Source organism: Pseudonocardia sp. CA-107938 (genome assembly GCF_050936315.1).
Taxonomy (GTDB): Bacteria; Actinomycetota; Actinomycetes; order Mycobacteriales; family Pseudonocardiaceae; genus Pseudonocardia.
On record NZ_JBNJNA010000001.1, the window covers coordinates 6,104,640 to 6,327,090 of the forward strand.

Consider the following 222,451-nt stretch of genomic DNA (forward strand, 5'->3'; position numbering starts at 1 on the left):
GCATGGGCATCTGAGACCACCAACGCCACCCCGGACAAGCCCCGGGCCACCAACGAACGCAGGAACGCCAACCAGCCGGCCCCGTCCTCGCCCGAGGCCACGTCCACACCAAGCACCTCGCGTTGCCCACCCTCGGTGATCCCCACCGCGACCAGCGCGTGCACCAACACCGTGCACCCGCCTTCGCGCACCTTCTGAGTCAGCGCGTCCAGCCACAAGAACGTGTAGGGGCCGGCGTCAAGTGGCCGGGACCGGAACGCCTCGACCTGGGCATCAAGGCTCTTGGCCATCTCCGACACCTGCGACTTCGACAACGCCTCGATCCCCAGCTGAGCGACCAACTTCTCCACCCGCCGGGTGGAAACCCCGAGCAGATACGACGTGGCCACCACCGACACCAACGCCTGCTCGGCGCGGCGACGCCGCTGCAACAACCAGTCGGGGAAGTAACTGCCCGAGCGCAACTTCGGGATCGACAACTCGATGCTGCCCGCCCGGGTGTCCCAGTCCCGGTGCCGATACCCGTTGCGCGAGTTCACCCGCGCAACGCTGCGTTCGCGATACCCCGCCCCGCACACCGCGTCAGCCTCCGCAGCCATCAACGCCTCAGCGAACTGCTTGACCATCGCCCGCAACAGATCCGGGCCCGCCCCGGCGAGCCGGTCATCAAGCCAGCCCGCGACATCGTCCACACTGTCCAACGCGGCCATCGCGTCTCCTCCCTCGAGAACCTGAGCACTCGAAGGATCACGCGATGGCCGTCTCACACCCCGACACCACGCCGCTGATCAGCGACGAAGTCGTACACCACCTCCGTGGACGTGACCCAGTGCTGACACCACCCGGACCAGGTGGGCACCCTAGTGTTGGTGGGAGTTGACACCACTCTGGCGGGCGCGCAAGCGGAGCGAGTCCGAGCAGGTTGGGCGGAGGTGGGCGTATGTCGGCGACGAAGCTCCTGGTACTCGGAATCGTGCACCTCTCCGGCGGCGCGCATGGCTACCAGGTGCGGTCCGAACTGCAGAGCTGGGGTGCGGAGATCTGGGCCAAGATCAAGCCCGGCTCGATTTATCACGCGCTGAAGAAGGCGGCGGCTGATGGCCTCCTCACCGAACACGCCGAGCCGGGCAACGCCGGGCCGGAGCGCGTCTTGTACCGCGCGACAGCTCGGGGACGTGACGAGATAGTCGAACTGGTCCGCGACGGTCTGCGGCGCACCCATGACCCCACCATGCTCGACGCGGCCATCGCCATGTTGCCCATGCTGACCAGGACAGATGCCATCGAGCACGTCAACGAGCGGGTCGCGCGCCTCGAAGCGGAGCTCGTAGGGCAGGCCAAGTGGCGGGAGCACCCCGATCGGGGCATCCCCGAGCACGTCCGCGATCAGGCCGAACTGTGGGCGGGACACGCACGCACCGAACTGGAGTGGGCGAAGAACCTGAGCAAACGACTGTCTGAGGGCGCCTACACCATGGCCGATGATCCGGGTTCGTGGCGAACGGCCCACGACCCCCTCAAGATGCGCTTCTAGTCAACCTTGACTAGACGTTCCTTCTCGCGTACTGTCGCCAAGTAGTCAAACTTGACTAGCTCAACTGATCCGTTCGCAACACCGAGAGAAGGACTCGAACCCATGGGAAAGCTCGCGATCGAGGCGAGAGGGTTGAAGAAGAGCTTCGGCCAGACCCACGCCGTCGCCGGTGTGGACCTGGCCGTGAGCGCCGGTGGCGTGTACGGCGTGCTCGGCCCGAACGGGGCGGGCAAGACCACCACGATCCGCATGCTCGCCACGCTCCTGAGCCCCGACGCCGGAGAGGCGCACGTGCTCGGCTACGACGTCGTGCGTGATGCGCCTTCGGTACGGACCCGGGTGAGCCTTACCGGGCAGTTCGCGTCGGTCGATGAGGATCTCACCGGGGTGGAGAACCTGGTGCTGCTCGCCAGGCTGCTCGGCTACTCGCGCCCGCGGGGCAGGCGGCGAGCGGCCGACCTGCTCGACGCGTTCGGCCTCGCCGATGCCGCCGACCGGCAGGTGAAGAAGTACTCCGGCGGGATGCGCCGGCGCATCGACATCGCAGCGAGCCTGGTCGTCCCCCCGGAACTGATCTTCCTCGACGAGCCGACCACCGGGCTCGACCCGCGCAGCAGGAACCAGGTGTGGGAGATCGTCAGGGGTTTGGTCGCCGAAGGCACGACCGTGTTGTTGACCACGCAGTACCTCGACGAGGCCGACCAGCTGGCCGACCGCATCGCGGTGATCGACCACGGGAAGGTCATCGCCGAGGGCTCCAGCGGCCAGCTCAAGGCATCGGTCGGCGCCGGCTCGCTGCACGTACGCCTCCGTAGTCCCGAGCAGCGGGCCGAGGCCGAGCGGGTCCTCGCCGCCGCGCTCGACGTGCCGGCCGAGCCGTCCGCCGACCCGGTCGCGCTGTCCGCGCGGATCTCCGACCCCGAGCGGGTCGCCCGCGCCCTGGCCGAGCTGTCCCGCGGCGGCATTGACGTCACCGAGTTCGCGCTCGGTCAGCCGAGCCTGGACGAGGTGTTCCTCGCCCTGACCGGTCGCCCGTCCGAGCAGACACCCGAGGAGGATGCCGCATGAATGCCACGTCCACGGCGCAGACGTCGCCGCCGGTCACCGAGGACGCGCTGCGCGGTGTGCTCTTCGCCGGTGAGCGCCCGCCCCGACCCGGTCCGGTGAGCACCTCGTTGACATTCGGCTGGCGCGCCCTCCTGAAGATCAAGCACGTGCCCGAGCAACTCGTCGACGTGACCATGTTCCCGATCATGTTCACGCTGATGTTCACCTACCTGTTCGGTGGCGCGCTCGCCGGGTCGACGCAGGAATACCTGCAGTTCCTCTTGCCGGGCATCCTGGTGCAGGCGAACGTCATGATCACCATGAACACTGGCATCACGCTGAACACCGACATCCAGAAAGGTGTTTTCGACAGGTTCAGGTCGCTCCCGGTGTGGCGACCGTCCCCGCTGGTCGGCGCCCTGCTCGGCGATCTGGTGCGCTACTCGATCGGGTCGGCGATCGTCATCATGCTCGGCCTGGTCCTCGGGTTCCGGCCGGAGGGTGGCGCCGTCGGCGTGGTGCTGTCGGTCGCGCTGCTGCTGGTGTTCTCGTTCTGCCTGTCGTGGCTGTGGACGATGCTCAGCCTGATCCTGCGCACGCCGAACTCGGTGGCGGGAGTCAGCATGCTGGTGATGTTCCCACTGACGTTCGTGAGCAACATCTTCGTGGACCCGAAGACGATGCCCGGGTGGATGCAGGCGGTCATCGAGGTCAACCCGATCACCCACCTGGCGACCGTGGTACGCGGCCTGATGCACGGCTCGGTGCCCGCCGGGGAAATCGGCTGGGTGCTCGTCTCGTCCCTACTTCTCGTCGCGGTCTTCGGTCCCATCACCATGGTCCTCTACCGCAACAACAAGTAGATCCCGCTACCGAGAGCACTCGGTCAACGCCATCACCGGTACCAGGCCCGGAAACGACAAGGAGAGACGCATGAGCACCATCCCCAAGAACAACTCGGAAACCGTTGCGCACACGCCCGGGCGGGCGAGCAGCATCGGGGTCTGGATCCTGCAAGTCGTGCTGGCGGCGATGATCGGCGGCGGCGGAATCTCGAAGCTCGCCGGCGACCCGGTCATGGTGGACATGTTCGCCGACATCGGGGCTGGCCAGTGGCTCCGGTACCTGGTCGGAGCGCTGGAGGTCGCGGGAGGGGTTGGACTTCTGATCCCGGCTCTGGCGGGCCTGGCCGGTCTCGGGTTGGCGGCATTGCTTGTCGGTGCTGTCATCACCGATCAGTTCGTGCTCGGGCAGAGCCCTTGGCTGCCGCTCGCCTTTCTCGTCGTGGCGGCCGTGATCGCAAGGGCGCGGTGGTCGCGCACCAAGGCCGTCGTCGGCACGCTGCTCAGGCGCTGAGACAAACCTCTCGAACGGAGATGCGAGATGAACGAGATGGCCTTTCGCGTGACATCGAACGATGGCACCACCATCGCCTACGACCGGAAGGGAAGCGGCCCGGCTGTCGTCCTGGTAGGCGGCGCACAGGACGACGGAGCCGAGAACGCTCCCTTGGTACCTGCTCTCGCCGAGCACTTCACGGTCTACAACTATGCCCGTCGGGGACGCGGCGCGAGCGGCTTCACCGAGCCCTACGCCGTGGAAAGGGAGATCGAGGACCTGGATGCGTTGATCGCGGAGGCGGGCGGCTCGGCACACCTGTTCGGGGCGTCCTCTGGTGGCGCGCTGGCGCTGGAAGCCGCCGCGGCCGGGTCAGCCATCGACACGATCGCCGTGTGGGAGGTGCCCTACGCGGTCGGGGACGACATACGCCCTCGATTCGAGGAGTACGTCGCGGACACCCGACGCGCCTTCGACGCCGGGCGGGACGAGGAGGTTCTCGAACTGTTCATGCGCATGACCGGCGCCTCCGACGACAACATCGCGGCCAGGAAAGCGGCAGGCAAGCAGACGGCGCATTGGGCGGATTCGGTCGCCCTCGCGCCCACGCTGGTCCACGACAGCGTCTTCCTCAACCGCTACCAATTGCCGGCCGATCGACTGGCAACGGTCACCCAACCGGTCCTGGTCACCACCGGAGGACCGATCACGGTCCCCTACATGGCAGGCCTGCCCTCGGACTTCTTCGACCGCGCGGCCGACGAGCTCGCAAACCTACTACCCCACGCTCAACGGGAGACCCTCGACGGGCCGGATCACGTCGTCGACCCACAGACCCTCGGCCCGCTGTTGCTACGGTTCTTCAGCAGCGAACGCTGAGGGGACACCTGGGGCTCACCGGTCGTGCCGGAGGTGTGGCGAACGTACAGCGGATCGGTCGCCGTGACGGGCACCACTCGGCCCCGTCACGGTTCTGGCACCCCACGCCGTCCGTGACAGGACCGGTGTCAGGCCGTCGATCTCGGCATGCCAGCTCGAAACTCGCTACTGATCCGCATCACCGGTCTGGTCCAAGCCTCGCCGAACCCAGTCCGTGACCCGGATCGCGGTCTCGTCGAGATCGAGCGCGGTGGTGTCGAGCAACTCGACCGGCGGGTCGAGGTCGGGTCCGGCGCGGCGCAGCCAGTCGTTGAAGTCCACCGTCTCCGCGATGCGCTCCTCGTCCCAGCCACGCCACGCGGGGCGGGCGCGCAGCCGAGCCTGCAGAACGTCGGAGTCAGCCACCAGTGCCAGGTAATGGATCTTCCCGACGAAGACTCGTTCCGGGCGCCGCTCGAACTGCACCGGCACCACCGTGCCGACGAGCACCACCGGCCGACCACTCTGGTGGAGCATTCCGACCATCCGTAGCCAGACCCGCCGGAAGTCCGCGAAGTCGTCGGTCGGGTCCTGCAGACCCGCGGTCCAGAGCACGTCCTGCTCGACCACGACCGCCAGACCGCCCAAGGCTCGCGGGAGCAGACGAGCCACCGTCGACTTGCCGGCACCGCTCGGACCCGTGAGCGCGAACAGCGGCAGCCGCCGGAACGGCTGCCTGTGTCCGCAGTCGCCACAGATCAGCACCGCCGCATCGGCGGCGACGACGGGGGACGTGAACCGAGCACCGCAGCCGAGGCAGATCTGCAGGTCGACGGAGGACTGTCCGCTCAGCAAGCGTCGATCAGCCGAACAGCTCGTCGAGGAAGCCCTTGCGGCGCTTGTGCCCGCCGTGGCCGCCGTACGGCGGCGGCGAGTCGCTGTAACGGCCGCGCTGCTGACCGTACGGCGGCGGCGAGTCGCTGTAGTGGCCGCGCTGCTGGCCGTAGGGCGGCGGCGAGTCGCCGTAGCGACCACCGCGGTGACCGTGGCCACCGTAGAAGCTCTGTTCCGCGTTGGCGATCTGCTCGAGCTCGCCGCGGTCGAGAAAGATCCCTCCGCAGCGCTGGCACTGCTCGATGTGCACGCCTCGCCGGTCGACGGTATGCATTCGATCCTGACACTTCGGACAGATCACCCGACGAGCGTAGCGCGGATCCCGTGGTGGGGATCCCCGGCTCAGCGGAGGCGAGAGGCGGAGCTCGCCCCGATCGGACGAGCCTGGCGGCAACGGGCCGACGAGGACGAGCTGATCATCTCGACGGCGCTGCGAGGTGCGGCACCGGCGCCAGTCCGAGCGTGCGGGCCATCGCGACGGCGAAGTGGTCGGCCACCCCCTGCGCCCGGGCGACGTACTCGTCGTCGAAGGCCATGAGCTGGTCGTAGTACATGCTGATCGTCGCGACGAGCGAGTCGCCGTAGAGCATCGGCAGGGTCAGCAGGCTGACGTAGCCCTCGGCCCGGACGAGGTCGTGCGCGGCCGCCATCAGCGGGTCGGTGCGGGCGTCGGGCAGCAGCACATGCAGCCGCGTGCGCCAGACCCGCTTGATCACGCCGTCCGTGCGGCCGTCGGCGATGCGCTTGTCGACCCCGTCGAGGTAACGCTGGGAGATGCCGCGCCGTTTGGCGACAGAGGGGCCGGTGGAGCCCGCTCCGGGCGGCGAGGTCACGATGAGCACCCGGTCGGCGCCCAGGCCCTTCTGCACGGCATCGCAGACGGTCTCGGCGAGCGCCTCGAAGTCATCGTGGACGTGCGGGCCGATCATGAGCGCCGCGAGCCGCTCGAGATCGACCCGCGGGCCGGGCGGACCCGCCGGGCGCACGGGCCCGCCGACCTCGCCGATGAGGTGGCACGACTGCGCCGAGCGCACCCCGGGGTGGCTCTCCACGGTCTGCACCTGGAACCGCAGCGCGGTCGCGTCGTCGACGAACGACGCCGAGATCAGGACGTCGGCCGAACCGGTGATCAGGTGCACCTGGTCGGTCTCCGGCAGGGCCGCCAACGACTCGGCCACCTGGAAGCGCATGCCCGGCTCCGTCTGGATCAGGTAGACCATGCGGCTGCGCGCCTCCGGCTCCGTCATGGTCGCCGAGATCGTCAGTCCGAACTGGTCGACGAGGCGCGCGATCCGGCCGCGGACGGTCTTCTCCGACACCCCGACGAGCTTCGCGAGCTCGACGTTCGGGAGGCGTCCATCGCGCTTCAACGCGGCGATCAGAGCCCGGTCCACATCGTCCAGATCGCTGCGGCGAGTCCGTCCCGGCACCTTGACACCCCCGTGTTCACACCGTACAAAGTCCTGAAATCGGCGCATATGGATTCATTGATGCCGATATTCGACCCTAGCACTCCCTGGAGTCCGACGGAACCGACCCGCCGGACGACCGCACCGACGCGCGTGGAGGCCGGATGTCTGCCCCGACGACTGCTGGATGGACGACAGTCGCACGAACGACCAGGAAACGGGCCCGGCTCGCGGGCGGCGTGCTCGCCGCCGTGACCGTGCTGGTGGCCGGATGCGGTGGCGGGGGCACCGCGGCACCCGCCGAGCCCGCGCGCTCGGTCGGCACCGCCCCGACGGGCCCGGCCGACCCCACCGCGACGCTGCGCTTCAGCTTCGGCACCGACGCCAGCAAGAACTACGACCCCGCGACGGCGGCCAACCAGTTCGTCAACACGTTCCTGCTCCCCGCCTACGACCGGCTCTTCGACATCGACGCCAAGGGCACGGTCTCCCCCATGCTCGCCGAGAGCTCCGCGGTGAGCGACGGCGGGAAGACGCTCACGCTGACCCTGCGCCAAGGCGTCGTCTTCCACGACGGCACGCCGTTCGACGCCGCTGCGGTGAAGGCGAACATCGAGCGCGGCAAGACGGCCGAGCGCTCGGCCCTCAAGCCCGATCTCGCCGCCGTCGTCGGCGTCGACGTGATCGACCCGCGAACCGTGGCGCTGCGGCTCTCGGCGCCCACGGCGTCACTGCCGGCCCTGCTCGCCGACCGGGCCGGGATGATGGTCTCCCCCGCGGCGTTCACCAAGCCTGACCTGGACCTCATGCCCGTCGGCGCGGGCCCGTACCGCGTCGTGAGCGACCAGCCCGGCGCGCAGGTCGTCTACGAGAAGTTCGACCGGTACTGGAACCCCGAGCTCACGAAGAACGCCGTTCAGCGGATCGTGCTGTCGGTGCAGCTCAACCCGGAGACCCGGCTGCGCTCGGTGGCCGCCCGCGAGGTCGACGCGACGAGCATCAACCCCGACCAGTACGCCGCAGCGGCCGGCTCCGGCGGCCAGGTGCTGGTCAACCCGAGCACGGGCGCCTTCCTCGTCTACCTGAACATGGCCAAGAACCCGGCGCTGGCGAAGCCGGCGGTGCGCGAGGCGCTCTCGATGGCGATCGACCGCGTGGGCATCGCCGCCGCCATCCTCGGCGGCCAGTGCACGGCCAACCCGCAGATCTTCCCGGCCGGCTACTGGGCGGCCGACACCCAGCTGCCGCCGGCGCGGTTCGACCCGGCCGCGGCCAAGCAGAAGCTCGCCGACGCCGGCTTCCCGAACGGGTTCCCGATGACGATGACCGTGGTCAACATCGCGCCCTACTCGACGGTCGCCGAGGCCGTCGCCAACCAGTTCGGCCAGATCGGGGTGCCCGTGCAGCTGCAGGTGGCCGAGCCGGCGCAGGTGATCTCCTCGTTCACCGGGCAGAAGTCGGTCGACTCCTACGTCTCGCAGTGGCCCGGCGCGGTCGACCCGGCCCGCACGGTGGCCTCGCTCTACCTGCCGGGCGGCACCTTCAACCCCGGCGGTCTCGTCGACGACCGGATCGCGCAGCTCGCCGCGCAGGGCCTCGCGGCCACGTCCGGCCCCGACCGCGAGAAGGTCTACCAGCAGATCTCGGCCCGCGCGGTCGAGCAGCACCTGCAGCTGCCCATCTGCAGCACGTCGTCGCTGCTGATGGCGACGGGGTCGGTGCGCTCGGTGCAGAGCACCATCGCCGGCGCGGTGGACCTGCGCGCCGTCGAGATCGCGAAGGGCTGAGCCGTGCTCCGCATGGTCGCCGTCCGGGTGGGCACGCTCCTGCTGCTGTTGTGGATCGTGTCGCTCGCGGTGTTCGCGCTGGTGCTGCTGATCCCCGGCGACCCGACGACGACGCTGCTGGGCGACAACGCCACCCCGGAGCAGGTGGCGGCGCTGCGGACCGCGCTGGGCCTGGACGATCCCGTGATCGTCCGGTACGGGCGCTGGCTGGGCGGGGCGCTGCAGGGCGACCTCGGCACGTCGATGCTGACGAGCTACCCGGTCACGCAGGCGATCACCGACCGGATCGGCATCACGATGTCGCTGGTGGTCTCGTCGCTGGTCGTCTCCGTCGTGGCGGGGCTGGTCATCGGGGTGCTGGCGGCGGTCCGGCAGGGCGGCTGGTTCGACCGGATCGCCCTGCTGGGCAGCTCGGTCGGCATCGCGATGCCGAACTTCTGGCTCGGCCTGGTGCTGGTGACCTTCCTCGGCGCAGACCTGGGGCTGTTCCCGACCACGGGGTACGTCGACCTGGGCGCCGACCCGGTGCAGTGGGCGCACCACCTCGCGCTGCCCGTGCTGACGCTGGCGGCCGGCGGGGCCGCCGAGGTGGCCCGCCAGACCCGCGCGAGCGTGGTCGACACGCTGCAGCTCGACTTCGTGCGGACCCTGCAGGCCAAGGGCCTCTCCCCGCTGTCGGTCGTGGGCAAGCACGCGCTGCGCACCGCCCTGATCCCGGTCGTGACCGTGGCCGGGCTGCAGGTGAGCCGGCTGTTCGGGCTCTCGGTGCTGGTGGAGGCGGTGTTCGCGCTGCCGGGCATCGGCTCGCTGCTGGTGTCGTCGGTGTTCGACCGCGACATCCCGATGGTGCAGGGCACCGTGCTGCTCGCGACGGTCGTCGTCGTCACCGTGAACCTGCTGGTCGACCTCTCCTACGGCTGGCTCAACCCGAAGGCGGCCCTGACATGACGGCCATAGTGGAGCGGGCCGTGCCCGCCGGCCGCCCGGAGTCGGCGTTCGGCGCGTTCCGCCGCCGGTTCCTCGGGCAGCGGATCGCGGCCGCGATGGCCGGTGTGCTCGCGGTGCTGGTGCTGGTCGCGCTCCTCGCGCCGTTCATCACCCCGCACGACCCGAACGCGCAGACGCTGCTCGACCGGCTCGCCGCGCCGGGCGCGAAGCACTGGCTGGGCGCCGACGACCTCGGCCGCGACGTGCTGTCGCGGCTCATCGTCGCCACCCGCGTGACGATCTACGCCGGCGCGCTCGCCACCGTCGTCAGCATGGCGATCGGGCTGCCGTTCGGGCTGCTCGCGGGCTACCTGCGCGGCTGGGCCGACGCCGTGCTGAGCCGGGTCGCCGACGCGCTGATGGCGATCCCGCCGCTGCTGTTCGCCATGGCGATCGTCGCCGTGCTCGGCACCGGCGTCACCAACGCGATGATCGCCATCGGGCTCGTCACCGCGCCCCGGTTCTTCCGGGTGGCCCGCGGCGTCGCCCTGGTGATCCGCGAGGAGACCTACATCGAGGCGGCCCGCTCGATCGGCTGCCCGACGGGCCGGATGCTGCGCACGCACGTGCTGCCCAACATGGCGTCGCCGCTGATCGTGCAGATCTCGGTGACGATGGGCTTCGCGATCCTGTTCGAGGCGGGCCTGTCGTTCCTGGGCCTGGGCGTGCAGCCGCCCGACGCGTCGTGGGGGTCGATGCTGCAGCGCTCCACCCAGTTCGCGGCCCAGGCGCCGTGGCTGGTGCTGCTGCCCGGCCTGGCGATCCTGATCACCGTGTTGGCGCTCAACACCGTCGGAGACGCCGTGCGCGACTCGGTCGGGCGCGAGAACCGGAGGCTCGTATGAGCGTGCTGGAGGTGCGCGACCTCGTCGTCGAGGTGGGCACGGCGCACGGCCCGATGACGGTCGTCAGCGGGGTGAGCCTCGCCGTCGCCGCCGGGGAGACCCTCGGCCTGGTCGGCGAGTCCGGCTCGGGCAAGACGCTCACCGCGCTCGCGACCATGCGGCTGCTGGGCACGACGGCACGCATCGCGTCCGGCCAGGTGCTGCTGGAGGGCACCGACCTGACGACGCTGCCCGAGCGGCGGATGCGCGACGTGCGCGGCGGCCGGATCGGCATGGTCTTCCAGGAGCCGATGACGGCGCTCGACCCCGCCTACACCGTCGGCGAACAGGTCGCCGAGACCGTGCGCCGGCACCTGGGGGTCGGTCGCGCGGAGGCGTGGAAGCGGGCCGTCGCGGCACTGGACCGGGTGGGCATCCCGTCGGCGGAGCGGCGGGCCCGCGACTACCCGCACCACTTCTCCGGCGGCATGCGGCAGCGCGTGGTGATCGCGATGGCGCTGTCCTGCGACCCGGTGATGCTGCTCGCCGACGAGCCGACGACCGCGCTCGACGTGACGGTGCAGGAGCAGATCCTCACCCTGCTCGGCGCGCTGCGCGACGAGTCCGGGCTCGCGATGCTGTTCATCTCCCACGACCTCGGCGTGATCGCCGACATCTGCGACCGCGTGGCCGTCATGTACGCGGGTCAGGTGGTGGAGTCCGCGCCGGTGCACGAGCTGTTCGCGCACCCGCGCCATCCCTACACCGAGGCGCTGCTGCGGTGCGTGCCCGACGCCGAGGGCTCGCGCTTGGCGACGATCCCCGGCACCGTCCCGGCGTTCGACGCGCTGCCCGACGGCTGCCGGTTCGCACCGCGGTGCGAGCTGGCGGCGCCGCAGTGCACGAGCGGGCCGATCGCGCTCGCGCAGGTCCGGGCGGATCACCGGTCGCGCTGCGTGCGCGTGGACGAGCTGGTGGCGGCGTCATGAGCCTCCTCCAGGTGGACAACCTCGCCAAGGCATTCCCCGCACGGCGCGGCCTCGGGAGCCGTCGCGCGTACGTGCACGCCGTCCGCGACGTGTCGTTCTCGATCGAGCGGGGCCGCACGCTGGGCGTCGTCGGCGAGTCGGGGTCCGGCAAGTCGACCACCGCGCGGCTGCTCTTGGGGCTGGTGCGACCCGACACCGGCACGGTCACCCTCGACGGCACCGACGTGCTGTCCGCGCGCGGCGACCGGCTGCACGCCCTGCGTCGGCGGATGCCGATGGTGTTCCAGGACCCGTACTCGTCGCTGGACCCGACGTGGCAGGTGCGCGACATCGTCACCGAGCCCGCGGTGCTCGCCGGGGAACGCGACCGGGACGCGCTGGCCGGCCGCGCCGAGGAGCTGCTCACGCTGGTGGGGCTCGCGCCGGCGTTCGCGCAGCGCTACCCGCACGAGCTGTCCGGCGGGCAGCGCCAGCGCATCGCGCTCGCCAGAGCGCTCGCCTGCGACCCCGACCTCATCGTGCTCGACGAGGCCGTCGCCGCCCTCGACGTCTCCACCCGGGCCGGCATCATCAACACCCTCACCGACCTGCAGGACCGGCTCGGCGTCGCCTACCTGTTCATCTCCCACGACCTCGCACTGGTGCGGGTGGTGAGCCACGAGCTGGCCGTCATGTACCTGGGCCGGATCGTGGAGAGCGGACCGACCGAGGAGGTCTACGCCCACCCCGCCCACCCGTACACGCGGGCACTCATCGCGGCCGCGCCGGTGCCCGACCCGGTCGTGCAGAAGGCGCGGGAGCGCCCGCCCGTGCGCGGCGAGGTGCCCAGCGCGCTGGCCGTCCCGTCGGGCTGCGCGTTCCACCCGCGGTGCCCGCTCGCCACCGAGGTCTGCCGCACCACCGAACCACCGGTGGTGCCGCTCGCCACCGGCCATGCCGCCACCTGCCACCACACCGACCTCCCGCTCACCGCGACGAAGGGGATCACGTGAGTTCACTCGACTACGCCAAGGGCCTGCACGACCTGGGGGACGGCTGCCACGCCTGGATGCTGCCCGACGGGAGCTGGGGGTGGAGCAACGCCGGGCTGATCACGGGGTCCGGCACGTCGCTGCTGGTCGACACGCTGTTCGACCTGGCGCTGACCCGCGAGATGCTCGCCGGCATCACCCCGGTCACCGCTACGAACCCGATCGCGACGCTGGTCAACACGCACTCCGACGGCGACCACGTCTTCGGCAACGAGCTGCTCGCGGAACGCGACGTGGAGATCATCGCCTCTGCCGCGGCGGCCGAGCTGATGACCCAGGAGGCCGTCGACGCGCTCGCGAACATCAAGAAGATCGACGGGCCGACCGGCGACTTCGCCCGCCACATCTTCGGCCCGTTCGACTTCGAGGGCATCACCGCGACGGGCCCGGACCGCACGTTCGAGGGAGAGCTGACCCTCGACGTGGGCGGCCGCGAGGTCCACCTCATCCAGGTGGGCCCCGCGCACACCGCGGGCGACGTGATCGTGCACGTCCCCGACGCCCGGCTGCTCTACTCCGGCGACATCCTCTTCGTCGGCGGCACCCCGATCGCCTGGGCCGGGCCCATCGACCGCTGGATCGCCGCGCTGGAGCGCATCCTCGACATGGACCTGGTGACCATCCTGCCCGGGCACGGGCCGGTCAGCGGCAAGACCGAGGTCGCCGAGATGCGCGAGTACCTCGTCCACGTCCAGGAGCAGGCCCGGAAGCGCTTCGAGGAGGGGTTGTCCGTCGACGACGCGATCGCCTCGATCGACCTCGGCCGGTGGGCCGACCTGCCCGAGCACGGCCGGCTCGCGCAGAACGTCATCAACGTCTACCAGCAGCTCGACCCGTCGATGGAGCGGCCGGAGCGGCTGACCGTGCTGGGTCGGATCGCGCAGCTGGAAGGTTTCCCCGCGAAGAAGGAGGAGCAGGTCTGATGCGCTTCGTCACGTACGCCTCGCCGCAGGGCGACGACCGCGTCGGCGTGGTCGACGGCGATCAGGTCCACGGGTTCGAGCCCGGCGTCACGCTCCTGGACGTGCTGGACTCCGGTGACCTGCTCGGGGCCGGTGAACGTGCCGCCGCCGCCCCGTCGGAGACGGTCGAGCTCGCGGGCCTGGCCCTGCGCGCCCCGCTGCAGCCGCGGTCGATCCGCGACTGCATGGGGTTCCTCCAGCATCTGCGCAACTGCGCGGGGGCGTCGGACCTGGAGGTCGACGACCGGCACTTCCAGTTCCCGGTCTTCTACTTCTCCAACCCCGCTGCCGTCGTCGGTCCGTACGACGAGGTGCCGATCGCGCCGGACAGCGAGCAGTTCGACTACGAGCTCGAGGTCGCCGTCGTCATCGGCAAGGCGGGCTCGACGATCGCGCTCGACCGGGCCGAGGAGCACATCGCCGGCTACCTGATGCTGTGCGACTGGAGCGCCCGCGACCTGCAGATGAACGAGATGGCGCTGCGGCTGGGCCCGGCCAAGGGCAAGGACACCGCCAACACGCTCGGCCCCATGCTCGTCACCCCCGACGAGCTGGAGCCCTACCGCTCCAACAAGGGGTTCGACCTGGAGATGACCGGCTACGTCAACGGCGAGCTGGTCAGCCGCGGCCGCTGGAACACGATCGACTGGGCCTTCGCCGACATGATCACCTACACCTCGCGCGGCACCACCCTGCGCGTCGGCGACGTGATCGGCTCCGGCACCGTCGACACCGGGTGCCTGTTCGAGCACTTCGCGACCGACCGGGAGCACTTCCGCGGCTGGCTGCAGCCCGGTGACGAGGTGCGGCTGGTCGTGGAGAACCTCGGCGAGCTGCGCCAGCGGGTCGTCGCCGGGGTGAAGGCCGAGCGGCTGTCCTCGGGGTACTGACGCATGCCGACGCTCCGCTCGCTGCACGTCGGCGCGCTCGACCGGTTCCGCGACCGTCCGGCACTCACCTTCGCCGGACGCGTCACCACCTACGCCGAGCTCGTCGACGCCGCGAACCGGCTCGCGCACGTCCTGGTCGCCGCAGGCGTCTCCCCGGGGACGCCGGTGGCGATCATGATGGCCAACTGCACCGAGTGGGTGGTGGCCGACCAGGCGATCATCCGGGCGGGCGGGGCGAAGGTGCCGGTGAACGACATGCTCGCCGAGCGCGAGATCGAGTTCGTGCTGCGCGACTCCGGTGCCGTCGTGGCACTGGCCGACGAGAAGCTCGCACCGGCCGCCCGCGCGGCCGGGGTGCCGCTGGTGATCGAGGTCGGGCCGCAGTGGGACGCCGCGGTCGCGAGCGCACCTGCCGGCGGCCCGCCCGCCGTCGACGTCGGCGAGGACGACGTCGGCCTGATCATGTACACCGGCGGCACGACCGGCCGGCAGAAGGGCGTGGTGCACACCCAGCGCGGGCTGGCGGTCAACCTGCTGGCCCACCTCGTCGAGATGGGGCTGGGCGACGACGAGCGCCTGCTGATCACCGCGCCCCTGCCGCACTCGGCGGGCTTCCTCACCCAGGCGGGGCTGCTCAAGGGCGCGCACCACCTGCTGGAGGCCGGGTTCGACGCCGACACCGTGCTCGACCGGATCGACCGCGACCGGGCGACGTTCCTGTTCATGGTCCCGACGATGATCTACCGGGTGCTCGACGCCGCGGAGCGCCGGGAGGTCGACCTGTCCTCCCTGCGCACGATCCTCTACGGCGCCGCGCCGATCACGCGCGAGCGCCTGGAGCAGGGCCTGCGCCGGCTCGGGCCGGTGTTCATGCAGCTCTACGGCCAGACCGAGGCCCCGAACTTCCTCACCCGGCTCACCCGGGAGGAGCACGACCCGGCCCACCCCGACCGGCTGAGCAGCTGCGGACGGGCTGCGACCCTGGTCGAGATCGCCGTCCTGGACGCCGACGGGCTACCCGTCCCGACCGGCGAGGTCGGCGAGATCTGCGCCCGCGCCCCGTACGTGATGCGGGGATACCACGGCCTCCCGGAGAAGACCGCCGAGACGCTGCGCGGCGGCTGGCTGCACACCGGCGACATCGGCCGGATCGACGCCGACGGCTACGTCCACCTCATGGACCGGGCCAACGACATGATCATCACGGGCGGGCTGAACGTGTACTCGACCGAGGTCGAGAACGTGCTCGCCGCCTGCACGGGCGTCGGGCAGGTCGCCGTCGTCGGCATCCCGCACCCGGACTGGGGAGAGGCCGTGGTCGCCTTCGTCGTACCCGGGCCGGACGGGTTCGACGAGGCCACCGCCGTGGCGCGCTGCCGCGCCGAGCTTGGGGGCTACAAGCGGCCGAAGGCGTACCGCGAGGTCACCGCCCAGCCCGTCACGGCGTTCGGGAAGGTGGACAAGAAGGCGCTGCGCGCGGGCTGGCCGGGCTGGTAGCGCCGAATTCGCTGCCGCCGGCCGGGCTCGTGACGGCTCGGCGTTCAGCCTGCTCGTCACATCCAGCCGCCGTCCACGATCCAGTTCTGCGCGGTGCACGAACGCGAGTCGTCCGCCGCCAGCCACAGCACCATCCGGGCCACGTCGTCCGGGTAGAGCTTGCCGGGCAGGCACTGGTTGCGCGCGATGGATGCCTCGGCTTCGGGCGTCACCCACTCGGCGAGCTGCTTCTCCGTCATGATCCAGCCGGGGACGACGCAGTTGACCCGGATCCGGTACGGGCCGAGCTCCCGCGCCAGGGTGCGGGTGAGCCCTTCGATGCCGGCCTTGGCGGTGATGTACGCGGGCAGGTCGAGCAGGTCGATGTGGGCGCTGATCGAGCCCAGGTTGATGATCGACCCGCCACCGGCCGCCCGCATCATCGCGGCGACGGCCTGCGCGGCGAAGAAGTGGTGCCGGACGTTCACGGCCATCCGGTCGTCCCACAGCGCGACGTCGAACTCCTCGACCCGGTGCCGCCGGTCGTCGGCCGCGTTGTTGACGAGGATCCGCACCGGCCCGAACCGCTCGGCGGCCCGCGCGATCGCGTCCTGCAGTGCGGGGACGTCCCGGACGTCGCACGGCAGGAAGAGCGTGTCCTCGCCGAGCTCGTCCTCCAGGGCCCCGCCGCGCTCGCGGTCCACGTCGACGAACGCGACCCGGGAACCCTGGGCGGCGAGGTGCCGGACGAACTCGGCGCCCAGCCCGGACGCGCCGCCGCTGACGAACGCCACCCGGCCGGCGAGCGACGGGTAGGTCGCGTAGCCGCTCATCGAGGTGGATCGAGCCACAGCTCTGGGGCGGGCACCAACGCCTCCAGCTCTGCCCACAGCTCGTCGGGGATCGGCGCACCGGCGAGGTCGAGCGTCTGCTGCACCCGCTCCGGCGAGGACAGTCCGACGACCGTCGAGTCGACGAAGGGCGCGCGCAGGGAGAACTGCAGCGCGGCAGCGGCGAGCGGCACGCCGAACCGGTCCGCCACCGACCCCATCGCGGCGGCCGCCCCGGCGATCCCGCCGTCCCGCTCCCCGTAGGCGTACTTCGCCTGGGCGGCAGGTCCCTTGGCGAGCATGCCGCCGCCGTACGGTGCCGCGTTGAGGACCCCGATGCCGCGCTCGTGCGCCGCACGGAACAGCGGCTCGGCCGACCGGTCGACCAGCGTGTACCGGTTGTGCGTGAGCACCACCTCGAACACCCCGGTGTCGAGGTACTGCTGCATCAGGTCGACCGGGCCGCCGGCCACGCCGAGGTGCGCGACGAGCCCCTGCCGCTGGAGGTCGGCGAGCGCCTCGACCGGGCCGCCCGCCGCGGTGGCCTCGGCGAAGCTGATCCGCTCCGGGTCGTGCAGGTGCAGCAACTGGACGTGGTCGACGCCGAGGCGCTGCATGCTCTCCTCGAGCGACGCCCGTACCCGCTCGCCGGAGAAGTCGCCGGTCCGCGGATCCGGGTCGACCTTCGTGGCCAGGACCGTGCCGGCGGGCAGGCCGCCGCGGCTGCGCAGCGCGGCCCCGACCCGACGCTCGGCCGAGCCGTCCGCACCGTAGCCGTTGGACGTGTCGATGAAGTTGACGGCGGGGTTGTCCAGCGTCGCGTCGACCGTGGCGACCGCGCGCTCCTCGCTCACCTCGTACCCGTAGAGCCGCGGCATGTTCGCCAGCGGGCTGGTGCCGACGCAGAGCGCCGTCACGGCCAGACCGGTGCCGCCCAACGGCCGGGTGCTCACGATGCGCGCCAGGCGGCGTAGACATCCCGGGCGGCGTGGTAGGCGCCGACGATCCGGTCCAGGACGGCCTCGGTGTCCGCGTCGGCCGTGGTGGTGTCGGGGTGGTCCCGTCGCCACGCGACCATGCGCGACGCCGCACGATGGAACGTCAGCCGCGGGGCGAAGCCCGGCACGAAGGTGCGGATCTTCGTCGTGTCGAACACCGCGCTGTGCCCGATGTCGCCCAGCACCTCCCCCGACCAGAACCACCCCGGCGCCACCAGCGGGTACAGCTCCGACGCGACGTGCACGAGCCGCGGCGCCACCCCGAGCGCCTCGGCGACGATCGTGTAGATCTGATCCCAGGTGTAGACGTCGGACCCGGTGATCGTGAACGTCTCCCCGACCGCACGCGGGTTACCGAGCAGACCGACCAGCCCTTGGGCGAAGTCCTCGGCGTGCGTCAGCGTCCACAGCGACGTGCCGTCGCCGTGCACCGGCACCTCCGCGCCGCGCGCGATCCGGTCGACCACCGTCCACCCACCCGGCAGCGGCGGGTTGGCGTCGTCGTAGGTGTGCGACGGCCGGACGACCGTCACCGGGAAGCCCTGCGTGACGTGCGCGTCCTGGAGCGCCTGCTCGGCGCGCCACTTGGCGGTGGCGTACGGGAGGTGCGGGTTCGGCGCGGTCGGCGTCGACTCGGTGATCGGCGACTGCCACACGGGCTTGGCGTAGATCGACGCCGAGCTGATGTGCACGTACTGGCGGGTCCGGGAACCGAACAGCGACACCATCCGACGGGCGTCGTCGGCGTCGTAGGACAGGAAGTTGACGACGGCGTCGAAGGTGCGGTCGCCGATCGCGGCGGACAGCGCGGCGTCGTCGGCGACGTCCGCTATCAGCGCCTCGACCCCGTCCGGCAGGCTGCGGTCCTTCTCGTTGCGGCCGCGGTTGATGGTCGCGACGTGCATGCCGGCCTCCACCGACAGCCGCACGCAGGACGTGCTGATCGTTCCGGTTCCGCCGAGGTACAGCACGCGCAGCGGCGCGGCGTCGTGGTGCAACATGGTGCTTCTCCTCAGATCCTGCCGGCGTACCAGTCCTCGAACCCGTTCTCGGTGAGGCTGATGAGGACGTCCTGCGGGCGGATGCCCAGCGGCTCCAGCTTGTCCACCACCGCCCGGAAGAAGGCCTGCTTGGTGGCCACCGGGTACATGTGCACCGCGGTGACCCGGATGACGAGCAGGTCCCGCCGTTCGACGCCGTTGTAGCCGGGGTCGAACTTGAGCTCGGCGGCCCCGTGCGGCTGGAAGATCTGGAACCGGTCGTCGGCCGGGATGCCCAAGGCCTCGATCTGCGCGTCGTGGATCGCGTTCCCGATGTCCTCGTGGGACTTCTCGAACACCTCGCGATCGAGGTGCACGTGGATCAGCGGCACGGTGGCCACCCTTCAGTGCGTGGGGTCGGTGAGGATCACTTGATCGCGCCGGCCGACAGGCCGCGCTCGAAGAGGCGTTGGAGGCTCAGGTACGCGATCACCTCGGGGATCGCGGTGATGACTGCCGAGGCGAGGATCTTCGTCTGGTCGTTGCTGAACTGACCGACGAAGAACTGCGGCACGAGGGTGATCGTCTGCAGTTCAGCCGACTGCAGGAAGACCAGCGGGAAGAGGTAGTTGTTCCAGGCCGCCACGAGCGTGAAGATGATCACCGCCGCGGCGATCGGGCGGGTCAGCGGCAGGACCAGGTGGATGAAGCCGCGGTACGAGTTCGCGCCGTCCAACCGCGCCGCCTCGAACAGCTCGTCCGGCAGGCTCTTGACGAAGTTGCGGGTGAGCAGGACCGCGAACGGCACCTGCAGCGCCGCCAGCGGAAGGACCACCGCCCAGTACGTGTCGTACAGCCCGAGCCGGGTGGCCGTGGCGAACAGCGGCGCGAGCAGCACGACCTCGGGCAGGGTCAGGCAGGCGAGCAGCAGCCAGAACCAGACCTCGCGGAACCTGATGTGCAGTTTCGCGAAGCCGAACGCGGCCATCATCGTCACCGCGTACACCAGCGCGATGACGACCGCGGCGATGACCATGCTGTTGACGAAGAAGCGGCCGAAGCCGGGCACCTGCAGCACCGCGGCGAAGTTCTCGAGACCTTCGCCCGCGAACGCGCCCCTGACCATCACCACGAGGGGGAACAGGTACGGGATGACGAGGATCGTGGCGGCGATCTGCAGCAGGACGCGGCCGGGCCGGGTACGGATCTCGAACATCGCCTACGCCACCTCCCGGCCGCGGGCCGCGAGTTGCAGGACCAGCGCCGCGACCAGCGCGACGACGAGCAGGATGATCGACAGCGCGCCGCCGTACCCGACGTGGCTGAGCGGGATCGTCTGGCGGTAGATGTAGGTGCCCAGGAACTCGGTCGCGTAGTTGGGCCCGCCGATGGTGACCAGGTACGGCACGTCGAACGTCTTCAGCGCGCCGATGGCGCCCAGGATCCCCAGCGCGATCGTCGTGCCGCGCAGCTCCGGCCAGATGATGCTCACCAACGTGCGGACGTTGCCCGCGCCGTCCATCCGCGCCGCTTCCAGGACCGACGGGTCGATCTGGGTCATCGCGGCGAAGTAGAGGACGAACGTGACGCCCGTCCACTCCCAGACCGTGATGAACATGATCACCGGCAGCGCCGTGCTCGTCTGGCCGATCCAGGGCTGCGCCAGCGAGCCGAGCCCCACGAGCTGCAGGACGGCGTTGAGCTCGCCGTCCGGGGCGAACATGTGCCGGAACACCGGCGCCATGATGGCCGGCGCCAGCACGACCGGGACGAAGACGATCACCTTGTACAGCGCGGCCAGCCGCAGGCGCGCGTGCATCAGGACCGCGAAGGTCAGTCCCAGCAGCGTCTGGACGACGAACGTGACCACGAAGAACACGGCGGTGTGGCGCACCGCGGCCCAGAAGACCGGGTCGTTGAGGATGCGCGTGTAGTTCTGGCCGCCGACGTGCTGCGGGCCTGGGCTGATCCCGTCCCAGTTCAGGGTCGAGATGTACGCGGTGTACCCGATGGCGTAGTAGATCAGCCCCACGCTCAGGACCAGCGCGGGCAGGATCCAGGGCAGGCCCGGCGGCCGCCGCGGGCCGCGGCGGCCGACGTGACCACCGCCGCCCGCGCCCGCGGACCGTTCCGTGGGGATCTCGCGCTCGCGCGTCGAGGTGCCGGTCACTTGAAGGTCACTCCGGCAGCTTCGGCTGCCTCCTGCAGCGTCTTGGCCGCCTCCTCCGGGGACGCCTTACCGGTGGCCACGGAGGTCGCGGCCGCGAGGATGCCGTTCTGCACGTCCGCGCTCAGCAGTGCCTCACGCGGTTCGGTCACGGCACCGGCCTTCGCGATGAGCTGCTGGACCGGGCCCTTCTGGCGCGCCGGATCGACGAGTGCGACGTTGTCGAAGTTCGGCTCCACGGAGGTGAGCGACGGCAGGTCGTTGAGCTGGTCCGCGATCGCCTGCTGCCCCTCGGCCGAGGTCGCCATCCACTTCACGAACTTCTCGGCGGCGGCCCGGACCTTCGACGTCGTCGAGATGGCCAGGCCGAAGTCGGCGTCGCCGTACATCTCGCTGACGTTGCCGGCACCGGCCACGTCCGGGAAGGCGACCGGCAGGATCGGGAAGGGCTTCGCTCCACTGACGCCCGCCGCGGCGAGCGCGGCGGTCATCGCCTTGGTCGTGGCGTACTGGGTGTACCAGGTGCCCATCATGATCATGCCGTACTTCCCGGTCAGGAAGTCGTTGTTGGCATCCGGGTACTGCTGGTAGCCCACCGCGCCGGGCTGCATGATCCCGCTGTCGAACAGGTCCTTCCAGATGGCCAGGGTCTTGACGATGCCGGGGTCGGTCCACCTGGCCTCACCCTTGGACACCTTGGTCCACAGGCCGGGCTGGACCGAGTTCGCGATGGACTGCAGGGTGTCCTGGTCGAAGCCCTCCTGCGCGGCACCCTGGACGAAGCAGCCCACCTTGTTCTGCTTCAGCGTCGCGCACACCTGCTTCCACTCCGCGAGCGTCGTGGGTGGCTGCAGGCCGTACTTCGCGAAGATGTCCGCGTTGATCCACAGCATGCCGGCGTAGACCTGGCCGACCGACATCGCGGTGAGCTTGCCGTCCGCGGTCAGACCGCTGATGCCGATGGGCGCGACCTTCGTCTTCCAGTCGCTGCCCAGCGCCTGCTCGGCGAGCGCGGTCTGGTCGACGGCGAACGAGCCGAACTGCGTGACGTACGCACCGGGCTGCATGTCGAAGACGTCCGGGCCGTTGCCGGAGGCGAGGGCCGGGCGCAGCGCCGCGACCCAGTCGGAGATGTTGACGAGCTTGTAGTTGACCTTGATGTTCGGGTACTGCTTGTTGAACGCCGCGATGTACGTGTCGGCGGTCGCGGTGTCGGTCGGCGTCCAACCCCACCAGTTGACGGTGCCGGACGTCGCACTCCCTGCGTCGGCCGGCGTGGCGGATCCGCCGCCGCAGGCGGCCAGCGTGGTGACCGCCAGCGCCGCGGCGACGAGGATGGACAGCGGCCGGAGTCGGGCCCTCGGCGGCAGACGCATGTATCCCTCTCCATTCTCCATGGAGTCAGAAAGTTTCGCGCCCGGATGGGCGTCATGAACGCAGGTGGCCCCCGACGGGCGTACAGGCCGTGAAGAAGCAGTGCTGACCACCTGAAGCCGCTGCGAGCGAGAGACCGCCGGGCTTGTTGTCAGGCGCGGCACAGGTTAAGCCGGGCGCAACACGCCCGTCAAGTTTCTCTAGCCGTTGGAAACTTTCGCACCGCCCACGCGCCTCGCCGTGGAGGGCGGCGCCGTGCTGCTCCGCACCACGAGCGACGTGTCGATCTCGATCCGCGTGAAGGCCAGGTCGGGCTCGTCGGCCAGGCGGGTGACGAGCTCCACCGCCTGCTCGGCCATCGCGCGCAGCGGGACGTGGATCGTGGTCAGCGCGGGGCCGGCCCACTGCGCGATCCGCAGGTCGTCGTAGCCCACCACGGAGAGGTCGCCCGGGATGGTGAGGCCGAGCGAACGGGCCGCCTCGTAGACGCCCAGCGCGTACAGGTCGGAGGAGGCGAAGATCGCCGACGGGCGATCATGCAGCGACAGCAGTGCCCGCCCCTCGGCCAGCCCGTCGGCGTGGTGGAACTCGCCCGGCCTGATCAGCTCCGGATCGCTCACGATCCCGGCGGAGTCCAGCGCGGCGCGGTACCCCGACAGCCGGGCCGTGGACGCGAGCATGTCGTGCGGGCCGGTGATGATGCCGATCCGGCGGTGGCCCAGCTCGATCAGGTGCCGGGTGGCCAGGTAGCCGCCGTTCCAGTCGGCGGACCCGATGGACGGCACGTCCGGTCCCGGATTGCCGGCGGGGTCGAGCATCACGAGCGGGATGTTGCGGGAGCGCAGCCGCTGCTGGTCCTTGGCCGGCAGCACGCAGGCGACCAGGATGATCCCGACCGGCCGGCGGCGCAGCACGTCGTCGACCCAGGACGGGTCGGGCAGGTGCCGCTCGGTGGCCCCGGTCAGCACCATGCCGATCCGCCGCCGGCGCGCCACCTGGTCGATGCTCGCCAACAGATCGCTGGCGAACGGGCTGTCGATCTCGTAGCAGAGCACCTCCAGCAACGGTGCGGGCTGCTGCTTGGCGGCACGGCGGTTGTACTGGTGGTCCTGCAGCAGCTCCTCGATGCGCTGACGGGTCTCGCTGGAGACGCCGGAGCGCCCGTTGAGAACCTTGGACACCGTGGAGACCGAGACGTCGGCCAGCGACGCCACCTCGGACAGGGTGGCGCGGGAACGGACGCCGTCCGCGGCCGGATCGCTGGGCATGCGCATCAGCCTATCTGTGGGTCGCCGGGCTTCTTGACCGCGAATCGCGCGTCACTCTATGCTCCGATCTAGAGGCAAATTTCGCAACAAATAGCGAAACTTTCAGAGAGTGTGACGGAAGGGCGCCCCGGTGTCTGATGTCGGAGTGTCCGACGCGAGCGTGCGCCACCGGGTCGGCGAGGTCACGCTCACGGTGCTCGGGCCGGACCGGCGGCCGCTCGCCGACCGGGCCGTCACCGTGGCGCAACAGCGGCACGCGTTCGCGTTCGGCAACATCGGCTTCGACTTCGTCGGCCTCGTCGGCGGGCCGCCACCGGAGGCGACCGGTCCGGTCTTCGGTGGCGATACGGGCCTGGACCTGCACCGGCTGGGCGAGTCGTGGCTCAACCTGTTCAACACCGCGACGCTCCCCTTCTACTGGGGCCCCTACGAGCCGCGGCAGGGCACGACCGACGTCGAACGCCTGACGAGGACGGCACGCTGGTTCGCCGACCGCGGCGTCACCGTCAAGGGCCACCCGCTCGTCTGGCACACGGTGCAGCCGTCGTGGCTGCTCGACCTCGACCTCGACGAGGTCGAGCGGCTGCAGCGCACCCGGATCCGCGAGCTCACGAGCGGTTTCGCCGGCCTGATCGATCTCTGGGACGCCATCAACGAGGCCGTGATCATGCCGGTCTTCGCGAACGGCGACAACGCCATCACCCGGCTCGCGCGGGCCCGAGGCCGCATCGCGATGGTGCGGATGGCGTTCGAGGAGGCACGCGCGGGCAACCCCACGGCCACGCTGGTGCTCAACGACTTCGATCTCAGCTCGGCGTACGAGTGCCTGATCGAGGGGGTGCTCGAAGCCGGCATCCGGATCGACGCGATCGGCCTGCAGACCCACATGCACCAGGGGTACCGCGGCGAGGAGTACATGCGGGACGTGCTCGACCGGTTCGCCCGCTACGGCCTGCCGCTGCACCTCACCGAGACCACGCTGGTGTCCGGGCACCTCATGCCGCCCGACATCGAGGACCTCAATGACTACCGGATCCCCCACTGGCCGACGACCCCGGACGGCGAGGCCCGCCAGGCCGACGAGATCGTGCGGCACTACCGGTCGCTGGTGGCGCACCCCGCCGTCGCGTCGATCAACTACTGGGGGCTCACCGACGACGGCGCCTGGCTGGGTGCCCCGGTCGGGCTGGTCCGCGCGGACGGCAGCCGCAAGCCCTCGTACGACGCACTGGAGGGCCTGATCAAGGGAGAGTGGTGGATGCCGCCGACCGAGATGCGCACCGGGCCCGACGGCAGGGTGGCGGTACGGGGTTTCTTCGGCGACTACACGATCTCCGGGATCCCGTTCGCCATCCGCCCCGGGCAGGCCACCGCGTCGGTGTGCATCGATGGGTAGGGCCATGCAGGCCGCCGTCTGCAGCGCGGTGAACGGCGGCCTGGTCGTCGAGGACGTCCAGCTGGCCGATCCCGGCCCGGACGAGGTGCTCGTCCGCATCGACGCCGCCGGGGTCTGCCACAGCGACCAGCACTACCTGACCGGCGACCTGGTCTGCCCGCTGCCGGTGGTGCCGGGCCATGAGGGGGCCGGCGTCGTGGTCGAGGTCGGCGAACGGGTCGCCGCGGTCCGGCCGGGCGACCCGGTGTGCCTGATGTGGCGTCCGCGCTGCGGCCGCTGCCGGTTCTGCCTCGGCGGCCGGCCCGGGCTGTGCCAGTCCGGCGCGGTCCACGCCGTCTCCGGCGGGCTGCAGGACGGCACGACCCGGTTGCGCCGCCCCGACGGGCGGCCGGTGCACCACCTGATGGGTGTGTCGTGCTTCGCGGAGTACGCGGTCGTCTCCGAGCGGGCCGTGGTGCCGATACCGGCCGACGTGCCACCGGAGGTCGCCGCCATCACCGGATGTGCGGTGATCACCGGCGTGGGCACGGTGCTCAACGCCATCGGGGCCTGCGCCGGGGCGGGCCTTGCCGTGTTCGGCGCCGGCGGCGTGGGCCTCTCGGTGGTGATGGGCGCCGTGCTCGCCGGTGCGCACCCGATCGTCGCCGTCGACGTCGTCGCCCAGCGCCTGGCGGCCGCCGTGCGGCTCGGCGCGACCCACGTCGTCGACGCGCGCACTGAGGACGTGGCCGGCGCTCTCGCGGCCATCCAGCCCCGCGGCTTCGACTGGGCGGTCGAGGCGATCGGCCGGCCGGAGACCCTGCGCCAGGCGTTCGACGCGCTCGACTCCGGCGGGACGCTGATCGCCATCGGGCTGGGTCGCGCCGGTCAGGAACTGGCCCTGCCGATCAACTCGATGGTCCAGCGGGAACGACGCGTCGTCGGCAGCCTCTACGGCTCCGCGAACCCACTGCTCGATGTGCCGATGCTGCTCGACCTCCACCGCGCCGGCCGACTGCCGATCGACCAGCTGATCGGCCACCGGTATCCGCTGAGCGGAATCAACGACGCCTTCGCCGACCTGGCCGGCAGCGCCGTCGGCCGCGGCATCGTCCTCCCCGGCGGCGTTCGCTGAGCCGGAGGGGGTGGGGGCGGTCGGCGTCGGCGGCAGGTTCGCGAGGTACGTCCCGGCCGCGGCCGGGGTGGCGGCCCAGATCGTGCGCGCCAGCACCGTCTGCCCGGGGAACATCGACACCCATGCACGCGCCGCGCGGTGGAGGCGGAGGCTCACGTGCCGTTCGAGGAGCTGCGTGCGGGCGCCGCCGACGTGGCCCGCGCCATCCGCCGTCGCACTGCGAGCGGGCGTTACCGTCCGCCCATGGTGTTGCCGAGCGCGGCGGTCGACCGCTTCCTGTCGACCACTGACGCGCCGACTCCGTTCCTGGTGCTCGACCCGGAGGTGGTCGCGCAGCGCTACCGCGAGTTCGTGGCTGTCTTCCCGGGCGCGGCGATCCACTACGCGGTGAAGGCGTGCCCGCATCCTGCAGTGCTGCGCGTGCTCGCCGAGGCCGGGGCGTCGTTCGACGTGGCCTCCCCCGCCGAGGTCCGGCTCGTGCTCGAGGCCGGCGCTCCGCCGAGCACCCTGTGCTACGGCAACCCGATCCGCGCAGCCCGTGACGTCGCGACCGCCCACGCGGCCGGTGTGCGACGGTTCGTGACCGACAGCGTCGAGGACCTGGAGGTGCTCGGCGTCGAGGCGCCGGGAGCGGGCGTGCTCGTGCGGATCCTCGTATCCGACGCCGGCTCGGCCACGCCGTTCGCGTCGAAGTTCGGGGTCACCTGCACCGAGGCCGTGCGGCTGCTGCAGCACGCGGCAGCCGTCGGGTTGCGGGCCGACGGCGTCGCCTTCCACGCGGGTTCCCAGCAGTCGCGGCCGGCGGCCTTCGCCGATGCGGTGCGCCAGGCGCTGGCGGTCGCTGCCGCGGCGCAGCTGCGCCGCCCGGTGCTCAACATCGGGGGTGGGTTCCCGATCGCCTACCGGGAACCGGTGCCGGCGATCGCGGAGTTCGCCGAGGCGGTGCGGGGTGCGATCGGCCCGGACGGGATCGACCTCGTGGTCGAGCCGGGCCGCGCGCTCGTCGGCGAGGCCGGCGTGCTGCGCGCGAGCGTCGTGCGGGTGTCGCACCGCCCGGGCATCGACCATCGCCGGTGGGTCTACCTCGACATCGGCCGCTATGCAGGCCTGGCCGAGACCGAGGGCGAGGCGATCGCGTACGCGCTGCGGACACCCGGCCGCGGCGGACCCGGCGGGCCCGTCGTCATCGCCGGGCCGACCTGCGACGGCGATGACGTCCTCTACCGGCGCACACCGTACGAGCTGCCGCTCGACCTGCGTTCCGGCGACGTGGTCGACCTGCTCGGGGCCGGCGCGTACACCGCGAGCTACGCGTCGGTCGGGTTCAACGGCTTCCCGCCACCGGCGGTGTACGTGGCCGGCCAGGCCCCCGGCTAGCCTCGCGGCGTGTCCTTCACGCCCGTCGGCCGGCACGTCCTCGCCGAGCTCTCCGGTGTCGACGCCGACCTGCTCGACGACGCCGCGACCCTGCGGACCCTGCTGACCGACGCGCTGGTCGCGGCGGGCGCGCGGGTGCTGCAGGTCGTCGACGAGCGGTTCCACCCGCAGGGCGCCACGGTGGTCGCGGTGCTCGCCGAGTCACATGCCTCGTTGCACACCTGGCCGGAGCACGGGCGCGCGCACGTCGACGTCTACACCTGCGGCGACAGCGCCGATCCGGTCAAGGCCGTGCACCTGCTCGCCGGCTCGCTGCACGCCGGGCAGGTGCACGTCGAGGTCGTGGAACGCGGCGGCGGCCCGCGGGTGGTCACCGAGCCGATCTCCGCCGGAGTCACCAGGAGGTGGGCGCTCGGCACGGTCCGGCACGCCGGGCGCACCGACTACCAGGACGTCCTGATCGCCGACACCACGCACGGGGTCACGCTCTTCTGCGACGACGAGCGGCAGAGCGCCGCCGACACCCAGCTCGTCTACCACGAGGCGCTGTTCGGCCCGGCCGCGCTGCTGGCCGACCACCGCGATCGCGTGCTGGTGATCGGTTCCAGCGAAGGAGTGGTGTCGCAGCTCGCCCTCGCCGCGGGCGCGCGCGTCGTCGACCACGTCGACATCGACCGCGACTGCGTCCGGGCATGCGCCCAACACCTCCCCTACGGCTACACGCCTACCCAGCTCGACGCCGCGGAACGCGGCGACGGCCCGGTGCGCGTGCACTACGCCGACGGGCTCCGGTTCGTCGAGGATTGCCAGGCGAGCTACGACGTCGTCGTGGTCGACCTCCCCGACGAGCGGCCGGACCAGCCCGACGCCCAGCTCAACCGGCTCTACACCGTCCCGTTCCTGAAGCGCTGCGCCGACCTGCTCACCGACGGCGGGGTGGTGGTGTCACAGGCCGGCAGCCCCGCCATGTGGCGCGACGGCACCCTGCGCGCCGCGTGGCACCGGTTCCACGACGTGTTCGCCCAGGTCGTGCCCTACGTGAGCGACGAGCACGAATGGGCGTTCCTGTGCGGGCGGCGGGTCGCCGTCCCGGACCCGGCCGGCCTCATGATCGACCGCCTCGGCGACATCTCCTGGCGACCGACCTCCCTCGACGCGGCAGCGCTGCGCGCCCGCACGGTCGCGCCGATGAGGGTACGGGCGGGCTGACGTCTCGGGACCTGAGACCACAACGGTTCACGAGCACGTCTGCCGACCGCCGGCGGCCACGTCACCGATGCGCCGGGCGGCCGAGAGCGGGTGTGCAGCGCGGTTCGGGCAGGTCGGCCGCGAACCGCCGCCCGGGTTCGTAGGCCTGCACGTCCACGGATCCGTTCCCGCCGCAGGTCGTCGAGGAGTGCGACAACGGCCGCCGCCGGGTCTCGGCCCACGACCTCCATGGCGGCGGCACCCCGATCGGCGCGCCTGGGCATCGCCATGACCTCGCGGGCGACCTCGTCGCGCCTCGCCATGACCGGGCAGCGTAGCCGTTCGGTGATGTGCGGCAGCTACGTTCGCCAGGCAGACCTGCTCATGGAGGTTGTCGCACATGCTCGACGTAGATGACGCGGAGCGGCTGGCCGCAGCGACGTTGGCGCGAGGACTCCGGCTCGGACAACCGGTCGAGCTGGCGCACGGCTGGTTCTTCCCGTACTACGTCGACGAGCCCATCGCCGGCTCCCAGGGAGTGATCGTCAACAAGCGGACCGGGCGCCTCTTCCAGCTCGGGTCGGCGTACCCGGTGCAGCGCGATCTGGTGCTCTACGACCAGGGTTACCAGTTCGAGCTCTACGACCTGGTGGTGCTGGAGGTGCGCGACGTCGCCATGACGGTCGACGTCCTACGCGCAATCGGACCGACGGTCGTCGAGCCGACGTACGAGGATGGGGTGGTGTGGCGTATCCCGCGAATGCTCGACGACGACGAGCTCCGTGAGCGGATCGCTCACACGCCCTACGTCTTCGGCGGGATCGGCCTCTATCACAGGATCGAGTACCTGGAGCAAGCACGGCACCATGGCTGGTTCCGGTTCCTCGCGCTCGAGTGCCCGCAAGGTTGATCGTCCAGTGGCGGGGCCCTCGAAGCGAGTCGACGCGGACGACCGGTCACTGCGCATCGCGGCGTGCCGTGGTACGCGCCGGCTCGCGCTGACGGCCGAGGGCGAGGTGTTCGCCGCACGCCTGGAGACGATCCTCGACCAGGTCCGCGAACTCGACATGGCCGCCCACGTGGGCACACCACCGGACTCCTCGCTGCGGACGCACCGGCTGGCGTAGAACCGGCGGGTGCCGCGCGCGGCGCCGTCCTCCGTGGACCGGCACGGGATGCCCGAGCGGATCTTGGACCTGCTGATGATTTGCCCTCCTTCGACATCAGTTCCGGAGTACGTCGTCCAGCCGGGCAGCGCGGGTGTCGATCTCGTCGATGGGGAGTGGTTCGGCGAGCTCGGGGGCGATGTCGGCGACTGCCTCCTGGCAAGCCGGAGTGAAGTGAACGGTGCCGGCGGCGGTGATGTGGTCGACGCCGTCGCCGTTGCTCATTCGCTGGTTGAACGCGATCGCTTCTTCTGCTGTGACGCCGGGTGGGAGATCAAGTGCAACAGTCCGGTTGTGGATGCGCACCGGGTATCCGCCGGGCAGGCCGTGCGGGGCCGGGGCCGACCAGCGCAGTGGTGGCGCGTCGGGCAGCAGCGCGGCGAGCACTGGTAGTGCGGCTGCGGCCGTGACGTGGTTGTAGCGCTGCCCGGGGGCCAGCCCAGGGGCCTGGTAGGCGAGGTCGTCGTCGCGGTTCCCTTGCTCGTCGACGTAGATCCGGCAGCGGTGGTCGGGATCCGTGGGAGGGTCGGCTTGCATCACGCCGTACACGTGCGCATGGTGGCCGATCACTCGGATCAGCGGCGCCTTCGCGGCGTCCGGATGGGTTGCCCGCCATGCGGCACGTGCGCGCAGTTGGATCACGCTCGCGTTACCCAGTCCGATCGTGGGCGCGAGGCCGAGCGCGGCCAGGACCGGGCCTGTCACGTCGGGCAGGGACAGGTTGGCGATCGGCCCCGAGAAGCCGGCCTCCCTCGCGGCACGCATGAGCGCGTGCGGCACCGCGAGTTGGTAGGGCAGACGCAGCGCGATACCGGCCGCCGCCACCGCCCGCGCAGCCGGGTCGTCCCTGCCCACCAGCTCCCACGGACTGCGCCGGGAGGCGCACTGCACCACCAGGTCGGGTCGGGACGTGGCCAGCAGCGACGCGACGTCCTCGACCCGGAGGGCATCGAGCCGGACCGGCTCCACCAGGCAGTCGTGGCTGCTGAGCACGGTGGTCGCCGCGGCTGCCACCGCTGGCACGGATCGGCCGGCCAGCAGCAGCCGGCCCACTGCCGGGTTGCCGGCGAGTCCGGCTGCGAGCCGCTCACCCAGGTCACCAACTCCGATCACCAACACCGTGCTCACCTGTCAGCCCCCCGTCGGACACGCGTGCCGACCCTGTCATGACGCGGGGAACGTGCGCCCGATCCGCCGGTGCGCACCGCGCCCGTGCACGCCACCACCACGAGCGCGATCGCCAGCATCTGAGCCGGTGAGAGCTGCTGGTCGAGCACGGTGAACCCGGCGAGCGCGGCGAGAGCCGGCGACAGGCTCAGCAGCACCCCGAACGCGCCGGCGCTCAGTCTGCGCAGCGCGAGCAGTTCGAGCGTGTACGGCACGGCCGAGCACAGCAGCGCCACCGCCAGGCCGGCGCCGAGGGCTTCCGGCCGCAGCAGTGCGCCACCGGCGTCCGCGATGCCGATCGGGAGGCTGACCACCGCGGCCACGGCCATGGCCAGTGCGAGTCCGTCCGCTCCCGGGAACCGGGTGCCGGCCTGCTTCGAGGCCAGGATGTAGACGGCCCACATCGCGCCCGCACCCAGCGCGAACGCCACACCGGAGCCGGTGAGCTGCGTCAACCCGCCGCGGCCGAGGAGCGCCACCCCGGCCAGCGCAAGGGCCGCCCACAGCGCGCTCACCGGCCTGCGGCCGGCCACGACCGACAGCCCCAACGGCCCGAGCACCTCCAACGTCACTGCCGCGCCCAGCGGGATCCGCGCGACCGCCTGGTAGAACAGCCCGTTCATCGCGGCGAGCGCCAGGCCGAACCCGCAGATCACCGCCCAGTCCCCACGGCTGTAGCCGCGCAACACCGGACGGCACACCGCGAGCAGCACCAACGCCGACATCAGCTGCCTCAGTGCCACCATGCCCGCCGCGCCGACCATCGGGAACAACAGCGCCGCGACGGCCGATCCGAGCTGCTGCGCCGACATACCAGCCAGCACCAGCGTCACCGGCATCAGCCGGCTCGATTCCTCCTGGCCGCCGAGCGGCACCGTGCGGATATCAGTCACACAGCGAAGCTATGAGCCGCGATCCTCACCCGGAAATGCTTCTTCACCACCGGTTATGCTTCCCAGGTATGACCGTCGAACTGCGGCATCTGCGGTGCTTCCTCGCCATCGCGGACGAGGGCACCGTCACCGGCGCGGCGCACAGCCTGCACCTCAGCCAACCGGTCGTGTCCCGGACCCTGCGCCAGTTGGAGGATCACATGGGGGTGCGGCTGGTCGACCGGTCCACCCATCACCTACGGCTCACCCCGGCCGGGCTCGCGCTGCGCGAACGCGCGGCGGCTGCGCTCGCGGCCGTGGAACACGCCCTGGCACCGGACAGGGCCTGGCCGCTGCGGGTGGGCTACGCATGGGCGGCGTTCGGCGAACACACGACGCCGCTGCTGCGCGCCTGGCGGCGGGCGCACCCGGAGACCCCGCTGCGGCTGCTGCGCGTGGACGACCGCACCGCAGGCCTCGCCCTCGGCCGGGCGGACGTCGCCGTGATGCGCGGCACCGCCGTCCCCCGCGGCATGCACACCGTGCTGCTGTGGCACGAGCCGCGAGTGGTCGCACTGGCCCAGGACCATCCACTGGCCGAGCGGACCGAACTCGCACTGGCCGAACTCGCCGACGAGACGATCGCGCTGAACACCGTCGCCGGATCCACCACCGTGCGGCTCTGGCCCGCCGCGCGACGTCCGACCCACACACTCGCAGTCGCCAATCCCGACGAATGGGCGGTCGCGATCGCCTCCGGCGCTGCCGTCGGCGTCACATCCGCCGCCACCATCAGCATGCATCCGAATCCCGGCCTGGTGTACGTGCCACTGACCGACGCACCCCCTCTACCGGTACGACTGGCCTGGCCCGACCCGGCGACACACCCGGCCGCCACCGAGTTCGCCGCACTGGCACAGTCGTTCGGCTAGGGCCGGTCACCCGGACCCACCGTCCACCTCGGACAGCTCGTTAGAGTGAAGATCATCGCGCGGCGCCGATTCGCACCCCGTTCGCTGCGCAAGCGCGCTACCCAGAGGATGCAACCATGATCGGCAAGGCTGCGGCCGCCGCTGCGCTCGTGCTCGCCGGAATCGTCGGCAGTACCGCGCCGGCGCAGGCCGCGGCCGTGAGCGCCGGCGGCGCCACCGCCCAGCTCGTCGCGAAGCTGTACACCGAGGCGCTGGGACGGCTGCCCGACGCCGGCGGGTGGGCCGCCCACACCGCGGCGTTCGCGCAGTCGGGTTGTTCGTCGGGATCGGTTGCCGGGGCCGTCCGCGCGTTCTACCTGTCGCCCGAGTTCCTGGGGCTGCCGTACTCAAGCCAGGCTCGGGTGCTGGCCCTCTACCGCGGCGCGTTGAACCGCGAGCCGGACGACGGCGGCCTGGACGCGCACTCCGGTCGCCTCGACAGCGGCGCGGCCACGTGGCCGCAGATCGTCGATGCTTTCGTCGGGAGCTCCGAGTTCGCTGAGCTCACCTCGAGCATCTGCGGCCCGGGGACGGGCTACCAGTTCGGCACCCGGCCGGCGGCCACGCCCCGGCCGAAGGGGAGCGGCTTCCAGGGCGGGACCGGCGCGGAGCTGCAGGCCGTGCTCGATTCCGCTCCACCTGGGGCGACCGTGGTGCTGGCACAGATGGCGGTGGTCCGGTTGGACGAGACCCTGGTCGTTCCCGCGGGCAAGACCCTCGCCACCGAGGGCCTACCGGCGGCCCGGGAGTACGCCGACCAGGGTCGTCTGGTCCGGGCGGGTTCGTTCGGTGCGCCGATGGTGCGACTCGAGGGCGGGGCGCGGCTGCGCAACGTGTGGGTGGACGGGCAGCGGGGCAGCGCGGAGAACTACCACCTCGAGGCGATCAACGTCCAGGTCATGGGGGGCGACGGCGGCGCGGTGACCGGTTCGAAGCTCTCGAACAGCCGGGGTTGGTCCACGTTGCAGGCGTTCGGCAGTTTCGAGGGGCTCCCGTGCCGCTCGCTCACCATCGCCGACAACGTCGTCACCGCCTACTCCTCCGAGAACGTTCGTCGGCCGGGTGAGCAGGGCCGCTGGACCGACGGGTTGTCGGTCAGCTGCGAAGGCGCGACCGTGCGCGGCAACGGGGTGGTCGACGCCACGGACGTCGGCATCGTCATCTTCCGGGCCAGCCCTGCGGTGCAGCGGTCGGTGGTGCGCGACAACGTCGTCCTGAGCGCCGGAAACTCCGCCTTCGGGGCGATCGGCGTCGACGGGCTCTACGACCGCGCCACCGTCCACGACTTCAGCGGGACGTCCATCACCCACAACGCGTTCTGGAGCGGACCCGACACGCACTTCGAGATCGGTATCGCGGTGGGCACCCGACCGTGGTTCGGAGACCGCGGCGACACCGGCACGGGTGCCTCGGTCACCGACAACACCACCTCGGGGCAGACCGCCGTCGTCGGCACCGGCATCGCCGTCAGCGGCATGAACCGGGCGCGGGTGCAGGGCAATGATCTGCGGTTGGCCGTTCGTGCGGTCAGCGCATGCCCGCACCTGAACTTCGGTGTCGACGCCGACGGTCACGCCGAGGGCGGGGACTTCCAGCCCGGAGCCACGCCCGCGCACTTCACCAGCGCCGGCGGAGGCGGCTGCATCAGCGGCTGACCCGGCTCGAGAACCCGGTCGGCCCGGCCTCGTAGGGCACCGGGACCAGCGATGGACGCAGGTTGTGGCGGGCTCGACGGCGACGACGCCGAAGCCGAGTGCCCAACCCCGTCACCGCCGCCTCCGGGATGCGGCTGGAATGCTCGGCACCGCAACGTCATGGACCGGAGGTGGAGGCATGACGGCAACCGAACAGGTCGAACGCGCCGTGGCCGGGCGCGCTCGCTCCGCCACTCCCGGGCACCTGACGACGGCGATCGGTGTTCTGGCGATGATCGTCGCCGGCGTCGTCGCAGGGAGCTACGTCCCGTTCTGGTTCGACCCCGACGAGGGGTGCAGGTCGATGGGTCGATGCCCCGGCCCCGCCATGGACGCCGCCGTGAGCGTGCTGTGGGTGGTCGAGGGGGCCGGGTTCGCCGTGGTGCTCGCGGGCCTCGCCGTGGTCGCCCACCGGCTGCGGGCCACCCCGCTGGCATCGCCCTCCCCACTCCTGCCCGCGTGGGCGGTCGTGGCCGTCGGAGCGCTGGCCGCGACCGTCGTGAACGCAGCGCTGGGGTGGTTCGTGGTCATCGCCGTGTTCGTGTCCGGGCAGGCCGCGGTGGCGGCGGTATGCCTGCTCTGGCTCGTGCAGGCGATGGCGGTGGCAGCATGCGAACGACGGGCTCGTCCCATCGGGAGCACGGGCCGCTCGGCGCTCACGCCCTGGTTGACCGGGTTGATCGTCAGCGCGGTCGCCGTCGGGGCGGTGGTGTGGTGGACGACGGGCCGGCCCGGGGATCTGAACGCGGTCCCCGCCGTCGCCGGGGTTGCGGTCGCGCTCGGACTGCTGGTGCGGCGCTCGGCAGCAGCGGGCGCCGTGCGGGCGTCAGCGGCGCTCACGCTGCTCGTGGCGTTCGGGGCGGTGCTCGCCGGGACGGGTGGAACGCATCTGGCCGGCACGGGGCCCGGTCCCTCCAACCCGCAGGCCTCGCTGCTACCGCCGCCGGTACCGGTACCCCAGCGCCGGGAACCGGTCGTTGCGGCGCCCGTTGCGACCACTGCGGCGGGAACGGTCGACGCCGCCGTCGCCTGCGCCGGTGTCGACCTCGACTGGCGCGCCACCGAGCCGGACGCGGCGATGGGTGCCCGCGCAGTAGCGATCGTCGCGACCAGCCACGCCCGCCGACCCTGCTACCTGGCCGGCGCTGTCACGATCACCATCAGCCAGGGCGGCCACGATCTGCGCCTGACCACCGAGCCGGACACGGACGCCACGTCCACACCGAACCGCCGTGTCGGACTCGCCCCCGCCGGCTCAGCCTCGTTCCACCTGCTCTGGAACGGCTACGGCGCTGCGGCAGATCACCACACGCCGCAGGAGCTACGAGTCACGTTGGCCGGCGAATCCCGGTCGAGCACGGTGCCGCTCGGTGCACCGACACCGTTCGACCTGATCGACGGCGGCACGGTGCGCGTGGGCCCGTGGGAGCCGGGCCCACCATGAACGTCCTCACGGACCCGACTCTGAGACGTCGCCTCGCAGGCCGTCGGCGGCCGCCGGGAGCACGGTGGGCTGGTAGGCGATGAGCTGCCAGCGGTCGGCGGGGCGAACCCAGACCGCGAGCGCGCGGTTGCGCAGCGTCTTGCGGGTGCCGCCTGCCGTGATGTCCGCGTGCATCTCCCCGACGACCAGGGCGGTGTCCCCGGAAACGACGATCTTGTCGATCGGGTGGCTGATGCGGTGATAGACGTAGAAGCCGCTCTCGACCCTCTCCCGGTACGAGTCGAGCGAGTCGACCGCGCCGTTGGAGTGGGTGTACGTGAGGTCGGGATGCGCCATGGCGGCGAAGGTCTCGAAGTCGCCGCGGACCATGGCCGCGTACCGGTCGTCCTCGAGGCTGCGAATCGCCGTCTCGATCTCGGTGTCGGTCGAGCGACGACTCATCGGGCTCCTCCTTCGTGGTCACGTCCAGGCGCGCGGTCCGCGGTGCCGCCGGGCACCGCGGCTCATCCGCTCGCCCCCGCACATGCTCGGTCACACGGCGACGCATGGATACCCGACCACACAGGCCGCCGCACCGGGATTCCCGCCCGAAGTGGGGCAGATCCCATGTCACGGCGCGTGGAAGGGTCTGCAGCGGGGCTGATCACCGGTCGTCGTGGGTCAGGGGTGATGCCGGGCGAAGGGGCCACGCATGTCCTCGGTCGCCGCCCAGAGGCGTCGAGCCGCGTCCCTGTCGTAGGAGGCGCGTGAGGACGACACGGGTGCGAACCGGTCGTAGTACGACCCGTTGCGGACCTGGGCGGCGGTGGCGAGCTCGACGACGGGTTCGGCTCCGCGGGCCGCGGACAGCGCGAACGCGTGGACCGCGATCACGAGCGGCCGGGGGAAGTCGCGCCCGAGGCTCGTGCGGACGACCCCCGGATGGAGGGCGACCACCGTGAGCTCCGGGTGCCGCCGGGCCAGCTCGTAGGTGAACAACAGGTTGGCCAGCTTCGAGCGGCTGTAGGCCATGAACGGGTCGTAGTCACGCTCGTGCTGCAGGTCGTCGAACTGCAGCTCGACCGGGCCGGTCCCGCGCATCGGGGCCGCGTGCCCGGCCGAGTTGACGTTCACGACCCGGCCGTCGCCCGCCTGCAGCAGCGGCAGCAGTGACCCCGTGAGCGAGAACGGCGCGAGGTGGTGCACGGCGAAGTTCAGCTCGGCGCCGTCCGCGGTCACCTGCCGCCGGTTCGGCATCACCCCGGCGTTGTTGACCAGCGTGTCGAGGTGGTCGGTGTGGTTGCGGACGTGCCCCGCCACCCTGGCCACCCCGTCAGCGGTGGAGACGTCGCCTGTGATCACCGTGATGCCGGGCAGGTCGCGGCGCAGCCCGGCGGCCTTCTGCGGGTCCCGGCCCACGGCGATCACCCGGTGGCCGGCCGCGGCGAGCCGGTGCGCGGCCTCGCGGCCGAGTCCCGCCGTTGCGCCGATGACGGCGACCGTCCGCGTCACGACGTCACCTCGGCAGGGGGCCGGATCCCCGCGAGCCCGAACGTGCGGGCGATCATGCTCTCGCGCATGCTCGCAGGCAGCCGGGAGAGCATCGAGAGCATCCGCGCCCGCCCGATGACGTAGCGGCGCTTGGGGTTGCGGGCCTCGACGGCCTCGACGATCGCCTTCGCGACCGGTTCGACCGGGGCCGGTCTCTGGGCGGCCATCGCCTTCGCCAGCGCCTCGAGGTGAGGGGCGTAGAGCGCGACGCGCGCCGGGTCGGTGTCGGCGAGCGCCCGCCGGGCGTCGGCGTCGGCCTTGGCGAAGATGGGCGTGTCGGTGCTGTCCGGTTCGATGAGCACCACGGGGATGTCCCACGCGGCGAGCTCGGCGCGCAGGGCCTCGGAGAGGGCGGCCAGCGCGGCCTTGCTCGCGGAGATGGGCCCCATGAACGGCAAGGGCGTGTTGGCCGTCGGCGCACTCACGTTGATCACGCGTCCCGTGGAGCGGCGCAGCAGCGGCAGGAACGCCTGCGTGACGTATGCCGGCCCCAACGTGTTGACCTCGAACTGGCGGCGCAGGTCGGCCGGCGGCACGAGCTCCTGCGGGCCCTGGATGATGAGCCCGGCGTTGTTGATCACTGCGCGGAGGACCCGGTCGCCGAGCGCGCCGGCGACCCGCTCAGCGGCACCGCGGACGGCATCCGGGTCGGTCACGTCGAACGGCAGCACGTCGACGTCCGGCAGCCCGTCGAGGCCCGGTGCGCTCCTGCGGACACCGGCGAACACGTGGTAGCCGCGCTCGGTGAGCCGGCGGACGGTGGCGGTACCGATGCCGCCGGCCGCCCCGGTGATCAGGACTGCGGAGTCGGTGTGGGACATGGCTTCCTCTCTGACCTGACAGTTCGTTCGTTGCGCCGCCGCAGCGCAGCGGGTGTCCACCAGTTGGCCTGGCCGCCCGGCCCACCTGCTAGCGTCAAACACGAGTCGACTCTCGTGTTCGCGGTCAGAATACGAGTACTCGCTCGTATTGTCGAACGAGGGGCGGACCATGACGAACGTCGCGGACACACCGGCCGCTCGACCGCGACGGCAGGCTCGCGGCGAGCGCCGCATCGGCCAGATCCTCGAAGCAGCCGCCGAGGTCTTCGCCGAGCGCGGCTACGAGGCGGCGACGACGAACGCCATCGCGGCCACAGCCGGGATCTCCCCCGGCTCGCTCTACCAGTTCTTCGACAACAAGGACGCCATCGCCCGCGCACTCGCCGAGCGCTACGCGGACGAGCTGGCAGCCGCCCATGACGACGCCTTTCGGGGGAAGCCGGCCGATCTCTCGACCGCAGGCCTCGTCGAGCGCGTGCTCACCCCGCTCGTCCAGTTCAACCGTCGGCATCGCGCGTTCAAGACGCTCTTCGCCCGAACCGACATGCCGCCCACCCTCACCGAGGCGACCGCACCGCTGCAGGCCGCCCTGTCCGACCGGGTCGTGGCCGAACTGGCGCGGCGCACCCCCGGCGCGACGCCCCACCAGTTGCGTCGCGCCGCCACCGTCGCGATCCAGGTGACCAAGGCACTCATGCCGCTCATCGCCTCGGCGGAGCCCGACGAGAGCGCCTGGTACCTGAGCCACCTGCAGAGGCTGCTCGTGGCGCACCTCGACCTCGCCCTGCCGCGCGAGCGCGGTCGATGACCGGAGTTCGTCCCCGAGGGGCCGGGCTGACGGAACAGCCGTCCTCGTCGACGACATGCGCCCGGCCCGCGCTCGACCACCCCTGCAAGGTCATGCGCCAACGCGGCGGCGCCGTCGGCCAGACTGGCGCGATGGACATCGCGGCGCTTCGCCTCGGCAACCAGCGAGTGGGGCGCTTCGACTCGGTCGAGGACGTCGTCCGCGCGCTGGGTGCAGTGCAGGCACAGGACTACGGGCAGTCGCTGTGGGCGTTGGGCCTGCGTACGGCGACCGGCCGGGTCACCGAGGTCGAGGACGCGCTGCGGTCGGGCCGGCTGGTCCGCACCTGGCTGATGCGGGGCACGATCCACTACGTCCTGGCCGAGGACGTCGGGTGGATGCTGAGCCTGTTCGGCAAGCGGTTCCTGGCCAAGCTCACGCCCAAGGCCTGGCAGTACCACAACATGACGCCCGAGCTGATGTCGTTGGCGCGCACGACGTTCGTGGACGCGCTGAGCGGCGGCGGGTGCCTCACCCGGCGCGAGATGATCGACCTGATGGCCGGCGTCGGCATCCCCGACGACCGGCAGCAGAGCTACTTCACGCTGAATCACCTCGCCCAGGAAGGCCTGGTCGTACCGGGCCCGCCGCGGGGCAAGGACCAGACGTTCGTGCTGCTGGAGGAGTGGGCGCCGAACCAGCGGTCGCTCTCGGGCGAAGAGGCGCTCGCCGTGCTGGCGGAGCGGTTCTTCACCAGCCACGGGCCGGCGACCCTGGCGGACTTCGCGAACTGGTGCGGCATCGGGGTGCGCGAGGCGGGCCTCGGGCTGGAGCCGATCAAGGACCAGCTGGTGCGCGAGACGTTCGACGGCAAGGAGTACTGGCTGCCCCCGAGCCTCGAACCGGCTTCGGGGGCGTTGCTCCTGCCTGCCTACGACGAGCTGGTGATCGGCTTCAAGGATCGCGGCGCGTACTTCGGGCGGTACGACGAGATCCCGATCTCCACGTACAACGGCATGTTCTACGCGACGATCGTCGAGGACGGACAGATCGCCGGGCTGTGGCGGCGGTCCATCAAGAGGACCTCCGTGGAGGTGGAGCTGCGGCCCCTACCGGGCTTCGACGTCGACGAGCTCGCCGAGCACACCGCACGGTTCAGCGACTTCATGGGACTGCCGGTGCGGACCGTCGTCAAGGACGCGCCGGAACGGGGTACGTCGAAGGTCAGTTGGCGCTCGCGCCGATGAGTGGCGTGACCGCGGGGTCACCGGATCTCCCCGCGCATGGTGTCGGCCGAGCTGTAGCTCAGCGCCACGATTCCGCTGTCGAACCTGCGGACGTCGCGAAGGGTGAGCCCGACCCGGTCGGGCGCGTCGTCGAACAGGCGGCTGCCGGACCCGACCAGCAGTGGATGCACGTAGAGCTGGAGCACGTCGACGAGCTCGGCGCGCAGCAACGTGCGGAGCAGGCCGGCGCTGCCGTTGACGGTGATGTCCTTACCGTCCTCCCGCTTGAGCCCCGCGACGGCCTGCACGACGTCGCCCTGCAGCACCGTGGTGTTCCGCCAGCTCGGTGCCGCCAGGGTGGTAGAGGCGAGGTACTTGCGGGTGGTGTTCATCCAATCCGCGTTCTGCACATCGCTGCCGCGCTGGGGCCAGGAGGCGGCGAAGACCTCGTAGGTGCGGCGCCCGAGCAGGAGGGCATCGGAGGTCCCGTAGCCGGCGGTCTGGGCGGCGAACATCTCCGCGTCGGGGATCACCCAAGTCTCGGGCGCCTCGACGACCCCGTCGAGGGTCATGTAGATCCAGGCCTTGAGCGTGCGCATGCCAGTTCTCCTGTTCGGTGATCCGCTGGTGGAAGCCGGTCCGAGCCCGCGAAGACACCGCCTGCGCCGGGGTGACGGCAGGCGGTGCGGCAGCGCGACGCGGACGACGGCGCCGAGGACCCGGATCCATGCCGACCATCGTCACGGCCGATACCGCCGCGATCATCCGCCGTCTGTCGGGCGTCAAGGAGCTACCACGCACCGATCGGCGCGTGCCGCGTCGACCGACTCGGGTAGCGGTAGGAGCTACCGCCCTCAGGTGTGAGGCGTCGGGAGCGGGCGGGCGTTCAACGCCAGCGGCGGTTGGGGCTCGTCCGGTGCCGGAGGGCGGGCGTCGGACGCGTCGGCGGACTCCGCCGTTCCGGCGAGGCCATTGCGCACCGCGTCGAGGAGCGCCATGCCCTGACCCGCGAGGGAGGCGACGACGCCCGAGAGGCCGTCGGCGCCGTCGAGCACGGTGAGGTTGGCACCCCGCAGACCCTCCGCCGCAGCGCGGAGCATCTCGGGCAGCTGCTTGATCACCATCTGGTCGAGTGCGATCCGGTCCTGAGCCGCGGCAGCCTCTGCGGAGAGCTTGGTCGCGTCGGCCTGAGCGCGAGCGATCGTCCGCATCGCCTCGGCCTCGGCCTCGGCCGGCTTGACGACCTCGGCGATCAGCTGCGCCTCGCGCAGCGCGGCGTTGCGCTGGGCCACCAGGGCCTGCTCGGCGAGGACGGCCTGCTGGGCCTGGGCAGCGGCGAGCGGGCCTGCCTGGGCGGCCCGCTGCTCGGCCTGGTCGATCTCGGCCTGGTACTGCGCCTTCGCGATCGCGGTCTGCCGCATGTACTCGGCCTGGTTGCGCGCGCTCTCCTGCTGGGCCATGGCGCTGGCCTGGTCCGCAGCGGCCTGCGCGATCTTCGCGGCCTGGTTGACGGCGGCCTGGTGCGGTGCCGCGAGCGCTGCGATGTAGCCGACGCCCTTGTCATCGATGCTGCTGATCTGCAACGAGTCGACGGCCAGGCCGATCTTGCCCATCTCGCCCTTGCTGGCATCGACGATGGCGTCCGCGAGCGTCTGCTGCTCGCGGATGATCGCCTCCACCGTCATGCTCCCGATGATGCTGCGCAGGTGGCCGCTGAAGATCCGGCCCACCAGCGTCGGCATCTGGGACTGGTCGCCCTGGAACCGGCGCGCGGCGGCGGCGATCGACTCGTGGTCGTCGCCGACCTTGAAGGCGATCACCGCCTCCACGCCGAGGGTGAGTCCCTGCTGCGTGAAGCAGTCCTCGACGACCTCGGCCTCCTGCATCGCGAGCGTCAGGCGCGAGCACCGCGACACGATCGGCATCACGAACACGCCGTGCCCCGTCACGATCTTGAACTGGAGCGCGTCCTCGCCGCGCTGCTTGCGACCACTGATCAACAGGGCCTCGTTGGGCGCTGGAACCTTGTATCCGAACACCGCTTACATCGCCTCCGTCGGGCTTGCCACACGTTCGGCGTCCGCGCCTGGTTCCCCCCAGGGTTCGACGTCGATCTGACGAGCACCGCGGGCGTTGACGACGATGACGGGCGTGCCGGTCGGTACCGGGCGGTTGCAGTAGGCGATGTAGTAGTGCGGGATGCCCGCGACGACCACCCGGACCTCGCCCGGCAGCTCGCCCCCTCGCACCCGCATCGTCACCGACCCGGTCTTCCCGACCAGTTCCTGACGCGTCACCACGCTCCCCGTTCGGTGCTGCGCGACCTCGGTCTCGGGAGAGCCGGAGTCTGCGTCGAGCATGGCACTGGCGGGCCGGCGTCGCTACGGGCGTCCTCGTCCCCCTGGTTGCCAACCGGGCGCTCCGTCCTCCATAGTTAGCAACATTGCTAAACGTTGTTCGCATCGGACGGGAAACAGCCCATGATCACTGGCACGCACGCCATCATCTACAACAAGGACGCACAGGCCCTGCGCAGCTTCTTCCGGGACGTGCTGGAGTTCGACTCGGTCGACAGCGGCGACGGATGGCTGATCTTCGCGCTGCCGCCGGCCGAGCTCGGGATCCACCCGACGGAGACGACGGGCATGCACGAGCTGTACCTCCAGTGCGACGACATCGACGCGACCGTCAAGGAACTGGAAGCCAAGGGCGTCGAATTCGTGCGCCCGATCGAGGACGCCGGGTGGGGGCTCCTCACGGCGATGCGGACACCCGGCGGGGGCGAGCTCGGCCTCTACGAACCCCGGCACCCCTCCCCGAACCCGGCGAGGGCCTGACAGTTGTAGATGGCTCGCAGTCGGATCGTCCGGAACCTGAGCGAGCTCGACGTCGTGTTCGAAGCCCTCGCCCACCCGGCTCGCAGGGACATCGTCGTGGTGCTGCACAAGCGCGGAGAGCTCACCGCAGGCGATCTCGCCGCCCGGTTCGAACAGAGCTGGCCCACCACGACCCGCCACCTCGCGATCCTCGTCGAGTCCGGACTGATCACCGTCCGCAGGTCGGGACGCGAGCGCTGGTTCAGCGTGCGCCGTGACCACCTGGTCGGCGGGCTCGGCCTGTGGCTGCACCAGGTGGACATCGGTGTCGTCGACCATCGCCGCCGCCGAAGCACCGAAGATCAGCACGGTCGGGGCGGGGAGGAGCCATGAGCGGCGGCGGGGGTACCAGCTCGTTCCGCTCCGACCGGCGGGTTCCCGCCGTCGCCCGCCGAACCAGCCGGTCGCCGCCACGACCCTCGACTCCGGCGACCCGGTCGGCGTGAAGGCCCACCGGACGGTTCACCGGCGTCCCACCCGGTCCGGTCCGGCCGCCCTGTTCGCCGCCGGTCCGGACTGCTGAGCCGACGCGGATCAGCTCGGCTCGAACAGCCTCACGCGCCGGTCGCCAGCGGCGCCACCCGAACATCGGCGAACCTGCTGCGTGGCACGTCCAGCCCCAGGTGCTCGCGCAGCGTGGTGCCGGTGTACTCCTCGCGGAACAGGCCGCGTTCGCGCAGCAGCGGCACCACGCGGTCGACGAACTGCTCGAGCCCGCCCGGGTAGAACGGCGGCATCACGTTGAACCCGTCGGCCGCGCCGCCGCGGAACCACTCCTCGATGGTGTCGGCCACCTGCTCGGCGGTGCCGGCGAAGACCCGGTGCCCGCGCGCGCCGGCGAGGCGGTGCAGCAGCCGGCGCACGGTCGGCCGCTCCCGCTCGACGATCCCGGCGACGACCTGCAGCCGGCTGCGCCCGTTGTCGGTGACGTCGCCGGCATCGCGGAACAGGTCCGCCGGGACGGGCCCGTCCAGCGCGCTCTCCCCCAGCCGCACGCCGGTGAGCTGCTCGAGCTGGCGCAGCCCGTACTCCGGGATGGTGAGCTCGTTGAACTCCCGCTCCAGTGCGAGTGCTGCCTCCTCGGTGTCGCCGATGAACGGGCTGATGCCGGGCAGGATCACCACGCCGTCCGGGCTGCGGCCGAACCGGACGGCAGCGGCCTTGATGTCGGCGTAGAACGCCTGGGCGTCGGCGAGCCGCTGGTGCGCGGTGAAGATCGCCTCGGCGAACCGCGCGGCGAACGCGCGTCCTTCGTTCGACGCGCCGGCCTGCACCAGCACCGGGCGACCCTGCGGCGAGCGCGGCACGGTCAGCGCGCCGCGCACGCGGAACCGCTGCCCCACGTGCTCGGCCGGGTGGATCCGGTCGGGATCGGCGTAGCGGCCGGCGGCGCGGTCGAGCAGGATCGCGTCGGGCTCCCAGCCGTCCCACAGCTTGGTCACGACGTCCAGGAACTCCGTCGCCCGCCCGTAGCGCTCCACCGGATCCGGGTGCGCGTCCAGCCCGAAGTTGGCGGCGGCGATGTCCGCCGCCGTCGTGACGATGTTCCAGCCCGCCCGGCCCTTGCTCAGCTGGTCGACCGAGGCGAACAGCCGGGCCAGGTTGTACGGCTCGTAGTAGGTGGTCGACGCCGTGGCGATCAGCCCGATGCGGCTCGTCGCCGCCGCGATCGAGGCCAGCAGCGTGATCGGTTCCAGGCCGCCCACGGCGTTGTGCGCCACGGCCGGGCTCAGCGACGGGCTGTCGGCGAAGAACACCGCGTCGAACGCCGCCGCCTCGGCGGTGCGCGCGATCTGGTGGAAGTAGTCGGCGTCGTGGATGCGCTCCGGCTGGGTCGACGGGTGCCGCCAGGCCGCCTCGTGGTGCCCCGCCGGCATGATGAACGCGTTGAGGTGCAGCTGCCTGGTCATCCGTGCCTCCACCGCGAGAGCCGCCGCTCGATCCGCACGAGCCCGTAGTTGAACGCCACCCCGATCGCCGAGACGGTGACGATGCCGGCGTACATCTCGGGGATCTGGAAGTTGAACTGGGTGTTGTTGATCAGGTAGCCGAGGCCCGACTTGGCCCCGACCATGTCGGCGGCGATCAGCATCAGGATCGACACCGCGCCGGCCAGGCGGATGCCGGTGAAGATCGTCGGCAGCGCGGCGGGCAGGATCACCTTCTGGAACAGCCGGACGCTGGGCAGCCCCACCGACCGCGCCGACTTGATCAGCAGCGGGTCCACCCCGCGCACCCCGCTGATCGTGTTGAGCAGGATCGGCCAGAGGCACGCGAACACGATCAACGCGATCTTCGAGGTCTCGCCGATGCCGAGGATCAGGGTGAACACCGGCAGCAGCGCGAGCGCCGCGGTGTTGCGGAACACCTCCAGCAGCGGGTCGAGCACGTCGGCCACCGGCCGGTACCAGGCGATCAGCAGGCCGAGCGGCACCGCCACCGCGATCGCGATGACGAACCCGGCCAGCGAGCGCTGCAGGCTCACCACGATGTGCTCGCCGAGCTGGCCGCTCGCCGCCAGCGCGAACCAGCTGGCCAGCACCCTCGAGAACGGCGGCAGCCACGTCCGGTCGACGATGCCGACCAGCGGCACCACCTCCCACACGGCGAGGAACGCCACGATGGCGATGCTGCGCTGGACCACCGTGCCCAGCAGGGCCGCGGGACGGCGGCCCGGCCTCCGGGCGGGAACGGGCACGGGTGCCGGCCGCGGCTCGGTGCGGGTCACGGTCCGGTCGGTCGCGACGGCCGTCATCGGACGCCCACCTCCTCCAGCTCGCCGGCCCGGCGGACCTCGGTGTGCAGCAGGTCCCAGATCTGCCGGCGGTACCGCGTGAACTCCGGCTCCGAGCGCAGGTCGGAGTCCGGCTCGTCCGGGCGGTCCAGGTCGATGCGGACGACGTCCTTGATCCGGCCCGGCCGCGAGGTCATGACCGCCACGCGCTGGCCCAGGTACACGGCCTCGTCGATGCCGTGGGTGATGAACACGATCGTGGTGCCGGTGCGGCGCCAGATCCGCAGCAGCTCGTCCTGCAGCGACTCGCGCGTCTGCGCGTCCAGGGCGGCGAACGGCTCGTCCATCAGCAGCACCTCGGGCTCGTAGGCGAGGCTGCGGGCGATCGCCACGCGCTGCTTCATCCCGCCGGAGAGCTCGTGCGGGTAGCGGTGCTCGAACCCGGTCAGCCCGACCAGGTCGAGCGCCTCCCGCGCGATGCGGCCCCGCTCCCGGCGGCCCAGGCCCTTGGCCTCCAGCGTGAACTCGACGTTGGCGAGCGCCGTGCGCCACGGGAACAGCGCGTACTGCTGGAAGACCACGCCGCGGTCCAGCCCCGGCCCGGTCACCGGGCGGCCGTCGAGCAGCACCTCGCCCCCGGTCGTGGTGCTGAGCCCGGCGACCAGGTCGAGCAGCGTGGACTTGCCGCATCCGCTCGGGCCGACGATCGCGAGGAACTCGCCCCGCGCCACGTCGAGGGTGATCCCGTCCAGCGCGGTGAACGGGGCTTCGCCACCGCGACCCGAAAAGGTCTTGGTCACGTCGCGGAGGCTGATCCTGGCGGTCATCGGGCTGCCACCGCCGCCGGGCCGCCGGGCCGGTACGGGTTGTACTGGTTGGTGTAGAGCTTCGGGACGTCGACGTTCGTGACGCCGGTGAAGGCCAGCCAGTCCGACCACCGGGTGAAGTCGGTGTCGGTGATCACGGTCGACGGGATGCCGGTGCTCTTCCAGTACTTGACGTTCTGCGTGCTCTCGTTGCGGCCGCGCTTCTCGATGATCGACGTGAACCGGGCGATCACCTCGTCGCGCGGCGTGGTGCGGGCCCACTCGATCGCCCGGGCGATGCCGCTCACGAGCACCTCGGTGGTGTGCGGGTTCCTCGCGATGAAGTCGTTGCGCAGGACGTACTGCCCGCCGCTGAACTGGCCGAACAGGCCCGAGTCCGTGAACAGCGGCCGCAGCCCGCCCACCTCCTCCGCATGGTCCTTCAGCACGCCGCTCAACGCGCCGACCTCGATCTGACCGCGGCGCAGCGACTCCTCGGTGTTGAGCGGTGGGAGCACGACCAGCTGGACCTGCTTGATCTCGTCGGGGGTCAGCCCGCCGACCTTCAGGTACTGGGTGACCACGGCTTCGGCCTGGCCGCCGAGCGTGTTGACGCCGATCTTCTTCCCGATCAGGTCCCGGGCGGACCGGATCGGGCTGTCGACCGGCACGTAGTAGCCGCCGAAGGTCCTGTCGTCGGAGCCGTAGTAGTTGACCACCGCCGTGACCGGTGCGCCGGACGTGATCAGCTTGGCCACGGCACCGGCGAACGCGCCGCCGATGTCGACCTGACCGGTCGCGGCGGACTGGATGTCCTGCGGGCCGGAGATGGTGTTGCCGACCCAGTTGAGCTTGACCTCGCCCAGGTAACCGAGGTCGGCGGCGAGTTCCGGGAAGGTCACCAAGTTCGCCGAGCCCTGGTAGGCGATCTCGAGCTTCTCCGGGCCCGCGCCTGCCGCACCGCCGCCGGAACCGCAGCCCGCGGCGAGGACGAGCGCGAGCGCGGCCGCGAGCACGCCGAGCAGGCGTGGTCGGGGGCGATATCGGGAGCGTGGCGGGGTGTGGGACACGGGTGGAGCCCTTCTCGGTCGGGTCGGGGTCCCGCGAGCCGCTCGGTGGCGACCGAGCGCGCGGAGGGATGCGGGGGCGCGTCAGTTCGCGGCGACGGCGGGGATGGCGGTGAACGGGCGACCCTCTATCAGCGTCGACTCGCGGCCGTCCGGACCGACCGGGACGTCGCCGACGAGCGTGACGCGGTGCAGGGTCCGCCGGACGTCGAGGTGATCGAGATCGGACGGGGCCAGGTGCGCCGTCGCCCGGTTGTCCCAGAACGCGACGCTGCCGGGCGCCCAGCGGAAGCGGACCGTGTACTCCGGACGCGCCAGCTCGGCGTAGAGGAGGTCGAGCAGCGCCCGGCTCTCCCGCGGGGAGAGGCCAACGACGTGACTGGTGAATCCGGGGTTGACGAACAGCCCGCGCTCGCCGGTGACCGGGTGCACCCGCACCACCGGGTGCTCGGCGACGAGCAGGTTCTGCTCCACGCGCTGCCGGTACCGCTCGTTGCGCAGACCGTCGTCGCCGCCGAACCGGTGCACCGCCCGCAGGGTCGACACGAACTCGCGCAGCGGCTCGGACAGTCCCTCGTAGGCGGCGACGAGGTTGGTCCACTGGGTGTCGCCGCCGAAGTCGGGCACCGTCTCGGCGCGCAGGATCGAGGCGGCCGGCGGGTTGACCGTGGCCGTGACGTCGGTGTGCCAGCCGGCGTAGTAGCTGTAGCGGCGGCGCTGCTCGGCGCGGAAGTCCTCGCCGTAGCGGGCGGCGTACCGGTCGGGGTCGATCGTGAGGATCTCCGGCGCCTCGGACGGCGCCTGGTCCTCGTGCGGGTGGGCGTGGGTGAGCTCGCCGAACTGCCGGGCGAAGGCGACCTGCGCGGCGTGGTCGAGCTGCTGGTCGCGGAAGAACAGCACCTTGTGGCGGTGCAGCGCGTCGGTCAGGGTCTGCACCGCCGCCTCGCCGAGCGGGCGGGCGAGGTCGATCTCGGTGACGTCGGCGCCGATGTGGCCCGCGACCCTCCGGACAGCGAGCTCGGTGCCGGTGACGGGCGTGTCGAGAACGGACATGAATACTCCTCGGAGACGGGGGTCGGGCATGAGGAAATACCCGGGAATCAAGCACGGCGCAGCGTGGAAGAACCCGGGGTGAAGAGCGGAAGAAATGACCGGCCGCGTCGACGCAGGCCGTCAGGGAGCTAGCGGCAACAGCAGCGACAGCAGCCCGTGAGGGCGCTGTTCCGGCCGGCGATGCTCATGAATTCCATACTGGTTCGCGTTTCGCGGGGTGTCAACTTTGCGATTTCTGTAATTAAGTCGCGCGCAGCTCGAGGGGACGGGAATAGATCTCGTCGAGCACGACGGTGCCGGCGGCGACGCCCAGGAGATCCGGCCCGAACGCGCTCGCCCGGACGACCGCTGCGGGGTCGGCGCAGACGTGCGAGCGCGCGGCCACCTCGGCGTGCAGCTCGGCGAGCAGCATCGACGCGATCTCGGGCACGAGGATCAGCCCGCCCTCGACCACGACGAGGACGTCGGGGTTGACGAGGTCGAGCAGGAGGGCGGCCGCGCGGCCCACCGTCCGTGCGCGGCGCCGGAAGAGGTCGGCAGCACGCGGGTCACCCGCGCGGGCGGCGGCCACGAGCCCGTCGAAGGACGGCGCGGCGAGCACGCCTTCCGCCGCCGCCCGCTCCCCCATGGCCCGGTCGGACACCGAGGCCTGCAGGCAGCCGGTGCGCCCGCACGGGCACTGCACCGCGCTGTCGCCCAGCGGCAGGTGCGCGATCTCGCCGGCCGCCGATCCGGGTCCGTGATGGACGGTGCCCGCGGTCGACAGCGCCGCGTCGACCATGTTGCCGACGAACAGGTGCACCAGGCTGCGCCGGGCGCGGTGGCGCAGCGGGCCGAACAGCAGCTCGGCTCTGGCCAGCGCGCGGGAGTGGTTCTCCACGCGGACCGGCCGGCCGAGCCGGTCGCCCAGCAGCCGCCCGGCCGGGACGTCGCGCCAGCCGAGCAGGTTGTGCCACACGATGTCGCCGGTGGCGGTGTCGACGCGTCCGCCGGTGGCCAGGCCGATGCCGAGGAGCTCCCGACCTTCCGCGGACTCCCGCAGCAGCCGCTCGACCGTCCCCGCGGCTCGGTGCAGGATCTCCTCCGGGCCGGCGCCGCCGTGCGGCAGGACCTCCTGCTCCAGGACCCGCCCGCGCAGGTCGGACAGCGCGACGGTCGTGTGCGGGACGGCGATGTGCACGCCGGCGGCGACGTGCCGGCGGTCGTCGAGGTCGACCGGGACGTGCGGTCGGCCCAGGCTGGCGCGCGGTGCGCGGGTGGGGAGCTCGCGGATCAGGCCGCGCGCGGCCAGGTCCTGGCACAGCCGGGTCACCGCGGCGGCGCTCAGCCCGGTGCGGCGGGCGATCGTGCTCCTTGCCACGGGTCCTGCGTCCAGGATCGTCCGCAGGATGGTGGCCGCGTTGGAGCCGCGGCGGTCGGGGCTCGCGGCCGTGTCGAGCGGCGGTGCGGCGGGGAGGAGGGTCGGCATCGTCGGGCTCCCGGGCGGTGGTGGGCGGGCACGGCGCAGACGGCACTGCGGACGGCCGGGCCCCACGTCACCTCGACGGGAGGAGCAGTCCCCGGCCGCGCGCCGCACAGATCGCGCTCGCCTGCCGACAGAAGTCGACGTGGCGACGCTGGCGGAACGTCGTGGCCTGGGACATCGCGAGCATCGTCGCAAACCGAGTGGGCCTCTGCCTGTTACCGCAGTCACATCCAGGCATGATCGTCTCGGGTACTCGGCGGATGGGCCGTGCTCGTCGGTGTCTCGTGCGACGCTCGCCACGTCGCGCACGTCCCGCCACCGAGCCGAGAGTCCGATGGAACCGACCGAACCGCCCCTGCCGCTCTTCGACGAGGAACCCGCCCGACCGCTCGCCGACGGCCTGCGACCCACGTCGTTGGACGACGTCGTCGGGCAGGACCACCTCGTGGCCGCGGACGCCCCGCTGGGCCGCATGGTCGCCCAGCAGCGCCTGAGCTCCGCCATCCTGTGGGGGCCGCCCGGCGTGGGCAAGACGACCATCGCCCGGCTCCTCGCCGCCGGCAGCAACCTCGTCTTCGAATCGGTGTCGGCCACCTTCTCCGGCGTGGCCGATCTGCGGAAGGTCTTCGCCGCCGCACGGAAGCGGCGGGACGTCGGGCAGGGCACCCTGCTGTTCGTCGACGAGATCCACCGCTTCAACCGTGCCCAGCAGGACAGCTTCCTCCCCTACGTCGAGGACGGCACGATCGTCCTGATCGGCGCCACCACGGAGAACCCGAGCTTCGAGCTCAACGGCGCCCTCCTCTCCCGCACCCAGGTCCTCGTGCTCAAACGGCTCGACGAAGCCGCGCTGTCCACGCTGCTCGACCGCGCCGAGCAGCTCACCGGCCACCCGCTGCCCCTCGACGAGGACGCCCGCCGCGCCCTGATCGCCATGGCCGACGGCGACGGCCGCTACATCCTGAACATGGCCGAACAGCTCCAGGCCCTCCCGGACACCGCGACACCCCTGGACACGGTCGCGCTTGCCCACCACGTCCAGCAGCGCGCCCCGCTCTACGACAAGACGCAGGAGAGCCACTACAACCTGATCTCCGCGCTGCACAAGTCGTTGCGCGGCTCCGACCCCGACGCGGCCCTGTACTGGCTCGCCCGCATGCTCGACGGTGGCGAGGACCCCTTGTACGTGGCCCGCCGGCTGGTTCGCTTCGCAGGCGAGGACATCGGCATGGCCGACCCGCACGCGGTTCAACAGGCGCTCGCTGCCTGGGACGTCTACGAGCGACTCGGCTCCCCGGAGGGCGAGCTGGCGATCGCGCAGGCCGTCGTGTACCTCGCCACCGCCCCGAAGTCCGTCGCCGTCTACCGCGGGTTGACCGCGGCACAGCGCGCAGCCCGCCGCACCGGCTCGCTCATGCCGCCGGCCCACATCCTCAATGCCCCGACCCGGCTGATGAAGGACCTCGGCTACGGCAAGGGCTACCAGTACGACCCCGACACCCCCGACGGGTTCTCCGGTGCCGACTACTTCCCCGACGGCATGGACCGCGAGGCGTACTACGAACCCACCCGGAACGGCTACGAGGCCCAGATCACCGAGCAGCTGCGCCTCTGGGCAGCTGCTCGCGCTCGCCGGCAAGAGGGGTGACAGGGCCGATGCGGGGCACGCCGTCACCGCCGTCGCGGTCGGGCACGTCGGCGGACAGGAGATCGTCGGCGCGGTTCTCGAGGATGGTGGCCGTCTCGATGGAGCGGGGCAGCATGGTCTTCTCGTAGGCGCGGATCGCATCGTCGACGGTGGCGGCGTTCACGAGGGCGATGGCGAGCTCGGCGGCGTCGAGCATGGCCAGGTTGACGCCGACCCCGAGCGGGGGCATGAGGTGGGCGGCGTCGCCGAGCAGGGTCACCGTCGGGTCGTGCGCCCAGGAGTGCGGAACGGGGAGCGCCAGGATCGGGCGGTCGATGTAGGGACCGTCGTTCTCGGCGATCATCCGGCGCATGCGCGGCGACCAGTGGGCGTACTCGCCGAGCAGCAGGCCGCGGATGCCCTCGGTGTCGTCGATGGTGAGTCCGCTCGCGCTGATCCAGTCCTGCGGGACCTTCCGCAGGATGTAGACGCGGATGTGGTTCCCGCTGTTGCGTTGGGCGAAGAGACCGCGCTCGCCGTCGGCGGCGGCGGCGCTGCCCGGGCCGACCAGTTCGGCGATGGCGGGGTGCCGGCGCTCGACATCGGAGAACCAGGCCTCCAGGAAGCTCACCCCCGTGTACTGCGGGACCGCGGGCGACACGGCCGGGCGCACCCGTGAGAACGCGCCGTCGGCACCGATCACCAGGTCGGTCTCGACGGTCGTGCCGTCGGTGAAGTGCAGCTGCCGTGGCCCCTCGGACGGCCCGGTGACCCGGTCGAGTGCGCGGCCCCACTGGACGGTTCCCGGTCGCAGGGAGTCGAGCAGCAGCGTGCGCAGCTGGCCCCGGTCGATCTCCGGCTTGAACATCTCGTCGGCCTGCGGGACCAGGTGGGCGGTGATCGTGCCGGCCGGGTCCAGCTGGCGCATCTCCTGCCCTTCGGGGCGGGCCAGCCGGAAGAACTCGTCGAGCAGGCCTGCTTCACGCAGGGCGATCTGGCCGTCGTCGGCGTGCAGGTCGAGGCTGCCGCCCTGGTCACGCGCTTCGGGGCCGGGGTCGCGGTCGTAGACCGTGGCCGTGATGCCGTGCTGCTGCAGGATGCGGGCGCAGGTCAGCCCGCCGGGGCCGGCACCGATGACGCTGATCCTGGCGCGGGTGGGGTCCGGGGATGTCATGACCGCAGGAAAGCAGACTGACTCTAAAAGTGCAACGAGTTCACTTTGCGATCGGATGAACCATCGGATAGGTTTCACCCATGACCGTGTCCCCTGTCGGACGCCGCGAGCGCAAGAAGGCGGCCACCCGGCAAGCGATCGCCGACGCCGCGCTCCAGCTCTTCCTGGAGCGCGGCTACGACCAGGTCAGCATCCGCGACATCGCCGACGCGGCCGACGTGTCGACCACGACGGTGTTCAAGCACTTCAGCGGCAAGGAAGCGCTGGTGTTCGACCAGGAGGCGGACCGCGAGTCGGCACTGATCGCCGCAGTGCGGCAGCGAGCCGACGGGCAGACCATCCCCGACGCTCTCCGCGAGCACATCCTGCGCAGCTGGCTGCCGATCGCGGCGCACCCGCAGGCGGCCGCGTTCACCGACCTCGTGGACTCCACGCCGGCGCTGCGCGCCTACGCCGAGCACATGTGGACCCGGCACACCGACAGCCTCGCCGCCGCCATCGCCGACGAGGTCGGCGTCGACCACGACGACCTCACCTGCGCCACCCTCGCCCGGTTCGTGCTCGAGATCCCGGCACTCGCCCGCAACCGACCGGACCGCAGAGCCGCCGTCGAGACGATCTTCGACGTCCTCACCCGCGGCTGGGCCCCACCGCGCGGCAGCGGAGCCGAGGTCCAGGAGCAGAGCCACGACCGGCACGCCGACCCGTCGTAGTCCCCGTCGATCACCACACCATCCCGGTCGCCACCCGCAGGTCGTCGGCGTAGTCCCGAGGCCTCTCCCAGGCCGCGAAGTGCCCGCCTGCAGCGTGCTCCCGCACGTCGACGACCGGCAGCACACGCTCGGCGAACGTCCTCGGCGCAGCGGGCATGTCGCGCGGGAAGACGCTCATCACCACCGGTGCCGTCACGGGGCCCGGCCGTGCCGCTCGTTCGATGTACGGGCCGAAGGAGGTACCGATGGATCCGGTCAGCCAGTAGGCCGAGACCCAGGTGAGCAGGTCGTCCCGGGGGAACACGGACTCGACGTGGCCGTCGTTGTCGCTCCAGCCGTGCAGCTTCTCGACGATCCACGCGGCCAGCCCGGCGGGAGAGTCGTTCAGTCCCGCCGCGAGCGTGTGCGGCTTGGTCGTCTGCTCCGCCAGGTAGCCGCCCTCGGCGGCTCGCCACCTCGCCAGCTCGGCGAGGTGGTCGCGCTCCGGCCGAGTGAGCTCCGCCGGGTTCGCCGTCGCCGCGTGCCATGGCGCGAGGTTCGTGAGGTGGAGGGCCTGCACGCGGTCCGGTTCGTTCGCGGCGAGGTGTTCGGCGACGTGTGCGCCGAAGTCGCCGGCCGACACGACGTACCGGTCGTATCCGAGTTCCGACATCGCGTCAGCCACCAGCACCGCCATGTCCGCGCTCGACGTGCTGGCGGTGCTCTCAGGATGGGCAAACGGGAACCCCGGCAAGGCCGGCACGACGACGTCGTGATCGTCCAGCAGGGGCAGCAACCGCTCGAAGCGCAGCACCGAGTCGGGCCAGCCGTGCAGCAGGACCACGACCGGACGGGCTGCGTCGCCCGCCGCCCGCCGGTGCACTGCCCGCAGCCGGCCGGCTCGGACCCAGGGCAGCGCGCGGATACGGGTCTCGTGCTCGCGCCAGTCGTAGGACGTCGCCCAGTGGTCCATGAGCTCGCGCAGGTACTCGAGGTCGATGCCACGACTCCAGCCCACATCGGACGACAGGTGCACCGGACGAGTGGTGGCGACGCGATGCCGCAGATCGGCGAGTTCGCCGTCCGGGACGGGCGGTGGAGCACTCATGTGTACGACCATACACATCATGTGCTTTGCCGTACACATACGCTACGGTCCCGAGGTGACGAACGACGACCGTCGTGTTCGCGACGCCGCGCGCACCCGATCCGTGATCCTCGCCGAGGCACGGCGCCAGTTCGCGACCGCCGGATACAGCGCCACGGTCCGCGGGATCGCGACGGCGGCCGGGGTGTCCCCGAACCTGATCACCCGCTACTTCGGCGGGAAGGACGGACTGTTCCTGGCCGCGACGCAGACCCGGCTCCGGCTGGAGCAGGTCCTGGCCGGACCGGTCGAGTCGCTCGGCGAACGCCTGGCGGACGGCATCGTGCGGCGCTGGACGGCGGACGTGGGCGACGACCCGCTCCTGGTGCTGCAACGAGCGTCCGGAGAACGACCGGAGGCGGCCCGAGCACTCACGGAGTTCCTCGACCGGGAGTCGATCCAGCCGCTGACCGAGCAGTTGCGCAGCTACGGCTACTCGCCGACCGAGGCCGCCCGGCGGGCCGCCGCTGTGGACGCCTTCGTCCTCGGCGTGTCGACGCGCCGCCGCGTGCTGACCGACGACATCGGGGACCACACCGAACTGCGCGACTGGCTGGCCGCCGCCATCCAGAGCCTGGTCGAGTCGTCCTGACAGGAGTCAGTCCGCGGCGAGGGCTTCCGCAGCCTCCTGGTAGTCGGCGATGGCCCCGCCATGGTCCCGCGCCCACCTCGTCAGGACCTCGATGGGCTCGACGAGGGTCATGCCGAGGTCGGTGAGGCGGTACTCGACCCGCCGCGGCGCTTCGGCACGGCGTTCGACCAGGCCGTACTGCTGGAGCCGGCGCAGCGTCTGGGTGAGGACCTTGCGGGAGATGCCGCCGATGAGGTCGACGAGCTCGCCGTGCCTGCGCGGCTGCTGGCTGAGCCCGAAGAGCACCAGCACGGCCCACTTGTCCGAGATGATCTCGACCGCCAGCCGCGTGGGGCAGTCCGCGAGGAAGGCCGGGCCGGCCGCGTTCTGCACGAGGATCGAAGGTACCAGTTGGTAACGCAGGGCTCCGTAGCGTCGTCCGCGATCAACGAACAGCGCTGGATGCGGAGGAGTCACCATGCCACGAGTCGTCGTGTTCGACGAGTTCGGCGGGCCGGAGGTCATGCACGTCGTCGAGGAGCCAGTCGTCGAACCCGCAGCCGGCGAGGTGCGGGTCAGGCTCGAGGCGTTCGCCGTCAACCCGCTGGACCAGATGATGCGGGCCGGCACCATGCCCGCTGCCCTGCCGCACGCTCGCCTCGGCGTCGAAGGGACGGGCGTCGTCGACGCGCTGGGCCCCGAGGTCACCGGGCTGGAGATCGGGGATCCAGTCATCCTCACGGCCGTTCCGGACGCGACCGTCAGGGGCAGCTACGCCGAGTACACCACGGTCCCCGCGAGCCGGCTCGTCGCCCGGCCGACGGCGCTCGGGGTCACGGAGGCGGCGGCGGTCTGGGTCGCGTTCTCCACCGCCTTCGGCGCGCTCGTCGAGAAGGCCCGGATGCGGCCCGGCGACACCGTCCTCGTCACCGCCGCGTCCGGCAGCGTCGGCCGGGCGGCGATGCAGGTCGCCAACCAGCTCGGCGCCGTGCCCATCGCCGTCACCCGAGACGCCGAGAAGAAGGACGACCTGCTCGCCGCCGGCGCCGCCGCTGTCGTCGCCACCGACCGCGACGACGTCGTCGACGCCGTTCGCCACCACACCGCCGGAGTCGGTGTCGACATCGTGCTCGACCTCGTCATGGGCCCCGGTCAGCAGGATCTCGTGAAGGCAGCCCGACCCGGCGGAACGCTGGTCGCGGCGGGCTTCCTGGACCCGCGGCCCACACCGTTCCCGATGGGCACGCCCCTCACGATCTTCGGCTACCGCAGCTTCGAGCACACCCTCGACGCCGAGGTGGTGCGACGCATGGCGGCCTTCCTGAACGCCGGCGTTCGCCTCGGCGCGGTGCGGCCCGCCGTCGACCAGGTGTTCACCCTCGACGAGGTCGTCGAGGCCCACCGTCACCTCGAGAAAGGGGTCCACGCCGGGAAGATCGTCGTCACGGTCTAGGGGACCAGATCGCCTCGGCGCGCCGGCTGGCCTCCGGAGTGAAGTAGTCGCCGGTCGCGAGGTCGTCGAGCAGGGTCGCGTGCTTCGGCGCCCAACCCAGGAGCGCCTGGGTGTGCTCGCTGGAGACGGGCACGTCGAGGGAGAAGAACCTGGCGAGGAACGGGTTCCCGAGGTGCTCGACGGCCTGGTCGAGGGTCAGCGAGGCGGTGGGGACGGCGAGGATCTCCGCGATCTGCTCGGCGATGCTCCTGATGGTGACGGCGCTCTCGCCGACACCGTGCAGGACGCTGCCGGCGGGAGCGTCCTCCAGGGCCAGCCGGAAGAGGCGGGCGGCGTCGGAGCGGTGGATCGCCGGCCAGCGATTCGCACCGTCGCCGATGTGCGCCGAGACGCCCGCTCTGCGCGCAGCCGCGACGAGGGCCGGGATGAACCCGTGGTCGGCCGGTCCGTGCACGGTCGGTGCGAGTCGCACGACGGCGGCCCGGACGCCCCGATCGGCGAAGCGCAGGCAGGCCTGCTCCCCCGCGATGCGGAACGCGGCGACCGACCCGGGATCCGGCGCGTCCAGCTCGGTGCTGAGCCGGCCGGCCCGCATCACCAACGTGCCGGACGTGCTGACGAACGGCCTGCCGGACCCGGCCAGCGCCTGCCCGAGCACCTCGATCGCGGCGCAGTCGCGGCATCGACGAGCTCGGCGACGACGGCGGGGCCGGTCTGACCGGTTCCGCCGGTGACGAAGACGTGCATGGAACATTCCCCACTTTAGTGCCAGTGACTGGCACTACGAGCGCCGTCGGCGACTCTACGCTTAGCGCCAGTCACTGGCACATCACGGTAGCCTCGGCCCGTGCCACGGAGCGGAGAAGAAGCGCGTCGTCGCCTCAAGCAGGCGGCCTTGGAGCTGTACCAGGAACGCGGGTTCGACGAGACCACGGCGGCCGAGATCGCCGCGCGGGCCGGGGTCAACGAGCGCACCTTCTTCCGGCACTTCCCGGACAAGCGCGAGGTCCTCTTCGACGGCGAAGCCGACCTCCGCGCCGCGCTGACGCGGACCGTGGTCGAAGCGCCCGAGGAGCTGGAACCGTTCGAGGTCCTGCTGCGCGCCTTCGGTGAGGCCGCGCAGAAGCTGCAGGACAACCGCCCGTTCGCCGAACCGCGGTGGAAGGTCATCGCGGCGACGCCGGCGCTGCGCGAACGGGAGCTGGCCAAGCACAAGTGGCTCATCGACGCCGTGGCAGAGGCGCTGCGACAGCGCGGTGTCGGTCACGGGTTGGCCGACCTGGCGGCCCGGACCGGCTGGGCCGCCTACCAGCACGCGGTCCAGGCCTGGATCGACGACCCCGCACGAAGCCTGGAGGCGCACCTGCAGCGAGCGTTCGACGATCTGCGCGCCCTCTCCGCGGCCGTCCGCCCGGGACCGTCGAACGCCGCGAGCGGATCAGGGTGAGCGGGGGTCGAACCGCGACGTCGCGGCGAGCTGCTCGTACAGCTGCCGCTCCGCAGGTGTGGGCGACGGCGGCACGGCGATCGCCACCTCGACGTAGAGGTCACCGGGTTGCCCGCCCGGGTTCGGCACGCCCCGCCCGCGCAGCCGGACCAGACGTCCGCTCGACGATCCGGGAGGCAACTCCACCGCGATGGGACCGCTCGGTGTCGGGACGGTGAGCTCCGCCCCGAGCGCCGCCTCCCAGGGCGCCACCGGCAGCCGCAGCGTGACGTCCCGGCCCGCGACCCGATAGCGCGGGTGCGGGGCAACCCGGACGATCAGGTACAGGTTCTCTCCCGGCACCCGGACGCGGTCGCCGTCGGTGACGCCGGCCGGGATCGCCACCTCGTGCACGCGCGACGCGGTCGTCGTGCTGAGGGTGACCCGCCGCCGCGCGCCCGTGTAGAGCTCCTCCACCTGGAGCTCCACCTCCACCTCGGTGTCAGCCCTGGCGCTGTCGACACCGGCGCTGCGCCGCGGGCGACGGATGTTGACGTGCACGCGGCGGGCCCCGGTGCTCGGTGTGTCGTCGCGGTCGTAGCGAGCTCGCCGCGCCGCGTCCGACAGCACCGCGTAGGCCTCACGGACCCGGTGGAACTGCTCCTCGCTGCCGGGCTCCGCGTTGACGTCGGGGTGGAACCGGCGGACCAGCGCACGGTAGGCGCGCTGGATCTCCTCCCCGGTCGCGGCGCGCGCCACTCCGAGCACCGCGTAGTGGTCCCGCGCCGCCATCGTCTCCCCACCTACCCGGACGTCAGCTGCCGATGGGGTCAGTACTTGCAACGGTCAGTTTAGATTTGCTGGCTCTGCGCCTTCAACACATCGAGCTGATCGGGCCCCTCAGGCAGGGTTGCGGGGAAGCCGAACGCGGTGACGAGACCGGGCTCGCCGAACGCGGTGATGGCCGAGATGCCGTCCGTACCTGCGGTGAGCACGACGATCCCGTACGGCACGTACCGGCCGTCGAGGGATCGGGTGTAGGCGGCGACGGCGGGTTGCCCGTTCGCCTGGGTCGGGAACATCCGCCAATGGCGGGGTGAGCCCATGACGTGGGTTGCCATGTAGGGCAGGCAGGTGCGGATGCCGGCGTACCAGGTACGCAGCGGCGGTGCCTCGAGCGTCGCGTCGTGGCGCAGCAGCCGTTCCAGGGCTGCCGGGTCCGCGGCTTCGAACGCGGCGATGTAGTTCTCCAGCAACGCGCGCTGCTCCGGTTCGGTCAGCTGCGCGGGGTGGTCGGCGGACGGCATGACCTGGTCCAGCCGGGCGCGGGCGCGCTGGAGCGCACTCTTCACCGCGGCGACGGACATGTCGAGCAGTGCGGCGACCTCGGCGGCGGACCAGGCCAGCACCTCGCGCAGGATCAGCACGGCGCGCTGACGCGGCGGCAGGTACTGCAGGCTCGCGATCAACGCCAGTCGCACGCTGTCACGCCCGGAGACGATCGACGCCGGGTCGTTGTCCTCCACGTCCAGCCGTGCGTCCGGGAGAGGCTGCAGCCAGCGGACCGTCGCGTCGGCCGAGTTCGGCGGCTGGGACGGGTCGTCGGACGGGCCGTCCAGCCCGGAGGGCAGGACCCGCCGGCTGTGGTGGGCCAGCGCGGTCAGGCAGGTGTTGGTGGCGATGCGGTAGAGCCACGTCCGTTCCGAGGCGCGCGCTTCGAACGCGCCGTAGGACCGCCATGCGCGCAGGTAGATCTCCTGGACCGCGTCCTCGGCGTCGACCAGCGAGCCCAGCATCCGGTAGCAGTAGGCCAGCAGCTCGGGCCGGTAGCGCTGCGCACGGGCGATGAACTCCTCGCTCGCCGGATCCGTTTCGAGGGAGGACCGATTCCTCTGCGGCACGCGCTCAGTCTGCCTTGATGACGGTGCCGAGCGGCACCGCGACACCCAACGAGGAGGACGTCATGCGCAAGCTGAGTGTCTCGACACTGGTCTCGCTGGACGGCGTGATCCAGGACCCGGGCGGGTTCGGCGAGCAGGAGTACGGCGGCTGGGCCAACCCGTACTTCAACGACGACATGCAGGCCCGGTCGCTGCAGCACCTCCAGGCCAGCGACTACTTCCTGATCGGCCGGCGCACCTATGAGCTGCTGGTCAAAGCGTGGGGCAACAGCAACCAAGGCGCGTACATGCAGCGGATGTACGAGATCCCCAAGCTCGTCGCCTCCACGACCCTGACCGGCCCGCTCGAGTGGAACGCGACGGCGATCGACGGCGACGTCGCGGAGGCCGTTGCCCAGCTCCGGCAGCAGTCAGGGGGCGACATCGAGGTCTACGGCAGTGCCACCCTCGTCCAGACGCTCATGGAGCACGACCTGATCGACGAGTACCGCATCGCGGTCCACCCCGTCGTCCTCGGCCACGGCACCACGCTGTTCCCCCAGAACGGCGTCGGCGCAACCCTGCGCCTCGCCGGCGTCGCCACCCTCGACACCGGCGTCGTCAACCTCACCTACGTGCGCTGAGATCGGGGCAGGTTCACCGTCAGGACTCCGGAACGTAACAGGACTTAGCCCGATCGCGGGAACCTCCGCGCGGTTGCGCACGACCCTTCGTAGCAACCGCAGCAGGAGGAGACGTGTTGACATCGATTGCCGTGACCGTGCCGTTCACCGTCGTGTTCCTGGTGGTCGGCGGCTATGCCCTCGTTCGCCTCTCGCTGCTGGTCGGCGAGGTCGGACCCGGTGGTGACCGGCTCGCCGAGCTGTCACACCTGCTCATGAGCATCGCGATGATCGCGATGGCGCTCGGCTGGACGGGAGGGCCGAGCAGCGGCAGCGGGATCGTCCAGCTCCTGCTGTTCGGTGTGCTCACCCTCTGGTTCCTCGGCCGGGCGGTCGCCCGTTCCGCAGGTCATGGCCTGCCCTCGAGCCTCTACCACATGGTGGTGTGCGCCTCGATGGTGTGGATGGTGGCGGCCATGCCCCAGTTGATGGGCATGCCCGAGATGGGCTCCATGGCCGGCGGGCACGCCGGGCACGATGCGCACGTACCTGCCGCCGCGTTGGAGTCGTCGGCCGCGATGGGCTCCCCCGCGCCGGTCTGGACGGTCGTGACGAGCTGGGTCTTCATCGTCCTGCTCGCTGCGGCGGGACTGTCGTGGGCCCGCCGGGCCGTTCGCGCGGTGCCGAGCGAGCCCGAGTCGTCCGGTCCGGTCGGCACGGCGGACGGGGCTGTGGCCCTTGCTGTCCGGCCCGGTTCCACCCGGCTCGTGCACCTCGTCGGACCGCGCACCGACGCGTGGTGTCACGTCCTGATGAGCATCGGGATGGCCGCATCGCTCGTCGCCATGCTCTGAGTCCGGCCGCCCGTCATCACGTCCTTCTCCGCCCGCCCATCCGGTGGGTCGACCATCGCCGACGGAGGTCCTGTGTCCGAAACCCTCGACGCCGATCCGCCCGTGTCCGCTGCACCCGCGGTCGTGGCCGACCCCGGCCGGCGCACCCGCAACTGGTGGTGGCGGGGGCTGCGCCCGCTCGTGCTGCGCCTGCACTTCTACGTGGGGATCTTCGTCGGACCGTTCCTGCTGGTCGCGGCCATCACCGGGTTGCTGTACACGCTCACCCCGCAGCTCGAGCAGCTCGTGCACCGCGACGCGCTGACCGTCCCGACGGTGGGCACCGCCGCGGTGCCCCTGCGCGACCAGATCACGGCGGCCGTCGGGGCGGTGCCCGACGCCACGATCACCGAGATCCGCCCACCCAGCACCGCGGACGGCACGACCCGCGTCAGTTTCGACGCCGCCGGCGTCGCGGACGGCAACAGGCGGACCGCGTTCGTCGATCCCTACACCGGCCAGGTCACCGCGGTCCTGGACACGTCCGGGGAGTGGCTGCCCGTGCGGGCCTGGCTCGACGAGCTGCACCGCAACCTGCTGCTCGGCACGGTCGGTGAGGTGTACAGCGAGGTCGCGGCCAGCTGGCTGGGTGTGCTGGCCCTCTCCGGGCTCGCCCTGTGGGTCGTGCAGCGGCGGCGGCGCAGCCGGATCAGGCGCACCCTGCTCCCCCAGGGTTCGGCATCGGGCCGGACCCGCCTGCGGTCGTGGCACGGCTCGGTCGGTCTCTGGGCCGCGATCGGCATGCTGTTCCTGTCCGCGACCGGCCTGACCTGGTCGCAGTTCGCCGGCGCCAACGTCAGCGCGCTGCGTGCCGCCCTCGACTGGTCGACGCCCTCCGTCAGCAAGGCACTCCCCGCGTCCGCGCTGCCGGCTTCCACCGATCCGGCGGTTCAAGGGTCGACGGCGGATCGCGTCCTCGCGGCGGCGCGCACGAGCGGACTGTCCGATCCCGTCGCCATCACGCCCGGCGCCGACGGCAAGGCCTGGGTCGTCAAGCAGGTCCAGCGCAGCTGGCCGGAGAAGCAGGACGCCGTCGCCGTCGACCCCGGCACGGCGACCGTGACCGACACCCTGTCCTTCGACGAGTGGCCGCTCGCGGCGAAGCTCACCCGCTGGGGCATCGATGCGCACATGGGCCTGCTGTTCGGGCTCGCGAACCAGGTCATCCTGGCCGTGCTGGCCCTCGGCATCATCTGCCTGGTCATCTGGGGCTATCGCATGTGGTGGTTGCGGCGTCCGACCGGGGGCGGGGTCGCCGGATCGCCCGGCGGCAACCAGCGACCCGGCCCCGGCGCCGTGCTCACCGTCGGCCTGGTCGCCGTCGCGGCGGGGATGTTCCTGCCCGTGCTCGGTGTGACGCTGGTGTTGTTCCTGCTCTCCGACCTCGGCCTGCAGGAGCTGCGCAAGCGACGGACCGCCGACGAGCCACTGGGCGGCTGAGCAGGCCGGCTTCAGCTGGCCGACTCGCCGGCGCGCTGGTCATCGCGCTCGTGGAGGGCGGTGATCAGCGCTTCGCGCGCTCTGGCGACCCGGGAGCGGACGGTGCCGATCGGGCACCTGCAGATCACGGCGACGTCGGCGTAGGAGAGCCCGATGGCCTGGGTCAGGACGAACGCCTCCCGCTGGTCGCGGTGCAGCGATCTGACCAGGTCGGCGAGCGCGATCGCATCGTCGAGCCCCGGGCCGGCGGTCGACCCGGCACGTTCCGACACGGACTCCCACTCGGGGAGATCGACGCTGCGCGGCCTGATCCGCACGGCGCGGATGTGGTCCGCGACGGTCCGGCGCGCGATGGACAACAGCCACACCAGCGCCGGGGACCGGCCCTCGAACCGGTGCAGGCTGCCCAGGGCGCGCAGGTAGGTCTCCTGGGCGAGGTCCTCGGCCGATGCGCGGTCGTAGAGGTGGGCCACGAAGCGCAGCACGTCGTGCTGGGTTGCCCGGATGAACCGCTCCATCGCGGCCCGGTCGCCCTGCCCGGCGGCGAGTGCCCAGGCGGTGATGTCGGGGTCGCTCGTCCGCGGCGGGTTCACAGTCAGCAGAAGCTAGGGCGACGGTGGGACGAATCGGAGAATCCCGCGTTACCAGCGGTGTCCAAGACGCTCTCAACCGCGATGAACGGTGTGTGAGATCTACGCCGGGCTCCGCCGGGATGCCCCTCACCGACGGTCCCGGAACCCATGGAACCAAGGACCCCTTCGGCACGACCAGACGTCGCGTGATCACCATTACGGAGACCCGCCCGCAGCGGGAGAACGGGCTCACCCTGGCCGGGCTGCCCGTGGGCTACCTCGTGCACGTCGCCGGCACCGGCGGGCCGGCGCACGTGTACCGCGAGACCGTCGAGCTCGCGATCGCGGCAGAGGAGCTCGGGTTCGCGTCCTTCTGGGTGGCACAGCACCGCACCCCGGCCGCGGGAGGTCTGCTGCCCTCACCACTGGTCATGCTGGCCGCGATCGCCGCACGGACGTCGAAGATCCGGCTGGGGACCGCGGTGATCGCCGCCGCGCTGGAGAACCCCGTCCGCCTCGCCGAGGACGCCGCCGTCGTCGACACCCTGAGCGGCGGCCGGCTCGAGCTCGGATTCGGCGCCGGCAACGATCCTGCGGCCTCGGCCCGGTTCGGGCGCGACCACGCCCGCCGACACGACGACTGCCTCGCGGTGATCGACCAGGTGTGTCGCGCGTTCGAGGAGACCACGCTCGTCCCTGCCGTGCCGGACCTGCGACGACGGCTGTGGTGGGCGACCGGATCACCGGACGGCATCGACGCAGCCGCGGCACGGGGCATCGGCATCCTCTCGGGCCGCCCCGACGACCAGGCCGCCGCCGGGCTGGCGCGCTACCGGACCGCCGCCACCGAAGGACGGGTGGCCGCGTGCCGCATGCTCGCGGCGGGAGAACCGGCCGCATCGCTGCTCGACCGGTGGGACCGGGACCCGGCCCGCGCCTGGGCCGGCGAGGTCGTGGTCCAGACCCAGCCGTCCGACACCCCCTTCGACGGACACCTCGACACCCTGCAGCGACTGAGCGCCGTCGCAGCTGCGCGACCCGCCGTCGCCGCCGTTTCGTCGGCCGGGTGATCTCGTCCGATCCGCCTGGTCCCAGGAGGCGGAGGATCCCCGCGACGGGTCCGCGTGCTGCACGGCGACTCCGACGGTCAGATCACGCCTTCGCCCCGGCAGGTAGCCGGGCTCTCGACCTCGACCCGTACCCCAGATCGACGGCGAACCACGCCATGGCGAGCAGCGCAGCCGGTGCGACCGTGCCTGAACGGCCCTGCCGCGCGGGTCCCGCAGCCTCGATCATCGACGCGTGCACGCCGCGGCCGTGGACGTCCGCGATCTGGTGGTCGAGCTGGGCAGGAGACGGATCCTGCACCAGGTGAGCTTCGACGTGCCGGCCGGGCAGGTGACCGGGCTGCTCGGCCCCAGCGGGTGCGGGAAGACCACGCTGATGCGCAGCATCGTCGGGATCGCCCGGATCACCGCGGGCAGCGTCACGGTGCTCGGCCGGCCGGCCGGCGCCGCCGACCTGCGGCGCCGCATCGGCTACGTCACCCAGGCCGCGTCGGTGTACATCGACCTGACCGTCCGGGCGAACGTGCGGTACTTCGCCACCCTCTACGGCCGTGATCGGGCGGCCGCGGACGCCGCGCTGGCCGACGTCGCCCTCGCCGACCGCGCGGACCAGGTCGTCGGCACGATGTCGGGAGGCGAGCGGGCCCGCGTCTCCCTGGCGTGCGCGCTGGTCGCACGGCCGCAGCTGCTCGTCCTCGACGAGCCGACGGTCGGGCTCGACCCGGTCCTGCGACGCGATCTCTGGGCCTTGTTCCACGAGCTCGCTCGGGCGGGCACGACCCTGCTGGTCTCCAGCCACGTCATGGACGAGGCCGACCGCTGCGAGCAGCTCCTGCTCATGCGGGAGGGCCGAGTGGTCGCCGTCGGGCCGCCCGACGAGCTGAAGGCACGCACCGGGGCGGCCGACATCGAGGGCGCGTTCCTGCGGCTGGTCGAGGGGCGCGGGCGGTGAACCCGCGCATCGTCGTCGCGACGGCCGGCCGGGTGCTGACGCAGCTGCGCGCCGATCGCCGCACCGTCGCACTGCTGCTGGTGGTGCCTGGTGCGCTGCTCGCGCTGACCCACGAGATGATCGACTCGCGGCCCTCCTTCGACCGGCTCGCGCTCGCCCTGCTCGGGGTCTTTCCCTTCACCACGATGTTCCTCGTCACCAGCGTCGCCATGCTGCGCGAGCGCACCAGCGGCACCCTCGAGCGGCTGCTCACCACTCCCCTGGCGAAGCTCGACCTGCTCCTCGGCTACGGGATCGCGTTCGCCCTCGCCGCGACCGTGCAGGCCGGGGTCACGTGCGCGGTCGCCTACGGCCCGCTCGGCCTGCAGACGCCGGGCAGCGCCGGGATCGTCGCCGGCGTCGCGGTGCTCGACGCGGTCATGGGCACGGCGGTCGGGTTGCTCGCGAGCGCGTTCGCGACCAGCGAGTTCCAGGCCGTGCAGTTCATGCCCGCGGTCGTGATGCCGCAGGTCCTGCTGGGCGGGCTGTTCGTGCCGCGGGAGCAGATGGCGGACTGGCTACAGCACCTCAGCGACGCCCTGCCCCTGACCTACGCGATCGACGCGCTGCACGAGGTCGGGTCGACGTCGCTGGTGACCTCGACGCTGCTGCGCGACGTGGCCGTCGTGCTCGTCACCACGCTCGTCGCGCTCGGGCTCGCCGCAGCGACGCTGCATCGCCGGCAGGGGCCGCTGCCGCAGCGCGCCCGGCGAGTGCTCGTCGCCGTGCCCGCGGTGCTCGCGCTCGCCGCCACGAGCGCCGGCGTCGTGGCGATCGTCGGCTCGCGTGACTGGGTCGTGTCCGACGACGCCCGCATCGACGGCGTCGCGCTGCCCATCCGCGCCCCCGCCAGCGGCACCCTCGTCGAGTGGTCCCTGAGCAGCGGCACCACCGTGCGCGCCGATCAGCCGGTGGGCCGGATCGAGATGGACACCGGGTTCGCGCGGGCCCGCGCCGTCGTGCGGGCACCCGCAGCCGGCACGGTCGTCACGACGGACGTGTCGTCGGGTACCTGGGTCACCGCAGGCACCCGGCTCGCCGTCGCCACCGACCTCTCCCGGGTACGGGTGGTGGCACACATCGACGCCGGCCTCGCGACACGGCTGCGCCCGGGCCAGCCCGCGACGATCACCGTCGACGCCTACCCGGCGACGGCGCTCGACGGCACCGTCGCCGAGATCCGCGACAGCACCGCGACCGCCACCGAGCCGCTACCGGCCGCTACGTCCACCGGGGCGTTCGAACGACCCGCCCAGGACGTCCCCGTGCACCTGACGATCACCGACCCCCGTGGGCTGGCCCTCCTGCCCGGCATGACCGCGCACGTGCGGATCCACACCGGCTGATCGATGCGCGACCCCGACGGATCCGCGTCAGCGCGATGACGTGGTCATCGCCGCGTGGAGTGCCGTGGCGGCGCTCCGTCATCGACGAACGCAGCACGGCGGCAGCCGCCACCATCACCGGGATCAGAAGCACGTCTCCACGGTCGGGGATCGAGGGGCGGCCTGCCCCTGATCGGACGCCACAAGGGTCACCGTTGCCGCTTCGTAAGGTTTGCGTCCGCGGTCAGGGCGTAGCGTGCCGAGGGCTCGCACACACCACAGGAGACGCTCCTGAGCAGCAGAAACGCATGTGCCCATGCTCACGAGCGCCATTCGCAGCCGGACATCGGTGTCCGGTAGGACGGAGGAGATCCCCGTGGCAAGCATCGAGACGAAGAGCATGGACAGCCCCGACGAGACGCGGACCCCGGACAAGACGGCCGTGAACGTCGTCCACCTCGGCGACGCGAGCGTCGCCCGCCTCACGGTCCAACCGGGCTGGAGGTGGTCGGAGTGCATCAAGCCCCTGGTCGGCACGGAGAGCTGCCAGGCCACCCACCTCGGGTACGTCGTCTCCGGGCGGATGCACATCGCCGCCGCCGACGGGACCGAAGCCGACCTCGGCCCGGGCGACACCTACTACATCGCCCCGGGCCACGACGCCTGGGTCCTCGGCGACGAACCGGCCGTCGCGCTCGAGTTCGAGAGCAAGACGGCCGCGACGTTCGCGAAGGCCTGAGCAGTCACCGGCGCGTGCACCGGAATCCGGTGCACGCGCCGTACCGCGATCAGTTCTCCGCGCAGCACCCGTCTGTACGTGGGAGACCTACTCACGGAGGGCTGACGGATGCGGAAACTGATCTTCGCCATGAACGTGTCGCTGGACGGCTACATCGCCGCGGCCGGCGACGACATCAGCTGGGGCGGGCCGCCGAGCGACGAGCTGTTCCAGTGGTGGCTCGACCAGGAGCAGGCGACCGGCCTGACGCTGTACGGGCGCAAGCTGTGGGAGACGATGAGCGCCTTCTGGCCGACCGGCGACCAGCAGCCCGACGCGACGAAGGCGGAGATCGAGTTCGCGCGGAACTGGCGGGACACGCCGAAGGTGGTGTTCTCCTCGACGATCGCCGCGGTCGACTGGAACACCCGCCTGGTCACCGGCGACGCGGTCGCCGAGATCACCCGGCTCAAGGCCGAGGACGGCGACCCGATGAGCATCGGCGGCGCAACGCTCGCCGGCGCGGCGATGCGGGCCGGCCTGATCGACGAGTACGTGCTCGCCACCTGCCCGGTTGTGGTGGGCGGCGGCACGCCGTTCTTCACCGCGCTGGACAGCTGGGTGAACCTCAACCTGGTGGAGACGCGGACGTTCCCCGCCGGCGTGGTGATGACCCGGTACGAGACGAGGCGATGAGTACGCCCGTCACGGATCATGCCCATGATCACCGACGGTTCCGAGGCGCGGGGTGGCGGTGATCAAGGGCAGAAGGTCGCCCAGCCGGCGCGAACAACAACCTTTTGCCCTTGATCACCGCAGAACCGCGCCGGCGAGGCGCACCCGAGCCGGGCCGCGGACGGCCACCCGAATGCGGTGATCCGGCCCACCGAGAGCACCGCACCCCGCGGTGCCCCCACGCGGTGATGGTGATCAAGGGCAAAAGGTCGCCCGGCCCGCGCGAACAACGACATTCTGCCCTTGATCACCGCAGGCCCCGCACCAGCCTCGCGCAGCCGCCACCCCGAGAACACCGAACCTCGGCACCCCGGCGCGGCGGTGACCCACGGGCAGAACGTCGCTACAGCGTCGCGGGCAGGCCCAGCCATGGCATGTCGGAGGCGTCGAACCCGGTGATCTCGGCGATCGCCCCGTCGACGATGCGGAGGACCGAGACCGCGAACAACCGGTGCTCCGGGTCGTCGGGCGCGCGGAGGTAGAGGGCGGCGGCGGGCATGCGGTTGACCGTCGTGGGGACGCCGCGCCAGTCGTCGTGGCCACGCTGGAAGAGCCCGCCGGTGACCCAGCCGTCCACCGCGTCCTTCGCCGTCGCGACCGACGTGCCCCGCTCGGGCAGCATCACGAAGTGCAGGTCCGCGCGCAGCAGCGACGTGAGGCCGGCGAGGTCGTTGCGCTCGTGGGCGTCGATGTACGCCCGCACCACGCCGCGCTCGTCGTTCGACAGCTCGTGGGTGGCGGGGCTGCGCCAGTCGAGACGGCGGTCGGGCAGCTGCTCGCGCATCGTCGTGCGGGCCCGCTGCAGCGCGCTGGTCACCGACGCGACGGTCAACCCGAGTGAGTCCGCCACCATCGCCGCCGGCCAGCCGAGGACGTCACGCAGGATGAACACCGCCCGCTGCCGCGGCGGCAGGTGCTGGACGGCGACGATGAACGCCAGCTCGATCGTCTCCCGGGCCAGCACCGACTCCTGCGGGTCCTCAGGGAGCATGCGGTCGGGGTACGGCTGCAGGTACAGCACCTCGGATCCGGCGTCCGCCACGGTGGACGGCACGGGTGCGCGGGAGTTGCGCCGGTCGAGGAAGTCGAGGCAGGCGTTCGTCGCGATGCGGTACAGCCACGTCCGCAGCGCAGCGTGGCCCTGGAACGACTCCCGCTTGTGCCACGCCCGGAGGAACGTCTCCTGCGTCATGTCCTGGGCGTCCTCGTAGTTGGCGAGCATGCGGTAGCAGTGCACGTGCAGCTCACGCCGGTGGCGCTCCGTGAGGAGCGCGAACCGAGCCGTGTCCCCGGAGCGCGCCGCCGCGATGAACGTGGCCTCGTCGGCGCCCGTCGGTATGGCGTCGGTCATGGTCGTCGATCCTTCCACCGGTGTGCTGGGACACCGGAACAGACGATCCGGCGGCGGATTCCTGATCGGTGCCGGCCACGGCGGCGGTACTACGTCGCGGCGAGCCCCAGCGCGCGGTCGAGTGCCGCCTCGCAGTGCAGCGTCGTGGTCGGGAAGACCGGCACGTCGAGGTGTTCCTGGGCGATGCTGAGCTCGAGCTCGGTGCACCCGAGGACGATGCCCTCGGCCCCGGCGGCGACCAGCGACCGGGAGATGGCGATCAGGCGGTCGCGGGACGCGGGCTCGACCCGTCCCACGCACAGCTCGTCGTAGATGATCCGCTGCACCTCGTTCCGGTCCGGCGCGGACGGGACGAGCGATCGGACGCCGTGCACCGCGAGCCGGTCGCGGTAGAACGACTGCTCCATCGTGTAGCTCGTGGCGAGCAGGCCGACGCACGTCAGGTCGGACTCGGTGACCGCCGCCGCGGTGACGTCGCCGAGGTGCAGCACCGGGATCGTGACAGCGGCCGCGACCTCGTCGTAGACCTTGTGCATCGTGTTCGTCGCGATCAGGACGAACGCGGCCCCGGCAACCTCCAGTGACCGCGCCTCCTCCGCCAACGCCGCGGCCGCTGCGGCCCAGTCGCCGTCCGCCTGCATCTGCGCGATCGATGCGAAGTCGACGGTCGCGACCCGCAGCCGAGCGGAGTGCAGCCCGCCGAGCCGGGCGCGAGCGCCCTCGTTCAGCAGGCGCAGGTACTCCGCCGTCGACTCCCAGCTCATGCCGCCGAGGACCCCGATGAGTTCCATGACGTCCAGGGTCGACCACCTCATACGAAAGGAGAATGCCGAGTTCGTTGCATCACCTGTCAGGATTCGTGACATGTCGCTGCTCGACCTGGACCCGCGAAGCCTCGTCGTCCTGCACCTCGTCGAACGCACCGGCTCCTTGTCCGCGGCGGCCCGTGAGCTCGGCTGGACGCATCCGGCCGTCAGCCAGCACATCAGGCGACTCGAACGGGCCGCCGGGTGCGTCCTGGTCGAGCGGCACGGACGCGGTGTCCGACTCACCGCCGCGGGAGTCGTGCTCGCGCGGCACGCCTCGGTCGTCGCGGCGACCCTGACCGCTGCCCGGGACGGCCTGCCCGACCTGGCGCGCGGCCACGTCCCCCGGCTTCGGGTGGCCGCGTTCCCGACCGCCTGCGCAACCCTTCTGGTCGACGCCGTCGCCGCGCTCGCCGACGCCGACCTACGGGTCGAGGTGCGGCAGGCCGAGCCACCCGAGGCGCTCGCAGCGTTGGAGGACGGTGCGGTCGACGTGGCGATCACGTTCCACGACGCGCCACCCCGGGGCGCCGGCGTGACGGTCCTCGGACGCGACACCGCCGTCGTGGCCCTGCCCGCCGCACACGTGCCGGCCGGCCAGGACGTCGTCGCGGTGCAGGACCTCGGGTCGACCCCCGTCCTCGCCGGGTGCCCGGTCTGCCAGGAGCGGTTCCTGCGCCACTGCGCCCGCGAGTCGTTCCGCCCGGTCCTGCACCACCAGGTGACCGACGACTACGTCCTGATGCAGGCCATGGTGGCGGCCGGGCAAGGCGTAGCCGTCCTCCCCGACCTCGCCCTGGCCGCACACCGGCGCGACGACATCACCACGCTCCCGCTGGACCCGCCGCTGGACCGGGAGATCGCGGTCAGCCTGCCGGTCGGGCGCGCCGGCTCGCCCGCCGCCGGGCGGTTGCTCGACGAGCTGACCCGGCTCGCCCCCGCGGTGCTGGCGCCGCGACCGACGAGCCCAGGTGGTGAGCCGGCGATGCGGTCACCTCGCCCGGCGCCTGGCTGACGCAGGTCGCCCCAGCCGGTCAGGCAGAGGCGGGACGTACGAGGTAGGTGAAGCACTGCGCGGTCGCCGAGCGGACGTGCACCTCCCGCAGCCCGGGCACGGCGAGCAGTTCGTCGAGCGCGGGCGCGATGTCCTCACCCTCGCCGACGGTGCGGATCGCGTCGTAGTCCAGTGAGCCGTCGCTGTGGTAGCCGCGCAGGACGCGCGGCCCGGTGCGCAGTTCGGACGGCAGGCCCGAGCCCTCGTCGTAGCCGGGGCAGGGCCCCGCGTGCACGAACACCGGACCGACCTCCCGCCACGGCGACTGCTCCCGCAGCGGCGCGTGCGAGATCAGCACCACGTCGTCGTCCGGGGTGGCCGGGCGGAGGCAGCAGCGCAGCGGCGAACCGGTCGCCGCGAACGGCTGCGGCGCGTTTCCGGCGACGTCGCGGCCGGTGCGCCGCAGCTGCGCCAGCTCGTCGGAGGGGATGGCGTGGACGGTGTAGGTCGGCGTCGTCATACCTTCACCCTGGCCCGCCGGCCGGCCCATCTCTGGCGGAGATCGGACGCCGGAAGGGCAGTCGGTGATCCCGCGGTCCCGGCGCGCCATGATCACGCCGGCGCCGGCGCCCCCCCTTCAATGATCAGGGAACGGACGCGGCGCGGAGGCTCCGCGGGTTCACCGCGTCGGGATCCGGCAGGTCGGCCTGCCGGGCCACCCGGCGGACGAGTCGCCATGCCGTGGGCTGCGTCATCCGTGCTCCGGTGCCGGTGCGGAACAGCGGCCCGCTGATCCGGTCGCGCAGGTGCGCGCGCATCGCGCGCACGGTGGCTGCGGTCAGCTCGACCGGGCCGCCGGCGATGCGCAGGACTGCCCGCCCCCGGTGCTGACCGAGGTCCTCGACATCGCAGTCGAGCAGCTCCGAGACCCGCAGGTCGGTGCTGGCGAGCAGCTGGATGAGCGCGGTCGCGGCGGGATCGGGGGCGGCGGCCGCGAGCAGCCGGTCGACGATCTCCCTCGAGACCGTGGAGCGCGGCCCGTCGACCTCACGGGGCCGCGCCACCTCCGGCGCCGTCGTGCGCAGCCCCTCCGCGACGAGGAACCGGTGCCACGACGCGACGGAGGCGAGGCGGCGGGCGACGGTACGGGGCCGTTGACCGGCGGATTCCAGGCTGCGCCGCCACGCGTCGACGTCGTCGGGTCCGGCGAGGGTCGGGTCCACGCCCGTCCCGGCGCAGTGCGACAGCCACGAGGTGAGGTCCGCGACGTATGCGCGGCGCGTGTGGTGCGAGGTGAACCGCGCGAGCCACCGAGCGGCGGCGCGCTCGATCTGCGCAGTGGCCACCTCGACCACACGGACCGCCGGGCCGGTCGACTCCCTCATCGGTCCCGCGCGGCGAACCACTCGATCCAGCGTCGTTGCGCCCGGGTCTCGACGGCGTGCCGACGGTAGTTCGCGCGCACCCACGCGACGGCGGTCTCGGGCGGCTCGCCGGCGAGCGTCGCCATGCAGGCGAGGACCGTGCCGGTGCGGCCGTTCCCGCCCCCGCAGGCGACCTCCACCCGCGTGCCGGAGCGAGCCAGCTCGAACGCGCGCTCGATCTGCTCGGCGGCCTCGGCGGGACGGCGGGGGGTGCGGAAGTCCGGCCAGTCGATCCACTCGGCGGGCCAGTCGGTGCGGAACGGGCGGCGCCGGAGCCAGGCCCGCCCTGCTCGATCGGGTGGGCTACCGAGGTACAGGCCGAACTGCGGCGCCGGACCCGGTGGCAGTGGCTGCCGCCGTCCCCGGCCGCGCACCACGGTGCCGTCCCCGAACACGACCTCGCCGACCGGTCCCGGCTCGTTCTCGTCGTTCACCGGTGCATGATAACTGGTCGATTATCATGCAGTCCCGCGGCGGCTGAGTGGACCTGCTGCGATCCCCGCCCCGCCGTCGGACGGGGGCGTGGCCACGCGCGTCCCCGTCTCGAACGACTGGATGATCGCGTGGGCCAGCTGCAGTGCGCGGCGACCCGCTTCGGCGTGCACCGGCGGCGGCGCGCCCTGGACGAACGCGGGGATCAGCTCGTCGAGGTGGCGGTCGAACGTGGCGTGGAAGCCGCGGTCCCGGTCGTTGAAGTAGCCGGCCTGCCAGACCTGGCTGATCTCGTTGCGGGCAGGAGTGAAGGTGAAGCGGCGCACCGTGTCCTCGACGAGGATCCGCCCGTCCAGCCCGTTGATCTCCAGGTGGTGGGTGCCCGGGTAGGCGTAGGACGAGTCGTAGGAGCCGACCAGCGAGCCGACGGCACCGCCGGCGAACTCCAGGGCCACCGCCAACGTCGAGTAGCCGCGGCCCGTGGCGTCGCTCATCTGCGCCATCACCGACACGATCGGCCCGCAGAGGTGTTCGAGCTGGTCGAGGCCGTGGCACTGGGTCTCGATCAGGTTGGCGTGCGGGTTGCTGCTGGTGCCGGGTTCGCCGCCGAAGCGCCAGGCGGCGAACGTCAGCTGCCCGAGCCGCCCGTCGCGGATCGTCTCGGCGGCCAGGCAGAGCGGACGGGCGTAGCGGTGGTTGAAGTTGATCGCGAAGAACAGCTCGCGCTCCGCGGCCTCGGCCAGCAGCACGTCGGCCTGCGCCAGGTCGAAGACCAGCGGCTTCTCCACCAGCAGCGGGAACCCGGCCCGGATGATCTGGAGCGTCGGCGCGAAGTGCCCCTCGTTGGGCAGGCACACCGACACCAGGTCGGGGCGTTCGCGATCCAGCATCTCGTCGATGTCGGTGTAGGCCGCCACGCCGAACTCCCGCGCGCGCTGCCGCGTGCGTTCCGGTGTGCGACCGGCGACGGCGCACAGCACCGCGTCGTCGCGGGACGAGAACGCGATGGCGTGCTGGCGGCCCCACCAGTCGCCGGTGCCGACCACCGCCACGCGGATGCCTGTCACGGAGGGCTCCCCTTTCCGGTGCGTCGTCTGCTCAGCCGGGTCTGGATCAGCACGACGACGAGCAGGAACACCCCGCTGACGAGCTGCTGGAAGTAGGCGTCGAGCGTGCCGACCTGGTTGATGACGTTCTGGATGACCTTGAGCAGCAGCGCGCCGGCGAGCGTGCCGACGAGCCCGCCCGCGCCGCCGCTCAGCAGCGTGCCCCCGATGACGACGGCGGCGATCGCCTCGAGCTCGCGGCCCTCGCCGATGGTCGGCAGCCCCGACGACGTCTGCGCCGCGACCAGGATGCCGGCGAGCGCGGCCAGCAGCGCGCTGAGGACGTAGACGGTGACCTTCACCCGCGCGACCGGCAGCCCCATCAGCTCGGCGCCCTCCGGGCTGCCGCCGATCGCGTACACGGACTGGCCGAACCGGGTGCGGGCCAGCACGACGAGCCCGACGGCGAACACCACCAGCGCGACGACGACCGGCATGCCCACCCCGAGGAGCTTCGCCTGCCCGATCCGGGTCAGCGCGAGGTCGGCCGGGATCAGGTAGATCGTGTTGCCCTCCTGCGAAGCGGCGAAGGCCAGGCCGCGGGCCAGCAGCAGGGTGGCGAGCGTGACGATGAACGGTGCCATCCGGGCCTTGCCGACGAGCAGCCCGTTGACCAGCCCGATGAGCCCGCACACCACCAGCGGGAGCGCGACCGCCGCGAGCGAGCCCCATCGCGCCCCGTACGCCGCGAGCACACCCGCGAGGGCGAAGACCGAGCCCACGGACAGGTCGATGCCGCCACTGATGATCACGAACGTCATCCCGATCGCGATGAGGACCAGGTAGGAGCTGTCCAGCGCGATGTTGCCGAGGTTCCCCGCGGCCAGGAACCTGTTGCCGAACGCGCCGGTGCCGACGATCAGCACCAGTACCAGCACGATCGGGGCCCCGCCGCGGCGGGCGAACCCGGCGATCCGGTCGCGGCGCTCGGCCCGGGCGAGCGCGGTGGCGGTCATGTCCCGCCCCGATCGCGCTGGACGTACACCGCGCCGACGATGATGACCGCCTGGATCATGCGCGCCACCGAGTCCGGCAGGTCGTGCTGGATGATCGTGGCGGCGATGAGCTGCATCAGCAGCGCGCCCGCGAGGGTGCCGACCACCCGCACCTGTCCCCCGGCCAGCGGGGTGCCGCCGATCACCACCGCGGTGATCGCGCTCAGCTCGATCAGCAGTCCGACGAACGAGGGGTCGCTCGCGCCGAGCCGGGCGGTGTTGACCACACCGGCCAGCCCCGCGAGCAGCCCACTGAGCACGTAGACGGCCAGCAGCGTGCGACGCACGGGCAGTCCGGCGATCGTGGCGGCCGTCGGGTTGCCGCCGATCGCGACCACCCGCCGGCCGAACGTGGCACGGCGCACCAGCACGACAACGACGACCGTCAACGCGGCCGTGACCAGCAACGTCACCGGGATGCCCGCGGCGGAGCCGTTGCCGATCCAGCCCAGCGTGGGATCGAAGATCTCGACGAGCCGACCGTCGGCCAGCACGAGCGCGAGCGCCCGTCCGGCGACGAGCAGGCCGAGCGTGGCGATGATCGGCTGCACCCCGAAGACCGCCACCACCGTGCCGTTGACGAGCCCCACGAGCCCGCCGACCGCCACTGCCACCGCGATGGCGGGCCACGGCCCGTACCCGAGGTAGAGCGGGAGGACCGCCGCCGCGAGCGCCATGCTCGACCCGACCGACAGGTCGATGCCCTTCGTCGCGATCACGAGCGCCATCCCCAGCGCCACGATCGCGATCGGCACGACCTGCACGAGCTGCAGCCGCAGGTTCGCGACGGTCGCGAAGTTCTGCGTGAACAGCAGGTTGAACCCCAGCAGGAGGGCGAGGGCGACGTACACGCCGTGGTCGGAGATGCGCCGCAGGACGACGGCGGTCCGGGCGGGAGCGGCAGCGGCGGCGGTCTCAGCCATCGGCCGCCCCCGCGATCGTGGTCATGATCCGGCGCTCGCTGATGTCGTCACCGGTGAGCACGCCCACGAGGGCGCCGTCGCGCAGCACGAGCACCCGGTGGGCACCCTCGACCACCTCCTCCAGCTCCGAGGAGATCAGCACGACACCGAGCCCGGTGCGCGCGAGCTCGTCGATCAGGGCCTGGATCTCGGCCTTCGCGCCGACGTCGATGCCGCGGGTCGGCTCGTCGAGCAGCAGCACCCGCGGATGCAGGCAGAGCATCCTGGCCAGCAGCACCTTCTGCTGGTTGCCCCCGGACAGGTCGCGGACGGGCTGGTCGGGGCTCGCGATCTTGATGCGGAGCCGGCGGACGAACACGTCCACGATCTCGTCGCAGCGCCGGTCGGACACGAAGCCCGCGCGGGCCAGCCGCGGGAGCGCGGCGAGGACGATGTTGTCGCGCACCGACAGTCCGGGCACGATCCCTTCGGCCTTGCGGTCCTCCGGCACCAGCCCGATCCCGGCCGCGATCGCGGCGGCGGGCGACCAGCGCCGCACCGGCACGCCGGCGACGTCGATGCGGCCGGCGTCGAGCGGGTCGACGCCGAACAGCGCGCGGGCCGTCTCGCTGCGGCCCGACCCGAGCAGCCCCGCCAGCCCCACCACCTCGCCTTGATGGACGTCGACGTCGACCCCGGCGAGCGCGTGCCGCCGGGCCAGTCCGACGGCCCGCAGCACGGGGTCGCCCTGCGGGCCCTCGCCCGCCTCGCCGAACCGGGTGAGCCCGTGCTCGCGGACGTCGTCGACGCGGCGGCCGAGCATCATCGCGACCAGACCGAGGCGGTTGGTGTCGGCCACCCGTCCGGTGTGCACGCGACGCCCGTCCCGCAGGACGGTGACCTGCTGCGCGAGCCGGAACACCTCGTCGAGCTTGTGCGTGACGTAGAGGACCGCGATGCCGTCGGCGCGCAGCATCCCGATCACCTCGGCGAGGCGGTCGACCTCACGGGGTTCGAGCGACGACGTCGGCTCGTCCATGATCACGACGGAGGCTTCGGTCGACACGGCCCGGGCCACGGCCACCATCTGCTGGACGCCGACGCCGAGCTCGCCGAGGGTGCGCCGGACGTCGACGGGGACGCCGTACCGGGCGAGCACGTCCCGCGCCTCGCGGTGCATGCGGGCGAAGTCGATCAGCCCGAACCGGTTGACGGGCTCGCGGCCGAGGAACAGGTTCCGCGCCACGCTCATCTGCGGGACGAGGTTCAGCTCCTGGTAGATGGTGCTGATCCCGGCAGCCTGGGCGTCGCGCGGCGCGGCGAACTCGACCTCCCGGCCGTGCAGCCGCACCACGCCGCCGTCCGGCCGGTGGACGCCCGTGATGATCTTGATCAGCGTCGACTTGCCGGCCCCGTTCTCCCCGACGAGCGCATGCACCTCCCCCGGGCGCAGCTGGAGCGACACCCCGTCCAGGGCGAGCACCCCGGAGAAGTGCTTGCTGACCGCACTCACCTCGACCGTCACGGCGATCCCCGACCGGTCAGTACGCGTTCGCCAGCTCCGACTGCGCGTTCTGCTTCGTGTACTCCTTGTCGGAGATGATCGTCTTCGCCGGCACGCCCTTGCCGCCGTAGAAGTCCTCCAGCGCCTGGAAGGCCAGCGGCCCGAAGCGCGGGTTGGACTCGATGACGCCCGCGATCCAGCCGTCGACGATGCCCTGCACGGCACCCTGCGTCCCGTCGATGGTGATGATCTTCACCGCCCCCGGCTGCTTGCCCTGCGCCTTGAGCGCCGCGACCGCGCCCAGCGCCATCTCGTCGTTCTCGGCGTAGATCGCGGTGATGTCCGGGTTGGCGGAGATCAGCTGCTCGGTGACGGCCCGGCCCTTCTCGCGCGTGAAGTCCGCCGTCTGCTCGGCCACGACCTTCAGCCCGGACTTCTTCGCGGCCAGCTGGTCCTTGAAGCCCTGGGTGCGGTCGACCGTGACGTTGACGCCGGACGCACCGAGCAGGATCGCGACGTTCCCCGTACCACCGGTCGCGGTGATCATGGCGTCGGCCGCGCGCTTGCCCTGCTCGACGAAGTCGGAGCCGATCCAGCCGATGAAGTCGGTGCACGCCGTCTTCGACGTGAGCAGGCGGTCGATCGTCATGATCGGGACCTTGGCGTCCTGCGCGGCCTTCAGAGCCGGGTCGAGCCCCTCGGAGTTGAGCGGCGAGATGATGAGCACCTTGGCGCCCTGGGCGATCATGCTCTGGATGTCGGCGATCTCCTTGTTGAGGTCCGACTGCGCGTTCGTGGTGACCAGCTTGATGCCGCGCTTGGCCGCCTCGTCCTTGATCGACTCCGTCTCCGTGATGCGGAACGGGTTCGCTTCCTTCTCCGACTGCGCGAAGCCGACCGTTGTCGTCTTCAGGTCGAGCTTGGGCACGCCGCCGTTGTAGGTGTCGGCCGTGCAGAGCTTGCCGCCGGCCCCGGTCGTCGACTGCACCTGCTGCCCCGCGCCGGCGCCGCCACCAGGACCCGCGGGCGCCTCCGCGGGCCGCGCGCAGGCGACGGTGAGCAGGAGCAGCGCCGCGGTGGCGCCCGCCGTCCTGATCCCGGCAGTTCTGGTGAGTGGCCGCCTCGACCGATGCATCAGGGACGTTCCCTTCGCTCGCGGAACCGATCTCGGCGCATGCCGGGGCTCCGCAGCGCACGGCTGCCGCAGCCCCACTGCTGCCAAGTTGTGATCGCTTCTGACGCGATCGCAGGCACTATTAGGCGACTTCGTTCATGAAGTGTCAATACCTGGAAGATGATTCCAGGTCGGGTCTGGTCAGCCCGGGTCGGCGACCAGCACCTCGACACCCGCCGCGACGAGCGCGCGGAGCGTGGCGGGGTCCGCGTTCGGGTCCGTGATCAGGATGTCGATCCGGTCGGTCGGCACCGTCTGGCACATCGTGTCGCGCCCGATCTTGGTGTGGTCGGCGAGCACGATGACCTGCTGTGCCGACGCCACGAGCGCCATGTCGGTGGCGGCGGCGAACACGTTCGGCGTGGTCAGGCCGCGATCGACCGTGACGCCGTCGCCGGACACGAAGACCTGCGCGCCCCGCAGGCCCTGCAGGCTCTGCTCGGTGAGGGGCCCGACGAAGGCGTTGATCGAGCGGCGGAGGGTGCCGCCGACCATGATCAGATCGATATGCTCCGCGTCGAGCAGCTCGTTCGTGACGGGGACCGAGTTGGTGACGACGGTGAGTGACTCGACCTCGGCGAGGTGGCGCGCAGTCTCCGCCGTCGAGCGGCCCGGGCCGAGCAGGATCGCGGTGCCGGGCGCCACGAGCTCGGCAGCTCGGCCGGCGATCGCCGAGCGCGCCGCCGCGACCGGGTCGTCAGCGGCACCGACCGGCGCGGATGCGGGCGGGCGCGCTGCGCCGTCGAGCCGGCCGGCACCGCCGCGCGTGGCCGTGAGCAGGCCTTCCGCGACCATGACGCGCAGGTCCCGGCGGACCGTCGACTCCGAGATGCCGACCACGTCGGCCAGGTCGTGGAACGACACGTACCCGCGCATGCGGACGTGCTCCAGGATGCGGCGGCGCCGCTCTGCGATCAACATCGACGACCATCCGCCCGACTCACCGTGTACTGCAGTGCCGCACCGTTGTAGCAGAAGTTGTCACTATTTGTCATCCAGTGTCGCACGAGCGCGGACGAGGTGCGTTGGCGATCGGGGCGGTCGTCGCCGGGGTTTGGGGGCCGGGGTTGGCGGTGATCAAGGGCAAAACGTCGTCCGCAGAGATCAACGAGCAACACTTTGCCCTTGATCAGCGCCAGTTGGCTGTTCCCGCGCGGGGCCCCACCGAGTCCGCCCCGGTCCCGTGTCGTGCGGGTGGCCTGACCGCTGCCCACGTCCCCCCGGTCCTGGCACGCCGCGACGGCGGCCCGAGGGCGCGTGTGTTGATCATGGGCAGAACGTTGTACTTCGATCTTGCGGAGCGACGTTTTGCCCATGATCAACGACATCCGGCCGGTGGATCACAGGGCCGACGCCCCGGGATCTGCGAGCAGCCTCCGGAACCGCCCGTAGGCGTCCTCCGCCGCCCCGCGCCGACCGGCCGGATCGTGGCTCCGTAGCGGGAACGACGCGCGCACCACGGCGCGGATGTCGGCGAGGCCGTCGAGGCGGCCGTCCGCCATCGCCTGCACCAGCAGGTTCCCGACGCCCGTGGCCTCCACCGGGCCGGCCACGACGGGGCGGCCGGTGACGTCGGCCGTCAGCTGGCACAGCAGGGAGTTGGCCGCTCCCCCGCCGACGACGTGGACCACGTCGACCGGGCGTCCCACCAGCGCGGCCGCCTGGTCGAGGACCCACCGGTACTTGCAGGCCAGGCTGTCGAGGACGCACCGCACCACCTCGCCCTGCGTACCGGGCACCTGCTCGCCGGTGGCCCGGCACCGGGCCGCGATCAGCGCCGGCATGTCGCCGGCGCCGAGCAGGCTGGGGTGGTCGGGGTCGATCAGGCTCCGGTAGGGCTGCGCGCGGTCGGCGGCCGCGACCAGCGCCGCGTAGCTCGGCCCCTCCCCTGCAGTGGTCCAGGTGCGGCGGCACTCCTGCAGCAGCCAGAGCCCGTTGACGTTGCTGAGGAAGCGGACGGTGTCGCCGACGCCGACCTCGTTGCCGAAGCGGGCGAGCCGGGCCGCGGGTGTGGTGATCGGCCGCGGCAGCTCGAGGCCCACCACCGACCACGTCCCGCACGAGACGTAGGCGAACGTCTCCCGCTCGGCCGGCACCGCCGCCACGGCACAGGCGGTGTCGTGCCCGGCGACCGCGACGACCCCCAGCTCGGCCGGAAGGTCGACCCGGGACGGACCGACGGGTGTGCCGGGCTCGACGATCTCCGTGGCGAACAGGCACTCGGGCAGCCCGAGCCGCGTGATCACCGGGGCCGCCCAGCGCCCCCGATGGATGTCCCAGAGCTGCCCGGTGCTGGCGATGGTCTGCTCGGCGACCGGCCGGCCGCTCAGCCAGGACGCGAACAGGTCGGGGATCGTGGCGAGCCGCCGCGCCTGCGCCAGTGCCGGCGAGCCCTGCATCGCGAGCAGCTGGCAGGCCATCGTGATGGGGAGGAACTGGGTCCCCGTGACGGCGTACAGCTCGTCGGCGTCCACCCGGCTCAGCAGCCGCTCGACCATCCCGGCGGTGCGGGACGTGCGGTGGTGCCACGGCGTGGCGAGCAGCGCGCCCGCGTCGTCGAGCAGGCCGAAGTCGTTGCCCCACGCGTCCACCCCGACGCTGCGGGCCCCGCGGCCGGCGCCCTTCGCGATGCCGTCGAGGGCGTCGGCGTAGAGCGCGTCGATGTCCCAGTACAGCCCGTCGGGTCGGCGGATCGGGACGTTCGCGAAGCGGTGGACCTCCTCGACGGCGATGCGCTCCCCGTCGAACTCCCCCCGCAGCACCCGCCCGCTCTCCGCGCCCAGGTCGACGGCGAGGTAGGCGGGCACGCCCCCAGCCTAGGTCGGCGGCGGCGGTGTCACACAGCGCTCAACCGTAACCGGCTAAGCTGGTTCAATGCCTGCTCGGTTCCCGGACTTCCGCCTCGGCACCGTGCTGGCGACCAGCTTCACGGGAACGCTGTCGGAGCGTCGGGGCAACCCCGTGGAACGCATCCCCACCCCGCAGCGACTGGTCGACTGGTTGGCGGTGAGCGGCCTCGCCGTGGACTCCTGCACCACCGCCCAGCTCGAACGCGCCTGTGAGCTGCGGGAGTCCGTCCACGCTGCCGCAACGGCGGCCGCGACCGGCGACCCGCTCCCCGTGCCTGCGGTCGACGTCATCAACGACTGCAGCGTCCGGGGTCGAGCCTCGGCCGTCCTCACCCCGGCCGGAGAACGTCGATGGCTGCTCGACTCGGTGGAGGACGCGCTCGGCGTGATCGCCGCCGATGCGATCAGCATCATCGCCGGCGAACGGGACGGGAAGCTGGCCCTGTGCGCGTCACCGACCTGCCGGGCCGCCTTCTTCGACACCAGCCAGAGCCGCACCCGCCGGTGGTGCGACATGAACACGTGCGGGAACCGGCAGAAGAAGGCGCGCTTCAACGCCGGCCGCCGCGGACGGGTCACCGACGAGCCGCCAGCACGGCCGCGAGCCCTTCCCGCAGATCGTTGACGAAGTAGTCGGGCACCTCCAGCGACGGGAAGTGTCCGCCGGTGTCGGGCGTCCGCCACCGGACGATCTGCCGGTACCGCTCCTGCGCCCACGGGCGCGGGTACTTCTCGATGTCGCGCGGGTACGTGGTGATCGCGGACGGGACGTCGACCCGGAGCTCGGGGTCGAGCGAGTTGTGGCTCTCGTAGTAGATGCGGGCCGCCGACGCACCGGTCCGGGTCAGCCAGTAGAGGGTGACGTCGTCGAGGATCCGGTCGCGGGAGATGGTCTCGAACGGGCTGTCCGCGGTGTCCGACCACTCGGCGAACTTGTCGAGGATCCAGGCGAGCAGCCCGACCGGCGAGTCGACGAGCGAGTAGCCGATGGTCTGCGGCCGCGTCGCCTGCTGCTTCGCGTACGCCGCGCGGTGGCGCCAGAAGTGGTGCGTCTCCTCGGCCCACGCGCGCTCGACGGCGGTCAACCCGTCCGTCGTCATCCCGGGCGGTCCCGCCGCGAACGTCGAGTGGATGCCGAGTACGTGCTCCGGGAACCGCCCGCCGAGGACCGTGGTGATGTTCCCGCCCCAGTCGCCGCCGTGGGCCAGGAACTCGTGGTAGCCGAGGCGCCCCATCAGCTCCACCCACGCAGCCGCGATCTTCTCGGTCCCCCATCCGGTGGTGGCGGGCTTGTCGCTGTAGCCGAAACCCGGGAGCGACGGGACGACGACGTGGAACGCCGGCGCGCCCGGATCCGGCGGATCCGCCAGCTCGTCCACCACGTCGACGAACTCGGCGATGCTGCCCGGCCAGCCGTGCGTCAGCACCAGCGGCGTGGCGTCGCCGCGTGGGGATCGCCGGTGCAGGAAGTGGATCCCCAGGCCGTCGACGGTCGTGCGGAACTGGCCGATGCGGGCGAGGCGGTCCTCGAACCACCGCCAGTCGTACCCGGTGCGCCAGTGGTCCACGACGTCGACGAGGTCGGCGAGCGGAACCCCCTGGTCCCACCGACCGGGCCCGGGTGCCACGGTCTCGGCCTCCGGCAACCGCGCCGCAGCCAGCCGCGCGCGCAGGTCGTCGAGATCGGCATCGGTCGCGCGAGCGTCGAACTCCTGCACGTCGTCGACGGGGCGGAGCATGAGACCTCCAGTCGTTGGAACCAGCTAAGACGGTTCCACCATGCCCGCACTGCCCCCGGCGTGCAACTCGGCGCTACAGCGCGTCGACGGCGAACAGCTCGCGCAGGACGGCGGCGGTCATCCAGTCCGCGACGGCGCTCCGGCTCCAGTGGAGCTCACGGGTGAGCTGGCTGTAGAGCTGCGGCCCGGTGAGCACGAGGAGGATGTCCCGGGCGGCGCTCGGCGCGAGGCCGGGCCGCAGCGGATGCTTCTCGGCGAGGACGCGGACTAGGTGGTCGTTGCCGTCGCGGCGCAGCCGCTCGTTGTGCTCGTAGGCCGCGCGGGCCGTCGAGTCGCCGAGCACGGCCCACACCAGCGGCGCGGCACGCTCGAGGAGCTCGACGGTGCCCTCGACCAGAGCCCGGACCGCGACGGCGACGTCGTCGGTCCGTTCGACCGTGCGCCACCACTCGGTCTGGTGCGGGTGCAGGGCGTCGGGTCCGAGCACGACGTGCTCGTAGGTGGCCTGGAGCAGGTCACCCTTCGTGCGGAACGTGAAGTACACGGTCTGGACGGCGACGCCGGCGTCCCTGGCCACGGCCTCGACGGTCGTGTCGCTGTAGCCGCGCTCGGTGAAGGCCGCCAGCGCACTGTCGAGGATGCGCCGCCGGGTGGCCTGGGCCTTCTCCTTGCGGCTCAGGCCGGCAACACCTCTCTTGACAGCACCCACGCCGACACCCTAATAGTGTGCTCACTAGTATCTCCACTAGTGAACACTCTAGTGATTCGACGGCAGGAGACAGCGATGACACCGCAGACCACTCGAGGGATCGGCGGCTTCGGCGTCGTCGTGACCGTGCTCGGCGTCGGCTACGGCCTCGCGGCCATCGCGGGGTGGGCGCCGAGCTGGGGCAGCGTCGCGCAGGCCGTCCTGCACGTCGGGGAACTCGCCGTCGTCGTCGCGCTGTTCGGCGTGATCGGGGCACATCGCGTCGGCCGCGCCGGGCTCGCTGCTGCGGCGGTCGGGCAGGTGGTGCTCGTCGTGGCCGAACTGGTCTACCCCGCCGACCCCGGCCTGGGCGACGTCCTGTTCGGGATCGCCCCGCTGCTGTCCGGGATCGGGATGATCGTCGCCGGCGTGGTCGCCGCGCGCCTGTGGCACGGGTGGCAGCGCTTCCTCCCGCTCGCGGTCGGGATCTGGATCATCGTGCCGACCACGCCGATCCTCATCATCACCGGCGGACCGCCGGCCCCACTGGCACTGGCGGCCGTCGTCGTCTGGGACGTGCTGTGGGCCGCGACCGGGCTGCTGGTCGTCCGGTCGACGGCGACCGCGTCCGTCGCGAACGCCTGAGCACGGTCGGCGTCAGATCCTGCTCGCCCGGCTGATCCGGTCGAACGCGACGCTGTCGTGCGCCGCGAAGACGGTCACCTCGTCACCGTGGTCCGCGACGAGCTCGCGGAGGCGGCGCTGGTTGTCCAGTCGGGCGGCCTTCTCGGTCTGCATGAGCGACTCGAAGAACGCCATCAGCGGCGGCAGGTGCGGTCGCTCGGCGTCGAGCTGGGTCTCGGCGTAGATGGCGTCGCCCGCGTTGAAGAGCCAGCCGTCGCCGGTGTCGACGGCGATCCCGGCGTGACCGCGGGTGTGGCCGGCGAGCGGGACGAGCATGACGCCGGGCAGCCCTTCCAGCTCGCGGACGGCCGCGAACCCGAACCACTCCTCCCCCGCCGCGCGGTAGCTCTGCCAGCGCGGGCCGTGGGCGAACTGGATCTGCCGGTAGCGCCGGCGCTCCGCGTCGTCGACGGGGTTCTGCAGCGCCTGCAGCTCGCGCTCGCTGACGTGCACCCGCGCGTGCGGGAAGTCGACGAGCCCGCCGGCGTGGTCGAGGTCGAGGTGGGTCACGACGATGTCGCGCACGTCGGCCGGGTCGAGGCCCAGCGCGCGGATCTGCGTGGTCGCCGACAGCGCGTCGTCGCTGACCGGGTTGGCCAGCCGGATGAACCCGGCACCGAGCCATTCGGCGGGCCGATCGACCGTGGGTGAACCCACGCCGGTCTCGATCAGCGCGAGCCCGGTGTCGGTCTCCAGCAGCAGGCAGTGGCAGATCGTCGTGGCCCGCCGGAACAGCCCGGGCCGGCCGTCGACCAGCCGGCCGCCGAGCGGGCGCATGGTTCCGCAGTTGAGGTGGTGGACGCGCATCAGGACAGCTCCTCCGTGATCGTGGCCTGGAGATGGGTCGCGACCGCGTGCAGCGGCGCGGTGTCGCGCAGGGTCCTGGCCAGCAGCAGACCGCCCTCGATGGCGGCCAGTGCGACGGTGGCGAGCCGCGCCGGTTCGACGGCGCCCTGCCTGCCGAGGTAGTCCTCGATGACGGCGTGCCACGACCGGTACCCGTCGGCGCACGCCTCCCGGATCATCTCGCTCTCCCCCGCCGCGTCGAGCGCGACGGTCGCGAGCGGGCACCCGCGCTGGAAGTCCGACTCCGTCAGGGCGGCCGCCAGCGCGTCGATCACGTTCCGGATCGCCGTCGCGGCGTCGGGCGCGTTCGCCACGATCACCGCGAGCAGCTCGCACAGCTGCGCTCCGGACTGCCGGACGGCCTCGGCCGCCAGCTGCTCCTTGCCGCCGGGGAAGTGGAAGTAGAGCGACCCCTTCGGCGCGCCGCCCGCGGCGACCAGCTGGTTGAGCCCGGTGGCGTGGTAGCCCTGCTGGTGGAACAGCTCCGCTGCGGAGTCGAGCATCCGCTGCCGGGTGTCGGTACGGCGAACCATGGCGTCACCGTAACTCAAACTATGACGACCGGTCTAGTTAGTGATCCGAGCCGACGCCGAAGGCCTGTTGTGGCGAGGTACGGACGGGAGTGACCCCGCCCGCTCAGCGGCTCGCGACGTAGGGGATCGTCTGCGGGCCCTCGGGCAGCACGCACAGGCGGGCGTCCGGGCCGGCTTCGGCGAGGGCTTCGGCGACGGTCGCGGAGACGTCCGCGGTCTGCTGCAGGTGCGCGGTCGCCAGCTCGGCGTCGCTGAGGAACGACGTGTGCATGACGACCCGGCAGTCGGCCTGGATGCGTGCCTGGATCTGCACCTGCCACTGGTCCGGCACGGTGACCGTCCGCGCGGAGATCTCCGCGAACAGCGCCGACGGCGAGTCGGCGGAGGCGAGCACCTCGCGGTAGGACCCGTGGTCGGGGAATCCGTCGCGGCACTCGGCGGCGCACACGATCGTGCCGCCGGGCCGGGCCACCTGATAGGCGGCCGACATCCCCTTGACCGCCTGGTAGAGGTTCTGGTCGAGCGGGAAGCCGGAGTTGGTCGTCACCACGACGTCGAAGAGCTGCGGCACCGGGCGCATCGCGACGGCACGGGCGGTGCGCACCGCCTCGGCGTGCATGGCGGCCAGGTCGCCGCCGAACGCGGCGACGACCTCCTGCTCGCGGTTCAGCACCACGTCGAACCCGAACGTGACGCCGGTGGCCGCCGCGATGGCGCGCACGTCGTCGTGGACCGGGTTGCCCTCGATGATCCCCCACGCCGCTCGCGGGTGGCCGATCCGCTGCGCGTCGTGCAGCACCAGCACGGTCTCCAGCGCGGCGAGGCCGGGCGCGACCAGCTTCGGCCCGCCCGAGAACCCGGCGAAGAAGTGCGGCTCGACGAACCCGGTGGTGATGCGGACGTCGGCATCGACCCACTCGCTGTTGAGCCACACGGGCACGCCCTCGCCGATCTCCCCCATCCACGTCAGGCTGCCGCGGTCGCGAGCGTCGTGGTTGACGATCCGCACCGTGTCGACCACCTCGTCGCCGAACATCGCCCGCAGCTCCGCCTCGGAGTTGCCGCGGTGGGTGCCGGTCGCCACCAGCACCACGACGTCGTCGAGGTCGACGAGCCCGTCGAGCTCCTCCAGCACCGCCGGGATCATCAGGTGCCGCGGCTGCGGACGGGTCCCGTCGCAGGCGGAGATGGCGACGGTCTGCCCGCGCCGCACCCGGTCCCGCAGCGGTGGGCCTGCCACGGGCGCCCGCAGCGCGCGGCGGAGGATCTCCCGCGCCGGCTCGGTGGCTTCGTGGTGCTCGGGTGTCACGACCGTGGTCACTGTCGGGTCGATGCGCAGGTCGAGACCCGTCTCGCCGTAGGCCAGCCGCACCGTGTCGCTCAGCTCGGCAACCATCAACGACCTCCAGCAGCCAGACGTGCACCGCCAACCGGTCGGCGCCGAACGCGTCCCGCGCGACCGCCGTGGGCGCTGATGCGGACAGCACATCGTAGACGAGCCCGCCGCCCGCTCCGGGACGATCACCTGCGCCGCGACGTGCCTACCCTTCCGGCGTGACCGCCGCGCACCTCCTCGTCCTCGGCGTCGTCAACGCCGTGGGGCAGGCGCACGGCGACCAGTGATCATCCGAGGGACGCGATCGCCGCTCGGCCGGCCACCTCCGTCTCGACGCCGCCGTGGGCCTGCTCGAGCACCTTCCCGCGCTTGAGCCAGTGCTGCAGGTCGTGCTCCCAGCTGAAGCCGATGGCGCCGTGCAGCTGCAGGGCGACCCGGTTGGCCTCCGCCTCGGCGTCGACGGCGCAGATGCGGGCCCAGCGGGCCGCGTCGTGGGCTCCCCCGGCACCGGCGGCGACCGCGGCCGTGGCGGCGTGCGTGGCCAGCCGGGCCATCGTCACCAGGGTCGCGGCCTGCGCGAGCTGGTGCTTCACCGCCTGGAACGAGCCGAGGGGCCGCCCGAACTGGCGCCGCACCAGCACGTGGGCGACGGTGCGGTCGAGCAGCTCCTGCGCGACGCCCACCAGCACCGACGCCGAGCCGACCGACTGCAGGTCCATCAGCTCGGCGCGCGGACCGCGCCCCAGCACGACGCCGGCGCCCGGTGGCACGGTGACCCGGAACAACCGCCGTGACGGGTCCATCGACCGCAACGGCGTCGCGGTGATCTCGGACCGCTCGTACAGCCGGACCCCGTCCCCGTCGGCGATGATCAGCACGTCGCTGACGTGGACGTCGGGCACCGCGGCGAGCCCGTCGAACGCGGTGGTCGCGCGGACCTCACCGGCCGCGATCCGGCGGGCCCACTCCGCGCCGGCCTCGGACTGCGACACGGCGCTCGGGCCGAGCACGCACGCCTCCAGGACGGCGTCCGGCACGCAGGCGCGCCCCGCCTCCTCCAGCACCAGGCACAGGTCGACGAGGGTGCCGCCGAGCCCGCCCAGCTCCTCGGGGACCAGCACGGCGGGTACGCCGATCGCGCGCAGCCCGTCCCACATCGCCGGGATGCGGCCGGTCTCGGTGTCCCACTCCCCGCGCAGCAGCTTCGGCGGGTACTCGGTCGCGAACAGCCGGCGCACCGCCGCCGCGAGCGCCTCCTGCTCCTCGGTGAACCGGAACCTCATGCGCGTGGCTCCCTAGGCAGACCGAGACCCTGCTCGGCGACGAGCGACAGCTGGATCTCGGTGGACCCGGCGAAGATCTCCGCGGCCCGCCCGTGCCAGTAGTCGCGCCGCATGCCGGTCAGCTCGTCCGGGGAGTCGACCACCTCCGCGGCGGGACCGAGCGCGGCGAGGTGCGCCTCGTGGATCGCGGTCTGGGTCCGGGACCAGGTGAGCTTGAGCATGCTGGAGAACGCGGCGTCCGCGCCGAGGTCGGTCGCGGCGTACGCGGCCTGCGTGTACGCATAGGTCCAGGCCCGCAACCGGCCCAGCCGCTGGACCGCGCCCGGTTCCGCCCCGCTCTCGCGCACCGCGCGGGCCAGCCCGTCGACGCTGCGCTCCAGCCTTGCGTGGGTGCCGCGCGCGGTGCCCCGTTCCAGCTGCAACGACGTCCTGGCCACCCGCCACCCGTCGCCGAGCGCGCCGACCACGTTGATCAGCGGGACCTCCACGTCGGTGAAGAAGACCTCCGCGAACCCGGGGTGCCCGTGCAGCTGCCGCAGCGGACGCACCTCGACGCCGGGCGCGTCGAGGTCGATCACGACGAAGCTGATCCCCCGGTGCCGGGCCGCCTCCGGATCCGTCCGCACCAGCGCGAACATGGTGGTCGCGATGATGCCCTGGGTCGTCCACGTCTTCTGCCCGTTGACGACGAGCACGTCACCCTCGACGCGGCCGGTCGTGCGCAGCGCGGCCAGGTCGCTGCCCGCCTCGGGCTCGGAGAAGCCCTGGCACCAGATGTCGGTGCAGCGCAGGATGCGCGGCAGCCAGCGGTCCCGCTGCTCGGCGGTGCCGTGCGCGAGGACCGTCGGCCCGCCGTGCACGAGCCCCATCTTGTTGATGCGGTCCGGCAGACCGAGCCGGGCGTACTCCTCGTCGTAGATCAGCTGCTCCCACGCGTCGCAGCCGAGGCCGCCGACCTCCCGCGGCCATCCCGGGGCGGCGTACCCGGCGTCGAAGAGGGTGTGCTCCCAGTCGAGGTGCTGGCGCAGCCCGCGGTCGGTGTAGGGCGGGACGACCGGTGCCCGCCACCGGTTCGCCTCGAACCAGCCGCGCAGCTCGGCCCGGAACGCCTCCTGCTCCGGGGAGAAGCCGAGGTCCACCTACTGCCCCGTGCGCGCGAGCGAGCGGGACAGCAGGGCCGCGAGGGTGGCGCGATCGGGCTTGCCGACCCGGGTCAGCGGGATCTCCGCCACCACGACGACGTCGTCGGGGCGCTTGTAGGGCCCGATCCGGTCGGCGCACCGCGCCACGATCTCCTCCGGGTCAGCGTCCCCGATCACCGCAGCGACGACCCGCTCCCCCAGCACCCGGTCCGGGATGCCCACGACGCAGACGTCGGTGACGCCGCGGCACTCGCGGATGACGTTCTCCAGGTCCGTCGGGTAGACGTTGAAGCCGTTGCGGATGATCAGTTCCTTGCGCCGCCCGCGGATGGCGAGGTAGCCGTCGGCGTCGAGGCTGCCGAGGTCACCGGTGTAGAGCCACCCGTCCCGCACCGCCTCGGCCGTCGCGGCGGGATCGCGCCAGTAGCCGACCATCATGGCGGCGCTGCGCGCGATGATCTCGCCGACCTCGCCCGTCGCGACGTCGTTGCCGTCCGGGTCGACGACGCGCACCTCGACCCCCGCGTAGGGGCGGCCGACCGTGCCGCGCCGGTGCGGCAGTGAGGGCACGTCCCCCGCGATGAGCGCACCCGACTCGGTCATCCCGTAGCCCTCGTACACCCGCGTGCCGGTGGCGGCCTCGAAGGCCTCCATCAGGTCGGGCGGGCAGTACGAGCCGCCGACGTACACGCTGCGCAGGTTGCGCAGCGCTGGGTCGTGCGCGTGCCCGGAGTCCAGCAGCGCCTGCAGCATCGCCGGCACCGCGTCGGTGGTCGTCACCCCGGCCGTCCGCACGGCCTCCACGAACCGGGTCGGCTCGAACCGCTCGTGCACGACGAAGTGCAGGTGGTCGAGGAACGACACCAGGTAGACGACGATGCCGAACCCGTGCGACAGCGGCAGCGTCACGAGGCTGACGTCGCTGTCGACCGGGTCGATGCCGGTGGCCGCGATGCGCACCGTGCTCACCAGGCCCTCGTGGCTCAGCATCACGCCCTTCGACCGGCCCGTGGTGCCGCCGGTGAACAGGAGCGCGGCGAGGTCGTCGCCGCGCTGGGCACCCACGGCGGGCAGCGGCGGCGCCGACTCGACGTCCGCCCACACCACGTCCCCACCGGCGTCCGGCTCGCCGACCAGCACGAACTCCCCGCCCACCTGCTGCCGGGCGGCGGCGACGATCGCGGTGGCCCGCCCGGACGTGAGCACGGCGGCCGGCTGGGCGCTGCCGAGGATGTGCGCGACCTCGGAGGCGACGAGCGCCGGCATGATCGGGGTGATGGCGGCACCCGCTCGCCACACGGCCTCGTAGGCGACGAACACGTCGACGCTGTTGGCCATCATGACCGCGACCCGGTCGCCGGCCCCGACGCCGTGGGCGCGCAGCCCGCCGGCCAGCCGGCGGGCGCGCTCGCTCAGCTGGTTGCCGGTCCACTCGCCGGTGGCGTCGACGGCGCGGGGACGGTCGCCGAACCGGCGCAGGTAGTCGTCGATCAGCGCAACGATGTGCGGTCTCACAGCGGCACGCTCATTCCGCCGTCGACGAGGACCTCGGTGCCGGTCACGTACGACGCGTCGGCCGAGAGCAGGAAGGCGACGACGCTCGCCACCTCCCACGGCGTGCCCATGCGGCCCAGCGGGATCCGGTCGGACATGTCCAGCGTGGCCCCGGCGAGGTGGCGGCGCACCACCGCCGAGTCGATGACGCCCGGCACCACGGTGTTGACCCGGACGCCCAGCGGTGCCGCGGTGAGCGAGACGTTGCGGGTCAGCCCCAGGATCGCCGTCTTGCTGGTCTCGTAGCCGATGCCGGCGCCGCCGCTGCGGTAGGCGTTCAACGAGGAGACGTTGACGATGGCGCCACCACCGCGGCGCTGCATCTCCGGCAAGGCGTACTTGATCATCAGGAGCTGGCTACCCACGTTGAGGTGCAGCAAGGTGTCGACGGCGTCGACGGGGGTGTCGAGGACCGAGCCGAAGTCGGCGACACCGACGTTGTTGACCAGCAGGTCCAGCCCGCCGAACGTGTCGACCGTGGCCTGCACCGCCTGCTCGACCTGGCGGGGCACCGTCACGTCGCAGGCGACGGCCTCCGCCTTGTGCCCCTCCGAGCGGATGTGCTCGGCGGTCTCCTCGGCGGCGTCGCGGCGCAGGTCCGCGACCATCACCAGCGCGCCCTCCCGGGCGCACGCGATCGCCGCGGCCCGGCCGTTGCCGATCGCGATCGTCTCCCCCGGTCCGGCGGGGCCGTCGGCCCCGCCGCCCGAGACGAGCACGACCTTGTCCTGCAGTCGTCCCATGGTGGTTCTCCTTCTCAGGCGCTGATGGGCGGGCGGCGGTCGGCCCACGGCATGGCGGTCTCCAGCTGGGCGGCGAGCCGCAGGAGCAGGTCCTCGCGCCCGTAGGCGCCGCCGATCTGCACGCCGATCGGCATCCCGTCGGCGGCCCAGTGCAGCGGCAGCGACAGGGCCGGCTGACCGGAGATGTTGAACGGCACGGTGAACGTGGACGCGCTCATGCCGAGGCTCTCGAACGGGTCGTCGGTGGACGGCGTGAACAGGCCGAGCAGCGGCGTCTGGTTGGTCAGCGTGGGGGTGAGCAGGATGTCCCAGCCCTCCTCCCACCACCGCTCGATCTCGCGTCCGCGCTCGCGCACGCAGTCCACGCCTGCGGCGTACTGCGCGCCGGTGATGGTCTTGCCGATCTCCGCGTAGGCCCAGGTCTGGGCCTCCACGTCGGACTCGGTGAGCGGCCGCCCGATCATCCGGCCGAACCGCTCGAGCTCGCGCAGCATGATCACGGCGACGACGGGCTGCACCTCGAGCGGCCAGCTGCCCAGCCGCAGCGCGTCGGGGAAGCCTTCCTGCACGTCGTGCCCGAGGTCGGAGAGCAGGTCGGCGACCTTGCGCGCGCCGGCCACGCACTCGGGGTCGACGGTGCCGACGCCGGCGGGGTCCGAGGTGAGCACGCCGATGCGCAGCCGGCCCGGCGCGGCGCCCACCTCGTCGACGAACGGGCGGACCGGGGGCGGGGCGCTGTAGGCGTCGCCCGCGCGGTGCCCGCCCACGACGTCCAGCAGGGCGGCGATGTCGCGCACCGAGCGGGCGATGAACCCGTCGTGCGCGAGACCGGAGGCGTTGTCCGAGTCGATCACCTCGGGGCCCTGCGAGAACCGGCCCCTGGTCGGCTTCAGCCCGACCACCCCGCACTTGGCGGCCGGTTCGCGCACCGATCCGCCGCCGTCGTTGCCGTGCGCGACCGCCACCATGCCGGTGGCGACCGCCGCGGCCGAGCCGCCGCTCGAACCGCCGACCGAGCGGCGGGTGTCCCACGGGTTGCAGGTGGGCCCCCACGCCTCCGGCTCCGTGGTGTCGACGATCGCGAGCTCGGGGGTGTTGGTGCGCCCGGTGAGGACGAACCCGGCGCTGCGCATGTGCTCCACCAGGTGGGCGTCGTGGTCACCGAGGTAGCCCGCCGCCTTCACCCCGGCGATGCTCGCGGTGTAGAGGTCACCCTTCGACGCGATGTTGTCCTTGATCAGGTAGGGCACGCCGCGGAACGGGCCCTCGGCCGTGGCCGCCTCGGCGCGCGCCTTGTCGTACGTCGGGATCGTGACCGCGTTGACCTGCGGGTTGACGTGCTCGATCCGCTTGATCGTCTCCTCGACCAGCTCGGCCGGGGAGATCTGCCCGGAGCGGACGAGCTCGGCCTGGGCCGTGGCGTCCAGCGATCCGTCGATCATGGGTCCTCCTTGGGATGAACGGCGACCGAACGCTATAGCATCTTGCGACTGTTCACTAGATGCTATAGCGAATCAGTCCTGCCAAGCCGCCGTGTGCGTGCCGCGGAGCCCGTCGATGACCAGGGTGTCGCCCTCGCGACGCACCTCGACGCCACCGGGTGCGGCTGCTCCCGGCCACACGACGCGACCGTCGAGCGCGACGGTCCGGTCCCCGCCCAGCAGGGGGACGACCACCCGGCCGGGCGCGTCGGTCGCCGCGTCGACGGTCAGCACGAACGAGCGCTCGTCGCGGGTCCAGCGGGCCGCGATCGTCCCGCCAGGCACCTCGACGCGGCCCTGCGCCCACGTCAGCCCGCTCGGCTGCGGCGCCACCTCCCACCGGCGGAACCCGTCCTCCACGGGACGCACCCCGACGAGCTCGCCCGACAGCACCGGGAGGACCGACGTCCACGGGTGGACCAGGCTCGTGTGCCCGCCCCAGGCGAGCGACGTGCCGGGGCGCGGCACCCGCGGCGCGCCGTCGACGCCCACCTCTTCCCACGTGGTGCCGGGGCCTACGGCCAGCATGTGCCCCCACCCGGTGCGGATCAGGTCGAGCGCGCCGCGACCGTCGCCGTAGCGGAACCGGCCGACGGCCTCCTGCAGCATCACGTACGGCGACACGAACTGCGTCATGAACGGGTTGTCGGCGCGCTCGCTGTTGAGCCGCCCGTACGGCGAGCCGAGTCGGTCCCGCAGGAACGCCATCACCCGCCGCGCCTGGTCGGCGTCGAGCAGGCCGAACACCAGCGCGCCGGCGTTGGCGTCGGAGGTGTGGTCGGGGCGCGGGTCACCCTCGCGCAGCAGCATCGCCCCGGCCTGCGGGTCCCACAGGCGCGTCATCAGCGCGGACCGCACCTCGCCGGCTCGGGCGTCGAGCGCTGCCGCCGCGTCCGCTCCCGCGCCGATCGCGCGTTCCAGGCTCGCCAGCGCCTGCAGCGCCCCGAAGTACGCCTCGTTGCTGTACGCGTCGATGCCGTCGGCCATGTCCGGCGGGTGCCAGTTCACCGCGTACGGGCGCCCGCCGAAGGCCTCGGTGCGCCACAGCGGCCCGCCGGTGGCGTGGTCGGCGAAGAACTGCACGACCCGGCGCGCCACCGGCAGCATCGCCGTCGCGAACTCGACGTCGCCCGTGCTGCGCAGGTAGTCGGCCACGCCGATCACCCACCAGGCCGCGTAGCTGTCCACCCGGGCCATGCCGGCCTCGGCCGGCGGCGCGAACCCGGCCGGCGTCCCGTCGGGCGGTCCGGGATCGGCCGGGTCGCACGGCACGTCGATGCGCGTCGCCGCCGGCAGCGAGCCGTCGGGGTCCTGCTGGCAGGCGAAGAGGTTGAGGCTGTCGCGCACCACGCGGCGGTACGGCTCGCCCAGGTAGCGGGCCGAGAGCACCGCCTCGCGCACGTTCGCGCCGTACGGCAGCCGGTCGCGCTTCGCACCGTCCATGACGACCCAGCTCGCACCGGGGTTGCTGCGCTGGTCCCGGGCCGTCGCCAGGTCCATCGTGTACGCGCTGGCGTACCAGATCTTGTTGAGCAACGGGTCGCTCGACAGGAAGTGCGCGGTGTGGTGGCCGGGGGCGAAGTTGGTGCGGCGCACCCGCACCGCGTCGACGACGAGCGTGCCGGGCCCGTCCAGGGTGAGCGCCAGCCAGCGCTGGGACCCCCGCAGCCCGACGGTCACGAGGGTGGTCGGGGCCGCCGGCGGCGGGAAGACGTCGGCGCGCGCGTCCGGGTCGTCGTCGGTGCCCATCGAGCGGCCGGCGAACGTGAACCCGGCGGGGTCGGGATCGGCGTCGCCGTCGGGGCCGAGGAACTGGCGGGCCTCCGCGTACGACGCGCGGATCGAGGCGCCCGCGGCGCGTTCGACCGTGATCTCGACGTGCCCCGACACCGGGACGCCGAAGTCGAGGACGAGCCGCGCACTCCCCGCGGCCGTCGTGGTGAGCGTCGCCTGCCGGCCGTCGCCCGCGACGAGCACGCCGTCCGGGTCGGCGACCGCGGCCGGGTCGCCCTCGACCTCGACGCTCCGGGGCACGGCGTGCGCCTCCGTGGTGCCGAGCACCAGCTCCTTCCACCCGTCCCGCTCGGGGACCGGCTCGCAAGAGAGCCTGGCCGCGGGTTCGCTGCCGCACCGCGGAGCCGCCGCGATCACCGCGCCGGTTGCCGCCACCGCCACGGCGAGGACGGCCAAGAGGACTCTTCGTCGAACCTGTGTGGACGCCATTCGCGCTATGCTATAGCATTCGGCAATCCTTCTGCCGGATCAGCCGCAACGTCGGCCCGGCGGAAGGGCAATACGCTATAGCGTCTTCCGGTTCCAGGGAAAGGGCATACCCGTGACGGCTGCTCCCCCCGCGCTGCAGGCCACGCGGCTGCGCTGCGAGCACATGACCGCTCCCGTCGGCGTCGGGTCGCGCCATCCCGTCTTCGACTGGACCCCGGTCGGCCAGGCCGGCGCGCAGGTCGCGTACCAGATCATCGTGGCCAGCAGCGCCGCGCTCGCCGCCGCAGCGACCGGCGACGTGTGGGACTCCGGCCAGGTCAGCGGCACCGAGGTCGTCGGCATCGCCTACGGCGGCACGCCGCTGCGCAGCCGGACCCGGTACTGGTGGACCGTCCGGCTGTGGAGCGGTTCGGTGCCCGGTCCGTACGCAGCGGCGACGACGTTCGAGACCGGGCTGCTCGAACCGTCCGACTGGACGGCCTCCTGGATCGGCGCCCCCGGCATCCATGGCCCGCTGCTGCGCACGGAGTTCACCGTCCCCGCCGACGTCACCACCGCGCGGGCCTACGTCGCCGCGCTCGGCTGCTACGAGCTGCGGCTCAACGGCGCGAAGGTCGGCGACGCGGTCCTCGACCCGGCCACCACCAACTACGACCACGACCCGGCGCTCGTCGACGGCGAGGGCAAGCCGGCGCGGATGATCGGCGCGCGCGTCCTCTACGCGACCTACGACATCACCGCGCACCTCCAGGCCGGCGGCAACGGCGTCGGCGTCATGCTCGGCAACGGCTGGTACAGCGCCGAGGAGGAGAACGGTCCGGGCCCGCTCCCCCGCACCCCGTGGGGCGACGGGCCGCGCGCGCTCGTCCAGCTCGAGGTCGAGACGAGCGACGGCGAGCGGATCGTCGTCGGCACCGGCGGCGACTGGACGGTCGCGGCCGGCCCGATCACGTTCGACGACCCCGTCCACGGCGAGGTGTACGACGCCCGTCGTGAGGTCCCCGGCTGGGACGGCGCCGGCTTCGACGGCGCGTGGGAGCCGGCGACGGTCGTCGAGCCCCCGCAGGCGCGGCTGCACGGCCAGGACATCCCGCCGGTGCGCGTGCTCGCGACCCGCGCACCGGTGACCGACGGGCCGACGGCGAGCGGCGCCCGGCTGCTGGACTTCGGCCAGCACCACACCGGATGGACGCGGATCACGGTGTCCGGGCCGGCCGGGGCGCAGGTGGTGCTGCGCCACGCCGGCGAGGTCGACGCCGCCGGCGAGCTGGACGACGACGCCAACATGGGTGCCTGGATCCAGGCCCGCCAGACCGACACCTACGTGCTGCGCGGCGACGGGCGGGAGACCTGGGAGCCGCGGTTCACGCTGCACGGGTTCCGCTACGTCGAGATCACCGCGCCGCCCGAGGTCACGGTGCACGAGGCGGTGTCCTGCCTCGTGCACTCCGACCTGCCGCAGGTTGGCCGGTTCACCTGCGCCGACCCGCTGCTCAACCAGATCCACGACAACGCGGTGTGGAGCATGCGGGCGAGCCTGCAGGGCTTCCCGCAGGACGCCGCCGAGCGCGCCGAGCGCGTCGGCTGGACCGGTGACCCGGGCTGGGCGGTGGGCGAGTACCTGCTCAACGTCGACACGCTCGGCTTCTGGCGCAAGTGGCTCGACGACCTCGCCGACGCCCAGCTGCCCGACGGCCGGTTCCCCGTGGTCTGCCCGATCCACTGGCGCGGATCCGTCGAGCTCCCAGCGCCGGACGGCTACCTGGTGCCCGCCGACCACGACCCGATGCTGCACTTCCCGTACGGGGCGTGGCCGGACTTCAGCATGACCAGCTACCCGGCCATCGCGTGGGCGCTCTACGAGTTCTACGGCGACCGCTCGATCCTCGCCCGCCACTACCCCGGCATGCGGCGCGGGCTGGAGTTCATGCTGTCGCGCACGACCGACGGCATCCTGACGACCGGGCTCGGCGACCACATGGAGCCGCAGGCCGACGGGACGTGCAGCGTGTTCCCGCAGCGCACGTCCCGCGAGTGCACGTCGACGGCGTGGCTCTACGCGGTTGCGGACATCGTCGCGAAGAGCGCGCGGGTGCTCGGTCGCACCGAGGACGCCGCGCAGTTCGCGGGCGTCGCCGCCGAGGTCAGGGACGCGTTCACCGCGCGGTTCCTGAACGTCGACAGCGCGACCTACGACAGCGGGTCGCAGACCGCGGCCGCGCTGGCGCTGTGGCTGGGGCTGGTGCCCGACGAGCACCGCGCCGCCGTGCTGGCCGCGCTCGTCGCCGACATCGAGCGCCGCGACGGGCACCTCGACACCGGCACGATGGGCACCGCCGCCCTGCAGCACGTGCTGCCGGCCGAGGTGATGCACCGGGTCGCCACGCGTACCACGTTCCCCAGCTGGGGCCACCAGATCGCCCAGGGTGCCACCACGATCTGGGAGACGTGGGGCGGCGACCCCACGTTCAGCCGCAACATGAAGCTGCTCGTCGCCACCGAGAAGTTCCTCTTCCACGACGTGGCCGGGCTCGCCCCGGCCGCGCCCGGTTGGAGCCGCATCCGGGTCCGTCCCCAGCTGACGGGCGTGCTCGCGCACGCGTCGGCGCAGGTGCGGACCCCGCGCGGCATCGCAGCCGTCGAGTGGACCGCGGATCCCCTCCAGCTCACCGTCACCGTCCCGGCCAGCAGCACCGCCGAGGTCTGGCTCCCGGCCGGCTCGGTGCCCAGCGTCGACGGCGCCGCCCCGGCCGACGCGACGACCCACCCCGACTCCGTCCGGTTCGAGATCGGCGGAGGCACGCACAGGATCACGACCCTCTAGCCCCTGAAGGAGTCGTCACATGCGCAGTTCCCTGTTGTCCGCGTGTCTCGCGCTGGCCACCTGCCTGACCGTCACCGCCTGCGGCGGTGCCGCCCCTGCCGACGCCTCGGTGCTCCGCGTCGCGGTCTGGGACACCGGCACCGGCACCGACCCGATCGACACCGCCGTGGCCGAGTTCCGGGCCACCCACCCCGGTGTCACCGTGGAGCTCGACCGCACCGCGTACGCGCAGTACGAGCAGTCCCTGCGGCTGCAGCTGAGCACGGGGCAGCCGCCGGACGTGGTGCGGCTGGTCACCGGCTACGGCGACGCGGGCACCGCGCTCGCGCTGGCCGACCGCGGGGTGCTCTCCGACCTCACCGCCGCGCCGTGGGTGGCGCAGATCCCGCCCGCGGCCACGGAGAACACGAACAAGAACGGCAAGACCTACGCCCTGCCCGTCGACTCGGCGGTGATCGGCACGTTCTACGACCCTGCGAAGTTCACCGAGCGCGGCATCGCGGTCCCGACGACGTTCGCGGACGTGCTGGCGATCTGCCGGAAGGTACACGGTTCGGGCACTGTCGCGTTCGCCATGGGCGCCGACGACGCCTCCGGCATGACCCAGTTCCTGGGTTTCGCGCTGGCGGCGTCGACGGCGTTCGTCGACGAACCCGACTTCGCCGCCAAGCGGCTGGCGGGCCAGGCCACGTTCGCCGGCTCCCCGGGCTGGCTGCGGGCCCTGCAGAACCTGCAGGAGATGGTCCGCGCCGGCTGCTTCAGCCCGGACGCCGCCGGCACCTCGCAGGAGGCGGCCAGCCAGTCACTCGGCCAGGGCAGCGCCCTGATGGCCGTCGCACCCACGCTGGTGCAGCCCCTGATCCAGGCCGGCGACCCGGCCGCGAAGTTCGCGATGTTCCCCTTCCCCGGCGCCGCCGCGGACTCGACCCGGGTCAACACCGGCCCGATCAGCGGGCTGGGCGTGCCCGCGCGGGCCCGCAACCCGCAGCTGGCCCGCGAGTTCCTCGACTTCTACGCCGCCAACCGGGCGAAGTACGCGGCGATCGACGACAGCGTGCCCGCCATCCCCGCCCAGGCCGGCGACCCCGGGGTGCCCGGCTACGCGTCCGCCGTGGCGCCGCTGGTGGCGGCCGGGCGCACCGCCCCGATCATGGACGGCCAGTGGCCCAACCCCGAGGTGCTGGTGCGGTTCAAGGCCGGCATCACCGGCATCCTGCTCGGCCAGCAGCAACCGCTCGACGTGCTCACGGCGATGGACGCCGCGTGGACGTCGGAGCTGCCGAAGTAGCCGGGATGGTCGCGACCATCGCCGCGCCGGCCCACACCGCGCGCCTCGCCCCCTGGCTCTTCGTCCTGCCCGCGGTCTCGTGGTGCGCGGCGGTCCTGCTCCTCCCCTCGCTCGTCGGCGCGGGGTACGCCGCCACCGAGTGGGACGGCCTCACCGCGCCGGAGTTCGTCGGCGCGGCCAACGTCGCCGAGTTCGCCGGCAGCCCGCAGGGCCGCGACGTGCTCGTGCACACCGTCGTGCTCGCCGTCGGCTACGTCGTCGCCGTCAACGTCGTGGGGCTCGTGCTGGCGCTGGGCGTCAACGGGCCCGGCCGCGGCGCGCTGCGCGCCGTCTTCTTCCTGCCTGCGGTGCTCAGCCCGCTCGTCGTCGGCTACATCTGGAAGTTCGTGCTCGACGCCACCGGGCCGCTGAACTCGGCGCTGCGCGCTGTCGGGCTCGACGGGCTCGCGCAGCCGTGGCTCGGCCGGCCCGGCACCGCGCTGGCGGCGATCGGGCTCGTGATGGTGTGGCAGTTCGCCGGGTACCACATGCTCATCTACCTGGCCGGGCTCGCCGGCGTGGACCGCACTCTCACCGAGGCGGCGGCCGTGGACGGCGCCCGCCGGTGGCGCCGGTTCCGCGACATCACGCTGCCGCAGCTGCGCCCGGCCGTCACGATCGGCGTCGCGCTCTCCACGATCTCCGCCCTCACCGTGTTCGACCAGGTGATGGCGCTGACGGGCGGCGGCCCCGCCGGGGGTACGGAGACGCTCGGCAGCTACATCTACAAGCAGGCGTTCGGCAACGGCCGCTACGGGTTCAGCGCCGCGGTGGCACTGGTGATGGTCGTGTTCGTCGCGGGCGTCGGGCTCGTCCAGCTGCGGATGCTGCGGGGCCGGCGGTGACCGCCGGGTGGCGCGGGTTCCGCGACGTCTGGTTGTGGCTCGCCGCCGTGCCCGTGCTGCTGCCGTTCTGGTTCGTGCTGGTCACCGCGGCCAGCCCGGCGTCGGGCCCGAAGGGCTCGGGGTGGCTGCCGACCGCGGCGCCGACGACCGACAACGTCGTCGCCGCGTGGCGGTCGGCCGGACGGGGAGCCGTGTCGTTCGGGGAGGCGCTGCGCAACAGCACGCTCACCACGGTCGCCGTCGTCGTGCTGCTGATCGTGCTCGCCGCGCCCGCGGGCTACACGCTGGCCCGGCGCGGTGGGCGGCTGGCCGGCGCGGTGTTCGCCGCGTTCGCCGTCGGCCTGATCGTGCCCGTGCAGCTCGGGCTGATCACCCTGTACGGGCTGCTGGTGCAGGTCGGGCTGGTCGGCACGTGGATCGGGCTGGTGGTGGTGTACGTCGGGTTCCTGCTGCCGCTCGCCGTGTTCCTCTACACCGGGTTCTTCCGCGGCCTCCCCACCGCCTACGAGGACGCGGCCAGCGTGGACGGCGCGCGGCCGTGGCGGGTGCTCGTCGACATCGTGCTGCCGCTGGTGCGGCCCGTCACCGGCACGGTGGCGCTGCTGACCGGGCTGTTCGTGTGGAACGACTTCTTCCTCGGCCTGGTGCTGGTCGGCGGCACCCCGTACGAGACGTTGCCGGTGGCCGTCTACACGTTCGTCGGCCCGTACGCGGCGCAGTGGCCGCTGATCTTCGCCGGTGCCCTGATCGCGATCGTCCCCGTGCTCCTGGTCTACCTCGCCCTGCAGCGACGGATCATGACCGGCTTCGTGAGCACCCTGCACGGCTGAGGAAGGAACCCCTATGGCGTCCGTGGAGCTGGACCGGCTCGTGGTGCAGTACGGCACCGGCGCACCCGTGCTGGACGGGCTCGACCTGCGGATCGCCGACGGCGAGTTCTTCGTGCTGGTCGGGCCGTCGGGGTGCGGCAAGTCGACGGTGCTGCGCATGCTCGCCGGGCTGGAGCGCCCGACGTCCGGCGCGGTGCGGATCGGCGGTGCCGACGTCACGGCGGTCCCGGCGCACGACCGCGACGTCGCGATGGTGTTCCAGAACTACGCGATCTACCCGCACATGACCGTGCGCCGCAACATCGGCTACGGCCTGCGGGTGCGCGGCGCCGACCGGGCGACCGAGCGCGCCCGCGTCGAGGAGGTGGGCCGCCTGCTCGGCCTCGATGCGCTGCTGGACCGCCGGCCGGCGACGCTGTCCGGCGGGCAGCTGCAGCGGGTCGCGATGGGCCGGGCGATCGCGCGCAACCCCCAGGTGTTCCTCATGGACGAGCCGCTGTCCAACCTCGACGCCAAGCTGCGGGTGTCGATGCGCGCCGAGCTGGAACGGCTGCACCGCTCGCTCGGCGTCACCACCGTCTACGTGACCCACGACCAGGTCGAGGCGATGACGCTCGGCCAGCGCGCGGCCGTCCTGCGCGGCGGGGTGCTGCAGCAGGTCGACAGCCCGCAGCAGCTCTACGACCGGCCCGCCAACGCCTTCGTCGCGGCGTTCCTCGGCTCGCCGCCGATGAACCTGGCCGCCGCCTGCTGGGACGGCCAGTGCCTGGTGCTGGGCGGCACCCGCCTCCCCGTCCCCGAGCCCGTCCGCCCGCCGCTGCCGCCGGGCAGCCGCGTGATCGTCGGGATCCGGCCGGAGGACCTCACCGACGCGCGGCGCGCACCCGGCTACGAGCAGCTCAAGCTGCGCTGCCTCGCCCGCCAGAACCTCGGATCGGACGTGCTGCTGCACGTCGCGCTCGACGCCGAGCCCGCCGACGTTGCCGCCGTCGAGCGCCTGACGCGGTCCGAGCACGCCCCGTCCGACGACGCGGAGCTGCGCCCGGGCGCCGGCACGCTGTGCGCCCGCGTCGGGACCGGCTTCGCGGCGGCCGACGGCGAGCTGGTGGACCTGTCGGTGCGCATCACGAAGCTGCACTGGTTCGACCCGGACACCGGCGAGCGCCTGGACCGATGGGCATGACCCGCACTTCGCAGAGGCAAGACCGTCCTCGCAGGAGGTCGAACCTCTGCGAGGACACCTCAACCTCTGCGAGGTCAGTCGGCGGATTCCTCGGACGCGCGCAGGGCCGTGTGGATGCGGTCGGCCGCGATATGGATGTGGCGGGCCATCTCGGCGCGGGCGATCTCGGCGTCGCCGGTGGCGATGGCGTCGATCAGCACGTCGTGGGACGCGGCGTGCTCGGCCAGCTCGTCCGGCTTCAGGGCCGCCGTGGCGGCGTGCAGGAACGAGCCGATGCGCCGCCGCAGCTGGGTGACGAGCTCGCTGAGCATCCCGTGGTCGGCCAGCGCCCACAGCCGCTCGTGGAAGCGCTGGTCCAGCTCGAGCATCTGCTTGTAGTCGCCGCGGGTCGCGGCCTTGCGCATCGTGGCCACCATGCGGCGCAGCTCCGCGACCGTCGCCGGCGCGAGCCGCTCCTGCACGCGCACGACCACGAACTGCTCCAGCAGCACGCGCAGCGTGGACAGCTCCTCCAGCTCCTTGGACGTGAGCACCGCGACCCGCGAACCCCGCCGCGGCAACCGCTGCACGAGCCCCTCGTCCGACAGCCTGCCCAACGCCTCGCGGATCGGGATGTGGCTCACGCCGAGCTCGCTGGCGAGCGTCCGCTCCACCAGCCGCATCCCCGGCGGGTACCGGCCGTCGTGGATCGCGTCGCGGATGCGGTCCGCGACCAGGTCACCGATGTTCTTGTCGGTGGGGAGGGGATCCAGGCTCATCGTTCGTCGATTCCCGTCCGATTGCGCACCACGTGACTAGATACTATAGCAGTAATAGACCGAGAGGACTTGCCGTGAGGATCGCAGAGGGTCGGAAGGCGCTCGTCACCGGCGCCGCGTCCGGCTTCGGACGCGACATCGCCGCCCGGCTGGCCGGCGAAGGCGCCGCCGTCGCGCTCGTCGACGTCGACGCCGAGCGGGTCGCCGTCGCCGCGAAGGAGATCGGCGGGTCGGCCGTCGGGATCGGCGCCGACGTCCGTTCGGTGCCGCAGATGCGCGCCGCCGTCGACGAGGCCGTCGCCGCGTTCGGCGGGCTGGACACGCTCGTCGTGTCGGCCGGCGTGTTCCACATCGGGCCGATCGAGGAGATCGCCGCGCAGGAGTGGGACCGGGTGCTGGGGATCAACCTCACCGGCGCGTTCGTCACGGCGCAGGCCGCCGCTCCCGCATTGCGGGCCAGCGGGCGCGGTCGCATCGTCACCATCGGCTCGGACTGCAGCCGGCGCGGGTTCGCCCTCCAGACCGCGTACGTCGCCAGCAAGTTCGGGCTCGTCGGGCTCACCGAGTCGCTGGCCGCCGAGCTGGCCGCCGACGGTGTGACCGCCAACTGCGTCGCGCCCGTCGGCTGCCCGACGACCGGCATGGGCCAGGAGGTGCTGGCATGGAAGGTCGGCACGCGCGGCCGGCCCGCGGAGGAGATCATGGCCGACACGGCCCGGACGAACCCGCTCGGGCGCAACGCCACCGAGACCGACGTGACCGACGCCGTGCTGTTCCTGATCTCCGAGCACGCCGGGTTCCTCACCGGTCTCACCCTCGACGTCGACGGCGGCGCGCACCTCGGCTCCGTCCCCGGAGCGCGCTGACGTGGCCCGGTTGCCCTTCGTCGACACCCACGTGCACTTCCACGACCTCGCGCACCCGCACCTGCGCTACTCGTGGCTGGAACCGGACGCGCCGGTCGACCCGGTCGTCGGGCCGGACGGGGCGATCCGCGCGCAGCGGTACTGGGCCGACGACTTCCTCGCCGAGACCCGCTTCCACGACGTCGTCGGCGTGGTGCACGTGCAGGCCGCGCTCGGGACCGTCGACCCGGTGGAGGAGACGCGCTGGCTCCAGGCGTTCGCCGACCGGCTCGGCGCGCCGCACGGCATCGTCGCGGCCGTCGACCTCACCGCCGACGACGTCGCCGCGCAGCTCGACCGGCACGCCGCATTCGCGAACCTGCGCGGCGTGCGGGACCTGCGCTACGACGGCTACCTCTCCGACGAGCGCTGGGAGCGCGGCTACGCGCAGCTGGCCGGGCGCGGGCTGGTGTGCTGCGACGACCCGGACCTCGACGAGTTCCCGCTGGCCCGCGCACTCGCCGACCGGCACCCCGACGTCGTGCTGTGCATCGACCACGCCGGCTTCCCCAAGGCCCGCGACGACGCCTACTTCCGGCGCTGGCGGGAAGGCATGGCGCTGCTCGCGGGCGCGTCGAACGTCGTCGTCAAGATCTCCGGGCTGGGGCAGGCCGACCACCGCTGGACCGTCGACTCGATCCGGCCATGGGTGCTCGCCTGCGTCGACGCGTTCGGGGTCGAGCGCAGCTTCTTCGGCACGAACTGGCCGGTCGACCGGCTCTTCAGCTCGTACGGCGACGTCGTCGACGCGTACGCCGAGATCGTCTCCGACTTCACCGACGCCGAGCAGCGGGCGCTGTTCGCGGGCACGGCGCAGCGGATCTTCCGGCTGGAGGTGTCATGACCGTCCGCGTCGCCGTCGTCGGGTGCGGCTGGTGGTCCACCTACGCGCACCTCCCGGCGCTCGCCGAGCACCCGGACGCCGAGATCGCCGCGCTGGTGGACCCCGACCCGGAGCGGCTGGCCGCCGCGGCGACAGCGTTCGGCGACCCGCCGACGTTCACCGACGTCGAGGCGATGCTCGACGCCGGGATCGATGCCGCGATCATCGCCGTGCCGCACGCCCTGCACCATCCGGTCGCCCGCGCGGTGCTGGACCGCGGTGTTGCGGTGCTGCTGGAGAAGCCGATGGTCCTCGACCCCGCGCACGGGCGGGAGCTGATCGCGCTCGCCGAGCAGCGCGGCGCGCACCTGGTGATCGGCTACCCGTGGCAGTACAACCGGCACGTCCTGGAGCTGCGCGAGCTCGTGACGGCGGGTGGCATCGGCCCGATCGAGCACGTGTCGGTGCTGTACGCCTCGACCGTCCGCGAGCTGTACAAGGGCAACCCCGAGCCCTACCGCGACCTCTTCGGCTACCCGGTCTCCGCGCCGTCGACCAGCACGTACAGCGACCCGCAGCTCGCCGGCGGCGGGCAGGGCCAGACCCAGCTCACGCACGCCGCGGCGCTGCTGCTGTGGCTGACGGGCCTGCGGATCGAGTCGGTGGCTGCGTTCACCAGCAACGCCGAGCTGGCCGTCGATCTCGCCGACGCCGTCGCCGTCCGGTTCGCCGGCGGCGCCGTCGGCACGCTGAGCACCACCGGTTCGGTGACGCCCGGCGAGATCGAACTGGTGCGGTTCGACCTGTTCGGCCGGGACGGGCACGTCCAGCTCGACATCAACCACGGCACGGCGTCGGTGCACCGCAGCGGCACCGTGGAGCACCTGCCGCCGGTGCCGGCCGCCGAGCGGGACCCGGTGCGGTCGCCGGCCCGCAACCTCGTCGAGCTGGTCGCGGGCACGGCCGCCAACGGCTCCCCCGCCGACGTCGGGCTCGGCTCGGTGGAGCTGGTGCGGGCGATGTACGACTCGGCGGCTGAGGGAGGGAAGCCGGTCCGGGTCAGCGGGCTTCCATGACCTCGATGGTCAGGCCCTGCGGGTCGCGGAAGTAGGCCACGCGGCGGCCCTCGTTGGGGCCCGACGTGATCGCGACGGGCGCCGTGCTGCGCGGCACGGCGCCCAGCTCGACGAGCCGCGCGAACGCGCCGTCGACGTCGGCGCTGGCCAGGCACAGGTGCCCGGTGCCGGGGTTGCAGGTCTCCACGTCGACCGGCGCCCCGACCGGCTCCAGGTACTGGATCAGCTCGAGGAACGCCGGGCTGCCCGGCACGTCGAAGTGCGCCACGTCGAGCCGGGCGCCCGGGTAGCCGACCTGCTCGCCGGTGTACGGGGCGTCGAAGATCCGGCGCACCCGCGGCGGGGCGCCGAACAGCTCCTCGTAGAAGCCCACGGCGGCGTCCAGGTCGGCGACGGTGAAGCCGACGTGCAGCATCCCGGTGAACATGGGGTCCTCTCAGCAGTGGTGCGAGGGCGGGACGTCGAGCGCGGGGTTGCGGTCGAAGAACCCGGCGGGCTCGATCATGAAGCCCGCCCGCGCGACGGGCATCACCGGCCAGTCCTCGGTGCGGGCGACGTGCGTCGGGCCGAAGGTGTGCCACAGCACCACGTCGGCGTCGACGAGCGGGGCGTCGCGCTGCGCCCAGGTGTCGATCCCGGTGTCGCCGGCGCTCAGGTTGGGGTGCGTCCCGGCGGGGCGCAGCTCGTCGGGGCGGTACTCGGTGACCCACAGGTGGTGGGCGGCGAACGCCGCGCGCCGGGCCATCGCGGAACCGGGGGCCGCGAGCAGCGGCGCCGACGTGTGCGGCACCAGCCGGTAGCCGACGGGCGCGCCGACGCGGTTGCGCCGGGACTCGTTCACCACGTGCCAGGAACGGGCGCGGGCGGCGTCGGCGTCGCGGGCGGCCACGGCCTCGCTCACCAGCGGCGTGGTGACGGTCGCGAACGCGTGGCCCGTCGCGGACGCGACCGGCACCACATCCACCTCGTGGACGGTGTTGCGCTGCCCGTCCAGGGCCATGTCCAGCCGCACGCAGAACAGGTGCTGGTGGTGCGGCGCGAACAGTCCCGGCGCCACCTCGACGGCGTGCGGGTCGGCCGTGCCCGGCTCCCCCGCCTTCGTCTGGACGATGCCGGTCAGCTTCATCTCCAGCGCGATCGACCCGTCCTGGTGGAGGTACCAGTAGGCGCCGTAGTCGTAGTTGCCGACCGTGTAGAACGAGCTGATCACGAGCCGCCGTGCGCGCCGCACCTGCGCGACCCCGGTGAAGGGATCGGTGTGCTTCCAGCCGATCCCGTGGTCCTCCTCGTGCACGCAGATCGCGTTGGGCCGGCGCAGCGGATCCCCGGCCGCGGTCACGCCGACCGCGTCGAGGTAGTGCACCTCGCCGACGCAGTCGCAGCCCAGCTCCAGAGCGTTGACGCACGTGCCGAGGCCGTACTCGCCGCCGTCGAGGGCCATGCGCCACTCGAACAGCGGGTCCGGGTCGCCGTAGGGCACCGCCATCTCCGCCAGCGAGGCCCGGTAGAGCACCGACCGCAGCTCGTCGCCGTCGCGGTAGCCGACCTGGTGCAGGGTCAGCCCGTCGAGCGCGTTCAGCGAGACCCGCAGCTCCCAGTTCTGCCACGTGATGCGGTGCCCGTCGATGGTGAACCCGGGCCCGTCCGGCTGGGTGATCGAGAGCGGGGCGACGTGCCGGAACTCGCCGCTCGGGGGCCGGTCGAACTCGCCGTCCTCGTCGGGGACGGGCCGGGCGCCGCGGTCGACCACCTCCAGCACCTCCCCCGCCGCGACGTCGACCAGCGCCATGAGGCCGGCGATCGGCCGCGCCCACGAGTTGACGGCACCGCGCCGCCGGACGAACCCCGTGCACCGCGCCACCCGCCGGCCGGCCGCCGACTCCGGTACGAGCGAGCCGGTCGGCCACGGGTCGACCTGCACGCTGCGCGGGTCGGTGATGCCGCGGTCGGCCAGCGCCTGCACCCACCGCGGGTCCGTCCGCACGAGCCGGACCGCGGCGAGCAGCTCCTCGCCGGTGAAGGCGGGCTGCGCGTCGAGGTCCTCGACGCGCACCACGGCCTTCTCCCCGAGGTCGACGAGCGCGCGGACCGCCTGCCCGCCCGGCCGGCGGACCAGCAGCGCCTCGGCCTGCCGCGTGACCGGCGCACCTGGCCACGCGAGCACCGCGGACTTGGCCGGCTCCGCCAGCGCCAGGCCGCTCACGGCCGTGTGCGCGTCCAGCACGCCGGCCTCGGCCAGGACGTCCCTGGCCAGCGCGATCTCCGCGGCGTCCAGGGGTTCGAGGGGGTGGGGCGCGTCGACAGCCATGGACCGACGCTAGGACATCTCGTCGATTCACGCTAGATGCTATAGCGTCATGGCATGTCGCCTCGGCCACTCGCCCTCGTCACCGGAGCCACCCGCGGGATCGGCGCCGCCATCGCCCGCGCGCTCGCCCCCACCCATTCTCTCCTACTCGGCGGCCGCGACGCCGGGCAGCTCGCCGCCGTGGCCGATGCCCTCCCCGACGCCGTCTCGTGGCCGTTCGACCTGCTCGATCTTGAGGCGGTCACCGCGGCGGCATCCCGCATCGAGCACCTCGACGTGCTCGTGCACTCCGCCGGCGTCGCCGAGCTCGGCACGGTGGCCGACGCCGACCCCGCGGCGTGGCGCCGCAACTTCGAGCTGAACCTCCTCGCACCGGTCGCGCTGACCCGCGCGCTGCTGCCGGCCCTGCGCGCAGCCGGCGGGCACGTCGTCGTGATCAACTCCGGTCAGGGCATCAGCGCCCGGGAAGGCTGGGGTCCCTACGCCGCCAGCAAGTTCGGCGCACGGGCGTTCGCCGACGTGCTGCGCGCCGAGGAGCCCCGGCTGCGCGTGACGTCGATCTTCCCGGGCCGCACCGACACGGAGATGCAGCAGGCCATCGTCGCCGCCGAGGGCGGCACCTACCGGCCCGCCGAGTACCTGCGACCGGACTCGATCGCGGCCGCCGTCGCGTCCGCCGTCGGCGCGAGCCCCGACGCCCACCAGACCGAGATCGTCATCCGGCCGCGGTGACGACGGCCCGGGCGGCCGCGCGCAGTGCTGCCACCGTGGCCCGGATCGCGGGCCGTCGCTGCGTGTTCTCCCTGGTCAGCACGTGCACGTCCCGGCCGAACGCGGGCCGCAGCGGCAGCAGCCGCACCCCGTCCGGCAACGGGCCCAGCCCGAGCGTCGGCATGATCGCCACCCCGAGCCCGGCCGCGACGAACGCCAGCTGCGTCTCGTGCTCGCGCGCGGTGTGGGCGACGACGAGGTCGCCGCCGTGCGCGCGGAGGGTGTGCGCGAGCCAGTCGCGGCAGATCGAGCCGCGCTGCCAGGTGATCCACGGCTCGTCCCGCACGGTCGCCACATCGACGTACTCGCGGGTGGCGAGCCGGTGGCCCGCCGGCACGGCGATCATGGCGGGATCGTGCAGCAGCAGGGTGGGCACGAGCCCGCGCGGCACACCGAGCGGAGCGTTCGTCCAGTCCAACGCGACCGCCAGGTCCAGGTCTCCGCGCACGACCAGCGGCACCGACTCGTCCGGCTCCATCTCGACCAGTTCGAGCCGCAGTCGCGGGTGCTCGGCCCGCAGCGCGGTGAAGGCGGCCGGCAGCAGCCCGCGCGCCGCCGTCGCGAACGCCGCCACCGTGAGCTTGCCCTCGACCGATCCGCGGCGTTCCTGCAGGTCGGCCTCGGCCCGTTCGACGGCGGCGAGGATCTCGCCGGCGTGGTCCACCATCCGCAGCGCGAAGTCGGTGAGCACCACGCCGCGGCCGCGCCGGTCCAGCAGCGGCTGCCCGACCTCGCGCTCCAGCTTCGCGACCTGCTGCGAGACGGCAGACGTCGTGAGGTGCAGCACGTCGGCCGCGGCGGTGACGGAGCCGTACGTGGAGATGGCGTGCAAGGTGCGGAGCCGTTCCAGGTTCAACACCGTAGAGATGCTACGAGATCGCTCGCAGTTCTTCGTGATTGTGCTTCATACATTGCGGCCCCGAGAGTGGTCGGCATGACCCGCACCGAGATCACTCCGTCGACCCGCCTGTGGTGGGTCCGGCTGCTGGCACTGGCGACCGTGTGGGGCACCAGCTTCCTCCTGATCAAGGTGGCGCTGGAGGCGTTCGCCCCGGTGCAGATCTCCTTCGGCCGGGTCGCCGCCGGCGCGGTCGTGCTGCTCGCCGTCGTGGTGGCGCGCCGGGACACCCTGCCCCGCGAGCCCCGGGTGTGGCTGCACCTGAGCATCGCCGCCCTGCTGCTCAACACCATGCCGTTCACCCTTTTCGGGTACGCCGAGCAGCGCATCTCCTCCTCCCTCGCCGGGATCTGCAACGCCGCCACGCCGCTCTTCACGGCCCTGCTGACGCTCGTCGCGCTGCGTGAGGAGCGGCCGGACCTGCGGCGCGTGGCCGGGCTCGTCGTCGGCTTCGGCGGCGTGCTCCTCGTGCTCGACGTCGCCGGCGGGGTCGTGACGGGCGATGCGACCGGCGTCGCGCTGGTCCTCGGCGCAGCGCTCTGCTACGCCCTCGGCTGGATCCACCTGCGCCGCTACGTCACGGGCACGGCGTACTCCGGCGTCGCGCTCTCCGCAGGCCAGCTGCTCGCCTCCACCGCGCAGCTGGCGGTCGTGACGCTCGCGGTCACCTCGCCGCCCACGACGTACCCGTGGGCTGCGCTCGGCGCGCTGGTCGCGCTCGGCGCGCTCGGCACCGGGTTCGCGTACGTGCTGCAGTACCGGATCATCCGCGACGTCGGCGTGACCGTCGCCGCGACCGTCACCTACGTGATCCCGGTGGTCGCCGTGGCCGCCGGGATCGTCGTGCTCGGCGAGCAGCTGCACCTCCACCAGCTCCTCGGCGCCGCCGTGATCCTGGCCGGGGCGTGGCTCAGCCGCGCACAGCCCCGGTGACGGGCGCCGACTTCTTCGCATTTCACGCAAAAAGGACCCGAGCCGTTCATTGCAGAAACAAGCGAAACGGCGCCTCGTCGGAATGGCTGCACCGATATCACGAGGATCGTCGAATTGTTTGCAGAAGCGCGAGAGTCACCCATTAGTGTCGCCGCACGTGCCCTGGGCGTGCCTCGACAACAGCCGGGTGAGTGAACAGCCGAGCGCGCCCGACGATCGTGCGTGTCCCCGGGGGGATTCGGCGCGCCGGCACGAACACATTCCTGGGCAGCGACGGGCGACCGCGAGCCCTGAGCTCGAAGGAGTCGTATGTCCGTGCCGACGCCGTCGGACGACGGTCACCTGATCGTCGTCTCGAGCCTGGGCGCCGCCCACCGGCGCACCTTCTTCGAGACGGTCTCGGCGCACTACCCGATCTGGCTGTTCGTCGGCGGCCCCGGCCGTGCGCAGGAGCCCAGTTGGGAGCTGCCCTACGTGGTCGGGCACACCAGCGTCGACACCCTGGACGCCGATGCCATGCGGGCCGCGGTGCGCGCGCTGCCCGAGCACGTCCGCGTGCGCGGCATCGTCTGCTACGACGAGGCGCGGGTGGTGGCCGCCGCGAAGCTGGCCACGACGCTCGGCCTGCCCGCCCCAGACCCCGACGCGGTGCTGCGCTGCCGCGACAAGCACCTGACCCGCACGGCGCTCGACGCCGCCGGCGTGCCGCAGGCGCAGTCGCTGGCGGTGCGCTCCCTGGACGAGGCGCTGGCCGCCGCGCAGAAGATCGGCTACCCGGTGGTGCTCAAGCCGCGCAACCTCGCCGCCAGCTTCGGGGTCACCCGGGCCGACTCGGACTCCGACGTCGCCGCCGCCTACGCCGCCGCCGGCGAGAAGACGCTGCCCGAGGTGCTGGAGCACCACGAGGACGGCGTGCTCGTCGAGGAGTACCTCGACGGCGAGGAGATCAGCATCGACTCCGCGTGCTTCGACGGGCGGATCGAGCCGCAGGTCGTCGCGCACAAGCTGGTCGGGTACCCGCCCAACTTCCTGGAGATGGGCCACACCGTCTCGGCGGGCGACCCGCTCCTGAACGATCCCGAGGTCCGCGAGGTGGTGATCGGCGCGCACCGGGCCGTCGGGTTCGACACCGGCGCCACCCACCTGGAGCTGAAGCTGACCTCGCGTGGCCCGCGCGTCGTCGAGCTCAACGCGCGGCTCGCCGGCGGGCTCATCCCGTACCTGGGCCGGCTGACCGGTGGCGCCGACCTGGAGCTGGCCGCGGCGACCATCGCGTGCGGCGAGGTCCCCGACCTGTCCAGGACCGACGGCGCGCCGGTCGCCGCCATCCGCTACTTCTACCCGCCGCACGACCTCGTCGTCGGCGAGCTGTACTTCGACGGGTCCGCCCTGCCGGCGTCGGTCGAGCGCGCCGAGCTGCTCACCGCCCCGGGCGAGCCGGTGCGGCTGCCCCCGCGTGGCTCGGCCTGGGAGAGCTACCTGGCGCAGGCCGTCGTCACCGGCGAGACCGTGAGCGGCTGCCACCGGGACCTCGACGCCGCGGGCGCCGCCGTCGTGGTCGTACCGGCGTGAGCACTGCCGCTGATCCCGACCAGCAGGTCGGCGCGCTGCGCACGCTGCGCGAGATGCCGAGCGCGGGCCGCCTGTTGCTGGTCGGCGTGTTCGTCAACCAGCTCGGCGCGTTCGTGCAGGCCTTCCTCGTGCTGTACCTGGCGCACCGCGGGTTCGGGCAGAGCGAAGCCCTGTTCGGGATGGGCGCCTACGGGGCCGGCGCGGTCGTCGGGCTGGTGTTCGGCGGCAGCATGTCCGACCGGCTCGGGCCCCGCCGCACGATCATGGTGTCGATGACGGCGTCGGCGATCCTGCCGGTGACGGTGACGCTGGTGTCGGAGTACGCGGTGATCGTCGCGGTGGTCGCGGTGGCCGGCGCCATGGCGCAGCTGTACCGCCCGGCCGCGGCGGCGATCCTCGCCGAGCTGGTCCCCGGCCCGCGCCAGACCATGGCGTTCGCGCTGAACCGGCTCGCGATCAACCTGGGCGCGTCCGCAGGCCCCTTGCTGGCCGGCGTCCTGATCACCCACGACCGGTGGGACCTGCTGTTCTGGCTGGACGGCATCTCCGCGGCGCTCTACGTGCTCATCGCCGCGTTCTTCCTGCCGCGCACCACGCCGGGCGCCGGGAAGGGGCAGGCGGCCGACCGCGGGCGGTACTGGGACGTGCTGGCCGACCCGCGCTACGTCGCGTTCCTCGTGGCCGTGCTCGGCAACGCGGTGGTCTACATCCAGATCTTCACGGTGCTGCCGCTGACCATGACGGACCGGGGCTTCGCCGACCACGACTACGGCACCGTGCTCGCCTTCGGGGCGGCCGTGATCATCTGCTGCGAGCTGGTCGTCACCCGGTTCACCCAGCGCTGGCCCTCCCGCGTCGCTGCTGCGACGGGCCTGGTGCTGCTGGGCGTCGGGCTGGCCTGCTACGGCCTGCCGGTGCCGGCGTTCGCGCTGTTCTTCGTCGGCACCGCCATCTCCACGGTCGGGCAGATCATCGGCGGGCCGGCGATCTTCGCCTACCCCGGCAAGGTCGCCCCGGCCGGTCTGAAGGGCCGCTACCTGGGCGCGTTCTTCGGCATGTTCGGGCTGGGCCAGGCGGTGGGTCCGGTCGTCGCGGCGCCGATCTACCAGCTGCTGGGCTCCGGCATCTGGTTCCTGTCCGGCCTGCTCGGCGTGCTGTCGGCCGGGCTGGCCTACCTCGGGATGGAGCAAGCGCCCGAGCAACGCGTCGAGACCGTCGAGGCGAGGAAGGCGACACAGTGAGAGATCCGGTCACCCTGGTGCTGTCCACTCCGCCCACCCCGAACGGGCCGCTGCACGTCGGCCACCTGTCCGGGCCGTACATCGCCGCCGACATCGCGGTGCGGGCGGCCCGGGCCGAGGGTCGCGCGGTGGTCTCCGTGTGTGGGCTGGACCCGCACCAGAACTACGTGCTGGCCAGGGCCGAGTCGGACGGCACCAGCCCCGAGGTGGCCCTGGACAAGTACGGGTCCCTGGTCCGGGACGCGATGGCCGTCGCCCGGATCGACCACGACGTGTTCTTCGAGCCCGACACCGACACCGCCTACCGGCAGGGCGTCGTGCGCGTGCTGGACGGCCTGCTCGAGCGCGGTGCCGCCACCGTCGAGGACACGACGGTGATGCGCTGCGCGGGATGCGGGCGGACACTGCACCACGTGCGCGTCGCGGGCCGCTGCCCGAGCTGCGGCGAGGGCGCGAGCGGCGGCACGTGCGAGGGGTGCGGCAGCTTCGTCACCGCCGCGACGCTGATCGACGCGCGCTCCACTTGCTGCCAGGCGGACCCGACGCCGGCGCAGCAGCGGATCCCGGTGCTGCACCTGGAGCGGTGGCGCGCCGAGCTGACGCAGGTCTGGGCGAGGGCGCAGGTGCCGAGCCGGGTGCGCACCCTGCTGGCGGGCTACCTCGACCACGGCCTGCCCGCCGTGCCGCTCGCGTACGAGACCGACTGGGGCATCCGCTGGGGCGATCTGCGCGTGGACGTGTGGGCCGAGATGGCGTTCGGCTACGTCTACGGCATCGCCCGGCACCTGACCGGCACCGATCCGACCGACCTGGCCGCGTGCGCCGCCGGGTGGTCGGGCGTGGCCGGCATGTGGAACTTCTTCGGCATCGACAACGCCTTCTACTACACGGTGCTCAACCCGGCGGTCATGACCGCGGCCGGGTTGGACCCGGGGCTGCTGCGCGGTGTGGTGGTCAACGAGTTCTACCGGCTGGACGGGCTCAAGTTCTCCACGAGCCGCGACCACGCGATCTGGGCCCACGAGTTCCTCGCCGCCGAGGACCCGGCCGTCGTGCGGGCCTACCTGTCCTGGGAGCGGCCGGACCGGTCGTCGACCGACTTCACCCGCGCCGGCTACGAGGCGTTCAAGCAGCGCTGGACCGCTGTCATGAACGGCCCCGGGAGCGACGCGCCGCGCGTGCTGGCCGAGAAGGACGCCGACCGCGCCGCGCAGGCACTGCGGCTGGAGTCGTTCGACCCGGCCGTCGCGGTGCGCTGCGTGCTCGACGCGCACCAGGTCGATCCCGCGCTGGTGGCCGGCTCGCTCGCCGCCCTGACCGGCGCCTGAGTCCCCCTGCACCGTCTTCGCACACCCCTGGAGCAGCCGATGCGTGTCCTCGACCGCGCCCGTTCCGCGTCGATCCCGAAGGAGAACATGGAGTTCGTCCGCTGGGAGCAGTTCGGGCTCGACGACGCCCTGCCGTTCGGCGCGATGTGGTACACGGTCGCGCCGCAGACCACGTCTCCCCGGGACGTGCACGTTGAGGCCGAGCTCTCGATCGTGCTGTCCGGCCGGGCCAGCGTCGAGGTCGGCGGGACCGTCACCGATGTCGAGCAGGGCGACGCGTTCCTCCTCGACGGCGACGAGCCCCACATCGTCCACAACCGTTCTGACGTGCCGCTGGTGATCTTCAGCGCGTACTGGGACCCCACCCGTCCCGCTCGACGAGAGGCCGCATCATGACCGGATCACCCGCCCCCCACCTCGACGGCCTGCCGCACTACTTCGCAGCCGGCATCGGCGCGGGGCCGGCGAACCTCAGCCTGGCTGCCCTGTTCCGGTCCGGGACCAGCGAGTCGATCGCGCTGTTCGACCGGCAGCCGGCGGCAGGGTGGCACGAGGGGCTGCTGCACTCCGGGGTGCGGATGCAGACCTCGTGGATGAAGGACCTGGTGTCGGTCGTCGACCCGACCCACGAGCTCAGCTTCCTCAACTACCTGGTCCGCAACGGCCGACTGTTCTCGCTGATCAACGCCCAGTTCGACGTCATCCCGCGGCGCGAGTACATGCGGTACCTGGCGTGGGCCGCCGACCACATGGACGACGTCCACTACGGGCACGAGGTCGATGTCGTCACGTTCGAGGCGGGTCGGTTCGTCGTCCACTGCGACGAGAAGCCGGTGGCCACGGCGCGGCACCTCGTCGTCGGCGTGGGCACCCAGCCCGCCCGCCTGCCCGGCCTGGCCACGCTGCCGGCCGAGCGCTCGTTCGTGGCCGACGACCTGCACCGGCGCCTCCCCCAGATGACGGAGGGCGACAAGGCGGTCCCCGTGGCCGTGATCGGTGGCGGGCAGACCGGGTGCGAGTGCGTCCTGCGCCTGCTCGACGAGGGCTTCACCGACATCCGCTGGTACGACCGGTCGACCTGGTTCCACACGATCGACGACTCCCCCATCGCCAACGACGTGTACCGGCCCTCGCACGTGCAGTTCCTGCAGGGGCTGTCGCGCCCGACGCGGCGGCGGCTCGTCGAGGAGATGCAGCACACCGGCATCGCGCTGACGCCGGGCGCGATGCGCACGCTGTACCAGGCCAACTACGACCGGATGCTCGTCACGGGCGAGTTCCCGGTGACGCTGCTGCCCGGTCGTGAGGTCAGCGGCGGCGCCCTCGTCGACGGGGAGGTGGCGCTCGACGTCGTCAGCGCGGAGAAGCGCGAGCAGCACCGGGTGGGCTACGCGGTCGTGGCGATCGGCCGCGTCAACACGCCGGTGCCGCTGGCCCCCGAACTGGTCGCGCAGATCGACGTCGACACCGACGGCGAGGTGCTGGTCGGCGACGACTACGCGGTCACCTGGAAGGGCATGGCCGAGAACGGCATCTACGCGCTGAACCGCAGCATGTACGTCAACGGCATCACCGACAACAACCTGACGCTGCTGCCGGTGCGTGCGGCCACCGTGCTCAACTCGATGCTCGGCCGCGAGGTCTACACGGTCTCCGACGACCTCTCCCCCGTCAGGTGGGGATGAGTGGACTACGACGGGCTGCTGTTCCACCCCGCGGGCTCCGGCGCGGGTGACGACGTCTTCACGGGCACGTACCACCAGGTCGGCGATCTGGTCTGGGCGGAGATCGCCGGGCCGCCCGTGCGGCTGGGCCGCCTCGTCGGGACGGTCGCGGCGGACGGCACCATCGACGCCGGCTACTCGCAGGTGATGGACGACGGCGAGGTGGTGAGCGGGCGGGTGGTCAGCCGCCCGACGCTGCTGCCGGACGGCCGCGTCCGCCTGGCCGAGCACTGGCGTCGCAGCGACGGGAGCTCGGGGGTCTCCTACATCGACTCGGAGTGAGCGAGCTGCCGCTCGCGCACATCGTGATGTGCGTGAGCGGTGGGTCGAGCTAGTGGAGCCGCAGGAACGCGGTCGCCGCCCTGCGCGCCCGCCGGTCGATGTCCCCGGGGCTCGGCGTCTCGGCGATGCCGAGCAAGAGCGTGATCATGAGGTCGCCCCACAGCAGGTCCGCGAACTGGTCGACGAGGTCCGCGGAATCGTCCGCGAGCAGGCCGCGCGCTCGCGCCGTCGCCATCACCTGCGCCAGTGCCGCGCGGCTGACCTGCCGCCCGGAGGAGTCCAGCACGCGGGCGACCTCCGGGGCGCGGACCGCCTCCGCGACGGCCAGCCGGAAGACCGCGATGACCGTGGGGTTCGTGGTCTCGCTCAGCAGCCGGGTCCCGAGGGCGACGAGCGCGTGCTCCAGCTCCGCGCGGTCGTGCACCTCGGGCAGGTCGGTGGGCACCTGCAGGCGCTTGGCGCGCTCGCTGATGCAGGCGACGAGCAGCTCCTGCTTGTTGCCCACCGCGTAGAGCTCGCGCTTGGAGACGCGCGCGCGGCTGGCGATCTCGAGCGTGCTGGTCTCGGCGTAGCCCGCTTCCGTGAACGCGGCGAAGGCGGCGTTGAGGACGCGTTGGCGGACCGACGTGTCGTCCGCGGTCTCCGCGCGTCGACCCGATGTCGCTGGCATCCCTACCCCCTTGACGTGGTACCCGACGGTACCATACCGTTCCGAGTCCTGGTACCAGTCGGTACCACGCAGCGAGAGGAGCGGACGATGAATGGGACCGTGCTCGTGACCGGCGCTGCCGGCGGCCAGCAGGGCAAGACCGGGCGACGCGTCACCGAGTTGCTGCGCGAGCGCGGCGTCCCGGTGCGCGCCATGGTCCGCACGCTGGACGACCGCGCCGAGTACCTGCGCAGCCTCGGCGCGGAGGTGGTGGTGGCTGACTTCCTCGACTTCCCGTCGATCGAGCGGGCGGTGGCGGGCGTCTCCACGGTGTACTTCGCCTACCCGGTCCAGGACGGCCTGCTCGACGCGACCGTCACCATGGCCGTGGCCGCCCGCAACGCCGGAGTCACGCGGCTCGTCGACATGGTCATGCTGGTCTCGACGCCGGACGCGCCGACGCCGCGCCTACGGGAGAACTACCTCTCCGAGCAGGTCTTCGAGTGGGCGGGCATCGGGGCAGCGCACGTCCGGGCCACGGTGTTCTACGAGAACATCCGTGCGCTCGCGAACGCGACGATCGCCGCGGGCGTCGTCATGGCGCCGTTCGGGGACGACAGCACCGCGATCCCGCTCGTCGCGGGCGACGACGTGGCGCGCGTGGCGGCGGGCGTGCTCACCGCCCAGGACGTTCCGGCCGGCAGCTCCTTCTCCGTGATCGGGCAGGTCCTGACCGTGCGGGAGATCGTCGACAGCCTGTCCCGGGGATTGGGTCGCGAGGTCCGCTACCAGGACGTGAGCGACGAGCTGTGGGCCGAGGCGGCCCGCACCCGCATCAACGGCCACGCCGTCGCGCACCTGTCCAAGCTGTGGGCGGCTTTCCGCGACCAGCCGGACGAGTTCGCCCCGACGAGCACGATCGAGGAGATGGGCGGGCGTCCGCCGAAGACGTTCGCCGAGTTCGTGGCCGAGGAGCGCGGCAGCTTCGCAGCGCAGGCGGCCTGACGATCCCGCTGCGCGCGTGTGTGCGGCCGGCAGGAACTCTGGTCGCCGTGTCCGGGGCGCTGCCCCGACCTGCTCCGCTCAGCACTCGCCCCTCGCACCCGCGCTCGACGCAGCCCCGGCGAACCCATAGCCGAGAACGGCCCGTTACACCAGAATGCGCTGGACGAGTCGCACGTCATCGGCGGAAGCGGGAGCATGAGCGGGGAGGAGTTCGGGCCCTACCGGCTGCTCTCACGGTTGGGCGCGGGCGGGATGGGCGAGGTCTGGCGCGCCCGGGACACCCGCACCGACCGCGAGATCGCGATCAAACGGCTGCATCCGCGGCTCGCCGGGGACCCGACCTACGTGGCCGGTTTCCGCCGCGAGGCCGCGCTCGTCGCGAAGCTCAACCACCCCGCGATCGTGCCGATCCACAGCTACGGCGAGATCGACGACCTGCTGTACATCGAGATGCCGCTGCTCGCCGGCACCGACCTGGCCGCGCTCGTCATCCGCGAGGGGCCGCTGGAGCCGGCCCGGGCGGTCGAGGTGATCGCCCAGGTCGCCGAGGCGCTCGACACCGCGCACGCGGCGGGCCTGGTGCACCGCGACGTCAAGCCGTCGAACGTGATGGTGCAGGCCCGCCGTCGTGGCGACTTCGTGCACCTCATCGACTTCGGCATCGCCCGGCCCGCGGACGCGACCACCGGCATCAACGTCGGGCTGGTCGGCACGCTGGACTACATGTCGCCGGAACGGTTCGACAACGCCGGCGACCTCCGCGGCGACGTCTACGCCCTCGCAGGCGTCCTGTTCTACGCGCTGACCGGCCAGAAGCCGTTCGCGCCGCCCCCGGACGTCGATGCCGACGTGTTCTTCTACGTCAACGCCCACCTCCACCGGCCGCCGCCCCGCCCCTCCGACTACGCCCCGGCGAGCGTGCGGCCGCGCCTGGGCGGGTTGGACGCCGTCGTCGCCCGGGGCATGGCCAAGGACCCGGCCGAGCGCTACCCCAGCGCGGGCGAACTGGCGGCAGCCGCGCATGCCGCCCTGGATGCGAGCCCGAGCACCGACGCGGGCGCGGCGCGGACCGTCCGTATGCAGTCGCGGTTCGCCGCACCGCCGACACCGCTTCCGCGCACCCAGGCAGCCCCGCCGGTCGTAGCCCGGGTCGCTCCGGTCGCGGCACCGGCGGATCGCATGCCGGCGGATCGCATGCCGGCGGATCGGATGCCCGCCGATCGCCTGCCGCCTGCGCGCAGCGCGCCACCCGCGGCACCGCCGAGAGCGGCCGCCCCAGCGCCACCCGCATCGAGTGGGGCGCGGCGGCGGCGCATCCAGCTGGGCATCGGCGGCCTGCTCCTCACGGTGGCCGTGATCGCAGCGGCACTGGTCTGGGCGAACCTCCCCCGAGCAGGGACGGATCCGGCACGGCCGACCGGTACGGCCGCGCCCCCGATCACCGAGCGCACCCTGACCGGTCACACCAACTGGGTGTTCGGGTTGGCGACCGCGCAGCTGGACGGGCGCACCGTCGTGATCTCCGGCAGCGGGGACAACACGATCCGGTTGTGGGACCCGGCCACCGGCGCACCGGTCGGCTCCACCTTCACCGGCCACACCGGGCCCGTGGCGGCCGTGGTGACGGCGCAGCTGGAGGGGCGCACCGTCGTGGTCTCCGGGAGCTGGGACAAGACGGTGCGGGTCTGGGACCTCGCCACCGGAACGCCGGTCGGCGCCCCCTTCACCGGCCACACGGGGCCACTGTTCGCCGTGGCGACCGCGCAGCTCGAGGGGCGCACCGTCGTGATCTCCGGCAGCAACGACAACACCGTGCGGGTCTGGGACCTGGCCACCGGGAGACCCGTGGGCTCCCCGTTCACCGGCCACACCACCGCAGTGGCCGCGGTGACGACGGCCGAGCTGGACGGCCGCACCGTCGTGATCTCCGCCAGCAACGACGGCACCGTGCGGGTCTGGGACCTGGCCACGGGGACACCGGTCGGCGACCCCTTCACCGGCCACACGGGGCTCGTCCAGGCCGTGGCGACCGCGCAGCTGGACGGCCGCACCGTGGTGATCTCCGGCGGCGACGACGGGGTGCGGGTGTGGGACCTGGGGTCCAGGGCGCCGGTCGGGTCGCCGTTCACCGGGCACACGAAGCGCGTCGTCGCGCTGACGACCACGCAGCTCGGCGGGCGCACCGTGGTCGTCTCCGGCGCGTGGGACAACACGGTCCGGGTGTCGGACCTGGCCACCGGCGCGGCGGTGGGCACCCCGTTCACCGGCCACACCGACTTCGTGTGCGTGGTGGCCACCGTGCAGACGGGCACGCGGACGGCGGTGCTCTCCGGGGGCCGGGACAACACCGTGCGGGTGTGGGACCTGGACGCGCGAGCACGTCCCTGACCCGCGGGGTCGGCCTCGTCAGTCGGCCGGCGGGTGGCGGAAGCGCTCGACCAGGCCGGTCAGGGTGTCGCGCCAGACGGGCCCGAGGTCGACGGCCGGGTCGAGCATCGGCCAGAATCCCGGGCCGTCCGGCGGCCGCCACGTCGCCAGCTCCGAGGCGCCGAGGCCCTGGCAGGTCGCGTGGAAGGCGAAGCAGCAGGCCTCGTCGGTCCGGCCCGGATGGACGCCGCCCGCCTCCCGCAGGCGCCGGACCCGGGCCCGCAGCGCCCGGTAGCTGTCGTAGCCGGCCCGCATCACCGCGTCCCGGGCGAGCAGCTCTGCCGAGACCTGCTCGAACGTGAGCCGGAACAGGGCCGGCTCCTCGAGGGCGAAGGTCCGGAAGCCGTGCACGCCGGCCGTCACGAGGTCGGCGGCCGGGTCGGCGGTCGGCGCTACCCCGTTCACCAGCGCGGTGAGCCGGTCGTATCCGCGCCGAGCGAGCGCGTCGAGCATGCCCGGCATGGACCCGAAGACCGTGTAGACGGCGCGCGCGCTCGTGCCGGCCGCCTCGGCGACCGCGCGCACCGACACCGCCGGTGGGCCGCCCGCACGCAGCAACGTCAGCGCCTCGTCGAGGAGCACCTCGCCGGTCGCCTCGTCGTGGACCCGCTTCCTGCCCATGCTTGACAGCCTAACGTAGAGTCGTAACGTTACGTCGTAACGCTATGGCCGTGCGAATCGAGGTGACGGGCCATGGAGCTGAACCGGATCGTCGTCGTCGGTGGCGGTGTCGCGGGTCTCGCAGCAGCCGCGACGCTGTCGGGGCGGGCTCGGGAGGTGGTGCTGGTCGAGCGGCACCCCGCCCCGGCGCTGCCCCCGCAGGCGGGGCTGCCGCACGCGATGCTCGTCTCCGGCGCACTCGTGCTGAACGAGCTGTTCCCCGACCTGCAGCGGAGGTTGCTGGACCGCGGCGCCGCGCCGGCGGGACCCGACCCGACGCGCGTCGCGTGCCACTGGGCGGCCGCCGGAGCGGTGCGGCGCGAGCTGCGCTTCCCCGCACCCGGGGTCGCCCGCGCGCTGTGCAGCCGGGAGCTGATCCAGCAGGAGGTGCGCGCGGCGGTCGAGCAGCTCCCGAACGTGCGGTTCGAGCACGACACGGTCACCGGGGCACTCGTCCGCGACGGCGCGGTCCACGGCGTCACGCTGCGGTCCGGGCCGGCCGTCGCGGCCGATCTGGTGGTCGACGCGGGTGGGCGCGACGGGGGCGTGCCGCTCGGCGGACACGTCCCCGAGCCGCCGACCAGCACCGTCGGCGTCGACATCCGGTACACGGCGTTCCTCGTCGAGCGTCGCCCGGAGGACCTGGACGGCGCGGTGCTCGCGGCGGTCCAGCACACGCCCGCCGTCCCGCGCATGGGCATCGCACTCCCGATGGAGGGGCATCGCTGGCAGGTGGGGTTCGGGGCGTTCTTCGGCCAGGCCGGTCCCACCGACCCCGACGACGTCCGCGCGTACGCCGCGGGACTCGCCGACCCCGTCCTCGCCACGCTCCTCGACCGGCCGTTCCTCGACCGGCCGCGGCGCTACACCTTCCGCGCAGGACAGCGCCGCCACTGGGACCGGCTGCCGCGACCGGTGCCCGGCTACGTCGCCGTCGGGGACTCGGTGGCGAGCTTCAACCCGATCTACGGTCAGGGCATGAGCTCGGCCCTGCTGCAGGTGCGCGAGCTGGGCCGGCTCGTCGCCCGGCACGGTGCGGGACGAGCGCTCGCCGTCGCTGCGCCGAAGGCGATCGCGACCGTCGTCGACGCACCGTGGCGGATCTCGACCGGCGCCGACTTCATGTACGAGCAGACGGTCGGGCCGCGGCCGCGCGGCCAGGCGCTGGTCAACGGCTACGTGGCACGGGTGCTGCGGGCCGCCGCCGTCGACGACCGCGTGAACCTCGCGTTCACGTCCGTCTCCCACCTGCTGGCACCGCCGGCGGCGCTGTTCGCCCCGCCGGTGCTCGCCCGCGTGCTGCGCCACCGCCCGGCGCCGGCCGCACCGACCCGGCGCCCGGTCAGGCCGGTCTCGACGCGGTGAGGCCCGTCAGCAGGTGCCGCCGTGCGCGAATTGTTCAAGATCGGTGACGGCGCGTGCCGCACCATCGAACCGACCTGGCGTTCGCCTGGTCGAGGACACGGACCACGGAGGCCGCCATGACGACAGCAACGCAGGTACCCGGCCACATCGCGGGCACCTGGGACATCGACCCGGTGCACTCGACCGTCGCGTTCAAGGTGCGGCACCTGATGATCAGCACGGTGCGGGCCGGTTCGCCACCTTCGACGGGTCGATCCACACCGGCGACCACGTCACCGAGTCGACCGTCACCGCGACCATCGACGCCACCTCGATCGACACCGGCAACACCCAGCGCGACGCGCACATCCGCTCGGCCGACTTCTTCGACACCGACAACCACCCCACCTGGACGTTCCGCTCGACCGACGTCCACGCCAGCGGCGAGGAACTGCTCGTCGAGGGCTACCTGACGATCAACCGCAACGACTTCGGCGTGGACATCGCCATGCCGCTGGACGGGGGCGGCGTGGTCGTCGGGGACACGGTGCACGTCGAGCTGGAGATCCAGGGCGTGCTCCGCCAGGACGCGTGACCACCACGGGAGGAAGAACGATGTCCCAGGTCTACGTGTCCATGGCGATGTCGCTGGACGGGTTCGTCACCGGCCCCGCAGGACGACGCGCAGAACCCCGCCGGCATCGACGGCATGCGCCTCATGGACTGGCTCGGGGGTGGGGGCAAGGACGACAGCGGCATCGAGGCGATGCGGCCCCGCGACGCCAACAGCCAGATCGTGTTCGACGAATGCCTGGCCACGGGCGCGGTGATCACCGGCAGGCGGACGGGGGACTTCGCCGGCTACTGGGGCGGCGACCACCACGACGGCGTGCCGATCTTCGTCCCGACCCACGAGGCACCCGCGGAGAACCCGTTCGAGCGCGTCCACTACGTCACCGAGGGCATCGCCGCGTGCGTGGAGCAGGCCAAGGCGGCCGCCGGCGGCCGCGACGTGTTCATGCACGGCGCCTACACCGCCCAGCAGGCCCTCAAGGCCGGGGTGCTCGACGCCGCCGAGATCCAGTTGCGGCCGGTGCTGCTCGGCCAGGGCCGCCGCCTCTTCGACGACCTTCCCCCGAGCACATCGAGCTGGAACTGGTCCGCGCGCTCCAGGCGCCGACGACCCTGCACCTGCGGTACGAGGTCCGGCACAGATGACTCCCGGGTGCTGTCGATCGGAGCCGATCCCGTTCGTCGGTGGGCAGGATCTACCGAGAGGAACCGTCATGGCAGCACCGGTCGTGCACTTCGAGATCGTCGGCAGGGACGCGGAGCGGCTCCGCAGCTACTTCGCGGCGTTGTTCGGGTGGCAGTACGACACGTCCGCCCCGGTCGCGGAGGAGGTGTCGGACGCGGGCGAGTACGGGTTCGTCGACCTCCTCACGACGCCGGACGGCACCGGGATCCGCGGCGGCGTAGGAGGCGGCCCGGGCCACGCGCCCAAGGCAGTGTTCTACGTCGGCGTGCCGGACGTGGAGGAGGCGCTGGCCGCGGCCGAACGCCTGGGCGGAACCCGGGTGATGGGCCCGGCCCGCAACCCGGCGGGGCACCTGGTGGTCGGCCACTTCGCGGACCCCGAGGGCAACGTCGTCGGCGTCGCAGGCCCGCGCTGAGCCCGACCATCACCGGAGGAGCACGGACATGGTCGACATCTTCGGCACCCTGTTGACGACACCCCGGCGGCCGCTCGCGGCGTCGGCGCTGCCCGACGCGCCCGTCCGCGACGACCGGTGCCTATCGTTCCCGCGATGGTGGGGAACCACACGCAGGAACAGGATCAGGAAGATCGCCGATGACCGATCGCCTCGGTAACCGCATCCGCGCGCTCCTCGCGGCGGAGCCGTCGATCCGCGAGGTGTCGATGTTCGGCGGCCTGTCGTTCATGCGGCGCGACAAGATGCTCGTCAACGTCCGCCGCAGCGGGGAGCTGCTGGTCCGCGCCGATCCCGACCGGGCGCCCGACCTCGTGACCGACCACGGGGCGCGCCCGGCCGAGATGGGGGCCGCACGGCGGCCGATGGCAGCGGGCTGGCTGCAGGTCGCCCCCGAGCTGATCGCCACCGACGACCAGCTCCGCTTCTGGATCGACGTCGCCCGGGAGTTCAACGAGCAGGCGGCGGACGGGACCGTCCGTCGTAGCCGGTCCCATCCTCGGCGAAGGTGACCGACCGCGTGGCGACGCCGGCTTGCGGTCGTGTCGTCGTCAGCTCCAGTTCCGACCGCGCATGCTGATCACCCCTCGCCGGCGGGCGCGCCATGCCCCGCGACGCGCGACGCCGCGGGATGAGGCCGGTCAGGGCACGCTCATGAGCACCTGCGGAGCGGCCCGCTCCACCGCGTTCGCTCCTTCCTCGAGGAGAGATCGACAGCACGCCTTCCGCGGAGCACGCCGGACGTGTAGACCCGCGGGAATGGCTCGCTACGGCCCGCAGTTCGGTCCCGACATCACCTTCCTCGGCGTCGACCGGTGCGACTGGGCGGACGCGTCGACGTTCGCCGACGCCGACGTCGTCATCCTCGGCGCCCCGTTCGACGGTGGCACCTCGCACCGCTCGGGCACCCGGTTCGGCCCGCAGTACATCCGGCAGACGTGCTACCTGCCGCACGACGGATCCCGCCCGTCGCTCGCGCTGCGCGTGGACGGGCTGCGGGACCTGCGGGTCTACGACGCCGGTGACGTGGAGATGTACTCCGGTGACGCGGAGCGCTCGGTGCGCGACCTGCAGGCAGCCGTCCACGCGGTCGCCCGCACGGGGGCGATCCCGTTGATCCTGGGCGGCGACCACACGATCGCCTGGCCCGACGCGGCCGGGGTCGCGCAGCACATCGGACAGGGTCGCGTCTCGATGATCCACTTCGACGCGCACGCCGACACGGGTGACATCGACTTCGGCTCCCTCATCGGGCACGGGCAGCCGATGCGGCGGCTGATCGAGTCGGGCGCGCTGCGCGGCGACCGGTTCCTGCAGCTCGGGCTGCGTGGCTACTGGCCGGGCCCGGAGACCCTGGCCTGGATGGCCGAGCAGGGCATGCGGTCCTACGAGATGACCGAGATCGTCGCCCGCGGCCTCGACGAGTGCCTCACCGAGGCGTTCGCGATCGCCACCGACGAGTGCGACGGGGTCTTCCTCTCCGTCGACATCGACGTCTGCGACCCGGGGCACGCCCCCGGCACCGGCACGCCGGAGCCGGGCGGGTTCTCGGCGCGCCAACTGCTCGACGCGGTGCGGCGGATCGCCTACGAGCTGCCGGTCGTCGGCGTCGACGTGGTGGAGGTGTCACCGCCGTACGACCACGCCGACATCACGTCGTTCCTGGCCAACCGCGTGGTGCTCGAGGCGCTCTCGGGCATCGCCCGCCGCCGCCGCGACGCCGCCGACGGGACGGTGTGGGACCCGCACCAGCCGCTGCTCGACGGGCGGTGACCTACTCGCGCTCCGCCACCGTCGGCTCGCGCGCGTCCACGTCGATCTCCTCGATGGTTAGGCCACGGGTCTCCGGCGCGCTGAGGACCGCGGCCGCAGCCACCACGCAGCACAGCCCGGCCAGGATCGCGACCGGCACCCATCCGGTCGGGCCGGGTCGGAGGACGGCGTACGAGAGCGTCGGGGCGAATCCGCCCAGCAGGTAGCCGAACTGCGTCCCGACCGCGACGCCGGAGAAGCGCACCGTCGTCGAGAACAGCTCGGCGGCGATCGACAGCTGGGTGGCGTAGGCCGCCATGAAGAAGAACACGACGACGCACTGCGCGACCGTCATCAGCGGGACGTCACGCACCGCGATGAAGTGGAACTTCAGGAACAGGACGGCGCCGCCACCGAGCACGCCGACGACGAACACCGGGCGGCGGCCGACCCGGTCGGCCAGCACCGCCCAGAACGGGATCGTCACCGCTCCGGCACCCAGGCTGATCGTGGTGATCGCCACGACGAGCGCGGCGTCGAGTCCGGCGACCCGCGTGGCGTACGAGAGCCCGAACACGGCCGAGATCGACGTCGGTGCCGCCATCAGGCACAGGAGCACGACGCGGACCACGTTCTGCCAGTCGTGCCGCAACAGCTCGCGGAGCGGCGGGCGCGTCCGCTGTGCCGCGACCGCCGCGAACACGTCGGCGTCCCGCAGCCCGCGGCGCAGCAGGAAGACGACTGCCATGCCGGCCGCGCTGCCGAGGAACGGGAGGCGCCACCCCCAGGCCAGCAGCTCCGGCTCCGGCATGGCCAGCACCGGGACGAACGCCGCGTGCCCGAGGAAGTTGCCCAGGATCGTCCCGGTGTTGGTGGAGCTGGTGTAGAACGCCCGCTGCCTCGCGGGCGCGAGCTCCGTCGTCAGCGTGCTCGACCCGGCCTGCTCGCCGGCCGCGGAGAACCCTTGCGCCAGCCGCAGGACGACCAGCGCGACCGGGGCCAGCGGGCCGATCGTCGCGTAGCCGGGCAGGCAGCCGATCAGGAACGTCGCCGTCCCCATCAGGACGATGGTGAAGACCAGGATCCGCTGCCGGCCGACCCGGTCGCCGAGGTGCCCGAGGACGAGGGCACCGACGGGCCGAGCGATGTAGGCGACGCCGAAGGTCGCCATGGCACCCATCTCCGACGCGAAGCCGGCCCCGCCCGGGAAGAACACTCGACCCAGCACGACCGCCGCGACGAGCCCGTACAACGCGAAGTCGAAGTACTCCAGCGTCGTGCCGAGGAAGCCCCCGATCGCCGAGCGGCGGGCCTGACGCAACTGCTGATCGGACATGGTCACCCCCCATCTGCGCCGGTCGTGATTGTGGTGCCTTGCCGGGGTGCTGCGACAGAATCTCCCGCGATGGTGACCATCCCGTCCACGCCGCGCGCGAGCCGTGCCCCGCTCCTGCTCGATCGCGCAGCCGAGCTGGGCGAGCTCGACGCTGCGATCGTCGAGGTGACGGAGACCGGGGACGGGCTGCTGCTCGCCGTCGAGGGTCCGGCCGGGATCGGTAAGACCGTCCTGCTCGCCGAGCTGGCCCGCCGGGGCAGGGCTGCAGGGATGCGCGTGCTCTCGGCGCGGGCCGGCGAGCTCGAACGCGACTACGGCTTCGGGATCGTCCGCCAGCTCTTCGAGCCCGTCCTGCTCGGTGCCGGGGCCGACGAGCGCGCACGGCTGCTCGACGAGGCGGCCCGGCTCGCGGAACCCGTCTTCGACGTCGGCACGGCCGCCGACGGCGGTGGTCCTGCCGACTTCGCGCGGCTGCACGGCCTGCACTGGATGGCCGCGAACCTCGCAGAACGCGGTCCCGTACTGCTCGTCGTCGACGACGTCCAGTGGGCGGACGACCCGTCGCTGCGGTTCCTCGACCACCTCACCCGCCGTCTGTTCGGGCTGCCGGTCCTCGTGGCGCTGGCGGTGCGGAGCGGCAAGGACGCCGGTCGGCCGCTGCTGCAGGCCATGGTGCTGGAGGCACGCACGCGGGTCCTGCGCCCGCGACCGCTCGACCCCGCAGCCGTACGGACGCTCGTCCGCGACCGGCTCGATCCCGCGGCCGGTGACGAGCTGTGCCGGGCGTGCCACGAGGTCAGCCGGGGCAACCCGTTCCTGCTGACCGAGCTGATGGCCGAGCTGCGCCTCGACGCCCGGCCCGTCGCGGCGCTCGACCCGGCGGGCGTGCGGCAGCTGGGCCCCGCCCGCGTCGGTGCAGCCGTGCTGATGCGGGTGGGCCAGGCCGACCCGGACGCGCCCGCGCTGGCCGCCGCGCTGGCCGTCCTCGGCGAGCACGCATCGCTGGTCACGGCGGCGGCGCTCGCCGACCTGGTTCCCGCGCGGGCGGCGGAGGTGCACGACGCGCTCGCCGGGATCGCCGTGCTCGAACCGGGCGAACCCCTCCGCTTCGTGCATCCGCTCGTGCGCACCGCCGTCTACCGCGACATCGCCCCGGCCCGCCGCTCCGAGCTGCACGCCCGCGCGGCCGCGCTGCTGGGCGAGCAGAACGCACCGCCGGAGTCCGTCGCCGTCCACCTGCTGGCCACCCGCCCCGCCGGTGATCCGGGTGTGGTGGACGCGCTGCTGGCCGCCGCCCGCTCCGTCACCGCCGCCGACACCGCCCGGGCCCTGCTGCGACGGGCACTGGCCGAACCGCCGGCCACGGACCAGCGGCTGCCCGTCGTGTTCGAGCTGGGCCGGGCCGAGGCGGGCTGGGGCACCCCTGCGGCGGGTACCCACCTGCGCGAGGTCTACGACACCGCGGACGACCCGGTGCTGCGCGCCCGAGCGCTGATCCTGCTCGGCGAGCACCTCGTGCCCGACGCGCCGCGGCTCCGCGACGTGTTCCCCCTCTACGAGCCGGCTGCGCGCGCGGTCGCGCCGCACGATCGCACGCTGGAGCTGCAGCTGGAGCTCGCGCGCCTCGTGGCGCTGCAGATGCACCCCGACCTGCCCGTCAGGTTCGAGGACGAGATCCGGCGGTTCCGCGACCTCCCCATGGACACCGTCACCGAGGTCGACATCCACTCCTTCCGCGCGCGGGCCGCGCTCGCCGCCGGCGACGTCGCGGACGCCGTCGCCGTCGCCGAGCGGGTGGCCGTCCACCCGGTGATCAGCGGACGGGCCCCCACCTGGGCCCGCGTCAACACGACGCTCTGCCTGGTCGCCACCGAGCGCTACGACCTGGCCGAACGCGAGCTCACGAGGATCCTGCACGGCCCGGACCTGCGGGGTCTGCCCAAGCAGGTCGCCGCCACCCGGTGGCAGCGCGCGCTCGTCCGCCACGCCCGCGGCGACCTGCGCGGCGCGGAGTCCGATGCGCTGGCCAGCCTGGAGGCTCGCGACAAGTCTGCGCCCTTCACCGTCGCCATGGCGGTGGCCCGGCTGATCGGGCCGCTGGTCGACCAGGGCCGCCTCGCCGAGGCCGCGGCGCTCGTCGTCGAGCACAGGATCGACGGGCAGCTGCCGCCGGCGCAGTCGGCCGTCGTCCCGCTCATCAACCGCGGCCGCCTCCGCGCCGCGAACGGCGAGCCGGGCGCTGCGCGGGCCGACCTCGAGGAGGCGCTGCGCCGCCTGCGGGCCGGCCGCTGGCTGAACCCGTTCGAGTTCGACGCCCGGATCCCGCTGACGACCGTGCTGCTGGCACTCGGCGACTCCGACGCCGCTGCTGAGCTGGCCGAGGAAACCCTCCAGCGAGCGAACGCCCTCGGCGTCGCCAGAGCTGTCGGCGGCGCCCTGCGCGTCGCCGGGCTCGTGCGCGGCGGCCGACCGGGCCTCGATCTGCTCGAGCAGGCGGTCGACGTCCTCGCGGAGTCACCCAGCCTGCTGTGGCGGGCCGAGGCGCTCGTCGACCACGGCGCCGCGCTGCGGCGGAGTGGCCGGCGCAGCGCGGCCACCACCCCGCTGCGCGACGGGATGGACCTCGCCCACCGCTGCGGCGCCACACCGCTCGCCGACCGCGCCGCCGACGAGCTCCGCGCGCTCGGGCACCGCATCCACCGCCGCGCCACGACCGGCGCCGACGCCCTCACCAGCAGCGAACGCCGCGTCGCCGAGCTCGCCGCCGACGGACTGACCAACAAGCAGATCGCGCAGGCGCTGTTCGTCACCACGCGGACCGTGGAGCTGCACCTCTCCCACAGCTACGCGAAGCTCGGGATCACCTCCCGGGACGGCCTGGCCGCCCGGCTGACCGACCCAGGCTGACCGTCATCGGATCGCGGGCGACCCGAGGTGGCGGGCGAGGGCGCGGCGGGCCCGGGCCGGGGCGCCGCGGTCGCCGCGCAGCTGCAGGTAGTGGTTGAGCGCCAGCATGGTCGCGACGATCTCGTACAGGAGCTGGTCGATGTCGGTGTCGGGTGGCAGCTCGGCGGAGTTGACCGCCCGCCAGATGCTGACGCGCAGCTCCCGCTGCCACAGCGCGTCCGCGTGGGCGACGGCGTCGCGCACCGGGCCGTCACGGCCGTCGAACTCGGTCGCGGTCGCCATGAAGAAGCAGCCACCGGGCGCACGCTCCAGGTAGGAGATCCACGCCTCGCAGACCGCGCGGAGGTACGGCAGGCCGCGCGGCACCCCGCGGGCGCGTTCGGGCACCTCGCGCAGGAACGTCTCGACGGCGACGTCGACGACCGCCAGCTGCAGGGCTTCCTTGGTGCCGAAGTGCCCGATCACCCCGGCCTTGCTCATGCCGAGCCCGGTGGCGAGACGGCCGATGGTCAGCGCCTCCAGGCCTTCCGCAGACGCGATCGCCAGGCCCGCGTCGAGGATGCGCCGGCGGGTGCGGCCGGCCTCGACGACGGACCTCCGCGGGCTCATGCCGAGACTATAGATTACGAACGATCGGTTGCTATCCTCCGGACGACCCTGAGGAGGGACATGCCCGGCTCCCGCATCACCGCGCTCGGCCACCACCAGCCCGCCCGCGTGCTGACCAACACCGACCTGGAAGGGATGGTCGAGACCTCGGACGAGTGGATCCGGCGGCGCACCGGCATCGCCACCCGCCACATCGCCGACGGCTCCGTCACCGACCTCGCCACCGAAGCAGCGGCGAAGGCCCTGGCCGGCGCGGGCGTCGATCCGGCCGAGATCGGCATGGTCGTCGTCGCGACGTGCAGCGCGATCGACCGCTGCCCGTCGATCGCCGCGCAGGTCGCGGGCCGGCTGGGCATCCCCGCTCCGGTCTGCTTCGACCTCAACAACGCCTGCGCCGGCTTCTGCACCGCGCTCGCGGTCGCGGACCACTCGGTCGCGGCCGGTGCCACCCGGCACGCGCTCGTCATCGGCGCGGAGAAGATGTCCGACGTCACCGACTGGACCGACCGCAGCACCTGCATCCTGCTCGGCGACGGCGCGGGCGCCGCCGTCGTCAGCGCGGCCGAGCCGGCGACGGTCGGGCCGGTCGTCTGGGGCTCGGACCCGACCCGCCGCCAGCTCGTCCGCATCGCCGATGCGTGGCAGCCGGCGTTCGCCCAGGACGGCCAGTCGGTGTTCCGCTGGGCCACCCAGGAGCTCCCCGCCGTCGCGACGGAGGCATGCCGGCGCGCCGGCATCACGACGACGGACCTCGCCGGCGTGGTCACCCACCAGGCCAACCTGCGGATCATCGAGGCGCTGACCGGCCGCCTCGACCTGCGCCCCGATGTCGTGATCGGCCGTGACGTCGTCATTTCCGGCAACACGTCGGCGGCGTCCGTCCCGCTCGCGCTGTCCAAGATGGTCGCGCGCGGCGAGCTGCCGTCGGACGAGCCGGTGCTGCTGTTCGCCTTCGGGGGCGGGCTGTCCTGGGCCGGCCAGGTGGTCACCTGCCCGTGAACACCTACGGGCCGGGCGGGAGCACCAGTCCGCTCTGGTAGGCGAACACGACGAGCTGGGCGCGGTCGCGGGCGCCGACCTTCGTCATCGCGCGGATCACATGCGTCTTCGCGGTGGCGGGACTGATCACGAGCCGCGCCGCGATGTCGGCGTTGGTCATGCCGTGCGCGACCAGCACCGTGACCTCGCGCTCGCGCTCGGTCAGCATCGCGATCCGCGCCGCGGAGTCGGCCGAGCGCTGCGGGGTCGCCGCGAACGAGGCGATCAGGGTGCGGGTGACGCGCGGGGCCAGCAGCGCGTCCCCGGCGGCGACGGTCCGCACGGCGGCGCGCAGGTCCGGGGGCTCGATGTCCTTGAGGAGGAACCCGCTGGCGCCGGCGCGGAGGGCGGCGAACACGTACTCGTCGACCTCGAACGTGGTCAGCACGACGACGCGCACGCCGGCGAGCTGCGGGTCCGCGCAGATGCGGCGGGTGGCCTCGATGCCGTCGAGGCCCGGCATGCGGATGTCCATGAGCAGCACGTCGGGGCGTTCGCGGCGGGCGAGCGCGACGGCCTGGTGACCGTCGACGGCCTCCCCGACCACCTCCATGTCGGCGGTGTGCGCGAGCAGCGCGACGAATCCGGCGCGGACCAGCGCCTGGTCGTCGGCGAGCGCGACGCGGATCGTCATCGTGCGCTCCCGGCGGGGATCCGGGCGGCGATGCGGAACCCGCTCGACGGCGGCGGCGCCGGACCGGCGTCGAGGGTGCCGCCCAGAGCCTGCACCCGCTCCGCCATGCCCACCAGACCGTGCCCGCCGACGTGCGGCTCCGGGTGCAGCGCGGGCCCGTCGTCGGTGACGTCGACGGTGACCGCGTCCGTTCCGGCGGTGATCGCGACGGTCGCGGTCGTGGACCGGGAGTGGCGGAGGGTGTTGGTCAGCGCCTCCTGGACGATCCGGTGGACGGCGCGCTCGACCCCGTCGGGCAGGAGGTCGACCCGACCCGTCGTCGTGACGGTGACGGCGAGGCCGCCGGCGCGCGCCTGCTCGACGAGCAGCGGCAGTTGGGCGAGCCCGGGCTGCGGGGCCAGCGGCACCGGGTCGCTGCCCGTCCGCAGCAGCGCGAGGGTGCCGCGCAGCTCGGCCATCGCGGACCTGGCGGCCTCGCGGACGGCAGCCAGCGCCGCGCGGGTGGCCTCCGGGCGCTCGTCGAGCGCGTCGGCCGCGGCGGCGGCCTGGACCGTGATGATCGTGATCGTGTGCGCGAGCACGTCGTGCACCTCGCGGGCGATGCGCAGCCGTTCCTCGACGACCTGGGCGCGCGCGTCCTCCTCCGCGGTGCGCTGCAGGGCCCTGACCTGCTCGGCCGTGGCGAGCCGGCGGACGCGGGTCGCCTCGCCGAGCGCGGCGAGGGCCACCAGGAGGACGCCCGGTCCGACGACGCCCCACACGGAGTTCGTGGGGTGCGGCGGCAGCAACGGCACCGCGCTGCCGGCCACGATGACCACCCCGGCGACGACGCAGGACCGCACGCCGCTGCCGAGCGCCGTGATGGACGGGACCGCTCCGGCGAGCGCGATCGCCGGAGCGAGCCCGGGGTAACCGAGCCCGTGGTACAGCGCTGCCACCGCGACGACCGCCGCGCCCACCACGACCGGTGCCCGCTGCCGCCAGTGCAGCACCGCGGCGGCGAGCACGGCGATCGCGTAGCCGCCCACCTCCGGGGGCGTCGGCCGCGCGGTCCCGTGGATCTCCGCGTACGTGCCCACCAGCGCGCACACGCCGAGGAACGCCGTGAGCGGCAGCCCGCCGGCGCGCAGCCGGGCCATCGGCGTCCCTTCGGTCACTCGGGAATGTTCCCCGAGTGCATGCCCATCACGAACGGGGAGGTCACCCCGGCATAGTTGATCGACATGCTCATCCCCATCGTCGCGTGCACCAGCACGTGGCAGTGCAGCATCCAGATCCCGGGGTTGTCGGCCAGGAAGGCGACGTCGATGGTCTGGTGGGGTTCCAGCAGCACGGAGTCGACGTGGACCGGGCTGCCGGTGGGGACCCGGCCGTCGACGTCGAGGACGGTCATGACGTGGCCGTGCAGGTGCATCGGGTGGAACTCGCCGGTCGTGTTCACCACGTGCAGCCGGACCAGCTGCCCCTCCCGCACCACGACCGGTGGCACGTCGGGTGACGCCGCGCCGTCGATCGAGTGCACGAGCGCGATCGACCCGTCGTGGAAGCCGGGGCCTTCGGCGAGCACCACCGGGGCGGTGACTTCGGCCGCCCGCGTGGTCGGGTCCGCCGCGGGCGTGCCGTAGGCGTACGGGTCGAAGACCGGCAGCGTCGCCGGGTCGACGGTCGGCGGTGGTGCGCCGTCGCCGATGGTGACGGTCTCCCCGGTCTGCGCCGGGCTGCCGAAGAAGCCTTGCAGCGCCGAGGGCGTGCCGGCGATCCGCGAGTCGACGAGGCGCACCGCACCCGTGGGCGGCATCGTGAACACGAGGTCGGCCCGCTGCCCCATGCCCAGCTGCACGCGCTGCGGGCCCAGCAGGGTCGGCACGGTGAGGTCGTTGCCGTCGAGCGCGACGACCCGGTAGGGCGCGCCGAACAGCACCGGCGCCTCGGCGGCGCCGTCCATCCCCGGGATGACGGCGTCGATGATGCGCAGCCGCACCGTCTGGCCCGGCCGCGCGTCGACGTGCAGGTCACCCGTGGTGCCGTTCACGGCGACGACCTTCGCCCGGTCCCCGGTGCCGTTGTGCAGCAGGATCGTGCGGTCGACGTCCTCGGCGGTGTGGCCGGCGGGCGGCTCGACGACGAGCGCGCCGTACAGCCCCGCGGCCAGCTGGTGGCCGGTGTCCTGGTGCGAGTGGTACCAGAACGTGCCGGCGTCGGTCGCGACGAACTCGTACACGTACGAGGCGCCGGGTGCGACCGCGTCCTGCGTCATGCCGGCGACCCCGTCCGCCGCGTTCGGCACCCGCACGCCGTGCCAGTGCACCGTCGTGGCGACGGGGAGGTGGTTGACCAGCGTGACCCGGACCCGGTCGCCCTGCGTGACGCGCAGCTCCGGCCCGGGCACGACCCCGTCGTAGGTCTGCGCCGGGCGGCCGTCGACGGTCGCGTCCTGCGCGGTCAGGGTGAACGACTTCACCGGTTGCGGTCCCGGCGCCGCCACCAGGGAGGCGACGGAGGTGCCGCCCGGATCCGCGGCCGGCGGCGCGGCCGAGAAGGCCATCGGCATCGCCGACGTCGCCGTCCCGACGCCGACGAACGTCGCCACGGCGGCGAGCAGCACCACCGGAGCGGCGGCCAGCGGCGTGCGCACCGGTCGGCGCCGGCGCGGGCGGGCGCCCCGCACCGCCATCACCAGCGCCACGACCGCGCCGACGCACTCCATCAGCACGCACGCGACGTCCGCGAAGCCGACGGCCTCCGGCATCCACGGCATGGGTCCGACCGGCAGGCCGACCGTCCGCGTGACCAGCCACAACCCGGCCAGCGCCGCGGATCCCCCAGCCACCGCCAGCAGCAGCCGCCGGTTCGGCCGCAGCAGCACGGCCGGGGCCGCCACGAGCTGCGCGGTCGCGACGACCTGGAAGAACACGGCGAACGGCAGGAACTCCCCGAGGTGCGCAGGCACCTCCGCGAGGTGGATCACCCCGGCGCCGAGCACGAACGCGGCGACGGCCATCCGGCCGACGGGACTGTGCCGGGGAGCTCCGACGCGGGCGGGCGGCAGCGGGCCGACGAGCAACGACATGGCCCCCACGGTGTCGGGAAACCGCGCTCACCGAATCGCACCGGCGCACCGTCCGGCCTACCACGTCCGTAGTAGGCCGGCTCCCGCGATCAGTCCTTCTCGGCCGGGTTGTCGCGGCGCCGCTGGGCCTGCGTGACGCCGTTGTAGCCGTAGGCGTCGCCGTCGAGCTCGATGATCGCGACGTACACGGTGTCGGCGAGCACGCCGAGCGCGTCGGCCAGGGCCGCGTAGGCCTGGGCGACGAAGGCGGACTTCTCCTCGGCGGAGTTGGTGCCGGCGGTGATGCTGACCTCGAGGTGGGCCCCCGTCGCGCCGGTCACGAGCTCGCCGCCGACGTACCACTGCTGCGGGCTGGTCAGGTTGACGTGCGTGACGACGACCTCGGCCTCCTTGTGCAGCACGTCGACGAGGAGCTTGCCGACCGACCTCACCAGCTCCTGCTGGACGGACGGGGAGACGGTCGGGTCGGCGATGGTGAGGCGGGCGAACGGCATCGGAGGCTCCTTCTACGCGGGTGCCCCCCATTGATCCACGCGCTTCGTAACAAGTCAAGGTGTTACAAAGTCGGGCGCGTACTCATCCCGGAAGCCGAAGGCCTCGGGCGAAGGGCCGTGCTCGCGCACCCGTTCCAGGCGCTCGAGCGCCTCCTCCACCGTCGGGATGTGTCCCGCCGGGATCCACCACAGCACCTGGAACGGCCCCTTCGGCAGGTCGAACCACTCGGCGCGGCGGCGCAGCACGTCCAGGTGGCCGCTGCGGTAGACGTAGTCCCACAGGGCCTCCCGGCTCTCCCACACCGACATGTTCACGATGACGTCCTCGCCCAGCGGCGTACGGAGCGCGGTGGCGTTGTTGCCACCGTCCCCCACCAGTCGCCAGACGAAGCCGGGCCAGTTGTCGGCGACCTCGTTGATCGGGTCGAGCATGGACGTGAAGCCGTCCATGCGGGGGTCGTCGAGGGGGAACCGCAGCGTGCCGACGTTGAGCTGGGCGAGGTGATGTCCCGTCATGCCTCCACCCCACCACCGCGCCAACTCTATGTCAATCCGCGTTGTCTTTAGACTTCTCGACGACCACGCAGCACTGCCCCGGCTGCGGGTCCATGCGGGCCTGCACCCCGGCGGTGTCCTCCACCAGCCCCTGCAGCAGCGCCAGGTTCATGCCGCACACCAGTCCCGGGTGTCGCTGGGAGAGCACGTGGAAGGGGCAGTTCGCCAGGCGCAGCACACCGTCGGCGTCCAGGCGCGGCTCGTAGCCGCGCGCAGCGAGCACGGTCTGCACACCCGCGAGGTCCTGCGTCGACCCCGCGACGGCGCGCCCCTCCCGGCGGGCGGCCGCCTGCAGCCGAGCGTCCAGCCGCGCCTCGTCCGCCACCTCCGCGAGCAGGTCGGCCGCCGTGCGGTAGTCGCGCGCCGGGACCGAGAACTCGTGCTCGGCGCCGGAGCGGCGGTAGAGCTTCGCGGGCCGCCCGGCCCCTGGCCCCGTTCGCCCGGTCAGCCGCCTGCTCTCCGTCTCCAGCAGGCCCGCGGCCACGAGCTTGTCGAGGTGGAACGCCGCGAGCGTGCGCTGGATCCCTGCGCCCTCGGCCGCCTCGTTCCGGCTGACCTCGTGCCCTTGCGCCACCACGAAGTCGTACAGCCGCCGCCGCACCGGGTCGTGCAGCACGGCGATCGCCTCGAGGTTCGACACGCCGTCATTCTAAGAACAACGGAAATGTTCCTCGCGCACCTCGGACGGCGAGCAGCCGTACCGGGCGCGGAAGAGCCGGCTGAAGTGGGCCTGCGAGGAGAAGCCCCAGCGGCACGCGATGTCGGCGATGCGGAAGTGCGCCAGCTGGGGTGACGCGAGGTCGGCCCGTGCCTGGTGCAGCCGGCGGCCGACGATGTACTGCGCGACCGTCGTCTGCTCGACGGCGAACGCGCGGTTCAGATGACGAGGCGTGACGCCGACCGCGCGGGCGACGACGTCGGCGCACAGGCCCGGATCGCCGAGATGCGCGGCGATGAACGCCTTCGCGGACAGCAGGTGGGCGGCGCTGCTGGCCGAACCCCGGCCGGTCCGCATGGTCTGCACGAGGTCGAGGACCTGCTCCCCCACCGCGTCCGGGGCCGCCCCGGGCGCGGTCACCAGATCGAGCAGCACGCGGCGGAGCGCGCGGGCGCTCGTCCCCGGCACCCCCGGGTCGTCGCCCGGCACGAGCACGGGCGTCCGGCTCTGCTCGCACCGCTCGACGAACACCTGCCGCGGGATGTCGACCAGCAACTGCCGCATGGAGCCGCTGAACCCGAAGAGGTACGGCTGGTCCGTGTCGTAGACGACGGTGTCGCCCGGGCGCAGCGTCAGGCACCCGCCGGAGTGGTAGAAGAAGGCGTCGCCCTCGACCATCATCGACACGAACGTCGCGTCCTTCGGCCGGGAGCCGACCATGCCGGGCGGCCGCTCGATCGCGTGCGCGTTGCCCGCGATGTCGGCCACGCGGACGGCGTCCAGGCTCAGGTTGCGCTGCCGGGCCAGCAACCCGTCCGGCTGGTAGGTGGTGCAGGTCAGCCCCACGAGCGCGGCCGCGTTGTAGTCCTCCCAGAACGCCAGCCGGTCCCCGATCGCGACCGCAGCGGTGGAGACCGACGAGACCACGGTCGCAGCTGACACACCGACCTCCTCGAAGGGTGGCCCATTCTCACGTCGTGAGGTCGCCCCCGTCCACCGGCACGACGGCGTCGGTCGTACCCCGCGGCGAGCGACCGGATCAACTAGTGTCCCTGCAGTCGACGAGCAGCTTGCCGGCGATCCGCGCGCCGGCGGCCAGGTCCAGCAGCACCGCGGGGGCGTCGGCCAGCGTCACCACGTCCGAGACGAGCGCGGCGAGGTCGAGCCGTCCCGCCGTGACCAGCCGGATCAGCTCCGGGTGGCAGTCTCGGTAGCCCACGCTGGTGGTGATCCGCAGCTCGGCGTTGACCATGTCGAACGCCGGCAGCACCAGCCGCTCGACGAGCCCGAGCAGCAGCAGCTCGCCACCGCTGCGCAGGCTCGCCAGCGCGGTGTCCACCGCCGGTTGCGAGCCGACGACCTCGAACGCGACGTGCGCGCGGTCGCCGCCGGTGAGGTCCTCGACGGTGCCCGCGACGTCCGCGTCAGGTTCGAGGACGGCGTCGGCGCCGAACCGGCGGGCCAGCTCCCGACGCGCCGGCACCGGGTCCACCCCGACGACCAGGCCGGCGCCCGCCTCGCGCAGCAGCGCGCACACCAGCAAACCGACCGGTCCGAGCCCGACGACCACCGCCGTCTGCCCGGCCGCGAACGTCGAGCGGCGGAGCCCGTGCAGGGCGACGGCGGCCGGTTCCAGCACCGCGGCGACGGCGAGGTCGAAGCCGTCGGGGAGCCGATGGACCATGTAGGCCGGCAGGAGCGCGTACTCGGCCATGCCGCCGTCGCCCATCAGCCCGGCGAAGCCGAACGCCGCGCAGACCTCCGTCCGCCCCTCGCGGCAGGCCCGGCACCGTCCGCACCGGTAGTTCGGTTCGACCGCGACGGGCGCCCCGACGGGCAGGTCCGCGACGCCGGGCCCGGTCGCGGCCACCTCGCCGGCGAACTCGTGCCCGAGCGTCAACGGCGCGACGGCCCCGGACAGCGGGTGCGGCCGGTCGACGGGGATCGCGTGCGGCCCGTCGGCGATCTCGTGCAGGTCGCTGCCGCACACCCCGCACCAGGCGACGCGCACGAGCACCTCCCCCGCGCCGGGATGCGGCAGGTGCACCGTCTCCAGGCGCAGGTCCTTCGGCCCGAACCAGCGGACGGCCCGCCCGCGCACCCCGTGGGTCACCGGGCGGCCCGGGCCGGCGCCGTCTCGGTCAGGGCGAAGCTGAGCAGGGCGACCAGCGCCGCGGCCCCCGCAGAGACGAGCATCGCGGCGTCGAGCCCGAACACGTCCGAGAGCTGCCCGGCGATCGCGGGCGCCACGAACCCGCCCACGATCTCGCCGACGCCCATGATCAGACCCAACGCCGTCGCCATGACGGCGCGCGGCACCGTCTCGGCCGGGATCGTCGCCATGAACAGCGTGAAGCAGCCCAGCCCGGTGTAGGTCAGCACGAGCGCGCCGAACAGCAGCCCGGGGCTGTCGATCAGCATGATCGCCACCGGGGAGACGGCCGCGACGGCCGAGAAGAGGATCATCGTCGGCTTCCGCCCGATCCGGTCCGAGATCCCCGGCACGAGCGCACCCCACAGCACCCACGCGATCCCGATCCCGCTCAGGACGAACCCGACGTCGCCGGGCCCGAACCCCTTCACCTCCACCAGGTACAGCGGGGTGAAGGTCTGGGTGGTCAGGAACCAGGTCAGGAAGAACACGGCGATCGCCAGGCAGACCAGGATGTTGCGGTGCTTCAGCACGGCGCCCCACCCGCCGGCTCCGTGCGCCGGCTCGGGCTCCGGGTCGACGGCGATCGTCGCCGGGTGCCGCACCCGCAGGTCCCGGACGAGCCAGAGCACGAGCAGCCCCATGATCAGCCCCGGGAGCACCGTCGCGTAGAAGGCCGCACGCCAGCCGAAGGACTCGGCGAGCCAGACCGTCACGAGCGGGCCGAGGACGCCGCCCAGCAGGCCGGCCGACGACCCCTGCACCAACCCCATGTTGAGACCACGCCGGCGCGGGGTGGACGAGTGCAGCATCAGCGGCTGCGACAGCGGCAGCACCGCGCCCTCCGCCGCGCCCATCAGCGCGCGGAACAGCAGCAGGCTCGCGAGCCCACCGACGAACCCCGACAGCGCCGAGAACACCGTGAAGGTCAGGATCGCCGCGAGCAGCAGCGGTTTGCGCCGGTCGACGCGGTCGGACAGGTAGCCGACGCTGATCCCGGCGATCGCCCACGTCAGCGCGGGGATCCCGCCGAGCAGGCCGACCTGGGCGTTGCTGAGCCCGAGCTCGTCCTTGAAGTACGGCGTGAGGAAGTTCAGGGCGAGCCGGTCGAAGAAGACGAACCCGAACGTCGCGAAGAGGACGGCGAGCAGGACGTTCTCGTAGCGACCGCCGCGCGGCGGCGGCACGTAGTCCGCGGGGACGCGGGCGGCTGCGGTGTCGGCCATGTCCCCGTCACCTGATCAGCGCGTCGGCGGCGGCGGCGCCCAGGCCCACGTCCGCGTAGTGCTTGCGGACGAGCGCGAGGTAGTCGTGGACGTCGAAGTGGCCGCAGCTGTCGCCGTTCTCGTCCAACCAGATCAGCGGGCCCTTCACGACGAAGAAGCAGCGCATCGGCTCGTCCGACTCGTAGGCGACGAGCGTGTGCCCCTCACCGGGCGTCTCGAAGACGAACGAGCCCGCGGTCGCCGTCCACTCCTGTTCGAGGTAGCCCCACTTGCCGGAGATCGTGTACGCGAACACCTCGTGCGGGTGGTAGTGCCGGTTCACCAGCCCCGCCGAGCGCGCCCACAGGATGTCGGCCCAGCGGTTGTCCCGCGGCGAGATCCACAGCGGTCGCGAGCCGACGGTGGGGCTCAGCGGCGCGTAGTAGCGCTCGTCGTCGATCGGGGCGAGCTGGTGGAAGACCTCCGGCTGCGCGTCCGGCTTCAGCGCGTCGGCGATGGGCGACAGCCCTCGCCAGAACTCCGATCCCGCCTCGGACACCATCGTCCGCTCCTCCCTGGAAGCAGGCGGCACCACCGCGGTCCCGCCGGCTACGGAGTCAAGGCGACGAGCACCGCACCCGTCTTTCCCGAACCAGACATCGCGTTTGCCTGTTCGGGACAAGCGAGCACCGCCGCACACGGCGCACGGTGTCGGAGAGCAGCACGATCCCGCCGTCCACCGGGCGTCCGACGAACCGGCGGACCCGCCCGTTGACCGGTTCGATCCACGTGGAGCGCCAGGCGCCCAGCGCAGGGTCGTAGAAGCGGATCGTCGAGCCGTGGAACGCCGACCGCGGCCGGCCCGCTCCGGGTCCCCAGCGACGGGGGGACTATCCAGACGTCCTGCACGGCCCGACCGTCCAGCACCCAGCCGAAGTGCAGCTCCCCCGCTGCGGTCGCGGGTCCTCCGTCGGGACCGGTGCCGGTCCAGGCGATGTCCCACGAGCCGACGAACCGGCCGAACAGCGTCAGCTGGTCGGCGAGCTCATCGGCCGGACCTGCGGCGTGCAGCGCGTCGCGCAAGCCGTCGAGGCGGGGTGTGGAGGCGGTGGTCACGGTGCTCGAATCTCCTCTGCCGGCGGACGGGTTCCGCGAATCGTCGGCGGAGGACGCACCACGATCAACGTCGAAGTGGTGCACGGACGGTCAGCAGGACTGAACGATCGCGTCAGCCGTCGAGCAGGCCGGGCACCTGCCACAGCCCGGCCGGCGCGCCGACCAGCACGTAGGCGTCGGGACCGGCGGCGGCCGCGCCCCGGACGGGGCCAGCCGGGATCGCCAGCGGGCGCACAGTGCTCCCCGACGGCGTCACGTCTACCGCGACGACCCGGTCGCCGTCCGCCGCGATCTGCACGATCCGCTCCCCCGCCACCAGCGGCGCGGCCAGCGGATCGCGCTCGCCGACAGGGATGGGCGGCAGCCCGGCGACCCGGCTCCACCTGCCGCCGACGGTGCGCCAGAGCGCCAGCTGCCCGTCGGACCGGCCCGCGACCACGCAGTCGGCCGCGGCGCAGGTCGCGGTCAGGGCGACGCCGAACTTCCCGCCGTCCGGCAGCGGCGTGGCGGTCCACTGCTGCCCGTCGCCGCGCCACACGACCGGCGCCTGACCGCCCGTACCGGCCTGCCATCCGACCACCAGCACACCGTCGGGGGCACGGGTGGCCGCCTGCGCGAAGTTGACGGTCGTCCGCGTGCTGGCCAGCGCCGTGCCGGCAGACGATCGGCGGTTCCACTCGTCGCCGGTGGCGGTCCAGACCGCGATGTCGGTGCCCGCCGCCGCACCCATCCACGATCCGATCAGCACCGGTCCCGCGGCTGTGAACACCGCGCCCATCAGGTCGCCCGCACCCCAGCCGCCGAACGTGGAGAACGCCTGCGTGTGCTCGGCGACGCCGGTGCCGGTCGTGCCGGTCCACACGCTCCACCGGACGTTGCCGTGGGCGCCGCCGTTGTCGCCGCCGATGCCCAGCACGCGGTCGCCGTCCGCGGTGAGCGCGTACCAGGAGGCGGTGGCGCCGTACCCGGTGGACGGGGTGGCCGGGAGCTCGCTGACGGTCCCGTCCGGAGCCCGGCGCAGGAGACCCGGGCGGCGGTCGCGACGGACCCCGACCAGCACGGACCCGTCCGTCACGGCGAGCACCTCTCCGTCGCTGCCCGCCGGCAGGTCGACGCGGACGGCCGGCACGGACGCCTGCTCCGGAGCCGATCCGCACGCTGCGAGCACCAGCATCGCCACCACAGCAGCACCGACGCGCTCCGTCAGGGTCATTCGCGTTACGGTAGTGACGCAGCACCTCCCCTGTCCACGAGTACGGAGACCCGACCGCGATGACCGAGCACCCCCGGGACAGCCGCGGCCGGATCCTCCCCGACCCGTCGTGGCCGGCCGACCGCACGGCACCGGACGGGCTGGAGTTGGTGCGCCGGTTCTGCAACACGACCAACCGCGAGAACGGCGCCGACCGCTTCGCCGAGCCCGACGGGTTCTCCGGCTGGCTGCCCGCCGGCCCCGTCAGCGCCACCGACCGAGCCCGGCTCGTCGCCTTCCGCGCCTACCTGCACCGGTGCGCCGACGCGCACGCGACGGGCCACGCACCGACGGCCGACCTGCCCGAGCCGCTGCCCGGCGTCGCGTTCACCGTCGCCGCCCACGCCGACGGGCTCCGCCTGGAGATCGCGGCGGCCGAAGCGGTCGACCGGCTGCTGGGCCGGCTCGTGCTGGCCGTCCTCGACGCGCAGCACCGGGGCACCTGGCCGCGGCTCAAGGCCTGCACCCACTGCGGGTGGGTGGTCTACGACGGGTCGAAGAACCGCAGCGCCCGCTGGTGCTCGATGAGCGCCTGCGGCGGCCGGGAACACGCCCGCGCGTACCGGCGCCGCCGCTCGACGACCCGGCGGTGACTCAGGCAGGGACCAGCAGGATCTTGCCGATCGTGCTGCGGCTCTCGATCAGCTCGTGCGCGGCCGCCCCCTGCTCCAGCGGGAACCGGCCGGCGATGGCGACGTCCAGCGCGCCGGTGGCCACGGCGTCCAGGAGGCGGGCCGCCCGGACGCGACGCTCCTGCGGGCTGGTCAGCACGTTCCACAGGTCACCGCCGACGAGCCGCCGCGAGGTCGCCATCAGGTCGTACGGGTCGATGGGGGCGGCCGGCCCACCGGCCTTCCCGAAGACGACGACGGTGCCGCCCGTGCGCGTCACGGACAGGCTCTCGGCCAGCGTGGAGCCGACGGAGTCGTACACGACGTGGGCCCCGTCCTGCAGGACGCCGAGGTCGCGCACCCGGTCGACCCAGCCCGGACCGGCGGCGACCGCGTGGACGGCACCGGCCCGTTCCACCGCGCGGCGCTTCTCCTCGGTGGAGGCGAGCCCGACCACGGTCGCCCCGGCCGCTGACGCCAGCTGCACCAGCAGCAGGCCCACCCCGCCCGCCGCCGCGTGGACGACGACCCGGTCGCCGGACGCCACCGGGTAGCTGTCGCGCACGAGGTAGTCGGCGGTCAACCCCTGCAGCAGGACGGCAGCGGCGGTCTCGGCGGAGATCCCGGGCGGCAGCTCGATCAACCGGTCCGTCGGCACGCTCACCAGCTCGCCGTTCGCGAACGGACTGTCGGCGAACCCGACCGGCACACCCACGGCAGGCCCGCTCCCTGCGGGATCGGCTGCCTCGACGACCCCGGCGCCCTCGTAACCCAGGACCCAGGGCGGCTCGCCCTCGAGGACGTAGTCGCCGCGGCGCCGGTACACGTCGGCGTAGTTCAGGCCGATGGCCTGCATGCGGACCAGCGTGTGCCCGGGCCGCGGCTCCGGAGCGGGCACCTCGCGCAGCTCGAGCACCTCCGGCCCGCCGAACCTGTCCATGACCAGCGCCTTCATGATGTCCCTTCTTTGTATGCAGTAGCGGATACGCTACCACATGTGCTACTGTATGCGAGCCGAACGGATGGAGGTCCCGATGGCCCGGCTCCACGACCCCGCCACGCGTCCCGCGCGCTCCTCGGAGGACGTGCACCGCCGCCTGCGGCAGGCCATCGTCGAAGGCGAGTTCCTGCCGCGCGAGCGGCTCATCGAGCTCGAGCTCGCCGAGCAGTTGGGCGTGAGCCGCACCCCGATCCGGGAGGCGATGCAGCGCCTCGCCGCCGAAGGCCTGATCCAGGCCCGGGCCCGCGGCTGGGCAGTGCACGAGCACACCGCCGACGAGATCCGGCAGATCTACGAGACGCGGATCGCGCTCGAGGGGTACGCCACGCGCCTCGCCGCCGAACGCGCCGACGACACCGCGATCGACCGCGTCGTCGGCCTCCATCACGAGTGCCTGGACGAGGTGGCCGCCGGGCGGCTACGAGGCAGCGTCGTCGAGCTCACGGAACGCTTCCACGAGGCGATCTTCAGCGCGGCGAGGAACCCGCGGATCGCCGAGCTGATCCTGGCCAACAGCGACTTCTACTTCAACCGCCGCATCGCGTCCGCGTACACCGACGCCGAGCTCGTCGAGTCGATCGGCACGCACCAGCCGATCGTCGACGCGCTCACCGCCCGCGATGCCGATGCCGCCGAGGCGGCCGGGCGCCGGCACGTCGAGCTCGCACTCTCCGTCGTCCTGCGCACGCTGCGCTGACACACACCAGGAGGCCACCGTGTCGATCCCGCAGGTGAACACTGCTCCTGCCGCCACGGCGGTGCTCGGCGCCGCCACGATCGGCAGCTCCGCCATCCTCATCCGGCTGTCCGGCGAGTCACCGGCCACGGTCGCGTTCTTCCGCTGCGCCGGCGCGCTCGCCGTCCTCGCGGTGCTCGCCGTCCTGGAGCACCGGCGCCGCGGCCCGCGATCCCGGTCGAGCCACACGTGGTCGCTGCTGGCCGGCGTCCTGCTCGGGATCACCCTGGTCCTGCAGAACCACGCGATCGCCGCGCTCGGCGCGGGGATCGCCACGGTGCTGAGCAACCTGCAGGTGCTGTTCGTCGCGCTCGCCGGATGGGCACTGTTCGCGGAGCGGCCGACCCGCAGCTACTTCCTGGCCCTGCCGGCCGCCCTCTTCGGCGTCCTGCTGGTCTCCGGGGCGCTCGAGACCGCGACACCGACGACGGTCACCGCCTCGGGGGTGCTGATCGGCGTGCTCACGTCCGCGGCGTACGCGGCGTTCATGCTGGCCACGAAGCGCGGTGGGCGCGGCGGGCCGCCGCACGTCGTCGGCCCGCTCGCGGAGATCAACCTCGCCGCGATGGGCATCGCCCTGCTCTACGGCCTCGCCCGCGGCGACTTCGACCCGACGCCCGCCTGGCCGGCGTGGGGATGGCTGCTGCTGCTCGCGCTGGGTCCGCAGCTGCTCGGCTGGTTCCTGATCACGACGTCGATGAAGCGGCTGCCGATCGCGCTCACCGCCCTGATCCTGCTGCTCCAGCCGCTCGTGGCGGTCGCGCTGAGCGCGTTCCTGCTCGGCGAGCGCTTCTCGCCGGCTCAGCTCGTCGGCTGCGCCGTCCTCCTGGCGGCGGTGCTCTTCGCCGGCGCCGGAGGCCGCCCCGCGAGTTGGCCCGCTCGACAGGGCGAGTTGGCCGGTTCGACAGCGCGAGTCGCCCGTGAGACGGCCAACTCGCCCTGTTGAGATGGCCGACTCGCGAGGCAACCGGCCGCATTAGGGTCGACCGCATGCGCGTGGTGATCATCGGCGGTACCGGCCACATCGGAACGTTCCTCGTCCCGCGGCTGGTGGCAGCCGGTCACGAGGTCGTCGTGGTCAGCCGGTCGCAGCGGCAGCCCTACGTCGCCCACGGCGCCTGGGACTCCGTCACGACGGTGACGCTGGACCGCGCCGCGGACGGGTTCGGCGCCGCGATCGCCGACCTGGGCGCCGACGTCGTGATCGACCTGATCTGCTTCGCGGTCGCCGAGGCGACCGAGCTCGTGGAGAGCCTGCGCGGACGCGTCGAGCACTTCCTGCACTGCGGCACGATCTGGGTGCACGGCCCCAGCGCGAGCGTGCCGACGACGGAGGCGCAGCCGCGCCGCCCCATCAACCCGTACGGCCGCGCCAAGGCCGACATCGAGGACTACCTGCGCGTGCAGGCCCGCCGGCACGGGTTCCCCGCCACCGTGGTGCACCCCGGGCACATCAGCGGGCCGGGCTGGGTGCCGATCAACCCGGCCGGCAACGTCAACCCCGAGGTCTTCACGCGCCTGGCCCGGGGGGAGCAGGTCGTCCTGCCCAACCACGGCATGGAGACCGTCCAGCACGTCCACGCCGACGACGTCGCGCAGGTGTTCGTCGCCGCGATGGAGCGCCGCGCGGTGACCATCGGGGAGAGCTTCCACGCGGTGGCGGCCACCGCCACCACCCTGCGCGGGTTCGCCGAGGCCGTGGCCGGCTGGTTCGGCCGCAGCGCCGACCTGGCGTTCCTGCCGTGGGAGCAGTGGCGCGTCGACGCCGATCCCGACGACGCCCGCCTCACGCTCGACCACATCAGCCACAGCCCGCACTGCAGCATCGAGAAGCCCGTGCGGCTGCTCGGGTACCGGCCGCGCTACACCGCGCTCGAAGCGGTCCGGGACGCCCTCGACGAGCTCGTCGCCACCGGGGTGGTCACCCCGTAGCCGGTCCCCACAGCGGCAGGTGCGGCGGGTCGAGATCGCCCCACACCGCCGCGATCCGGCCGCCGTCGGTGCGGTACATCGCGAACTCCTGGAGGTGGATGGAGCGCCCGTCGACCGTCGTTCCGGTGTCGATCAGGCGGGCGGCGAGCCACGGTCCGTCGACGAGCAGGTGCTGCAGGTCCCAGTGGAAGTCCGGGATCGCGTCGATCACCGTCTGCAGGCCGCTGCCGTAGCGCTCCAGACCCGCGACCTCGCCGTTGATCTCGACGTGCTGGGCCACGAACTCGCCGAGCTCGGCGAACCGGTGCTCGTTGCACCGGTCCAGGTAGCGCCGGTACATCTGCTCCAGTCCCGCCCTCGATGACCCCATCCGCTGCATCGTGCCAGCGGCGGCGCGAGCACGCCTGCGCACGGGACTCCTCCCCGCCGTGACCGGTACCGGCCGGCGGCGCAGAATGATCTCGCCGCCTCCACCGGGTGGCCGCTCGAGACAGGAGTTGCGATGACGACGGTCGCGGTGACCGGCAGCAGTGGGAAGCTCGGTCGGCACGTGGTGACCGACCTGCAGGCGCACGGCTACCGGGTGGTCGCGCTCGACCGGGTGCCCGACCCCCGGTCGGTGGCAGCCGTGTCCGTGCGGGTCGACCTCACCGACTACGGGCAGGTGCTCGAGGCCCTCACCGGCGTCGACGACCGGCACGACGGCGTCGACGCCGTGGTGCACCTCGGCGCGATCCCCGCGCCCGGGCTCACCACCAACTCCGCCACGTTCGCCAACAACGTCACCGCGTCGTACAACGTGTTCGCCGCGGCCCGCGCTGCAGGTGTCCGCAACGTCGTGTGGGCCTCCAGCGAGACCGTGCTGGGCCTGCCGTTCGACACCCCGCCGCCGTACATCCCGGTCGACGAGGAGTACCCGGTGCGCCCGGAGAGCACGTACTCGCTGGTGAAGGGCCTTGAGGAGGAGATGGCCCGGCACTTCTGCCGCTGGGTGCCCGACCTGAAGATGATCGGGCTGCGGTTCTCCAACGTGATGGACCCCGAGGACTACGCCCGGTTCCCCGGTTTCGACGCCGACCCGCAGGCGCGCCGCTGGAACCTGTGGTCCTACATCGACGGGCGCGACGGCGCGCAGGCCGTGCGCAAGGCGCTGGAGCACACCGCGACGGGCGTTGACGTCTTCGTCATCGCGAACGCCGACACCGTCATGTCGCGACGCAGCGCCGACCTGGCCGCCGAGGTGTACCCGGGCGTCCCCGTGACCCGGGAGCTGGGCGAGCACGAGACGATGCTGTCGATCGACAAGGCGCGCCGGGTGCTCGGGTACGAGCCGCAGCACAGCTGGCGGCAGTGACGTGCGGATCGCCCTCGTCGGAGTCCACGGATACGGGCAGGTCCACCTCGAGCGGCTGATCGAGCTCGCCGCCGCGGACCGGGTGCGGATCGCCGGGCTCGCCGACCCGCGCCCGCCCGACGCCGACGTGCTGGAACGGGTGCGGGCGGTGTCCGGCGACGTGCCGGTCGCCGCCGACGCCGCGTCGTTGCTGGCCGACGTACGAGCCGACGTCACGATCGTCTCGACGCCCATCCACACCCACCTGCCGCTGGCCCGGCTCGCGCTCGCGGCGGGCTCGCACGTGCTGGTGGAGAAGCCGCCGACCAGCTCGATGGAGCAGTTCGACGAGCTGACGGAGCTGGTCGCGGACACCGGGCTGGCGTGCCAGGTCGGCTTCCAGTCGTTCGGCTCGCGGGCGCTCGCGCACGCCGCCCGGCTGGTGGCCGACGGGCAGCTCGGCACGGTGCGCGGGATCGGTGTGCACGGCGCCTGGACCCGCGAGCCGGCGTACTTCGAGCGGGCGCCGTGGGCCGGGCGGATGCGGCTGGGCGACGTCCCGGTCACCGACGGCGCGCTCACCAACGCCTACGCGCACGCCGTGGCCACCGCGCTGCGGCTGCTCGGCACGCCCGACGACGCGGAGCTGGACGTGCAGCTGGAGCGGTTCCGCGCGATGTCGCCGGAAGGGGACGACACGGCCGCGGTGCGGATCCTGGGCGCCGGGGTCCCGGTGCTGGTCGCGGTCACGCTGTGCGCGGCCACGGGCCGCGATCCGCTGCTCGTCGTGCACGGGGACGGCGGGCGGCTCGAGCTGGCCTACACGCGCGACACCCTCACCGGCCAAACCGTCGACGGCTCCCCCGTCACGCCGCCGCCCGGTCGGGTGGATCTCCTGGAGAACCTGCTGGAGCACGTCACCGATCCCGGGGTGCCGCTGCTGTCACCGCTGTCCGGGTGCCGCCCGTTCATGCAGGTGCTCGACGCCGTGCGGCGTGACGGGCCGGCCCGCCCGCTGCCGGCGCGGGTCCTGCGCGTCGCCGACGGTGGCCGGACGGTCGTGACCGGCGTCGACGAGCACGTCCGGCGGTGCGCGGAGGAGATGAAGCTGTTCTCGGAGCTGCCCGTGGACTGGTCGTCGTGACCCACCCGTTCCGCGTCGGCGGCGTCGAGGTCGCCCGGTACCGGGTCGACAGCAGCGACCTCGACCCGACACTGGGCCGCCGCCCGTACCTGCACCCGATCCGCACGCTGGGCGGCACCGTCGTCACCGACACGTTCCCGGCCGACCACCGCTGGCACCTGGGGTTCTCCGTCGCCGTGCCGGACGTGGACGGCTCCAACTTCTGGGGCGGCCGCAGCTACCGGGCCGCCGACGGCTACCAGCCCCGCGGCGACCACGGCACGATCGCGCACACGCGCTGGCTCGACCGCGCCGACGACCGCGCCGAGCACGAGCTGCAGTGGGTCGCGCACAACGGCGACGTGCTGCTCCACGAGTACCGGTTGATCACCGCCACCGGGGGCGAGGCCGGCTGGACGCTGCGGACAGCGACCCGACTCCGCAACGCCACCGACCGCCCGATCGCCCTGGGCAGCCCCGGCTCGGCGGGGCGCGTCGGGGCGGGGTACGGCGGCCTGTTCTGGCGGCTCCCGCCGGGCACGCCGGAGGTGTCGGGGCCCGAGCTGGTCGGCGAGGAACAGCTCAACGGTGTCGTGACACCCTGGTTGCGCGTCACCGGCGACGGCTACGCGCTGGAGTTCTCCGCGTCCGACGGCGACCCGTGGTTCGTCCGCGCCGCGGAGTACCCGGGCGTCGGCACCGCCTTCGCGTGGGACACGCCGACCGTGCTGGAGCCCGGGGCGGAACTGCGCCGCTCGCTGCAGGTCGTGGTCAAGGACGGGTAGGGCGGAACGGGGTCGCGGCGCCGCGGTTGGGGCGGCCGGCCGCAGGTGGGGCGGTTGGGGCGGCGGTTGCGTCGGTGATCAAGGGCAAAACGTCGCTCGGGCCGGCCCAGCAACGACATTTTGCCCTTGATCACCGCACCGCCCCCGAGCGCTGTCGATCATGGGCAAAACGTGGCCGGAGCGCCCCGCTCAACCACGGTTTGCCCATGATCACTGCACGGAACGTGCCGCCGACCCCGACCGCGGGCCGTGATCAAGGGCAGAACGTCGCCCCCGCCGCCCCAGCAACGACGATTTGCCCTTGATCACGACGACCCCGACCGCGACCCCACCAACTCCTCACAGCCGCAGGATGTCGTCGACCTGCACCGGCAGGCCGGTCTCGAAGGACCGGTTGGCGGCGAGCCCGGTCAGCAGGGACAGGGCGCCGTCGCGGTGGGTGGCCGCCCGCCCGAGCGGGTCGGCGCCGCCGTCGCCGAAGATGTCGGCCAGCATCCGCTCGTCTCCGCCGCCGTGGCCGGCGCCGCCCGCGTCGGGCAGGTCCAGCTCGACGGGCTTCTCCCAGTGCCGGCGCAGGGTCAGCCTCGACGAACCGGACGGCGCCTCTTCGGTGCCGTGCAGTGCCTGGCCTGCGACCCGGCTTGCGCCGGCGGCCTCGACGAACGAGTTCTCCACGACGTCGAGCTCGAGCCGGCCCGCACTCCCGTTGAACGCGACGTGGTAACCCTCCCACGGCGAGTACGCGGTGAGGTGGTAGCTCATCGTGGCACCGCTGCGGTAGCGCACGGCCACCGTCATGTCGTCCTCGATGGTGACGCCGGGGGCGAAGACGTTCTGGTCGCGGTGGTAGCCGTCCTCGTGCTCGGCGTCGAGGTAGAGCGCCTTCAGCGTCGGCGAGCCGGCGAGGTCGATCGCGAACGGGTCGTCGGCCGCGCTCGCCTCGCCGTGCGCCCGGGCGTAGGGCCGGGCGAGCCCGCGGCGCGCGCCGTTCTCGTCGCCGTAGAAGAACAGCTTGCCCAGCCCGAAGACGGTGTCGGGGGACGAGTCGATCCACCAGTTGACGAGGTCGAAGTGGTGGGTGGCCTTGTGCACCATGAGCCCGCCGGAGTTGGCCTTGTCGCGGTGCCAGCGGCGGAAGTAGTCGGCGCCGTGGCGGGTGTCGAGCAGCCACTCGAAGTGCACCGACCCGATCTCGCCGATCGCGCCGGACGCGAGCACCTCCCGCACCTTCGCGTGCACCGGGTTGTACCGGTAGTTGAACGTGACGGTGACCTTGCGCCCGGTCTCGGACTGCGCGTCGAGGATGCGCCGGCAGCGGTCTCCGTCGATGGTCATCGGCTTCTCGGTGACGACGTCGCACCCGGCGCGCAGGGCCTCGACGATGTAGTGGTCGTGCGTGCGGTCGACGGTGGTGACGACGACCGCGTCGATCCGCTCGCGCTCGATCATCGCGGCGAACTCGGCGGCGTCGTAGGTGAGCACCGGGGTGGCCAGTGTCCGGTTGTGCACGGCCATGCGGGTGCGGTTCACGTCGCAGAACGCGGCCAGCTCGGCGCGGTCGGCGTGGGTCTCGGAGAGGGCGCGGACGAACATCTGGGCCCGGCTGCCGAGGCCGACGACGGCGTAGCGGGGGCGCGGGTTCCTGGCGGGCATGGAGCTCCTGTTCAGCCGCAGGTTGACGAGATCGTGCAAACGACTGCGGCCAGCTCAGCTGCGCCAGCCGGCCGGATCCCGGCTCATGATGCAAACGTTTGGAGAATTTCGCAACAAGCATTGACGGGGCCGGTGTCGCCTTGACTCAATGGTGCCCACGTGCGCTGCGTCACAGCACGGGTGGACCCCGGTCGGTGATCGAAGGAGCTCCCATGACCAACCCCAATCGACCTCTGCTGCGCGCGCTGGCGGCTGCAGCCGCGGCGCTCGGCCTGCTCGCCGCGGCGGCGTGCGGAGGGGGTGGTTCGCGGGCCGACCAGCAGGCGGGAGCACCTCCGGTCACGGACAAGCCGGTGGTGCTGTCGGTGGCGTGGTGGGGCGGTCCGGCGCGGGCGGAGAACACGCAGAAGGTCCTGGACCTGTACACGAAGGCGCACCCGAACGTCACGTTCACGACGCAGTGGCAGGGCTACTCCGGCTACTACGACAAGATCAACACATCGGCGGCGGGTGGCACCGCGCCGGACATCATCCAGATCGACAACCGGGTCCTGCGCGAGTACGCGAACAAGAAGCTGATCGCCGACCTGGGCCCGTGGGTCGGGTCGACGCTGAAGGTCGACGCCGTCTCGCCCAAGCTCCTGGGCACCGGGAAGGTCGACGACAAGCTGTACGCGATGCCGGCCGCGTCCAACACCCAGGCGCTGGTCGTGGACAAGACCGTGCTGGAACCGCTCGGGCTGCTGCCGGCCGAGACCGGCTGGGCCACCTGGGACGAGTTCGGCGCCTGGGCGGCCAAGGTCACCACGGCGCTGGGCGGCAAGGTGTGGGGCGTGCGCGACGAGAGCGCGAACATCAGCCTGTTCGAGCCGTGGCTGCGCCAGCAGGGCAAGCAGCTTTACGACGGGCAGAAGCCCGGCTTCACCGTGGAGGACGTGACCGCCTGGCTGACCATGTGGGCCGGGTTCCGCGCCAGCGGCGCCGCGTCGCCCGCCGAGGTCGCGCAGCCGGCGAACGCCGGTGACATCTCGAAGAACACCGTCGCCGCCAAGACGACCGCCGCGACGTTCTCCTACGACAACCAGTTCACCGAGCTGTCCAAGGCGACCGACCACGCGCTGATGCTGGTGCCGGTGCCCGGCTCCCCCACCGGCGCGTACTCGCGGCCGTCGCAGTTCTACACCGCGTACGCCCGCGGCAAGAACGTCGCCACCGCGGTGGACGTGATCAACTTCTTCATCAACGACCAGGCCGCCGGGGCCGCTCTCGGCACCGAGCGCGGGCTGCCGCCGAGCAGCGCGGTCAGCGACGCGATCTCGCCGCAGTTCAGCGACCAGCTCAAGTACGTGATCGCGTTCGACAAGCGGGTCGTGGCGCAGGCCGGGGAGAACCCGCCGGTCCCGGCGCAGGGCGACTCGAAGATGAACCAGTTGCTGATCAGCGCCGGGGAGAACGCCGGGTTCGGACGCAAGACCCCGCAGGACGCGGCCGCCGAGTTCGTCACCCAGGCCACCGCGGAACTCGACCGTGCCGCCCGCTGAGCTCACAGCAGCGCCACCGATCCGGCGCCGGGGCGAGGCGCGCGCGGGCTACGTCTTCCTCTCCCCGTGGCTGCTCGGCCTGTTCGGCGTCACGGTCGGGCCGATGCTGTACTCGCTCTACCTCAGCTTCACCGACTACGACCTCCTGCAGGACCCCGAGTGGGTCGGCCTGGAGAACTACGTCCGCATGTTCGCCGACGATCCGACGTACTGGAACTCGGTGAAGGCGACGCTGCTGTTCGCGGTCACGTCGGTGCCGTTGAAGCTGGCGGTGGCGTTGGGTGTGGCGCTGCTGCTGAACCGGGCCCGGCGTGGGGTCGGGCTCTACCGCTCGTTGTTCTACGTGCCGTCGCTGCTGGGCGGCAGCGTCGCGATCGCGATCGTGTGGCAGACCCTGTTCGGCGGCGCCGGCGCGATCAACGGGCTGCTCGGGCTCGTGGGGATCGGCGGCAAGAGCTGGATCAACGACCCGTCCACCGCGCTGGGCACGCTCGTGCTGCTGGCGGCCTGGCAGTTCGGCGCCCCCATGGTGATCTTCCTGGCCGGGCTCAAGCAGATCCCCGCGGAGATGTTCGAGGCCGCCGCCCTCGACGGGGCGGGCCGGTTCTCCACGTTCTGGCACGTCACGCTGCCGCTGCTGTCGCCGGTGCTGTTCTTCAACCTGGTGCTGGAGACCATCGCGGGCTTCCAGGGGTTCACCGCCGCCTTCGTGATCAGCGGCGGGCAGGGCGGACCGGCCGACTCCACCCTGCTCTACACGCTCTACCTCTACCTGCGCGGCTTCGGCGACTTCCAGATGGGCTACGCCTCCGCGATGGCGTGGGTGTTCCTCGTCGCGCTGGGCATCGTGACCGCGCTGGTCTTCCGCAGCGGCTCGCTCTGGGTCCACTACGCCGACGACGGGGAGCGCTGATGACCGCCACGCTGGCCCCGGTCGCCGTCGCGCCGCCGCAGCAGGCGCCACCGCCCGCCCGCCGCTGGTACACCGGCACCGGTGCGCACGTCGTCCTGATCGCCCTGCTCGTGGTGGCGCTGTACCCGATCGCCTACATGATCGGCACGTCGTTCAAGTCGCCGCAGGAGATCGCCAACAACATCGACGTCTGGCCCACCCGGTTCAGCCCCGAGAACTACCCGCAGGGCTGGACCGGCATCCCGGGCATCAGCTTCGCGCGGTTCTTCGTCAACAGCACCGTGATCGCGGTCGGTGTCGTGATCGGCAACGTCGTGTCGTGCGCGCTGGCCGCGTTCGCGTTCGCCCGCTTGCGGTTCCCGCTGCGCGGGATCTGGTTCGCGATCATGATCGGCACCCTGCTGCTGCCCCACCACGTGCTCGTCGTGCCGCAGTACGTGCTGTTCAACAGCCTGGGCTGGATCAACACGCCGTGGCCGATGATCGTGCCGAAGCTGTTGGCCACCGACGCGTTCTTCGTGTTCCTCATGGTCCAGTTCATGCGCGGCATCCCGCGCACGCTGGACGAGGCGGCGGAGATCGACGGCTGCGGCCCCTACCGCCGCTTCTTCCACATCGTGCTGCCACTGACCAAGCCCGCGCTGGTCACCACGGCCGTCTTCTCCTTCATCCAGACGTGGAACGACTTCTTCACCCAGCTCGTCTACCTCAACAACATCGAGAACTACACCGTCCCGATCGGGCTGCGGCTGTTCCTCGACTCCAGCGGGCAGAACGCGATCGCCCCCATGTTCGCGATGTCGGTGCTGTCGCTGGTGCCGGTGTTCCTGTTCTTCCTGTTCTTCCAGCGGCTGATCGTCGAGGGCATCAACACCAGCGGGATCAAGGGATGACCGGCGGCTGGAAGGAGCAGCTGCGCCGCGTCGCCGAGCTCGCGCTGGTCGGCGTGGTGGCGGTGCTGGTGAGCACGCCGGTGGTGACGGTCGGCGCCGTCGTCGCGACGTTGTCGTGGGCGGTGGCGCACTGGATCGAGCACGACGAGCTGCCGCGCTGGACGGCGCTCGCACGGGAGGTGCGCCGTCGGCTCCTGCCCGGCGTGCTCGTCGGGCCGGCCGCCGTGCTCGTGGTGCTGGTCGTCGCCGCGCAGGTGCGGTGGCTGGGCAGCGGCGTGGTACCCGGCGGCACCGGCGCACTCGTCGCGGTGCTGGTCGCCACGTCGACGCTGCTCGCTGCCGTGCTGCTGGCCGTCCCGCAGCTCGCGCACCTCGGCTGGCGCGCGGCCCTCGCCGCCGGCTGGACGACGCTGCTGCGCGTACCACTTTCGGGCGCAGCGGCCCTCGGTGCCACCATCATCGCGGTGCTGCTCGGCGTACTGCTGCCGGGCATCGCCTTCGTACTGCCGGCCGTGCTCGTGCTGGCCCTGCATGCCGTGCACCGCACCGTGGCGGCACCGCCGGCAGGCCCCTGACCCGGAAAGGACGCCGTGGCCGCCACCCTCCGCGACGTCGCGCTCGCCGCAGGCGTCTCTCCGTCGACGGTGTCGCGGGCCCTGTCCGTGCCGGACATGGTCAAGCAGTCGACGCGCACCCGTGTCGAGTCGGCCGTGCGGCAGCTCGGCTACCAGCCCAACCGGGCCGCCCGCGGGCTGATCACCGGCCGCACCGGCAACATCGGGCTGATCGTGCCCGACATGTCCAACCCGTTCTTCGCGGCAGCCGCGAAGGGCGTGCAGTCCGCCGCCGGCGCCGCGGCGCACTCCGTCTTCATCGCCGACACCGACGAGCAGGCCGACGCCGAGCCCGGCCTGCTGCGCGCGCTGGCGCCGCAGGTGGACGGCATCGTCCTGTGCGCACCGCGGTCCGCGCCCGACGTGCTGGACGCGGCCGGCGACACCCCCGTCGTCCTGTTCAACCAGCACGTCGCCGGACGCCCCGCGGTCACCGTCGACGCCGCCGACGGGATGCGCCAGGGCGTCGCCCACCTGGCCGCGCTCGGGCACCGCCGGATCGCGTTCGTCGCGGGACCGCAGCAGTCGTGGGCCGGCGGAGAACGCGAGCGCGGGCTGCGGCTCGCGGCCGACACCGCCGGCGTCGACGTCGTGCACCTCGGACACTTCGCGCCGCAGTTCCAGGGCGGGGTGGCCGCCGCGGACCTCGCGCTCGCCTCCGGGGCCACCGCCGTGTTCGCCTACAACGACCTCGTCGCGTTGGGCCTGCTCAACCGGTTCAGCGTGCGCGGCGTGTCGGTCCCCGACGAGATCAGCGTGCTCGGCTTCGACGACATCCCGATGTCCTCGATGATCCATCCCGCGCTCAGCACCATCGCCGTGCCCACGCTCGACGGCGGCCGGGCCGCCGTCGCGATCCTGCTGTCGATGATCGCGGGAGACACCGACGACGTCCCGCAGCGCGAGCTGCCGACGCAGTTGCTCGTCCGGGCGACCACCGGCGTCGCGCCCGGTTCCCGCTGATCGCGACATGGACGTGATGTAAAGACAAAGTCTTGACGGCATCGACTCATGCCTATTCAATGTCCTCCACGTTGGTGTTAACGCTCACATCGAGCGACCGCCGACGTCCTGGACAGCAACGACGCCGTCGAGGAGCCTCCCGATCCCCAGCCGACGCCTGCGCGCTCGCTCCCCCATGAGCCCGGCGTCCACGTTCACATTCGAGCGACGAGCAACGGAGCGCACGCATGGGCCTGACACAGTTGTCGCGGCGGCAGATCCTCAAGGTCGGTGGCGCCGGCCTCGCGATGGGCGTCGCCGCGGCCTGCGGCAGCGGGGGCAGCACCCCCTCCAAGGCCGGCCAGCCCTTGCAGTTCTTCCTCTCCGGTGACGCGAACCAGGGCGGCGGCATCGCCGCCATGACGGCGCAGTACCAGAAGGAGACCGGCGTCCGCATCGAGATCGTCGACGTCGCCAACGCCGACCTGCCGACGAAGCTCAAGAACGCCGCGCAGGCCGGTGACCTGCCGGCCATGGCGCGGGCAGGGAGCATCGACCCGATCTGGCGCGACCGCACCGTCGACCTGCGCAAGATCCTCGACGGCAGCCGCATCCGCGAGGAGCTCGCCGCCGTCGACAAGAACGGGAAGGTGCTCTCGCTCCCCACGGACATCACCGCGGTGGGCCTCTTCGTCAACAAGACGCTGTTCACCAAGGCCGGCGTCGCCCTCCCGACCAGCGCGAACGACATCTGGACGTGGGACGACATGGTCGCCCGGATCAAGCAGGTGCAGGCCAAGACGGGCACCACCTACGGCATGGTGATGGACCGGTCGTCGCACCGCCTGAAGGCGTTCCTCTACGAGTTCGGCTCCACCTCGTTCCAGGCCGACGCGAACGGCAAGTTCCAGACCAACGCCAACACGAAGACCGCGCTCGAGTACTTCGCCGGCCTCAACGACGACAAGTTCATGCCGCGGTCGGTGTGGCTGAGCAAGGCCGACCCGAACGCGCTGTTCAAGAGCGGCGACGTGGTCGCCTACTACTCGGGCTCGTGGCAGATCGCCGACTTCGCCAAGAACATCACCAACTTCGAGTGGGCGTCGGTCCGGCTGCCCCGGCAGGACGTGCGGGCGACGAACTACGGCAACGCGGCGTCCTCGGTGATCTTCCAGGGCACCGGCCAGGAGGACGCGGCGTTCGCCTTCCTGGAGTGGATGTACCGGCCCGACAACTACGTCAAGCTCTCCCAGATCTCGGGCTACCTGCCCGCGATCGACGGGCTGGACGTGCCCTACACCTCGCACGCCGACGCGTTCGCGCTCTACAACGAGGAGATCGCGGCGTCCGCGCCGATCGTCGCGGAGATGAAGCGCCGCGACATCGCCTACGAGGTCGCCGGCATGGCCACCGAGGGCGACCCGCTGCGCGACGAGACCGTGCGCTACCTCAACCGGGAGATCACCGTCGACCAGGCGATCGCCGCGATCAACGACCAGCTGACCGAGCAGCTCGGCCCGCTGCCCTGATCCGGCGGACCCCGATCGTCGAGCACCGGAGGCCACCCATGGTTGCCGCTCCCCCGTCCGCCCCGGCCGCGGCACCGCCCGCGCCGGGGCGTCCACCGCGCCGCCGGCGTGGGCTGCGCCGCGGCGGATACGCGCCACTGCTGTTCATCTCCGCGGCCGTCGTGCTGTTCGTGCTGTTCTTCCTGTGGCCGGGCGCGCTCGGCGTCATCTACTCGTTCACCGACTACCGCGGGTACGGCAGCCTCAACTTCGTCGGGGTGGACAACTACGCGAAGCTCGCCGGGGACTCCAGGTTCTACGGCGCCCTGACGCGCACCCTGCTCTACACGGCGCTGGCGGTACCCGCGCACTTCGTCGCCGCGCTCGGCATCGCCGTCCTGCTGACCAGCACGCAGGCGGTCGGCAAGAACGCCGCCCGTGTCGTGTTCTTCCTGCCGTGGCTCATCTCGCCGATCGTCACCGGGGTCGTGTGGCGGTGGGTGTTCGGCGAGAACTTCGGGTTCGTCAACGTCATGCTGCAGGCGCTCGGCGGGCCGGCGCTCAACTGGGAGTCCGACGGGACGCTGGCCCTGATCGTGATCCTCGTGGCCGGGACCTGGACGGGCACGGCGTTCAACATGCTGCTGTTCATCGCCGCCCTGCGGAACATCCCGAAGTCCTACCTCGAGGCCGCGGAGCTGGACGGCGCGAACTCCTGGCAGCGGTTCCGCCGGATCACGCTGCCACTGCTCGGGCCGACGTCGTTCATGGTCGTGCTGCTGACCACGATCGGTTCGATGAAGGAGTTCGCCCTGATCCAGGCGCTGAACGACGGCGGCCCGGGCACCGCGAACACGCTGATGGTCCAGTACATCTACCGCACGGGGTTCGAGCGCAACAACATCGGCTACGCCAGCGCGGCCTCCATCGTGCTCATGGTGATCCTCGTCGTCATCGCGCTCGTGCAGCTCCGGTTCGACCGAAGGAGCGCGCTGTCGTGAAGGTGTTGCGCGCAGTGCCGAGCACCGCCGTGCTCTGGTTGCTGGCCGTGGTCTACCTGTTCCCCGTGCTGTGGTTCGTGCTCAGCTCGTTCAAGCCCGGCTCGGAGCTGTTCAGCCTGCCGCTGACGCTCTTCCCCCAGGACTGGACGACGTCGGGCTACGCGACCGCGTGGTCGCGCTTCGACTTCCAGCAGTACTTCCTCAACACGACCATCGTCGCCGTGGTCACCACCGCCCTCACCGTCGCCGTGAGCGCCATGACCGGGTACGCGCTGGCGAAGTTCCAGGCCTGGTGGCTGAAGGCGTTCTTCGTCTGCATCCTCGCGACGACGATGCTGCCCACCGAGGTGATCATGCCGTCCGCGTTCGCGGTGGTGCGGGACCTCGGGCTCTACGACAGCCTCGCCGGGATCATCGTCCCGTCGGTCCTCACAGCGTCGGGGACGTTCATGTTCCGGCAGTACTTCGCCACGGTGCCCAACGAGCTGATGGAGCAGGCCCGCATCGACGGCGTCGGCGAGATCGGGCTGTTCCTGCGGATCATGCTGCCGCTGGCGAAGCCGATCTGCGTGGTGCTGGCGATCTTCTCCCTGCAGTGGCGGTGGAACGACTACGTGTGGCCGCTGCTGGTGCTGCGCGACCCGCACCGGTACACGCTGCAGGTGGCGCTGCGCAGCATCGTCGGTGCCGACAACATCGACTGGTCGGTGCTGCTGTCGGCGTCGGTGATCTCGCTGATCCCGATGGTCGTGATGTTCCTGATCTTCCAACGCCACATCATGAACGCCGACCTGAACTCCGGCCTGAAGGACTGATCGTTCGATGCTGGCGGAAGCCGATCGCCTGCTCGAGAGTGCCGACGCTGCGCTCGGGCACCGCGAGCTCATGGACGCGGCGCTGACGGCGATCGTCGTCGCCTCCGACCCGGAGTCGCCGCGCGCCGGCGACCCCGCGCTCGTGCGACTCGCCGGTGACCGGGTCGCCGAGCTCGCCGCGCTCCAGACGGCCGGCGGGCTCTTCGCCGGCGGCGACAACCTCGAGTCGCCGCCCGACTCGGCGTTCACGATCAACGCCGCGGTCACCGCCGCTCTCCTGCTCCGCCGCCCCGGCTCCCGCTGGCCCGACGACCTCGGGCAGCGCATCGAGTCGATCGTCCGCGCGGCCGCACCGGCTCTGCACAGCGGCGGGGTGCACACCCCCAACCACCGCTGGGAGCTGGCCTCCGCCCTCGCCCGCGCGGGTGCCCTGCTCGACGAGCCGCACCTGCTGGACCGCGCGCGGACGTGGCTGGCCGAAGGCGTCGACGTCGACGAGGACGGGCTCTACAGCGAACGCAGCCCCAACTACGCCGCCCGCGTGTCCAACCCGTCCCTCACCGCGCTCGGCGATCTGCTGGACCGCCCTGACCTGCACGAGATCGTGCACCGCAACCTGCACGCTCACCTGGATCTCACCGCCGACGGGTGGGTGGAGACCGTCCACTCGCGACGGCAGGACCAGCACGCGCCCTACCCGCTGGGCCCCTTCCTCGCCCAGCTCCGCCGCGCCGCGCTGCACCATGGTTGCGGCCGCTGCGCCGCCGCGGCCCTGCTGGCGGCCACGGGACCGTACGTCGATGCCGTGGAGGCGCGCGCCGCGGAGCTCCTGGACCCCGCCCTGGATCGACCGCTGCCGGCGGGCGCGCCGCAGCAGCCGGGCCGGCGCCTGTTCCGCTCCAGCCGCCTCCTGCGCGATGCCCGCGAGAAGGCCGACATCACCGTCTACGGCGGCTCGGACGTGCCCGAAGCCGGCCGCCTCGGGTCCGGCCTGGCCTGCAACCCGACGTTCCTGCGGGTGCGGTGCGGCGCCGTCGCCGTCGAGTCGGTGCGGCTGTCGCGCGACTTCTTCGGGCTCGGTCCGTTCCGCGCGTCCGACATGGAGGTCGACGGCGACCGGATCGTGCTGCACGAGACGGTCGAGGCCGCCTACTACCAGCCCCTGCCGGCCGCGGACCGGCGCGCCGACGGCCGCTACGAGCTGGAGCACGAGGGCCGGTTCGCCGCCGCGATGAGCTTCGCGCGCCGGCCGCAGGACCGCAGCGCCCTCACCACCCGCATCGAGCTGGACCTGCACGACGACGGCGTCGACATCGCCGTCACGACGGACGGGCCCGCTACGGCGCACGCTCTGGAGCTCGCCCTCTCCCCCGGCGGTGCGCTGACCGGCGCCACCGCGCTGGGCGACGACCGGTTCGAACTCCCCGCCGGCACGGCCGAGTACCACCGCGCCGGGCACGTCCTCTCGATCGGACCTGGTCACGGCTCGGGTCCGCATCAGCCGCCCGTCTACCGGCCGGGCGAGGCCTACACGTGGACAGGCGGCACCGACGCGATCGGCGGGACCCGGCTCTACGTGACGTGGCGCTCCCCCGGCACGACGCGGGTGTCCCTGCGGGTCTAGACCCATGCCCCCGGCAGGTGGTCGGGCACCCGCAGCCGGGCCAGCACTCCGATGTGGTCGCTGGCCCACACGCCGTCCACCGGCTCGTCGAACACCCGCGTGCAGTCGACCACGTCGAGGGCGGGTCCGTGGATCCCGCTGCGCACGAGCACGTAGTCGATGCGGCGACCCAGTTCGAGGGCCATCTCACCGGCACGGACCAGCGGGTTCCGCGGGTCGAACGTGTGGCCCCGGCGGTCGGGGCGCACAGCGGCCCACGCGTCGCGGTAGCAGACGCTCGTCCCGTGCAGGGACTGCTGGCCGGTCCAGAACCGCACAGCAGCCGAGTCCGGGGTGTCGTCGAAGTCGCCGAGGACGACAGCCGGGAGAGCCCGGTCCGCGAGGTGCTCCTCGACGGCGCGGGCGCAGGCCACCGCCTGCAGCTCGCGCTCGACGGCGTATCCGTGCTCCCAGGTCGGCTTGTGGTGCGCGACGACGAGCGTCCCCAGCGGCAGCTCGACCTCCGCCAGCACCGCCGCGGCCCATGGCAGCGTCACGCGCGGCGTCACCCGGAGGTCGACCTCGCCGATCTGCCGCAGCGGGTACCGGCTGGCCAGGACGGCACCGACCCCGTCGTCCGAGCGGCGCGAGTGCCAGATCGTCGCGTAGTCGGCGTCGAGCACGTCGTGGGCACATTCCTGCAGCGCGACCACGTCGGGTGCGAGCCGGCGCAGACCCTCCCGGATCACCGCCCGGCGGCGCGGCCAGTCCGCGTGCCCGGGTGACAGCACGTTGAACGTCAGCAGGGTGACCTCGCGCATGGCCCTCCTTCGCTATCGTAGGCTTAACGCAACGATAGTCGCTTTAAGGACGGTGATGGTCGTGGACAGGACGGTGCGCGCGGTGACGTGGAACGTCTGGTGGCGGTTCGGGCCGCGCTGGCGCGACCGCCGACCCGCGATCAGGCAGACCCTCGAACGCCTCGATCCGGACGTCGTGGCGCTGCAGGAGGTCTGGGCGGACGGCGGGACGACCCAGGCCGACGAGCTGGCCGCGGCCCTCGGCATGCACGCCGTGTTCGCCGCGCCGTCCTACCCGCCGGCGCCCGTCGACAGCACGGTCGCCGACCACGCCGGCGTCGAGCTGGGCATCGCGGTGTTGAGCCGGTGGCCGACCCTTGACCACGAGTCGCTGGTCATGCCCGCGCGGCACCGCAGCTGGGATCCGGTCACCCTCGCCGTCCGGGTGCAGCACCCGGCGGGCCCGCTGCCGATCGTGGCGACCTGCCTGGAGTACGGGATCCCCTACACCGACGACCGGATCGCCCAAGGCGCGTTCGTGGCCGACCTGGCCACCAGCCCGCGCTTCGACGGGCCGTGCCCCGTGCTGCTGATGGGCGACCTCAACGCCGCCGTCGACTCGCCCGTGCTACGCCCGGTCGGCGACGTGCTGACCGACGCGTGGCTCGCCGGCGGCGGCCGCGCCGACGCGGTCACGCTGCCGTCCAGCCACCCGTCCGCCCCGCTGGAGGCCGGCCCGCAGCTGGTCGACCAGCGCATCGACCACGTCTTCTTCCGCCCCGGCCGGGAGGACCAGCACGTCAACGTCGAGGGTGCGCGGCTGATCGGCGACGCCGTCGACGGCGTGTACCCGTCCGACCACCGGGGCGTGCTCGTCGATCTGCGCTGGCGTGGCTGACACCGCGCGGCGGCGGCCCGGCGGGCGCACCGCGCGCGTCCGGGAGGCCGTGCTCCGCGCCACCGTCGACGAGCTGGTCTCGCGGGGCACGGCCGACGTGAGCCTGGACGCGATCGCGCGGCGGGCCGGGGTCAACAAGGCCACCCTGTACCGGCGCTGGGGCGGGCACGCCGGGCTCGTGCTGGACGCGGTGGAGTGGTACGGCGTCGCCCGCGCCGACGTGCCCGACACCGGCTCGTTCGACGACGACCTGCGCGGCTGGGCCCGCTCCATCCAGCGCATGCTCACCGACCCGGCGGCGTCCGCGCTGGTCAGAGCGGTGTTCACCGGCGACCGAGTGCAAACCCGGCCGCTGCGGCAACGGTTCTGGCAGAGCCGGCTCGAACTCGTGCGACCGCTCGTGGAGCGGGCTATTCAGCGGGGTGAGGTGCCTGCCGGTACCGACGTCGACGAGGTCGTCCGGCACCTCGGGGCGCCCTTGTACTACCGGCTGCTCGTGCTGGACGAGCCGGTCACGCCGCGCTCGGCCGACCTCGCCGCGGCCGTCACGGCCGCCGCGGCTCGTGCGGGTGCGTTCTGCGGACCGGATCAGAGCCGGTCGTACTCGTTGTAGACGCCGATCTGCACCGATGGTCCGAGTGCGCGCTACTGTGCTGCTGCTCGACACGGCCGCGAAAAAGGCTTCACGAAATATCGAGGGTGCGAAGTGACGAACCAGGATTCTGAGAGCACTGCGGGCCCATACAGTATCGGCAGCGCGAATTGGCCTGGCACGAGCCGTCTCATCGAGGAGATGGGCGAGCTGTATCAGGTGCTCGGGAAACTGATCGGTGCCGGTGGTGACATAGCGCACTGGGATGGCACCGACTTGCGCACGCGGGTCATCGAGGAAGTCGCGGACGTCATGGGCGCACTCGAGTTCTTCGTCGCCACGAACGAATTACCGCGCGACATCATCGACGCCCGCGCCGCCGAAAAGCTCCGCAGCTACAACCGGTGGCATCTGGACCACGGGGGAAGACTGATTAACCCACCGGCCGTGGACGGGTGATGGCGGCCTTGACGCGCGGGCGGAATTCGGCCATCGCGGGCACGTTCCAATGAGTGGTCTTTCGGAGGAAGAGTGTGAGCTGCCGGTCCGCTCTCGCGGACGACAGCGCTGGGCTGATGCAGCGTTGAGCGAGATCGATCGCCTCTTCTCGGCGGTCCTGCTTGATGTACAAGCGACAGAGCATCCCTAGGTAGAGCACCTGGTCGCGAGAGTCAGAGGCGCCCGCGATCGCGATCGCGTCGGCAAGGTTCCGCTCGGCGAGGTCATTACGACCCAGCTCCTTGTACGCGATGCCCGAGTTCCCGTAGAACTCAAGATCCGACCAGTAGGCGACCACGGATTCCGTAGCTGACGACTGAGCCCGCGCATCTTGCGAGCTTTCGAGCAACCTCTCGACCTTGGATCCGTTTCCGCGGAGGGCCTCCGCTCGCGCCTGCCTTCCGAACAGCACGGCGCGGACGGAGGGTGGAATCGGCAGGCCCGACTCGAGGGCGGCACAGCAGTGCGCGGAGCCCTGGCGACCGTTCTCCAGCCAGGTCGACTTCATACTGAGCAACGCTCGGACTTGGCCCACCAACGTCGCGTTGCCGCTCTCGTGCGCCGCCTGCAAGGCGAGAGAATAGTAGTAGTCCGCCTGCCGGAATTCCTGCGAATCGTAGAACGTGTATCCGGCCAATGCGGCCAGCTCCCCGAACGCCGCAACCGTCCGCATGTCACGCGAGTCGCGTACGCGAACCTCCAAGGCTTTGACCTTGCGCGCGAGTGGCCTCGTCAGTGCGATCCCGCCATGCTTCCGCTCGACCGCCGAGAACTCCGCCGTCGAACTCTTGATCGACTCCCACCGGAGGTCGTCGCCGTTCACTTCCCTGGAGGAGCGCACCACTCCCTCGTCAGTGAACCCGACCAGATAGCGCGGAATGCGAAGTGCTGTGGCGAACTCGACGACCTCACGAACATGAAGCGGCCGGCTGCGGTTGAGGATCTTGTTGATCGTCGGGCGCGAATAGCCAAGCTTCTGCGCGAGTCGCCCTTGGTTCCACCCAGGAAGCAGCGCGATGCGGCCCAGGACACCTGCGATATCGAGCGTGCCCAATGCGCGGACCGTTGATTCCTCGTACCAGAAGGAGTCGGGGATCGGATGGTCTCCGTCGTTGTCAACCATCGGACCGCATCCTGTTCGAGTTCCGAACACCCACGACCACGGCCCTCCACAACGTTGGATCGTTCAGCGCGGATGCTACCCCCGGTCGGCAGCGATGCGGCCGGGTTGGAGGAGAACCACAGCGCGCCGCTGCCCGCAATGGGGTTCGAGGAAGGACAAACCCGTTGAGTTACTCATGGTCGGCCGCGCCGATGGAGATGACTTCGGTCTCCGACGGACGCTCGCACGCGGTGACACCCGACAGCTTCGACGCCGGCATGCGGGATGCCCAAGGCCGCTACCGCGCGGTATGCGGAATCGTCGTGATCGCTGCCGCGCTCGCGAACGAGCCCGGACCGCCCTGCACGGCCTGCCACACGCCATGTCCGCCACAGGCGGGAGCGAACCGGATATCACGCCTGCTTCCCATCCTTGCATTTCTGTCCACCAGCGTGCTCCCCAGGGCGGGCACAGTTCGGCGTCGGTCTCGCCCATGAGGCACGTGACAGACAGGACTCCTTCCACGGATCCGCCTCCCGACGATCCAGTCAGTGACGTCATCGCTTTCATACTGGCCCGGCCGGGGATGATCGAGCGAATTCTTGCCCAGCACGCGCAAGACGACACGGGACACTGCAAACGATGCCGATTCAATCTGCGGCCTGAACGCTGGCCATGCACCACAGCCAGGTTCGCATTGATGGCGCGCGATTCCCGAGCGCAGGGCGATTGAATCGCCAATTAGCCGTCCGCGCTGGTCAGGGCATTGTTCACAGGCGACCGCGCACGCACCCGGCCCTTGCGGCAACCGGTTCTGGCAGAGCCGGCTCGAACTCGTGCGGCCGCACGACGTCGACGAGGTCGTCCGGCACCTCGGGGCGCCCTTGTACTACCGGTTGCTCGTGCTGGACGAGCCGGTCACCGTGGCTTCCGCCGACCTGGCGGCGGCGGTCACGGCTGCTGCGGCTCGGGCCGGCGCCTTCTGCGAATCTCGGCCGGTGCACGACAGTTGAGTCAGGGGTGGCGCCGAAACCTTCCCGCAGCGGCCAGCTGCCGATCAACGGTCTGAACCTCTACCACGAGGTGTACGGCGAGCTCGGTCCGTCGGGGCGCCGTCCCTCCGGTAGGGGGCCGACAGGGTGACGAGCTTCGTGACCACAGCCGGGTGCCGGAGCCGAGGTGCGATAGATACCCGCGAAGACGATGGTCATCGCCGGCGATGCGGACGACGTGAAGACGCGCAGCTTCCTCAAGCTGCGAGGCGGCGACGAAGCGGACGCGGCGACGACATGGGGAGCGGTTCCGGCCGCGCGGCTGGTGATCCTGCCGGCGACGCACGTCGACATCTTCGGGCAGTCGGCCGTGCTGGTGCCGATGGTCAGCGCGTTCCTCGACGACGAGACGCCGACGACGCCCGATCTCTTCTGATCGATGGGGTTGTCGGTTGTTGCGGTTCGTGCTTTCGGGGCTCCGCCTCGGGCCGCCGGTGGTTGCGGTCTTTCCGGGGCTCCGCCCCGGACCCCGGCGCCTCCCTCCGGTGGAGCTGTTTGCGGGCCGGCTCCACCGTCGCTCGGTCGCCCTCCGGGATGCCACACCGGCACTCGGGTGGCAAACGAAACGCGTGTTTGCCACCCGAGCACCGGCGCGGCCTTGCATTGCACGCCCGACCGACGGTGGAGCCTCCTATCCGCGCCTATTCGTGATCGACACGGGCGAGATGAACCTGAGCGGGGATTTTCGCGCCCAGAACCCCGCTGATGTTCATCTCACCCGTGTCGATCTTCCTCACTCGACCCCGCGCCAAACGGTGTCTGACCTGCGACAACCCGCACCCGTTCGAACCCGTGTTCGGGTAGAATCAGGGTATGACCGAGAACCCGCTCGCACAGGCCGCGAGCCTGATCGAGCAGGCGTTCACGGCTATTTCCGACAGCGCCGATCCCCTCGCCGCGCTCCTGGTTCTGGAGGGTGTGTCCCGCCAGGTCGACCGGGCCAAGGTTGCCGCGATCGCCGCTGTGGAGCGCGATGGTGTGTTGGCGGAGAAGGGGTATCGCACCAGCGTTGCCGGGTTGAAGGATCTGCTCGGGTGGGATCACGACACCGCGCGGCGGCACGTCACCGTCGCCCAGCAGGTCGGGCCGCGCACCACGCTGGATGGCGAGCCATTGGAGCCGGTGCTCCCGGCGACCGCGGCCGCTTTCGCCGACGGTGCGGCCACGATGCGGCACGTGGACACCATCGCCGCGCTGATGAACTCCCGGCCGGCCGCCCGGATCAGTCTCGCGGATCGGATTTCCATCGAGGCCAGCCTCGGTGAGGCGGCGCGTACCTTCACTCCGCGGGAAGTCCGGCTGATGGGGCTGGAGCTGTTGGCGGCGGCCGATTTGGACGGGCCGGAGCCGGATGAGCGGCCCGGTCGCAACGAACTGCAGATGGGCGCCAACCCCGACGGGTCGGGGTGGTTGCGCGGGCAATTCGAGGACCCGCTCGCGTTCGCCGCGATCCGCACCGCGATCGAAGCCCGCACCCGACCCACACCCGAGAACCGGGGCACCACCAGCGCGGAGCGCAACGCCGCCGCGCTGGCCGAGATCTGCGGGTTCGCTCTCGACTTCGACGACACCGGCGAGGTGGCCGGGGAACGGCCCCGGCTGGTGGTCACCATCAACCTGACCGACCTGGAAGACCGGGCCCGCTCCGCCATGCTCGACACCGGCGGCCAACTCACCCCCGGCCAACTGCGCCGCCTGGCCTGCGACGCCCAGCTCATCCCGGTACTGCTGGACGAGCGCAGCGAACCGGTCGACATCGGCCGAACCAGCCGCACCATCAGCCCCCGCCTGCGCCGCGCAGTCGCCGCCCGCGACCATGGCTGCGCCCACCCCGGCTGCGACCGACCACCGAGCTGGTGCGAAGTCCACCACGTGATCGAGTGGCAACACGGCGGACCGACCGACCTACGCAACCTGGTCATGCTCTGCTGCCAACACCATGATCAAATCCATTCCACCGAGTGGCGCATCGACATGTCATCCGGGAAACCGGAGTTCATCCCGCCACCCTGGATGACCGACCTCTGGACCCAGTCATGAGCACGGCACCACTGTGCCCGCGGCACGGTCTGAGGCTCCACCGTCGATCGGGCGTGCGCAGCAACGCCGCAGCATCCCGTCAGGGCGACCGATCGACGGTGGAGCCGACCCGCTCGTCCCCGCTCCACCAGAGGAGGGCCGGGGTTCGGGGCGGAGCCCCGAGACACCACCGCGTCTACAGCGGAGCCAGCTACTCGAAGATGCCGAACCCGGGCACCGCGTGCTTGCGGACGCCGTCCATGTCCAGTTCGACGCCGATGCCGGGGGTTTCGGGGAGGGTGATGTAGCCGTCCTTCACGATCGAGCCGCTGGTGTCGGGGGCGACCACGTAGCTGTCCCACACCTCGCGCTCGTCGAGGGCGTGCCACTCCTGCACGTAGAAGTTGGGGATGGCGGCGCACTGGTGGACGGTGGCCATCGTGCCCAGCGGCGTGGACACCAGGTGCGGGGCGAACGGGACGTAGTGCATCTCGGCGAGGTTCGCGATCTTCTTCGCCTCGGCGAGGCCGCCGCACTTGGGCACGTCCGGTTCGATCACGTCCACCGCGCCCTTCTCCAGCAGTTCGCGGAACCCCCACCGGAGGTAGAGGTTCTCGCCGGCGCAGATGGGGGTGCGGGTCTGCGCGCGCACCCGGACGAGGGCGTCGACGTTCTCCGCAGGGACCGGTTCCTCCAGCCACATCAGGTTGAACGGCTCCAGCTCCCACGCGATCCGGCAGGCGCTCGGCACGTCGTAGCGGGCGTGCAGGTCGATCGCGAGGTCGACGTCGGGGCCGATGGCGTCCCGCACCGCACCCACGCGCTCGACCATCGAACGCAGCTCAGAGGCGTTCACCGTGTGGTTGAACGCATCGAACTTGGCGGGGTGGTTCAGGTCGTCGATGTCGAACTTGATGGCCGTGAAGCCTTCCTCGACCATCCGCTGCGCGCGGTCGACGCAGCCCGCGACGGAGCCGGCGGGATCGTCACCGTCGCCGCAGTCGGCGTAGAGGCGGATCCGATCGCGGAACTTCCCGCCCAACAGCCGGTGGACGGGTTGACCTGCGGCTTTGCCCGCGAGGTCCCACAGCGCCAGCTCGATGCCGCTCAACGCGATCACGTAGACCCCGGCCTGCGGACCCGCGAAGACGCGCCGTCTGAGCTTCTCCCAGCACCGTTCGACGTCGCGCGGATCCTCGCCGACCAGCAGCTCCTTCATCGAGTTGATCAGACCCACGACACCGGCCGCGCCGGCGTCCGGGTTCGCCTCACCGAAGCCGGTGAGGCCTTCGTCGGTGTCGATCCGCACCAGGGTGGCCTGCCCGTGGTAGGCGACCACCGCTGTCCGTACGTCGACGATCCGCATAAACTTCCCCCAATCGGGTGTGACAGCGGCCACTTGTCATATAAGCTGATGACATGCCGAGCCGACAAGAGGCCGTTGGCGGTGTCAAGCTCCGCACGCTCCCGGTGCAGGTGGCCGCACAGCTCATCCGGCGGATCGTCGCCGGCCGGATCGAGGACGGCCGGGCGCCCTCCGAGCTCGACATCGCGCAGGAGTTCGGCGTCTCCCGCGTGGTGGCCCGCGAGACGCTCAAGATCCTCGCGTCGCTCGACGTCGTCGACATCGCGCAGGGCCGCCGCGTCACCGTCCGGCCGCAGGCCGAGTGGGACTACCTGAGCCCCCAGCTGATCGAGTGGCTCCCTCAGGACCACGTCGACGGGCTGCTGCGCGAGCTGCACCAGGTGCGTGAGCTGCTGGAGCCGGAGCTCGCCGCGATGGCCGCGGTCGCCATCACCGACGAGACGCTCCACCGGCTCCGCGCCGCGCTGGACCGCATGGCGAGCCTGGAGTCCGACTCGGACGCCTACCTCGAGGTCGACCACGAGTTCCACATGGAGATCTGCCGGGCGGCGGACAACCGCATACTCGACCGGATCATGTACTCGGCGCGCTGGCTGGGCGCGGCCAGCCGCCGGGTCACCAACCAGTCGAACCTGCCCGCCGCCACCGCCGACCACGCGGAGATCTACCAGGCCCTCGCCAACCGCGACCCGGACGCGGCGCGCGCGGCCATGCGCGACCACGTCCGCGGCCAGGCCCCGCTGCTCGCCAGGACGGCGAGCCGGGAGCCCCAGCGGAACGGCGCACCCGACTGATGGGCGGCTCTCCCGGCAACGGGGCCAGGGAGAGCCGTTGCGTGTCCGCAACGGACCGCTCCACCTGGCCCCCACTCTCGGCAGGGTCCCAGCGCGGGACGGAGGAGGAGTTCGCGATGACACATTCGGCAAGCCCGGTCTGGTCGAGGCGCAAGTTCCTGGGGACGAGCGCCCTCGGCGCCGTCGCGCTCACGGCCTGCGGAGGCGGTCCACCCGCCGCACCGCAGGTCGACGTGCAGGTGCCACAAGCGATCCTCGACGCCGCGGCCCCGCTGCGCGGCGGCTCGGTCGGGATGCTCTCCCAGAAGCTGTACTCCGAGTCCGCCAACAAGGCCCTCGACCGGTCGTTGCAGGCGTTCGCGAAGGCCACCGGCACCACCGTCACGAACGACCTGGTCTCCGGCGACGCCGGAGACATGATCGCGAAGATGGACGCCGACGTGAAGGCGAGCACGACCCGCGACCTCGCCTTCATGAGCGACTCCCGGTTCGTCGGCCAGCTGCACAACCTGGGCGACCTCGTCGACGTCACCGACGTCGTCGACGAGATGAAGAAGCTCTACGGCGAGCCCGCCGCCGAGGCCAACAACTACTGCGTGTTCGACGGCCGCTGGTTCGCGATCCCGTACCACTTCATCGCGTCCGGCATGTACCTGCGCAAGGACTGGTACGCGGAGAAGGGGATCGCCCTCAAGCCGCACTACAGCTGGGAGGAGCTGCGCGACAACGCGCTGGCGGTCTCCGACCCGTCCAAGCGCCGGTTCGGGTGGGGCCTCACCGTGAACCGGTCCGGCGACGCCAACGGGTTCATCGAGAACGTCATCAACACCTACGGCGGCGCGATCGCGGACAACACCGGCCGGAAGGTGACGCTCAACTCGCCGGAGACCGTCGAGGCGGTCTCGTTCATCGGCGACATCTACACGAACCCGAAGTACAAGCCGATGCTCCCGCCCGGGATCGAGAGCTGGACCGACTCCAGCAACAACGAGAACTGGCTCGCCCAGATCCTCGGTCTCACCCTCAACCAGTTCAGCGTGTACGCGGACTCGAAGACCAAGAACAACCCGGTCTACGGGAACACGCACGTGATCAGCGGCGCCACCGGCCCGGCCATCGACCAGCCGATCGCGTTCGGGCAGTCGAACTCCTTCGTCATCTTCAAGGGCGCGAAGAACCCCGATCTGGCCAAGCAGGTGGCGAAGTTCATGGTGAGCGGCAGCGCCCTGCTGGGCGTGGCGCAAGGGGCACCCTGCCTGGTCAACCCGTCGTGGGAGAAGGTGTGGGACTCCGACCCCTACTACACCAGCGGTGATCCCGCCTTCGCCGCGATCCGGGAGCAGACCCGCCTCAAGCTCCCGCTGACCACCAAGACCGGCTTCGCGTTCCCGCAGCCCCCGAGCCCCGGCCAGCAGGCCGGCATCGCCGCCTACCTGCTCACCGACATGATGCACGCCGTCATCACGGGCACTCCGGCGGCGCAGGCCGTGGCCACCACCCACAGCCGGATGGTGCAGATCTTCGAGCAGCAGGGCTACAAGCAGTGACCGTCGTGAGTCCCCGCCCGGCGCGCGCCCGCCCGCCGGCCGGGGACCCGTCCGTGCGCCCCGCGACGCAGCGGCTGCTCGGTCGCGACTGGCGCCTCGCCGTGGCGTTCGTCGCGCCCGCGGGGCTGCTCATCGCGGGGCTGATCCTCTTCCCCATCGTCAGCTCCGTGGTCACCAGCACCACCGAGCGGCACGGTGCGGAGACGGTCTTCGTCGGGCTGGACAACTACGTCGCGCTCATCGGCGACCGGGTGTTCCACACGGGCGTGCTCAACTCGTTCGTCTTCACCGCCTACGCGGAGATCTTCAAGGTCACGCTCGGGCTCATCGCCGCGCTGATGCTGCACCACATGCGGCGGGGTCGGGCGGTCCTCGCCGGTGTCATCCTGCTGCCGTGGGTGGTGCCGACGGTCGTCACGGCGTTCACCTGGCGCTCGCTGTTCGACCCGATCTTCGGCAGCGTGAACGTGCTGCTCACGGACTCGGGGATCGGGCCGATGCTCGCCTCGATCGGGCTCGTGGACAGCTGGCCGGCGGAGTGGCTGTCCGATCCGCAGCTCGCGATGCCGGCCGTGATCCTGGTGAACGTGTGGAAGGGCATCCCGTTCTTCACGGTCACGTTCCTCGCCGGGCTCAAGGCCATCGACAGCGGCCTCTACGAGGCGGCGATGGTGGACGGCGCCTCGCCGTGGCAGCGGTTCGTGCACATCACGTTGCCGGGGCTGCGCCACGTCATGATCGTCACGGTGCTGCTGTCGTCCATCTGGACGTTCAACAACTTCGACCTGATCTGGCTGATGACCCAGGGCGGTCCCGGTGACTCGACCGCCCCGTACGTGATGGTCGCCTACTCCAAGGCCATCCAGCAGCTGCAGCTGGGCGCGGGCGCGGCAGCAACGCTGGTGATGCTGCCGATCATCGGCATCCTCGTGGTGATCCTGGTGCGGATGATGCGCAGCAGCGACCAGCCGCGCAGCGGCGACCTCGGACAGCGGCGACTGACCCCGGCGCAGCGGCGGGCGCTGCCGTGGGTGATCGTCGCGGTCTCCGTGCTGGTGCTGATCTGGGCGTCGCCGCACATCGTGTGGAAGGCGGCAGCCGTCCTCGGCTTCTTCGTGCTGCTCGCGGCTCTCGTCGGGCGGGTCGTCTCGACGCTCGCCGCACGCGGCAACCGTGCGGCTGCGCGCCTGGTCAACGGCGTGGGCTCCGGCCTCGCGCTGGTCGCGCTGCTGGCGTTCGTGCTGATCCCGCTCTACTGGATGACGGTCACGGCGTTCAAGTCGGACGACCAGATCGTCGCGCGCTACAGCGACCTGTGGCCCACCCCGTGGAGCACCGAGCAGTTCACCAACCTGTTCTCGGGCCACTCGTTCGGAAACTGGTACCTCAACACCGTGCTGGTGGCCGGGGCGTCGACGCTGATCGCACTGGTCTGCGCCGCGCTCGCGGGCTACGCGCTGGCGCGGCTGAAGTTCCGGGGCTCGGAGAGCTTCACGGTGACGATCCTGCTCACCTACGTGATGCCGGGTGCGCTGCTGTTCATCCCGCTGTACCAGATGATGAGCGGCATCGGGCTCAACGACTCCCTGTGGTCGCTCGTGGTCGCCTACCCCACGTTCACGCTGCCGTTCGCGACGTGGCTGCTGGTGGGCTACTTCAAGTCGATCCCGGCCGACCTGGAGGAGTCGGCGCTGGTCGACGGGTGCACGCGGTTCGGGGCGTTCGTGCGGATCGTGCTGCCGCTGGCCAAACCGGGGCTGCTCGCCGTCGCGCTGTTCACCCTGACCAACGCGTGGAACGAGTTCCTGTTCGCGTTCGTCTTCATCACCAAGGACGACTACAAGACGCTGCCGGTCGGCATGCAGTCGATGATCTTCGGTGACGTCGTGCCGCAGGGTCAGCTGGCCGCGGCGTCGCTGCTGATCTCGATCCCGGTGGTGCTCATGTACGCGTTCGGGCAGCGGTTCCTGACAGAGGGGCTCACAGCCGGTGCGGTCAAGGGCTGATCCGGGCGGGTAGGGTTCCCGCTCGGGCGCGCGGGCGGGAAGGTGCAGGTTGGGCGAGGTCGGAGGCCGCCGTCGAGGCGGAGTCACGATGACCGACGTCGCCCGCCGCGCCGGCGTCTCGACGATGACGGTGTCCAATGTGATCAACGGGCGCTCGCAGCGCGTCAGCGAACTGACGAAGCTGCGGGTGCTCGAGACCATCGCCGAGCTCGGCTACCAGGTCAACATCACGGCCCGGAACCTGCGGATGGGCCGCACCGGCGTCGTCGGGCTCGCCGTCCCCGGCTTCGAGCCCGGGTACTACGCCCAGCTCGCCGCGCAGCTGGCCGAACGCTTCGAGGTGCACGGGCTGCGCCTCGCGGTGGAGCGGACGGGCGCCCGCCGCACCGCGGAGCTGGACGCGCTGACCGCGGCCAGGCTGAGCAGCTACGACGGCTTCGTGCTGAGCGTGGTCGCCGGCGACGCGGCCGACCTGGAGAAGCTGCACGTCGACACACCCGTGGTGCTGATCGGGGAACGGGCCGTGCCGGCCCGGTTCGACCACGTGCTCATGGACAACGTCGGCGGCGCGCGGATGGCCACCGAGCTCCTCCTGCGCCGCGGGGCCCGGCGGATCGCGCTGCTCGGCGGGCAGTCGGGCGACGAGGAGTCGATGCCGCAGCTGCGCACTCGCGGCTACCGGCAGGCGCACGAGGCCGCCGGCCTGCCCGTGGCCGACGAGCTGGTCGTGCGCTCGGAGTTCGCGAGCCCCGACGGCTACGCGGCGACGCACGCGCTCGTGGAGCGCGGGATCGCGTTCGACGCCGTCTTCGCCCTCACCGACTCGGCCGCGATCGGCGCGCTGCGCGCACTGGCCGACACCGGTCTGCGGGTCCCCGCGGACGTCCAGGTCGTCGGGTTCGACAACCTGGAGGACGGCCGGTTCAGCGTCCCCTCACTCACCACCGTCGAGCCGGGCAACGCCGCGATGGCCGACGCCATCTGCACGCTGCTGGTCGAGCGGATCGGCGCGCAGCCGAGCCCCGTCGCCGCCCGCGTCGTCATGCCGGCGGCGCGCATCGTGGAGCGGGAGTCCACGCGCCGAGCCTGACGCTCAGGCCACGTCCACCTCCACGGTGGCGAACGAGTGCGGGGGCAGCCGCACGGCCAGCTCGGTCGAGCCCAGCGTGCCGGGCTCCAGCGAGACCTGCAGCCGCGTCGGCGCGACGGCGTCCGGCGCCGTCGACGTGTTGTGGCTCTGCGGCTTGTCGGCCGTGAGGATCCGCGCCCGCGGCGCCGTGACCGCCCGGCCGCGCAGATCCAGGCGCAGCGCCAGGTCGGTGTCGAGCGCGAGGTTGCTGACCGAGACCAGCGCCCGGCCCGCCTTCGTGCTGGCCGAGATCGACACCGGGACCAGCTGCGCCTCGCCGACAGTGACGGCCTCGGGCCCTTCGACCACGTGGACGGGCGCCGAGACCGCGTCGTGGTGGCCCTTGTTCATCTCGAAGACGTGGAACGTCGGGGTGCGCACCAGCCGGGCCTCCTCCGTGTCGTCGGTGAGCAGCATGGCCTGCAGCACGTTGACGGTCTGGGCGATGTTCGCCATGCGCAGGCGGGCGGCGTGCTTGTGGAAGATGTCGAAGTGCACGCTCGCGACCAGCGCGTCGCGCATCGTGTTCTGCTGGTACAGGAACGCCGGGTTCGTGCCGGGCTCGACCTGCCACCAGACGCCCCACTCGTCGCACACCAGCCCGACCTGCCGCTGCGGGTCGTAGGCGTCCATCACGGCGCTGTGCGCGGCGATCACGCGGTCGATGTCCACCGCCTTCACCAGGCTGCCGTAGTACTGGTCGTCGTCGAAGTCGGTGGCCGGGACCTTCGAGAGCCCGTCGCCGGAGTGCGTGTAGTAGTGGAACGAGATCGCCTGGAAGATGCGCCGGGGCTCGCGGGTGCAGCCCAGGCAGCTGAGCGCCTTCATCAGCGCCTCGGTCCAGGCCAGGTCGTCGTCGGCCGCGCCGGCCGCGATCCGCCACAGCGTGTTGCCGTCGTGGTCGTGCAGGAACGTGGCGTAGCGGGTGGCCAGGTCGGCGTAGGCCTCGGGCCGCATGTTCCCGCCGCAGCCCCAGGCCTCGTTGCCGATGCCCCAGAACGGGACCTTCCACGGCGCGTCGCGGCCGTTGGCCTTGCGCAGCCGGACCATGGGCGAGTCGCCGTCGCGGGTGAGGTACTCGACCCACTCGCTCATCTCCCGGACCGTGCCCGAGCCGACGTTCCCGTTGACGTAGGCGTCGGCGCCCAGCAGCTCGCAGAGCGCCATGAACTCGTGGGTGCCGAAGTGGTTGTTCTCCTCGACGTTCCCCCACGAGGTGTTGACCATGGCCGGCCGCTCCGCGCGGGGGCCGACGCCGTCGCGCCAGTGGTAGCTGTCGGCGAAGCAGCCGCCTGGCCAGCGCAGGTTCGGGATGTCCAGCTCGCGCAGCGCCTCGACGACGTCGAGCCGCAGGCCGTCGACGTTCGGGATCGGCGAGTCCTGCCCGACCCAGAACCCGCCGTAGACGCACCGCCCGAGGTGTTCGGCGAAGTGGCCGTAGAGGTGCTTGCTGATCGTCGGGCCGGCGACGTCGAGATCGACGACCGCGCGGACGCTGCGAGCGGGCATGGGGTGACCCTCCACGGTTCGAAAGTTTTCGATCGAACTGATCGAAAACTAGGACTTCCCTGGCGAGGTTTGACGTTATACCGTGGCCGCGGTCACAGCCGATCGGGTGGTAGCCGCTCGCGTCGGCCCCGAAATCTTTCGACGCAGGAGGCGCGATCTCGTGAAGCTGCGCACACGTCCACTGGCGGTGTTGGTCGCCGCCGCCGCGCTCGTCGTGGTGAGCGCCTGCTCCCCCGGATCCGGGTCGGGAGGAGGTGGCGGCGGCGACCCGAAGGCGTTCGAGTTCTGGTCGTTCAGCGGCATCGACCAGAAGCACGACGTCGACGCCTACAAGCAGCTCCATCCTGACGTCCAGGTCAAGCTCACCGAGGTCGGCAGCACCACCGAGACCGCGCAGGCGCTCACCACCGCCCTCGCCGGCGGCAAGGTGCCCGACCTGGTCCTCATCCAGGGCGACGACCTGCCCAAGTTCGTGCAGCAGCCGCAGAACTTCCAGGACCTGCGCAAGCTCGGCGCCGACCAGATCAAGGGCGACTACCTCGACTGGGTGATGAAGCAGGCGGAGGCCAAGGACGGCCAGATCATCGGGGTGCCGACGGACGTCGGCGGCCTGGGCGTCGCCTACCGCGCCGACCTGTTCGCCGCGGCCGGCCTGCCCGCCGACCGCGACTCCGTCTCGAAGATGTGGTCGACCTGGGACGGGTTCATCGAGACCGGGAAGAAGTACGTGGCCGCGACGGGCAAGCCGTTCGTGGACAACATCCCGACCAGCGTGTTCTTCCAGGCCGTCAACCAGGTCTCGCAGAAGTACTACGACGACGCCGGCAACCCGATCTACGACAAGAACCCCGAGGTCAAGGCGGCCTTCGACCTGGCGCTGAAGGCGATCGCCGCGAACATCTCGGCCAAGCAGTCGTTCGGCAAGGAGGGCTGGAACGCGGCCCTCCCCCGAGGTGACTTCGCCGTGGTCTCCGCGCCGTCGTGGCTGCTCGGCCAGATCCGCCGGGGCGCGCCCGCGACGGCGGGCAAGTGGGACGTCGCGACGATCCCCGGCGGCGCCGGCAACTGGGGCGGCAGCTACCTCGCCATCCCGGCCCGTGCCCAGAACCCCGCCGCCGCGTGGGCGTACATCAAGGAGATGCAGTCCCCGCAGCGCCAGCTCGAGCACTTCCTCGACGTCGGCGCGCTGCCGACCACGCCGTCCGTGTACACCGACCCGCGCCTCACGGGCAAGGCCGACCCGTTCTTCAACGGTGCGCCGACCGGGAAGATCTACACGCAGGCCGTGCTGGGGCTGAAGCCGTTCAAGATGGGGCCGGACACCGGCGCGATCGGCCAGGAGTTCCTCAACGTCCTCGTCAACGTCGAGCAGAGCGGAGGCAACCCGGCCACCGCCTGGGACGACGCCATCCGCAACATCCACACGGCCATCGGGAAGTAATCGCGATGTCCTGCAAGGTGACGGGCTCGGGTGGGGAGGGCGCATGACGGCGACCCTGCCCACCCGGCCGGCCCCACCCGCCGTGTCGAGCGGCCCGAGCGCGGTGCGACTCCCCCTGCGGGAGCGCATCGCGCCGTACGCCTACATCGCCCCGTTCTTCGTGCTGTTCGGGGTGTTCGGGCTGCTCCCGTTCCTGTTCACGTTCTACATCGCGCTGTTCGACTGGAACCCGATCGGCGACCAGACGTTCATCGGGGTCGACAACTTCACGCGGATGTTCGCGGACCCGCGGTTCTGGAACGCGACGGGCAACACGATCAGCATCTGGCTGCTCTCGACGATCCCGCAGCTGCTGGTCGCGCTGCTGCTGGCGCACGTGCTCAACCACGCCCGGCTGCGGTTCGCGCTGTTCTTCCGCATGTCGATCCTGGTCCCGTACATCACCTCGGTGGCGGCCACCGCGATCGTCTTCGCGCAGCTGTTCGACCGTGACTACGGCCTGCTCAACTGGTTGCTCGGGTTGTTCGGGATCAACGCGATCGACTTCGCCCAGACCGTGTGGGGCAGCCACGTCCTGCTCGCCACGATGGTCGCCTGGCGATGGTTCGGCTACACCGCCCTGCTCTACCTCGCGTCGCTGCAGGCGGTCCCGCGCGACATCTACGACGCAGCGGCGATCGACGGTGCGGGCGGTTGGGCGCAGTTCCGCCACATCACGGTCCCGTCGCTGCGGCCGGTGATCATCTTCACGGTCGTCACGTCGACGATCGGCGGCCTGCAGATCTTCACCGAGCCGCTGCTGCTGTCCACCACCAACAACCAGACCTGCGGTGCGGCGCGGCAGTGCCAGACGCTCACCCTGTTCCTGTACGAGCAGGGCTTCGGCCAGTACCGGTTCGGCTACGGCGCGGCGATCGGCGTCGCGCTGTTCGTGATGGTCGTGGTCGTCGCCGCGATCAACTACCTGCTGTCGAGCCGGATCCGGGGGGAGGGTCGATGACGGAGCCCGTGATCGAGCCGGTGGTCGGCGCGCCGCCGGTCGTCCAGGGCGGGCGGTCCGGCGGCCGCCTCGGGCGCGTCCCGTGGTGGAACTACCTGCTGGTGGGGATCGCCGCGTTCGCCGCGCTGTTCCCGCTCTACTGGATGTTCATCGTCGCCTCGACCGACACGGCCACCGCGTACAAGATGCCGCCCGAGGTCCTGCCGGGCGGGAACCTCCTGCAGCACACCGAGCTCGTGCTGACCACGGTGCCGTTCCTGCAGTCGATCATGAACAGCCTGGCCGTGGCGTTGACCATCGGCGTCGGGCAGGCCCTGTTGTGCGCGCTGGCGGGGTTCGCGTTCGCGAAGCTGCGCTTCCGCGGCAACAACGTCCTGTTCCTGCTGGTCGTGCTCACGATGACGGTGCCGACGCAGCTCGCGATCATCCCCCAGTACATGATCGTCTCCTGGTTGGGCTGGGTGGACACCCTGCAGGCGGTGACCGTGCCGGGGCTCGCGAGCGCGTTCGGGATCTTCTGGATGCGCCAGCACATCGCGTCGACGATCAGCGACGAGCTGATGCAGGCCGCCCGCATCGACGGCGCGAGCACGTGGCAGATCTTCTGGCGCATCGCGTTCCCGATCGTGCGGCCGGCAGCCTTCGTGCTGGGGCTGTTCGGGTTCGTGACGGCGTGGAACGACTTCCTCTGGCCGTTCGTGGTGCTGAAGTCGCCGGAACGCTTCACCGTGCAGATCGCCATCAAGGCCCTGCAGACCCAGCTCCAGATCGACCTGGGCCTCGCGATGGCCGGCTCGTTCCTCGCCACGCTCCCGCTGCTCGTGCTGTTCGTCATCGTCGGGCGCCGCATGGTGGCCGGCATCCTCGACGGAGCGTTCAAGGGCTGAGGTGCCCGGATGGGGGGCTCGACGTCACACAGCGCGTGGCCGCGGCACACAGGTTGCAACCTGTGTGCGGTGGCCGCCAGCTGTGTGACGTCGGGATGTCAGGAGCGGGACCGGTCGTAGGCCGCCCGCGCCTCGTCGACGGCGGGCATGTGCTCCTCGGCCCACGCCTTGAGGTGGCTGATCGGGCCGAGCAGCGACGCGCCCAGCGGGGTCAGCTCGTAGTCGACGCGGACCGGGACCGACGGCGTGACCGTACGGGTCAGCAACCCGTCCCGTTCGAGGTTGCGCAGGGTCTGGGTGAGCATCTTCTGGCTCACGCCCTCGATGCGCGCCGCGAGCTCGGAGAAGCGCAGCCGGCCGTTCAGGCCCAGCGCGACGATGGTGAGGCTCGCCCATTTGTCGCCGATGGTGTCGAGCAGTCGCCTGCTCGGGCACTCCGCCGAGAACGCGTCGAACCTGACCGGCGCCGCGTCGGTGTCGACTCCGCTGCTCATGGCTCACCTCCGGGTGCCCAACCCACGTTGAAGTGCTGTCTTCCCAGCAGAGAGTAGGTCACCCAAGGTGAGTGCGACAGTCCAGAACTGAGGAGTGCCGCCATGACCCTCGCCCTCGTGTCCGACCCCGGTGTGCCCGTGCCGATCCTGCGCAGCACGCCACTCCCCCAGCTCGGCCCCACCGACCTGCGCGTCCGCGTCCGCGCCGCTTCCGTCGACCTCGTCGACACCCTCGTCGTGGCCGGGGTCGCCCGCGCCATCTTCGGCCTCACCGGCACGGTCGGACTCGGCTTCTCGGTCACCGGAACCGTGACCGCCGTCGGCACGGACGTCGTCGACGTCGCGGTCGGCGACGAGATCGCCGCCCTGCACCCCGACATCGCCGCCCCGGTCCGCGCAGCCGCCGAGGAGACGATCGTCCCGGCCGCGACCGCCGCCCGGCTCCCCGACGGCATCGACCCGGTGGCCGCCGCGTCCCTGCCGCTCAACGGCTCCCTCGCCGCCGTGCTCGTGGAGCGCCTGGGCCCGGCCGACGGGCGGACCCTGCTGGTGACGGGGGCCGCCGGTTCCGTCGGCGGGTACGCCGTCGCCCTGGCCGCCAGGGCCGGCTGGGCGGTCACGGGGCTGGCCCGCCCTGGCGACCGCGACTTCGTCCTGCGCGCGGGCGCCCGCGAGCTGGTGACGGAGCTGCCCGGGCCGCGGTTCGACGCCGTCCTGGACGGAGCCGTCCTGCACGGGCCGGCGCTCGCCGCGCTCCGCGACGGCGGCATCTTCGTCGCCCCGCCGGCGGCCGTCCTCGCCGCGCCGGAGCGGGGCATCGACGTGCGCATCGAGAGCGTGCGCACCGACAGCGCCCGGCTCGCGCGGCTGCTCCGCCTCGCGGCCGCCGGCGTGCTGGAGCTGCGGGTGGCGGGCCGGGTGCCGCTCGCCGAGGCCGAGTCGGCGTACAAGCAGGTGTCCGCAGGCGGGCAGCGCGGCCGGTGGTTGCTCGAGCCATGACCTGACGTCGCAGCTACCCGGACCGGATGACCCGCTGCCGCTGCGCGTGCCGGCGCACCCGCTCGCGGTTGCCGCAGTCACCCGAGCTGCACCACCGGCGGCTGCGGTTGCGGCTGCTGTCCAGGAACAACCAGCCGCAGCCGGTGCCCTCGCACTCGCGGATCCGCGCGGCCTCCGGTGAGCGCAGCAGTTCCTCGGCCGCGAGAGCGAGCACCAGCACGGCCGGCGCGGACGGGTCGAGCTCCCACCGCAGCGGGACGGCGGTCGCGATGCGGGCACGGCGCTGGGCGGTGAGGACCCAGCGCTGCAGCCCGGCGAGGTCGGCCCGGGCCGGCTCCGGCTCGGTCAGGACGCGGAAGAGGATCTCGCGCAGGGACGCCAGGTCGGCGAGCGACGAATCCGGCGCCAGACCGACCCGTTCCAGCCACTCGGCGCGGAAGCCGTCGTCGGTCAGCCGGTCGCGCAGACGGGCCTGGTCACGGCGCCACGACAGGGTGTTGACCAGGTCGAGGACGACGTGGCCGCCGATGAACTCGTAGCCGCGCCAGATCTCACTCACCGGACGCTCCTAATGGCCGTAAGCATCTACGGATGTTAGCTTGCGGTGATGGGTCGGTTCTGGGAGAGATTCGGCAGAGGCATCCGCGTGGGTGCCGGGATCGGCGTGGCGACCTTCGTCCTCGGGGTCACGTTCGGCGCCCTCACCCAGCGGTTGGGCTGGGGGCCGATCGCGCCCGTCGTCTGTTCGGCGCTGGTGTTCTCCGGCTCCGCGCAGTTCGCCATCGCGACCGCTCTCGCCGGCGGTGGCGGGGTCGCGCTCGCGGTCGGCGCCGCCTCGTTGATCAACGCGCGCTACGTGCCGATGGGGATCAGCGTCGCCAGCACGCTGCACGGGGGCCCGCTGCGGCGCGGCTTCGAGGCGCAGGCACTCGCCGACGCACCCTGGCTCGCCGCGCACCAGGGCAACGGCGTGTACGACCGCGACGTGCTGTTCGGGGCCGGGATCACCCAGTACCCGGCGTGGGTGCTGGGTAGCGCGGTCGGTGTGCTGACCGCACCCCCGCCCGACATCGTCGAGCGCTTCGGGCTCGACCTGGTCTTCCCCGGCTTCTTCGTCGTCCTGCTGCTCGACGAGCTGCGCAGGTCCCGGCAGGCGCTCGGGGCGGGCGTGCTGGGCGGGGTGATCGCGTCCGGGCTGCTGCTCGTCACCGCACCGGGGCCGGCCTTGATCGGTTCCGCGGCCGCAGCGGCGATCGGCGTGCGCGGGAAGCGGAAGGCGAGGACGGCAGAGTCATGACGCTGTGGATCACCATCGGGCTCGTCGCCGCCATCACGGTCGCCTTCAAGGCGATCGGCCCGGCGGTGCTGGGCGACCGCGAGCTGCCCGATCCCGTTCCGGCGGTCATCGCGCTGCTGGCGCCCGCCCTGCTCGCCGGCCTGGTGATCACCGACATCGCCGGTGCGGGCTGGGCCGCCGTCGACTGGACGCTGTGCGGGGGGCTGGCCGTGATCGTCGTGGCGTACCTGCTGCGGGCGCCGGCGCTGGTGGCGATCCTCGTCGGCGTCGGGGTCACCGCCCTGCTGCGGTTCCTCGTCTGATCTCGGCCGGGTAGAAGTAGCTGTCCGGTCCACACCGTCTGGCCGAGGGAGCCGTAGAGATGCCACAGGACCACCGGTTCCGCACCAGGCTCGCCGACCGTGTCGCCTGAACCCGCTGCGCCACCGCGCACCGCGATCGCCACGGTGTGCCTGTCCGGCGCGCTGGAGGACAAGCTGGCGGCCGCCGCGGCGGCCGGTTTCGACGGTGTCGAGATCTTCGAACCCGATCTCGTCGCCTCGCCCATGCCACCCGGCGAGGTACGGCTGCGCTGCGCCGACCTGGGCCTGTCGATCGACCTGTACCAGCCGTTCCGCGACCTCGACTCGACCGACCCCGAACGGTTCGCGGCGAGCCTGCGACGCGCCGAGCACACGTTCTCCGTGATGACGGCGCTCGGCACCGACACGGTGCTCGTCTGCTCGTCGGTGGCCCCGGACGCCGTCGCCGACGTCGACCAGCTCGCGGAGCAGCTGCGCGTGCTGGCCGACCGCGCCGCCGCGCACGGGCTGCGCGTGGCGTACGAGGCGCTGGCGTGGGGCCGGCACGTGCACACCTACCAGCGCTCCTGGGAGGTGGTGCGCCAGGCCGACCACCCGGCGCTCGGTCTGTGCCTGGACAGCTTCCACATCCTCTCCCGCGGCTCCGACCCCGCCGCGATCGCCGACATCCCCGGCGACAAGCTGTTCTTCCTGCAGCTCGCCGACGCGCCGCACCTGTCGATGGACGTGCTGCAGTGGAGCCGCCACCACCGGCTCTTCCCCGGCCAGGGCGCGTTCGACCTGCCCGGCCTCCTCGCCCCGGTGGTCGCCGCCGGGTACACCGGGCCGTGGTCGCTGGAGGTGTTCAACGACGTCTTCCGGCAGGCCGACCCGGGCCGGGCCGCCGTCGACGCGCACCGTTCGCTGCTGGCGCTGGCCGAGGCGACCGCGGCGCGGGGCGCGGCCGTCGTCGACCCGGTCGGCGAGCCGGCCCCCGAGCTGCGCGGGCACGCGTTCGTCGAGCTGTCCGCGGACCGCTCGCTGGACCCGGTGCTCGCCGCGCTCGGGTTCGCCCGCACCGGCACGCACCGCACCAAGCCCGTCGAGCGCTGGGAGCAGGGGGACGCGCGGATCCTCGTCAACCGCTCGGGCGGCCCGGTCGCCATCGCCGCGCTCGCCGTAGAGTCGGCCGACCCGCCCGCCGCGGCCCGGCGCGCCGCCCGCCTGAACGCGCCGCGGCTGCCGCGCGAGCACGGATCGGCAGAAGCCGACCTCGCCGCCGTCACCGCCCCCGACGGCACCGCGGTGTTCTTCTGCCGCTCGGGCGCGAACGCCGTCGAGGGCACCGACTGGACGACCGACTTCGTGCCGACCGGCGAACGCGCCGACGGCATCGGGGTCACCGGGATCGACCACGTCGGCCTCGCCCAGCCGTTCGACCACTTCGACGAGGCCGCCCTCTTCTACCGGACGGTGCTCGGGCTGCGACCAGCGGCGACCGGCGAGTTCGCGGCACCGTTCGGCCTGGTCCGCAGCCGGGCGGTCGTCGAGGAGCAGCGCCGCGTGCGGCTGGCGCTCACCGTCTCGCTGCTGCGCCGCGGCGAGTGGGCGCCCGGGGTGTCCGAGCCGCAGTACGTCGCGCTCGCCGTCGACGACGTCGTCGAGGCGGCCCGGGCCGCCCGCGCCGCAGGCGCCCCGCTGCTGGCGATCCCGGACAACTACTACGCCGACCTCGCCGCCCGGCTCGACATCCCGGCGGAACGGCTGGCCGCCTACCGCGACCTCGGCGTGCTCCACGAGGAGACCCCCGACGGCACCTACCGGCAGGTCTGCACCGAGGTGCTGGGCGGGCGGCTGTTCATCGCCCTCGTGCAGCGCACCGGCACCCACGAGGGCTACGGCTGGACCGACGCCCCCGTCCGCATGGCCGCCCACCGCCGGCAGCGGCTGGCGAGGCAGCAGGCGGCTCGCTCCGCCGGCTCGGGGTCCCGCTGACCTCAGCCCGGCACGATCGACCCCAGCCCGGAGAGGGCCGATGGCCGCGGCACCGGGCCGGCAGGCGGCGACCAAGCGGCGCGGTCCGCGTACAGATCGGCCTCCGCGTAGCGCACGCAGGTGCGGTGCCACTCGAGGATGCCTGCCATCCAGTCCTCCAGGTGCCGCGCGTGCCGGCGCACGCGCTCGGCCAGGTCGTCGTCGAGACCCAGCTCGGCGACCATCGCCGGGATGCCGTCGGTGGACAGCCGGCGGAACTGCGCCATCCGCGCGTCCATCAGCCGGGCCACGACGTCGCGGGCGAGGTAGCGGTCCACCCCGAGGAACGTCTCGACGACCACGACCATGTTGTGCAGCTCGCCGTCGAACTGGACCTCCTTCTGGTAGGAGAACAGGTCGTTGAGGAAGCACCCCCAGTCCTGCGCCGCGGTGTGGAGCTCGTGCAGAACCCGGTTGGCGAAGAGCTCGGGCGGCACGAGATCGGGGCAGCCGAGGCTCATCGTCAGGTCGCAGCCGAACGTGCGCCGGCGCATCTCGACGTAGTCCACCGGGTCGGGCACGCGCCGCTCGGCCTCGTCGGCCAGCTCCCACAGCCGGCTCGACGTCATGTCCTGGACAGCGCGCCCGAACCTGCGACGCGCCGCCGCCGGCATCCGTGGGGCGGTCCGCCGCCACAGGTCGGCCAGACCGCGCTCCAGCGCGGTCGCCGGCGGCGGCACCGGCTCGCCGTCCTGCGGCATGAACAGCGGGAACCGGTCGACGGCCGCCTTCGCCGCCGCGAGGTCGGCGCCGTACACGACGGGGAACCAGTCGTCGCCGAACGTGCGCCAGGCGAGCCAGTCCGTGGACAGGTCGAGCTGCTCCGGGGTCGCGTCGGCGTGGATCATGGCCGCGCAGTGGGCGAGGTCGAACCCGAGGTAGCGGCGCCGGTCCCACACGCCGGGCACGTCGAAGAAGCCCATCTCCTCCGCCCACGCCACGCCGTGCCGGCGGGCGCGGGCGAGGTGCGGGCTCGTCCGGTGCGTGAACGGCATGTCCAGCGCGGGCAGCGGCAGGTGCCCGACCTGCGGGAATGGTGGCCGGGCGTGGTCGCGGACGCGGCGGCGCACCCCGGGGCCGATCTGCAGCCCGGCCGTACCCAGCCCGGTCGGCCCGGACAGGACGATCGAGGGCGCCATGCCGGCGTTCATGTATCGGCTCGACGCGGCGTGCCACTCGTAGCCACCGGCGTACCAGTCGCGCACGCCGTGCACGTACGCCGCGACGCCGGCCTGCTCGGCGGGGCCGATGCCGTGCTCGACGAGCAGGGCCGGCAGCTCGCGCAGTGCGACGTCCTCGAACCGCACCATGCGCGAGGTGAGCAGGTCGTTCACCAGGTCCGCCGCCTCCTGCGTCGGGCAGCCGAGGAAGGTCTCGAACACCAGCACGGCGTTGGAGTTCTCCCCCTCGACCTGCACCTCCCGCTGGTAGGAGAACAGGTCGTTGCACAGGTGGACGGCGTCGGCGAACGCGTCGCGCAGCACCTCCAGGGGCCGGGTGGCGGCGACCGCGTCGGGCACCTCCGCGCCGATGGCGACCTCGACCAGGTTCGCCGACCACGGTGCCCCGCCGACGCGCCGCCGCATCTGCACGTACTCGATCGGGTTGGCGATGCGGCCCTCGTCGATATTGTCGAGCTCCCACAGCGACTCGACCATCAGGTTGTGGGTGCTGGTGACGAACCGCTGCCGCCACCCGTCCGACATCGCCGGCACGGTGCGCGCCCACAGGTCCGCGAGGCCCGCCTCCCCCGGGTTGGTCACCTCCGGCGGCGCCTCACCGGGTGCGGTCATGAACCGCTCCAGGCGGTCCAGGTACGCCGCAGCCCCGGCGCGGTCGCGGGAGTACTTGAACCGCTCGACGAAGTCGTCGTCGAAGAAGAACACCCACACGTACCAGTCGGTGATCAGGTCCAGCATCTCCCCGTCGCAGTCGGGGTGGGTGTAGGCGCACATCAGCCCGTAGTCCATGGCGCGCAGCGCGGCCTCGTCCCAGACGAGACCGCCGGACGGCGTCGGCGCGTCGAGCATGCCCATCTCGCGGGCCCACGCCGTGCTGTGCTCCAGCGCGCGGTCGCGGTGCGGGTTCAGGCGGGCGGGATGGGGCAGGTAGAACCGGGGCAGCCGGAAGGCCTGCGGCATGACGCTCCTCGACTCAGTCGGCTGTGGACATCTCCGTGAGCGCGCCGAGGTAGGCCCCCGGCTCCGCTCCGAACAGCCCGCCGACGGGGTAGGCCAGCTCGACGGCGACGAACAGGGTGAGCCCGACGACCAGCCCGAGCAGGCCCATGATCACGATGTTGCCCGGGCGCGCGCTGATACCCGCGAGCAGCGGAAACGCGATGGTGAGCGCGCCACCCACCAGCGTGCCGACGAGCAGGACGGTGGTGAACGGGTCGCCGTCCGTCGCCGAGCCGACGCGGGCCCGGCGGGCATCGGCGATCTGGCGCAGGTCGGCCATCCCCTGCTCGCGCACGGCCTCGCTGACTCCGCCGTCGACGGGCAGCGCACCGACATCGGTCCGCAGCTTGTCGAGCAGCTCGGCCGCCCGCTGGTCGGACTGGCCACGGGCCAGCATCGGCCACTCGGTGTCGGCGACCTGCCGCGTGTACTGCGCCACCACGTCCTGCATGGCGACGCGCTGCGCGGCGGGCAGCGCCTCGACCTGCCAGAACAGGTCCAGCAGCGCGTCGGACTCGGTGCCGGACGACGCCTCGACGTCGGCCGAGGCCTGCCAGGCGAACACCACGAAGAACGCGAGCACCACCGTGAACAGCGCCGACACGATGCCGCCGACGTAGGACACGGAGTCGCCGTCGCGCTCGCCGTCGGCGACGGCTGCGCGTCGGCCGAACAGGTGGGCGCCACCCGCGGCGACGAGCGCCGGGACGACGACCAGCAGCAGGAATGCGAGCACGGCGGACTCCTGGAAATGAAACGCGGAAATACCGATTCAAAACAGTGGTCGCCGCCAGACGCTAGGGCACCCAGCGTAGTCGGGTCCAGCAGATCGGGTCACGCGTAGCTCGATCGGGTGGCTACCAATGGATACGGCTGTACGGGTCGACTCCCCTCCCGTTACGAATGACACCCGGAAGAGGAAACCATGATCAATCGTTCGTCACTCTTAAATGATTGATCATGCCGGACGGGAGCGCGTCGCCGACGCGGACGAGGGGGGATCGTGCCGTGCCGACAGCGCCTCGCCGCCGTGCTGGCCCTGCTCGTGGCCGCGCCGACGTGCCTGCTGCTGGTGCCGGCGCCGGCGCTCGCGGAGCCGCGCTCGACCGCGCCGCGCCTGCTCGTCTCCACCTTCGTCGAGCCGTCGTCGTCGGTGCCGGGAGAGCTCGTCCAGACCGTCCGGGTGACCAACGACGGTCCGGACACGGTCGTCGTCCTCCGCGTGCGCGGCGACCTCGGCGCCGGCTGCAGGTGGCTCGTCCCGACCTTGCACCCGCAGGAGTCCGCCGTCCGGCAGTGCACGGGCCGGGTACCGGCGGACCGCAGCCGGGTCGAGGCCACCGCGGTGGGGAGGTGGAAGCTCGCCGAGGTGCGCGGATCGGCGTGGGTCGCGCTGCCCGTGGCCCGCCGGCCGGTGCCTCGGCAGCAGCCGGCACCGGCACCACCTTCCGTCACGGCCGCTCCGGCCCCGCCACCTGCGCCGATCAGCCCTCCGCAGCCGGTCGCGCCGGTGCTGCTGCCCGCACCGCCGCCGGTCCGGCAGCCGGTGCCACAGCCGGCGCCACCACCGGCACCTCAGCCGGCACCACCGCCGCCCGCCGCGCCGGCGCCCGTGCCGGCGCCGATCCCGGAGCCGGCGCCCCGCGCTGCGCCGGCGCCACCGCCGGCTCAACCACCACCGGCGGCACCACCAGCACCGGCACCGGCAGCACCTGCACCTGCGCCATCTGCAGCACCCGCTGCACCAGCCCCGGCGAACGCCCGGCCAGCACCGGCCGAGCCGACCGCGACCGGCCCGTCCACGAGCCGGGCCGAACTCGCGCCCGCACCGCTCCACCCCGCGCCCGGGACGAGCTCCGCACCACGCCCGAACGTCCGCCCCGACGCCGCGCCGCGGGAGGGTCCGATGGCGGCGCCGCTGCGCACCGCGGCGCTCGTCGCGGTGCTCGGGGTGTTCGTGATGACCGTGACCGTGGGCGCGCTGTCCGCCGTTCTCCGCATCCGTTGAGAACCGCTACCGACCCGTTCCACCGAACGAGAAATGGTGAACCTCAATGACCGCCGTCGAGATCGATCCGCTTTCCGAGAACGCCCGCACGAGCCTCGACACGGCGGCCGCGCGCAATCTGGCGACGACGACGAAATCCGCGCCGCAGATGCAGGGGATCACGTCGCGGTGGTTGCTGCGGATGCTGCCCTGGGTCCAGGCCGACGGTGGCGTGTTCCGGGTGAACCGGCGGCTCACCTACACGGTGGGCGACGGGCGGGTCGAGTTCGTGACGACCGGGGCGCAGGTGCGGGTGATCCCGCGCGAGCTGGGTGAGCTGGCGCTGCTGCGCGGCTACGAGGACGAGGCCGTGCTCGCCACGCTCGCCGGCCGCTTCGTGCAGCGCGAGTTCGCCCCGGGTGACGTGCTGGTGCGGGCCGGGGACCCCGCCGACCAGGTGGTGCTCGTGGCGCACGGCCGGCTGCAGCGCATCGGCATCGGCCCGTACGGCGACGAGCGGGTGCTGGGCGTGATCGCCGACGGTGACCACTTCGGTGGCCGCGTCCTCGCCGACGGCGGCCGGACCTGGGACGAGACGGTCAAGGCGGTCACCGCCGCGACCGTGCTGACGCTGAGCCGGGAGAGCTTCGACGCGCTCAACGGCGAGGCGGGTGGCCTCCGCCAGCACATCCAGCTGAGGCTGGTGGAGGGGGAACGGGCGCAGAACCCGGCCGGTGAGGCGGCCGTGGAGGTCGCCGCGGGGCACGTCGGCGAGCCGGAGCTGCCCACGGCGTTCGTCGACTACGAGCAGAGCCCGCGCGAGTACGAGCTGTCGGTGGCCCAGACCGTGCTGCGCGTCCACACCCGCGTCGCCGATCTCTACAACAAGCCGATGAACCAGACCGAGCAGCAGCTGCGGCTCACCGTCGAGGAGCTGAAGGAGCGCCAGGAGCACGAGCTGGTCAACAACCGCGACTTCGGGCTGCTGCACAACGCCGATCTCGGGCACCGGCTGCACGCCACGAGCGGCCCACCCACCCCGGACGACTTCGACGAGCTGCTGGCCGTGGTGTGGAAGGAGCCGACGTTCTTCCTGGCGCACCCGCGCACGATCGCCGCGTTCGGTCGGGAGTGCTCGCGGCGCGGGATCTACCCGCAGAACATCGAGCTCGCCGGGCACCGCGTGCCGGCGTGGCGAGGTGTGCCGGTGCTGCCCTGCAGCAAGATCCCGATGAGCGAGGCGCGCACCAGCTCCGTGCTGTTGGTGCGGGCGGGGATGGAGAACCAGGGCGTCGTCGGGCTGCACCAGACCGGGCTGCCCGACGAGTACCAGCCCGGGCTGAACGTGCGGTTCATGGGCATCGACGAGCGCGCCGTGATCTCCTACCTGGTCAGCACCTACTTCTCGGCCGCCGTGCTGGTGCCGGACGCGCTGGCCGTGCTGGAGGGTGTGGAGACGGGGCGAGAGACGGGCCGGGAAGGCTGATGACCGCGATCGAGGCCGGACCGGCCACGGCGGCGACGGTCCGCGCCGCCCTGCGAGCGGCGGTCGACACCCTGCCGGCGCCCGCCCGCACGGTCGCGGGCTACCACCGCGGCTGGCTCGACGAGCACGGCGCGCCGGCCGACGCGCCGGCCGGCAAGTCCATCCGGCCGGCGTTCGTGCTGGCCGCGGCGCGGGCCACCGGCGGCCGCGGGGACCCGGTGCCGGCCGCGGTGGCCGTCGAGCTGGTGCACGACTTCTCGCTGCTGCACGACGACGTCATGGACGGCGACCGCACCCGCCGGCACCGTCCGACGGCGTGGACGGTGTTCGGGGTCGGCCCGGCCGTGCTCGCCGGTGACGCGCTGCTGACGCTTGCGCTGGACCTGCTGCGCCCGCACGGGGCCGCCGCGACGGTGCTGGCCGCGGCGGTGCAGGAGCTGATCGACGGGCAGCTCACCGATCTCGCGTTCGAGGAGCGCAACGACGTCACCCTGGACGAGTGCCTGGCCATGGCCGACGGCAAGACCGCCGCGCTGCTGGGCTGCTCGACCGCGCTGGGCGCGATCCTCGCGGGCGCCGAGCCCGAACGGGTGCGCGTGCTGATGCGGGCCGGCCGCGAGCTGGGCCTGGCCTTCCAGATCGTCGACGACCTGCTGGGCATCTGGGGCGACCCCGCCGTGACCGGCAAGCCGGTCGGCGCCGACCTGGCCAGGCGCAAGAAGACCATCCCGGTCGTCGCCGCGCTGACCTCCGGCACCCCGGCGGGCGCCGAACTGGCGGCGCGCTACGCCGGGACCGGTGAACTGGACACCCGGGCCGCCGCCCAGCTCGTCGCCGCCAGCGGAGCGCAGGCGTGGTGCCACGACCGCATCGCGGAGCTGCGCGACCGCGCCGTGCAGCGGATCCGCGCCGCCGGTTCCGGCGATCCCACCGACCTGCTGGCGCTGGCGCGGCGGGTGACGGAGCGGCGTTCGTGACCGCGCGAACGGCACACCACGGTAGTTTCGGCCGGCCGAAAGTGCGCTGGTGTGCCGTTCGCGCGGGTTGTCGGTCAGACGGTGTGTGAGGTCGGCCGCGCCCCGGCCGCGGCCGCGCGGCGCAGGGCGGCCGCGACCTGCGCGGGGTCGTCCAGCACCGCGGCGACGTGTGCGTCCGGTCTGACCACCCAGATCTCCCCCGGCCGCGCGTCGAGCGCCGCGCCGAGCGCGCCGTCGGTGTCGAGGTCGGCGAGGGAGACGACGCGGACGGGGCCGGGCACGCCGCTCGCCGCCGCCCGCACCGCGTCGAGGTCCACCCCGCCGGTCGTGATCAGGAGGAAGCCGTCGCGGGCGAGGGCGCGGATCCGGCCAGGCCGGCCGTCCGGCATCGTGACGGGCGCGTCGGGGAGCAGCACCCCCGGGCCGGGGGCCGGCACCTGCCCGCGCGGTGGCCGGCCGCGGAACGGCCGGTCGCCGCTCGCGGTCGTCAGGGCGGAGTCGACGTACCAGAACGGCTCGGCCAGCCGCCCGGAGTCGACGCGCGCCCGGCTCTCCGGGTCGGTGGCGGCGGCCGCCAGCACCTCGGCGCGGTGGCGGGCCTGCTCGGCGTCCTGCGGGACGAGGAAGTCCATGGTCGCGGTGGTGACCGCCAGGTTCTCCTCGGCGGCTGCGTGCCGCTCGTCGTGGTAGGTGTCGAGCAGGGCGTCGGGCGCCCAGCCGTACCCGACGTAGGCGATCTTCCAGGCCGCGTTCTCGGCGTCGGCGACGCCGGAGTTGAGCCCGCGGGCGCCGAACGGCGAGACCAGGTGCGCCGCGTCGCCCGCGAGCAGGACGCGGCCGCAGCGCATGCGGTCGACCAGCCGCGAGTGGAAGCGGTACACCGACTTCCAGACGATCTCGTAGTCGCGCTCGCCGATGATCTGCCGGATTCGCGCGTCCAGGGCGCCGGACGCGACCTCGGCGTCCAGGTCGTAGTCGGCCGGGACCTGCCAGTCGATGCGGAACGTCGAGTCCGGGCACGGGTGGATCAGCACCTGCCGGGCCGGGTTCCACCCGGGGTCGAAGTAGAACCGCCGTTCGGTGGCCCAGCCGGGCAGGTCGGCGCGGATGTCGCAGATCAGGAAGCGGTCGTCGAAGCTGTGCCCGTCGAAGGTCACGCCGAGCTGGGCGCGCAGGTCGTCGCAGCGGGAGCCGGCGCAGGCCACCAGCCACGGCACGCGCAGCTCGACCGGGCCCGAGCCGGTCGCGCAGCGCAGCACCACCGCTTCGTCGTCCTGCGCGAGCTCCTCGACGCGGTGGCCCCACCGGACGTTCACGAGCGGTTGGGCGGCGATCCGCTCGTCGAGGATCTCCTCGGTGCGGCTCTGGGAGAGGTTCACGAACGGCGGGAACGCCGGACGGCCGGGGTCGGCGAACCCGGCCGCGAACAGCTCGGCATCCCGGTGGAAGGTGCGCGCCGTGGTCCAGGTGAGGCCCTCGTCGGCGATCTGCCGGCCTGCGCCGACGGCCTCCCAGATGTCGAGGACGTCGCGCTGCTGGCAGATGGCCTTGGACCCGATCCGGTCCCGCGCGGGGCGCTGGTCGAGGACGACCGTCGGGATGCCCCACCGCGCGAGCAGCAGGGCGGTGGTCTGCCCGACCGGGCCGGCGCCGAGGACGCCGACCGGGCCGTGCGGCCAGGTGCCCGACATCAGTCCTCCTGCAGCTGGGCCCAGATCTCCTGGTCACGCTCGGTCGTCCAGATGACCGGGCGCTCGATGCCGGACAGCTCGTCCCACAGGCGCGAGACGTCGAAGGGCAGGCAGTGCTCGAAGATCGGCCAGTGCCCGTAGTCGTCGACGAGTGCGGCGTGGGTGGCCTCGAACGCCTCCTTGAGCGTGCCGCCGCGCTGCTGGACGGCGCCGACCCGCTCGATCATGACCTGCAGGAAGCCGCGGGTCTGCGCGATCGCCGCGTCCACCTCGGCGCGGCCGCGGCTCACCGCGCCGCGCCCACCGACGAGCTGCTCCGCGCCGAGCGCCTGCACGCGGTCCAGGGTGGCGCCCGCCCAGTCGCGGTGGAACGCGTCGCCGGTGTAGAGCGCGGCCTGCGCCTCGACGAGGTCGCCGGCGAACAGGATGCGGTGCCGCGGGAGCCACGCGGTGATGTCGCCCTCGGTGTGGCCGCGGCCGTGGTACTGCAGCACCAGCTCGCCGCGGTCGCCGCCGAGGTCGATGGTGAGCCGGTCGGCGAACGTCAGCGTCGGCCAGGTCAGGCCGGGCACCGAGTCCGCGCCCTCGGCCAGCCGCGGCATCCGGGCGAACTCCGACTCCCAGTCCTGCTTGCCGCGCTCGGCGACGAGCTGCCGCGTGATCTCGTGCGCGACGATCGTCTCGGCGTCGAACGCGCTGGCGCCCAGCACCCGCACGGCGTGGTAATGGCTGAGCACCAGGTAGCGGACCGGCTTGTCGGTGTGCTCGCGCAGCACGGCGAGCCACTTGCGGGCGGCGACCGGGGTGGCCAGCGCCTCGAAGCAGACGAGGAAGTCCTCGCCCTCGATCGCGCCGATGTTGGGATCGCCCTCGGCGGTCAGCGCGTAGACGCCGTCGGCGAGGACCTCGAGGGTCTGCTCCTTGGCGGCGGTGTCGGCGGAGGAGGCGAACGGCTTGGCCACGGGTCGTCCTTCCCGAGAACAAATCAAAGGTTTGATTACTTTGGGACCGTAGAGCCCCGCCACCATGAACGCCAGTGACGCCCGTCACAACTCAGAAGCGGTGGTTCACCCAGTCCTGGACCTGCGCGGCCTTCGCGAGCTTGCCCAGCACGGTGTTGAGCACGTCCAGCTCGTCAGGGGTGAGCAGGGCCGCCCACTCCGCCTCCCGCTGGTTGTGCGCGCGGAACGCCGCCTCCAGCCGCTCCGCACCGGTCGGCGTGAGGGACAGGACCACGCCGCGCCGGTCGCGGTCGTCCGGCGCCCGGTCCACCAGGCCGGCCGCGTGCAGGGTCTTCGCCAGCGCGGAGACCGCGGCGCGGCTCATCCCGGCCACCCGCGCGGCCCCGCTCGCCTCCTGCGGCCCGCCCACCCACAGTGCGAAGAGCAGCCGGAAAGCCGACCAGCTCCATCCCGCCGGCCGGTGGACCGTCGACTCCAGGTCGTAGACGACGCTGCTCGCCACCCGGTGCAGGAGGAGCACCATCGTCATGGCCGAGCGGTCGGTGCCGGGCAGCCGCTCCGCCGTCCGGTCGAGGGCGACCTCGGTGAACGCCAGGAAGCCGTCCGCGGCCGGACCGGCGCCCCGATCGGGCTGGACCACCGAGCCATCGTAGGAGCCGCGCGGCACGTGGACGTCGGCACGGCCGCCGGAAAGGTGACGTCACACATCGTCGGGCCCGTTCACACACGTTCGGACGTGTGTGAACGGGCCCAGCGGTGTGTGAGGTCGGTCAGCGACGGGCCGCCGCCACCACGCCTACAGCCCCAGCACCCGGATCGCGTTCTCCTTCAGGATCAGCGGGCGGACCTCGTCCTTCAGGTCGAGGGCGGCGAAGTCGGCGAGCCAGCGGTCCGGGGTCACGACGGGAAAGTCGGAGCCGAACAGCACCTTCCGCTTGAGCAGCGAGTTCGCGGCGCGCACGAGCTGGGGCGGAAAGTACTTCGGCGACCAGCCGGACAGGTCGATGTAGACGTTGGCCTTGTGCGTGGCGATCGAGATGGCCTCGTCCTGCCACGGCACCGACGGGTGCGCCATGACGATGGTCAGCTCGGGGAAGTCGGCGGCGACGTCGTCGAGGTACAGCGGGTTGGAGTAGCGCAGCTTGATGCCGCGCCCGCCGGGCAGGCCAGCGCCGATGCCGGTCTGCCCGGTGTGGAACAGCGCCGGCACGCCGAGCTCGGCGATCGCCTCGTAGAGCGGGTAGAAGTCGCGGTCGTTCGGCTCGAACACCTGCATGCTCGGGTGGAACTTGAACCCGCGCACGCCGTGCTCGGTCACCAGCCGCCGCGCCCGCGCGACGGCCGCCTTGCCGCCGTGCGGGTCCACCGACCCGAACGGGATGAGCACGTCAGCGTGCTCGGCCGCGGCCGCTGCGATCTCCTCGCTGGACAGCGGCGGCTGCCCGGTGCCGGCCGGTGCGTCGACGGTGAACACGACGGCCGCGAGGTTGCGGGCGCGGTAGTGCTCGGCGATCGACGCCACCGTCGGGGTGCGGTCCTGCCCGGCGTGGAAGTACTTCTCCGATGCGTCGAGCAGCTCCTGGTCGAGCGCGAAGCAGCCGTGGGAGTCCTGCTCGACGTGGGTGTGCACGTCGATGGCGGTGATCGCGTCCAGGTCGAGCGGCATGGCGGTTCCCTACGGCAGGTCGTGGCTCGTCTTGGCGGCGAGCAGCTGGTCGAGGACGGCGTCGCGGGTGGCGGCGAGCGCGGCCGGGTCGCGGCCGGCCAGCTCCTCGTCCACGCCCGCGACGAGGGTGGCGGCGAGTTCCGGGGTGAGCGTGACGCTGCCGAGGTCGCGCCACCAGCGCTCGGTGGGCGGGCCGAGGTGCTCCAGCACGTGCGCGAGTCCACCGGGACCGCCGGACAGGTGCTGGTTGGCGAACGGGCCGAGCACCGCCCAGCGCAGGCCTGGGCCGTGCGAGATCGCGGTGTCGATGTCGGCGACGCTCGCCACTCCGCGCTCCACCAGCGAGTACGCCTCCTGCCACAGCGCGGCCTGCAGCCGGTTGGCGATGTGGCCGGGCAGCTCCTGGCGCAGCCGGATCGGCCGCTTCCCGATCGCGGTGTAGAACGCGAGCGCGGCCTCGACGGCCGCCTCGGACGTCCGCTCCCCCGGCACGACCTCCACGAGCGGGATCACGTGCGGCGGGTTGAACGGGTGCCCGACCAGCACCCGCTCCGGGTGCGCCGCCGCACCGCGGGCGATCACGCTGGGCAGGAGCCCGGACGAGCTGCTGGCGATCACCACCTCGGGCCGGGCGGCGGCGTCCAGCGCCGCGATCACCGCGTGCTTGACGTCCTCGCGCTCCGGCCCGTTCTCCTGCACGAAGTCGGCCGCGGCCGCGGCTTCGCCCGGGTCGGCGACGAACCGCAGCCGAGCCTGGTCCGCCCCGATCCCGGCGACGTCGGCCCGCAGCCGCTCCTCGGCGTCCGGCGCCGGGTCGGACGCGACGACCTCGAGCCCGTGGCGCAGGAAGTGCGCGGCCCAGCTCGCCCCGATCACCCCGGTGCCGACGATCGCGACTCTGGCGGCGACGGTCGTCACGAGCCCGTCCGTTCCGCCGCCAGCTCCACGAACGCGTCCAGCGCGGTGGGCACGGCGAGCACCTCGCGGCTCGCCACGTCCTCCAGCCGGCGGCCCTGCAGGATCCGCTTGGCCGGCAGCTCCAGCTTCTTCCCGGTGCGGTTGCGCGGGATGGCCGGCACGGCGACGACTCGGTCGGGCACGTGCCGCGGCGAGCGGGCGTCGCGCAGGGCGCGCCCGATGCTCGTGCGCAGCGCGTTGTCGAGCACGACGCCCTCGGCCAGCTCCACGAACACCAGCAGCTCGCCCATGCCGCCCGCGGGGTCCTCCAGGTGCACCACGAGCGAGTCGACGACCTGCGGCAGTTCCTCGATGACCTCGTAGAACTCGGCCGTGCCCAGCCGCACGCCGCCCCGGTTCAGGGTGGCGTCGGAGCGGCCCGCGATCACGCAGCTGCCGGTGGGCAGGAACCGCGTCCAGTCGCCGTGGCACCACACCCCGGGGTAGGCGGAGAAATAGGTCTCCCGGTAGCGCGAGCCCTCCTCGGTGACCGGCCGGTCCTTCCAGAACGCCACCGGCATCGACGGCATCGGCGCCGTGATCACCAGCTCGCCCAGCTCGCCGACGACGGCTTTCCCGTCCTCGTCGAACGCCTGTGCCGCCACGCCCAGGCACGGACCGGAGATCTCGCCCACCCACACCGGCTGCAGCGGACCGCCCTGCACGATCCCGGTGCACACGTCGGTGCCGCCACTGCCGACGTTGATCGCGACGTCCGGGCCGAGCTGCTCGTCGAGCCAGTGGTAGCCCTCGGCCGGCAGCGGGCTGCCGGCGACGACTACCTGCCGCAGCGCCGGGAGCGCACCCGGCACGACCCCGGCCGCCCGCGCGCCCATCACGTACGCCGAACTGGCGCCCAGCAGCGTCGCGCCGACCTCGCCGGCGAGCCGGAACTGCTCCCCCAGATCGGGATGGCCCGGGTTCCCGTCGAGCAGGACGGCCGACGAGCCGGTCAGCAGCGCCGAGACCAGCGCGTTCCACATCATCCACGCGGTCGTGCTGAACCACTGGATGCGGTCGCCGGGCCGCAGGTCCCAGCTCAGCCCGTGGTTCTTCAGGTGCTCGACGAGGAGGCCGCCGTGCCCGTGCACGATCGCCTTGGGTATCCCGGTCGTGCCGGAGGAGAACAGGACGCACAGCGGGTGCGCGAACTCGACGGCGTCGAACGCCAGCTCGGCCGGCTCGGCCAGCAGGTCGTCCCAGCTCACGGCGTCCGGCACCGGCCCACCGAGGTAGGGGACGTCGACCACGTGCCGCAGGGTCGGCAGGCCGGCGCGCACCTGCGCCACCTCGGCCGACCGGTCCACGTCCTTCGTGCCGTAGCGATAGCCGGCGACCGTCAGGAGCACCGCCGGCTCCAGCTGCGCGAACCGGTCGACCACCGAGCGGGGCCCGAACTCCGGCGCGCACACCGCCCAGATCGCGCCGATGCTCGCCGTCGCCAGGTACGCCACGACCGTCTCGGGGATGTTCGGCAGGTACGCCACGACGCGGTCGCCGCGCCGCACCCCCAGCCGCAGCAGCCCCGCCCGGGCCCGCGCCACCTGGTCGCGCAGCTGCGCCCACGTCACGTCGACCGGCGGGCGGGTCTGCGAGCGCCCCAGCAGCGCCGGCTCGTCGTCGGGACGAGCCGGACGGTCGCCTCGCGCCAGGCCGAGCGCGTGCTCGGCGTAGTTCAGCGTGCTGCCCGGGAACCAGGTGGCACCCGGCATCGTGCGCTGCCCGAGCACCGCCGTCGGCGGGACGTGCCAGCGGACCTGGAAGTACTCCGCCACCGCCGACCAGAACCCGTCCAGATCGGTCACCGACCAGCGGTGCAGCTCGTCGTAGTCGGCGAACCGCAGCTCCCGGCGCTGCTCCAGCCAGCCGAGGAACGCGCCCACCTCGCTGCGCTCGCGGGCGTCGGGGGCGACGGGCCGCAGGAGCGGGGCCGGCTGCGTCGATGATTCGCTCGCAAGCTCGCTCATGGCCGCACCTTCGGCCCGCGCCCGTTCAGGAACGCCCGCATCCGGTCCTGCGCCTCCGTGCTCGACGAGCTGACCGCCGCCATCAACGCCTCCAACAGATATCCCTCGGACGGGCCGATCTCCGCGATCCGCGGCAGCGCCTGCAGCACCGCGAACGTCGTCATCGGCGACACCCCGGCGATCCGCCGGGCCAGCTCCAGCGCCGTCGCGAGACCTTCGCCTGCGTCGACGAGGTAGTGCGACAGCCCGGCGGCGTGGCCCTCGTCGGCGTCGAGCACCCGACCCGTCAGCATCATGTCGGTCATCCGATGCACGCCGACCAGCCGCGGCACGCGCACCGACCCGCCACCGCCGACGAACAGCCCGCGCTGGCCCTCGGGTAGCGCGTAGTAGGCCGACCGCTCGGCCACCCGGATGTGCGCGGCGGCCGCCAGCTCCAGCCCGCCGCCGATCACCGCGCCCTTGAGCACGGCCACCACCGGCACCCGGCCGCGCTCCATGCGCTCGAAGACGCGGTGCCACATCATCGAGTGGTGCATGCCCTCGACGGCGTCGCGCTCGTCGAGCTCGCCGAGATCCAGACCCGCGGAGAAGTGCTCGCCCGCCGCGTCGAGGACGACGGCGCGCACGTCGCCGGGGAGGGCCGCGAAGAACGTCTCGATGCCCAGTACGGTGGCGTCGTCGAGGGCGTTGCGCTTGTGCGCGCGGGCGAGCCGCAGCACCGCCACGTCGCCGTGCCGCTCGGTGGCGAGCGACGGGGGCAGCACAGCCGGCAGGACTGCCTGGGGCGGGGTCACGAGCGGCGCTCCTTCACGATCGGGAGGTGGACCGGGTGACCACAACGGACCGGCCGTCGCTGCTCTACGCGGTCAAGCAGGTCGAGCTGGCGGTGCGGGCGCGCCTCGACGAGGTGCTGCGCCCGACCGGGGTCACCACCCAGCAGTACACGGCGCTGACGGTGCTCGCCCGCCGCGACGGCATGACCTCGGCCGAGCTGGCCCGGCACTCGTTCGTCACGGCCCAGACGATGACGGACCTGGTCGCCGCCCTGGAGCGGCGCGGACTGATCACGCGCCGCAGCGACCCTGCGCACGGCCGCCGGATCGCGATCTCGCTGAGCGATGCCGGCCGGGAGCTGCTGGCCGAGCTGAGCGAGCCGGTGGCCGCCGTCGAGCAGCGGATGATCGGCCGGCTCTCCGCTGCCGAGCGGGAGGAGCTGCACGACGTGCTCAACCGCTGCCGCGCCGCGCTCACCACCGACGCGCCCGTCTGATCCACCCATCCGCGCTCCCAATGTAAGGAATCCTGATATCGGGAGGATGCGACGCGGACCCCGACCGTGTCAACCACGGACGACCTCTCCGCCGGCCGCCTCCTCGTCGGGTATCACGTCGAGCACGTCACGGGCGACGCGGCGGGCACCCTGGTCCAGCTCGGCGTAGAGCTCGCGGAACAGCCGCTGGGCGGGCACGGCCGGCCAGTCCGGCGGCAGGTGCTGGGCGGGCAGCCGCGGGTCGCGCCGGATGACGTCCAGCCAGTCCGCCTGCAGCACGATCTGCGCCGCGAGCGGGTCGGGCAGCACCGGCCGCTCCCCCGTCCAGCGCGCCCGGAACGCGCGGTAGCGGTCGGCCAGCGCCGGCAGGTCCCACGCGTCACGCACCATCTCGGCGACGTCGGTAGGTTCGAGCGCGCGGGCGGTGAAGGCGCGCACGTGCACGGCGGCCTCGAGCCCCGCGCACACCTCCTGGACGTCGACGGGCGCCGGTGTCACCCACAACCCGCCCTGCAGCGGGCCGAACCCGGCCCACAGCAGGCGCGAGCGCAGCGCGTTGCGCTGGCGTTGCCACGACTCGGGCAGGCTGAACGACAGCAGCGTCCACGTGCCGTCCCAGCGCGGGTTGACCACGTCGGTGCGCCACACCCGCCGGTCGCCGTCGCGCAGGATCGCGCGCGAGGTGGGGGTGAGGCCGACGTAGACCTGCCGGCCCCGGCGCACCCGCCGCAGCTGGCCGCGGCGGGCCATGCGGCTCACGGTGGAGCGGGTCGCGTGCTCCGACACACCGGCGCCGGCCAGCACGGCGATGAGGCTGCTCATCGCGACGTGCTCGCCCCGACCGAGCAGGTAGCCGCCGAGGAACGTCAGCAGGATCGCCTGCGGTCGCGGACCGTTGACCGGCTCCTCCACGCCGCGCAGCGTAGCCGCGATCAACATCGGGCACTTCATTGACGGTCGTCGAGCATATGCCTAAAGTCCGGCAGCACAGAACGGCAGGAGCACGCCCGGCAGAGAGGCCCAGCGATGTCCGCACCCGCCGATCACTCCCCCACCCAGCTGCGGCGTGCGGTGACGTCGAGCTACCTGGGCAGCGTGATCGAGTACTACGACTTCCTGCTGTACGCCACGGCGTCGGCCGCGGTGTTCGGCACCGTGTTCTTCCCGAACGTCGACCCCGCCACCGGCGTCATCGCGAGCTTCGGCACGCTCGTGGCCGGCTACATCGCGCGCCCGCTCGGCGCCGCGATCTTCGGCCACTACGGCGACCGGATCGGCCGCAAACGCACGCTCGTCGTGACGATGACCGTCATGGGCGTGGTCAGCGTGCTCATCGGCCTGCTGCCCTCGTACGCGACGATCGGGGTCTGGGCCCCGATCCTGCTGGTCGTGCTGCGCATCCTGCAGGGCATCGCCATCGGCGGCGAGTGGGGCGGCGCCGTGCTGATCTCCGCGGAGCACGCCACCTCACGCCGCGGGTTGTGGGCGAGCTTCACCCTCTCCGGGGCGCCCAGCGGGATGGTGCTGTCCACCCTTGCCCTCAGCGTCGTCGGGGCGATCGCCGGCAAGGAGGGGCTGATCGCGTGGGGCTGGCGGATCCCGTTCCTGCTCAGCGCGGTGCTGCTGGTGATCGGGCTGTTCGTGCGCAGCCGCGTCGAGGAGACGCCGGTCTTCCGGGACGAGTCGCGGCGCGCCACGATGCCGCTGGTGGAGGTCCTGCGCACCCAGCCGCGCGCGCTTCTGCTCTCGGTCGGCGTCGGCCTCGGCGCGTTCGTCGCGCAGGGCACGCTGACGGTCTTCGTGATCGCCTACGCGGTCCGGGCCGGATTCCCGCAGCCCACCGTGCTCAACGCCCTGACGATCTCCTCGGTCGTGGCCGCGGTGGGCATCCTGGCCTTCTCCGCGCTGTCGGACCGGATCGGCCGCCGACCCGTCGTCGTGGCCGGCGCGATCGCGATGGGGCTGTGGGCGTTCGCGATCTTCCCGCTCATCGACTCCAAGTCGTTCCTCCTGCTGCTGGTCGCCGTGGTCGTCGGCCAGGGGATCATCCACACGGCCATGTACGGGCCGATGGCCGCGCTCTACTCGGAGCTCTTCCCCACACACGTCCGCTACACCGGGGCGTCGCTCGGCTACCAGCTGGCCGGGATCGGCGCCGGGCTCGCCCCGCTCGTGTTCGCCGCGATCGGTGCGGCCACGGGCAGCAGCCTCGTGGTCTCGCTGGTCATCGCCGCGTGCTGCCTCCTCACCGTCGGCTGCGTGCAGCTGCTCGGGGAGACCGGCACGTCGGCGCTCTCCGACGACTCCCCCACCCTCGCGGCGGGCGCCCACCAGCGGCCGGAGGGCGCGCGGTAGCCGGGGTCCTCGACGTGCGCGGCGGGGCCGGGGCGTGGGGCCGGCCCGGTCGCGCGACGTCACCCACCCCCTAGGAATCCCCGCAGGTGCTCGACGAGCAGGTCGGGCCGTTCCTCCGGCACGAAGTGTCCGCACCCGGCCAGCGCCTCGCCCGTGACGTCGTCGGCGTACTCCCGCCAGACGTCCACCACGGGGATGCCCGCCGGCAGGCCCGCCGCACCCCACAGCACCAGGAGCGGCACCCGCACCCGGTTGCCCTGTTCGGCGTCGGCGTCGTCGAGGTCGACGTCGTCGGGGAACGTGGCCCGGTAGTCGTCGAAGCCCGCCCGCAGGGCGCCCGGGCGGCGGAACGCCGTGACGTAGTGCTCGATCGCCTCCTCGACCCGCGGGCGGTCGAGCGTCCAACGTTCGAAAAACCACCGCAGGTACTCCTCGACGCGGTCGCCGACGAGGAGCTCCGGCAGGTCGGGCTGCAGGTGGAAGAGCCAGTGCCAGTAGCCACGGGCCACGGTCATGTCGCGGCGGAACATGGCCCGGGTCGGCACGATGTCCAGCAGCACGAGCCGGTCGACCTCGTCGGGACGGTCGAGGGCCCACCGATGCGCCACCCGCGCGCCCCGGTCGTGCCCCACCACCGAGACGCGGTCGAACCCCAGCGCCCGCACCAGCCCGCTCACGTCGGCGGCCATCGTGCGCTTGTCGTAACCGCCGACGGGCTTGTCGGTGAGCCCGTAACCCCGCAGGTCCGGCGCGATCACGGTGTGCCGCTCGGCGAGTCGCGGCACGATGTGGCGCCAGCAATGCGAGGTCTGCGGCCAGCCGTGCAGCAGCACCACCGGCGGACCGGACCCGGCGCGCTCGTAGTGCACCCGCAACCCGTCGACGACGGCGACCTGACCCATCCCGCCTCCCTAACCCTCTAAGGTGGTTAGACGCTAGCAGGAGGATGACGCCATGGCACAGGACTGGATCTGGCACGGGGGCCGGCCGTGCCTCGACCTGGTCAACACGCTCCGCGAGCGCTGGTCGGCCGCGCCGCGCGAGCTGCTCGTCGCGCCGGCCGACCTCGCCGGATGGCTGCAGGCCGCCCAGCTCGTCGACGGCGTCCCGGAGGTCGGCCCGGCTTTGCTCGCCGCGGCCCGCGAGCTGCGCGAAGCGATCGACCGCGTGCTGCGCAACGAGCGTCCCCGCGTCGAGGACGTCGCGCTGGTCGACGCGTGGGCGCGCCGCGCCGTCCCGCCGCCCGCCCGGCTCCGGCTCGACGAGACGGGCCGCCTGCACGCCGACCTCCCTCCCCCCGCCGACGGAGCGGAGCTGGCACTGGCCGTCCTCGCGGCCGACGCCGTCGCGCTGGTCGCCGGCGGGGCGCGCGCGCAGGTGCGGGTCTGCGCGCACGAACGGTGCGGGCTGCGGTTCGTCGACCGCTCACCCGCCCACAACCGGCAGTGGTGCTCGATGCGCCGCTGCGGCAACCGCGCGAAGGCGAGCCGCCACCACGCGCGCCGGTAGGACGCTCAGCCGGCGCCGGGCCCGTTCCGCAGGAACTGCGGCCCGAGCACGTCCGGCTCGGGTGTCGACAGGGCGGCGCGGAGGAAGCGGCGCAGCACCGGGGAGTCCTCGTCCGGGCGCCACAGCGCCGCCGTCTCGACGACGGCGGTGTGCTGGCGCAGCTGCCGCGCGACCAGCCCCTGCCAGGTGAGCGCCACGTACTGGGCGGGCAGCAGCGTGACCCCGGCGCCGGCCTCGACGAGCGCGAGCGCCTGCATCACCGAGCCGGCCTCGCGCCGGGCGCCGGCTGTGCTGCCCGCCGCCTCCCACGCGGCACGGGCGTGCGCGGCGAACCCCTCGCCGGCGGCCTCGGACAGGACGACACGGGCGTCCGGCAGCGCGGCGAGGTCGACGCGGTCGGCCGCCGCCGCGGGGTGCCCGTCCGGCAGGACGGCGACCAGCGGCTCGCGGGCCACGACGGCGACCTCCAGCCCGCGTGCCCGTCCCTGCACGTGCCGGACGCGACCGGGCGCGACGGGCGGCAGATGCAGGAGCCCGGCGTGCGCGTCGCGCCGGTGGACCCGTTCGACCACGTCGACGTCGGCGGCCTCGGCGATGACGAGGTCCAGGTCCGGGCCGAGCGTCGTGCTGTCGGTGAGGTGCGGCAGCAGCCGCGGCGACACGGTGTGCCCGACGGCGACGTGCAGCGTGCCGCGGGTGCCCGTCCCGACGGCGCGGACCAGGTCGGTGGTGGCGGCGAGCTCGGCGAGCAGGCGGCGGCTGCGCTCGGCGAGCAGCCGCCCGGCCGCCGTCAGGTCCACGCCGCGCCCGTGCCGGACCAGCAGCGCGACGCCCAGCTCGCGTTCGAGGGCCTGCAACCGGACGGTCAACGGCGGTTGGGTCATGTGCAGCGCGGTGGCGGCACGGCTGATCGAGCCCTCGTCCGCGACGGCGAGGAAGCACTCGAGCGCGCGCAGATCCATTCGCGCAGACTATATCCGGCTTCCCAGAACGGTATTGGACGTATACGTGTGCTGGTTCACATACTCGTCGGCGTGAGCGAAACCCTGACCACGGACGTGCTGGTCATCGGCAGCGGACCGGCCGGCGCGTCGGCAGCGTTGTTCCTGGCCACCTACGGCGTCGACCACATCGTGATCACGAAGTACCGGTGGACGGCCAACACGCCGCGTGCGCACATCACCAACCAGCGCACCGTCGAGATCCTGCGCGACATGGGCATCGAGGACGACGTCCGGGCCCAGGGCACGCCGTCGCACCTGATGGGCGACACCGTCTTCTGCACGAGCCTGGCCGGCGACGAGATCGGCCGCGTGCGCACGTGGGGCACCCATCCGGCGCGGCGCGCGGACTACACGCTCGCCAGCCCGTCCGACAACTGCGACCTGCCGCAGACGCTCCTGGAGCCGATCCTCATCGGGCACGCGGCCGAGCGCGGCAGCCGCATCCGCTTCGACACCGAGTACCTGAGCCTCGAGCAGGACGACGACGGCGTGACGGTGACGGTGCGGGACCGGCTCTCCGGCCACACCTACCCGATCCGCGCCAAGTACGTGATCGGCGCCGACGGCGGCCGCAGCCAGGTCGCCCGCGACATCGGGCTCCCCTTCGAGGGGCAGATGGACATCGCCGGCAGCATGAACATCGTCTTCCACGCCGACCTCACGAGGTTCGTTCAGCACCGGCCGAGCGTCCTGTACTGGGTGCTGCAGCCCGGCTCGAACATCGGCGGGATCGGGATGGGCCTGGTCCGCATGGTCCGCCCGTGGGACGAGTGGCTGGTCGTCTGGGGCTACGACATCTCCCAGGCGCCACCCGAGGTCGACGACGCGATGGCCACGAAGATCGTGCACGACCTGGTCGGCGACGACACGATCCCGGTGACCATCCGCTCCACCTCGCTGTGGGGCAACAACAAGATGTACGCCACCCGCTACCGCTCCGGCCGCGTGTTCTGCGCGGGCGACGCCGTGCACCGGCACCCGCCGTCGAACGGGCTGGGCTCGAACACGTCGATCCAGGACTCGTACAACCTGGCCTGGAAGCTCGCCGCGGTGCTGTCCGGCACGGCCGGCGAGGAGCTGCTGGACAGCTACGACGCCGAGCGCGCCCCCGTCGGCAAGCAGATCGTGCTGCGGGCCAACAAGTCGATCGAGGAGTTCGGGCCGATCTTCGACGCGCTCGGGTTCAGCGACGCGGCCGACCCGGCGGCGCAGATCGCGAGCATGCGGGCCCGCGCCGAGGACACGGCGGAGGCCGCCGAGCAGCGGATCGCGCTGCGCAAGGCGCTGGAGCTGAAGGACTACGAGTTCAACGCGCACGGTGTGGAGCTGGGCCAGCGCTACGTCTCCGGCGCGGTGGTCCCCGACGGCACCGCGGAGCCGGAGTACGACCGCGATCCCGAGCTGTACTACCACCCGACGACCTGGCCGGGGGCGCGGCTGCCGCACTGCTGGCTCGGCGAGGGCGGCCACAAGGTCAGCACCCACGACGTCACGGGCAAGGGCCGGTTCACCGTGCTCACCGGCATCTCGGGGCAGGCGTGGGCCGACGCCGCCGCAGGCGCCGGCCGGACGCTGGGCATCGAGGTCGAGGTCCACGTGATCGGCCCGGGCCGCCGCTACACCGACGTCTACGACGACTGGGCGCGCCTGCGCGAGGTCGACGAGTCCGGCTGCGTGCTCGTCCGGCCCGACGCGCACGTGGGCTGGCGGGCGCACGCGCTGCCCAGCGACCCGGAGAAGGAGCTCACCGAGGCGCTGGCCCGGCTGCTCGGACGAGAGGAGCAGGACCGATGACGACCAGCTTCGTCCACACCGCCCACCCGGCCCGGATCGTGTTCGGCGCCGGCACCCTCGACACCGTCGCCGCCGAGGTCGAGCGCCTCGGCCGCAGCCGCGTGCTGGTGCTGGCCTCGCCCGAGCTCGCCGAGGCCGGCGACCGCGTGGAGAAGGTCCTCGGCCCGCTCGCGGTCGCCCGCTTCGACGGCGCCGCCATGCACACACCGGTGGCCGTGACCGAGACCGCGCTCGACGTCCTGCGCGATGCCGGCGCCGACTGCGTCGTCGCCGTGGGCGGCGGCTCCACCACCGGGCTGGCGAAGGCACTGGCCGTGCGGACCGGGGTCGACCAGGTCATCCTCCCGACCACGTACGCCGGCTCCGAGGTCACGCCCGTCCTCGGCGAGACCGCCGACGGCGTCAAGACCACCCGCTCGTCGCCCGACATCCTGCCCGAGACCGTCGTCTACGACGTCGAGCTCTCCGCCGGGCTGCCGCGGCCGATCGCGGTCACCAGCGCGGTCAACGCGCTCGCGCACGCCGTCGAGGCCCTCTACTCCCCCGACGCCGAACCCGTCGTCGACGCGCTGGCGCTGCAGGCCGTCGCCAAGCTGGCCGACGGGCTGCGCCGCCTCGCCGGGGGCGTCGACGACCTGGACACCCGGGCGGACCTGCTGCACGGCGCGTGGCTCGCCGGGACGTGCCTGGGCGCCGTCGGCATGGGCCTGCACCACAAGCTCTGCCACACCCTCGGCGGCAGCTTCGACCTGCCGCACGCCCCCACGCACACGGTGGTGCTGCCGCACGCGATGGCCTACAACGCCGCAGCCGCCCCGGACGCGATGCGCCGCATCGCCGAGGCACTCGGGGCCACCGATGCGCCCGGCGCGGTGTTCGACCTCATCCGCGACGCAGGTGGGCCGACCTCCCTGCGCGAGCTCGGGCTCGGCGAGGCCGACATCGGCCGGGCCGCCGAACTGGCCGTGGCCAAGCCCTACCCGAACCCGGCCCCGCTGACCCGCGACGGCATCGCCGCGCTCCTGGACCGGGCATGGCGCGGGGAGCGTCCGGCCGGGATCGCGGGGCCGGCGCGCATCACCGAGCAGGTCGTCGCGACCTTCGCCGGCACCGCCGACGCGCGCCTGCGCACCCTGCTCACCGATCTCGTCCGGCGGCTGCACGCCTTCGCCGTCGACAACGACCTCACGCAGGACGAGTGGCAGCAGGGCATCGACTTCCTCACCCGCACCGGTCAGCTGTGCAGCCCGACGCGGCAGGAGTTCGTGCTGCTCTCCGACACCCTCGGGCTCTCCAGCGTCGTCGACCTGCTGACCAACTCGCGCACCCCGGACAGCACCCCGTCCGCGGTGCTCGGCCCGTTCTACGTGGAGGGTCCGCCCGAGCTGCCGGCCGGCAGCGACATCGCCCGCGGCGCCGCAGGCACCCCGCTGCACGTCGACGTGCTCGTGACCGACACCGTCGGCCGGCCCGTCACCGACGCGGTCGTCGACGTCTGGCAGTCCGACGACGACGGCTTCTACGACATCCAGCTCCCCGACCTGGACGGCCCGGTGCTGCGCGGCCGCCTCCGCTCGGATGCCGAGGGCCGGGTGCGGTTGTGGTCGATCCTGCCGTCGGAGTACCCGATCCCCGACGACGGGCCGGTCGGGGCGATGCTGGCCGCCACCGGCCGGCACCCCTTCCGCGCCCCGCACCTGCACTTCCTGATCCGCTCGCCCGGCCACCGGCAGCTGATCACGCAGCTGTTCGTGGAAGGCGGGCGCTACCTCGACTCGGACGCCGTGTTCGGCGTGAAGGACGACCTCGTCGTCCCCTTCGCCCCGCGCACCGGGCCTGCCCCCGACGGCCGCGCCGTCGACGGGGAGTGGCGCGAGCTGACCTTCACCTTCCGGCTCGCCCCTGACCGTTGAGCACTACTTGCCCAATCACGTGATTGTCATGTCTTGTGACAATCAAGGATCAGTGCTTTCATGAGGGCATGACACGACCCATCCCGACCATCCCGTCCGGGCTCGACACCCCGGTCACCCTCATCAACGCCTTCACCGTGGACATGGCGAAGGAGGAGCGCTTCCTCGCCCGCTGGCGCGACAACGCCCGGGTCCTCGCCACCGCCCCGGGCTTCATCGGGGCGCGCATGATGCGCGCCGTCAGCGACAAGGCCGAGCTGACCTTCATCAACGTCGCGGAGTGGGAGTCGGGCGTCGCGCTCGACGAGGCGCACCGCAACCCCGAGTGGATCGCCGCGGCCCGGCGGTTCCTCGACGACCCCGAGTTCGCCGACGCGAAGGTCCGGCCCATGCAGTACCAGGCCGTGATCACCGTCAAGCCCGGCGACACCCTGCGCTGAGGAGCGGACCATGAACGCACCCGCACCGACCGCCGTCGCCGCGGAACCGCTGCTGCACGGCCGGGTCGCGCTGGTCACCGGGGCCAGCCGTGGCATCGGGGCCGCGATCGCGCGCGCCCTGGCCCGTCACGGCGCCGCCGTCGCGGTGAACTACCACTCCAACCGGACCGCCGCCGACGCGGTCGTCGCCGACATCACGGCGGCCGGGTCCCGCGGTCTCGCCCTTGCCGCGGACGCGGCCGACGACGCGCAGGTCGCGTCACTGGTCGCCGCCGCGGCGGCCGAGCTCGGGGACATCGACCTGCTCGTCGCGAACGCGTTCGGGGACACCACCAGCATGGTCAGCCCCGACGCGCCGCTGCTCGACCAGGCCGACGCGCTCCGCGCCCGCGTCGACATCCAGCTGGCGGCCACCCTGGCGGCCGTCCGGCACGTCGTGCCCGGCATGCGCCGCCGCGGCGGCGGCACGATCGTGCTGATCGGGGCGGCGCTCAGCCGGTCGACCCACGTCCAGGGCCGGTTCGCCGAGTTCGGGGTGACCAAGGCCGCGCAGGACGCGCTGGCCCGCCACCTCGCCGCCGAGCTCGGCGAGGACGGGATCCGCGTCAACGTCGTGGCTCCGGGGATGGTGCCGACCGACGCCAACGCCGGACCGCACCAGGACGCGGCGATCACCATGCTCAACCGCATGACGCCGCTGGGCAGGGTCTCGACCGTCGACGACGTCGCCGGCACCGTCGTCGCCCTTTCGTCCGACCTGACCAGGCAGGTCACCGGCGCCGTCGTCACCGTCGACGGCGGGATGACGATGGCCTGACTACCGCAGGTTCGGGCCCATGCTGATCCGCGAGATCACCGTGTCCGGGGGCATGGCCAGCACGAACGCCACGGTGCTGGCCACCCGGCGCGGCGACATCATCCAGGACTGCCCGTGGCTCACCTCGGCGGCCATGCCGGCGTTCGCGTACAGGTTGGTGTCCATGCCACCGGGGAAGATCGTCGTCACCCGGATCCCCGTGCCCTTGCAGGCGCCGGTGACCGACTTCGCGTACGCCGTCAACGCGCCCTTCGTGGCGGCGTAGGTGCGCTCGCTCGCGCCCATCGCGGTCGCGAGCGGGTCACCCGCCGAGGAGTTGACGAACACGATCTGCCCGGAGTCCGGGTCGAGCAGCTGTTGGCTGAGCGTCGCGTTCGTGACGTTCATGGTGCCCTGCACGTTCACCGCGAACGCGAGCACCGCCCGGTCCGGGTCCGCGGCCTCGATCGCGTCGTTCGTGTAGACGCCGGCGTTGTTCACCAGGGCGGCGACACCGGCGCGGAAGCGCTCGCGGATCGCGCGCACCGTCGCCCCGACGGCTGCCGCGTCCCGGATGTCGCACGCGAACGTCGCGCACGCGGCCGCTCCGAGCTCGGCCTCCACGCTCGCGAGGCCGGCCGCGTCGACGTCGATGACGACGACGAACGCGCCCTCGGCCCCAGCAGCTCGGACGATCTCGCGGCCCAGGCCCTGCGCGCCACCGGTCACCACGATCGTCCTGCCCTGCAGCTGCTGCACGCGCGCACAGTAGCCGAGCGTCCTGCGCGGTCAGCCGCCGTCCGCCGCGGTCGCGGCGAGGGTGCGCCGCAGCACGGCCGGACCGGTGCCGGCCAGGGCGACCGTCGAGCGCTGCACGACGTCGGGCGAGGTCCGTGACCGCGTGCTCGGCGAGAACCTCGCCGAACTCCTCCGCCTGTGACGCGCGCGTCGCCTCCAGCGCGAGTTCCGGGCGGCGCCTCAGCTCCCCGGCCGGTAGGGCGGGGCGACGCCCCAGCCCCACCGCGGCACCGGCGCGTGCTCGACGACGTCGGCGCCCGGCTGGGAGTTGTGCAGCGCGAGCCGGGTGCCCCACTCCAGGTACCCGACGAGGGCGGCGCGGAACTCGGGGTCGTCGGGGAGCCCAGCGTCGTCGGCGGCCCGGCTCATCAGGCTCACGAACCGGAACCGCTGCTCGGCCGTGATGCCCAGGCCGCGGTGGTGCGCGAGCATCCGCTCGTAGCCGCCGAGCTGCTCGGTGTAGCCGGCCGGGCCGCCGAACACCTCGACCCACCAGAGCGTGACGTGGGCGCGGTGCTCCTCGGACACCCCGCCGGGGAAGAGCACCGACAGCAGGTCGTCGCGCTCGACGCGGTCGTAGAACGCGTCGATCATCCGGCGGAGGGCCGCAGGGCCGCCGGCCCAGTCGCACAGCGTGGGGACGTCAGACACATTTTACAGTGTAATCAGTACCACGCCGACGTTGGCGCCGACGATCAGCAGGATGGCGAGCACGTCCGGCAGCAGTAGCGACTGGTGCAGCACGAGCGCACCGATCGCGGCGGCGAACACCGGGTGGACGCTCATCACGACGCCGAACAGGTGCGCCGGCACCCGGCGCAGGGCGAGCAGGTCACCGAGGAACGGCACCACCGACGACAGCACGCCGGCCACGGCCGCGCAGGCCAGCGCGAGCGGCGTCGGCGGGTGCGCGACCAGCACGGCGATCCCGATCGGCACGTACACCAGCGCCGAGACCGTGCCGGCCGCGGCGGAGCCGACGACGCCGGGCAGCCGCCGTCCGAGGGTGCGGTTGAGCAGGATGTACCCGGCCCAGCACAGGGCGGCGAGCAGGCCGAACGCCACCCCGACGTGGTCGGTCGTCGGCTGCGGACGGGTCAACACCAGGACACCGACCGCAGCCAGCACGGCGCACGCCACCGTCGCCCGGCGGCGGGCACCGCGCGGCGTTGCCGTGAGGGCGCCGGCGAGCGCCACGCCGAGCGGGCCGAGGAACTCCAGGGTGACCGCGAGCCCGAGCCCGATCCGGTCGATCGCGGTGTACAGCGACACGTTCATGGCGGCGAACACCCCGGCGAGGCCGAGCACCGGCCGCCACTCCCGGCGGGTGAACGAGCGCAGCGGCGGCCGCCCCACGGCGAGCAGGACGATCCCCGCGATCCACTGCCGCACCGCCACCACGCCCACCGGGCCGAGCACCGGGAAGGCGAGTGCCCCGATCGCCGCGCCCGTCTGGTTCGACAGGGCGCTACCGAGCATGAGCGCAAGGCCGGCCGAGCTGTCGATCCGCGGGGGTGTGCGCACGTCCACGCGGCCAGTCTGCGTCGCACAGAGGCATTCACAAAAATGCATCTTGCGCTTCATCTATACACTGAGCGTATGGATCTTCGGCACCTCCGCTGCCTCGTCGCGATCGTCGACGCGGGCGGGTTCACCGGCGCGGCCGCAGAGCTGGACACCACCCAGCCGTCCGTCTCCCGCACGCTCGCCGCCCTGGAGGACGAGCTGGGGGTGCGCCTGCTGCGCCGGACCAGCCGCGAGATCGTCCTCACCGAGGCCGGCGAGCGGGTGCTGGCACGGGCGCGGCGCGTCCTCGCCGAGGTCGACGACCTCGTCCGCGACGCCACGGCCGGCGGCGGGCGGCTCCGGCTGGGGCACGCCTGGGCCGCGCTCGGCGCGCACACCGTCGAGCTGCAGCGGCGCTGGGCCGCCGAGCATCCCGCCACCGAGCTCTCCCTCGTGCGCACCAACTCCCCCACCGGCGGCCTCGCCGAGGGCAGCTGCGACATCGCCATCGTCCGCACCGCCCCCGAGCACCAGGTGGTCGACCGCCGGTTCGCCGAGCTCGTCGTCGGCGAGGAGGCACGGGCGTGCGCGCTGGCCGCCGACCACCCGCTCGCCCGGCGCCGCGTGCTGCGCCTGGCCGACCTCGCCGACCACGTCGTCGCGATCGACCGGCGCACGGGCACGACCTCCCCGCAGTTGTGGCCACCCGACCGCGCACCCGTGTTCGAGGACGTCCACGACGTCGACGACTGGCTCGCCGTCATCGCCGTCGGTCGCTGCGTGGGCGTCACGGCGGAGAGCACGACCGCCCAGTACCGACGTCCCGGCATCGTGTTCCGGCGCCTGCGCGACGCGCCGCCCGTCCCGGTGCGGGCGCTGTGGTGGCGGGCCGACCCGCATCCCGCGGTGCCCGCGATGGTCGGGCTCCTCGCCCAGGTCTACCGCGGCTGAAGAGCCGGCTCGCGCAGGCGCCGCAGGAGCAGCGCGCCGATGGCCGGCAGCGCGATCAGCGGGGCGAGCGCCACCTGCAGCGAGGTGGCGTCGGCGAGCGCGCCGATCGCCGGTCCGGCGACTCCGCCGACGCTCACCGCGAGCCCCAGCGTGACCCCGGCCGCCGTGCCGACGTGCTGCGGCAGGTAGTCCTGCCCGAGGCTGATGTGCAGCGAGAACGGCACGTAGAGCCCCGCGGAGGCGAGCGCGACGAACCCGAACAGCAGCGGACCCGGCACCAGGACCACCCCGGCCACCGCCAGCCCGGTCAGCGCGTACGACCAGCGCAGCACCGGGAGCCGCCCGAACCGGGTGGCGAGGTGGCCGCCCGCGACCGTGCCGACCGCGCCGCCCAGGAAGAGCACGAACAGCGCCGCCGGACCGGTGACGCGGGCGTCCCCGTCGACCTGGCGGGCGGCGTGCAGGGCGAGGAACGCGCTGAGCCCGACGAACACGATCGACCGGCAGACGATCGCCGCCGACAGCACGAGGAACGAGCGGCGGTCGTCGATGCCGGGCGCCGGCCCCGTCGCGCTGTTGGCGGCCCGGTTCGCCGACCTGGCCGCGCCCGCGCACAGCACGGCACCCAGCACGGCCGGCGCGACCAGCAGCGGCGAGGCCGCCAACCCTCCGGTGCCGACCACCACGCCCACCAGCACCGGCGCCGCCGCGAACCCGAGGTTGCCGCCGAGGGAGAACCAGCTCATCGCCCGGTGGCTCCCCGCCGCGGCGACCCTGGCCACCCGCGCAGCCTCCGGGTGGTAGGCCGCGACACCGACCCCGGACATCGCCACCGCGGCCAACGTCGTCGCGTAGCCGCCGGCCGTCCCGGAAACGGCCACCCCGGCACCCGCCATGAGCGTGCTCACCGGGAGGAGCCACGGCAGCGCCCACCGGTCGGTGAGCACCCCGAACAGCGGCTGCACCACCGACGACAGCAGCGACGCGGCGAGCACGATCCCCGCCGCCGCGGCATACCCGTACCCCCGCTCGGCGACGAAGAACGGCACCAACGCCGCCACCGCGCCCTGATGGACGTCGACGCAGGCGTGGCTGACGGACAACAACGTGATCGCACGGGAACGAACAGGCACGCCTCGATCCTCTGGTCTGCGTCGGCGGCGCGCTTCCAGAACAGAGCCATGTGATGTCAGAAAGCCGCCAAAGCGCCGATAGGCTGCGCTTCGTGCCGGAGATCCGCCACGTGCCCGCCGCGCCCACGCAGGTCCGGCCGATGGCGTCCGGCGAGCAGATCGACGCCCATCGTCACGACGACCACCAGATCGTCTACGCCGGTTCCGGGGTGCTGGCGGTCACGACGGACGCGGGCACGTGGATCGCGCCGGCGACGCGGGCGATCTGGGTGCCGGCCGGCTGCGTCCACGCCCATCGCGCCCACGGCGCGGCGGAGCTGCACCTGCTGGGCCTGCCCGTCTCGGCGAACCCGTTGCGCCTCGACTCCCCCACGGTCGTGAGCGTGAGCCCGCTCCTGCGCGAGCTGATCCGCGCGTGCACCCGGGACCCGCACGACGGCCCGGAGCGGCGCCGGCTGCAGGCGGTGCTGCTCGACCAGTTGCGCGCCAGCCCGCAGCAACCGGTCCAGCTCCCCACCCCGACCGAACCGCGGGTGCGCGCGGTGTGCGACCTCCTCAACGCTGACCCCGCCGACAGCCGCACGCTGGCCGAGCTCGGCCGTCAGGTCGGGGCGAGCGAGCGGACGCTCAGCCGGCTGTTCCGCGCCGAGCTCGGCATGACCTTTCCGCAGTGGCGCACCCAGTTGCGGCTCTACCGCGCGTTGCAGCTCCTGGCCGACGACGTGCCGGTCACCGCGGTGGCGCACCGCTGCGGCTGGTCGTCGACCGGCGCCTTCATCGACGCGTTCCGCCGCACGTTCGGCGAGACCCCCGGCGCGTACCGCCGCACCCCGACGACGTCACCAGCGTGACGCGAGCTTGCGCCGGACCCTCGTCGGGAACAGGGCACGTGGGCCGGTGCGCCGCTCGTCGCCGATCACCTGGAACAGGGCCCGCCGGTCGGACATCGCACCCTTCCCGCTCGGTTCGCGGCCGAACCAGGCGATGAGCGCGGTCTCCACCTGCGTCCGCTCGCTCCACTCGGCGAAGGCGCGGGCCTCGGCGGGGTCCTCGCCGTCGAACTCGTCGAACAGCAGCAGGCTCCCACCGCGCAGCAGCGGCGTGACCCAGTTCAGGGCCGTCTCGGTGGCCGAGTGCAGGTCGGCGTCGAAGTGCGCGAGGCTGACCTGGCCGACCTCGGCCGCGAGCGCCGGGGTGAGCGAGTCCTGGAAGAAGCCCTTGACGATCCGCACCCCGCGCAGCCGCGGCACCGCGGTGGCGAACGTGCCGGCGGCCAGGTGCTCGTAGTTCTCGGGCAGGCCCTCGAACGAGTCGCAGGCGTAGATCCGCTTCCGCGGCTGCGTCGGGCTCCACACCCGCGTGCGGGCCAGCTCGTCACGGATGACGCGGGTGGACGCGCCCTGCCACACCCCGAACTCGACGACGTGGCCGGGGACCGGCCGCGCCAGGTGGACGGCGAACTCGAGGACGCTCGCCCGGCTCGGGTAGGTGACGCGCCCCCGCAACCGCGGCCATTCCCCCGGCGTCGCCGTCAACCACGGGTAGTCCATCGAAGTCCTCGCATTCGCTGTCGTCGACGGGCGGGCGCCCGCGCCGCAGCATCGGCGACCCGGGTTTCACCGCGCTTGCACGACCGTTCGCGGCTCGTGGCGGAGCAGCCGGACCAGTGCCGGGATCGGGTACACCAGCAGGAACAGGTTCGGCACCCACCACTCCGGCTGGAACTCGCCGCGCACCGCCCAGTACGAGATGGCGAGCAGGCCGCTGGCGTGGGTGAGCGCCAGCGAGATCGTCATCAGCGGCCGGCCGAGGAGCGGCCGCCGGCCCAGGATGGCGACAGCGGCGATGCCCGTGACGCTGATCAGCAGGTCGAGGGGCAGGAACGACCAGTTCCAGGCGACGACCCGCGCATCGTGGTAGTCGCTGTAGGCGAACTCGGGCGGGATCAGCTCGAGCGCAGTCGCCGCCCAGTAGGCGACGAACCCCACGTCGGTGACCAGCATCAGCGTCGTGATCGCGGTCAAACGCCTCGTTCGCACAACATCTGTTATATACCGAGTGTTGTGTAACCTGTCGACGATGCCTCGACTCGTCGACCACGATCAACGCCGCCGCGAACTGGCCGCGGCGGCCGCCGCCGTCATCGCCCGGGCCGGGCTGTCCGGCGCGACCATGCGCGAGGTGGCCGAGGAAGCCGGGTGCACCACCGGCATGGTCACCCACTACTTCGACGACAAGCAGCAGGTGCTGCTCGCCGCACTCGACGCGGTCACCCGGGCCGTCGCGGCACGGATCCGCGCCCACGTCCGCACGGCGCGCGGGCCGCTGCTGCCGGCCGTGCTGGCCGAGTCGCTGCCCCTGGACGAGGTCCGGCGCATCGAGTGGGGCGTCTGGATCGCGTTCTGGGGCGCGGCCGCCGTCGACGAGGCGCTGCGCGTCGCCCACGTCGAGCGGTACCGGCGGTGGCGGAACACCCTCGCCGACCTGCTCGAACGCGACGGCCGCGACCCCGCCGCCGCCGAGTCGCTCATGCTGGCCGTCGACGGGATCGGCCTGCACGCGACGTTCGATCCCGCCGCGTGGCCCGCGGAGCGGCAACTGGCGGAGCTGGAGCGCAGGATCGGCCCGTAGGTTCGTCCCATGCTGCGACGGGTGCTGGGGCTCACGCGTTCCCTGCTCATGTACCACGGGATCCCCGGCCGGCACCGGCGGATGGTGGCGTTCTACCGGGAGTTCCTCGTGCCCGGCGACCTCGGTTTCGACGTCGGCGCACACGTCGGCAGCCGGGTGCGCGCGTGGCGGAAGCTGGGTGCGCGGGTGGTGGCGATCGAGCCGCAGCCCGACCTCGTCCGTATCTTGCGCCTCCTCTTCGGCCGCGACCCCGGCGTCGTCCTCGTCACCGACGCGGTGGGTGCCCGGGCCGGACGAGCCCGGCTGGGCGTGTCGACGGCGACGCCCACCGTCTCGTCGATGTCGCCGGAGTGGATCAGCTCGGTGTCGACCGACCGCCGCTTCGCCAAGGTGCGGTGGGACCGGTCCGTCGACGTCGCGGTCACCACCCTCGACGCCCTCGTCGCCGAGCACGGCGAACCGGCGTTCTGCAAGATCGACGTCGAGGGCTTCGAGCTCGACGTGCTCGCCGGGCTCAGCCGGCCGCTCCGCGCCTTGTCGTTCGAGTACCTGTCGATGGCCCACGACGAGGCACTCGCCGTGCTCGCCGCGGTCGACCGGCTCGGGCGCTACCGCTACAACTACTCGCCGGTCGAGACCCTGCGCTGGCAGAGCCCGCACTGGCTCGACGCGGACTCGCTCCGCGCGCTCCTCGAGCGGGTCCGGGCCGCCGGCCGCTCCGGCGACGTGTACGCCCGCCTGGCACCGGACGGGTGATCGTCGGGCTCTACGATCCGCGGATGTCCGTCGCCGATGATCTCGACCTGTTCGGCCAGCTCGACCCCTCGACGCTCGCCCCCCGCCAGCAGCGCATCCTCCTCGCCATCCGCGACTGGGTGCAGCGCCACGGATACCCGCCGAGCACCCGCGAGATCGGCGAAGCCGTCGGACTCCGCTCCCCGTCGTCGGTGTCGAAGCACCTCGCGAGCCTCGAGGAACAAGGCTTCCTGCGCCGCGGCACCACCATGGCCCGCCCCATCGACGTCCGCGCGTTCCTGCGCGCTTCCGGCTCCGTCGAGCAGGACTCCGCCGTCGCCGTGCCCGTCGTCGGCGACATCGCCGCCGGCACCCCCATCCTCGCCGAGGAACACGTCGACGAGGTGCTGCGACTCCCGCCCGAACTCGCCGGCCGCGGCACCGTCTTCGCCCTCCGCGTCCGCGGCGACTCCATGGTCGACGCCGCGATCTGCGACGGCGACACCGTCGTCGTGCGGCAGCAGAACGAGGCGCACTCCGGGCAGATCGTCGCGGCGATGATCGACGGGGAGGCCACGGTCAAGGTCTTCCGGCGGCGGGGTGGGCATGTGTTGCTGGAGCCGCGTAATCCTGCGTATCCGGTGATCGACGGGGATTCGGCCGTGGTGCTCGGGATTGTGGTTTCGGTTCTTCGTTCGGTTTAGGTTTTCGGTCTAGTTTCCGGGGCTCCGCCCCGGGCCCCGGCGCCTCCCTCCGGTGGAGCTGTTCCGTGCCGGCTCCACCGGCACTCGGTCGCCCTCCGGGATGCCACACCGGCGGCCGGGTCGCAAACGAAACGCGTGTTTGCCACCCGACCACCGGCGCGGCCTTGCTGTGCACGCCCGACCGACGGTGGAGCCTCTTTCGCTGGAATGCGGTGACTTCGCAGAGGTGAGGTGGTCCTCGCAGAAGGTCGAACCTGTGCGACGACGCCTCAACTTCTGCGAGGTCTCGGAGCCGGCCCGCGCGGGCGTCAAATGGTATCTGACCTGCGATAATCGGTAGTCGTTCGAACCTGCGTTCGGGTATCATGGAGGCATGCCCGAGAACCCACTCGCACAGGCCGTGAGCCTGATCGAGCAGGCGTTCACGGCCATTTCCGACAGCCCCGATCCCCTCGCCGCGCTCCTCGTTCTTGAGGGTGTGTCGCGGCAAGTCGATCGGGCGAAGGTCGCTGCGATCGCTGCTGTCGAGCGCGACGGCACCCTTTCCGAGAAGGGGTATCGCACCACTCTCGCCGGGTTGAAGGATCTGCTCGGGTGGGATCACGACACCGCCCGCCGGCATGTCACCGTCGCCGAACACGTCGGGCCGCGCACCACGCTGGATGGCGAGCCGTTAGAGCCGGTGCTCCCGGCCACCGCGGCCGCGTTCACCGACGGCGCGGCCACCATGCGGCACGTGGACACCATCGCCGCCCTGATGAACTCCCGGCCCGCCTCCCGGATCAGCCTGGCCGATCGGATCTCGATCGAGGCCAGCCTCGGTGAGGCGGCCCGCACCTTCACCCCGCGCGAAGTCCGTGTCATGGGCCTGGAGCTGCTCGCCGCGGCTGACCTGGACGGGCCGGAGCCGGATGAGCGGCCCGGTCGTAACGAACTGCAGATGGGCGCCAACGCTGATGGCAGCGGGTGGCTGCGGGGCCAGTTCGAGGATCCGTTGGCGTTCGCGGCGATCCGTACCGCGATCGAGGCCCGCACCCGACCGACCCCGGAGAATCGGGGTACCACCGCGGCCGAACGGAACGCGGCGGCGTTGGCGGAGATCTGCGGGTTCGCCCTCGACCACGGCGCCTCCGGCGAGGTCGGTGGGGAACGCCCCCGCGTCACCGTCACGATCCGCCTGCAGGACCTGGAAGACCGGGCCCGCACCGCCATGCTGGACACCGGGGGACAGGTGACTCCCGGGCAGTTGCGGCGTCTGTTGTGCGATGCCCACCTGGTCCCGGTCGTGCTCAACACCGACAGCCAACCTCTCGATGTCGGCCGTACCCGCCGCCTGGTTCCGCCCTGGTTGCGCCGCGCGGTTGCCCTGCGCGACCACGGTTGCGCCCACCCCGGGTGTGATCGGCCACCATCCTGGTGCGAGGTCCATCATGTGATCGAGTGGCAACACGGCGGCGCGACCGCCTTGGACAACCTGGTCATGTTGTGTTGCCAGCATCATGATCAAATCCATTCGACCGAGTGGACCATCGACATGACCTCCGGGAAACCGGAGTTCATCCCGC

The 222,451-nt window shown here is 72.4% G+C and carries 218 protein-coding genes and 1 pseudogene (2 of these 219 only partly in view); 117 read left to right on the forward strand and 102 right to left on the reverse strand.

What is annotated here, in order from left to right:
• On the reverse strand, positions 1-710 hold the 5' portion of the coding sequence (locus ACQEVB_RS30215; RefSeq protein WP_432963330.1) for an IS256 family transposase. Its footprint begins 538 nt before the window's first position; the window shows 710 of its 1,248 coding nt (coding positions 1-710); it begins with the start codon at positions 708-710; the stop codon falls past the left edge of the window.
• Positions 711-940: 230 nt separating this feature from the next.
• On the opposite strand from ACQEVB_RS30215, the gene ACQEVB_RS30220 reads away from it, so the two are divergent.
• The 5 genes from ACQEVB_RS30220 (at position 941) to ACQEVB_RS30240 (ending at position 4,798) form a co-directional block, all read left to right on the forward strand.
• Positions 941-1,534: a PadR family transcriptional regulator gene (locus tag ACQEVB_RS30220; RefSeq protein WP_432978593.1), complete on the forward strand. Its 594-nt coding sequence runs from the start codon at positions 941-943 to the stop codon at positions 1,532-1,534.
• A gap of 102 nt (positions 1,535-1,636) precedes the next feature.
• Complete coding sequence (locus ACQEVB_RS30225) at positions 1,637-2,602, forward strand: ATP-binding cassette domain-containing protein (RefSeq protein ID WP_432978596.1); 966 nt, start codon at positions 1,637-1,639, stop codon at positions 2,600-2,602.
• Positions 2,599-3,444, forward strand: coding sequence for an ABC transporter permease (locus ACQEVB_RS30230; RefSeq protein ID WP_432978598.1), 846 nt, complete (start codon positions 2,599-2,601; stop codon positions 3,442-3,444). Before ACQEVB_RS30225 ends, ACQEVB_RS30230 begins: the two co-directional genes overlap by 4 nt.
• 70 nt (positions 3,445-3,514) lie before the next feature.
• A complete protein-coding gene (locus ACQEVB_RS30235) occupies positions 3,515-3,937 on the forward strand; it encodes a DoxX family protein (protein ID WP_432978601.1) in 423 nt (140 codons plus the stop codon).
• A 27-nt stretch (positions 3,938-3,964) separates the two neighbouring features.
• Positions 3,965-4,798 (forward strand): alpha/beta fold hydrolase, encoded by an 834-nt coding sequence (locus ACQEVB_RS30240; protein ID WP_432978604.1) that lies wholly within the window; start codon positions 3,965-3,967, stop codon positions 4,796-4,798.
• A 165-nt stretch (positions 4,799-4,963) separates the two neighbouring features.
• On the opposite strand, the gene ACQEVB_RS30245 is transcribed toward ACQEVB_RS30240, so the two are convergent.
• The 3 genes from ACQEVB_RS30245 to ACQEVB_RS30255 form a co-directional block, all read right to left on the reverse strand.
• Positions 4,964-5,632, reverse strand: coding sequence for an AAA family ATPase (locus tag ACQEVB_RS30245; protein ID WP_432978607.1), 669 nt, complete (start codon positions 5,630-5,632; stop codon positions 4,964-4,966).
• 7 nt (positions 5,633-5,639) lie between these two features.
• Entirely contained in the window at positions 5,640-5,972 is a 333-nt protein-coding gene (locus tag ACQEVB_RS30250; protein ID WP_432978610.1) for a zf-TFIIB domain-containing protein, read from the reverse strand.
• A 115-nt stretch (positions 5,973-6,087) separates the two neighbouring features.
• The gene (locus ACQEVB_RS30255) at positions 6,088-7,101 is read right to left on the reverse strand and encodes an AsnC family transcriptional regulator (protein WP_432978613.1); all 1,014 of its coding nucleotides are present in this window, start codon (positions 7,099-7,101) and stop codon (positions 6,088-6,090) included.
• A gap of 143 nt (positions 7,102-7,244) precedes the next feature.
• Here ACQEVB_RS30255 and ACQEVB_RS30260 point away from each other — a divergent pair, with 143 nt between their 5' ends.
• The 8 genes from ACQEVB_RS30260 to ACQEVB_RS30295 are packed head-to-tail and all read left to right on the forward strand — an operon-like array spanning position 7,245 to position 16,047.
• Complete coding sequence (locus tag ACQEVB_RS30260; protein WP_432978616.1) at positions 7,245-8,867, forward strand: ABC transporter substrate-binding protein; 1,623 nt, start codon at positions 7,245-7,247, stop codon at positions 8,865-8,867.
• A gap of 12 nt (positions 8,868-8,879) precedes the next feature.
• Entirely contained in the window at positions 8,880-9,815 is a 936-nt protein-coding gene (locus tag ACQEVB_RS30265) for an ABC transporter permease (protein WP_432980659.1), read from the forward strand.
• Positions 9,812-10,699, forward strand: a complete 888-nt coding sequence (locus ACQEVB_RS30270; RefSeq protein ID WP_432978619.1) for an ABC transporter permease — start codon at positions 9,812-9,814, stop codon at positions 10,697-10,699. Before ACQEVB_RS30265 ends, ACQEVB_RS30270 begins: the two co-directional genes overlap by 4 nt.
• Entirely contained in the window at positions 10,696-11,667 is a 972-nt protein-coding gene (locus ACQEVB_RS30275; protein WP_432978623.1) for an ABC transporter ATP-binding protein, read from the forward strand. Before ACQEVB_RS30270 ends, ACQEVB_RS30275 begins: the two co-directional genes overlap by 4 nt.
• A complete protein-coding gene (locus ACQEVB_RS30280) occupies positions 11,664-12,659 on the forward strand; it encodes an ABC transporter ATP-binding protein (protein ID WP_432978626.1) in 996 nt (331 codons plus the stop codon). Before ACQEVB_RS30275 ends, ACQEVB_RS30280 begins: the two co-directional genes overlap by 4 nt.
• Entirely contained in the window at positions 12,656-13,621 is a 966-nt protein-coding gene (locus tag ACQEVB_RS30285; protein WP_432978629.1) for an MBL fold metallo-hydrolase, read from the forward strand. The genes ACQEVB_RS30280 and ACQEVB_RS30285 overlap by 4 nt, the downstream gene beginning before the upstream one ends.
• On the forward strand, positions 13,621-14,550 hold the full coding sequence (locus ACQEVB_RS30290; protein WP_432978632.1) for a fumarylacetoacetate hydrolase family protein: 930 nt from the start codon (positions 13,621-13,623) through the stop codon (positions 14,548-14,550). Before ACQEVB_RS30285 ends, ACQEVB_RS30290 begins: the two co-directional genes overlap by 1 nt.
• A gap of 3 nt (positions 14,551-14,553) precedes the next feature.
• Complete coding sequence (locus ACQEVB_RS30295) at positions 14,554-16,047, forward strand: AMP-binding protein (RefSeq protein WP_432978635.1); 1,494 nt, start codon at positions 14,554-14,556, stop codon at positions 16,045-16,047.
• Between the two features lie 56 nt (positions 16,048-16,103).
• On the opposite strand, the gene ACQEVB_RS30300 is transcribed toward ACQEVB_RS30295, so the two are convergent.
• From ACQEVB_RS30300 to ACQEVB_RS30335, 8 genes are all read right to left on the reverse strand, one after another.
• Positions 16,104-16,859, reverse strand: coding sequence for an SDR family NAD(P)-dependent oxidoreductase (locus ACQEVB_RS30300; RefSeq protein ID WP_432978638.1), 756 nt, complete (start codon positions 16,857-16,859; stop codon positions 16,104-16,106).
• Positions 16,856-17,809 carry an aldo/keto reductase gene (locus ACQEVB_RS30305; RefSeq protein ID WP_432978641.1) on the reverse strand — a complete coding sequence of 318 codons (954 nt, stop codon included), beginning with the start codon at positions 17,807-17,809 and terminating at the stop codon, positions 16,856-16,858. Before ACQEVB_RS30305 ends, ACQEVB_RS30300 begins: the two co-directional genes overlap by 4 nt.
• Positions 17,806-18,855, reverse strand: a complete 1,050-nt coding sequence (locus ACQEVB_RS30310; protein ID WP_432978644.1) for an NAD-dependent epimerase/dehydratase family protein — start codon at positions 18,853-18,855, stop codon at positions 17,806-17,808. The genes ACQEVB_RS30305 and ACQEVB_RS30310 overlap by 4 nt, the downstream gene beginning before the upstream one ends.
• A gap of 11 nt (positions 18,856-18,866) precedes the next feature.
• The gene (locus tag ACQEVB_RS30315; RefSeq protein ID WP_432978647.1) at positions 18,867-19,226 is read right to left on the reverse strand and encodes a tautomerase family protein; all 360 of its coding nucleotides are present in this window, start codon (positions 19,224-19,226) and stop codon (positions 18,867-18,869) included.
• A 35-nt stretch (positions 19,227-19,261) separates the two neighbouring features.
• A complete protein-coding gene (locus ACQEVB_RS30320; RefSeq protein ID WP_432978650.1) occupies positions 19,262-20,050 on the reverse strand; it encodes a carbohydrate ABC transporter permease in 789 nt (262 codons plus the stop codon).
• 3 nt (positions 20,051-20,053) lie between these two features.
• Positions 20,054-21,004, reverse strand: coding sequence for a carbohydrate ABC transporter permease (locus ACQEVB_RS30325; protein ID WP_432978653.1), 951 nt, complete (start codon positions 21,002-21,004; stop codon positions 20,054-20,056).
• Positions 21,001-22,377 (reverse strand): ABC transporter substrate-binding protein, encoded by a 1,377-nt coding sequence (locus ACQEVB_RS30330; RefSeq protein ID WP_432978656.1) that lies wholly within the window; start codon positions 22,375-22,377, stop codon positions 21,001-21,003. The genes ACQEVB_RS30325 and ACQEVB_RS30330 overlap by 4 nt, the downstream gene beginning before the upstream one ends.
• 198 nt (positions 22,378-22,575) lie before the next feature.
• Positions 22,576-23,643 carry a LacI family DNA-binding transcriptional regulator gene (locus ACQEVB_RS30335; RefSeq protein ID WP_432978659.1) on the reverse strand — a complete coding sequence of 356 codons (1,068 nt, stop codon included), beginning with the start codon at positions 23,641-23,643 and terminating at the stop codon, positions 22,576-22,578.
• Positions 23,644-23,788: 145 nt separating this feature from the next.
• On the opposite strand from ACQEVB_RS30335, the gene ACQEVB_RS30340 reads away from it, so the two are divergent.
• From ACQEVB_RS30340 to ACQEVB_RS30365, 6 genes are all read left to right on the forward strand, one after another.
• Complete coding sequence (locus ACQEVB_RS30340) at positions 23,789-25,039, forward strand: endo-1,4-beta-xylanase (RefSeq protein WP_432978662.1); 1,251 nt, start codon at positions 23,789-23,791, stop codon at positions 25,037-25,039.
• Complete coding sequence (locus ACQEVB_RS30345; RefSeq protein ID WP_432978665.1) at positions 25,032-26,153, forward strand: alcohol dehydrogenase catalytic domain-containing protein; 1,122 nt, start codon at positions 25,032-25,034, stop codon at positions 26,151-26,153. Before ACQEVB_RS30340 ends, ACQEVB_RS30345 begins: the two co-directional genes overlap by 8 nt.
• Positions 26,154-26,396: 243 nt before the next feature.
• Positions 26,397-27,530 carry a type III PLP-dependent enzyme gene (locus ACQEVB_RS30350; RefSeq protein ID WP_432978668.1) on the forward strand — a complete coding sequence of 378 codons (1,134 nt, stop codon included), beginning with the start codon at positions 26,397-26,399 and terminating at the stop codon, positions 27,528-27,530.
• Positions 27,531-27,539: 9 nt separating this feature from the next.
• The gene (speD, locus tag ACQEVB_RS30355) at positions 27,540-28,739 is read left to right on the forward strand and encodes an adenosylmethionine decarboxylase (protein ID WP_432978671.1); all 1,200 of its coding nucleotides are present in this window, start codon (positions 27,540-27,542) and stop codon (positions 28,737-28,739) included.
• Positions 28,740-29,118: 379 nt separating this feature from the next.
• A complete protein-coding gene (locus ACQEVB_RS30360) occupies positions 29,119-29,628 on the forward strand; it encodes a hypothetical protein (RefSeq protein WP_432978674.1) in 510 nt (169 codons plus the stop codon).
• Between the two features lie 7 nt (positions 29,629-29,635).
• Positions 29,636-29,845, forward strand: a complete 210-nt coding sequence (locus ACQEVB_RS30365) for a hypothetical protein (RefSeq protein ID WP_432978677.1) — start codon at positions 29,636-29,638, stop codon at positions 29,843-29,845.
• Between the two features lie 96 nt (positions 29,846-29,941).
• Here ACQEVB_RS30365 and ACQEVB_RS30370 read toward each other — a convergent pair whose 3' ends face one another.
• Positions 29,942-31,012, reverse strand: coding sequence for a hypothetical protein (locus ACQEVB_RS30370; protein ID WP_432978680.1), 1,071 nt, complete (start codon positions 31,010-31,012; stop codon positions 29,942-29,944).
• On the reverse strand, positions 31,009-31,944 hold the full coding sequence (locus ACQEVB_RS30375; protein WP_432978683.1) for an EamA family transporter: 936 nt from the start codon (positions 31,942-31,944) through the stop codon (positions 31,009-31,011). Before ACQEVB_RS30375 ends, ACQEVB_RS30370 begins: the two co-directional genes overlap by 4 nt.
• Positions 31,945-31,955: 11 nt before the next feature.
• Between ACQEVB_RS30375 and ACQEVB_RS30380 the strand changes: the two genes are divergently transcribed.
• From ACQEVB_RS30380 to ACQEVB_RS30390, 3 genes are all read left to right on the forward strand, one after another.
• Positions 31,956-32,855 (forward strand): LysR family transcriptional regulator, encoded by a 900-nt coding sequence (locus ACQEVB_RS30380; protein WP_432978686.1) that lies wholly within the window; start codon positions 31,956-31,958, stop codon positions 32,853-32,855.
• Positions 32,856-32,971: 116 nt separating this feature from the next.
• A complete protein-coding gene (locus ACQEVB_RS30385; protein ID WP_432978689.1) occupies positions 32,972-34,549 on the forward strand; it encodes a DUF4214 domain-containing protein in 1,578 nt (525 codons plus the stop codon).
• A 178-nt stretch (positions 34,550-34,727) separates the two neighbouring features.
• Positions 34,728-36,032: a DUF4232 domain-containing protein gene (locus ACQEVB_RS30390; protein WP_432978692.1), complete on the forward strand. Its 1,305-nt coding sequence runs from the start codon at positions 34,728-34,730 to the stop codon at positions 36,030-36,032.
• A gap of 6 nt (positions 36,033-36,038) precedes the next feature.
• Here the strand turns inward: ACQEVB_RS30390 and ACQEVB_RS30395 are convergent, their stop codons facing one another.
• From ACQEVB_RS30395 to ACQEVB_RS30405, 3 genes are all read right to left on the reverse strand, one after another.
• Positions 36,039-36,473, reverse strand: coding sequence for a nuclear transport factor 2 family protein (locus ACQEVB_RS30395; RefSeq protein WP_432978695.1), 435 nt, complete (start codon positions 36,471-36,473; stop codon positions 36,039-36,041).
• Positions 36,474-36,692: 219 nt separating this feature from the next.
• The gene (locus tag ACQEVB_RS30400) at positions 36,693-37,523 is read right to left on the reverse strand and encodes an SDR family NAD(P)-dependent oxidoreductase (RefSeq protein ID WP_432978698.1); all 831 of its coding nucleotides are present in this window, start codon (positions 37,521-37,523) and stop codon (positions 36,693-36,695) included.
• Positions 37,520-38,383: an SDR family NAD(P)-dependent oxidoreductase gene (locus ACQEVB_RS30405; protein ID WP_432978701.1), complete on the reverse strand. Its 864-nt coding sequence runs from the start codon at positions 38,381-38,383 to the stop codon at positions 37,520-37,522. The genes ACQEVB_RS30400 and ACQEVB_RS30405 overlap by 4 nt, the downstream gene beginning before the upstream one ends.
• Positions 38,384-38,552: 169 nt before the next feature.
• On the opposite strand from ACQEVB_RS30405, the gene ACQEVB_RS30410 reads away from it, so the two are divergent.
• Positions 38,553-39,191, forward strand: coding sequence for a TetR/AcrR family transcriptional regulator (locus tag ACQEVB_RS30410; RefSeq protein WP_432978704.1), 639 nt, complete (start codon positions 38,553-38,555; stop codon positions 39,189-39,191).
• Positions 39,192-39,322: 131 nt separating this feature from the next.
• Positions 39,323-40,417 carry a winged helix DNA-binding domain-containing protein gene (locus tag ACQEVB_RS30415; RefSeq protein ID WP_432978707.1) on the forward strand — a complete coding sequence of 365 codons (1,095 nt, stop codon included), beginning with the start codon at positions 39,323-39,325 and terminating at the stop codon, positions 40,415-40,417.
• Positions 40,418-40,434: 17 nt separating this feature from the next.
• Here the strand turns inward: ACQEVB_RS30415 and ACQEVB_RS30420 are convergent, their stop codons facing one another.
• The 3 genes from ACQEVB_RS30420 to ACQEVB_RS30430 form a co-directional block, all read right to left on the reverse strand.
• Positions 40,435-40,995, reverse strand: a complete 561-nt coding sequence (locus ACQEVB_RS30420) for a dihydrofolate reductase family protein (protein WP_432978710.1) — start codon at positions 40,993-40,995, stop codon at positions 40,435-40,437.
• A 255-nt stretch (positions 40,996-41,250) separates the two neighbouring features.
• Positions 41,251-42,396: an SPFH domain-containing protein gene (locus ACQEVB_RS30425; RefSeq protein WP_432978713.1), complete on the reverse strand. Its 1,146-nt coding sequence runs from the start codon at positions 42,394-42,396 to the stop codon at positions 41,251-41,253.
• A gap of 42 nt (positions 42,397-42,438) precedes the next feature.
• Complete coding sequence (locus ACQEVB_RS30430) at positions 42,439-42,693, reverse strand: hypothetical protein (protein ID WP_432978716.1); 255 nt, start codon at positions 42,691-42,693, stop codon at positions 42,439-42,441.
• A 183-nt stretch (positions 42,694-42,876) separates the two neighbouring features.
• Here ACQEVB_RS30430 and ACQEVB_RS30435 point away from each other — a divergent pair, with 183 nt between their 5' ends.
• Entirely contained in the window at positions 42,877-43,233 is a 357-nt protein-coding gene (locus ACQEVB_RS30435) for a VOC family protein (protein WP_432978718.1), read from the forward strand.
• Between the two features lie 9 nt (positions 43,234-43,242).
• Positions 43,243-43,605, forward strand: a complete 363-nt coding sequence (locus ACQEVB_RS30440) for an ArsR/SmtB family transcription factor (RefSeq protein WP_432978721.1) — start codon at positions 43,243-43,245, stop codon at positions 43,603-43,605.
• Positions 43,606-43,826: 221 nt separating this feature from the next.
• On the opposite strand, the gene ACQEVB_RS30445 is transcribed toward ACQEVB_RS30440, so the two are convergent.
• From ACQEVB_RS30445 to ACQEVB_RS30470, 6 genes are all read right to left on the reverse strand, one after another.
• Entirely contained in the window at positions 43,827-45,182 is a 1,356-nt protein-coding gene (locus tag ACQEVB_RS30445) for an LLM class flavin-dependent oxidoreductase (protein ID WP_432978724.1), read from the reverse strand.
• Positions 45,179-46,027, reverse strand: a complete 849-nt coding sequence (locus ACQEVB_RS30450; RefSeq protein WP_432978727.1) for an ABC transporter permease — start codon at positions 46,025-46,027, stop codon at positions 45,179-45,181. Before ACQEVB_RS30450 ends, ACQEVB_RS30445 begins: the two co-directional genes overlap by 4 nt.
• The gene (locus tag ACQEVB_RS30455; RefSeq protein ID WP_432978730.1) at positions 46,024-46,833 is read right to left on the reverse strand and encodes an ABC transporter ATP-binding protein; all 810 of its coding nucleotides are present in this window, start codon (positions 46,831-46,833) and stop codon (positions 46,024-46,026) included. The genes ACQEVB_RS30450 and ACQEVB_RS30455 overlap by 4 nt, the downstream gene beginning before the upstream one ends.
• Positions 46,830-47,837, reverse strand: coding sequence for an ABC transporter substrate-binding protein (locus ACQEVB_RS30460; protein ID WP_432980662.1), 1,008 nt, complete (start codon positions 47,835-47,837; stop codon positions 46,830-46,832). Before ACQEVB_RS30460 ends, ACQEVB_RS30455 begins: the two co-directional genes overlap by 4 nt.
• 126 nt (positions 47,838-47,963) lie before the next feature.
• A complete protein-coding gene (locus ACQEVB_RS30465) occupies positions 47,964-48,932 on the reverse strand; it encodes a TauD/TfdA dioxygenase family protein (RefSeq protein WP_432978733.1) in 969 nt (322 codons plus the stop codon).
• Between the two features lie 241 nt (positions 48,933-49,173).
• Entirely contained in the window at positions 49,174-50,400 is a 1,227-nt protein-coding gene (locus ACQEVB_RS30470) for an ROK family protein (protein ID WP_432978736.1), read from the reverse strand.
• Between the two features lie 331 nt (positions 50,401-50,731).
• Between ACQEVB_RS30470 and ACQEVB_RS30475 the strand changes: the two genes are divergently transcribed.
• On the forward strand, positions 50,732-52,045 hold the full coding sequence (locus tag ACQEVB_RS30475) for a replication-associated recombination protein A (protein WP_432978739.1): 1,314 nt from the start codon (positions 50,732-50,734) through the stop codon (positions 52,043-52,045).
• On the opposite strand, the gene ACQEVB_RS30480 is transcribed toward ACQEVB_RS30475, so the two are convergent.
• Positions 51,990-53,198: an FAD-dependent oxidoreductase gene (locus ACQEVB_RS30480; RefSeq protein ID WP_432978742.1), complete on the reverse strand. Its 1,209-nt coding sequence runs from the start codon at positions 53,196-53,198 to the stop codon at positions 51,990-51,992. The genes ACQEVB_RS30475 and ACQEVB_RS30480 overlap by 56 nt on opposite strands.
• 86 nt (positions 53,199-53,284) lie before the next feature.
• Between ACQEVB_RS30480 and ACQEVB_RS30485 the strand changes: the two genes are divergently transcribed.
• On the forward strand, positions 53,285-53,911 hold the full coding sequence (locus ACQEVB_RS30485; RefSeq protein WP_432980665.1) for a TetR/AcrR family transcriptional regulator: 627 nt from the start codon (positions 53,285-53,287) through the stop codon (positions 53,909-53,911).
• Between the two features lie 10 nt (positions 53,912-53,921).
• Here ACQEVB_RS30485 and ACQEVB_RS30490 read toward each other — a convergent pair whose 3' ends face one another.
• Positions 53,922-54,998 carry an epoxide hydrolase family protein gene (locus ACQEVB_RS30490; protein ID WP_432978744.1) on the reverse strand — a complete coding sequence of 359 codons (1,077 nt, stop codon included), beginning with the start codon at positions 54,996-54,998 and terminating at the stop codon, positions 53,922-53,924.
• A gap of 55 nt (positions 54,999-55,053) precedes the next feature.
• On the opposite strand from ACQEVB_RS30490, the gene ACQEVB_RS30495 reads away from it, so the two are divergent.
• Positions 55,054-55,629: a TetR family transcriptional regulator gene (locus ACQEVB_RS30495; RefSeq protein ID WP_432978747.1), complete on the forward strand. Its 576-nt coding sequence runs from the start codon at positions 55,054-55,056 to the stop codon at positions 55,627-55,629.
• A 6-nt stretch (positions 55,630-55,635) separates the two neighbouring features.
• Here the strand turns inward: ACQEVB_RS30495 and ACQEVB_RS30500 are convergent, their stop codons facing one another.
• Complete coding sequence (locus tag ACQEVB_RS30500) at positions 55,636-56,001, reverse strand: winged helix-turn-helix transcriptional regulator (RefSeq protein WP_432978750.1); 366 nt, start codon at positions 55,999-56,001, stop codon at positions 55,636-55,638.
• Between the two features lie 85 nt (positions 56,002-56,086).
• Between ACQEVB_RS30500 and ACQEVB_RS30505 the strand changes: the two genes are divergently transcribed.
• On the forward strand, positions 56,087-57,061 hold the full coding sequence (locus ACQEVB_RS30505) for a zinc-dependent alcohol dehydrogenase family protein (RefSeq protein ID WP_432978753.1): 975 nt from the start codon (positions 56,087-56,089) through the stop codon (positions 57,059-57,061).
• On the opposite strand, the gene ACQEVB_RS30510 is transcribed toward ACQEVB_RS30505, so the two are convergent.
• Positions 57,051-57,719 (reverse strand): NAD-dependent epimerase/dehydratase family protein, encoded by a 669-nt coding sequence (locus ACQEVB_RS30510; RefSeq protein ID WP_432978756.1) that lies wholly within the window; start codon positions 57,717-57,719, stop codon positions 57,051-57,053. The two genes, ACQEVB_RS30505 and ACQEVB_RS30510, sit on opposite strands and share 11 nt — an antisense overlap.
• A gap of 189 nt (positions 57,720-57,908) precedes the next feature.
• On the opposite strand from ACQEVB_RS30510, the gene ACQEVB_RS30515 reads away from it, so the two are divergent.
• Positions 57,909-58,508 (forward strand): TetR family transcriptional regulator, encoded by a 600-nt coding sequence (locus ACQEVB_RS30515; protein WP_432978759.1) that lies wholly within the window; start codon positions 57,909-57,911, stop codon positions 58,506-58,508.
• Here the strand turns inward: ACQEVB_RS30515 and ACQEVB_RS30520 are convergent.
• Complete coding sequence (locus ACQEVB_RS30520; RefSeq protein WP_432978762.1) at positions 58,500-59,279, reverse strand: DnaJ C-terminal domain-containing protein; 780 nt, start codon at positions 59,277-59,279, stop codon at positions 58,500-58,502. The two genes, ACQEVB_RS30515 and ACQEVB_RS30520, sit on opposite strands and share 9 nt — an antisense overlap.
• A 59-nt stretch (positions 59,280-59,338) precedes the next feature.
• Positions 59,339-60,388 carry a sigma-70 family RNA polymerase sigma factor gene (locus tag ACQEVB_RS30525; protein ID WP_432978765.1) on the reverse strand — a complete coding sequence of 350 codons (1,050 nt, stop codon included), beginning with the start codon at positions 60,386-60,388 and terminating at the stop codon, positions 59,339-59,341.
• A gap of 17 nt (positions 60,389-60,405) precedes the next feature.
• On the opposite strand from ACQEVB_RS30525, the gene ACQEVB_RS30530 reads away from it, so the two are divergent.
• From ACQEVB_RS30530 to ACQEVB_RS30540, 3 genes are all read left to right on the forward strand, one after another.
• On the forward strand, positions 60,406-61,011 hold the full coding sequence (locus ACQEVB_RS30530; protein WP_432978768.1) for a dihydrofolate reductase family protein: 606 nt from the start codon (positions 60,406-60,408) through the stop codon (positions 61,009-61,011).
• Positions 61,012-61,127: 116 nt separating this feature from the next.
• Complete coding sequence (locus tag ACQEVB_RS30535) at positions 61,128-61,844, forward strand: DUF5134 domain-containing protein (protein ID WP_432978771.1); 717 nt, start codon at positions 61,128-61,130, stop codon at positions 61,842-61,844.
• A gap of 72 nt (positions 61,845-61,916) precedes the next feature.
• On the forward strand, positions 61,917-63,323 hold the full coding sequence (locus tag ACQEVB_RS30540) for a PepSY-associated TM helix domain-containing protein (RefSeq protein ID WP_432978774.1): 1,407 nt from the start codon (positions 61,917-61,919) through the stop codon (positions 63,321-63,323).
• Positions 63,324-63,334: 11 nt separating this feature from the next.
• On the opposite strand, the gene ACQEVB_RS30545 is transcribed toward ACQEVB_RS30540, so the two are convergent.
• A complete protein-coding gene (locus tag ACQEVB_RS30545; RefSeq protein WP_432980668.1) occupies positions 63,335-63,841 on the reverse strand; it encodes a sigma-70 family RNA polymerase sigma factor in 507 nt (168 codons plus the stop codon).
• A gap of 260 nt (positions 63,842-64,101) precedes the next feature.
• Between ACQEVB_RS30545 and ACQEVB_RS30550 the strand changes: the two genes are divergently transcribed.
• The 5 genes from ACQEVB_RS30550 to ACQEVB_RS30570 all read left to right on the forward strand — a co-directional run bounded on the left by ACQEVB_RS30550 (position 64,102) and on the right by ACQEVB_RS30570 (position 68,692).
• Positions 64,102-64,965, forward strand: a complete 864-nt coding sequence (locus tag ACQEVB_RS30550) for an LLM class flavin-dependent oxidoreductase (RefSeq protein ID WP_432978777.1) — start codon at positions 64,102-64,104, stop codon at positions 64,963-64,965.
• A gap of 232 nt (positions 64,966-65,197) precedes the next feature.
• On the forward strand, positions 65,198-65,914 hold the full coding sequence (locus ACQEVB_RS30555) for an ABC transporter ATP-binding protein (protein WP_432978780.1): 717 nt from the start codon (positions 65,198-65,200) through the stop codon (positions 65,912-65,914).
• Positions 65,911-67,299, forward strand: coding sequence for an ABC transporter permease (locus ACQEVB_RS30560; protein ID WP_432978783.1), 1,389 nt, complete (start codon positions 65,911-65,913; stop codon positions 67,297-67,299). The genes ACQEVB_RS30555 and ACQEVB_RS30560 overlap by 4 nt, the downstream gene beginning before the upstream one ends.
• 355 nt (positions 67,300-67,654) lie before the next feature.
• Positions 67,655-68,017, forward strand: coding sequence for a cupin domain-containing protein (locus ACQEVB_RS30565; RefSeq protein ID WP_432978786.1), 363 nt, complete (start codon positions 67,655-67,657; stop codon positions 68,015-68,017).
• 108 nt (positions 68,018-68,125) lie between these two features.
• Positions 68,126-68,692, forward strand: coding sequence for a dihydrofolate reductase family protein (locus ACQEVB_RS30570; protein ID WP_432978789.1), 567 nt, complete (start codon positions 68,126-68,128; stop codon positions 68,690-68,692).
• Between the two features lie 382 nt (positions 68,693-69,074).
• Here ACQEVB_RS30570 and ACQEVB_RS30575 read toward each other — a convergent pair whose 3' ends face one another.
• Together ACQEVB_RS30575 and ACQEVB_RS30580 are read right to left on the reverse strand one after the other, a co-directional pair.
• Positions 69,075-70,082 (reverse strand): RNA polymerase subunit sigma-70, encoded by a 1,008-nt coding sequence (locus tag ACQEVB_RS30575; RefSeq protein ID WP_432978792.1) that lies wholly within the window; start codon positions 70,080-70,082, stop codon positions 69,075-69,077.
• 89 nt (positions 70,083-70,171) lie between these two features.
• Positions 70,172-70,873 carry an aspartate/glutamate racemase family protein gene (locus ACQEVB_RS30580; RefSeq protein ID WP_432978795.1) on the reverse strand — a complete coding sequence of 234 codons (702 nt, stop codon included), beginning with the start codon at positions 70,871-70,873 and terminating at the stop codon, positions 70,172-70,174.
• A 73-nt stretch (positions 70,874-70,946) separates the two neighbouring features.
• On the opposite strand from ACQEVB_RS30580, the gene ACQEVB_RS30585 reads away from it, so the two are divergent.
• Positions 70,947-71,903 carry a LysR family transcriptional regulator gene (locus ACQEVB_RS30585; RefSeq protein WP_432978798.1) on the forward strand — a complete coding sequence of 319 codons (957 nt, stop codon included), beginning with the start codon at positions 70,947-70,949 and terminating at the stop codon, positions 71,901-71,903.
• Between the two features lie 19 nt (positions 71,904-71,922).
• Here ACQEVB_RS30585 and ACQEVB_RS30590 read toward each other — a convergent pair whose 3' ends face one another.
• The 10 genes from ACQEVB_RS30590 to ACQEVB_RS30635 form a co-directional block, all read right to left on the reverse strand.
• Positions 71,923-72,402 carry a DUF1203 domain-containing protein gene (locus ACQEVB_RS30590; RefSeq protein WP_432978801.1) on the reverse strand — a complete coding sequence of 160 codons (480 nt, stop codon included), beginning with the start codon at positions 72,400-72,402 and terminating at the stop codon, positions 71,923-71,925.
• Between the two features lie 124 nt (positions 72,403-72,526).
• Positions 72,527-73,267 (reverse strand): tyrosine-type recombinase/integrase, encoded by a 741-nt coding sequence (locus ACQEVB_RS30595; protein WP_432978804.1) that lies wholly within the window; start codon positions 73,265-73,267, stop codon positions 72,527-72,529.
• On the reverse strand, positions 73,264-73,740 hold the full coding sequence (locus ACQEVB_RS30600) for a protein-tyrosine phosphatase family protein (protein ID WP_432978807.1): 477 nt from the start codon (positions 73,738-73,740) through the stop codon (positions 73,264-73,266). Before ACQEVB_RS30600 ends, ACQEVB_RS30595 begins: the two co-directional genes overlap by 4 nt.
• Positions 73,741-73,764: 24 nt before the next feature.
• Positions 73,765-74,805, reverse strand: coding sequence for a Gfo/Idh/MocA family protein (locus tag ACQEVB_RS30605; protein ID WP_432978810.1), 1,041 nt, complete (start codon positions 74,803-74,805; stop codon positions 73,765-73,767).
• Positions 74,802-75,800: an ABC transporter permease gene (locus ACQEVB_RS30610; protein WP_432978813.1), complete on the reverse strand. Its 999-nt coding sequence runs from the start codon at positions 75,798-75,800 to the stop codon at positions 74,802-74,804. Before ACQEVB_RS30610 ends, ACQEVB_RS30605 begins: the two co-directional genes overlap by 4 nt.
• Positions 75,797-76,762: an ABC transporter permease gene (locus ACQEVB_RS30615; protein ID WP_432978816.1), complete on the reverse strand. Its 966-nt coding sequence runs from the start codon at positions 76,760-76,762 to the stop codon at positions 75,797-75,799. Before ACQEVB_RS30615 ends, ACQEVB_RS30610 begins: the two co-directional genes overlap by 4 nt.
• On the reverse strand, positions 76,755-78,272 hold the full coding sequence (locus tag ACQEVB_RS30620) for a sugar ABC transporter ATP-binding protein (RefSeq protein ID WP_432980671.1): 1,518 nt from the start codon (positions 78,270-78,272) through the stop codon (positions 76,755-76,757). The genes ACQEVB_RS30615 and ACQEVB_RS30620 overlap by 8 nt, the downstream gene beginning before the upstream one ends.
• A gap of 10 nt (positions 78,273-78,282) precedes the next feature.
• Complete coding sequence (locus ACQEVB_RS30625) at positions 78,283-79,380, reverse strand: ABC transporter substrate-binding protein (RefSeq protein ID WP_432978819.1); 1,098 nt, start codon at positions 79,378-79,380, stop codon at positions 78,283-78,285.
• A 180-nt stretch (positions 79,381-79,560) separates the two neighbouring features.
• Positions 79,561-80,340: a DeoR/GlpR family DNA-binding transcription regulator gene (locus tag ACQEVB_RS30630; RefSeq protein ID WP_432978822.1), complete on the reverse strand. Its 780-nt coding sequence runs from the start codon at positions 80,338-80,340 to the stop codon at positions 79,561-79,563.
• A 419-nt stretch (positions 80,341-80,759) separates the two neighbouring features.
• The gene (locus tag ACQEVB_RS30635) at positions 80,760-82,226 is read right to left on the reverse strand and encodes a rhamnulokinase (RefSeq protein WP_432978825.1); all 1,467 of its coding nucleotides are present in this window, start codon (positions 82,224-82,226) and stop codon (positions 80,760-80,762) included.
• Positions 82,227-82,293: 67 nt separating this feature from the next.
• Here ACQEVB_RS30635 and ACQEVB_RS30640 point away from each other — a divergent pair, with 67 nt between their 5' ends.
• Entirely contained in the window at positions 82,294-82,893 is a 600-nt protein-coding gene (locus ACQEVB_RS30640; RefSeq protein ID WP_432978828.1) for a CGNR zinc finger domain-containing protein, read from the forward strand.
• Here the strand turns inward: ACQEVB_RS30640 and ACQEVB_RS30645 are convergent.
• Together ACQEVB_RS30645 and ACQEVB_RS30650 are read right to left on the reverse strand one after the other, a co-directional pair.
• A complete protein-coding gene (locus ACQEVB_RS30645) occupies positions 82,844-84,007 on the reverse strand; it encodes an epoxide hydrolase family protein (protein ID WP_432978831.1) in 1,164 nt (387 codons plus the stop codon). The two genes, ACQEVB_RS30640 and ACQEVB_RS30645, sit on opposite strands and share 50 nt — an antisense overlap.
• Positions 84,008-84,080: 73 nt before the next feature.
• Entirely contained in the window at positions 84,081-84,716 is a 636-nt protein-coding gene (locus tag ACQEVB_RS30650) for a TetR/AcrR family transcriptional regulator (RefSeq protein WP_432978834.1), read from the reverse strand.
• Between the two features lie 75 nt (positions 84,717-84,791).
• On the opposite strand from ACQEVB_RS30650, the gene ACQEVB_RS30655 reads away from it, so the two are divergent.
• Positions 84,792-85,340 (forward strand): hypothetical protein, encoded by a 549-nt coding sequence (locus ACQEVB_RS30655; RefSeq protein WP_432978837.1) that lies wholly within the window; start codon positions 84,792-84,794, stop codon positions 85,338-85,340.
• 12 nt (positions 85,341-85,352) lie between these two features.
• Here ACQEVB_RS30655 and ACQEVB_RS30660 read toward each other — a convergent pair whose 3' ends face one another.
• The 9 genes from ACQEVB_RS30660 to ACQEVB_RS30700 form a co-directional block, all read right to left on the reverse strand.
• Complete coding sequence (locus ACQEVB_RS30660; RefSeq protein WP_432978840.1) at positions 85,353-86,186, reverse strand: MBL fold metallo-hydrolase; 834 nt, start codon at positions 86,184-86,186, stop codon at positions 85,353-85,355.
• Positions 86,186-86,758: a TetR/AcrR family transcriptional regulator gene (locus ACQEVB_RS30665; RefSeq protein ID WP_432978843.1), complete on the reverse strand. Its 573-nt coding sequence runs from the start codon at positions 86,756-86,758 to the stop codon at positions 86,186-86,188. The genes ACQEVB_RS30660 and ACQEVB_RS30665 overlap by 1 nt, the downstream gene beginning before the upstream one ends.
• A gap of 103 nt (positions 86,759-86,861) precedes the next feature.
• Positions 86,862-88,154 carry a nickel-dependent lactate racemase gene (gene larA, locus ACQEVB_RS30670; protein WP_432978846.1) on the reverse strand — a complete coding sequence of 431 codons (1,293 nt, stop codon included), beginning with the start codon at positions 88,152-88,154 and terminating at the stop codon, positions 86,862-86,864.
• Positions 88,155-88,381: 227 nt separating this feature from the next.
• Positions 88,382-89,377 (reverse strand): acyl-CoA dehydrogenase family protein, encoded by a 996-nt coding sequence (locus ACQEVB_RS30675; protein ID WP_432978849.1) that lies wholly within the window; start codon positions 89,375-89,377, stop codon positions 88,382-88,384.
• A complete protein-coding gene (locus tag ACQEVB_RS30680; protein WP_432978852.1) occupies positions 89,374-90,516 on the reverse strand; it encodes an acyl-CoA dehydrogenase family protein in 1,143 nt (380 codons plus the stop codon). The genes ACQEVB_RS30675 and ACQEVB_RS30680 overlap by 4 nt, the downstream gene beginning before the upstream one ends.
• Positions 90,517-92,034 carry a class I adenylate-forming enzyme family protein gene (locus ACQEVB_RS30685; protein WP_432978855.1) on the reverse strand — a complete coding sequence of 506 codons (1,518 nt, stop codon included), beginning with the start codon at positions 92,032-92,034 and terminating at the stop codon, positions 90,517-90,519.
• Complete coding sequence (locus ACQEVB_RS30690) at positions 92,031-92,816, reverse strand: SDR family NAD(P)-dependent oxidoreductase (protein ID WP_432978858.1); 786 nt, start codon at positions 92,814-92,816, stop codon at positions 92,031-92,033. Before ACQEVB_RS30690 ends, ACQEVB_RS30685 begins: the two co-directional genes overlap by 4 nt.
• Positions 92,817-92,830: 14 nt before the next feature.
• The gene (locus ACQEVB_RS30695) at positions 92,831-94,258 is read right to left on the reverse strand and encodes an amidase (protein ID WP_432978861.1); all 1,428 of its coding nucleotides are present in this window, start codon (positions 94,256-94,258) and stop codon (positions 92,831-92,833) included.
• 72 nt (positions 94,259-94,330) lie between these two features.
• Positions 94,331-96,487, reverse strand: coding sequence for an alpha-L-rhamnosidase C-terminal domain-containing protein (locus ACQEVB_RS30700; RefSeq protein ID WP_432978864.1), 2,157 nt, complete (start codon positions 96,485-96,487; stop codon positions 94,331-94,333).
• 145 nt (positions 96,488-96,632) lie between these two features.
• On the opposite strand from ACQEVB_RS30700, the gene ACQEVB_RS30705 reads away from it, so the two are divergent.
• The 5 genes from ACQEVB_RS30705 to ACQEVB_RS30725 are packed head-to-tail and all read left to right on the forward strand — an operon-like array spanning position 96,633 to position 103,529.
• Positions 96,633-99,344 carry a family 78 glycoside hydrolase catalytic domain gene (locus ACQEVB_RS30705; protein ID WP_432978867.1) on the forward strand — a complete coding sequence of 904 codons (2,712 nt, stop codon included), beginning with the start codon at positions 96,633-96,635 and terminating at the stop codon, positions 99,342-99,344.
• 19 nt (positions 99,345-99,363) lie between these two features.
• On the forward strand, positions 99,364-100,632 hold the full coding sequence (locus tag ACQEVB_RS30710) for an ABC transporter substrate-binding protein (protein WP_432978870.1): 1,269 nt from the start codon (positions 99,364-99,366) through the stop codon (positions 100,630-100,632).
• On the forward strand, positions 100,608-101,516 hold the full coding sequence (locus tag ACQEVB_RS30715) for a carbohydrate ABC transporter permease (RefSeq protein WP_432978873.1): 909 nt from the start codon (positions 100,608-100,610) through the stop codon (positions 101,514-101,516). The genes ACQEVB_RS30710 and ACQEVB_RS30715 overlap by 25 nt, the downstream gene beginning before the upstream one ends.
• Positions 101,513-102,346 (forward strand): carbohydrate ABC transporter permease, encoded by an 834-nt coding sequence (locus ACQEVB_RS30720; protein WP_432978875.1) that lies wholly within the window; start codon positions 101,513-101,515, stop codon positions 102,344-102,346. The genes ACQEVB_RS30715 and ACQEVB_RS30720 overlap by 4 nt, the downstream gene beginning before the upstream one ends.
• A 13-nt stretch (positions 102,347-102,359) precedes the next feature.
• Complete coding sequence (locus ACQEVB_RS30725; RefSeq protein WP_432978878.1) at positions 102,360-103,529, forward strand: ABC transporter ATP-binding protein; 1,170 nt, start codon at positions 102,360-102,362, stop codon at positions 103,527-103,529.
• Positions 103,530-103,603: 74 nt separating this feature from the next.
• Here ACQEVB_RS30725 and ACQEVB_RS30730 read toward each other — a convergent pair whose 3' ends face one another.
• Positions 103,604-104,287 (reverse strand): GntR family transcriptional regulator, encoded by a 684-nt coding sequence (locus ACQEVB_RS30730; RefSeq protein WP_432978881.1) that lies wholly within the window; start codon positions 104,285-104,287, stop codon positions 103,604-103,606.
• 74 nt (positions 104,288-104,361) lie between these two features.
• Here ACQEVB_RS30730 and ACQEVB_RS30735 point away from each other — a divergent pair, with 74 nt between their 5' ends.
• The 3 genes from ACQEVB_RS30735 to ACQEVB_RS30745 are packed head-to-tail and all read left to right on the forward strand — an operon-like array spanning position 104,362 to position 107,091.
• Positions 104,362-105,153 (forward strand): SDR family NAD(P)-dependent oxidoreductase, encoded by a 792-nt coding sequence (locus ACQEVB_RS30735; protein WP_432978884.1) that lies wholly within the window; start codon positions 104,362-104,364, stop codon positions 105,151-105,153.
• Between the two features lies 1 nt (position 105,154).
• Positions 105,155-106,036, forward strand: coding sequence for an amidohydrolase family protein (locus ACQEVB_RS30740; protein WP_432978887.1), 882 nt, complete (start codon positions 105,155-105,157; stop codon positions 106,034-106,036).
• On the forward strand, positions 106,033-107,091 hold the full coding sequence (locus tag ACQEVB_RS30745) for a Gfo/Idh/MocA family protein (RefSeq protein WP_432978890.1): 1,059 nt from the start codon (positions 106,033-106,035) through the stop codon (positions 107,089-107,091). Before ACQEVB_RS30740 ends, ACQEVB_RS30745 begins: the two co-directional genes overlap by 4 nt.
• Here ACQEVB_RS30745 and ACQEVB_RS30750 read toward each other — a convergent pair.
• Together ACQEVB_RS30750 and ACQEVB_RS30755 are read right to left on the reverse strand one after the other, a co-directional pair.
• A complete protein-coding gene (locus tag ACQEVB_RS30750) occupies positions 107,075-107,518 on the reverse strand; it encodes a VOC family protein (protein WP_432978893.1) in 444 nt (147 codons plus the stop codon). The two genes, ACQEVB_RS30745 and ACQEVB_RS30750, sit on opposite strands and share 17 nt — an antisense overlap.
• 9 nt (positions 107,519-107,527) lie before the next feature.
• Positions 107,528-109,399 (reverse strand): primary-amine oxidase, encoded by a 1,872-nt coding sequence (locus ACQEVB_RS30755; RefSeq protein WP_432978896.1) that lies wholly within the window; start codon positions 109,397-109,399, stop codon positions 107,528-107,530.
• A 54-nt stretch (positions 109,400-109,453) separates the two neighbouring features.
• Between ACQEVB_RS30755 and ACQEVB_RS30760 the strand changes: the two genes are divergently transcribed.
• Positions 109,454-110,131: an SDR family oxidoreductase gene (locus tag ACQEVB_RS30760; protein ID WP_432978899.1), complete on the forward strand. Its 678-nt coding sequence runs from the start codon at positions 109,454-109,456 to the stop codon at positions 110,129-110,131.
• On the opposite strand, the gene ACQEVB_RS30765 is transcribed toward ACQEVB_RS30760, so the two are convergent.
• Entirely contained in the window at positions 110,115-111,029 is a 915-nt protein-coding gene (locus ACQEVB_RS30765) for a LysR family transcriptional regulator (protein ID WP_432978902.1), read from the reverse strand. The genes ACQEVB_RS30760 and ACQEVB_RS30765 overlap by 17 nt on opposite strands.
• A gap of 75 nt (positions 111,030-111,104) precedes the next feature.
• Here ACQEVB_RS30765 and ACQEVB_RS30770 point away from each other — a divergent pair, with 75 nt between their 5' ends.
• The 7 genes from ACQEVB_RS30770 to ACQEVB_RS30800 all read left to right on the forward strand — a co-directional run bounded on the left by ACQEVB_RS30770 (position 111,105) and on the right by ACQEVB_RS30800 (position 118,148).
• Complete coding sequence (locus ACQEVB_RS30770; protein WP_432978905.1) at positions 111,105-112,001, forward strand: DMT family transporter; 897 nt, start codon at positions 111,105-111,107, stop codon at positions 111,999-112,001.
• A gap of 309 nt (positions 112,002-112,310) precedes the next feature.
• Positions 112,311-113,573: an ATP-grasp domain-containing protein gene (locus tag ACQEVB_RS30775; RefSeq protein ID WP_432978908.1), complete on the forward strand. Its 1,263-nt coding sequence runs from the start codon at positions 112,311-112,313 to the stop codon at positions 113,571-113,573.
• Complete coding sequence (locus ACQEVB_RS30780; RefSeq protein ID WP_432978911.1) at positions 113,570-114,814, forward strand: MFS transporter; 1,245 nt, start codon at positions 113,570-113,572, stop codon at positions 114,812-114,814. The genes ACQEVB_RS30775 and ACQEVB_RS30780 overlap by 4 nt, the downstream gene beginning before the upstream one ends.
• A complete protein-coding gene (locus ACQEVB_RS30785; RefSeq protein ID WP_432978914.1) occupies positions 114,811-116,142 on the forward strand; it encodes a class I tRNA ligase family protein in 1,332 nt (443 codons plus the stop codon). Before ACQEVB_RS30780 ends, ACQEVB_RS30785 begins: the two co-directional genes overlap by 4 nt.
• A 39-nt stretch (positions 116,143-116,181) precedes the next feature.
• Entirely contained in the window at positions 116,182-116,538 is a 357-nt protein-coding gene (locus ACQEVB_RS30790) for a cupin domain-containing protein (protein ID WP_432978917.1), read from the forward strand.
• Positions 116,535-117,827, forward strand: a complete 1,293-nt coding sequence (locus tag ACQEVB_RS30795) for a SidA/IucD/PvdA family monooxygenase (protein ID WP_432978920.1) — start codon at positions 116,535-116,537, stop codon at positions 117,825-117,827. Before ACQEVB_RS30790 ends, ACQEVB_RS30795 begins: the two co-directional genes overlap by 4 nt.
• The gene (locus ACQEVB_RS30800) at positions 117,828-118,148 is read left to right on the forward strand and encodes a hypothetical protein (protein ID WP_432978923.1); all 321 of its coding nucleotides are present in this window, start codon (positions 117,828-117,830) and stop codon (positions 118,146-118,148) included. It begins immediately after the preceding gene.
• 49 nt (positions 118,149-118,197) lie between these two features.
• On the opposite strand, the gene ACQEVB_RS30805 is transcribed toward ACQEVB_RS30800, so the two are convergent.
• A complete protein-coding gene (locus ACQEVB_RS30805) occupies positions 118,198-118,818 on the reverse strand; it encodes a TetR/AcrR family transcriptional regulator (RefSeq protein ID WP_432978926.1) in 621 nt (206 codons plus the stop codon).
• Positions 118,819-118,905: 87 nt separating this feature from the next.
• On the opposite strand from ACQEVB_RS30805, the gene ACQEVB_RS30810 reads away from it, so the two are divergent.
• Entirely contained in the window at positions 118,906-119,802 is an 897-nt protein-coding gene (locus ACQEVB_RS30810) for an NmrA family NAD(P)-binding protein (protein ID WP_432978929.1), read from the forward strand.
• Between the two features lie 195 nt (positions 119,803-119,997).
• Positions 119,998-122,190: a serine/threonine-protein kinase gene (locus ACQEVB_RS30815; protein ID WP_432978933.1), complete on the forward strand. Its 2,193-nt coding sequence runs from the start codon at positions 119,998-120,000 to the stop codon at positions 122,188-122,190.
• An 18-nt stretch (positions 122,191-122,208) separates the two neighbouring features.
• On the opposite strand, the gene ACQEVB_RS30820 is transcribed toward ACQEVB_RS30815, so the two are convergent.
• Complete coding sequence (locus tag ACQEVB_RS30820; protein WP_432978936.1) at positions 122,209-122,850, reverse strand: TetR/AcrR family transcriptional regulator; 642 nt, start codon at positions 122,848-122,850, stop codon at positions 122,209-122,211.
• Positions 122,851-122,922: 72 nt separating this feature from the next.
• Here ACQEVB_RS30820 and ACQEVB_RS30825 point away from each other — a divergent pair, with 72 nt between their 5' ends.
• The 6 genes and pseudogenes from ACQEVB_RS30825 (at position 122,923) to speB (ending at position 127,718) form a co-directional block, all read left to right on the forward strand.
• Entirely contained in the window at positions 122,923-124,254 is a 1,332-nt protein-coding gene (locus tag ACQEVB_RS30825; RefSeq protein ID WP_432978939.1) for an FAD-dependent oxidoreductase, read from the forward strand.
• 13 nt (positions 124,255-124,267) lie between these two features.
• Positions 124,268-124,828: a YceI family protein gene (locus tag ACQEVB_RS30830; protein ID WP_432978942.1), complete on the forward strand. Its 561-nt coding sequence runs from the start codon at positions 124,268-124,270 to the stop codon at positions 124,826-124,828.
• Positions 124,829-124,999: 171 nt separating this feature from the next.
• Positions 125,000-125,317 (forward strand): annotated as a pseudogene (locus tag ACQEVB_RS30835) (dihydrofolate reductase family protein); the annotation flags it as partial.
• 202 nt (positions 125,318-125,519) lie between these two features.
• A complete protein-coding gene (locus ACQEVB_RS30840; RefSeq protein ID WP_432978945.1) occupies positions 125,520-125,906 on the forward strand; it encodes a VOC family protein in 387 nt (128 codons plus the stop codon).
• A 179-nt stretch (positions 125,907-126,085) separates the two neighbouring features.
• On the forward strand, positions 126,086-126,457 hold the full coding sequence (locus ACQEVB_RS30845) for a TfoX/Sxy family protein (protein WP_432978948.1): 372 nt from the start codon (positions 126,086-126,088) through the stop codon (positions 126,455-126,457).
• A gap of 247 nt (positions 126,458-126,704) precedes the next feature.
• Complete coding sequence (gene speB / locus ACQEVB_RS30850; RefSeq protein ID WP_432978951.1) at positions 126,705-127,718, forward strand: agmatinase; 1,014 nt, start codon at positions 126,705-126,707, stop codon at positions 127,716-127,718.
• A gap of 1 nt (position 127,719) precedes the next feature.
• On the opposite strand, the gene ACQEVB_RS30855 is transcribed toward speB, so the two are convergent.
• Positions 127,720-129,033: an MFS transporter gene (locus tag ACQEVB_RS30855; protein WP_432978954.1), complete on the reverse strand. Its 1,314-nt coding sequence runs from the start codon at positions 129,031-129,033 to the stop codon at positions 127,720-127,722.
• A 69-nt stretch (positions 129,034-129,102) separates the two neighbouring features.
• Here ACQEVB_RS30855 and ACQEVB_RS30860 point away from each other — a divergent pair, with 69 nt between their 5' ends.
• Positions 129,103-131,940 (forward strand): ATP-binding protein, encoded by a 2,838-nt coding sequence (locus ACQEVB_RS30860; protein WP_432978957.1) that lies wholly within the window; start codon positions 129,103-129,105, stop codon positions 131,938-131,940.
• Positions 131,941-131,943: 3 nt separating this feature from the next.
• Here the strand turns inward: ACQEVB_RS30860 and ACQEVB_RS30865 are convergent, their stop codons facing one another.
• Positions 131,944-132,549: a TetR/AcrR family transcriptional regulator gene (locus ACQEVB_RS30865; protein WP_432978960.1), complete on the reverse strand. Its 606-nt coding sequence runs from the start codon at positions 132,547-132,549 to the stop codon at positions 131,944-131,946.
• Positions 132,550-132,609: 60 nt separating this feature from the next.
• Here ACQEVB_RS30865 and ACQEVB_RS30870 point away from each other — a divergent pair, with 60 nt between their 5' ends.
• The gene (locus ACQEVB_RS30870) at positions 132,610-133,548 is read left to right on the forward strand and encodes a beta-ketoacyl-ACP synthase III (protein ID WP_432978963.1); all 939 of its coding nucleotides are present in this window, start codon (positions 132,610-132,612) and stop codon (positions 133,546-133,548) included.
• Between the two features lie 4 nt (positions 133,549-133,552).
• Here ACQEVB_RS30870 and ACQEVB_RS30875 read toward each other — a convergent pair whose 3' ends face one another.
• The 11 genes from ACQEVB_RS30875 to ACQEVB_RS30925 all read right to left on the reverse strand — a co-directional run bounded on the left by ACQEVB_RS30875 (position 133,553) and on the right by ACQEVB_RS30925 (position 144,684).
• Positions 133,553-134,221, reverse strand: coding sequence for a response regulator (locus ACQEVB_RS30875; protein WP_432978966.1), 669 nt, complete (start codon positions 134,219-134,221; stop codon positions 133,553-133,555).
• Positions 134,218-135,378: a sensor histidine kinase gene (locus tag ACQEVB_RS30880; protein WP_432978969.1), complete on the reverse strand. Its 1,161-nt coding sequence runs from the start codon at positions 135,376-135,378 to the stop codon at positions 134,218-134,220. Before ACQEVB_RS30880 ends, ACQEVB_RS30875 begins: the two co-directional genes overlap by 4 nt.
• Positions 135,375-137,291, reverse strand: coding sequence for a multicopper oxidase family protein (locus tag ACQEVB_RS30885; protein ID WP_432978972.1), 1,917 nt, complete (start codon positions 137,289-137,291; stop codon positions 135,375-135,377). The genes ACQEVB_RS30880 and ACQEVB_RS30885 overlap by 4 nt, the downstream gene beginning before the upstream one ends.
• An 89-nt stretch (positions 137,292-137,380) precedes the next feature.
• Positions 137,381-137,785 (reverse strand): tautomerase family protein, encoded by a 405-nt coding sequence (locus ACQEVB_RS30890; RefSeq protein ID WP_432978975.1) that lies wholly within the window; start codon positions 137,783-137,785, stop codon positions 137,381-137,383.
• A 54-nt stretch (positions 137,786-137,839) separates the two neighbouring features.
• Positions 137,840-138,301 carry a DUF3291 domain-containing protein gene (locus ACQEVB_RS30895; protein ID WP_432978978.1) on the reverse strand — a complete coding sequence of 154 codons (462 nt, stop codon included), beginning with the start codon at positions 138,299-138,301 and terminating at the stop codon, positions 137,840-137,842.
• A 31-nt stretch (positions 138,302-138,332) separates the two neighbouring features.
• Positions 138,333-138,980 carry a helix-turn-helix transcriptional regulator gene (locus ACQEVB_RS30900; RefSeq protein ID WP_432978981.1) on the reverse strand — a complete coding sequence of 216 codons (648 nt, stop codon included), beginning with the start codon at positions 138,978-138,980 and terminating at the stop codon, positions 138,333-138,335.
• A gap of 9 nt (positions 138,981-138,989) precedes the next feature.
• Positions 138,990-139,940: a helix-turn-helix domain-containing protein gene (locus ACQEVB_RS30905; protein ID WP_432978984.1), complete on the reverse strand. Its 951-nt coding sequence runs from the start codon at positions 139,938-139,940 to the stop codon at positions 138,990-138,992.
• 97 nt (positions 139,941-140,037) lie between these two features.
• Entirely contained in the window at positions 140,038-141,111 is a 1,074-nt protein-coding gene (locus ACQEVB_RS30910; protein ID WP_432978987.1) for an alcohol dehydrogenase catalytic domain-containing protein, read from the reverse strand.
• A complete protein-coding gene (locus tag ACQEVB_RS30915; RefSeq protein WP_432978990.1) occupies positions 141,108-142,376 on the reverse strand; it encodes an MFS transporter in 1,269 nt (422 codons plus the stop codon). The genes ACQEVB_RS30910 and ACQEVB_RS30915 overlap by 4 nt, the downstream gene beginning before the upstream one ends.
• A 7-nt stretch (positions 142,377-142,383) precedes the next feature.
• Positions 142,384-142,917: a 2,4'-dihydroxyacetophenone dioxygenase family protein gene (locus ACQEVB_RS30920; RefSeq protein ID WP_432978993.1), complete on the reverse strand. Its 534-nt coding sequence runs from the start codon at positions 142,915-142,917 to the stop codon at positions 142,384-142,386.
• A gap of 666 nt (positions 142,918-143,583) precedes the next feature.
• Positions 143,584-144,684, reverse strand: a complete 1,101-nt coding sequence (locus ACQEVB_RS30925) for a hypothetical protein (protein ID WP_432978996.1) — start codon at positions 144,682-144,684, stop codon at positions 143,584-143,586.
• A gap of 59 nt (positions 144,685-144,743) precedes the next feature.
• Between ACQEVB_RS30925 and ACQEVB_RS30930 the strand changes: the two genes are divergently transcribed.
• Complete coding sequence (locus ACQEVB_RS30930) at positions 144,744-145,316, forward strand: CGNR zinc finger domain-containing protein (RefSeq protein ID WP_432978999.1); 573 nt, start codon at positions 144,744-144,746, stop codon at positions 145,314-145,316.
• A gap of 1 nt (position 145,317) precedes the next feature.
• Here the strand turns inward: ACQEVB_RS30930 and ACQEVB_RS30935 are convergent, their stop codons facing one another.
• Positions 145,318-146,289 (reverse strand): quinone oxidoreductase family protein, encoded by a 972-nt coding sequence (locus tag ACQEVB_RS30935; protein ID WP_432979002.1) that lies wholly within the window; start codon positions 146,287-146,289, stop codon positions 145,318-145,320.
• A 79-nt stretch (positions 146,290-146,368) separates the two neighbouring features.
• Here ACQEVB_RS30935 and ACQEVB_RS30940 point away from each other — a divergent pair, with 79 nt between their 5' ends.
• The 3 genes from ACQEVB_RS30940 to ACQEVB_RS30950 are packed head-to-tail and all read left to right on the forward strand — an operon-like array spanning position 146,369 to position 149,002.
• On the forward strand, positions 146,369-147,031 hold the full coding sequence (locus tag ACQEVB_RS30940; protein ID WP_432979005.1) for a GntR family transcriptional regulator: 663 nt from the start codon (positions 146,369-146,371) through the stop codon (positions 147,029-147,031).
• A 19-nt stretch (positions 147,032-147,050) separates the two neighbouring features.
• Positions 147,051-148,016, forward strand: coding sequence for a DMT family transporter (locus ACQEVB_RS30945; RefSeq protein ID WP_432979008.1), 966 nt, complete (start codon positions 147,051-147,053; stop codon positions 148,014-148,016).
• A gap of 44 nt (positions 148,017-148,060) precedes the next feature.
• Positions 148,061-149,002 (forward strand): NAD-dependent epimerase/dehydratase family protein, encoded by a 942-nt coding sequence (locus tag ACQEVB_RS30950; protein ID WP_432979011.1) that lies wholly within the window; start codon positions 148,061-148,063, stop codon positions 149,000-149,002.
• Here ACQEVB_RS30950 and ACQEVB_RS30955 read toward each other — a convergent pair.
• Positions 148,992-149,372, reverse strand: coding sequence for an ester cyclase (locus tag ACQEVB_RS30955; protein WP_432979014.1), 381 nt, complete (start codon positions 149,370-149,372; stop codon positions 148,992-148,994). The two genes, ACQEVB_RS30950 and ACQEVB_RS30955, sit on opposite strands and share 11 nt — an antisense overlap.
• Positions 149,373-149,504: 132 nt before the next feature.
• Between ACQEVB_RS30955 and ACQEVB_RS30960 the strand changes: the two genes are divergently transcribed.
• The 3 genes from ACQEVB_RS30960 to ACQEVB_RS30970 are packed head-to-tail and all read left to right on the forward strand — an operon-like array spanning position 149,505 to position 152,243.
• Positions 149,505-150,356 carry an NAD-dependent epimerase/dehydratase family protein gene (locus tag ACQEVB_RS30960; RefSeq protein WP_432979017.1) on the forward strand — a complete coding sequence of 284 codons (852 nt, stop codon included), beginning with the start codon at positions 149,505-149,507 and terminating at the stop codon, positions 150,354-150,356.
• Position 150,357: 1 nt separating this feature from the next.
• Positions 150,358-151,479, forward strand: coding sequence for a Gfo/Idh/MocA family protein (locus ACQEVB_RS30965; protein ID WP_432979020.1), 1,122 nt, complete (start codon positions 150,358-150,360; stop codon positions 151,477-151,479).
• A complete protein-coding gene (locus ACQEVB_RS30970; protein ID WP_432979023.1) occupies positions 151,476-152,243 on the forward strand; it encodes a PmoA family protein in 768 nt (255 codons plus the stop codon). Before ACQEVB_RS30965 ends, ACQEVB_RS30970 begins: the two co-directional genes overlap by 4 nt.
• A 339-nt stretch (positions 152,244-152,582) precedes the next feature.
• On the opposite strand, the gene ACQEVB_RS30975 is transcribed toward ACQEVB_RS30970, so the two are convergent.
• Positions 152,583-153,896 (reverse strand): Gfo/Idh/MocA family protein, encoded by a 1,314-nt coding sequence (locus ACQEVB_RS30975; protein WP_432979026.1) that lies wholly within the window; start codon positions 153,894-153,896, stop codon positions 152,583-152,585.
• 212 nt (positions 153,897-154,108) lie between these two features.
• On the opposite strand from ACQEVB_RS30975, the gene ACQEVB_RS30980 reads away from it, so the two are divergent.
• The 9 genes from ACQEVB_RS30980 (at position 154,109) to ACQEVB_RS31020 (ending at position 163,747) form a co-directional block, all read left to right on the forward strand.
• The gene (locus ACQEVB_RS30980) at positions 154,109-155,437 is read left to right on the forward strand and encodes an ABC transporter substrate-binding protein (protein WP_432979029.1); all 1,329 of its coding nucleotides are present in this window, start codon (positions 154,109-154,111) and stop codon (positions 155,435-155,437) included.
• The gene (locus ACQEVB_RS30985; RefSeq protein ID WP_432979032.1) at positions 155,424-156,350 is read left to right on the forward strand and encodes a carbohydrate ABC transporter permease; all 927 of its coding nucleotides are present in this window, start codon (positions 155,424-155,426) and stop codon (positions 156,348-156,350) included. The genes ACQEVB_RS30980 and ACQEVB_RS30985 overlap by 14 nt, the downstream gene beginning before the upstream one ends.
• Positions 156,350-157,243 carry a carbohydrate ABC transporter permease gene (locus tag ACQEVB_RS30990; protein WP_432979035.1) on the forward strand — a complete coding sequence of 298 codons (894 nt, stop codon included), beginning with the start codon at positions 156,350-156,352 and terminating at the stop codon, positions 157,241-157,243. The genes ACQEVB_RS30985 and ACQEVB_RS30990 overlap by 1 nt, the downstream gene beginning before the upstream one ends.
• Positions 157,240-157,818, forward strand: a complete 579-nt coding sequence (locus ACQEVB_RS30995) for a hypothetical protein (RefSeq protein WP_432979038.1) — start codon at positions 157,240-157,242, stop codon at positions 157,816-157,818. The genes ACQEVB_RS30990 and ACQEVB_RS30995 overlap by 4 nt, the downstream gene beginning before the upstream one ends.
• Before the next feature lie 15 nt (positions 157,819-157,833).
• Complete coding sequence (locus tag ACQEVB_RS31000) at positions 157,834-158,820, forward strand: LacI family DNA-binding transcriptional regulator (protein ID WP_432979041.1); 987 nt, start codon at positions 157,834-157,836, stop codon at positions 158,818-158,820.
• 227 nt (positions 158,821-159,047) lie between these two features.
• Complete coding sequence (locus ACQEVB_RS31005; RefSeq protein ID WP_432979044.1) at positions 159,048-160,328, forward strand: ABC transporter substrate-binding protein; 1,281 nt, start codon at positions 159,048-159,050, stop codon at positions 160,326-160,328.
• Positions 160,329-160,366: 38 nt separating this feature from the next.
• Positions 160,367-161,308, forward strand: coding sequence for a carbohydrate ABC transporter permease (locus ACQEVB_RS31010; protein ID WP_432979047.1), 942 nt, complete (start codon positions 160,367-160,369; stop codon positions 161,306-161,308).
• On the forward strand, positions 161,305-162,123 hold the full coding sequence (locus tag ACQEVB_RS31015; RefSeq protein ID WP_432979050.1) for a carbohydrate ABC transporter permease: 819 nt from the start codon (positions 161,305-161,307) through the stop codon (positions 162,121-162,123). Before ACQEVB_RS31010 ends, ACQEVB_RS31015 begins: the two co-directional genes overlap by 4 nt.
• Positions 162,124-162,130: 7 nt before the next feature.
• Positions 162,131-163,747, forward strand: coding sequence for a hypothetical protein (locus ACQEVB_RS31020; protein WP_432979053.1), 1,617 nt, complete (start codon positions 162,131-162,133; stop codon positions 163,745-163,747).
• Here the strand turns inward: ACQEVB_RS31020 and ACQEVB_RS31025 are convergent.
• Positions 163,744-164,547 (reverse strand): endonuclease/exonuclease/phosphatase family protein, encoded by an 804-nt coding sequence (locus tag ACQEVB_RS31025; RefSeq protein ID WP_432979056.1) that lies wholly within the window; start codon positions 164,545-164,547, stop codon positions 163,744-163,746. The two genes, ACQEVB_RS31020 and ACQEVB_RS31025, sit on opposite strands and share 4 nt — an antisense overlap.
• A gap of 61 nt (positions 164,548-164,608) precedes the next feature.
• Between ACQEVB_RS31025 and ACQEVB_RS31030 the strand changes: the two genes are divergently transcribed.
• From ACQEVB_RS31030 to ACQEVB_RS31040, 3 genes are all read left to right on the forward strand, one after another.
• Positions 164,609-165,424, forward strand: a complete 816-nt coding sequence (locus ACQEVB_RS31030; RefSeq protein ID WP_432979059.1) for an endonuclease/exonuclease/phosphatase family protein — start codon at positions 164,609-164,611, stop codon at positions 165,422-165,424.
• A complete protein-coding gene (locus ACQEVB_RS31035) occupies positions 165,417-166,037 on the forward strand; it encodes a TetR/AcrR family transcriptional regulator (protein ID WP_432979062.1) in 621 nt (206 codons plus the stop codon). Before ACQEVB_RS31030 ends, ACQEVB_RS31035 begins: the two co-directional genes overlap by 8 nt.
• A gap of 180 nt (positions 166,038-166,217) precedes the next feature.
• Positions 166,218-166,475, forward strand: coding sequence for a hypothetical protein (locus ACQEVB_RS31040; protein ID WP_432979065.1), 258 nt, complete (start codon positions 166,218-166,220; stop codon positions 166,473-166,475).
• Here the strand turns inward: ACQEVB_RS31040 and ACQEVB_RS31045 are convergent.
• Positions 166,450-167,637, reverse strand: coding sequence for a hypothetical protein (locus ACQEVB_RS31045; RefSeq protein WP_432979068.1), 1,188 nt, complete (start codon positions 167,635-167,637; stop codon positions 166,450-166,452). The two genes, ACQEVB_RS31040 and ACQEVB_RS31045, sit on opposite strands and share 26 nt — an antisense overlap.
• A gap of 815 nt (positions 167,638-168,452) precedes the next feature.
• Between ACQEVB_RS31045 and ACQEVB_RS31050 the strand changes: the two genes are divergently transcribed.
• From ACQEVB_RS31050 to ACQEVB_RS31060, 3 genes are all read left to right on the forward strand, one after another.
• Positions 168,453-168,629: a hypothetical protein gene (locus ACQEVB_RS31050; protein ID WP_432979071.1), complete on the forward strand. Its 177-nt coding sequence runs from the start codon at positions 168,453-168,455 to the stop codon at positions 168,627-168,629.
• A 190-nt stretch (positions 168,630-168,819) separates the two neighbouring features.
• Positions 168,820-169,044, forward strand: a complete 225-nt coding sequence (locus ACQEVB_RS31055; RefSeq protein ID WP_432979074.1) for a hypothetical protein — start codon at positions 168,820-168,822, stop codon at positions 169,042-169,044.
• 437 nt (positions 169,045-169,481) lie between these two features.
• Positions 169,482-170,708, forward strand: coding sequence for a DUF222 domain-containing protein (locus ACQEVB_RS31060; protein WP_432979077.1), 1,227 nt, complete (start codon positions 169,482-169,484; stop codon positions 170,706-170,708).
• 190 nt (positions 170,709-170,898) lie between these two features.
• Here the strand turns inward: ACQEVB_RS31060 and ACQEVB_RS31065 are convergent, their stop codons facing one another.
• Positions 170,899-172,053, reverse strand: a complete 1,155-nt coding sequence (locus ACQEVB_RS31065; RefSeq protein WP_432979080.1) for a mandelate racemase/muconate lactonizing enzyme family protein — start codon at positions 172,051-172,053, stop codon at positions 170,899-170,901.
• A 53-nt stretch (positions 172,054-172,106) separates the two neighbouring features.
• On the opposite strand from ACQEVB_RS31065, the gene ACQEVB_RS31070 reads away from it, so the two are divergent.
• From ACQEVB_RS31070 to ACQEVB_RS31085, 4 genes are all read left to right on the forward strand, one after another.
• Positions 172,107-172,847, forward strand: coding sequence for a FadR/GntR family transcriptional regulator (locus ACQEVB_RS31070; RefSeq protein ID WP_432979083.1), 741 nt, complete (start codon positions 172,107-172,109; stop codon positions 172,845-172,847).
• A 116-nt stretch (positions 172,848-172,963) separates the two neighbouring features.
• The gene (locus tag ACQEVB_RS31075; protein ID WP_432979086.1) at positions 172,964-174,394 is read left to right on the forward strand and encodes an extracellular solute-binding protein; all 1,431 of its coding nucleotides are present in this window, start codon (positions 172,964-172,966) and stop codon (positions 174,392-174,394) included.
• A gap of 5 nt (positions 174,395-174,399) precedes the next feature.
• Positions 174,400-176,400, forward strand: coding sequence for an ABC transporter permease subunit (locus ACQEVB_RS31080; RefSeq protein WP_432979089.1), 2,001 nt, complete (start codon positions 174,400-174,402; stop codon positions 176,398-176,400).
• An 88-nt stretch (positions 176,401-176,488) separates the two neighbouring features.
• A complete protein-coding gene (locus tag ACQEVB_RS31085) occupies positions 176,489-177,490 on the forward strand; it encodes a LacI family DNA-binding transcriptional regulator (RefSeq protein ID WP_432979092.1) in 1,002 nt (333 codons plus the stop codon).
• Between the two features lie 3 nt (positions 177,491-177,493).
• Here ACQEVB_RS31085 and ACQEVB_RS31090 read toward each other — a convergent pair whose 3' ends face one another.
• Complete coding sequence (locus ACQEVB_RS31090; RefSeq protein WP_432979095.1) at positions 177,494-179,038, reverse strand: alpha-N-arabinofuranosidase; 1,545 nt, start codon at positions 179,036-179,038, stop codon at positions 177,494-177,496.
• A 160-nt stretch (positions 179,039-179,198) separates the two neighbouring features.
• On the opposite strand from ACQEVB_RS31090, the gene ACQEVB_RS31095 reads away from it, so the two are divergent.
• From ACQEVB_RS31095 to ACQEVB_RS31105, 3 genes are read left to right on the forward strand one after another with little or no spacing between them, the layout of a single operon-like run.
• Positions 179,199-180,479, forward strand: a complete 1,281-nt coding sequence (locus ACQEVB_RS31095) for an ABC transporter substrate-binding protein (RefSeq protein WP_432979098.1) — start codon at positions 179,199-179,201, stop codon at positions 180,477-180,479.
• Positions 180,480-180,522: 43 nt separating this feature from the next.
• Positions 180,523-181,479, forward strand: a complete 957-nt coding sequence (locus ACQEVB_RS31100; protein WP_432979101.1) for a carbohydrate ABC transporter permease — start codon at positions 180,523-180,525, stop codon at positions 181,477-181,479.
• Positions 181,476-182,366: a carbohydrate ABC transporter permease gene (locus ACQEVB_RS31105; protein WP_432979104.1), complete on the forward strand. Its 891-nt coding sequence runs from the start codon at positions 181,476-181,478 to the stop codon at positions 182,364-182,366. Before ACQEVB_RS31100 ends, ACQEVB_RS31105 begins: the two co-directional genes overlap by 4 nt.
• A 98-nt stretch (positions 182,367-182,464) precedes the next feature.
• On the opposite strand, the gene ACQEVB_RS31110 is transcribed toward ACQEVB_RS31105, so the two are convergent.
• Complete coding sequence (locus ACQEVB_RS31110) at positions 182,465-182,860, reverse strand: winged helix-turn-helix transcriptional regulator (protein ID WP_432979107.1); 396 nt, start codon at positions 182,858-182,860, stop codon at positions 182,465-182,467.
• 102 nt (positions 182,861-182,962) lie between these two features.
• Here ACQEVB_RS31110 and ACQEVB_RS31115 point away from each other — a divergent pair, with 102 nt between their 5' ends.
• Complete coding sequence (locus ACQEVB_RS31115; protein WP_432979110.1) at positions 182,963-183,859, forward strand: zinc-binding dehydrogenase; 897 nt, start codon at positions 182,963-182,965, stop codon at positions 183,857-183,859.
• A gap of 13 nt (positions 183,860-183,872) precedes the next feature.
• Here ACQEVB_RS31115 and ACQEVB_RS31120 read toward each other — a convergent pair whose 3' ends face one another.
• Positions 183,873-184,418: a CGNR zinc finger domain-containing protein gene (locus ACQEVB_RS31120; protein ID WP_432979113.1), complete on the reverse strand. Its 546-nt coding sequence runs from the start codon at positions 184,416-184,418 to the stop codon at positions 183,873-183,875.
• A gap of 48 nt (positions 184,419-184,466) precedes the next feature.
• Here ACQEVB_RS31120 and ACQEVB_RS31125 point away from each other — a divergent pair, with 48 nt between their 5' ends.
• From ACQEVB_RS31125 to ACQEVB_RS31135, 3 genes are all read left to right on the forward strand, one after another.
• Complete coding sequence (locus ACQEVB_RS31125) at positions 184,467-185,156, forward strand: AzlC family ABC transporter permease (protein WP_432979116.1); 690 nt, start codon at positions 184,467-184,469, stop codon at positions 185,154-185,156.
• Positions 185,153-185,458, forward strand: coding sequence for an AzlD domain-containing protein (locus tag ACQEVB_RS31130; protein WP_432979119.1), 306 nt, complete (start codon positions 185,153-185,155; stop codon positions 185,456-185,458). The genes ACQEVB_RS31125 and ACQEVB_RS31130 overlap by 4 nt, the downstream gene beginning before the upstream one ends.
• Positions 185,459-185,557: 99 nt before the next feature.
• Positions 185,558-187,432 (forward strand): TIM barrel protein, encoded by a 1,875-nt coding sequence (locus tag ACQEVB_RS31135; protein WP_432979122.1) that lies wholly within the window; start codon positions 185,558-185,560, stop codon positions 187,430-187,432.
• A 2-nt stretch (positions 187,433-187,434) separates the two neighbouring features.
• Here the strand turns inward: ACQEVB_RS31135 and ACQEVB_RS31140 are convergent, their stop codons facing one another.
• Together ACQEVB_RS31140 and ACQEVB_RS31145 are read right to left on the reverse strand one after the other, a co-directional pair.
• Positions 187,435-189,612: a terpene synthase family protein gene (locus ACQEVB_RS31140; protein WP_432979125.1), complete on the reverse strand. Its 2,178-nt coding sequence runs from the start codon at positions 189,610-189,612 to the stop codon at positions 187,435-187,437.
• Between the two features lie 13 nt (positions 189,613-189,625).
• Positions 189,626-190,387, reverse strand: coding sequence for a hypothetical protein (locus ACQEVB_RS31145; RefSeq protein WP_432979127.1), 762 nt, complete (start codon positions 190,385-190,387; stop codon positions 189,626-189,628).
• A gap of 267 nt (positions 190,388-190,654) precedes the next feature.
• On the opposite strand from ACQEVB_RS31145, the gene ACQEVB_RS31150 reads away from it, so the two are divergent.
• Genes ACQEVB_RS31150 through ACQEVB_RS31160 form a run of 3 tightly spaced genes read left to right on the forward strand, consistent with a single transcriptional unit; the run spans position 190,655 to position 194,101 of the window.
• Complete coding sequence (locus tag ACQEVB_RS31150; protein ID WP_432979130.1) at positions 190,655-191,659, forward strand: hypothetical protein; 1,005 nt, start codon at positions 190,655-190,657, stop codon at positions 191,657-191,659.
• A 46-nt stretch (positions 191,660-191,705) separates the two neighbouring features.
• Entirely contained in the window at positions 191,706-193,124 is a 1,419-nt protein-coding gene (locus ACQEVB_RS31155) for a family 2B encapsulin nanocompartment shell protein (RefSeq protein WP_432979133.1), read from the forward strand.
• Positions 193,124-194,101: a polyprenyl synthetase family protein gene (locus ACQEVB_RS31160; RefSeq protein WP_432979136.1), complete on the forward strand. Its 978-nt coding sequence runs from the start codon at positions 193,124-193,126 to the stop codon at positions 194,099-194,101. The genes ACQEVB_RS31155 and ACQEVB_RS31160 overlap by 1 nt, the downstream gene beginning before the upstream one ends.
• A 74-nt stretch (positions 194,102-194,175) precedes the next feature.
• On the opposite strand, the gene ACQEVB_RS31165 is transcribed toward ACQEVB_RS31160, so the two are convergent.
• The 7 genes from ACQEVB_RS31165 to ACQEVB_RS31195 form a co-directional block, all read right to left on the reverse strand.
• Positions 194,176-195,792 (reverse strand): FAD-dependent monooxygenase, encoded by a 1,617-nt coding sequence (locus ACQEVB_RS31165; RefSeq protein WP_432979139.1) that lies wholly within the window; start codon positions 195,790-195,792, stop codon positions 194,176-194,178.
• Positions 195,792-196,754, reverse strand: a complete 963-nt coding sequence (locus ACQEVB_RS31170; protein WP_432979142.1) for an MBL fold metallo-hydrolase — start codon at positions 196,752-196,754, stop codon at positions 195,792-195,794. Before ACQEVB_RS31170 ends, ACQEVB_RS31165 begins: the two co-directional genes overlap by 1 nt.
• A gap of 91 nt (positions 196,755-196,845) precedes the next feature.
• Positions 196,846-197,394 carry a MarR family winged helix-turn-helix transcriptional regulator gene (locus ACQEVB_RS31175; RefSeq protein WP_432979145.1) on the reverse strand — a complete coding sequence of 183 codons (549 nt, stop codon included), beginning with the start codon at positions 197,392-197,394 and terminating at the stop codon, positions 196,846-196,848.
• Between the two features lie 156 nt (positions 197,395-197,550).
• A complete protein-coding gene (gene couO / locus ACQEVB_RS31180; RefSeq protein WP_432979148.1) occupies positions 197,551-198,420 on the reverse strand; it encodes a 4-hydroxyphenyl-beta-ketoacyl-CoA hydrolase in 870 nt (289 codons plus the stop codon).
• A gap of 9 nt (positions 198,421-198,429) precedes the next feature.
• Positions 198,430-199,338: a 3-hydroxyacyl-CoA dehydrogenase NAD-binding domain-containing protein gene (locus tag ACQEVB_RS31185; RefSeq protein WP_432979151.1), complete on the reverse strand. Its 909-nt coding sequence runs from the start codon at positions 199,336-199,338 to the stop codon at positions 198,430-198,432.
• The gene (locus ACQEVB_RS31190) at positions 199,335-201,344 is read right to left on the reverse strand and encodes an acetoacetate--CoA ligase (protein ID WP_432979154.1); all 2,010 of its coding nucleotides are present in this window, start codon (positions 201,342-201,344) and stop codon (positions 199,335-199,337) included. Before ACQEVB_RS31190 ends, ACQEVB_RS31185 begins: the two co-directional genes overlap by 4 nt.
• Complete coding sequence (locus tag ACQEVB_RS31195) at positions 201,341-202,141, reverse strand: crotonase/enoyl-CoA hydratase family protein (RefSeq protein WP_432979157.1); 801 nt, start codon at positions 202,139-202,141, stop codon at positions 201,341-201,343. Before ACQEVB_RS31195 ends, ACQEVB_RS31190 begins: the two co-directional genes overlap by 4 nt.
• Positions 202,142-202,176: 35 nt before the next feature.
• Between ACQEVB_RS31195 and ACQEVB_RS31200 the strand changes: the two genes are divergently transcribed.
• Positions 202,177-202,617, forward strand: a complete 441-nt coding sequence (locus tag ACQEVB_RS31200; RefSeq protein WP_432979160.1) for a MarR family winged helix-turn-helix transcriptional regulator — start codon at positions 202,177-202,179, stop codon at positions 202,615-202,617.
• 69 nt (positions 202,618-202,686) lie between these two features.
• Here the strand turns inward: ACQEVB_RS31200 and ACQEVB_RS31205 are convergent, their stop codons facing one another.
• Complete coding sequence (locus ACQEVB_RS31205; protein ID WP_432979163.1) at positions 202,687-203,556, reverse strand: PaaX family transcriptional regulator; 870 nt, start codon at positions 203,554-203,556, stop codon at positions 202,687-202,689.
• An 87-nt stretch (positions 203,557-203,643) separates the two neighbouring features.
• Here ACQEVB_RS31205 and ACQEVB_RS31210 point away from each other — a divergent pair, with 87 nt between their 5' ends.
• Complete coding sequence (locus ACQEVB_RS31210; protein WP_432979166.1) at positions 203,644-204,972, forward strand: MFS transporter; 1,329 nt, start codon at positions 203,644-203,646, stop codon at positions 204,970-204,972.
• Between the two features lie 59 nt (positions 204,973-205,031).
• Here ACQEVB_RS31210 and ACQEVB_RS31215 read toward each other — a convergent pair whose 3' ends face one another.
• Positions 205,032-205,874 (reverse strand): alpha/beta fold hydrolase, encoded by an 843-nt coding sequence (locus ACQEVB_RS31215; RefSeq protein ID WP_432979169.1) that lies wholly within the window; start codon positions 205,872-205,874, stop codon positions 205,032-205,034.
• 52 nt (positions 205,875-205,926) lie between these two features.
• On the opposite strand from ACQEVB_RS31215, the gene ACQEVB_RS31220 reads away from it, so the two are divergent.
• Positions 205,927-206,481, forward strand: coding sequence for a CGNR zinc finger domain-containing protein (locus tag ACQEVB_RS31220; protein ID WP_432979172.1), 555 nt, complete (start codon positions 205,927-205,929; stop codon positions 206,479-206,481).
• 5 nt (positions 206,482-206,486) lie between these two features.
• Here the strand turns inward: ACQEVB_RS31220 and ACQEVB_RS31225 are convergent, their stop codons facing one another.
• Positions 206,487-207,443 carry a LysR family transcriptional regulator gene (locus ACQEVB_RS31225; RefSeq protein ID WP_432979175.1) on the reverse strand — a complete coding sequence of 319 codons (957 nt, stop codon included), beginning with the start codon at positions 207,441-207,443 and terminating at the stop codon, positions 206,487-206,489.
• Between the two features lie 72 nt (positions 207,444-207,515).
• Here ACQEVB_RS31225 and ACQEVB_RS31230 point away from each other — a divergent pair, with 72 nt between their 5' ends.
• From ACQEVB_RS31230 to ACQEVB_RS31245, 4 genes are all read left to right on the forward strand, one after another.
• Positions 207,516-209,279: an FAD-dependent oxidoreductase gene (locus tag ACQEVB_RS31230; protein WP_432979178.1), complete on the forward strand. Its 1,764-nt coding sequence runs from the start codon at positions 207,516-207,518 to the stop codon at positions 209,277-209,279.
• Positions 209,276-211,192 carry a maleylacetate reductase and hydroxyquinol 1,2-dioxygenase domain-containing protein gene (locus ACQEVB_RS31235; RefSeq protein ID WP_432979181.1) on the forward strand — a complete coding sequence of 639 codons (1,917 nt, stop codon included), beginning with the start codon at positions 209,276-209,278 and terminating at the stop codon, positions 211,190-211,192. The genes ACQEVB_RS31230 and ACQEVB_RS31235 overlap by 4 nt, the downstream gene beginning before the upstream one ends.
• A 68-nt stretch (positions 211,193-211,260) precedes the next feature.
• Complete coding sequence (locus tag ACQEVB_RS31240; protein ID WP_432979184.1) at positions 211,261-211,632, forward strand: antibiotic biosynthesis monooxygenase family protein; 372 nt, start codon at positions 211,261-211,263, stop codon at positions 211,630-211,632.
• 10 nt (positions 211,633-211,642) lie between these two features.
• On the forward strand, positions 211,643-212,449 hold the full coding sequence (locus tag ACQEVB_RS31245) for an SDR family NAD(P)-dependent oxidoreductase (protein WP_432979187.1): 807 nt from the start codon (positions 211,643-211,645) through the stop codon (positions 212,447-212,449).
• On the opposite strand, the gene ACQEVB_RS31250 is transcribed toward ACQEVB_RS31245, so the two are convergent.
• The 3 genes from ACQEVB_RS31250 to ACQEVB_RS31260 all read right to left on the reverse strand — a co-directional run bounded on the left by ACQEVB_RS31250 (position 212,450) and on the right by ACQEVB_RS31260 (position 214,756).
• Positions 212,450-213,187 carry an SDR family oxidoreductase gene (locus tag ACQEVB_RS31250; RefSeq protein ID WP_432979190.1) on the reverse strand — a complete coding sequence of 246 codons (738 nt, stop codon included), beginning with the start codon at positions 213,185-213,187 and terminating at the stop codon, positions 212,450-212,452.
• Positions 213,188-213,406: 219 nt separating this feature from the next.
• Positions 213,407-213,877, reverse strand: coding sequence for a group II truncated hemoglobin (locus tag ACQEVB_RS31255; protein WP_432979193.1), 471 nt, complete (start codon positions 213,875-213,877; stop codon positions 213,407-213,409).
• 3 nt (positions 213,878-213,880) lie between these two features.
• The gene (locus tag ACQEVB_RS31260; protein ID WP_432979196.1) at positions 213,881-214,756 is read right to left on the reverse strand and encodes an EamA family transporter; all 876 of its coding nucleotides are present in this window, start codon (positions 214,754-214,756) and stop codon (positions 213,881-213,883) included.
• A gap of 69 nt (positions 214,757-214,825) precedes the next feature.
• Here ACQEVB_RS31260 and ACQEVB_RS31265 point away from each other — a divergent pair, with 69 nt between their 5' ends.
• Positions 214,826-215,683 carry a LysR family transcriptional regulator gene (locus ACQEVB_RS31265; RefSeq protein ID WP_432979199.1) on the forward strand — a complete coding sequence of 286 codons (858 nt, stop codon included), beginning with the start codon at positions 214,826-214,828 and terminating at the stop codon, positions 215,681-215,683.
• Here the strand turns inward: ACQEVB_RS31265 and ACQEVB_RS31270 are convergent.
• The gene (locus ACQEVB_RS31270; protein ID WP_432979202.1) at positions 215,671-216,816 is read right to left on the reverse strand and encodes an MFS transporter; all 1,146 of its coding nucleotides are present in this window, start codon (positions 216,814-216,816) and stop codon (positions 215,671-215,673) included. The two genes, ACQEVB_RS31265 and ACQEVB_RS31270, sit on opposite strands and share 13 nt — an antisense overlap.
• Positions 216,817-216,869: 53 nt before the next feature.
• Here ACQEVB_RS31270 and ACQEVB_RS31275 point away from each other — a divergent pair, with 53 nt between their 5' ends.
• Positions 216,870-217,667, forward strand: a complete 798-nt coding sequence (locus ACQEVB_RS31275; RefSeq protein WP_432979205.1) for an AraC family transcriptional regulator — start codon at positions 216,870-216,872, stop codon at positions 217,665-217,667.
• Here the strand turns inward: ACQEVB_RS31275 and ACQEVB_RS31280 are convergent.
• Together ACQEVB_RS31280 and ACQEVB_RS31285 are read right to left on the reverse strand one after the other, a co-directional pair.
• A complete protein-coding gene (locus ACQEVB_RS31280; protein ID WP_432979208.1) occupies positions 217,656-218,366 on the reverse strand; it encodes a TylF/MycF/NovP-related O-methyltransferase in 711 nt (236 codons plus the stop codon). The two genes, ACQEVB_RS31275 and ACQEVB_RS31280, sit on opposite strands and share 12 nt — an antisense overlap.
• A gap of 66 nt (positions 218,367-218,432) precedes the next feature.
• Positions 218,433-218,840 carry a DUF5360 family protein gene (locus ACQEVB_RS31285; RefSeq protein ID WP_432979211.1) on the reverse strand — a complete coding sequence of 136 codons (408 nt, stop codon included), beginning with the start codon at positions 218,838-218,840 and terminating at the stop codon, positions 218,433-218,435.
• Between the two features lie 55 nt (positions 218,841-218,895).
• On the opposite strand from ACQEVB_RS31285, the gene ACQEVB_RS31290 reads away from it, so the two are divergent.
• The 4 genes from ACQEVB_RS31290 to ACQEVB_RS31305 form a co-directional block, all read left to right on the forward strand.
• The gene (locus ACQEVB_RS31290) at positions 218,896-219,447 is read left to right on the forward strand and encodes a TetR/AcrR family transcriptional regulator (protein WP_432979214.1); all 552 of its coding nucleotides are present in this window, start codon (positions 218,896-218,898) and stop codon (positions 219,445-219,447) included.
• A gap of 9 nt (positions 219,448-219,456) precedes the next feature.
• A complete protein-coding gene (locus ACQEVB_RS31295; protein ID WP_432979217.1) occupies positions 219,457-220,203 on the forward strand; it encodes an FkbM family methyltransferase in 747 nt (248 codons plus the stop codon).
• Between the two features lie 23 nt (positions 220,204-220,226).
• A complete protein-coding gene (gene lexA / locus ACQEVB_RS31300) occupies positions 220,227-220,886 on the forward strand; it encodes a transcriptional repressor LexA (protein WP_432979220.1) in 660 nt (219 codons plus the stop codon).
• Between the two features lie 373 nt (positions 220,887-221,259).
• Positions 221,260-222,451: the 5' portion of a DUF222 domain-containing protein gene (locus tag ACQEVB_RS31305; RefSeq protein ID WP_432979223.1), read on the forward strand. 35 nt of this gene lie beyond the right edge of the window; 1,192 of the gene's 1,227 nt are visible here — the first part of the coding sequence; its start codon is at positions 221,260-221,262; its stop codon lies off the right edge, out of view.

Bases quoted from the DNA above. Each gene is read 5' to 3' on its own strand.
- ACQEVB_RS30990 (WP_432979035.1), top strand. From the start codon at position 156,350: ATGACCGCCACGCTGGCCCCGGTCGCCGTCGCGCCGCCGCAGCAGGCG.
- ACQEVB_RS30585 (WP_432978798.1), top strand. From the start codon at position 70,947: ATGTCGCTGCTCGACCTGGACCCGCGAAGCCTCGTCGTCCTGCACCTC.
- ACQEVB_RS30380 (WP_432978686.1), top strand. From the start codon at position 31,956: ATGAGCCGCGATCCTCACCCGGAAATGCTTCTTCACCACCGGTTATGC.
- ACQEVB_RS30465 (WP_432978733.1), bottom strand. From the start codon at position 48,932: ATGTCCGTTCTCGACACGCCCGTCACCGGCACCGAGCTCGCTGTCCGG.
- ACQEVB_RS31140 (WP_432979125.1), bottom strand. From the start codon at position 189,612: ATGCCGCAGGCCTTCCGGCTGCCCCGGTTCTACCTGCCCCATCCCGCC.
- ACQEVB_RS30385 (WP_432978689.1), top strand. From the start codon at position 32,972: ATGATCGGCAAGGCTGCGGCCGCCGCTGCGCTCGTGCTCGCCGGAATC.
- ACQEVB_RS31010 (WP_432979047.1), top strand. From the start codon at position 160,367: ATGGTTGCCGCTCCCCCGTCCGCCCCGGCCGCGGCACCGCCCGCGCCG.
- ACQEVB_RS31060 (WP_432979077.1), top strand. From the start codon at position 169,482: ATGACCGAGAACCCGCTCGCACAGGCCGCGAGCCTGATCGAGCAGGCG.
- ACQEVB_RS31155 (WP_432979133.1), top strand. From the start codon at position 191,706: ATGACCGCCGTCGAGATCGATCCGCTTTCCGAGAACGCCCGCACGAGC.
- ACQEVB_RS30405 (WP_432978701.1), bottom strand. From the start codon at position 38,383: ATGTCCCACACCGACTCCGCAGTCCTGATCACCGGGGCGGCCGGCGGC.
- ACQEVB_RS31240 (WP_432979184.1), top strand. From the start codon at position 211,261: ATGACACGACCCATCCCGACCATCCCGTCCGGGCTCGACACCCCGGTC.
- ACQEVB_RS30290 (WP_432978632.1), top strand. From the start codon at position 13,621: ATGCGCTTCGTCACGTACGCCTCGCCGCAGGGCGACGACCGCGTCGGC.
- ACQEVB_RS30655 (WP_432978837.1), top strand. From the start codon at position 84,792: ATGACACCGCAGACCACTCGAGGGATCGGCGGCTTCGGCGTCGTCGTG.
- ACQEVB_RS30280 (WP_432978626.1), top strand. From the start codon at position 11,664: ATGAGCCTCCTCCAGGTGGACAACCTCGCCAAGGCATTCCCCGCACGG.
- ACQEVB_RS30925 (WP_432978996.1), bottom strand. From the start codon at position 144,684: ATGACCCTGACGGAGCGCGTCGGTGCTGCTGTGGTGGCGATGCTGGTG.
- ACQEVB_RS30745 (WP_432978890.1), top strand. From the start codon at position 106,033: ATGACCGTCCGCGTCGCCGTCGTCGGGTGCGGCTGGTGGTCCACCTAC.
- ACQEVB_RS31105 (WP_432979104.1), top strand. From the start codon at position 181,476: ATGACGGAGCCCGTGATCGAGCCGGTGGTCGGCGCGCCGCCGGTCGTC.
- ACQEVB_RS30335 (WP_432978659.1), bottom strand. From the start codon at position 23,643: ATGCCCAGCGATCCGGCCGCGGACGGCGTCCGTTCCCGCGCCACCCTG.
- ACQEVB_RS30220 (WP_432978593.1), top strand. From the start codon at position 941: ATGTCGGCGACGAAGCTCCTGGTACTCGGAATCGTGCACCTCTCCGGC.
- ACQEVB_RS31295 (WP_432979217.1), top strand. From the start codon at position 219,457: ATGCTGCGACGGGTGCTGGGGCTCACGCGTTCCCTGCTCATGTACCAC.
- ACQEVB_RS31210 (WP_432979166.1), top strand. From the start codon at position 203,644: ATGTCCGCACCCGCCGATCACTCCCCCACCCAGCTGCGGCGTGCGGTG.
- ACQEVB_RS30860 (WP_432978957.1), top strand. From the start codon at position 129,103: ATGGTGACCATCCCGTCCACGCCGCGCGCGAGCCGTGCCCCGCTCCTG.
- ACQEVB_RS30395 (WP_432978695.1), bottom strand. From the start codon at position 36,473: ATGAGTCGTCGCTCGACCGACACCGAGATCGAGACGGCGATTCGCAGC.
- ACQEVB_RS30470 (WP_432978736.1), bottom strand. From the start codon at position 50,400: ATGCCGACCCTCCTCCCCGCCGCACCGCCGCTCGACACGGCCGCGAGC.
- ACQEVB_RS31020 (WP_432979053.1), top strand. From the start codon at position 162,131: ATGCTGGCGGAAGCCGATCGCCTGCTCGAGAGTGCCGACGCTGCGCTC.
- ACQEVB_RS31205 (WP_432979163.1), bottom strand. From the start codon at position 203,556: ATGTTGATCGCGGCTACGCTGCGCGGCGTGGAGGAGCCGGTCAACGGT.
- ACQEVB_RS30320 (WP_432978650.1), bottom strand. From the start codon at position 20,050: ATGTTCGAGATCCGTACCCGGCCCGGCCGCGTCCTGCTGCAGATCGCC.
- ACQEVB_RS30530 (WP_432978768.1), top strand. From the start codon at position 60,406: ATGACGGTGCCGAGCGGCACCGCGACACCCAACGAGGAGGACGTCATG.
- ACQEVB_RS30790 (WP_432978917.1), top strand. From the start codon at position 116,182: ATGCGTGTCCTCGACCGCGCCCGTTCCGCGTCGATCCCGAAGGAGAAC.
- ACQEVB_RS30440 (WP_432978721.1), top strand. From the start codon at position 43,243: ATGGCTCGCAGTCGGATCGTCCGGAACCTGAGCGAGCTCGACGTCGTG.
- ACQEVB_RS30665 (WP_432978843.1), bottom strand. From the start codon at position 86,758: ATGGTTCGCCGTACCGACACCCGGCAGCGGATGCTCGACTCCGCAGCG.
- ACQEVB_RS30490 (WP_432978744.1), bottom strand. From the start codon at position 54,998: ATGAGTGCTCCACCGCCCGTCCCGGACGGCGAACTCGCCGATCTGCGG.
- ACQEVB_RS30640 (WP_432978828.1), top strand. From the start codon at position 82,294: ATGCCTGCTCGGTTCCCGGACTTCCGCCTCGGCACCGTGCTGGCGACC.
- ACQEVB_RS30580 (WP_432978795.1), bottom strand. From the start codon at position 70,873: ATGGAACTCATCGGGGTCCTCGGCGGCATGAGCTGGGAGTCGACGGCG.
- ACQEVB_RS30725 (WP_432978878.1), top strand. From the start codon at position 102,360: ATGGCGTCCGTGGAGCTGGACCGGCTCGTGGTGCAGTACGGCACCGGC.
- ACQEVB_RS30520 (WP_432978762.1), bottom strand. From the start codon at position 59,279: ATGGCGGCGCGGGACCACTACGCGGTGCTCGGAGTGGCGCGCGCCGCG.
- speB (WP_432978951.1), top strand. From the start codon at position 126,705: ATGGCTCGCTACGGCCCGCAGTTCGGTCCCGACATCACCTTCCTCGGC.
- ACQEVB_RS30675 (WP_432978849.1), bottom strand. From the start codon at position 89,377: ATGAGGTTCCGGTTCACCGAGGAGCAGGAGGCGCTCGCGGCGGCGGTG.
- ACQEVB_RS30710 (WP_432978870.1), top strand. From the start codon at position 99,364: ATGCGCAGTTCCCTGTTGTCCGCGTGTCTCGCGCTGGCCACCTGCCTG.
- ACQEVB_RS31245 (WP_432979187.1), top strand. From the start codon at position 211,643: ATGAACGCACCCGCACCGACCGCCGTCGCCGCGGAACCGCTGCTGCAC.
- ACQEVB_RS30695 (WP_432978861.1), bottom strand. From the start codon at position 94,258: ATGATCGACGGATCGCTGGACGCCACGGCCCAGGCCGAGCTCGTCCGC.
- ACQEVB_RS31130 (WP_432979119.1), top strand. From the start codon at position 185,153: ATGACGCTGTGGATCACCATCGGGCTCGTCGCCGCCATCACGGTCGCC.
- ACQEVB_RS30265 (WP_432980659.1), top strand. From the start codon at position 8,880: ATGGTCGCCGTCCGGGTGGGCACGCTCCTGCTGCTGTTGTGGATCGTG.
- ACQEVB_RS30750 (WP_432978893.1), bottom strand. From the start codon at position 107,518: ATGTTCACCGGGATGCTGCACGTCGGCTTCACCGTCGCCGACCTGGAC.
- ACQEVB_RS31225 (WP_432979175.1), bottom strand. From the start codon at position 207,443: ATGGATCTGCGCGCGCTCGAGTGCTTCCTCGCCGTCGCGGACGAGGGC.
- lexA (WP_432979220.1), top strand. From the start codon at position 220,227: ATGTCCGTCGCCGATGATCTCGACCTGTTCGGCCAGCTCGACCCCTCG.
- ACQEVB_RS30230 (WP_432978598.1), top strand. From the start codon at position 2,599: ATGAATGCCACGTCCACGGCGCAGACGTCGCCGCCGGTCACCGAGGAC.
- ACQEVB_RS30890 (WP_432978975.1), bottom strand. From the start codon at position 137,785: ATGCCGTTCGCCCGCCTCACCATCGCCGACCCGACCGTCTCCCCGTCC.
- ACQEVB_RS30225 (WP_432978596.1), top strand. From the start codon at position 1,637: ATGGGAAAGCTCGCGATCGAGGCGAGAGGGTTGAAGAAGAGCTTCGGC.
- couO (WP_432979148.1), bottom strand. From the start codon at position 198,420: ATGCCGCTCGACCTGGACGCGATCACCGCCATCGACGTGCACACCCAC.
- ACQEVB_RS30570 (WP_432978789.1), top strand. From the start codon at position 68,126: ATGCGGAAACTGATCTTCGCCATGAACGTGTCGCTGGACGGCTACATC.
- ACQEVB_RS30845 (WP_432978948.1), top strand. From the start codon at position 126,086: ATGACCGATCGCCTCGGTAACCGCATCCGCGCGCTCCTCGCGGCGGAG.
- ACQEVB_RS30755 (WP_432978896.1), bottom strand. From the start codon at position 109,399: ATGGCTGTCGACGCGCCCCACCCCCTCGAACCCCTGGACGCCGCGGAG.
- ACQEVB_RS30435 (WP_432978718.1), top strand. From the start codon at position 42,877: ATGATCACTGGCACGCACGCCATCATCTACAACAAGGACGCACAGGCC.
- ACQEVB_RS31190 (WP_432979154.1), bottom strand. From the start codon at position 201,344: ATGAGCGAGCTTGCGAGCGAATCATCGACGCAGCCGGCCCCGCTCCTG.
- ACQEVB_RS30310 (WP_432978644.1), bottom strand. From the start codon at position 18,855: ATGTTGCACCACGACGCCGCGCCGCTGCGCGTGCTGTACCTCGGCGGA.
- ACQEVB_RS30595 (WP_432978804.1), bottom strand. From the start codon at position 73,267: ATGAGGGAGTCGACCGGCCCGGCGGTCCGTGTGGTCGAGGTGGCCACT.
- ACQEVB_RS31290 (WP_432979214.1), top strand. From the start codon at position 218,896: ATGCCTCGACTCGTCGACCACGATCAACGCCGCCGCGAACTGGCCGCG.
- ACQEVB_RS30360 (WP_432978674.1), top strand. From the start codon at position 29,119: ATGCTCGACGTAGATGACGCGGAGCGGCTGGCCGCAGCGACGTTGGCG.
- ACQEVB_RS31235 (WP_432979181.1), top strand. From the start codon at position 209,276: ATGACGACCAGCTTCGTCCACACCGCCCACCCGGCCCGGATCGTGTTC.
- ACQEVB_RS30390 (WP_432978692.1), top strand. From the start codon at position 34,728: ATGACGGCAACCGAACAGGTCGAACGCGCCGTGGCCGGGCGCGCTCGC.
- ACQEVB_RS31085 (WP_432979092.1), top strand. From the start codon at position 176,489: ATGACCGACGTCGCCCGCCGCGCCGGCGTCTCGACGATGACGGTGTCC.
- ACQEVB_RS30410 (WP_432978704.1), top strand. From the start codon at position 38,553: ATGACGAACGTCGCGGACACACCGGCCGCTCGACCGCGACGGCAGGCT.
- ACQEVB_RS30275 (WP_432978623.1), top strand. From the start codon at position 10,696: ATGAGCGTGCTGGAGGTGCGCGACCTCGTCGTCGAGGTGGGCACGGCG.
- ACQEVB_RS30690 (WP_432978858.1), bottom strand. From the start codon at position 92,816: ATGGGACGACTGCAGGACAAGGTCGTGCTCGTCTCGGGCGGCGGGGCC.
- ACQEVB_RS30330 (WP_432978656.1), bottom strand. From the start codon at position 22,377: ATGCGTCTGCCGCCGAGGGCCCGACTCCGGCCGCTGTCCATCCTCGTC.
- ACQEVB_RS31090 (WP_432979095.1), bottom strand. From the start codon at position 179,038: ATGCCCGCTCGCAGCGTCCGCGCGGTCGTCGATCTCGACGTCGCCGGC.
- ACQEVB_RS30870 (WP_432978963.1), top strand. From the start codon at position 132,610: ATGCCCGGCTCCCGCATCACCGCGCTCGGCCACCACCAGCCCGCCCGC.
- ACQEVB_RS30885 (WP_432978972.1), bottom strand. From the start codon at position 137,291: ATGTCGTTGCTCGTCGGCCCGCTGCCGCCCGCCCGCGTCGGAGCTCCC.
- ACQEVB_RS30295 (WP_432978635.1), top strand. From the start codon at position 14,554: ATGCCGACGCTCCGCTCGCTGCACGTCGGCGCGCTCGACCGGTTCCGC.
- larA (WP_432978846.1), bottom strand. From the start codon at position 88,154: ATGGTTGCCGAGCTGAGCGACACGGTGCGGCTGGCCTACGGCGAGACG.
- ACQEVB_RS30415 (WP_432978707.1), top strand. From the start codon at position 39,323: ATGGACATCGCGGCGCTTCGCCTCGGCAACCAGCGAGTGGGGCGCTTC.
- ACQEVB_RS30345 (WP_432978665.1), top strand. From the start codon at position 25,032: ATGGGTAGGGCCATGCAGGCCGCCGTCTGCAGCGCGGTGAACGGCGGC.
- ACQEVB_RS30875 (WP_432978966.1), bottom strand. From the start codon at position 134,221: ATGACGATCCGCGTCGCGCTCGCCGACGACCAGGCGCTGGTCCGCGCC.
- ACQEVB_RS30445 (WP_432978724.1), bottom strand. From the start codon at position 45,182: ATGACCAGGCAGCTGCACCTCAACGCGTTCATCATGCCGGCGGGGCAC.
- ACQEVB_RS31045 (WP_432979068.1), bottom strand. From the start codon at position 167,637: ATGGTTGACAACGACGGAGACCATCCGATCCCCGACTCCTTCTGGTAC.
- ACQEVB_RS30940 (WP_432979005.1), top strand. From the start codon at position 146,369: ATGGCCCGGCTCCACGACCCCGCCACGCGTCCCGCGCGCTCCTCGGAG.
- ACQEVB_RS31070 (WP_432979083.1), top strand. From the start codon at position 172,107: ATGCCGAGCCGACAAGAGGCCGTTGGCGGTGTCAAGCTCCGCACGCTC.
- ACQEVB_RS31115 (WP_432979110.1), top strand. From the start codon at position 182,963: ATGACCCTCGCCCTCGTGTCCGACCCCGGTGTGCCCGTGCCGATCCTG.
- ACQEVB_RS31275 (WP_432979205.1), top strand. From the start codon at position 216,870: ATGTCAGAAAGCCGCCAAAGCGCCGATAGGCTGCGCTTCGTGCCGGAG.
- ACQEVB_RS30350 (WP_432978668.1), top strand. From the start codon at position 26,397: ATGGTGTTGCCGAGCGCGGCGGTCGACCGCTTCCTGTCGACCACTGAC.
- ACQEVB_RS31110 (WP_432979107.1), bottom strand. From the start codon at position 182,860: ATGAGCAGCGGAGTCGACACCGACGCGGCGCCGGTCAGGTTCGACGCG.
- ACQEVB_RS30950 (WP_432979011.1), top strand. From the start codon at position 148,061: ATGCGCGTGGTGATCATCGGCGGTACCGGCCACATCGGAACGTTCCTC.
- ACQEVB_RS30260 (WP_432978616.1), top strand. From the start codon at position 7,245: ATGTCTGCCCCGACGACTGCTGGATGGACGACAGTCGCACGAACGACC.
- ACQEVB_RS30730 (WP_432978881.1), bottom strand. From the start codon at position 104,287: ATGAGCCTGGATCCCCTCCCCACCGACAAGAACATCGGTGACCTGGTC.
- ACQEVB_RS30805 (WP_432978926.1), bottom strand. From the start codon at position 118,818: ATGCCAGCGACATCGGGTCGACGCGCGGAGACCGCGGACGACACGTCG.
- ACQEVB_RS31025 (WP_432979056.1), bottom strand. From the start codon at position 164,547: ATGCGCGAGGTCACCCTGCTGACGTTCAACGTGCTGTCACCCGGGCAC.
- ACQEVB_RS30545 (WP_432980668.1), bottom strand. From the start codon at position 63,841: ATGGAGCGGTTCATCCGGGCAACCCAGCACGACGTGCTGCGCTTCGTG.
- ACQEVB_RS31220 (WP_432979172.1), top strand. From the start codon at position 205,927: ATGGCACAGGACTGGATCTGGCACGGGGGCCGGCCGTGCCTCGACCTG.
- ACQEVB_RS30615 (WP_432978816.1), bottom strand. From the start codon at position 76,762: ATGGCTGAGACCGCCGCCGCTGCCGCTCCCGCCCGGACCGCCGTCGTC.
- ACQEVB_RS30930 (WP_432978999.1), top strand. From the start codon at position 144,744: ATGACCGAGCACCCCCGGGACAGCCGCGGCCGGATCCTCCCCGACCCG.
- ACQEVB_RS30810 (WP_432978929.1), top strand. From the start codon at position 118,906: ATGAATGGGACCGTGCTCGTGACCGGCGCTGCCGGCGGCCAGCAGGGC.
- ACQEVB_RS31075 (WP_432979086.1), top strand. From the start codon at position 172,964: ATGACACATTCGGCAAGCCCGGTCTGGTCGAGGCGCAAGTTCCTGGGG.
- ACQEVB_RS30980 (WP_432979029.1), top strand. From the start codon at position 154,109: ATGACCAACCCCAATCGACCTCTGCTGCGCGCGCTGGCGGCTGCAGCC.
- ACQEVB_RS31125 (WP_432979116.1), top strand. From the start codon at position 184,467: ATGGGTCGGTTCTGGGAGAGATTCGGCAGAGGCATCCGCGTGGGTGCC.
- ACQEVB_RS30645 (WP_432978831.1), bottom strand. From the start codon at position 84,007: ATGCTCCGCCCCGTCGACGACGTGCAGGAGTTCGACGCTCGCGCGACC.
- ACQEVB_RS30855 (WP_432978954.1), bottom strand. From the start codon at position 129,033: ATGTCCGATCAGCAGTTGCGTCAGGCCCGCCGCTCGGCGATCGGGGGC.
- ACQEVB_RS30820 (WP_432978936.1), bottom strand. From the start codon at position 122,850: ATGGGCAGGAAGCGGGTCCACGACGAGGCGACCGGCGAGGTGCTCCTC.
- ACQEVB_RS30505 (WP_432978753.1), top strand. From the start codon at position 56,087: ATGCCACGAGTCGTCGTGTTCGACGAGTTCGGCGGGCCGGAGGTCATG.
- ACQEVB_RS30775 (WP_432978908.1), top strand. From the start codon at position 112,311: ATGTCCGTGCCGACGCCGTCGGACGACGGTCACCTGATCGTCGTCTCG.
- ACQEVB_RS31160 (WP_432979136.1), top strand. From the start codon at position 193,124: ATGACCGCGATCGAGGCCGGACCGGCCACGGCGGCGACGGTCCGCGCC.
- ACQEVB_RS30475 (WP_432978739.1), top strand. From the start codon at position 50,732: ATGGAACCGACCGAACCGCCCCTGCCGCTCTTCGACGAGGAACCCGCC.
- ACQEVB_RS30795 (WP_432978920.1), top strand. From the start codon at position 116,535: ATGACCGGATCACCCGCCCCCCACCTCGACGGCCTGCCGCACTACTTC.
- ACQEVB_RS30610 (WP_432978813.1), bottom strand. From the start codon at position 75,800: ATGACCGCCACCGCGCTCGCCCGGGCCGAGCGCCGCGACCGGATCGCC.
- ACQEVB_RS30240 (WP_432978604.1), top strand. From the start codon at position 3,965: ATGAACGAGATGGCCTTTCGCGTGACATCGAACGATGGCACCACCATC.
- ACQEVB_RS30995 (WP_432979038.1), top strand. From the start codon at position 157,240: ATGACCGGCGGCTGGAAGGAGCAGCTGCGCCGCGTCGCCGAGCTCGCG.
- ACQEVB_RS31265 (WP_432979199.1), top strand. From the start codon at position 214,826: ATGGATCTTCGGCACCTCCGCTGCCTCGTCGCGATCGTCGACGCGGGC.
- ACQEVB_RS30895 (WP_432978978.1), bottom strand. From the start codon at position 138,301: ATGACGGGACATCACCTCGCCCAGCTCAACGTCGGCACGCTGCGGTTC.
- ACQEVB_RS30840 (WP_432978945.1), top strand. From the start codon at position 125,520: ATGGCAGCACCGGTCGTGCACTTCGAGATCGTCGGCAGGGACGCGGAG.
- ACQEVB_RS30235 (WP_432978601.1), top strand. From the start codon at position 3,515: ATGAGCACCATCCCCAAGAACAACTCGGAAACCGTTGCGCACACGCCC.
- ACQEVB_RS30760 (WP_432978899.1), top strand. From the start codon at position 109,454: ATGTCGCCTCGGCCACTCGCCCTCGTCACCGGAGCCACCCGCGGGATC.
- ACQEVB_RS30625 (WP_432978819.1), bottom strand. From the start codon at position 79,380: ATGCATCGGTCGAGGCGGCCACTCACCAGAACTGCCGGGATCAGGACG.
- ACQEVB_RS30975 (WP_432979026.1), bottom strand. From the start codon at position 153,896: ATGCCCGCCAGGAACCCGCGCCCCCGCTACGCCGTCGTCGGCCTCGGC.
- ACQEVB_RS30660 (WP_432978840.1), bottom strand. From the start codon at position 86,186: ATGCGCGTCCACCACCTCAACTGCGGAACCATGCGCCCGCTCGGCGGC.
- ACQEVB_RS30630 (WP_432978822.1), bottom strand. From the start codon at position 80,340: ATGTTGATCGCAGAGCGGCGCCGCCGCATCCTGGAGCACGTCCGCATG.
- ACQEVB_RS30480 (WP_432978742.1), bottom strand. From the start codon at position 53,198: ATGACATCCCCGGACCCCACCCGCGCCAGGATCAGCGTCATCGGTGCC.
- ACQEVB_RS30960 (WP_432979017.1), top strand. From the start codon at position 149,505: ATGACGACGGTCGCGGTGACCGGCAGCAGTGGGAAGCTCGGTCGGCAC.
- ACQEVB_RS30270 (WP_432978619.1), top strand. From the start codon at position 9,812: ATGACGGCCATAGTGGAGCGGGCCGTGCCCGCCGGCCGCCCGGAGTCG.
- ACQEVB_RS30865 (WP_432978960.1), bottom strand. From the start codon at position 132,549: ATGAGCCCGCGGAGGTCCGTCGTCGAGGCCGGCCGCACCCGCCGGCGC.
- ACQEVB_RS30300 (WP_432978638.1), bottom strand. From the start codon at position 16,859: ATGAGCGGCTACGCGACCTACCCGTCGCTCGCCGGCCGGGTGGCGTTC.
- ACQEVB_RS31215 (WP_432979169.1), bottom strand. From the start codon at position 205,874: ATGGGTCAGGTCGCCGTCGTCGACGGGTTGCGGGTGCACTACGAGCGC.
- ACQEVB_RS30450 (WP_432978727.1), bottom strand. From the start codon at position 46,027: ATGACGGCCGTCGCGACCGACCGGACCGTGACCCGCACCGAGCCGCGG.
- ACQEVB_RS30590 (WP_432978801.1), bottom strand. From the start codon at position 72,402: ATGACGACGCCGACCTACACCGTCCACGCCATCCCCTCCGACGAGCTG.
- ACQEVB_RS31100 (WP_432979101.1), top strand. From the start codon at position 180,523: ATGACGGCGACCCTGCCCACCCGGCCGGCCCCACCCGCCGTGTCGAGC.
- ACQEVB_RS31280 (WP_432979208.1), bottom strand. From the start codon at position 218,366: ATGGACTACCCGTGGTTGACGGCGACGCCGGGGGAATGGCCGCGGTTG.
- ACQEVB_RS31005 (WP_432979044.1), top strand. From the start codon at position 159,048: ATGGGCCTGACACAGTTGTCGCGGCGGCAGATCCTCAAGGTCGGTGGC.
- ACQEVB_RS30920 (WP_432978993.1), bottom strand. From the start codon at position 142,917: ATGGTGTCCGAGGCGGGATCGGAGTTCTGGCGAGGGCTGTCGCCCATC.
- ACQEVB_RS30915 (WP_432978990.1), bottom strand. From the start codon at position 142,376: ATGGCCGACACCGCAGCCGCCCGCGTCCCCGCGGACTACGTGCCGCCG.
- ACQEVB_RS31055 (WP_432979074.1), top strand. From the start codon at position 168,820: ATGGTCATCGCCGGCGATGCGGACGACGTGAAGACGCGCAGCTTCCTC.
- ACQEVB_RS30935 (WP_432979002.1), bottom strand. From the start codon at position 146,289: ATGAAGGCGCTGGTCATGGACAGGTTCGGCGGGCCGGAGGTGCTCGAG.
- ACQEVB_RS30815 (WP_432978933.1), top strand. From the start codon at position 119,998: ATGAGCGGGGAGGAGTTCGGGCCCTACCGGCTGCTCTCACGGTTGGGC.
- ACQEVB_RS30455 (WP_432978730.1), bottom strand. From the start codon at position 46,833: ATGACCGCCAGGATCAGCCTCCGCGACGTGACCAAGACCTTTTCGGGT.
- ACQEVB_RS31065 (WP_432979080.1), bottom strand. From the start codon at position 172,053: ATGCGGATCGTCGACGTACGGACAGCGGTGGTCGCCTACCACGGGCAG.
- ACQEVB_RS31040 (WP_432979065.1), top strand. From the start codon at position 166,218: ATGGGCGAGCTGTATCAGGTGCTCGGGAAACTGATCGGTGCCGGTGGT.
- ACQEVB_RS30420 (WP_432978710.1), bottom strand. From the start codon at position 40,995: ATGCGCACGCTCAAGGCCTGGATCTACATGACCCTCGACGGGGTCGTC.
- ACQEVB_RS30575 (WP_432978792.1), bottom strand. From the start codon at position 70,082: ATGACCGACGCCATACCGACGGGCGCCGACGAGGCCACGTTCATCGCG.
- ACQEVB_RS31165 (WP_432979139.1), bottom strand. From the start codon at position 195,792: ATGTCGGGCACCTGGCCGCACGGCCCGGTCGGCGTCCTCGGCGCCGGC.
- ACQEVB_RS30955 (WP_432979014.1), bottom strand. From the start codon at position 149,372: ATGGGGTCATCGAGGGCGGGACTGGAGCAGATGTACCGGCGCTACCTG.
- ACQEVB_RS30770 (WP_432978905.1), top strand. From the start codon at position 111,105: ATGACCCGCACCGAGATCACTCCGTCGACCCGCCTGTGGTGGGTCCGG.
- ACQEVB_RS30825 (WP_432978939.1), top strand. From the start codon at position 122,923: ATGGAGCTGAACCGGATCGTCGTCGTCGGTGGCGGTGTCGCGGGTCTC.